The sequence below is a fragment of the Deltaproteobacteria bacterium genome (genome assembly GCA_020848905.1).
Taxonomy (GTDB): Bacteria; Myxococcota_A; Polyangia.
The window spans coordinates 281,664-512,349 of sequence record JADLHG010000031.1; the positions used below are offsets into that span (position 1 = coordinate 281,664).

General features: G+C 70.3%; 175 protein-coding genes, 2 tRNA genes, 1 other RNA gene and 1 pseudogene (2 of these 179 only partly in view). 82 read left to right on the top strand and 97 right to left on the bottom strand.

The window, feature by feature from the left end; translation table 11 throughout:
* From IT371_13450 to IT371_13460, 3 genes are all read right to left on the bottom strand, one after another.
* Nucleotides 1-236, bottom strand: the 5' portion of a protein-coding gene (locus IT371_13450) for a zinc ribbon domain-containing protein (protein MCC6748660.1). It extends 55 nt beyond the left edge of the window; 236 of the gene's 291 nt are visible here — the first part of the coding sequence; the start codon lies at nucleotides 234-236; its stop codon lies off the left edge, out of view.
* A gap of 128 nt (nucleotides 237-364) precedes the next feature.
* A complete protein-coding gene (locus tag IT371_13455) occupies nucleotides 365-1,465 on the bottom strand; it encodes a pyridoxal-phosphate dependent enzyme (protein MCC6748661.1) in 1,101 nt (366 codons plus the stop codon).
* Between the two features lie 25 nt (nucleotides 1,466-1,490).
* Nucleotides 1,491-2,246, bottom strand: a complete 756-nt coding sequence (locus IT371_13460) for a serine/threonine-protein phosphatase (protein ID MCC6748662.1) — start codon at nucleotides 2,244-2,246, stop codon at nucleotides 1,491-1,493.
* 272 nt (nucleotides 2,247-2,518) lie between these two features.
* Between IT371_13460 and IT371_13465 the strand changes: the two genes are divergently transcribed.
* From IT371_13465 to IT371_13500, 8 genes are all read left to right on the top strand, one after another.
* On the top strand, nucleotides 2,519-3,304 hold the full coding sequence (locus IT371_13465; protein ID MCC6748663.1) for a hypothetical protein: 786 nt from the start codon (nucleotides 2,519-2,521) through the stop codon (nucleotides 3,302-3,304).
* 52 nt (nucleotides 3,305-3,356) lie between these two features.
* A complete protein-coding gene (locus IT371_13470; protein ID MCC6748664.1) occupies nucleotides 3,357-3,893 on the top strand; it encodes a type II toxin-antitoxin system HicB family antitoxin in 537 nt (178 codons plus the stop codon).
* Between the two features lie 96 nt (nucleotides 3,894-3,989).
* Complete coding sequence (locus IT371_13475; GenBank protein ID MCC6748665.1) at nucleotides 3,990-6,416, top strand: serine/threonine protein kinase; 2,427 nt, start codon at nucleotides 3,990-3,992, stop codon at nucleotides 6,414-6,416.
* 98 nt (nucleotides 6,417-6,514) lie between these two features.
* On the top strand, nucleotides 6,515-7,054 hold the full coding sequence (locus IT371_13480) for a hypothetical protein (GenBank protein ID MCC6748666.1): 540 nt from the start codon (nucleotides 6,515-6,517) through the stop codon (nucleotides 7,052-7,054).
* 5 nt (nucleotides 7,055-7,059) lie between these two features.
* Nucleotides 7,060-9,282, top strand: coding sequence for a 1,4-alpha-glucan branching protein GlgB (glgB, locus tag IT371_13485; GenBank protein MCC6748667.1), 2,223 nt, complete (start codon nucleotides 7,060-7,062; stop codon nucleotides 9,280-9,282).
* A gap of 1 nt (nucleotide 9,283) precedes the next feature.
* Entirely contained in the window at nucleotides 9,284-9,988 is a 705-nt protein-coding gene (locus IT371_13490) for a hypothetical protein (GenBank protein MCC6748668.1), read from the top strand.
* A 67-nt stretch (nucleotides 9,989-10,055) separates the two neighbouring features.
* A complete protein-coding gene (locus IT371_13495; protein MCC6748669.1) occupies nucleotides 10,056-11,048 on the top strand; it encodes a hypothetical protein in 993 nt (330 codons plus the stop codon).
* 474 nt (nucleotides 11,049-11,522) lie between these two features.
* A complete protein-coding gene (locus tag IT371_13500) occupies nucleotides 11,523-12,155 on the top strand; it encodes a hypothetical protein (protein ID MCC6748670.1) in 633 nt (210 codons plus the stop codon).
* On the opposite strand, the gene IT371_13505 is transcribed toward IT371_13500, so the two are convergent.
* Complete coding sequence (locus IT371_13505; protein MCC6748671.1) at nucleotides 12,098-14,386, bottom strand: UvrD-helicase domain-containing protein; 2,289 nt, start codon at nucleotides 14,384-14,386, stop codon at nucleotides 12,098-12,100. The genes IT371_13500 and IT371_13505 overlap by 58 nt on opposite strands.
* Nucleotides 14,387-14,416: 30 nt before the next feature.
* Between IT371_13505 and IT371_13510 the strand changes: the two genes are divergently transcribed.
* Entirely contained in the window at nucleotides 14,417-14,854 is a 438-nt protein-coding gene (locus IT371_13510; GenBank protein ID MCC6748672.1) for a DUF2062 domain-containing protein, read from the top strand.
* 48 nt (nucleotides 14,855-14,902) lie between these two features.
* Here the strand turns inward: IT371_13510 and IT371_13515 are convergent, their stop codons facing one another.
* The 3 genes from IT371_13515 to IT371_13525 are packed head-to-tail and all read right to left on the bottom strand — an operon-like array spanning nucleotide 14,903 to nucleotide 16,676.
* Nucleotides 14,903-16,063: a trypsin-like peptidase domain-containing protein gene (locus IT371_13515; protein MCC6748673.1), complete on the bottom strand. Its 1,161-nt coding sequence runs from the start codon at nucleotides 16,061-16,063 to the stop codon at nucleotides 14,903-14,905.
* A gap of 25 nt (nucleotides 16,064-16,088) precedes the next feature.
* Nucleotides 16,089-16,460, bottom strand: a complete 372-nt coding sequence (locus tag IT371_13520; GenBank protein ID MCC6748674.1) for a DUF1844 domain-containing protein — start codon at nucleotides 16,458-16,460, stop codon at nucleotides 16,089-16,091.
* 51 nt (nucleotides 16,461-16,511) lie between these two features.
* A complete protein-coding gene (locus tag IT371_13525) occupies nucleotides 16,512-16,676 on the bottom strand; it encodes a hypothetical protein (protein MCC6748675.1) in 165 nt (54 codons plus the stop codon).
* A 202-nt stretch (nucleotides 16,677-16,878) separates the two neighbouring features.
* On the opposite strand from IT371_13525, the gene dnaJ reads away from it, so the two are divergent.
* From dnaJ to IT371_13550, 5 genes are all read left to right on the top strand, one after another.
* Nucleotides 16,879-17,997 carry a molecular chaperone DnaJ gene (gene dnaJ, locus IT371_13530; GenBank protein MCC6748676.1) on the top strand — a complete coding sequence of 373 codons (1,119 nt, stop codon included), beginning with the start codon at nucleotides 16,879-16,881 and terminating at the stop codon, nucleotides 17,995-17,997.
* A gap of 74 nt (nucleotides 17,998-18,071) precedes the next feature.
* Complete coding sequence (locus IT371_13535; protein ID MCC6748677.1) at nucleotides 18,072-18,431, top strand: hypothetical protein; 360 nt, start codon at nucleotides 18,072-18,074, stop codon at nucleotides 18,429-18,431.
* A 38-nt stretch (nucleotides 18,432-18,469) separates the two neighbouring features.
* Nucleotides 18,470-18,952: an acetyl-CoA carboxylase biotin carboxyl carrier protein gene (accB, locus tag IT371_13540; GenBank protein ID MCC6748678.1), complete on the top strand. Its 483-nt coding sequence runs from the start codon at nucleotides 18,470-18,472 to the stop codon at nucleotides 18,950-18,952.
* Nucleotides 18,953-18,960: 8 nt separating this feature from the next.
* Complete coding sequence (accC, locus tag IT371_13545) at nucleotides 18,961-20,304, top strand: acetyl-CoA carboxylase biotin carboxylase subunit (protein MCC6748679.1); 1,344 nt, start codon at nucleotides 18,961-18,963, stop codon at nucleotides 20,302-20,304.
* Nucleotides 20,305-20,521: 217 nt separating this feature from the next.
* Nucleotides 20,522-23,209 carry a tetratricopeptide repeat protein gene (locus IT371_13550; protein MCC6748680.1) on the top strand — a complete coding sequence of 896 codons (2,688 nt, stop codon included), beginning with the start codon at nucleotides 20,522-20,524 and terminating at the stop codon, nucleotides 23,207-23,209.
* A gap of 2 nt (nucleotides 23,210-23,211) precedes the next feature.
* Here the strand turns inward: IT371_13550 and IT371_13555 are convergent, their stop codons facing one another.
* A complete protein-coding gene (locus tag IT371_13555; protein ID MCC6748681.1) occupies nucleotides 23,212-23,952 on the bottom strand; it encodes a sugar transferase in 741 nt (246 codons plus the stop codon).
* Nucleotides 23,953-24,076: 124 nt separating this feature from the next.
* Here IT371_13555 and IT371_13560 point away from each other — a divergent pair, with 124 nt between their 5' ends.
* Genes IT371_13560 through IT371_13570 form a run of 3 tightly spaced genes read left to right on the top strand, consistent with a single transcriptional unit; the run spans nucleotide 24,077 to nucleotide 26,680 of the window.
* On the top strand, nucleotides 24,077-24,496 hold the full coding sequence (locus IT371_13560; protein MCC6748682.1) for an ATP-binding protein: 420 nt from the start codon (nucleotides 24,077-24,079) through the stop codon (nucleotides 24,494-24,496).
* An 8-nt stretch (nucleotides 24,497-24,504) separates the two neighbouring features.
* The gene (locus IT371_13565; protein MCC6748683.1) at nucleotides 24,505-24,867 is read left to right on the top strand and encodes an STAS domain-containing protein; all 363 of its coding nucleotides are present in this window, start codon (nucleotides 24,505-24,507) and stop codon (nucleotides 24,865-24,867) included.
* Nucleotides 24,868-24,880: 13 nt separating this feature from the next.
* The gene (locus IT371_13570; protein MCC6748684.1) at nucleotides 24,881-26,680 is read left to right on the top strand and encodes a SpoIIE family protein phosphatase; all 1,800 of its coding nucleotides are present in this window, start codon (nucleotides 24,881-24,883) and stop codon (nucleotides 26,678-26,680) included.
* Between the two features lie 18 nt (nucleotides 26,681-26,698).
* Here the strand turns inward: IT371_13570 and IT371_13575 are convergent, their stop codons facing one another.
* The 4 genes from IT371_13575 to IT371_13590 all read right to left on the bottom strand — a co-directional run bounded on the left by IT371_13575 (nucleotide 26,699) and on the right by IT371_13590 (nucleotide 32,742).
* Nucleotides 26,699-29,227: a hypothetical protein gene (locus IT371_13575; GenBank protein ID MCC6748685.1), complete on the bottom strand. Its 2,529-nt coding sequence runs from the start codon at nucleotides 29,225-29,227 to the stop codon at nucleotides 26,699-26,701.
* A 75-nt stretch (nucleotides 29,228-29,302) separates the two neighbouring features.
* Nucleotides 29,303-29,893 carry a polysaccharide biosynthesis/export family protein gene (locus IT371_13580; GenBank protein ID MCC6748686.1) on the bottom strand — a complete coding sequence of 197 codons (591 nt, stop codon included), beginning with the start codon at nucleotides 29,891-29,893 and terminating at the stop codon, nucleotides 29,303-29,305.
* Nucleotides 29,894-29,944: 51 nt separating this feature from the next.
* Nucleotides 29,945-31,759, bottom strand: a complete 1,815-nt coding sequence (pepF, locus tag IT371_13585; protein MCC6748687.1) for an oligoendopeptidase F — start codon at nucleotides 31,757-31,759, stop codon at nucleotides 29,945-29,947.
* Between the two features lie 89 nt (nucleotides 31,760-31,848).
* On the bottom strand, nucleotides 31,849-32,742 hold the full coding sequence (locus IT371_13590; protein MCC6748688.1) for a LysR family transcriptional regulator: 894 nt from the start codon (nucleotides 32,740-32,742) through the stop codon (nucleotides 31,849-31,851).
* Nucleotides 32,743-32,822: 80 nt separating this feature from the next.
* Here IT371_13590 and IT371_13595 point away from each other — a divergent pair, with 80 nt between their 5' ends.
* Nucleotides 32,823-33,578: a dioxygenase gene (locus tag IT371_13595; GenBank protein ID MCC6748689.1), complete on the top strand. Its 756-nt coding sequence runs from the start codon at nucleotides 32,823-32,825 to the stop codon at nucleotides 33,576-33,578.
* 84 nt (nucleotides 33,579-33,662) lie between these two features.
* Here the strand turns inward: IT371_13595 and IT371_13600 are convergent, their stop codons facing one another.
* Both IT371_13600 and IT371_13605 read right to left on the bottom strand, forming a co-directional pair.
* Nucleotides 33,663-36,326 carry a zinc-dependent metalloprotease gene (locus tag IT371_13600; GenBank protein MCC6748690.1) on the bottom strand — a complete coding sequence of 888 codons (2,664 nt, stop codon included), beginning with the start codon at nucleotides 36,324-36,326 and terminating at the stop codon, nucleotides 33,663-33,665.
* A gap of 50 nt (nucleotides 36,327-36,376) precedes the next feature.
* Nucleotides 36,377-37,885 carry a hypothetical protein gene (locus tag IT371_13605; GenBank protein MCC6748691.1) on the bottom strand — a complete coding sequence of 503 codons (1,509 nt, stop codon included), beginning with the start codon at nucleotides 37,883-37,885 and terminating at the stop codon, nucleotides 36,377-36,379.
* 463 nt (nucleotides 37,886-38,348) lie between these two features.
* On the opposite strand from IT371_13605, the gene IT371_13610 reads away from it, so the two are divergent.
* Nucleotides 38,349-39,002: a helix-turn-helix transcriptional regulator gene (locus IT371_13610; protein MCC6748692.1), complete on the top strand. Its 654-nt coding sequence runs from the start codon at nucleotides 38,349-38,351 to the stop codon at nucleotides 39,000-39,002.
* 7 nt (nucleotides 39,003-39,009) lie between these two features.
* On the opposite strand, the gene pbpC is transcribed toward IT371_13610, so the two are convergent.
* Nucleotides 39,010-41,397, bottom strand: coding sequence for a penicillin-binding protein 1C (pbpC, locus tag IT371_13615; GenBank protein ID MCC6748693.1), 2,388 nt, complete (start codon nucleotides 41,395-41,397; stop codon nucleotides 39,010-39,012).
* Nucleotides 41,394-47,093, bottom strand: a complete 5,700-nt coding sequence (locus IT371_13620; GenBank protein ID MCC6748694.1) for an Ig-like domain-containing protein — start codon at nucleotides 47,091-47,093, stop codon at nucleotides 41,394-41,396. The genes pbpC and IT371_13620 overlap by 4 nt, the downstream gene beginning before the upstream one ends.
* 422 nt (nucleotides 47,094-47,515) lie before the next feature.
* On the opposite strand from IT371_13620, the gene IT371_13625 reads away from it, so the two are divergent.
* The 3 genes from IT371_13625 to IT371_13635 all read left to right on the top strand — a co-directional run bounded on the left by IT371_13625 (nucleotide 47,516) and on the right by IT371_13635 (nucleotide 48,941).
* Nucleotides 47,516-48,160, top strand: coding sequence for a sigma-70 family RNA polymerase sigma factor (locus IT371_13625; GenBank protein ID MCC6748695.1), 645 nt, complete (start codon nucleotides 47,516-47,518; stop codon nucleotides 48,158-48,160).
* 118 nt (nucleotides 48,161-48,278) lie between these two features.
* A tRNA-Leu gene (locus IT371_13630) sits at nucleotides 48,279-48,363 on the top strand.
* Nucleotides 48,364-48,425: 62 nt separating this feature from the next.
* Nucleotides 48,426-48,941 carry a hypothetical protein gene (locus IT371_13635; protein ID MCC6748696.1) on the top strand — a complete coding sequence of 172 codons (516 nt, stop codon included), beginning with the start codon at nucleotides 48,426-48,428 and terminating at the stop codon, nucleotides 48,939-48,941.
* A gap of 187 nt (nucleotides 48,942-49,128) precedes the next feature.
* Here IT371_13635 and IT371_13640 read toward each other — a convergent pair whose 3' ends face one another.
* Both IT371_13640 and IT371_13645 read right to left on the bottom strand, forming a co-directional pair.
* Nucleotides 49,129-49,737 (bottom strand): hypothetical protein, encoded by a 609-nt coding sequence (locus IT371_13640; GenBank protein ID MCC6748697.1) that lies wholly within the window; start codon nucleotides 49,735-49,737, stop codon nucleotides 49,129-49,131.
* Between the two features lie 199 nt (nucleotides 49,738-49,936).
* Entirely contained in the window at nucleotides 49,937-51,325 is a 1,389-nt protein-coding gene (locus IT371_13645; GenBank protein ID MCC6748698.1) for a hypothetical protein, read from the bottom strand.
* 192 nt (nucleotides 51,326-51,517) lie between these two features.
* Between IT371_13645 and IT371_13650 the strand changes: the two genes are divergently transcribed.
* Nucleotides 51,518-52,564, top strand: a complete 1,047-nt coding sequence (locus IT371_13650) for a hypothetical protein (GenBank protein ID MCC6748699.1) — start codon at nucleotides 51,518-51,520, stop codon at nucleotides 52,562-52,564.
* Here the strand turns inward: IT371_13650 and IT371_13655 are convergent.
* Nucleotides 52,548-54,065 carry a hypothetical protein gene (locus IT371_13655; protein ID MCC6748700.1) on the bottom strand — a complete coding sequence of 506 codons (1,518 nt, stop codon included), beginning with the start codon at nucleotides 54,063-54,065 and terminating at the stop codon, nucleotides 52,548-52,550. The two genes, IT371_13650 and IT371_13655, sit on opposite strands and share 17 nt — an antisense overlap.
* 174 nt (nucleotides 54,066-54,239) lie before the next feature.
* Nucleotides 54,240-55,943 carry a hypothetical protein gene (locus IT371_13660; GenBank protein MCC6748701.1) on the bottom strand — a complete coding sequence of 568 codons (1,704 nt, stop codon included), beginning with the start codon at nucleotides 55,941-55,943 and terminating at the stop codon, nucleotides 54,240-54,242.
* Between the two features lie 181 nt (nucleotides 55,944-56,124).
* Between IT371_13660 and tig the strand changes: the two genes are divergently transcribed.
* The 5 genes from tig (at nucleotide 56,125) to IT371_13685 (ending at nucleotide 63,281) form a co-directional block, all read left to right on the top strand.
* A complete protein-coding gene (tig, locus tag IT371_13665; GenBank protein ID MCC6748702.1) occupies nucleotides 56,125-57,507 on the top strand; it encodes a trigger factor in 1,383 nt (460 codons plus the stop codon).
* A gap of 172 nt (nucleotides 57,508-57,679) precedes the next feature.
* On the top strand, nucleotides 57,680-58,312 hold the full coding sequence (gene clpP, locus IT371_13670) for an ATP-dependent Clp endopeptidase proteolytic subunit ClpP (GenBank protein ID MCC6748703.1): 633 nt from the start codon (nucleotides 57,680-57,682) through the stop codon (nucleotides 58,310-58,312).
* Nucleotides 58,313-58,396: 84 nt separating this feature from the next.
* On the top strand, nucleotides 58,397-59,656 hold the full coding sequence (gene clpX, locus IT371_13675; GenBank protein MCC6748704.1) for an ATP-dependent Clp protease ATP-binding subunit ClpX: 1,260 nt from the start codon (nucleotides 58,397-58,399) through the stop codon (nucleotides 59,654-59,656).
* A 171-nt stretch (nucleotides 59,657-59,827) separates the two neighbouring features.
* Nucleotides 59,828-62,233: an endopeptidase La gene (gene lon / locus IT371_13680; GenBank protein ID MCC6748705.1), complete on the top strand. Its 2,406-nt coding sequence runs from the start codon at nucleotides 59,828-59,830 to the stop codon at nucleotides 62,231-62,233.
* A 7-nt stretch (nucleotides 62,234-62,240) separates the two neighbouring features.
* Entirely contained in the window at nucleotides 62,241-63,281 is a 1,041-nt protein-coding gene (locus IT371_13685) for a hypothetical protein (protein MCC6748706.1), read from the top strand.
* A 48-nt stretch (nucleotides 63,282-63,329) separates the two neighbouring features.
* Here the strand turns inward: IT371_13685 and IT371_13690 are convergent, their stop codons facing one another.
* On the bottom strand, nucleotides 63,330-64,775 hold the full coding sequence (locus IT371_13690) for a hypothetical protein (GenBank protein ID MCC6748707.1): 1,446 nt from the start codon (nucleotides 64,773-64,775) through the stop codon (nucleotides 63,330-63,332).
* 238 nt (nucleotides 64,776-65,013) lie between these two features.
* Here IT371_13690 and IT371_13695 point away from each other — a divergent pair, with 238 nt between their 5' ends.
* Nucleotides 65,014-66,648, top strand: coding sequence for a hypothetical protein (locus IT371_13695; GenBank protein MCC6748708.1), 1,635 nt, complete (start codon nucleotides 65,014-65,016; stop codon nucleotides 66,646-66,648).
* Nucleotides 66,649-66,714: 66 nt separating this feature from the next.
* On the opposite strand, the gene IT371_13700 is transcribed toward IT371_13695, so the two are convergent.
* The 10 genes from IT371_13700 to IT371_13745 form a co-directional block, all read right to left on the bottom strand.
* Nucleotides 66,715-68,304, bottom strand: coding sequence for a polyamine aminopropyltransferase (locus IT371_13700; GenBank protein ID MCC6748709.1), 1,590 nt, complete (start codon nucleotides 68,302-68,304; stop codon nucleotides 66,715-66,717).
* A 5-nt stretch (nucleotides 68,305-68,309) separates the two neighbouring features.
* A complete protein-coding gene (locus IT371_13705) occupies nucleotides 68,310-68,534 on the bottom strand; it encodes a DUF350 domain-containing protein (GenBank protein ID MCC6748710.1) in 225 nt (74 codons plus the stop codon).
* 62 nt (nucleotides 68,535-68,596) lie between these two features.
* A complete protein-coding gene (locus IT371_13710) occupies nucleotides 68,597-68,812 on the bottom strand; it encodes a hypothetical protein (protein ID MCC6748711.1) in 216 nt (71 codons plus the stop codon).
* A 33-nt stretch (nucleotides 68,813-68,845) separates the two neighbouring features.
* Nucleotides 68,846-70,756, bottom strand: a complete 1,911-nt coding sequence (locus tag IT371_13715; GenBank protein ID MCC6748712.1) for a DUF4178 domain-containing protein — start codon at nucleotides 70,754-70,756, stop codon at nucleotides 68,846-68,848.
* 35 nt (nucleotides 70,757-70,791) lie between these two features.
* Nucleotides 70,792-73,293 carry a ferrous iron transport protein B gene (gene feoB, locus IT371_13720; protein MCC6748713.1) on the bottom strand — a complete coding sequence of 834 codons (2,502 nt, stop codon included), beginning with the start codon at nucleotides 73,291-73,293 and terminating at the stop codon, nucleotides 70,792-70,794.
* A gap of 4 nt (nucleotides 73,294-73,297) precedes the next feature.
* Entirely contained in the window at nucleotides 73,298-74,731 is a 1,434-nt protein-coding gene (locus tag IT371_13725) for an NADH-quinone oxidoreductase subunit N (protein ID MCC6748714.1), read from the bottom strand.
* Entirely contained in the window at nucleotides 74,731-76,194 is a 1,464-nt protein-coding gene (locus IT371_13730) for an NADH-quinone oxidoreductase subunit M (protein ID MCC6748715.1), read from the bottom strand. Before IT371_13730 ends, IT371_13725 begins: the two co-directional genes overlap by 1 nt.
* Nucleotides 76,195-76,200: 6 nt before the next feature.
* The gene (locus tag IT371_13735; GenBank protein ID MCC6748716.1) at nucleotides 76,201-78,093 is read right to left on the bottom strand and encodes an NADH-quinone oxidoreductase subunit L; all 1,893 of its coding nucleotides are present in this window, start codon (nucleotides 78,091-78,093) and stop codon (nucleotides 76,201-76,203) included.
* 7 nt (nucleotides 78,094-78,100) lie between these two features.
* Nucleotides 78,101-78,406: an NADH-quinone oxidoreductase subunit NuoK gene (gene nuoK, locus IT371_13740; protein MCC6748717.1), complete on the bottom strand. Its 306-nt coding sequence runs from the start codon at nucleotides 78,404-78,406 to the stop codon at nucleotides 78,101-78,103.
* Nucleotides 78,403-78,900 carry an NADH-quinone oxidoreductase subunit J gene (locus IT371_13745; protein ID MCC6748718.1) on the bottom strand — a complete coding sequence of 166 codons (498 nt, stop codon included), beginning with the start codon at nucleotides 78,898-78,900 and terminating at the stop codon, nucleotides 78,403-78,405. Before IT371_13745 ends, nuoK begins: the two co-directional genes overlap by 4 nt.
* 352 nt (nucleotides 78,901-79,252) lie before the next feature.
* Between IT371_13745 and IT371_13750 the strand changes: the two genes are divergently transcribed.
* Nucleotides 79,253-80,068, top strand: coding sequence for a hypothetical protein (locus IT371_13750; GenBank protein ID MCC6748719.1), 816 nt, complete (start codon nucleotides 79,253-79,255; stop codon nucleotides 80,066-80,068).
* Between the two features lies 1 nt (nucleotide 80,069).
* Here the strand turns inward: IT371_13750 and IT371_13755 are convergent, their stop codons facing one another.
* From IT371_13755 to IT371_13780, 6 genes are read right to left on the bottom strand one after another with little or no spacing between them, the layout of a single operon-like run.
* A complete protein-coding gene (locus IT371_13755; protein ID MCC6748720.1) occupies nucleotides 80,070-80,636 on the bottom strand; it encodes an NADH-quinone oxidoreductase subunit I in 567 nt (188 codons plus the stop codon).
* Entirely contained in the window at nucleotides 80,633-81,658 is a 1,026-nt protein-coding gene (gene nuoH / locus IT371_13760) for an NADH-quinone oxidoreductase subunit NuoH (protein ID MCC6748721.1), read from the bottom strand. Before nuoH ends, IT371_13755 begins: the two co-directional genes overlap by 4 nt.
* Nucleotides 81,658-82,791 carry an NADH-quinone oxidoreductase subunit D gene (locus IT371_13765; GenBank protein ID MCC6748722.1) on the bottom strand — a complete coding sequence of 378 codons (1,134 nt, stop codon included), beginning with the start codon at nucleotides 82,789-82,791 and terminating at the stop codon, nucleotides 81,658-81,660. Before IT371_13765 ends, nuoH begins: the two co-directional genes overlap by 1 nt.
* Complete coding sequence (locus IT371_13770) at nucleotides 82,778-83,269, bottom strand: NADH-quinone oxidoreductase subunit C (protein ID MCC6748723.1); 492 nt, start codon at nucleotides 83,267-83,269, stop codon at nucleotides 82,778-82,780. The genes IT371_13765 and IT371_13770 overlap by 14 nt, the downstream gene beginning before the upstream one ends.
* Nucleotides 83,266-83,772 carry an NADH-quinone oxidoreductase subunit NuoB gene (nuoB, locus tag IT371_13775; GenBank protein MCC6748724.1) on the bottom strand — a complete coding sequence of 169 codons (507 nt, stop codon included), beginning with the start codon at nucleotides 83,770-83,772 and terminating at the stop codon, nucleotides 83,266-83,268. The genes IT371_13770 and nuoB overlap by 4 nt, the downstream gene beginning before the upstream one ends.
* Complete coding sequence (locus IT371_13780; protein ID MCC6748725.1) at nucleotides 83,763-84,131, bottom strand: NADH-quinone oxidoreductase subunit A; 369 nt, start codon at nucleotides 84,129-84,131, stop codon at nucleotides 83,763-83,765. Before IT371_13780 ends, nuoB begins: the two co-directional genes overlap by 10 nt.
* A 258-nt stretch (nucleotides 84,132-84,389) precedes the next feature.
* Here IT371_13780 and IT371_13785 point away from each other — a divergent pair, with 258 nt between their 5' ends.
* Nucleotides 84,390-87,170, top strand: coding sequence for a 2-oxoglutarate dehydrogenase E1 component (locus IT371_13785; protein ID MCC6748726.1), 2,781 nt, complete (start codon nucleotides 84,390-84,392; stop codon nucleotides 87,168-87,170).
* Nucleotides 87,167-88,444, top strand: coding sequence for a 2-oxoglutarate dehydrogenase complex dihydrolipoyllysine-residue succinyltransferase (gene odhB, locus IT371_13790; protein ID MCC6748727.1), 1,278 nt, complete (start codon nucleotides 87,167-87,169; stop codon nucleotides 88,442-88,444). The genes IT371_13785 and odhB overlap by 4 nt, the downstream gene beginning before the upstream one ends.
* Before the next feature lie 67 nt (nucleotides 88,445-88,511).
* Here odhB and acnA read toward each other — a convergent pair whose 3' ends face one another.
* The gene (acnA, locus tag IT371_13795; GenBank protein ID MCC6748728.1) at nucleotides 88,512-91,232 is read right to left on the bottom strand and encodes an aconitate hydratase AcnA; all 2,721 of its coding nucleotides are present in this window, start codon (nucleotides 91,230-91,232) and stop codon (nucleotides 88,512-88,514) included.
* Nucleotides 91,229-91,900 (bottom strand): TIGR04282 family arsenosugar biosynthesis glycosyltransferase, encoded by a 672-nt coding sequence (locus tag IT371_13800; protein MCC6748729.1) that lies wholly within the window; start codon nucleotides 91,898-91,900, stop codon nucleotides 91,229-91,231. The genes acnA and IT371_13800 overlap by 4 nt, the downstream gene beginning before the upstream one ends.
* Nucleotides 91,901-91,952: 52 nt before the next feature.
* Here IT371_13800 and IT371_13805 point away from each other — a divergent pair, with 52 nt between their 5' ends.
* Nucleotides 91,953-92,678 (top strand): glycosyltransferase family 2 protein, encoded by a 726-nt coding sequence (locus IT371_13805; GenBank protein MCC6748730.1) that lies wholly within the window; start codon nucleotides 91,953-91,955, stop codon nucleotides 92,676-92,678.
* On the opposite strand, the gene IT371_13810 is transcribed toward IT371_13805, so the two are convergent.
* The 5 genes from IT371_13810 to IT371_13830 form a co-directional block, all read right to left on the bottom strand.
* Nucleotides 92,615-98,740 (bottom strand): tetratricopeptide repeat protein, encoded by a 6,126-nt coding sequence (locus tag IT371_13810; GenBank protein ID MCC6748731.1) that lies wholly within the window; start codon nucleotides 98,738-98,740, stop codon nucleotides 92,615-92,617. The two genes, IT371_13805 and IT371_13810, sit on opposite strands and share 64 nt — an antisense overlap.
* On the bottom strand, nucleotides 98,737-99,975 hold the full coding sequence (locus IT371_13815; protein MCC6748732.1) for a serine/threonine protein kinase: 1,239 nt from the start codon (nucleotides 99,973-99,975) through the stop codon (nucleotides 98,737-98,739). The genes IT371_13810 and IT371_13815 overlap by 4 nt, the downstream gene beginning before the upstream one ends.
* A 17-nt stretch (nucleotides 99,976-99,992) precedes the next feature.
* A complete protein-coding gene (locus IT371_13820; protein MCC6748733.1) occupies nucleotides 99,993-101,357 on the bottom strand; it encodes an FHA domain-containing protein in 1,365 nt (454 codons plus the stop codon).
* Between the two features lie 103 nt (nucleotides 101,358-101,460).
* Entirely contained in the window at nucleotides 101,461-102,375 is a 915-nt protein-coding gene (gene rsmI, locus IT371_13825; protein MCC6748734.1) for a 16S rRNA (cytidine(1402)-2'-O)-methyltransferase, read from the bottom strand.
* Complete coding sequence (locus IT371_13830; GenBank protein MCC6748735.1) at nucleotides 102,372-103,559, bottom strand: RNA polymerase factor sigma-32; 1,188 nt, start codon at nucleotides 103,557-103,559, stop codon at nucleotides 102,372-102,374. The genes rsmI and IT371_13830 overlap by 4 nt, the downstream gene beginning before the upstream one ends.
* Nucleotides 103,560-103,711: 152 nt before the next feature.
* Here IT371_13830 and IT371_13835 point away from each other — a divergent pair, with 152 nt between their 5' ends.
* The 3 genes from IT371_13835 to IT371_13845 all read left to right on the top strand — a co-directional run bounded on the left by IT371_13835 (nucleotide 103,712) and on the right by IT371_13845 (nucleotide 109,751).
* Entirely contained in the window at nucleotides 103,712-106,858 is a 3,147-nt protein-coding gene (locus IT371_13835) for a PDZ domain-containing protein (protein MCC6748736.1), read from the top strand.
* 155 nt (nucleotides 106,859-107,013) lie between these two features.
* Entirely contained in the window at nucleotides 107,014-109,149 is a 2,136-nt protein-coding gene (locus IT371_13840) for a hypothetical protein (GenBank protein ID MCC6748737.1), read from the top strand.
* A 380-nt stretch (nucleotides 109,150-109,529) separates the two neighbouring features.
* Nucleotides 109,530-109,751, top strand: a complete 222-nt coding sequence (locus tag IT371_13845; protein MCC6748738.1) for a hypothetical protein — start codon at nucleotides 109,530-109,532, stop codon at nucleotides 109,749-109,751.
* A gap of 63 nt (nucleotides 109,752-109,814) precedes the next feature.
* On the opposite strand, the gene IT371_13850 is transcribed toward IT371_13845, so the two are convergent.
* Complete coding sequence (locus tag IT371_13850) at nucleotides 109,815-110,795, bottom strand: DnaJ domain-containing protein (GenBank protein ID MCC6748739.1); 981 nt, start codon at nucleotides 110,793-110,795, stop codon at nucleotides 109,815-109,817.
* Nucleotides 110,792-112,372, bottom strand: a complete 1,581-nt coding sequence (locus IT371_13855) for an Hsp70 family protein (GenBank protein ID MCC6748740.1) — start codon at nucleotides 112,370-112,372, stop codon at nucleotides 110,792-110,794. The genes IT371_13850 and IT371_13855 overlap by 4 nt, the downstream gene beginning before the upstream one ends.
* A 200-nt stretch (nucleotides 112,373-112,572) precedes the next feature.
* On the opposite strand from IT371_13855, the gene IT371_13860 reads away from it, so the two are divergent.
* From IT371_13860 to IT371_13890, 7 genes are all read left to right on the top strand, one after another.
* A complete protein-coding gene (locus tag IT371_13860; GenBank protein ID MCC6748741.1) occupies nucleotides 112,573-113,508 on the top strand; it encodes a response regulator in 936 nt (311 codons plus the stop codon).
* A gap of 18 nt (nucleotides 113,509-113,526) precedes the next feature.
* Nucleotides 113,527-115,455: a protein kinase gene (locus IT371_13865; GenBank protein MCC6748742.1), complete on the top strand. Its 1,929-nt coding sequence runs from the start codon at nucleotides 113,527-113,529 to the stop codon at nucleotides 115,453-115,455.
* Between the two features lie 173 nt (nucleotides 115,456-115,628).
* Complete coding sequence (locus IT371_13870; GenBank protein MCC6748743.1) at nucleotides 115,629-116,768, top strand: hypothetical protein; 1,140 nt, start codon at nucleotides 115,629-115,631, stop codon at nucleotides 116,766-116,768.
* Complete coding sequence (locus IT371_13875) at nucleotides 116,765-118,531, top strand: hypothetical protein (protein ID MCC6748744.1); 1,767 nt, start codon at nucleotides 116,765-116,767, stop codon at nucleotides 118,529-118,531. Before IT371_13870 ends, IT371_13875 begins: the two co-directional genes overlap by 4 nt.
* Entirely contained in the window at nucleotides 118,528-119,295 is a 768-nt protein-coding gene (locus tag IT371_13880; GenBank protein ID MCC6748745.1) for a hypothetical protein, read from the top strand. Before IT371_13875 ends, IT371_13880 begins: the two co-directional genes overlap by 4 nt.
* A 155-nt stretch (nucleotides 119,296-119,450) precedes the next feature.
* Nucleotides 119,451-122,252: a PEGA domain-containing protein gene (locus IT371_13885; GenBank protein MCC6748746.1), complete on the top strand. Its 2,802-nt coding sequence runs from the start codon at nucleotides 119,451-119,453 to the stop codon at nucleotides 122,250-122,252.
* Nucleotides 122,253-122,646: 394 nt separating this feature from the next.
* A complete protein-coding gene (locus tag IT371_13890) occupies nucleotides 122,647-124,140 on the top strand; it encodes a hypothetical protein (GenBank protein ID MCC6748747.1) in 1,494 nt (497 codons plus the stop codon).
* A gap of 24 nt (nucleotides 124,141-124,164) precedes the next feature.
* Here the strand turns inward: IT371_13890 and IT371_13895 are convergent, their stop codons facing one another.
* Both IT371_13895 and IT371_13900 read right to left on the bottom strand, forming a co-directional pair.
* A complete protein-coding gene (locus IT371_13895; protein MCC6748748.1) occupies nucleotides 124,165-125,964 on the bottom strand; it encodes a long-chain fatty acid--CoA ligase in 1,800 nt (599 codons plus the stop codon).
* A gap of 43 nt (nucleotides 125,965-126,007) precedes the next feature.
* Nucleotides 126,008-126,397, bottom strand: coding sequence for a hypothetical protein (locus tag IT371_13900; protein MCC6748749.1), 390 nt, complete (start codon nucleotides 126,395-126,397; stop codon nucleotides 126,008-126,010).
* A gap of 258 nt (nucleotides 126,398-126,655) precedes the next feature.
* Between IT371_13900 and IT371_13905 the strand changes: the two genes are divergently transcribed.
* Nucleotides 126,656-129,622, top strand: coding sequence for a tetratricopeptide repeat protein (locus IT371_13905; GenBank protein ID MCC6748750.1), 2,967 nt, complete (start codon nucleotides 126,656-126,658; stop codon nucleotides 129,620-129,622).
* Between the two features lie 13 nt (nucleotides 129,623-129,635).
* On the opposite strand, the gene IT371_13910 is transcribed toward IT371_13905, so the two are convergent.
* Entirely contained in the window at nucleotides 129,636-131,363 is a 1,728-nt protein-coding gene (locus tag IT371_13910; protein ID MCC6748751.1) for an AarF/ABC1/UbiB kinase family protein, read from the bottom strand.
* Between the two features lie 116 nt (nucleotides 131,364-131,479).
* Here IT371_13910 and IT371_13915 point away from each other — a divergent pair, with 116 nt between their 5' ends.
* Nucleotides 131,480-131,947, top strand: a complete 468-nt coding sequence (locus IT371_13915; protein MCC6748752.1) for a hypothetical protein — start codon at nucleotides 131,480-131,482, stop codon at nucleotides 131,945-131,947.
* 57 nt (nucleotides 131,948-132,004) lie between these two features.
* On the opposite strand, the gene IT371_13920 is transcribed toward IT371_13915, so the two are convergent.
* Nucleotides 132,005-132,475, bottom strand: coding sequence for a DUF192 domain-containing protein (locus IT371_13920; protein ID MCC6748753.1), 471 nt, complete (start codon nucleotides 132,473-132,475; stop codon nucleotides 132,005-132,007).
* Between the two features lie 116 nt (nucleotides 132,476-132,591).
* Here IT371_13920 and IT371_13925 point away from each other — a divergent pair, with 116 nt between their 5' ends.
* The 3 genes and pseudogenes from IT371_13925 to IT371_13935 all read left to right on the top strand — a co-directional run bounded on the left by IT371_13925 (nucleotide 132,592) and on the right by IT371_13935 (nucleotide 134,995).
* Complete coding sequence (locus IT371_13925; GenBank protein MCC6748754.1) at nucleotides 132,592-133,749, top strand: uroporphyrinogen-III synthase; 1,158 nt, start codon at nucleotides 132,592-132,594, stop codon at nucleotides 133,747-133,749.
* Nucleotides 133,750-133,845: 96 nt separating this feature from the next.
* Nucleotides 133,846-134,820, top strand: a complete 975-nt coding sequence (hemB, locus tag IT371_13930; protein MCC6748755.1) for a porphobilinogen synthase — start codon at nucleotides 133,846-133,848, stop codon at nucleotides 134,818-134,820.
* Nucleotides 134,821-134,827: 7 nt separating this feature from the next.
* Nucleotides 134,828-134,995, top strand: a pseudogene (locus IT371_13935) (DUF4177 domain-containing protein).
* 54 nt (nucleotides 134,996-135,049) lie between these two features.
* On the opposite strand, the gene IT371_13940 reads toward IT371_13935, so the two are convergent.
* Genes IT371_13940 through IT371_13955 form a run of 4 tightly spaced genes read right to left on the bottom strand, consistent with a single transcriptional unit; the run spans nucleotide 135,050 to nucleotide 140,424 of the window.
* Nucleotides 135,050-136,999 (bottom strand): serine/threonine protein kinase, encoded by a 1,950-nt coding sequence (locus tag IT371_13940; GenBank protein MCC6748756.1) that lies wholly within the window; start codon nucleotides 136,997-136,999, stop codon nucleotides 135,050-135,052.
* The gene (locus IT371_13945; protein MCC6748757.1) at nucleotides 136,996-138,141 is read right to left on the bottom strand and encodes a hypothetical protein; all 1,146 of its coding nucleotides are present in this window, start codon (nucleotides 138,139-138,141) and stop codon (nucleotides 136,996-136,998) included. Before IT371_13945 ends, IT371_13940 begins: the two co-directional genes overlap by 4 nt.
* A gap of 7 nt (nucleotides 138,142-138,148) precedes the next feature.
* Nucleotides 138,149-139,084, bottom strand: a complete 936-nt coding sequence (locus IT371_13950; protein ID MCC6748758.1) for a LysM peptidoglycan-binding domain-containing protein — start codon at nucleotides 139,082-139,084, stop codon at nucleotides 138,149-138,151.
* Complete coding sequence (locus IT371_13955; protein MCC6748759.1) at nucleotides 139,081-140,424, bottom strand: serine/threonine protein kinase; 1,344 nt, start codon at nucleotides 140,422-140,424, stop codon at nucleotides 139,081-139,083. The genes IT371_13950 and IT371_13955 overlap by 4 nt, the downstream gene beginning before the upstream one ends.
* A 211-nt stretch (nucleotides 140,425-140,635) precedes the next feature.
* On the opposite strand from IT371_13955, the gene IT371_13960 reads away from it, so the two are divergent.
* Both IT371_13960 and IT371_13965 read left to right on the top strand, forming a co-directional pair.
* Nucleotides 140,636-142,066, top strand: a complete 1,431-nt coding sequence (locus IT371_13960; protein MCC6748760.1) for a protein kinase — start codon at nucleotides 140,636-140,638, stop codon at nucleotides 142,064-142,066.
* Between the two features lie 34 nt (nucleotides 142,067-142,100).
* The gene (locus tag IT371_13965) at nucleotides 142,101-143,429 is read left to right on the top strand and encodes a hypothetical protein (protein ID MCC6748761.1); all 1,329 of its coding nucleotides are present in this window, start codon (nucleotides 142,101-142,103) and stop codon (nucleotides 143,427-143,429) included.
* Between the two features lie 57 nt (nucleotides 143,430-143,486).
* Here IT371_13965 and IT371_13970 read toward each other — a convergent pair whose 3' ends face one another.
* The 8 genes from IT371_13970 to IT371_14005 form a co-directional block, all read right to left on the bottom strand.
* A complete protein-coding gene (locus tag IT371_13970) occupies nucleotides 143,487-143,987 on the bottom strand; it encodes a PilZ domain-containing protein (GenBank protein MCC6748762.1) in 501 nt (166 codons plus the stop codon).
* 3 nt (nucleotides 143,988-143,990) lie between these two features.
* Nucleotides 143,991-144,815, bottom strand: a complete 825-nt coding sequence (locus tag IT371_13975; GenBank protein MCC6748763.1) for a hypothetical protein — start codon at nucleotides 144,813-144,815, stop codon at nucleotides 143,991-143,993.
* A gap of 94 nt (nucleotides 144,816-144,909) precedes the next feature.
* Nucleotides 144,910-145,842, bottom strand: a complete 933-nt coding sequence (locus tag IT371_13980) for a hypothetical protein (protein MCC6748764.1) — start codon at nucleotides 145,840-145,842, stop codon at nucleotides 144,910-144,912.
* A 102-nt stretch (nucleotides 145,843-145,944) separates the two neighbouring features.
* Nucleotides 145,945-147,669 carry a hypothetical protein gene (locus tag IT371_13985; protein MCC6748765.1) on the bottom strand — a complete coding sequence of 575 codons (1,725 nt, stop codon included), beginning with the start codon at nucleotides 147,667-147,669 and terminating at the stop codon, nucleotides 145,945-145,947.
* Nucleotides 147,666-149,690 (bottom strand): hypothetical protein, encoded by a 2,025-nt coding sequence (locus IT371_13990; protein ID MCC6748766.1) that lies wholly within the window; start codon nucleotides 149,688-149,690, stop codon nucleotides 147,666-147,668. The genes IT371_13985 and IT371_13990 overlap by 4 nt, the downstream gene beginning before the upstream one ends.
* 69 nt (nucleotides 149,691-149,759) lie before the next feature.
* Nucleotides 149,760-150,689: a hypothetical protein gene (locus IT371_13995; GenBank protein MCC6748767.1), complete on the bottom strand. Its 930-nt coding sequence runs from the start codon at nucleotides 150,687-150,689 to the stop codon at nucleotides 149,760-149,762.
* Between the two features lie 5 nt (nucleotides 150,690-150,694).
* Complete coding sequence (locus IT371_14000) at nucleotides 150,695-151,198, bottom strand: hypothetical protein (GenBank protein ID MCC6748768.1); 504 nt, start codon at nucleotides 151,196-151,198, stop codon at nucleotides 150,695-150,697.
* A gap of 64 nt (nucleotides 151,199-151,262) precedes the next feature.
* Entirely contained in the window at nucleotides 151,263-152,345 is a 1,083-nt protein-coding gene (locus tag IT371_14005) for an AI-2E family transporter (protein MCC6748769.1), read from the bottom strand.
* A 265-nt stretch (nucleotides 152,346-152,610) separates the two neighbouring features.
* On the opposite strand from IT371_14005, the gene bfr reads away from it, so the two are divergent.
* A complete protein-coding gene (gene bfr, locus IT371_14010) occupies nucleotides 152,611-153,081 on the top strand; it encodes a bacterioferritin (protein ID MCC6748770.1) in 471 nt (156 codons plus the stop codon).
* An 83-nt stretch (nucleotides 153,082-153,164) separates the two neighbouring features.
* On the top strand, nucleotides 153,165-153,989 hold the full coding sequence (locus IT371_14015) for an alpha/beta hydrolase (protein ID MCC6748771.1): 825 nt from the start codon (nucleotides 153,165-153,167) through the stop codon (nucleotides 153,987-153,989).
* An 83-nt stretch (nucleotides 153,990-154,072) separates the two neighbouring features.
* Here the strand turns inward: IT371_14015 and IT371_14020 are convergent, their stop codons facing one another.
* The 5 genes from IT371_14020 to IT371_14040 all read right to left on the bottom strand — a co-directional run bounded on the left by IT371_14020 (nucleotide 154,073) and on the right by IT371_14040 (nucleotide 160,911).
* Nucleotides 154,073-154,801 carry an MBL fold metallo-hydrolase gene (locus tag IT371_14020; GenBank protein ID MCC6748772.1) on the bottom strand — a complete coding sequence of 243 codons (729 nt, stop codon included), beginning with the start codon at nucleotides 154,799-154,801 and terminating at the stop codon, nucleotides 154,073-154,075.
* Nucleotides 154,802-154,917: 116 nt separating this feature from the next.
* On the bottom strand, nucleotides 154,918-156,363 hold the full coding sequence (locus IT371_14025) for a hypothetical protein (protein ID MCC6748773.1): 1,446 nt from the start codon (nucleotides 156,361-156,363) through the stop codon (nucleotides 154,918-154,920).
* 200 nt (nucleotides 156,364-156,563) lie between these two features.
* Entirely contained in the window at nucleotides 156,564-157,763 is a 1,200-nt protein-coding gene (locus IT371_14030) for an iron-sulfur cluster-binding domain-containing protein (protein MCC6748774.1), read from the bottom strand.
* Nucleotides 157,760-159,307, bottom strand: a complete 1,548-nt coding sequence (locus IT371_14035; GenBank protein ID MCC6748775.1) for an NAD(P)/FAD-dependent oxidoreductase — start codon at nucleotides 159,305-159,307, stop codon at nucleotides 157,760-157,762. Before IT371_14035 ends, IT371_14030 begins: the two co-directional genes overlap by 4 nt.
* A 14-nt stretch (nucleotides 159,308-159,321) precedes the next feature.
* Nucleotides 159,322-160,911, bottom strand: coding sequence for an FAD-dependent oxidoreductase (locus IT371_14040; protein MCC6748776.1), 1,590 nt, complete (start codon nucleotides 160,909-160,911; stop codon nucleotides 159,322-159,324).
* A 277-nt stretch (nucleotides 160,912-161,188) separates the two neighbouring features.
* Here IT371_14040 and IT371_14045 point away from each other — a divergent pair, with 277 nt between their 5' ends.
* Nucleotides 161,189-161,374, top strand: a complete 186-nt coding sequence (locus IT371_14045) for a hypothetical protein (protein ID MCC6748777.1) — start codon at nucleotides 161,189-161,191, stop codon at nucleotides 161,372-161,374.
* A 115-nt stretch (nucleotides 161,375-161,489) separates the two neighbouring features.
* Here IT371_14045 and IT371_14050 read toward each other — a convergent pair whose 3' ends face one another.
* The 4 genes from IT371_14050 to IT371_14065 are packed head-to-tail and all read right to left on the bottom strand — an operon-like array spanning nucleotide 161,490 to nucleotide 163,469.
* The gene (locus IT371_14050) at nucleotides 161,490-161,648 is read right to left on the bottom strand and encodes a lmo0937 family membrane protein (GenBank protein MCC6748778.1); all 159 of its coding nucleotides are present in this window, start codon (nucleotides 161,646-161,648) and stop codon (nucleotides 161,490-161,492) included.
* A 31-nt stretch (nucleotides 161,649-161,679) separates the two neighbouring features.
* Nucleotides 161,680-162,168, bottom strand: a complete 489-nt coding sequence (locus tag IT371_14055) for a hypothetical protein (GenBank protein ID MCC6748779.1) — start codon at nucleotides 162,166-162,168, stop codon at nucleotides 161,680-161,682.
* 32 nt (nucleotides 162,169-162,200) lie between these two features.
* Nucleotides 162,201-163,103: a DUF4398 and OmpA-like domain-containing protein gene (locus IT371_14060; protein ID MCC6748780.1), complete on the bottom strand. Its 903-nt coding sequence runs from the start codon at nucleotides 163,101-163,103 to the stop codon at nucleotides 162,201-162,203.
* Nucleotides 163,104-163,121: 18 nt separating this feature from the next.
* Nucleotides 163,122-163,469: a DUF4398 domain-containing protein gene (locus IT371_14065; protein MCC6748781.1), complete on the bottom strand. Its 348-nt coding sequence runs from the start codon at nucleotides 163,467-163,469 to the stop codon at nucleotides 163,122-163,124.
* Nucleotides 163,470-163,791: 322 nt separating this feature from the next.
* Between IT371_14065 and IT371_14070 the strand changes: the two genes are divergently transcribed.
* Nucleotides 163,792-165,309, top strand: a complete 1,518-nt coding sequence (locus IT371_14070; protein MCC6748782.1) for a hypothetical protein — start codon at nucleotides 163,792-163,794, stop codon at nucleotides 165,307-165,309.
* Between the two features lie 30 nt (nucleotides 165,310-165,339).
* Here IT371_14070 and IT371_14075 read toward each other — a convergent pair whose 3' ends face one another.
* Nucleotides 165,340-165,606, bottom strand: a complete 267-nt coding sequence (locus IT371_14075) for a GlsB/YeaQ/YmgE family stress response membrane protein (GenBank protein ID MCC6748783.1) — start codon at nucleotides 165,604-165,606, stop codon at nucleotides 165,340-165,342.
* Nucleotides 165,607-165,725: 119 nt separating this feature from the next.
* On the opposite strand from IT371_14075, the gene IT371_14080 reads away from it, so the two are divergent.
* From IT371_14080 to IT371_14130, 11 genes are all read left to right on the top strand, one after another.
* Nucleotides 165,726-167,852, top strand: coding sequence for a histidine kinase (locus IT371_14080; protein MCC6748784.1), 2,127 nt, complete (start codon nucleotides 165,726-165,728; stop codon nucleotides 167,850-167,852).
* Nucleotides 167,842-169,260 carry a sigma-54-dependent Fis family transcriptional regulator gene (locus IT371_14085; GenBank protein ID MCC6748785.1) on the top strand — a complete coding sequence of 473 codons (1,419 nt, stop codon included), beginning with the start codon at nucleotides 167,842-167,844 and terminating at the stop codon, nucleotides 169,258-169,260. The genes IT371_14080 and IT371_14085 overlap by 11 nt, the downstream gene beginning before the upstream one ends.
* A 96-nt stretch (nucleotides 169,261-169,356) precedes the next feature.
* Nucleotides 169,357-169,698 (top strand): hypothetical protein, encoded by a 342-nt coding sequence (locus IT371_14090; GenBank protein ID MCC6748786.1) that lies wholly within the window; start codon nucleotides 169,357-169,359, stop codon nucleotides 169,696-169,698.
* 351 nt (nucleotides 169,699-170,049) lie between these two features.
* Nucleotides 170,050-171,153 (top strand): MlaE family lipid ABC transporter permease subunit, encoded by a 1,104-nt coding sequence (locus tag IT371_14095; GenBank protein MCC6748787.1) that lies wholly within the window; start codon nucleotides 170,050-170,052, stop codon nucleotides 171,151-171,153.
* Nucleotides 171,150-171,890, top strand: coding sequence for an ATP-binding cassette domain-containing protein (locus IT371_14100; protein MCC6748788.1), 741 nt, complete (start codon nucleotides 171,150-171,152; stop codon nucleotides 171,888-171,890). Before IT371_14095 ends, IT371_14100 begins: the two co-directional genes overlap by 4 nt.
* Entirely contained in the window at nucleotides 171,890-172,864 is a 975-nt protein-coding gene (locus tag IT371_14105; GenBank protein MCC6748789.1) for an MCE family protein, read from the top strand. Before IT371_14100 ends, IT371_14105 begins: the two co-directional genes overlap by 1 nt.
* On the top strand, nucleotides 172,861-173,517 hold the full coding sequence (locus tag IT371_14110; protein ID MCC6748790.1) for a membrane integrity-associated transporter subunit PqiC: 657 nt from the start codon (nucleotides 172,861-172,863) through the stop codon (nucleotides 173,515-173,517). The genes IT371_14105 and IT371_14110 overlap by 4 nt, the downstream gene beginning before the upstream one ends.
* A gap of 12 nt (nucleotides 173,518-173,529) precedes the next feature.
* Nucleotides 173,530-174,435, top strand: coding sequence for a hypothetical protein (locus IT371_14115; GenBank protein ID MCC6748791.1), 906 nt, complete (start codon nucleotides 173,530-173,532; stop codon nucleotides 174,433-174,435).
* 286 nt (nucleotides 174,436-174,721) lie between these two features.
* Nucleotides 174,722-174,874 (top strand): hypothetical protein, encoded by a 153-nt coding sequence (locus IT371_14120; protein ID MCC6748792.1) that lies wholly within the window; start codon nucleotides 174,722-174,724, stop codon nucleotides 174,872-174,874.
* A 137-nt stretch (nucleotides 174,875-175,011) separates the two neighbouring features.
* Nucleotides 175,012-175,629, top strand: a complete 618-nt coding sequence (lexA, locus tag IT371_14125) for a transcriptional repressor LexA (protein ID MCC6748793.1) — start codon at nucleotides 175,012-175,014, stop codon at nucleotides 175,627-175,629.
* A gap of 109 nt (nucleotides 175,630-175,738) precedes the next feature.
* On the top strand, nucleotides 175,739-177,250 hold the full coding sequence (locus IT371_14130) for a hypothetical protein (GenBank protein MCC6748794.1): 1,512 nt from the start codon (nucleotides 175,739-175,741) through the stop codon (nucleotides 177,248-177,250).
* Between the two features lie 49 nt (nucleotides 177,251-177,299).
* On the opposite strand, the gene IT371_14135 is transcribed toward IT371_14130, so the two are convergent.
* The 9 genes from IT371_14135 to IT371_14175 all read right to left on the bottom strand — a co-directional run bounded on the left by IT371_14135 (nucleotide 177,300) and on the right by IT371_14175 (nucleotide 188,064).
* A complete protein-coding gene (locus IT371_14135) occupies nucleotides 177,300-179,117 on the bottom strand; it encodes a hypothetical protein (GenBank protein ID MCC6748795.1) in 1,818 nt (605 codons plus the stop codon).
* A gap of 43 nt (nucleotides 179,118-179,160) precedes the next feature.
* On the bottom strand, nucleotides 179,161-179,841 hold the full coding sequence (locus tag IT371_14140; protein ID MCC6748796.1) for a tetratricopeptide repeat protein: 681 nt from the start codon (nucleotides 179,839-179,841) through the stop codon (nucleotides 179,161-179,163).
* A gap of 78 nt (nucleotides 179,842-179,919) precedes the next feature.
* On the bottom strand, nucleotides 179,920-181,830 hold the full coding sequence (locus tag IT371_14145; GenBank protein MCC6748797.1) for a serine/threonine protein kinase: 1,911 nt from the start codon (nucleotides 181,828-181,830) through the stop codon (nucleotides 179,920-179,922).
* A gap of 222 nt (nucleotides 181,831-182,052) precedes the next feature.
* On the bottom strand, nucleotides 182,053-183,666 hold the full coding sequence (locus IT371_14150; GenBank protein ID MCC6748798.1) for a SpoIID/LytB domain-containing protein: 1,614 nt from the start codon (nucleotides 183,664-183,666) through the stop codon (nucleotides 182,053-182,055).
* Nucleotides 183,593-184,261 carry a CPBP family intramembrane metalloprotease gene (locus tag IT371_14155; protein ID MCC6748799.1) on the bottom strand — a complete coding sequence of 223 codons (669 nt, stop codon included), beginning with the start codon at nucleotides 184,259-184,261 and terminating at the stop codon, nucleotides 183,593-183,595. Before IT371_14155 ends, IT371_14150 begins: the two co-directional genes overlap by 74 nt.
* Nucleotides 184,262-184,345: 84 nt before the next feature.
* Nucleotides 184,346-184,427, bottom strand: a tRNA-Leu gene (locus IT371_14160).
* Between the two features lie 76 nt (nucleotides 184,428-184,503).
* On the bottom strand, nucleotides 184,504-185,898 hold the full coding sequence (gene pyk, locus IT371_14165; GenBank protein MCC6748800.1) for a pyruvate kinase: 1,395 nt from the start codon (nucleotides 185,896-185,898) through the stop codon (nucleotides 184,504-184,506).
* A gap of 32 nt (nucleotides 185,899-185,930) precedes the next feature.
* On the bottom strand, nucleotides 185,931-187,079 hold the full coding sequence (locus IT371_14170; GenBank protein ID MCC6748801.1) for a hypothetical protein: 1,149 nt from the start codon (nucleotides 187,077-187,079) through the stop codon (nucleotides 185,931-185,933).
* Nucleotides 187,066-188,064: a hypothetical protein gene (locus IT371_14175; protein ID MCC6748802.1), complete on the bottom strand. Its 999-nt coding sequence runs from the start codon at nucleotides 188,062-188,064 to the stop codon at nucleotides 187,066-187,068. The genes IT371_14170 and IT371_14175 overlap by 14 nt, the downstream gene beginning before the upstream one ends.
* Before the next feature lie 154 nt (nucleotides 188,065-188,218).
* On the opposite strand from IT371_14175, the gene IT371_14180 reads away from it, so the two are divergent.
* The 8 genes from IT371_14180 to IT371_14215 are packed head-to-tail and all read left to right on the top strand — an operon-like array spanning nucleotide 188,219 to nucleotide 197,128.
* A complete protein-coding gene (locus tag IT371_14180) occupies nucleotides 188,219-190,738 on the top strand; it encodes a 5'-nucleotidase C-terminal domain-containing protein (protein ID MCC6748803.1) in 2,520 nt (839 codons plus the stop codon).
* Complete coding sequence (locus tag IT371_14185; GenBank protein ID MCC6748804.1) at nucleotides 190,735-192,210, top strand: hypothetical protein; 1,476 nt, start codon at nucleotides 190,735-190,737, stop codon at nucleotides 192,208-192,210. The genes IT371_14180 and IT371_14185 overlap by 4 nt, the downstream gene beginning before the upstream one ends.
* A gap of 39 nt (nucleotides 192,211-192,249) precedes the next feature.
* Entirely contained in the window at nucleotides 192,250-193,821 is a 1,572-nt protein-coding gene (locus tag IT371_14190) for a hypothetical protein (protein ID MCC6748805.1), read from the top strand.
* Nucleotides 193,822-193,851: 30 nt separating this feature from the next.
* Nucleotides 193,852-194,733: a 2-oxo acid dehydrogenase subunit E2 gene (locus IT371_14195; GenBank protein MCC6748806.1), complete on the top strand. Its 882-nt coding sequence runs from the start codon at nucleotides 193,852-193,854 to the stop codon at nucleotides 194,731-194,733.
* Nucleotides 194,734-194,780: 47 nt separating this feature from the next.
* A complete protein-coding gene (locus IT371_14200) occupies nucleotides 194,781-195,794 on the top strand; it encodes a hypothetical protein (protein MCC6748807.1) in 1,014 nt (337 codons plus the stop codon).
* 52 nt (nucleotides 195,795-195,846) lie between these two features.
* The gene (locus IT371_14205; protein MCC6748808.1) at nucleotides 195,847-196,116 is read left to right on the top strand and encodes a EutN/CcmL family microcompartment protein; all 270 of its coding nucleotides are present in this window, start codon (nucleotides 195,847-195,849) and stop codon (nucleotides 196,114-196,116) included.
* Entirely contained in the window at nucleotides 196,113-196,385 is a 273-nt protein-coding gene (locus IT371_14210) for a EutN/CcmL family microcompartment protein (protein ID MCC6748809.1), read from the top strand. The genes IT371_14205 and IT371_14210 overlap by 4 nt, the downstream gene beginning before the upstream one ends.
* Entirely contained in the window at nucleotides 196,385-197,128 is a 744-nt protein-coding gene (locus tag IT371_14215; GenBank protein ID MCC6748810.1) for a class II aldolase/adducin family protein, read from the top strand. Before IT371_14210 ends, IT371_14215 begins: the two co-directional genes overlap by 1 nt.
* Nucleotides 197,129-197,147: 19 nt before the next feature.
* On the opposite strand, the gene IT371_14220 is transcribed toward IT371_14215, so the two are convergent.
* The gene (locus IT371_14220; GenBank protein MCC6748811.1) at nucleotides 197,148-205,187 is read right to left on the bottom strand and encodes a hypothetical protein; all 8,040 of its coding nucleotides are present in this window, start codon (nucleotides 205,185-205,187) and stop codon (nucleotides 197,148-197,150) included.
* A gap of 375 nt (nucleotides 205,188-205,562) precedes the next feature.
* Here IT371_14220 and IT371_14225 point away from each other — a divergent pair, with 375 nt between their 5' ends.
* Nucleotides 205,563-208,235 carry an insulinase family protein gene (locus IT371_14225; protein MCC6748812.1) on the top strand — a complete coding sequence of 891 codons (2,673 nt, stop codon included), beginning with the start codon at nucleotides 205,563-205,565 and terminating at the stop codon, nucleotides 208,233-208,235.
* Nucleotides 208,236-208,247: 12 nt separating this feature from the next.
* On the opposite strand, the gene IT371_14230 is transcribed toward IT371_14225, so the two are convergent.
* The 3 genes from IT371_14230 to IT371_14240 are packed head-to-tail and all read right to left on the bottom strand — an operon-like array spanning nucleotide 208,248 to nucleotide 210,384.
* Complete coding sequence (locus tag IT371_14230; protein ID MCC6748813.1) at nucleotides 208,248-208,967, bottom strand: CPBP family intramembrane metalloprotease; 720 nt, start codon at nucleotides 208,965-208,967, stop codon at nucleotides 208,248-208,250.
* A 55-nt stretch (nucleotides 208,968-209,022) separates the two neighbouring features.
* Nucleotides 209,023-209,286 (bottom strand): hypothetical protein, encoded by a 264-nt coding sequence (locus IT371_14235; protein MCC6748814.1) that lies wholly within the window; start codon nucleotides 209,284-209,286, stop codon nucleotides 209,023-209,025.
* 6 nt (nucleotides 209,287-209,292) lie between these two features.
* Nucleotides 209,293-210,384 (bottom strand): hypothetical protein, encoded by a 1,092-nt coding sequence (locus IT371_14240; protein ID MCC6748815.1) that lies wholly within the window; start codon nucleotides 210,382-210,384, stop codon nucleotides 209,293-209,295.
* Nucleotides 210,385-210,669: 285 nt separating this feature from the next.
* Here IT371_14240 and IT371_14245 point away from each other — a divergent pair, with 285 nt between their 5' ends.
* Genes IT371_14245 through IT371_14255 form a run of 3 tightly spaced genes read left to right on the top strand, consistent with a single transcriptional unit; the run spans nucleotide 210,670 to nucleotide 215,793 of the window.
* Nucleotides 210,670-212,193: a HAMP domain-containing histidine kinase gene (locus tag IT371_14245; GenBank protein MCC6748816.1), complete on the top strand. Its 1,524-nt coding sequence runs from the start codon at nucleotides 210,670-210,672 to the stop codon at nucleotides 212,191-212,193.
* Nucleotides 212,190-212,885: a response regulator transcription factor gene (locus IT371_14250; protein ID MCC6748817.1), complete on the top strand. Its 696-nt coding sequence runs from the start codon at nucleotides 212,190-212,192 to the stop codon at nucleotides 212,883-212,885. Before IT371_14245 ends, IT371_14250 begins: the two co-directional genes overlap by 4 nt.
* Before the next feature lie 22 nt (nucleotides 212,886-212,907).
* A complete protein-coding gene (locus tag IT371_14255) occupies nucleotides 212,908-215,793 on the top strand; it encodes a UPF0182 family protein (protein MCC6748818.1) in 2,886 nt (961 codons plus the stop codon).
* Between the two features lie 42 nt (nucleotides 215,794-215,835).
* On the opposite strand, the gene IT371_14260 is transcribed toward IT371_14255, so the two are convergent.
* Together IT371_14260 and IT371_14265 are read right to left on the bottom strand one after the other, a co-directional pair.
* On the bottom strand, nucleotides 215,836-216,744 hold the full coding sequence (locus tag IT371_14260) for a hypothetical protein (GenBank protein ID MCC6748819.1): 909 nt from the start codon (nucleotides 216,742-216,744) through the stop codon (nucleotides 215,836-215,838).
* On the bottom strand, nucleotides 216,729-217,313 hold the full coding sequence (locus IT371_14265; protein ID MCC6748820.1) for a hypothetical protein: 585 nt from the start codon (nucleotides 217,311-217,313) through the stop codon (nucleotides 216,729-216,731). Before IT371_14265 ends, IT371_14260 begins: the two co-directional genes overlap by 16 nt.
* Before the next feature lie 122 nt (nucleotides 217,314-217,435).
* On the opposite strand from IT371_14265, the gene IT371_14270 reads away from it, so the two are divergent.
* From IT371_14270 to ssrA, 4 genes are all read left to right on the top strand, one after another.
* Nucleotides 217,436-218,896, top strand: a complete 1,461-nt coding sequence (locus IT371_14270) for a glutamate--tRNA ligase (protein MCC6748821.1) — start codon at nucleotides 217,436-217,438, stop codon at nucleotides 218,894-218,896.
* Nucleotides 218,897-219,092: 196 nt separating this feature from the next.
* Nucleotides 219,093-220,562, top strand: a complete 1,470-nt coding sequence (locus tag IT371_14275; GenBank protein ID MCC6748822.1) for a glycosyltransferase family 2 protein — start codon at nucleotides 219,093-219,095, stop codon at nucleotides 220,560-220,562.
* Nucleotides 220,563-220,633: 71 nt separating this feature from the next.
* Nucleotides 220,634-221,470: a class I SAM-dependent methyltransferase gene (locus IT371_14280; GenBank protein MCC6748823.1), complete on the top strand. Its 837-nt coding sequence runs from the start codon at nucleotides 220,634-220,636 to the stop codon at nucleotides 221,468-221,470.
* A 53-nt stretch (nucleotides 221,471-221,523) separates the two neighbouring features.
* Nucleotides 221,524-221,894, top strand: a transfer-messenger RNA (tmRNA) gene (gene ssrA, locus IT371_14285).
* An 8-nt stretch (nucleotides 221,895-221,902) separates the two neighbouring features.
* On the opposite strand, the gene IT371_14290 is transcribed toward ssrA, so the two are convergent.
* The 10 genes from IT371_14290 to IT371_14335 all read right to left on the bottom strand — a co-directional run bounded on the left by IT371_14290 (nucleotide 221,903) and on the right by IT371_14335 (nucleotide 230,175).
* The gene (locus tag IT371_14290) at nucleotides 221,903-223,012 is read right to left on the bottom strand and encodes a tyrosine-type recombinase/integrase (GenBank protein MCC6748824.1); all 1,110 of its coding nucleotides are present in this window, start codon (nucleotides 223,010-223,012) and stop codon (nucleotides 221,903-221,905) included.
* 460 nt (nucleotides 223,013-223,472) lie between these two features.
* Nucleotides 223,473-226,115, bottom strand: a complete 2,643-nt coding sequence (locus IT371_14295; GenBank protein MCC6748825.1) for a hypothetical protein — start codon at nucleotides 226,113-226,115, stop codon at nucleotides 223,473-223,475.
* Between the two features lie 15 nt (nucleotides 226,116-226,130).
* Nucleotides 226,131-226,331, bottom strand: a complete 201-nt coding sequence (locus IT371_14300; GenBank protein MCC6748826.1) for a helix-turn-helix domain-containing protein — start codon at nucleotides 226,329-226,331, stop codon at nucleotides 226,131-226,133.
* Between the two features lie 128 nt (nucleotides 226,332-226,459).
* Nucleotides 226,460-227,083, bottom strand: coding sequence for a hypothetical protein (locus IT371_14305; protein ID MCC6748827.1), 624 nt, complete (start codon nucleotides 227,081-227,083; stop codon nucleotides 226,460-226,462).
* 290 nt (nucleotides 227,084-227,373) lie between these two features.
* Entirely contained in the window at nucleotides 227,374-227,580 is a 207-nt protein-coding gene (locus IT371_14310; protein MCC6748828.1) for a hypothetical protein, read from the bottom strand.
* Nucleotides 227,581-227,684: 104 nt separating this feature from the next.
* On the bottom strand, nucleotides 227,685-228,359 hold the full coding sequence (locus IT371_14315; GenBank protein ID MCC6748829.1) for a hypothetical protein: 675 nt from the start codon (nucleotides 228,357-228,359) through the stop codon (nucleotides 227,685-227,687).
* Nucleotides 228,356-228,619 (bottom strand): hypothetical protein, encoded by a 264-nt coding sequence (locus IT371_14320; GenBank protein MCC6748830.1) that lies wholly within the window; start codon nucleotides 228,617-228,619, stop codon nucleotides 228,356-228,358. The genes IT371_14315 and IT371_14320 overlap by 4 nt, the downstream gene beginning before the upstream one ends.
* A 5-nt stretch (nucleotides 228,620-228,624) precedes the next feature.
* Nucleotides 228,625-228,834, bottom strand: coding sequence for a hypothetical protein (locus IT371_14325; protein ID MCC6748831.1), 210 nt, complete (start codon nucleotides 228,832-228,834; stop codon nucleotides 228,625-228,627).
* A gap of 55 nt (nucleotides 228,835-228,889) precedes the next feature.
* Nucleotides 228,890-229,126: a hypothetical protein gene (locus tag IT371_14330; protein MCC6748832.1), complete on the bottom strand. Its 237-nt coding sequence runs from the start codon at nucleotides 229,124-229,126 to the stop codon at nucleotides 228,890-228,892.
* Nucleotides 229,127-229,827: 701 nt separating this feature from the next.
* Complete coding sequence (locus IT371_14335) at nucleotides 229,828-230,175, bottom strand: hypothetical protein (GenBank protein ID MCC6748833.1); 348 nt, start codon at nucleotides 230,173-230,175, stop codon at nucleotides 229,828-229,830.
* A gap of 383 nt (nucleotides 230,176-230,558) precedes the next feature.
* Between IT371_14335 and IT371_14340 the strand changes: the two genes are divergently transcribed.
* Nucleotides 230,559-230,686, top strand: partial view of a hypothetical protein gene (locus IT371_14340; protein MCC6748834.1) — the 5' portion only. 76 nt of this gene lie beyond the right edge of the window; 128 of the gene's 204 nt are visible here — the first part of the coding sequence; its start codon is at nucleotides 230,559-230,561; its stop codon lies beyond the right edge, outside the window.

The following is a 230,686-nucleotide window of genomic DNA, read 5'->3' on the forward strand; positions in this document are numbered from 1 at the left end:
TTCTTCTCCGACGAGGACTCGGACTTGGACCTGGTTTCCTTGCCGCCGCCGCTCTTGCGCGCGTAATCGGTGACGTACCAGCCACCGCCCTTCAGGTGGAAGGAGCTGGCGGAGACGAGGCGCTCGACCTTGCGCTTGCCGCAGCTAGGGCACTTGCGCACGGGCTCGTCGCTCATCTTCTGCCACTCCTCGAAGTGGTGATCGCAGGCGTTGCAGCGGTACTCATAGATGGGCATGCGGGGAACCTCCACTGCTCGGAAAGGTAGGCGCTGGGCGGACTTTGTCAAGACGGACGGCGGCGGCTCCTCTCCGCCCGACCGGCGTCGTGAACCGATAGTACTTCAAGTCCTCGTAACTGGGTTGATTATTCGCGTGCCGGGCCGGCGGCGAGCCAGGCCTGGACGCGGGGTGGCAGAAGGGATCGCGCCTTCTCCTCGGGCAGGTTCGAGGGGAGGGCGGGAGTCCGTCCATCGTAGGTGTGCCAGAAGAGCACCGGCCCGTGGAGCGCTCCGCTCCGGGCGTGCCCGAGCAACGCGGCCATGGCTTTCGCCCCGTAGGTCGTATCCAGCGTCAACCCCTCCAGCTCGAGGAGCTGGCGTTGCGCGTCGAGGCCCGCGGGGGTCACGCGCCCGTAGCCCCCGCCGTAGAAGCCGTGGAGCACCGTCAGGGAAGGGAGCCGTCGCGGGACCTCTCCGCCGAGGCGGCGTGCCTCGCGGCCCAGGGCGCGGGCCAGGCGTCGCGTCCGCAGGCCGTTGGCGAGCAGCCGGTGCACCACCGCCACGGCCACGAGCTCCGGGCGGAGTCCGGCCAGGCCGAGCCCGACCAGCAAGCCCGCCGCAGTGCCCGAGCTCCCGAGGGGCAGGTAGATCCGCGAGGGGGGCGGCAGCTCGCCGCGGGCCACCTGCGCCCCGAGCTCGAGCCCCGCGGCGACGGTCCCGAGAGAGCCCCGCACCGAGGAGCCGCCGGGCCCGATGAGGAAGGGGCGTTCCGCGCCACGCCAGGCGCGAAGCAGCGTGAGCGGCAGGAGGACCGAACTAGGGCAGGGCCAGATCGTGGCCCCGAGCGCGGCCGCCCGCGAGACGTTCCGCGCCACGTTCGGCGTGACCGGCTGCGGCACGACCACCGCGTGCGCGGCGAGGCCCAGCTCGCGGGCGTAGTAGGCGGTGGCCACCACCTGGTTGGAGCCGACGCCCCCGACCACCACGACCGAACGGCAGCCGCGGCGCAGGGCCTGCGCGAGGAGCGGCTCGAGGTTACGCACCTTGTTCCCGCCGTACGCGGGTCCGCAGCGGTCCTCCCGTTTCACCCACAGCTCGAGGCCCAGCTCCGCGCCGAGGCGCAAAAGCCGCTCCACGGGGGTGGGCCAGGCGCCGAGCGGCAGCCAGGGTACCTCGTCGGCGAGACGGGGGAGGCGCTGCAGGAGCGCCTCGGGAGGCCGGGTTAGCGCGCGCGCGGCCTCGTCCACAATGCGTCCGGGTGCCTGGCGTGGATCAGCCGGCGTCGACCAGCAGCGCGGTGATGTTGTCGCGACCTCCGCGCTCGTTGGCCAGGTCCACGAGGCGCTGGGCCACCGCGTCGAGCGAGCCGCTGCCGAGCAGGGGCGCGAGCTCGCCCTCGCGGAAGTAGACGTGCAGCCCGTCCGAACAGAGCAGGAAGCGGTCCTTCGGGACCACGTCGCACTCCACGGTATCCACCTGGACGTAGTCCCGGTGGCCCACCGCCCGGGTGATGACGTTCTTGCCGGGGGCGCGCTCGGCCTCCTCCGGGGTGATCAGGCCGTGCTTGAGCTTGTAGTTGACGAGCGTGTGGTCCTCGGTGAGCTGCTGCGCCTGGCCCTGGCGGTAGCGGTAGACGCGGCTATCTCCGACCTGCGCTACCACGCCGAGCCCCTCGGCCAGCAGCAGCACCGACATGGTAGTGCTCATGCCGCGTCGGTTGGGGTCGAGCTCCGCGAGTCCGAAGACCATGTAGCACGCGGCCTGCACCGCGCTCTCGACCAGGCGGCGGACGGCAAAGAGGTGCTCCTCGGTGGGGGACCGCAAGAAGCGCTCGACCACCTTCCGGCTGCGGCTGACGAAGCCGTAGACCTCCTCCACCGCCTGGGCGCTCGCGATCTCGCCCTTGGCGTGGCCACCCACGCCGTCGGCGACGACATAGAGGCCAAGCTCGTCGTCGCTGATGAAGCTGTCTTCATTCAGCGTGCGTCGACGACCGACGTCGGAGATGCCGTGGGACCGGAGCTGCATCCAGGATCTTTCGCGCTTGCGCTCCCTGGTACGCTGCCGACAGCGGGCCGCGCGACTGCAACGTCGCGCCGAACGAGCCACCTGTCGATCGTTACGTACCGGCTTCCAGTCTAGCAGGGCTCGGGCTCGGCAATCCAGCCACGTCTCGCGCCGTCGGTCGAAGGAGGTGCGATGGCCGGCGCGTGATGCGCGGCGCGCAGCGGCGGGCGAAAGGCGTTGTGGGCGCTTCGACGCCTGCGCTATGAATGTCGCCTCGCGAGGCCGGAGGAGCGATGTCGGGCGAGGTGGAACGGCTCAGGTCGGCGCTCACCGAGAAGGGACCTGGGGTCCTCGAGGCCTGGCTGGCCTCGCTGGGGCGTCACAGCTTCGCTCTCCGCGGGCGGTCTGACCTCCTGCCGACGCTGAGGGAGCGGTGCGGGGCGATCCTGGAGGGGCTCGAGGAGGGCTTGCGCGGCGCGACCTCCCTGGCGCTCGGCGGCACGGACCTGCGAGAGATGGTCGAACGCCTCGCCTTCACCTGCGGGTGGCTCGCGGGACAGGGCGTGTCGATCGACGCCGCGCTGGCCCTGGCGTACGGCCTGGGCGATGCGCTCACCGCGGTGCCCGAGGGCTTCGCCCGCGGACTGGCTGTGGTGGCGGCGGAGTCCCACTCGAGCGGCGCCCGGCAGGCCCTCGAAGCGCGCCACCGCGCCGTGATGGAGAAGAGCCAGGTGGTCTGCCTGCTCGACGAGCGGCTTCCCTGCCTCTTTCTCGTCGGAGACCCCGACCGTCAGGCGCTCGACGAGGCCTTCGGCCGCCTGATGATGCTGGTCGTGATGCGCGATGCTTCGGTGGTGATCGTCGACCTGGCGTGCCTCTTCCTTCCCGAGGCGACGGTGCCCGAGGCGCTTGCCATCTACGGCGACTACCGCCACGAGCCGGCGCCGCGCCTCATCCTCTCCGGGGTCACGCCCCCCATCGCCGAGCAGCTCCGTCGGCTCGCGCCGCCGCCCGGGACCGCCCTCTGCGAGGAGCTCGTAGGGGCGATCGCCGCGAGTCGCGAGGCTGCCGCGCGTTGACACCCGGGGGCAGTTGCCCGAAACTCGCCCCGCTCATTCGCACAGGTGACCCATGCAGACGTATCGAATCGTGGTGGCCCATTCGTCGTCGAGCGACGCCTTCGTGGCCCGCGCTCCGGAGCTCTCCGGGTGCGAGGCGGAGGGGGCCACGCGCGGCGAGGCCGTCGCCAACCTCGAAGCGGCCATGGCCGACCAGCTCGCCAACATGAGGGAACAGGGGCTCGAGGCGCCCGTGCCGATCGACGAGGAGCCGGCCGATGGCGAGCTCAGGCTCAAGGTGTCGGCGACGCTTCACCGCGACCTGCGCTTCCTGGCCCGGGAGGAGGGAGTGGAGCTCGAGACCCTCCTCGGCGAGGTGCTGACGCGCGCGGCGGACCTGCTCCGTGGGCGCGGTGGACGGAGCGCCCGCGGCCCGGCGCCGAACCGCGAAGGGCGTCCACGCGAGATGGGCGGGCCACGCTACCACGACATCATGGAGAACCGCGCCGACTTCATCGAGTACGTGCGGAGTCTGGACCAGGGGGGCGGTGGGCGCGGTCCTCGCCCCGGCGGCGGCCGTCGCGGTCCGGGCGGTGGCGGCCGTCGGTGACGCGCCCTGCGACGCGACTTCGGGCGGTCGTTTCTCCCGCGCGGGCTCGCCGACAGAAGGACCTTCCGCAGCGCCCCCCCGTGATACAATCCGCCTGTGTCTGAAGCCGCTTTCGAGCCAGTGCGGTTCGGTCGCTACGAGCTGGAAGAGCGGCTGGCCGTCGGGGGCATGGCGGAGATCTTCCGCGCCAAGACCCGCGGCGCGCACGGGTTCGCCAAGACCCTGGTGGTGAAGCGCATCCTGCCGCACCTGGCAGCCGACAGCGAGTTCATCGACATGTTCATCGACGAGGCGAACCTCATGGTGCGCCTCGACCACCCGAAGGTCGTCCAGGTGCTCGACTTCGGCGAGGTGGACGGCCAGTACTACATCGCGATGGAGTACGTGGACGGGATGGACGGCCTGGCGCTGCTCCGCCGCTGCGCCAAGCGCCGCTGCCGCCCCACGACCGGCATCTCGGTGCACATCCTGGCCGACGTGCTCGATGCGCTCGACTACGCCCACAGCCTGGCCGACGAGCAGGGACGCAACCTCGGCGTGGTGCACCGGGACGTCTCGCCCTCGAACATCTTCATCTCGCGTCTCGGCGAGGTGAAGATCGGCGACTTCGGCATCGCGCGGGCAGCCATGCGCCGCGGACACACCGAGGCCGGCGCGCTCAAGGGGAAGTACGGGTACATGGCCCCCGAGCAGGTGGCGGGAGGCGTGGTCGATCACCGCGCGGACCTCTTCGCCGTGGGAATCGTACTGGCCGAGTTCCTGATGATCCGGCGCCTCTTCTACGCGAAGAACGACCTCGAGGTCCTGCTGCAGGTGCGGGACGCTCGTCTGGACCGCCTGCACAAGTACGGGCAGCGCATCCCCGACGAGCTGAAGCAGATCCTCGAGTCCAGCCTGGCCCGGGACCCCTCGCTCCGGTATCAGGACGCGGCGGCCTTCCGCGACGCTCTGCACCGCTACCTCTTCGACACCCGGAGGATGGTGCGCGCCACGGACGTGCGGCGCTTTCTCGAGCGGCTCATGCAGGACGAGGGGCCGATCACGAGTCAGCGGCCGGACAGTCGCGAGGTCGAGGTGGAGGCGATCCGCCACTCGGCGATGGACGCTCCGGTCTCGCTGGACGACGAGCGACCGTCGATGGTCGGTCCGCCGCCCCAGCCGGTGGCCGCTCCCCCGGCTCCTCCCCCGGAACTCGCGCGCCGCACGCCGCCGCCGCTCCCCAAGGTAGAGGCGGTGCCCCCACCGGCCGCCGGGAAGCCGAGGCCGGTCGCGAGCGACGCGTTGGCGAGCCCTGTGCTGTCCGAGGTCGCGAAGGGGCGCCCGCCCGAGCGAGAGGTCGGGACGCCCGCCGCCCGGCGGTCAGCGTCGTCGCTCGAGCAGGAGATCGAGGCGGTGCTGGCCGCTCACCCGCTCCCCGAGGGGGCTCTCGAGCTGGGTGAGCTGCCGCTCGCGCTCCACCTCGAGGAGGAGCCGACGCCCGTGCTCGCACGACCCTCCGCGGCGGCGGACGAGGGGCGTGAGGTGGTGGGTCGGCGTCGCAAGATCGTGCTCTCGCCGCCGGCGGCGCAGCCCCCTCTCCCCCCGGGAACGAATCCGACTCTCGACGAACCGCGGCTCAACACCGAGGAGGCGCTCGCGGCCGTACCGGAGCTCACCGCCAGCTCCACCTACGCCTCGGCGGATTACTGGAGCTACTCGCACCTCGACGACGATCTCGAGCTTCCGATCGTCGTGGACGAGGCGGCGGCGGCCGAAGCCGAGGCGGCGGCGGGGCAACGTCTGAGCCCCCTGTCGGCCATGGCGGCCACCGCGGAGGCCGACCTTCGCGGCGAGCTCGGGCGCACGAGCCTCTTCCGGGTGCTGTTCAAGCTCGCGGTGGACGAGGAGACGGGGCTGCTGCTCCTGCAGGAGCGGGACCGCCTCAAGGAGATCTTCCTGGTCGACGGAGATCCCCAGTACGTGACCTCGAACCGCGCGGAAGAGCTCTTCGGCCAGTACCTCCTCGGCCACGGCGTGATCTCCAAGGGCGAGCTCTCCATGGCGCTGGCCATGCTCCCGCACTTCGACGGCAAGCTCGGGGACACGCTCGTGGCGCTGAAGCTCTTGCGGCCGATGGAGGTCCTGCGGCACCTGACCCACCAGGTGCGGCACAAGCTGCTCGAGGCCTTCGCCTGGACCGAAGGCACGTACGCGTTCTTCAGGGGGCGTCACTGCGAGAGCGATTCCGCCCCGCTGGGGCTCGACGCCTTCGAGATCATGGGCTCCGCGGTGGACGCGCTCTCCCAGGACTTCCTGCGCGCCCGGCTGGAGCCCTTCCTCGACCGGAGACCGCGTGCGGCCGAGATGCCCGCCGTTCCCCCCGAGGTCTTTCGCCTGGGGCCGGCCCCGCGGCAGACCTTCGACCAGCTCGACGGCCGGGTCTCGTTGCGCGAGCTCCTGACCCGCTACGACAACCCGGAGCAGGCGCAGCGCGCAGCGCGGCTCGCGTACCTCCTCCTCGAGACGGGGCTCGCCGAGAGCTGAGCGTCCGCCGCGTTGCGAAACGCAACGCCTCCCCCGCGGCGTGCGCGAGACGGTCCGCGCATTGACTTCACCCCGGCGACGGGGGCAGCATGCCGCCCATGAGCTTCTTCGAACGATTGGCGGGACGCCCACGGCGCCTCGGTTTCCACGTCAGCGAACGGATGACCGGGACCCACCGCACGCTGCGGGAGCTCGAGCCGCTCGAGCCGGTGTCGCCATCGCTCGGGCGCCCCATCCGGGTGGGGAGCGAGCTCCCGTTTTCCTTCGAGGTGAGGTGGGGGCACCCGGATCTCGTGCACTACCTCAATCCGCTGAAAGGGGACTTCACCAAGGCGCTGCTGGAAGGGACGGTCACGGCGGGCGGCCTCTGCACCGCGGCGCCGTTGCGGGGGACGCTCGACTTCCGCTACGTGAGCGAGGCGCTGATTCGCTATGCCTTCGAGTTCGAGGCGCACGGGCGGCGCTTCCGGTACGTGGGCGAGAAGCGCGACCTCCGCCCCTGGAACCTGCATCGAACGCACACGACCTGCCACGGGACGATCGCGGACGTGGCGACGGGGCAAGTGATCAGCGATTCGGTGGTCTACTTCGACCTGAAGGAGCTCCCGTCGCTGGTGGGCTCGTTTCGCCTGGAGTAAGGCGTATGGCTGCTCTGTCGAACGTCGGTGCGGGACCCGAGCTCCTCGGGAGGTCGGAGCTCGTCGGCCCCCTGCTCGACGGAGTGTGCTCGAACCCGCACGGGATCCTGGGCGCCCACCCCGCGCAGGCCGGCGGCGTGGCGGGGATCGTGGTGCGCGCCTATCACCCCGAGGCGGTGGGGGGCCGGATCGAGCTCAACGGCGAGGTGCGTCCCCTCGGGCGCTTGCGAGAGGGGGGCCTTCTCGGCGGGTTCGTGCCGGCCGGGACCTTCCCCGTCCATCCGCGGATCGAGCTCGAGCTGCGAGACGGCGGACGCTGCGCGTACGTCGATCCGTACAGCTTCGCGCCGACGGTGGGCGAGCTCGACCTGCACCTGCACGCCGAGGGACGGCACCTCCGGCTGTACGAACGCCTCGGCGCCCACCCGCGCGTCATCGACGGGGTGGCCGGGACGGCGTTCGCGGTCTGGGCCCCGAACGCGCGGCGCGTGAGCGTCGTCGGGACCTTCAACGACTGGGACGGCCGCCGCCACCCGATGCGACAGCTCGGGAGCTCGGGGATCTGGGAGCTCTTCGTCCCGGGCATCGGCCGGGGTGAGCTCTACAAGTTCGAGCTGAAGCTCCCCGACGGCTCGCTGCGCACCAAGTCCGACCCCGTGGCCCTGCGCGCCGAGCTGCGTCCGCAGACGGCGTCGGTCGTTTGGGGCCTCGGCGACTACGCGTGGGGAGACGCGCGCTGGATGGAGCAGCGGCGGGACTTCGACCATCGCCGACGTCCGATGGCGATCTACGAGGTTCACCTCGGGTCGTGGATGCGGGCGCCCGACCGAGGGAACGCCTGGCTCAGCTATCGCGAGCTGGCGCCGCGCCTCGTGACGCACGCGGTGGAGCACGGCTTCACGCACCTCGAGCTGATGCCGGTGGCCGAGCACGCCTACGACCCCTCGTGGGGATACCAGACGACGGGCTACTTCGCTCCCACCGCGCGCTTCGGCGACCCGGACGGGCTCCGGTTCCTGGTGGACCTCTGTCACCAGCACGGCGTGGGCGTGATTCTCGACTGGGTTCCGGCCCACTTCCCGCGGGACGATCACGCCCTGCGGCGCTTCGACGGGACCGCCCTCTACGAGCACGAGGACCCGCGCCAGGGCGAACACCGCGACTGGGGCACGCTGATCTTCAACTACGGGCGCAACGAGGTGCGCGGCTTCCTCTTGGCCAACGCGGCGTACTGGTTCGATCAGTTCCACCTCGACGGGATTCGCGTCGACGCGGTGGCCTCGATGATCTACCTCGACTACAGCCGCAGCGCCGGGGACTGGCTCCCGAATCGCTACGGCGGGCGCGAGAACCTGGAGGCGATCTCGTTTCTGCAGGAGCTGAACACGATGGTCTACCGGGAGTTCCCGGGCGCCTTCACCGTCGCCGAGGAGTCCACGGCGTGGGGGGGCGTGACCCTGCCGACCTACCTCGGGGGCCTCGGCTTCGGCTTCAAGTGGAACATGGGGTGGATGCACGACACGCTGAGCTACTTCGCGAAGGAGCCGGTCCATCGCTCGTACCACCACGACGACCTCACCTTCAGCATGCTCTACGCGTACACGGAGAACTTCATCCTGCCGCTCTCGCACGACGAGGTGGTGCACCTGAAGGGCTCGCTCCTCGGGAAGATGCCCGGCGACGACTGGCAGAAGGCCGCGAACCTGCGCCTGCTCCTCGCGTACCTCTACGCGCACGTGGGCAAGAAGCTCCTCTTCATGGGGGGCGAGTTCGGGCAGTGGGCGGAGTGGACGCACGACCACAGCCTCGACTGGCACCTGGCCGAGCATCCGCTCCACGCGGGGATCCAGCAGCTAGTCAAGGACCTGGGCCGGATCTACGCCAGCCACGATGCGCTCTGGGCCTGGGACGCCGAGCCCCGCGGCTTCCGCTGGATCGACTGTCACGACCGCGCGCAGTCCGTCTTCGCCTTCATGCGGCACGGCCCGACGAGCGAGCTGGTCTGCGTGTTCAATTTCACGCCCGTGGTGCGTCACGACTATCGCGTGGGGTTGCCGCGGGCTGGGGCTTACCGCGAGCTCTTGAATACCGACGGAGAAGGGTATGGCGGCGCCAACGTGGGGAACAGTGGATGGGTACAAAGCGAGGCCGTTCCCTGGCACGGGCTCCCCTGTTCCGCGGCCTTCACCTTGCCGCCGCTCGGGGCGCTCCTGCTCGAAGCGAGCTGAGATGGAGCGGCCGGATGGGGGACGGCGGCCGGGCCGGGGGCGCGTCGGCGGGTGCCATGCCGCGCTCCTCTGCCTCGCGCTGGCTGCCGCCGCGTGCAGCACGCGCCTGCCGCTGATTCCCGACGGGAGCGGGGCTGACGCCGCGTCGCGCGACGGAACCGCCGCGGATGGCGCCGGCCTCGACGGACCGCGCCGCGACCAGCAGTTCGGCGACGGCGCTTCGACCGACGCGCACCGGCGCGACCTCGGACCGCTGCGCGACGCGCACGCGCCGGGGGATCTGCGGCCGGCTCCCGACATCGTGGCCGGGACGGACGGACCGGCGAGTCGGACCTGCACCCAGGACTCCGACTGCAAGGTCTTTCAGGACTGTTGCACCTGCCAGGGAGTGCTCCTTTGGGAGAACCCCGGGCTCTGCAAGCGCGTGTGCAAGCAGAACGCCTGCGCGGCGTGGGGGATGACCAAGCCTCAGGCCTACTGCCTCCTCGGGCGCTGCCACGTCGCGGAGGTGGGGACGCCGGCCTGCGCCGGGCCCAAGGACTGCCGCGTGATCGACGATTGCTGCCATTGCCTGGCGGCCCCGGCGCGCGTCACCCCGCCCGTCTGCCAGGCGGGGCCGTGTCTCATCAATAAGTGCGCGGGCATGGGACTGCCGCTCCCCGGCGCGGACTGCATCAAGGGGGGCTGTCGCCTCACGCATCCCTGATCGGCGGCGGGCGGCCGTGAACGCTTTTCGCCCGCGTGTCACCCTACCTGCGAGACGGAGGTGCGGCATGCGTGTGCACGCGTGGATCCTGGCCGGGTTGATCGGGGCTCCGGGGACGAGCGGGGCTGCGCCGCTCGCGGTGGAGGTGGAGGACGCCGCGGACCATCACGTGGCGGCCCAGGGGCGTTATCGCGGCGGGCTGAAGGACTCGTGGGAGTGGCAGCTCGGGACCCGTCGGTCGGCGCCGAACATCACGGGCGTCAGCGCGCACGGACTGCTGGCGGCGCACCGGATCACGCGCCTCAAGGAGCACGAGGACAGTGCGCTCAGGGCGGCCGACGCGCTCGTGGCGGCGTACGACGCGGGGTGGAAAGGGAACCGCCCCTACACGCAAGACCTCGAGTTCCTGGTGGCCGCGGGCTACGTGGTGGACGCCGCGCGCTGGTTCCGGGTGCTGAGTCAGAACTACACCCCGGCGGGCTACGTGGACCACCTGATCCGCCACCGTGGTGGGCAGGGGCTGGTCAACATGGCCGGCTGGGACGCGGCCTCGGCGATCCGGGCGGCCGTGGCGGTGGGGGACGTGGCCTACGCCCGCGGCATGCTCGAGCGGGTGGTGGAGCGGCGCGGGGCCTGGGACCTCTACGGGGCCGGGGACGCGCAACGCTTGTCCCACGCCTCCCTGCTGTGGGCCATTGCGGTCTTCAAGGGGCGCTCGCGCCTGAGTCCCGAGGTGGAGCAGTTTACGCAGGCGAGCCTGCGCGCCCTGGTCGGCAGCCAGTCGCCGGCAGGGGCCTGGGAGACGGAGCTCGGGGGGCGGCTCTGCACCCAGACGACGGCCTACGCCGTGCTCGGACTCGCGGGGCACGCGCAGGGGCGCGGGGCGGCGGCGCGCGGGCGGAGGTGGCTCCTGCACGTCGCGGAGAAGGACCAACGCTACTTCGTGGGCGGGCGCATCTGGGCCGCGACCTACCGCCGAGACGGGCGACCGATGGGGCCCTACGTCTCGGAGATCCAGTCGGAGGTGCTGCAGGCGCTCGCGTCCGGCACGCGGCGCTGAGCACGGCGCGAAGCGATGATGATCGCCGCGGCGTCGAGGTTCGGGCGCGACCTGCGGCCGCGCGAACGGCGGATTGCCGGGAGGCGTGGTAGCGCGCGGCGAGGGTGGGGGGCCGTGGGGCTCTCGCTCGTCGTGCACCTCGGCCTGGCGGGGGGACTCGCGCTCTGGGCGCCACTCCGCGCCGCGCGTACTTTGGGGAGCGATGGCCAGGACCTCGAGCTCGTTGCGGAGCGGCTGGCACCACCCGCGAGAAGAGCTGCTGACCCGCTCCTGCGCGAGCGCCGCCCCCTCGCTCAGCCGACGGGGGATGGTCGGGGGACAGCTCGTCGAGCGCTGCGCGGGGATGCCGAGGGGGCTGCTTCCAGCGGAACGGCCCGGGCTGCGCCGCGGAGGCGCCCGTCCGGCGTGCCGCCCAGCGGGAGCGCGCGGAGGGGTGCGACCCCGGGAAAGCCCCGGCCTCCGGACGCGACGCCGGTGGAGCTGCCCGAGGAGCCGAGCCCCCAGGAGCTTCTCAGGGGGGTGGAGCGGGACGTGGCCGCGCGGGACCGGCTCCGTCGCGAGGAGGCGCGCCGACGCGCCGAACGCGAGGCGGCGCTCGAGCGCGCGTGGGCGCAGAACGTGGGAGAAGCGCGCGAGGACCTGCGCGCCGTGCGCCTGGGTCTGCGCCCCCGGTTGCGGCTTCGCGGGGGAGGAGAGCCCGGCGTGGCCGTGGGCGGAGTGGGGGGGGACGCGGCAGCGGCCGAGCTCGGGCTCAGCTTCTACCTATCGGGCCGGCGCGTCCTTCGCAGTCGGGTGGTGCGCCCCCCGGAGCTGGTCGGGTTCTCGCGCGTGACCTGCGTGGCTCCGGCGGCGACGGGCGCGCGCGCCACGGTGCGCATGCTGGTGACCAAGCGCGGAGAGGCCACCCTGGCCTACCTGCGCGACGTGTCGCGGGATCGCGTCTTCGACCGCTGCGCGCTGCGGCACGCACGGGGGATGCGGTTCCTGCCCGGAGTGGACGCCTCGGGCGAGCCGCTCGACGTCTGGATCCACGTCCTCGTGAGTCCGTCTCAGGCGGGCTCGACGAACTGGCTGCGGATCGTGCGCGGGCCCGTGCCGGGGAAGTAGATCGTCAGGTTCACGTGAGGGGGAGCGCCCGTGACGAGGCGGATCTCCCCGACGCCGAAGCGCGCGTGGCGGACCTGCATCCCGACGCGAAAGCGCGGACCGGAGCCCGAGTCGTCGTCCTCGTAGCTCTGGTCGTAGCTCCGGTCGACCCAGACCTCGCTCGACGAGGGTCGGGGCCGATGATCCCCCTTCTGCGGAACGGCGGGCCGCGAGAGCGAGGCGCCCGAGAAGACCGGCCGCAGGAGCTCCTTCGGCAGGTCGTCGAGGAACTGCGACGGGCTGTTGACCTGACGCTGCCCCAGAAACCAGCGCTGGTGGGCGAAGGAGAGCGCCAGGTGCTCGCGCGCGCGCGTGATGGCCACGTAGGCCAGGCGGCGCTCCTCCTCGAGCTGGCTCGCGTCCTTGAGCGACCGCCCGTGCGGGAAGACCCCCTGCTCGAGGCCGACGAGGAACACGGCCGGGAACTCGAGCCCCTTCGCGCTGTGGACCGTCATCAGCGTGAGCCGCCCCTCGCCTTCGGTGTACCCGTCCACGTCGGAGGCCAGGGAGACGCGCTCGAGGAACTCGACGAGGGTGGGCGTCTCCGCCTCCGCCTCGTAGTCCTTCAGACTCGTGACGAGCTCCATCAGGTTCTCGGCGCGGGCGCGCGCCTCGGTGGAGCCGTCGATGGCGAGCCGCTCGGCGTAGCCGCTGCGTTCGAGCACCAGCTCCGCCAGCTGCGAGGGGCTGAGGTGCTCCGCCTGGGTCGTCAGCTCGGCGAGCAGCTCGCAAAACGAGGCCAGCTTGTGCCGCGGGCCGGCTTTGAGCTGCCCCCGGCCGTGGCCCTCGTCGGCGGCCGCTTGCTTGGCCATCTCCCAGAACGAAAGGCCGCTCGCTCGCGCCAGCTCGGCCACGCGGTGGATCGTGCTCTCGCCGATCCCGCGCGTGGGCACGTTGATGATCCGGAGCAGCGAGACCTCGTCGGCCGGGTTGGCCAGCACCTTGAGGTAGGCGAGGAGATCCTTGATCTCCGCGCGGTCGTAGAAGCGCAGGCCTCCGACGACCACGTAGGGGATCGGGGGGTGCGCGGAGCGCAGCGCCTCCTCCAGCACGCGGGACTGGGCGTGCGTCCGGTAGAAGAGCGCCACGTCGCCGAAGGTGAGCTGCTCGCGCTCCCGGAGCTCGAGGATGCGCCGCACCACGAACGACGCTTCGGCCCGCTCGTCGTCGCACTCGCAGAGGAGGATCGGAGGCCCCGCCGCGCGATCGGTCCAGAGCGTCTTGCCCTTGCGCTCGGTGTTCCGCGCGATGATCGCCGCCGCCGCGTCCAGGATGATCTGCGTCGAGCGGTAGTTCTGCTCCAGCTTGACGAGCGCGGCGTTCGGGTGGTCGCGCTCGAAATCGAGGAGGTTGCGGATCTTCGCCCCCCTCCAGCCGTAGATCGATTGGTCGTCGTCCCCCACCACGCACAGGTGATCGTGACGGCGACTGAGCCTCCGCACGAGCTCGTACTGCACGCGATTCGTGTCCTGGAACTCGTCCACCAGTAGGTGTTCGAACCGCTCGGCCAGGTGGTCCGCGAGCTCCTCGTCCGCGCGGAGGAGCTCGAGCGTCTTGAGCAGGATGTCTCCGAAGTCCACCGCGTTGGCCGCGGCGAGGCGACGCTGGTAGACCGCGTAGGCCTTCGCCACCATGTCGTCGAGGTAGTCCCGGGCCTCGAAGCGGTCGGGACCGATCCCGTCGTTCTTGGCGCGGTCGATGCGCCAGAGGATCTCCCGCGGCGCGAAGAGCCTCTCGGGGACCTTGAGCTCCTCGAAGACCTGGCGCATGAGCGCGCGCTGGTCGTCCTCGTCGTAGATCACGTAGCTCGGCGTGAGACCCACCGGCGCGCCGTGCTGTCGCAGGAGGCGCGCGCAGATGGCGTGAAAGGTGCCGATCCACATCCGTCGCGCGGGCTCGCCCACCAGGCGCTCCACCCGTTCGCGCATCTCCCCCGCCGCCTTGTTGGTGAAGGTCACCGCGAGCAGCCGGTGAGGTGACAGCCCCTCCTGGATCAGCAGCGCGATGCGGTAGGTGATGACGCGGGTCTTGCCGCTCCCCGCTCCCGCGAGGACCAGGAGCGGCGCTCCGCGATGGAGCACGGCCTCCTTCTGGGCGGGGTTCAGCTCGCGCGAGACGTCCACCGCGGCCCTATACCCGAGGTTCGCAGCGGCGGTAAAGCCCTTTGTCGCGTCGAGAGGCGGCGAGTGCACCGTCTCGAGTGTGGTGTAGATTGAATTCGCATGCCACGTCTGCGCGAGCTGGTCTCCCGGCTCTGGACCGAGCACACGACCCCGCTTCGCCTCGGCGCCGCCGTGGGCCTCGGCGTGCTCGTGGGGTGCTCGCCCTTCTTCGGCTTGCAGGCGGTCATCGCCGTGGGGTTGGCGTTCGTCCTGCGACTCAACAAGGTCGCCGCGCTCCTCGGGTCGCAGGTCTCGATCCCTCCCCTCGCGCCGTTCATCGGCTTGGCGAGCGTCGAGCTCGGCTCGTGGCTCGTCACCGGTTCCTTCGCTCCGCTGGCCGTGGCGGACTTCCGCTGGGGCGCGCTTCGCGACACGGTCTCGCGCTTCGCGCTCTTCTGGCTGGTGGGGAGCGTGCTCGTCGGAGCGGTGCTCGGGACCCTGGCCTTCGCCGCCACGGCGGCCATCGTGCGCTGGCGGCGGTCGCGGGGAGGGGAGTGACGCGCGCCTCGACCACCACAACCCGATCAGCCTATTCCGAGCCGGGCCCTACTGCGGCATGCGCTCGGTCTGCAGGGTGAAGTCGAGGGTTTTCCCCGCGCGGAGGACGCGGATCGCGACGGCGCGCCCCACGCCGGCGGTGGCGGCGAAGGCCGGCAGGTCGTTCGCCTCCCGGATCTCCTGCTGGTCGAAGGCCACGACCACGTCGCCGGGCCTGAGTCCCGCGCGCTCGCCCGGGCCCTGCGGGACGACCGAGCTCACGAACGCGCCGCGCGGTTCCTTTAGGCCGGCGCGCTCGGCGTGCGCCGTGGTGACGCGCTCGATGTAGATCCCGACCCACGCGCGCACCACGCGTCCCTCGCGACGCAGCATGGGCACGATCTTCTTCGCGACGTTGATCGGCAGAGCGAGCCCCACCCCCTCTGAGCCGGGGCGCACGGCCGAGGCCAATCCCACCACTTCGCCGACGGTGTTGAGCACGGGTCCCCCGGAGTTCCCCGGGTGGATGCGTGCGTCGAGCTGGAGGAAGCCCCAGTACCCTTGTTCGCCCGTCGGCACGTCCCTGCGCTCTCGCGCCGACAGCACGCCCGCGGTGGCGACGGGGCCGGCGCCGAACGGGTTGCCGACCGCCACCAGCCACTCTCCCACCTGGAGGTCGTCGGAGTTGCCGAGCCGCAGCGGAGCCACGCGCAAGCCCGCGGGGAGCTCGAGCTTGAGCAGCGCGAGGTCGGTCTTGGCATCGCGGCCGAGCACCTTCGCCTTGAGGACCTTGAGCTCGGGGCGATCGGGTAGCTCGGCCAAGAGCTCGGCCTGCTCCCCCACGAGGTGCGCGTTGGTGAGCGCGTGCCCCTCCGCGTCGATGAGGAAGGCGCTCCCGAGCGCGCGCTGCTGCCTCTCCGTCCATTCGCCGGCCACCGTCGCGTGGTCCGGGCTCTCCGGCGGGAACCAATCCGCCGGGCCGCTCTTCACGGGGACGGCGCTCCGAAGGTGGAGGATCGAGGCGCGCGCCTGCCCCACCAGGCGCACGAAGCTGCCCGGGGCGCCGGGGTGCAGGATCTTCACCGTGGCGGGCGGGGGGGCCGTGACCGGAGCGGGGGCCGCTTTTCGCCGGCAGCCCGGCAGCGCGATCGTCGCGAGGAGCAGCGTCGCGAGAGCGGTGCGCGCCGCGGCCTCGTCCGTGAGCCACCGTCGGGCGTCGCCTCGGCGCATCGAGCCGGTTCTCCCTTTGGCCTGGCTACGCGGACGTGGAGACGAAGCGCAGCCGCAGATCGTAGAGCACGTCGGCGAGCAGGCGCTGTTCGTCGTCGGTCAGGTTGCCGCGCGTCTTCTCCTCGAGAATGCCGAGAATGTCGATCGTCTGGCGAGCCAGCGGAAGGTCCCGCTGCCGATTCCCTTCGGGATCGGGGGCCTCCCCGAGGAGCACCAGGGCCGAGGTGCTCAGCGAGAGCACGAAGGTGGAGAAGTCGATGGCTGGCAGGGGCGAGGCGGTCGGCGTGGACGTCGGCTCGCCGCCAGACACAGCCGCCGGCTCGGCGGGGGCGTCCTCCTCCCCGCGGCGGTCGCGCACCGTGAAGCCCTTCCCCTCGTCATGTCGCTCGTCAGCCATGGTCCCCTCCCGCGCGACGGGCGCGGCGTCCCGGTGAGACGGACCGCGCGTCTACTCCTCTTCTTCGTCCCCTTCGTCCTCGACCTCGTCGTCGTCGAGCTCGTCGTCGAGGTCGTCCTCCTCGGGGGCCGCCATTTGCATGCCCTTATGCGCGACGTCGGGCAGCGTCGCGAGGAACTTCTCGTGCTCCTTCCGCGTGAGCTTGCCGCGGCGCATCTTGCGCTCGATGAGGCGTCGGTCTGGGGCGGTTTCTTTCTGCGTCGTGGGCAATGATACACCTCCGTGAGTCCCCCGTTATCGTGGCGAGGGTGGCGCGTTGTCAAGGACCAGCCGGAGTCGCGGCTGACCGCGAGGCGAGCGACAGCGTCTCCTTGACAGGGTCCCGCCGGGTGCCTACGTTGAGCCCTGGCCAGCCCCCATGCCCGCAGACTACTACGAGTTGCTCGGCGTCGCTCGTGATGCCACCGAAGCCGACGTCAAGAAGGCCTACCGTCAGCTCGCGCTGAAGTATCACCCGGACCGCAACCCGGACGACAAGGAGGCGGAGGAGCGCTTCAAGGAGATCTCCAACGCCTTCCAGGTCCTCTCGGACCCCGAGAAGCGTCGTCTCTACGACCAGTACGGCGCCGAGGGGCCAAGGGGCCAGGGCTTCGGCGGCTTCTCGAACGTGCAGGACATCTTCTCCACCTTCGGCGACCTGTTCGGCGACGTCTTCGGGTTCGGCGGCCTCGGCGGCTTCAGCCGGGGGCGTGGGCGGGCCCGCGGATCGGACATCGAGGCCGAGCTCCAGCTCACCTTCCTGGAGGCGGTGGAGGGTTGCCGCAAGGACGTGAGCGTGGACCGGCACGCCCTGTGCGACGGTTGCAACGGGACCCGCGCGGCCCCCGGCAGCCGTCCCACGACCTGCCCCACCTGTCGTGGCAAGGGGCAGGTGGTCCACAGCCAGGGCTTCTTCATGATCAGCACCGTGTGCCCCACCTGCCGTGGGGACGGGCAGCAGATCACCACGCCGTGTCCGAAGTGCAAGGGAGCAGGCCTCGTCCAGCGCACGGACAAGCTCCAGGTAAACGTCCCCGCCGGGGTGGAGGACGGCCAGACCCTCCGGCTCGGCGGCAAGGGGGAGGTGTCGCTCGAGGGTGGGAGCCCCGGAAACCTCTACGTGCACCTGCACGTCGCGGCCCACGAGCGACTCAAGCGCGAGGGGGCCGATCTGTATGTAGACCTCCCGATCAGCTTCTCGCTCGCGGCGCTCGGGGGCGCGGTGAACATCCCCGTCCTGACCGGGGAGCAGGAGATCGAGGTCAAGGCGGGGACGCAGCCCGGCGAGGTCCTCGTGCTGCGCGGCGCGGGGGTGGCGCGTCTCGATGGGCGCGGACGCGGCGACCAGGTGGTTCGCTTCGTGGTCGAGGTGCCGACCTCCGTCAGCCCGAGGGCCGAGGAGCTCCTCCGAGAGCTCGCGACGGAGCTCGGCCAACCGCAGCCCGCCAAGCGCGGCCTCTTCGAGCGCTTCCAGAAGAACCGCAGCAAGAAGAAGTAGTCGCGGTCCGGTCTCTGCCCTTCTGCCCTCGTGAATTGACTCTCCTCGCGAGCCCGTTGTAAAAGGGGCGCTGGATGAGCGACTTTCGCGCCAAGCTAGAGCGGATCGTGAGCGACACGGACGGCGCCGTCGCCGGGGTCATCATGGGGTTCGACGGCATTGCGGTGGAGACGGTTTCCCGGGAGCCCAGCCTGGACGTCCAAACCGTCGCGATGGAGTTCTCCTTCGTGCTGACCCAGGTGCGGAAGGCCGCCGAGATCCTCGAGGTAGGGGCTCTCGACGAGGTTTCCATCCGCAGCGAGAAACTGACCTTCATCGTCCGGGTGCTGAGCGAGGACTACTTCCTGGGGTTGGCCCTGCACCCCTCGGGGAACCTCGGGAAGGGGCGCTACCTGATGCGCGTCGCCTCGCCCGAGCTGCGCTCCCGCCTCTAGCGCGCATCCAGCGACGATCGACTGAGAGAGAGCGGACGATGGCAGCAAAGCGGGTGTCGCGGCCCAAGGGACCGGCGAAGACCGAGCGCCTACCCGACGTACGAGCGCTGGCGGAGATCCTTCGAGAGTACGACCTGACCGAGGTGGAGGTCGAGCGATCGGGTGAGCGCGTGCGCATCAGCCGAGGGTTCGCGCCCGGCTCGCTGCCGCCCGGGGTGTCGGGGGGGGCCGCGGCGATGGTAACGGGGGCCTCGGCCGCGGAGGAGAGCGTCGAGGAGGCGGGCGTCTCGATCACCTCGCCCTTCGTGGGGACCTTCTATCGAGCGCCGAGCCCGGGATCCCCGGCCTTCGCCGAGGTGGGCCAGGTCGTCACCAAGGGACAGGTGCTCTGCATCGTAGAGGCCATGAAGCTGATGAACGAGATCGAGGCCGAGGCGAGCTGCAAGATCCTCGCGATCCTCGTGAACAACGGCGACCCCGTCGAGTACGGGCAAGCGCTCTTTCGCGTCCAGCCGGCGTAGCTCCCGTCATGTTCGGCAAGGTACTCGTCGCTAACCGCGGAGAGATCGCGCTGCGGGTGATCCGCGCCTGCAAAGAGCTCGGCCTGAAGACCGTGGCCGTGCACTCCGTCGCCGACGCGGACGCGCTTCACGTACGGTTCGCCGACGAGACGGTCTGCATCGGCCCCGCGCCGTCACCGGCCTCGTACCTCAACATCCCGGCCATCATCAGCGCCGCCGAGATCACGGGGGCCGACGCCGTTCACCCCGGCTACGGCTTCCTCGCCGAGAACGACGAGTTCGCGGAGCTCTGCGGGCGCTGCGGCCTGCGGTTCATCGGCCCGTCCCCCGAGCTGATGCGCATCATGGGCGACAAGGTGCGGGCTCGCCGGACCATGGCCGACTCCGGCGTGCCGATGCTTCCCGGATCGGGCGTCGTGGAGAGCGAGCGCGACGCCGAGGCGGCCGCCGAGCAGGTCGGCTACCCGCTGATCGTGAAGGCCTCCGCCGGCGGCGGCGGGCGCGGGATGAAGATCGTCGAGAGCCCGGCCCAGCTTTTGGGCGCGTGGGCCATGGCGCGCGCCGAGGCGCAGGCGGGGTTCGGCAACCCGGCCGTCTACTTCGAACGGTATCTGGAACGGCCGCGCCACATCGAGATCCAGGTCATGGCCGACCGGCACGGCAACGCGGTGCACCTCGGCGAGCGAGAGTGTTCGATCCAGCGTCGCCACCAGAAGCTCGTCGAGGAGGCCCCGTCGTGCGTCTTCGACCAGGCCGCGCGAGACCGGCTCGGAGGCGTGGCGGTCAAGGCCATTCGCGCCGTGGGCTACGACAGCGTGGGCACCCTCGAGTTCCTGATGGACGCGGCGGGCCAGTGCTACTTCATGGAGATGAACACGCGCATCCAGGTCGAGCACACGGTCACCGAGGAGGTCACCGGCTTCGACCTCGTGCAGGAGCAGATCCTGTGCGCCGCGGGTGAGCGACTGTCGTTCAAGCAGGACGACGTGCAGCTCCAGGGTCACGCCATCGAGTGCCGCATCAACGCGGAGGACCCGAGGAGCTACGCGCCGTGGCCGGGTCGCATCACGGCCCTGCACCTGCCGGGGGGGTTCGGCGTGCGAGTGGACACGGCGATCTACGACGGGTACGTGGTCCCTCCGCACTACGACTCGCTCATTGCCAAGCTGGTGGTGCACGCGCCGACCCGGGACCGGGCCATCGAGCGCCTGCGGCGGGCCCTGTCGGAGCTGGTCGTGGAGGGCATCCGCACCAACGCCGAGCTCTATCAGCGCATCTTGCGCTTCGCGGACTTCCGTGCCGGCCGACTGGACACGGGCTTTCTGGCACGCCTCGAGGCGTCGGGGGCGTGACCGTGTCCGGAGAAAAGCATCAATGATCTTGACAGGATGGCATTCCCTGGCCTAGACTCTCTTTCTATTGTATTTTTGCGGTGATAGCTCCTCGGTTGGGGCGGGGACGTTGTTTACCTCGGGCGGGACGGGCGGCGTGCAAAGCGACCTGCACGCGAGGGGACAGGGCGTGGTCGGAGACACCTAACGCTGGACGTTCTTCCGGAAACGAGCTCTGGTGGCCGGCAGCATCAACAAGAACAAGATCATCGCTGCGGCCCAGAAGTTCGTCCAAAAGGGCCAGTATGATCGTGCGATTCGTGAGTACTCCAAGATCGTCGAGGAGGATCCGCGAGACGTCCGCATCTGGCTCAAGATCGGCGACCTCTACGCCAAGAAGAGCTCCAAACAGGAGGCCGTAGACACCTACATTAAGGTGGCCGAGTTCTACTCGGAGCAGGGCTTCTATCTGAAGGCCGTCGCGGTCTACAAGCAGATCCTCAAGCTGAACCCGGCGCTGGTCGACGTCAATCTGAAGCTGGCCGAGCTCTACAAGCAGCTCGGCCTGCTGAACGATGCGATGCACCAGTACGAGGTCGTCTCGAACTACTTCCATCAGACGGGGCGCACCAAGGACGCGCTCGCCGCGCTTCGCCAGATCGTGGACCTCGATCCCGAGAACGTGGCCAGTCGTATCAAGCTGGCGGAGCTCTACAGCAAGGAGCAGATGCGGCCGGAGGCGGTGGAGGAGTTCTCCAAGGCCGCCGACTACCTGCGAGCCAGCAATCGGGTGGAGGACTTCATCAAGGTCGCCGAGCGGCTGGTGTTCCACCAGCCCGACAACCTGGCGGTGACGAAGGAGCTCGCGAGCCTCTACCTGCAGCGGCAGGATCCGCGGCGGGCCTTGCAGAAGCTCCAGCTGGCCTTCAAGGCCGACCCGCGGGACGAGGATACGCTCAGCATGCTGGCCCAGGCCTTCCAGGACCTGGGGCAGGTGGCCAAGACGGTTCCCGTGCTCAAGGAGCTGGCGCAGATCCAGGCGGATGGGGGGCAGCACGAGGAGCGGCTCAAGACCCTGCGGCGCATCCTGGTCCTGGCTCCCGACGACGCGGAGGCGCTCCAGGCCCTGGGCCAGGCCTCCGCGGGGGCGCCCGCGCGTCCGGCGGCCCCCGCGCCCAAGCCGCAGAGCGAGGCCGCGGCCCCCAAGGCGGCGGCCCCCTCGCGGGCCCCGGCCTATCCGCCCGAACGGCTGGAGGCCTACGACGACGAGCCGGCGGCGGTGCCGCCCCTCGAGCTGCCGTATCCCGACGACCTCCCCGCCGAGTACCTCCCCCCGCTGGACGTGGGCGTCCCGCCCCCGCCGACCTTCAAAGGGGGGGCCGAGGACCTCGGGGAAGAGACGGCCCGGGTGCTGACGGAGGCCGAGGTCTACATCAAGTACGGCCTGCACGAGAAGGCGATCGACCACCTGCGACAGGTCTTCGGGCGCGATCCGCACAACGTGCCCGTACGGCTCAAGCTGCGGGACCTCTACTTGCAGATCGGTCGGTACGCCGACGCGTCGCGCGAGCTCTATACGCTGGCGCAGCGGATGGCCGCCTCGGAGGCCAAGGCTGCGGCGCAGTACCTGAACGAGGCCCTCGAGCTCGACCCGGGCAACCACGCCGCCCGTCAGCTGCTGAATCAGCTCGAGGCGGGGCGTGCCCGTCCGGGCGCGGGGCCTTCGGCGTCGGCCGCCTCGCAGCCCGAGTACCTCGACGAGGGTTTTGCCGAGGAATCGTTCTCCGGCTCCGGGTATCGCGAGACCGCGCCCATCGACCTCGACACGGACGACATCGTCGAGGAGATCCCGATCGAGGCGGTGGACCTCCTCGAGGTGGAGGGCTCGTCCCGCGTCACCGACTACGTGCACGACACCGCGACCATGTCACCGGCGCGGCGCCGCGGCCGCTCGTCGCGACCCGTGCGGCCGCTCGAGCCGTCGGGCTCAGGGGTCATCGAGCTCCGCGGCGAGACCACCGACACGCTCGGCGGAGGCACGCCGTCGTCCGAGGTCATCGCGCTCCCCGCCGACAGCCGGCCGAGCGACTCGCAGCTGCGCATCGGCGAGGAGGAGACCTCCGGAGAGGGTCTGGAAGACGACCTCGAGGAGGCCGACTTCTTCATCCTGCAGAACCTCTTCGGCGAGGCGCGGACGATCCTCGACGAGCTGCGGTCGCGCTACCCGCGGCACCCGCTCGTCGCGGCGAAGCTCGCGGACCTGGCGAAGCTGGAGCAGAGGGCGCTCTCCACGCCGGGTTTGCTCGAGACCGAAGACACGACCAGCGATCTCGCCGACGAGCTCGCCGCCGAGCTCGACGACGACGTCCAGCTCCCCGTCGAGCTGAGCGAGAACTACAGCGTCGAGGACGTCTTCGACGAGTTCAAGCGCGGGGGCGAGGCGCAGGTAAGCGACGAGGACTCCGACACCCACTACGACCTGGGGATCGCCTACCGCGAGATGGGGCTGCTCGACGACGCGGTCGCCGAGTTCAAGGTCGCGATGCGGTCGCGCGAGAAGGAAGTCCTCTGCCACATGATGATCGGGCTGTGCCTCGTGGAGAAGGGGATGGTCTCCGAGGCGATCAACCAGTTCAAGAGCGGTCTCTACGTCAACGGCATCACCGATCGGGAGACGATCGCGCTCTACTTCGAGCTCGGGCAGGCCTACGAGAACCTGCAGGACCTGCGCGAGGCGCTCTACTACTACGAGAAGGTGGGGAAGAAGGACCCGCGTTTTCGCGATGTGGCGGGGCGGATCCAGCGGCTTCGTCGCCTGGCCGGACGAAGCGACGACGGGAGCCCCTCGAACAGCGGAGGCGGCGGCACCAACAGCGGCGACGGCCCGACCCTCTCGGAAAACACCGACGCCCTCAAGCTCGTGTGAAACTAGCGCCCCTTGCCGAGGAACATGACCAGCGGCGTGCGCAAGATGATCTCCAGGTCCGTCAGCAGGAAGGTCGAGAACTTCTCGAGCGCGGCGGCGTAGGCGAAGTCGAAGAGGATCTTCGTCCGCATGTCGTCGGCTTCCGTCGGCTCCTGGTAGTCCAGCCCGAAGGGGTTGACGAGGCTCTGCCGGAGGTAGGCCATCTCGTGCCGGTCGTCCATGTGCCCCAGGTAGTCCAGGTTGATCTGCGCGAGGCCCGTGATGCCGGGGCGCACGTTCCGCATCCGCTCCTCGAAGAAGGGGATCGCCGCGGCTAGGTCGTGGATCGTCTCGGGGCGTTCGGGGCGCGGACCCACGATGCTCATCTCTCCCTTGAGCACGTTGATCAGGTTCGGCAGCTCGTCGAGTCGGGTCTTGCGGAGGAGGCGGCCGATGCGGGTGACGCGGGGGTCCCCCTCGGTGGCCCGGATCGGCCGCGCCGAGCCCTTTTCCGCGTCGGTCCGCATGGTGCGGAACTTGATCATCTCGTAGGTGTAGACCTCCGTCGCGACACCGTCGGCGTCCATGTGCGCACCGGCGCGCTTCTGGCGGTAGAAGATGGGGCCGCGGTCGTTGAGCTTGATGAACGCGGCTGCCACGGCGAAGAAGGGGGCCGTGACGGCGAGGCCGAGCGCGGCTCCGACGACGTCCATGGCCCTCTTGACGATCTCGACCTTCTTGTCCACGCGACTAGGGCGTCCCATCCAGGAGGTGCGGGTCAGGGTATCCGGGGCTCGCCGAATCTTCAAGGTCTGGCGGCGGGTCGTTTGACCCTGGCCGACCGGCTCGATAGAATGATGGACTCCAGTGCAAGACGGCAAAGGACGCGTGCAGGCATCACTACGGGCAGTCGTTCCCTGTCGGTTGGAGTTCCGCGACGGCGTGGGGTATCTCCTCGAATCCCTGTGCGGAGGTCTGGACCAGCAGCTCGCGTATCAGGTGGTTTCGGCCTTCAACGAGGCCTTCAACAACGTGGTGGAGCATTCCGGGCTCGGGGCGCAGGCGGACGTCGAGGTGGAGGCCTGGCGAGGCGAGCACGAGCTCAAGCTGAGGATCATCGACGGCGGTGTGGCCTACGAGGTATCGCCCGTCGCGGAGGACTTCCCCGAGCTCGCCTCGTTGCCCGAAGAGGGGATGGGGTGGGTCATCATCCGCCGCTGCATGGATGAGGTGGTCCTCGAACGGAGGGATCGAAATGTGCTATCGATGGTGCGCTACCTCAACCGTCCCGCGGGCGTGAGGATCTAGAGGATCGAATGGACCCAACACCTGACCATAAGGTGAGCTGCGAAACGACGACGCACGGCGCAGCGACCGTGGTGACTCTGAAGGGGCGGCTCGACGCGCTCCGGCTCGATGCAGTGCGGCAGATGTTCATGGACCTGCCGGAGAAGGGGTCGTCGAGGCTGGTCGTGGACCTCTCGGGGCTGGAGTGGATCGACAGCTCGGGGGTCGGCGCGCTCATCACGCTCTACAAGCGGGCGCGCACCAAAGGAGGGGACGTGAAGGTGGCGGGGCTGCAGCGTCAGCCGAAGGAGATCTTCCGGCTCCTGCGACTCGAGTCGGCCTTCGAGGTCTTCGACACCGTCGAACTGGCGTTGGCCCGGTTTGGAGCCTGAGCTCCGAGCGACCATGGCCTGCCTGGTTGCGATTCGCGGCCCCGGTACGGGGAAGCGCTACGACCTGCACGAGGAGTGCATCCTCGGGCGCTCGTTCAATAGCGACATCTACATCGGCGACCTGAACGTCTCGCGGAGGCACGCCCGCGTCTGTCGCCAGGGGGAAGAGGGGTACCTCGTCGAGGACCTGGGCAGCGGCAACGGCACGTTCGTCAACGACCGCCAGATCTCGCGGCACCCGCTCAATCCGATGGACGTGATCCGCATCGGAGGCTCCTCGTTCCGCTACGAGCCCGACGACGCGCGGTGGGCCCCCGAGGTGCTGACCATCATCGCCGACGGGGTAGTCCCCGAGGCCGGTGACCTGCGAATCAAGACCGACGTCGAGCAGCTCACCAAGGTGGGCAGCGACAGCGAGGTGCTCGTCACCCCGGGCGATGGGCGCGCGCTCAAGATGCTCGAGGCCATGTACGCGGTCGCCGACGCCATCGCCGTCGAGGTGGAGCTCGACAAGCTGCTCGACAAGGTCCTCGACCACCTCTTCGCGGTCTTCCCGCAGGCCGACCGGGGGTTCGTGCTGCTGGTCAATCCCCACACCGGGCAGCTCGTACCGGAGGCCGTGAAACAGCGCCGCGGGGAGAGCGCGGGAGGCCTGAAATTCTCGCAGACCATGGTCGACCAGCTCCTCGAGCGGGGCCAGGGGATGATCCGCGGCAACACCGTGCCGCCGGGCATCACGCGGCCGGCGAGCCCCGCCCCCCGGCCGAAGACCTCCACCGAGGATGGCTACCTGACCGACGGAGAGGACCGCTTCTCGCTCGACGAGCAGGCGCTCGCCGCCACCACGTCGAGCACGGTCCCCAAGATGGGCGCGCCGCTGACCTGCCGGGGGACCGCCCTCGGGACCCTGCACCTCGAGGCGCGGTCGACGAAGGCCTCGTTCACCGAGGACGACCTGGCCCTCCTCTCGGCCATCGCGCGGCAGGCGGCGGTGGCGATCGCGAACGCCCGCGCCAGCCAGGCCCTCTTCGGACAGCAGCGTCTCGAGGCGGACCTCAAGCTCGCGCGGAAGATCCAGGAGAGCTTCCTGCCGCAGCAGCTGCCGCAGGTGCGCGGGCTCGAGTTCCACGCGCACTACGTCCCGGCGCTCCACGTCGGGGGGGACTTCTACGACGTGATCCAGGTGGCGCCGAGCCAGATCGCGATCCTCGTGGGAGACATCTCCGGCAAGGGCGTGAGCGCGGCGCTCCTGATGGCGAAGCTGACGACGGACATCCGCGTGCTCTCTCGCTCGGGGCAGACTCCCGCGGAGGTGCTCACGCAGGCGAACCGGCTCCTCTCCGCGTCGGGTCACGACGCGATGTTCGCCACGGTGCTCTACCTGCTCCTCGACCTCGATCACCGGACCTTCACCGTGGCGAACGCGGGTCACCAGCCGCCGATGGTCTGCAGCCGGCGCTTCGCGGGGACCTCGGAGCTCGACGACGCCACGGCGGTGGCGCTCGGCGTGCTGCCGGACACCGTGTACCCGCAGGAGGTGTATCAGCTCATCCCGGGCGACGTGGTGCTGCTCTACACCGACGGGATCAACGAGGCGCAGAACCGGCACGGGCAGGAGTACGGGATGGCCCGCCTGCGCCACGCGGTGGCGAACGGACCGGCCGATCCGCGACAGGTGGTGCAGCGCCTGGTCGCGGACGTGCAGCGCTTCGTCGGCAGCACGGCCCAGAGCGACGACCAGACGCTGGTGGCCTTCGGCGTCACGGCGCGGGACCTCACCGGGCCCGTGCGACTGCCCCTGCCGCACTCCTGATCGCCGCGCGCGGAGGGGTCACCCCTCGTGCTCGTTGAACACCACGCCGAGGATGCGCTTGGGGTCGAGGCGCGTGTAGATCTCCTTCAGTCCGCGGGTGGTGGAGCGGTTCCGCGCGGCGACCATCACGTACCCGTCCACCTTCTTCTGCAGCACCACCGCGTCCGAGGCGCGCTCGAGTCCTTCGGTGTCGAGCACCAGGGCGTCGTAGAGCTGGCTCATGTCGGCGACGAGCCGCGAGAACGCTTCCGACGACAGGAGCGGCAGCGCGGGCCGTGGCACGCTCGTAGCCGGCAGGACCGTGAGCGTCTCGGCGACCTGCACCACCTCCCAGGGCTCCGAGCCACCGTCGAGCCAGCGCTGGAGCTGCTCGCAGAGGCCGGCGCCGGTGGGCTCGAGCCCGAAGGTGCGCGTCAGGGATGCGGGTCCCGGGCAGGCGTCGATGACCAGCACGCGGCGCTGCGACTCGGCGAGCACCATGGCCAGGTTCGCGGCGACGGTCGTCTTGCCCACCTGAGGCTCCCAGCTCGAGACCGCGACGACGCGGAGGGTGTCGCCGATCTGGGACTGCAGGCGCGCGGCGAGGAGGCGCATCTGGTCCGCCGCCTTGCTGTGCGGGTCGGTGGAGACGAAGAGCCCCGGACCCACGGGCGCGCGGGAGGCGATGGTGCGCACCTTGATCTCGGGGAGTCCCTGGTTCGAGGTGGAGCGGAGCACGGGGAGGAGCGGGTCGTGGAGCTGGAGCGCCCCTCCCCGCGGGGAGGAGGCCGCGCCGCGGCGCTCGCGCCCCTGGAGCTCCGTGGGCAGGTCGTCGATCCACTGCTCGCCGCTCGGGCCGGGTTCGAGACTGAAGACCTCGGGGGTCGAGGAGTCGGGTCCTTGCTCGTCCGGAGCCTTCAGGAGTCCGAGCGCCGTGTCGAGGTCGTCGGTGTCCTTGAGCCACTTGATGACGCTCTCCCCGTTCTGCTCTCCCGACGCGAGCTGGTCGTGGCCGTCGTCGCCCGAGCCGGTCGGAGGCAGGGCGGCCTGCTGCGCCTCGAGCGCCTCCTTTACGCGTCGCATCGGATGGTCCGCGAGCACGGCCAGGATCTCCACCCCGCGCGCGCTGCGCGAGAGGTCTTCGGGGCGGCGAAGGCGCGTGTCGAGGAGCCCGAGGAGCAGCGCGACGAAGATGCCGACGCCGAGGGAGGCCGCGCTCCCCGCCGCCGCGATGAGCGGCCGCGTCAAGCCGGTCGGTGCCTCCGGCACGCGGGGCTCGTCAACGACGACCGCCATCTTCTTGGCCTCGAAGAGGCGCAGGTTCTTGCGGAGGGCGGCGTTGACGGCGACCTCCTGCAGCCGCGTGTATTGCGCGCTGATCTGCTGGTGCTGACGCCGCAGCTTGGACCATTCCTCCTCGAGAGCCGGGAGGTCCTCCTTCTCCTTGGGGAGCGTGCGCCCCACGGCGCGGGACTCGGCCTTGATCTCCTTGTCCACCTCGGCCAGCTCGGCGCGGACCTTCCCCTCGTAGGCCGCGTCGGAGCCTTTGGCCGAGGGGGCCGCCTTCGCGATCCGCGTCTCGAGCTCCTTGATGCGCCGGAGGATCTGTTTCACCTCGGGATGGTCGTCCTTCATCCCCTGGGCCTTGGCCTCCGCGAGCTGGCGCTTCGCCTCGGAGAGCGCCTCGGTGAGCGCCGAGGTGGCGGTGGTCCCGGTGCGCTCGGACATCGCACGCAGCTCGAGCTGGAGCTTGTGCCGTCGGTCGAGCAGCTGCTTGAGCTTGGGGTTGCCCTCCGCGAGCTTCTCGAGGCTGCGGGTGAGCACGCCGGCGCGGGCCCGGGCCCTGAGCCGGTCCGTCCCCTCGAGGGTCAGGACCTGGTCGCTGTTGAGCCCCTTGATGGTGAGCGACGGATGCCGCTCGAGAAACGCGACCATCCGGTCCTCGAGCGCCTTGAGCTCCGCGGAGGAGCGCTTGGCCTGCTCGCGGGCGTAGCTCTCGATGGCGATGGCCCGCTGCTCGATCCCCGAGCGATGGACCTCGAGGGCCTCCTGCGCGAAGAAGGCGGTGTAGCTCCTCGCGAGCCCCGGATCGTGCGCCTTGGCGCGGACGCGGAAGTTCTTGCCGCCGCGGTGGTCCACGTCGGTGTGGTCGGCCACCCACTCGGTCAGCCGATTCCGGTCGCGGAGCTCCTCCGCCGTGAGCTTCTGCTGGTGTCGCTCGACGAGGCGCTGGAGCACGGAGCGCGAGGTCAGGGCCAGCTTCAGGCGGCGGACCGTCTGCATCGGGTCGCCGGCCTCCTCGGGGTCGTCCTGGCCCGTGGTGGCCGACGGGGTCTGGCTCGGGTCGCCGACCGCGGCCTGGCTCGGGGTCTTGAGGCGCAGGAGCGCCGCTGCCTGATAGACCGGACGAAAGAGCTGTGCGCCACCGATCGCGAGCCCGGCCCCGACGGCGGTGACGAGGAGCACCACCCACCAGCGGCTGACCACGAGCGCGACCGCCTCCGACGCGCTCGGGATGGGGGAGGGGCGCGGGATGGCCGAGTGCGTCTGGGTGGGGCTAGGCATCATGTGGTCGTTAGTATCCCAGCGCACGCGTGCGTCGCAACCGAGCGGAGCGCCGGACCTCGAGCGGCCCGCGCGCCGTCAGGGGACCACGACGATGTCGCCCGTGAGGATGTAGAAGTTCCGGTTGCCCCCTGGATCCTTGACCGTGTCGTCGTACGAGACGGGGATCTTGGTCTGCCGGCCGTCGTGCCGGCGGAGCACGTAGATCGCGGCCGGCTGCGCGTAGGCCGTCAGGCCGCCGGCGTGCGCCAGCGCCTCGAGCACGGAGAGGTGCTTGCGGCTCTCGAAGACGCCGGCGCGCTGCACCTCGCCGATCACGGAGAAGGTCACGCCGTGCACCTCCTCCAGCGAGACGGAGACCATGTCGTTCGCGTCCTGGAAGAAGCGCTTGAGGCGTTCCACGACGTGGGTGCGCGCCTCCTCGAGGGAGAGGCCCTCCACCTTGATCTCGCCGCCGAGCGGGAGGCTGATGTAGCCGTCCGGCCGCACCGTGTAGCGCCCCGTGGTGTTCTCGTTGCGTAGCACGCGCACGAGGAGCAGGTCGCCCGCCTTGACGCGGTAGACGGAGCCCGTGGGGTCCGGCAGGGTGGCGTAGTTGTAGTTGACTGCCGCCGTCGGGCAGCCTGACCCGACGAGGACAGCGCCAGAGAGGGCAAGAAGGCGAAACATCGTCCGAATCTATGTGCCTCCGGCCACTCCGTCAAGCCTCGGCGGGGCGAATCACGACAGGGCTTCTGCGCGGTCGAGCGTGCGGTTGAATACTCCTACCGCGAGGTCGTAGGGCTGCGTCGTCCTGAGGTCCACGCCGGCGCGCTTCAAGATCTCGATCGGTGCGTCGGAACCGCCGGCCTTGATCAGGTTGTCGAGGTACCGGTCGCGCGCCGTCGCACCCTGCTCGCGGATGAGCTCGGCGAGGGCGGTGGCCGCGGTGATGCCCGTGACGTACTGGAAGACGTAGAAGTTGTAGAAGAAGTGCGGGATGTAGGCCCACTCGGCGGCGTAGGCCTCGTCCACCACGACCACCTTGTCGTCGTGCCCGTAGTAGCGGCGCGCCAGCTTCAGGTAGAGCTCGCTCAGCACGTCCGCGGTGAGCGCTTCCTGGCGCTCCGCGCGACGGTAGAGCTCGAGCTCGAATTCGGCGAAGAGGCATTGCCGGAAGAGCGTCAGGCGGAAGCCCTCCATCTGCTCGCCAAGGAGAAAGAGCTGCTCGCCGGGGCGCTTCGCGGCGCGGAGCAGGTGCTCGGCGAGCAGCGCCTCGTTCAGCGTGGAGGCGACCTCGGCGGTGAAGATCGAGTAGTCCGCCTTGGGGTAGGGCTGGTGCCGGTTCGAGAAGTGCGAGTGCATGGCGTGGCCCATCTCGTGGGCCAGCATGGAGAGCGAGTTGTAGTCGTCGAGGTAGTTGCCGAGGACGAAGGGGTGCACGTCGTACGCGCTGCCGTCCATGTACGCCCCGCTGCGCTTCCCCTTGTTCGGCACGAGGTCGAGCCAGCCCGCGTCCGCGGCGAGGCCCCGCGCGAGCGCCTCGGTGTACGGCGACCCGAGCGGGGCGAGGGCCTCGACCAGCGTTTGCCGCGCCTTGGGGACGGGGTAGCGGAGCGTCACCTTCTCCACGATGGGCGCGTAGAGGTCGTAGTAGTGGAGCTGCTTGAGGCCCAGCCGCTTGCGGCGCAGCGCCAGGTAGCGGTGCAGGGTCGGCAGGTGCCGGTTCACCGCGGCGATCATGTTTTCGTAGACGCTGACCGGGATGTCGTCCGGGTAGAGCGCCGCCTCGAGGGCCGAGGAGTACTTGCGCGCCTTGACGAAGACCAGGTTGGCGTTCACCTGGGCCGAGAGCAGGGAGGCCAGCGTGTTGCGGTAGCCGTGGTAGGTGCTGAAGAGGGTGTCGAAGGCGGCCTTGCGCACCTTGCGGTCGGGCGAGGTCCGGAAGCGCGAGAAGAGCGCCTGCGTCAGCCGCACCTCCTTGCCCCGCTCGTCCTTGACGGTGGGGAAGACCAGGTCGGCGCCCGAGAAGGCCGAGTAGGCGTTGTAGCCGGCGTTCTGCATCTGGGAGGCCTGAGCCAGCAGCCCCTCCTCGGCCGGCGAGAGGATGTGCGGCTTCAGCCGGAGGACCTCTCTCAGGTAGCGGTCGTAGTCCGCAAAGTCCGGCGCGCCGGTCAGTCCCTTGAGAAAGGACGCGGGCAGGGAGAGGAGCTCGGGCTCGATGAAGGCCGTGGTGGCCCGGAAGTCGGTGCCGACCTTCTCGATCACCTCCTTCATCCCCTGGTAGCCCGGCACGCGGGTGTCCTCGTCGTGGCGGCGGCTGGCGTAGTTGGCGAGGCGGGCGTAGCGCTTCCGGGCGGCGAAGGTGCGCTCGAGGCAGGTCAGGACGAGGGCCCGGTCTCCCTTGAAGCGCCCGCGGCACTCGGCGATCCCGGCCAGAGAGGCGACCAGCGCCTGGCGGTCCTTCTCCCAGGCTGCGTCGTTCGGATAGAGATGCTCGGTCTTCCACTTGTCGGCGGCGGCGACGGTGCTGCGCTCGGGGGAGGCCTTGGGCATGGGGATCTGCTCCTCGGGATGGCTCGAAGACCGTTACGGTGCCCGAGGGGCGCGAGGAATGCAACGAGGCGGTGCGGCGGATCGCGGCGCTACTTCAGCGGCACGCCGCAGAGGGTCTTCGCCAGGCTGGCGTAGAGGCTGCGCTTGGGATCGTCTCCTCGAAAGACGAGGCGGAAATGGTCCGACAGGGGCCGCACCTTGGGCAGGATGCGGCGCACCTCTCCGGCGGCGAGAGGCTGCCGGACGAAGTAGTGGGGCAGGACCGCCACCCCCTTGCCGCGCAGCACGAGGGCGCGGATGGCGGCGATGGTGCCGAGCCGCACGATGCGCCCGAAGCGCAGGCTGTCGATGCCACCGGGGGCGTCGCGCCAGTAGCGAAAGAGGGGCAGCTCCTCGGCGGCGTCGAAGAGCGTGTGGGCCCGCGCGTCGGCCTCGTGGCGCAGCGGCTGGCGCAGGAGGAGCTCGCGCTGGCCGACGAAGACGTACTTCTCCTCGTGGAGCCGGTACGCGTCCAGCTTCGGGTCCGTCAGGCGGGACGAGGTGATGGCGCAGTCGATCGCCAGGCTGCGCACGCTGCGAACGAGGTCGGCCCCCGAGCCGAAGTACAGGTGCACGGTGAGGGCGGGGTGTGCCCGCTCGAGGCGCTCGAGCAGCGGCACGACCCACGACAACCCGAGCTCGTGGCGCGTGCCGAGGACGATCTCGAGGGGCGCCGGGCCCAGCTCGCCTCGGCCGGCGCGCCGACACTCCTCGACGGCGGCGAGCGCGCGGGTGGCCTGGGGGAGGAGGCCGAGCCCCGCCTCGGTCAGCACCACGGTCCGTGTGGTGCGCTGAAAGAGGCGCACGCCGAGCTCCTCTTCGAGCTGACGTATGCGTTGGCCCAGAGCCGCCGGGGAGAGCGCCACGGCGCGGGCCGCCGCGCGGAAGCTGAGCAGACGGGCCGCTTCGACGAAGCAGCGTAGACCTTCGAGAGCGAGGGGCATGCAGACTGTCTACGAACGCGATACAATCATGTCAATAAAATACGCATGGACGATGCTGTGGCGCTGGCTACCCTTTCCGCATGAGCCACCGACACGACGCCCGAGTTCTCGTTACGCGACGCGGTTTCCTGCGCTCGGCGGTCGCGGGGTCCGCCGCCGCGCTGGGCCTTGGGGCTTTCGGCCTCGGGTGCGCGGCCGAGCCATCGCCCACCCCGACGTTCGACGGTTCGCCGCGGCCTGCGGACGGAGGCGGCCTGCGTGCCGACCTTGTGCGCGGGAGGTCGGATGGGGCCGCCACCGGGGACGCGAAGGGGGGCGATGGCCCGCGTCGCGACCTCTCCCCCACCTGCGGCGAGCTGACGGAGCCGAATATCGAGGGCCCGTTCTTCAAGGTCGGCTCGCCCGAGCGGGGTGACCTGCGCGAGCCGGGGATGGCCGGCGTCCGGCTCGAGGTGGCGGGGCGAGTCCTCGGCCGGGACTGTCGGCCGGTCGCGGGGGCGCTCCTCGATTTCTGGCACGCGAATCAGGACGGTGCCTACGACAACGTCGGCTTCAGGCTGCGGGGCCACCAACGCACGGACGCGAGCGGCCGTTACCTGCTGCAGACCATCGTGCCAGGTCACTACCTGAACGGCGCGACCTACCGCCCGGCGCACGTCCACGTGAAGGTGGGGGGCGCGGGGTTCATGGTGCTCACCACGCAGCTCTACTTCCCGGGGGACCCGTACAACGCGGGGGACCCCTTCATCCGGCCGTCGCTCATCATGCCCGTCACCGACGTGGGGGGGATGAAGCGCGCGACCTTCGACTTTGTTCTGGCGCGAGCGAGCCGCTGACGGGTCGCCCGCCGGAGGGCGGGCGCGGGAGGAGGGAGTGTGCCCGACCGACGTCCTCGACCGCCGGTCGGGCCCCAGAGGCCCCTACATGGGCATGAGCATTCCCATCAGCTCGTCCTTCTCGAGGAACCAGCGCGCGAGGTCGGGCGGAAGCAGGTGCTGCTCGATGATCGTCTCGCCCGGGTCGATCCCTGTGACTTCGGTGATCGCCATCTGGTAGCTCATGAAGAGCTCGTTACGCTCCTTGGCGCCCCACGCCGGGCTCTCCTTCTCCACGGCCATGAAGGCCATCGCCGCGGCCTGTCGCGTGCCGTGCGGGTACTTGTAGACGGGCAGCTTGACCTTCACGGTGCGCGGCTCGCCCTCCTCGCCGGCCACCATGACCTCGCCGTTCAGGTAGACCAGCTTGCCCATCGAGTCGACCGACTGGGAGAGGAGCGTCTCCTCGACGCGCTTCTTCATGTAGGCCGCTAGCTCGAAGCTCTGCGGACCGTCGGCGAGCTTGCCCATTAGCGGGTTCATCCAACCCCACTCCATGTAGGCCAGGTCGATCCAGTTGGGCAGGTTGGAGAGAATCGTCATCTCCTCCTCGGCCGCCTGGGTCTCCATGAGGCGGAAGAACTTGCGCGCGTGCTGCTTGATCAGCTCCTTCTCCGCGCCGGAGAAGTGCACCGTCTGCCCCTCATAACCCGGGAAGGTGGTGTAGCGGTTCACGAGCGCGTCGAACTTGGCGATCGCGGTCTTGGCGTAGTCCTTGGGCAGGATGCTGAGCACCTTCTCGAAGCCGCCCGCGGCGTCATATTCCCGCCGCGCGTAGTCGAGCTCGGCGCGCTGCACCTTCGCCGCGTTGAGGGCGGAGACCGTCGGGAAGCTCCGCTGGATGCGGATGGTCTTCGAGCTCGAAAGCAGCGAGCGGTAGGCCGAGGTGACCGGGTAGGTCAGGCTGTAGAGGAACCACTTCGGGTTCGGCTGGTCCTCGGCGAGCGGGAACTCATCGCAGCCCTTGCAGGGGGCCTTGTCCCAGACGTACCACTCGAAGAGGATGTTCGGGAGGTTCTCGAGCAGCTTCTTCTTGTGCGAGGTCGCGAACTCGATCACCGAGCGGCCAGCGTCGAAGGCGTCGCAGTCGTGGTAGTAGCCGTAGTGCGAGTCGGTGCAGAAGGGCGGGATCTCACGCGGGTCGTAGGTCTCCCCATCGTAGAGGATGCTCATGGCCTTGACGTCGTAGGGCAACGCGGCTTCCTTGCGCGCGATGAGGTGCCCGATCAGCGCCGACTGCGGCGTGTCGTGGTAATCCATCACGGAGCTCGAGGGAATGACGTCGGTCGCGAGCATCTTGCCGTTCAGGTACTCCTCGAAGCGCTTCTCCGCGTCGTCGGCCGAGATGTTCGTGCCGATCGATCCGGCGAAGTTGTGCCGCAGCCCGAGGGTGTGACCCACCTCGTGCGCCACCACCTCGCGCACGAGATCCTGGGCCACGCGCAGGATCTGCGCGTCCGAGGCCGTACGCAGATTGATGCGCTTGAGGAAGGAGCGCAGGCGGCGCTTCACGTCCATCTTGCACAGGTGTTCCGTAGAGAGCTTCTTGAGCCCGAGGCGAGCGTGCTTCTTGCCTTTCTGCTTCTTTGCCAGCCGCGCCAGGCGGTCGGTCTCCTCGGTCTCGAGACGACGCAGGAGGTCCCGCGCCTGGTCCGCCGAGTAGACCGCCCAGAAGCTCGGCATGAAGATCTGCGCGTGCATCACCTGGCCCGTGCGGGGGTCCATCTGCGCGTCGGCGAAGGCGTAGCCGGCCGTCTTGTCCTCGACCCACTGGATCACGTTGTAGTCGTGGTCCGGCGCCGTGACACCCTTGGGCGCGTCGATGACCTGGATCTGCGTACCGCTGCCCCAGACCTTGTTCCAGTAGTTCACGCCGTCCCGCACCGCCTCCTTGAAGGCGGCCGGGGTGTTCGAGGACATCGCGTAGACAATCGGCTTGTTCTTGTTGAACTTGGTGTAGAAGGAATCGATCGTCGAGCGCTCGGCGTTGACCAGCGGCTGCACCTCGAAGAAGCCGAAGCGGTCGAAGTTCCACTTCGACTCCATGGGCCGGAAGGTCGGGTCGGGCCGGTAGGCCGAGAGGTAGTAAACGATCTCGTAAGAAGTGCCGCCCCAGTCGTCGCTCAGGTTGGCGATCTGATTCACCACCAGCGCTTCTCGATCGGTCAGGCGAGCCTTCTTGACGTAGGACTCACCGAGGGGGATGGGCATCTTGTCCGTCCACCAGCCGAAGTCCGAGGCCCACCACTCGTCGCCATAGAGGATGGCCTTCATCCCCTGGTTGAAGTCGAAGGTGATCGCTTCGTCCGTCTCCTTCAGGATCTTGAAGGAGGCGAGGATCAGCTCGGGCTTCCAGGCGTCGTCGGCCACGAAGTTGTAGTCCTTCGAGGATTCGAAGAGGAAGAGCTTGCCGTCGAGCTTCTTGAAGAAGACCACGCGGCTCTTGATGCCCCAGAAGTCGGGGTCCCAGAACTGCATCGTGATGTTGGCCTGGAGCAGGAGGTCCTTCTCCAACGCGGCCTTCTTGATCGCGATGAGCTTCTTGTCGGGCCCTTCGAGCGAAAAGGTATTTTCGATCTGCGGGTCGATCGTGGCCCGGCCACGCTCGAGCCCCTCGTCCTGCGCCTGCGAGCCGCAGCCCGCGAGCAGCAGCAGCGCGGCGGCAAATCCGCGCCAGCCGCTCCGCGTCATTCCGTTTCTCGTCGACATGATCACACCTCTATGCACGGGTCAGCCGCAGCTGGCCCCGAAATGGGTTGTTAGCGCGGCCCCGGGCCCGTCACGACAGTCGCGGGGATGCTGAAGACCTCGGACGACTTCCAGTACGAGAAGTCCTCCGCGTCCTCGGCAAGCCCACCGACCACGAGCAGTTTCTCCCCGTCGCCGAGCAGGGTCGCCGCAAACGCCGTGCGGCCCACGCTCATCGGGGCCCCCATCGACCAGGCGTTCTTCGCCACGTCGAAGACGTGCACGGCCTTGGCGCCGATGGAGAAGGAGGGCAAGCTCCCGAGCTCCTCGGCGGACGCCCCACCCATGGCCATCACGCGGCCGCCCTTGAGCACCGCGAGCTCGAGCGACGGATAGGTGTGGCCCTCGGGCCCGTCCACCGCGGCCCAGGAATCCGACCGCGCGTCGTAGATCTCCGCGCCCGAGGCGCCATCGCGGACGCCCTCGGTGCTGAGCGTCTCACCACCGAAGACGAACACCCGTCCATCTGGAAGGGCCACGGTCTTGTGGAAGACCCGCGGCGTCTTGAGCGAGGCGACGCTCATCCACTCGTTCGTCGTCGGATCGTAGATCTCCGCCTTTCCTGTCGGCGTGCCGGACTCCGTGATCGCGCCACCCACCACGAGCACGCGCCCGTCGGCTAGCACCGTCGCGGTGTGCCCGTAGCGCGCGGTGGCGAGGGGAGCCGCGCTCGACCAGGCGCCCACCCCGCCACGCGGGTCGTAGACCTCGGCCGAGGCGAGCGGCTTGCCGCGGCGGTAGGTGCCCATCGCGGCCCCGCCCATCACCACCACACGTCCGTCGGAGAGACGGGTCGCCGTGTGGTAAGAGCGCGCCACGCTGAGCGCCCCCGCGGCCGCCCAGCGCTGCTCGGCGGGCTGGTAGCGCTCCGCGTTCTTCACGTAGCCGGAGATGTTCTCGCCGCCCACGGCGAGCACCGAGCCGTCGGCGAGCGCGGTCAGGGTGTGATGCGCGCGAGCCGTGGCGAGGAACTGCTTCGCCGCGGTCCAGGTCTTGGCGGTGGGATCGTAGAGAGCGGCCTTCTTGCTGTAGTAGGGCCAGTCGATGGCGTTGCTGCCACCGGCGGCCAGCACGCGGCCGTCTTCGAGGCGGGCCACGGCGAGGTCGCTCACCGGCTCGACGTAGTCGCCCACGGCGTCCCAGGCGCCCGTGGTCTGCGCCGCCGGCGCCGGAGCGCAGCGGAGGAGCCACGAGTGCATCCAGCCCTCTTGCACCTGGGTCTTACCCGCTAGCGTGAAGAGCACCGGCCGCCAGACGGAGACGGCGTCCTTCTTCGGGTTGCCCTCGACGGTCACCTCACCCGTGAACTGCCGCAGCACGCTGAAGTTCGTGCTTGGCCCCTTGCGGACGTTGGCCGTCTTGATCGTCTGGTACGGTCCGGTGGGACAGGCGCTGAGGTCCTCGACGTACATCCCTCGGACCCCCGCCTCGTCCTCCGGCGAGCTCCCGCACCCCGCCGGAAAGACGGTGCACGGTGCCGCCAGCACGAGCCAGCGCAGCAACGACTTCATAGTTGACATGGCGCATCTCCTTCCATAGCCCGCTCATGCCCCGGCCCCGCCGCGGCACCAACAAGCGACCAAGCCACCCAACGGGCGCTCGCCTCACGGTTTCGACTTGGTCCCCGAGATACACGTCTCGCGTGACTCATTCGCGCGGCGTCTCGACGCGGAGCCCAAATCGACCAAATTCATGTCTCGCGACGCGCCCTGTGCATCTCACAGGCCAAACGACGTGTGGCCCGCGAGCGTTGGAGATGGCGGATCACGTGGACGAAATTGGCGTGTCCGGTCGGGTCACCCAACGACCGCTGTTCCGTGGATGCGGAAGACCATCGACAGGCACCCTCGAAATCGAGGAGCTAGGATCTCCTACCGATTGTGGAGGTCTTCGACGAACGCCTGGCCTTCCGCGCCCAGCCAGGACGTTGACAGCCGGGGCTTCCGTCCCCCATTCTTCCTCCTCCTCTGAATGGGAGTTTCCGTGGCCGGACGCAAGGACAGTGGACGCAAGGCGCCGGATTCGACCAAGAGCGCCATCCTGAGGGCCGCGCGGCAGCACTTCGCGCGGCGCGGCTATCACGCCACCTCCATCCGCGACATCGCCGGGGAGGTGGGGATCGACGTGAAGACGCTCTACTACCACTGGCAATCGAAGCAGACGCTCTTCGAGGCGGCGCTGGCCGACGTGCAGCGGTCGTTCGAGGAGTCGCTGCGGCAGTGGTTCGCGGAGACGTCGGAGCTCGGCCTGCGCGAGAGCGTCTTCGGCCTGCTCGACCGCCTGGTCCCCTTCCTCCTCGCGGAGGAGGCGGCCGTCGCGCGCATCACCCTCTTCTCGATGGTGGACTTCGGTATCGACGGCGCCGTCTGGGACGTGCACTACATGCCGACCTTCATCAACACGCTGCGCAAGTTCGTGCAGAAGCGCACGGGGATCAAGAGTCTGCCGAAGGACTTCGACCTGCTCGTGATCAACGTGATGAGCCTCATGACCACGCTCAGCTCGATGCGCGACTTCCAGGCCAAGCTGCACGTCGTGGCCCCCGATTCGCCGGCCTTCGTGGAGCTCATGCGGCAGTCGGCGCGTATGGCCGTCGAGCCCTACCTCTCTCTCCTCGAGCCGCGCACGCCGCAGTAGCGTCCGTTCAATCGACCGAGACGGTGACCGGGGCGCTCTTGCGTCCGTCGGGGAGCTGCGCCTGCACGCGGTGACGTCCGCTCTCGAGGCGCCAGCGCGCGCTGAAGGGGAAGGGGGCGCGCGCGACCGGACGGCCATCCACGAGCCAGGTGACCTCTCTCGCGGCGCCGTCGACGGTCGCCTCGAGCGGGAGGCTCTGGTAACGCCGGTCCAGGTCCGGGTCGAGGAAGTACCGGTCGCCCTCGACGGGGAACCGGATGCGCACCGTGGCGGCTCCTGCGGGAGCGGGGCAGTCGGGCGAGAAGAGCTCGGGCGGCACCGGGAGTCCTCGGGCGCTGGCCCACGCGCGGTAGGCCGGGGGGAAGACCAGCATCGGCCGCTCCTCGACCTGCGCGGGGGGGCAGGCCGGGCCGGCGCGCAGGCCGTTGCGGCGGTCGAGGCGCACGCGCTGGTGCATGGTGCAGCGGGACGTGGGCTCCGTGCCGGCGACGAAGTGCTCTTCGATGGACCCCGCGCACTCCGGGCCGGCCAGCGCGCCCGAGAGGGGACAGACCTGCGCGTGCCGCAGCCCGTCGGGGGCGGGGAAGGTCTCGGGTCGCTCGAGCTCGCGCATCGCGGCGGTCATGACCTCGGCGAAGAGCGGCCCGGCGCCGGTGATCCCCGAGACGGTCTGCATGCTCGTGCCGTCGAAGTTCCCCACCCAGACGCCGACGGTGACGCGGCCCGTGTAGCCCACGGTCCAGTTGTCGCGGAAGTCCTTCGAGGTGCCCGTCTTGACGGCCACCGCGAAGGGGAGGGCGAGCGGCGTCTCGCGGCCGAAGGCCGGCAGGCGCGCGTGGGCGTCGGCGAGGATGTGCGAGACGAGGTACGCCACGCGGCGATCGAAGAGCTGACGGCTCGGCGTGGGGCCGGAGGTGCGCCACGCCCCCCCGGGGCTGCGCGACGCCGATACGAGGCGCAGGCCGACCGTGCGACCGCCGCGGGCGAGCGCGGCGTAGGCGGCCACGAGCTCCTGCAGGGTCACCTCGCCGTTGCCGAGGGTCAGGCCCAGCCCGTAGTAGCGGGCGGGCCGGGTGAGCGAGCGAAAGCCGGCCGCGCGCAGCCGCTCGAGGAGGCGGTGGACCCCCACGCGCTCGGCCAGCCGCACGGCGGGCACGTTGTACGAGCTCGCGAGCGCCACCCGCAGGCGCACCGGGCCGTGGAAGGTGTCGTCGTAGTTCCGCGGGGCGTAGTCCCCTTCGTCGGTGGCGAAGTGGACGGGGAGGTCCTCGAGGAGCGTGGCGGGGGTGAGCCGCTGCTCGAGCGCGAGAGCGTAGGTGAAGGGCTTGAGCGCCGAGCCCGGCTGACGGAGCGCGAGCGTGCCGTCGTTCTGTCCCCCGTCCTCGACATTGTGGAAGTCCGCGGACCCCACGTGGGCCAGCACCTCGCCGTTCAGGTTGTCCACCACCAGGACCGCCGCGTTCGTGACCCCGCGCCCGCGCAGGCGGTCCACGGTGCGGGCCACGGCGACCTCGGCGAAGCGCTGGAGCTCGAGGTCCAGCGTGGTCCGGAGCGTCTGGGTCCCCTCGGCGGCGTCGGGGAGGCGGAGGACTCGCTCGACGAAGTGCGGGGCCGAGAAGGGGCGGCGCGCCCGGTCGAGCTGGAGCGGCTCGGCGAGGGCGAGGCGCTGCTGCTCGGCGGTGATGCGCCCCTGCGCCCGCATCACGCCGAGGAGGTAGCGTTGCCGTCGGACCAGCCGGGGGAGGCCCTGGCGGAAGGGGTCGTAGCCCGCGGGGCTCCGCGGGAGCGCGGCGAGGAGCGCCGCCTCGGCCAGGCTGACCTGGCTAGCGGGCTTGTCGAAGTAGCGGCGCGCGGCAGCCTCCACGCCGAAGGTGCCGTTGCCGTAGGGGGCGCGGTTCAGGTACTGCCAGAGGATCTCGGGCTTGGACAGGCTGCGCTCGAGGCGCTGGGCCAAAACCAGCTGACGCAGCTTGCGCTTGAGCGACCGACGGGGGAGCGGCTCGTCGGTGAGGCGCACGAGCTGCATGGTGAGCGTGGAGGCCCCCGACGCCAGACGCCCCGCGCGGACGTTCAGCAGGAGAGACCGACCGAGCGCCAGCCAGTCCACGCCGGCGTGGCGGTAGAAGCGCTGGTCCTCGCCCGCCAGCGTGGCCTGCACGAGGTGCGGGGAGATCTGCGCCAGGGGGACCCAGCGCGCCCGCCCGTCCTCGCGGGAGAGCACCTCGCGCAGCACGCGCCCGCGTCGGTCGAGCACCTGCAAGGAGGTCAGGGCGTACGGGTCGAGCGCCCCGGGGGGCAGGCGGAGGTGCGCGGCCCACCCGACGACGCTCGCCGCCGGCGCGCCGACGACGAGCAGCAGCGTCAGGGCCAGGCGCCGCGCGGATCCGCGCGTCACCGCGCCCCTACCGTGAAGGTCGAGGTCCCCGTGCGGCCGAAGACCTCCGGCTCGTACATCTGCTCTGCGTGCGCGGGCGGCGTGACGTACGTCCCGGCCGTGGTCGCGCGCGCGAGATAGACGTAGGTGTAGACGCCGGGCTCGATGCTGTCGGCGAAGAGCTGCACGCGGTCGTCGCGGAGCTCCTGGTGGTAGAAGGGGGTCCACCAGGCGGAGTCCGAGCGGGGCCCGCCGTAGCGGGAGGCGTAGCCGTGGCTCAGGCCGCGGGCCAGGGACTGCGTCGCGTTCATCAGGCGGAAGTTCACCGCCTCGAGGCCCGCGGGGAGCGGGTCCTCCACCGCCACGAAGTGCATCTGTTGCGGGACCACGATCTTGAGGGTCACGCGCACGAGTTCCCCGGCCTTGACCTTGGTGACGGGCTCTCCCTCGGTCTTGTTGCGCAGCCAGGTGAAGCTCGACATGTCCTCGGGGACGCGGTGGTAGGTGCGCGTGACGAAGAACCCCTCGTCCCACGGCTCCTTGGGCAGCACGCTCCGCGCGTAACGCAGGCGCGCGCTGTAATAGAGGCGCCCCTGTCCCTCCTTGACGAAGGCCAGCGTGCCGCTCGCGCCGCCGAGGCGGGCCATCGGCAGCTCGGTCTGCTTCGCGCTGAGAGAACGACCGGAGAAGCGCTGTTCGAGCAGGACCCGCTCGCCGAGCACCACCTTGGCCAGAAAGGCCGGGGCCCCCTTCTCGCGCCGCTGGTAGTAGCTGTGGAGCCCCACGAGCGCGTAGACGGTCTCCTGGGTGTTCCGCCAGCGCCCCTCCTTGCGGGTCTCGAGCAGGTACTGCACGAGCTTGTCGACGAGCGGGTGCTCGGGCTGGTTCGCGAGCAGCGCGTCCAGCACCATGGCGGTGGAGCGCGTGTCGGAGTGGAAGAAGGGGGCGTAGCCGTCGCCCAGGTTCTCCTCCACCTTGGCCACGCGCGCCGTCTGGTGCACCTGGTTCACGAGCTCCTGGGTCAGCGTGGCGATGGCCTTCTGGTCGCTGCGCGCCTTGGCCATCGCCGAGAGGAGCAGCGCCTTGCCGAAGGCGGGGAGCTTGGCGCGGCCCTCGTAGCCGGTGGTGAGGTAGGCCGAGGGCTTCTGCCCGAGCTCCACGAGCACCTGGCTGGCGAAGGCCTTGACGGTGGCGAGCTGCCCCTCGGCCCCCTCGGGGGCGTCCTTGGGGAGCTGGGTGCGGAGCTGCTGGGTGAGGTAGCGCGTCGCGTTGGTCAGGACGCGCGGACTCACCCGGTGCCCGGCGCGCTTGGCCTGCAGGAGCCCCCACGCGGCGTACGCCGAGACCCACGGGTAGCTCTGGTGCGCCGACGGCCAGAAGGAGAAGCCGCCGTCCCAGCGCTGGAGCTGCTCGACCCGGGCGATCAGCTTGCCCACCAGCGGGTCCACCTCGGCGCTCGACTTCAGCCCGTAGGCCAGCGAGAGCTCCTTGAGCAGCACGAGCGGCACCATGCGGCTCACCGTCTGCTCGAGGCACTCGAAGGGGTAGTCCATGAGGTACTCGACCCCACCGCGGAGCCCAACGAGCGCCGACGAAGAGAGCGAGACCTCGAGACCGCCGACGTCCTTGCGGATCCCTCCCGCGGGCACCACGCCCTCGGCCGCGGCGCTGTCGGTCGAGCCGAAGGTCGCGACGGCCTCCACCACCTGCGGGAGCTGCACGGGCCGCTTCAGCTCGACCGCGTCGCGATGGTCGCCGAGGGTGCTCGAGAACCGGAAGACCGCCTCGCCGGGGGAGGTGGCGGTGAAGCGGAAGCGGACCTCGCCCGCGCCCCCCTCCTCGACCGGGACCTGCTGACTCGAGCTGCCGACGAGGCGCGCCCCCCGCACCTGCGTGTCCACGCGCACGGAGCCGCTCTGCCGGGTGTGGTTGTGGACCACCACACCCGCCTCGATCGTGTCGCCCACCCGCAGCAGGCGCGGCAGCGTGGAAAGCATGAGCAGCGGTTTCGCCACCCGCACGGCTCCAGCGGCCGAGCCGAACTCGGAGGTCGCGGTCGCAGCCACGGCCATGATCCGGAAGGTGGTCAGGTTGTCGGGCAGCTTGAAGCGCACCTGCGCGCGTCCGTCGGCCCCGGTCACGACGGAGGGGTTGAAGTAGGGGGTGGAGACGAACTTGCTGCGCACGCCGCCGCGGTCGGCCTCTCCCTCGCCAGCCCCGCCGCCCCCCGCATTGCCCCCCTTCTCGCCGAAGAGGCGCCGGCTGATCAGGCGCAGCCGGCTCTCCGAGGTGCGCACCGACAGCCCGCGGTGGGCGTAGAAGACGTTCATCGGGCTCGGCGTGGCGTAGCCGACGAGGCTCAGCACGCCCTCGTCGGCGGCGATCACGGTGAGCTCGGCGCGGGCCGGCTTACCGCGGTGGTCGCGCACGTCGAGATCCACGGTGACCTCGTCTCCCGGTCGGTACTCGGGCCGTCCGGGCTTGACCGACACCTTCAGCTCCTTGCTCTCCTGGCTCACCACGAGCTTCGCGTAGCCGATGCGGAAGGCGGGCTTGCCCGGGTCGTCGTCCTCCTCAGAGCGCGTGCGTTTCCCCTTCCCCTGGTCGGGGGCGATGCGCCCCCGCACGAGCAGCAGCGAGACGAAGGCGTTCGGCACCAGCTCGGGCGTGATGGGGACCTCGATCCAGGTGGCCGTCTGCTCGATCTTGATCGGGCGGCGCAGGTGAATGCCGTTGCTCTCCACGGTGAAGAGCGCGTGCGCCCCGACGAAGGGGGCCTTGATGAGCACCCGCGCCACCTGGCCGAGCTTGTAGACCTTGCGGTCCGGCAGGAGCTCCACCTTCGACTCGTCCTCGCGCCTCCACGGGACGTAGTCCGGTCCCGTGACGTAGACGCCGAAGGAGGTCTTCAGGGGGTTGCCGCGGCCGTCCTTCCCCTCGAGGCGCAGCACGTAGTAGCCCGCCTTGGGGATGACGAAGTTGCACGGGGCGGGGCGGGCGCCGCTCGTCAGCGCGCACTCGCCGGAGGCGGTCTCCTGCGGGCGCGTGACGAAGTAGTGGGATCCCCCCATCCCCTGCTTGCGCACCGAGTGCCAGGTGCGGAGGAAGAGCGTGCCCTTGATCGCCTTGCCCGAGAGGCGCTTCCCCTGCGGGGTCACGGCCACCACGGTCGTGCGAAGCGTGTCCCCGGCCTTGAGGAAGGTCTCCTCGGGCTTCGCTCCCAGGTAGAACTCTCCCGGGTGGAGCAGGACCGCGGTGCGCGCGGCGCCGGTCTGCCGCGAAAAGTCGGTCACCGTCGTCTCGAGCTCGTAGCTCTCCGGGCCCCGCATGCGGGCGGGCTTGAGCGGGACCGTTCCGGTCAGAGCCCCTTGCTTGTCGAGCTTGCCCTGCCCCTGCGCCACGAAGCCGGCGTCACCGCGTTCTCCCTCCTCCCACCAGGGAACCTCGTCGGAGAAGACGAATCCGGGGTGTCCGGAGGGCGAGTATCCCGCCGGCTGCCGGTCGAGCGTCCACCGATAGCCGACGCCGCGCATCGCCGCGCCGAACAGGTAGCGCCCCGCCCCGTGGAAGGCGAGTGTGTCCCCGCGGGTGTACTCCTTGCGTTCGGCGCTCACCTGGACGCTGAACTCGGCGGGCTTGAACTCTTCCACCTGGAAGCGACCGTAGATCGCGCCGCCGCTCGGGAGCTTGGCCACCACGCTGTAGCTGCCGAGCGGGGCGGCCGAGGGGAGCCTGACCGGCGCGTGGAAGCTGCCGAACTCGGAGAGCTGCACCTTCCCTTCGTGGACCCGCTCGCCGCGCGCGTCGGAGACGACGAGCGTCACGAGGCCCGTGGGGAGGGTGAGGCTCTTCGGCCCCTGGTGCCGGAGGAGCCCCTTGAGCTGCACCGTCTCGCCGGGGCGATAGAGGCCCCGGTCGGAGAAGACGAGCCCGAGCACGGAGGCCTCGCCGGCGTCCCAGGTCCCCTCGTAGCCGAAGGTCCAGGGGCTGACCGTGTCGGACAGCCCCGAGACGACGAAGCTCTCGTCCCCGCCTTTCTCGACGAAGAAGAGGTACGTCAGCTCCTCGCCCTCGGCGCCGAAGGTCTCCGCACCGGGCGCCACGGCGAGACCGTGCCGGTCGGTCTTGCCGGTCCACTTCGGCTTGGCGTCGCCCGGACGCCAGATCGAGACCGCCGCTCCCTCGACGGGCTTGCCCCCCGAGAGGCTCGTGACCCACACGAGCGAGGTGTGCGGCGAGAGCTTCGCCGAGACCCCGAGGTCGGTGATGCGAATGAGCCCGCGCTGGGTGTCCTTCTCCCGGTCGAGCGTGCTGAGGAGCTCGAGCGCCAGCACGCCCCGGCCGCTGCCGCCCACGAGCTGGCCGAGGTCGAGGCGCTGCACGACGCGGGCATTCCGCCGCCCCGTCACGGCCAGGGCCTGCTGCTTCACTCCCGGAAGCTTCGGGAGGAGCGGGTCGGTGCCGTGGAGGAAATCCTCGTTCTTGAGCAGCCCCGCCAGCGCCTCGGCCGAGAGGCGCTTGCTGAGCACCGTCGCGGAGGTCGCGTTGCGGAACGCGACCGGCAGGCGCTTGGGACCGCTCGCCTCGAGGACCCCCGAGGTGACGGGGAGCCGCGCGTAGGGCGAGTAGTCGCCGGTGGTGAAGGTGAAGCGACGGGGGCCCTCGAGCTCCTGGCCGAACTTGTCCTTCACCGGTCCCGCGAGGGTCACGACGTAGCGCCGCCGCGCCGCGAGGCGCTGGTCCATGTACACCGTGCTCGTCTCGTAGTTGCCGTAGGGCTTGCGCGTCGGCTTGCCGTTGACGCGCACCGCCGCATGGAGCTCGACGTGCGGTGCCGGGTTGCTGAACGAGACGCGCAGGCCCGTGTCCGGGGAGCACTCTCCGGTGCACGAGAGGCCCGTTACGATGAACGGCCCGTAGGTGCGGTAGCTCCCGACCCAGGGCCTCTCCATCGGCTCCGGGCCCTCCTCGCCGACGAGGCCCGGCGCCAGGCGCACCTCCACCTGGCTGTCGAGCGGCAGCGCAGTGACCGGTTCGAGCTCGACCCCCTTCGGGTCGGGCGTCTTCAGGTGGTGCGCGCGGCGGGCCCGGACGGCAACGGTGAGCGGCTTCGCTCCCGCGGGGGGTTTGACCACCAGGCTCGCCAGCTGCTCGACCGCGCGCGGCTTGACGGGCTGATTGAAGAAGAGCTCCACCTTCTGATCGGGGCGGGCCCAGCGGTACCCCGCGTACGGGGTGCTGCGGCTCACGACCAGGCGCGGCGTGGTGAAGGTCCAGCGTACGTCCTTGTCGAGTACGCTGCCATCGAGGGCGCGCGCGCCGCGCTTCACGCGCACGCGATAGGTCGTGGAGCCGGCGAGCGGCTGGTCGAGCAGGAGCGTCAGCGCGCGGGAGCCGAGCCAGCGCAGCTTGCCCTCCACGGGGGGCTGGATCTCGAGCGGGTTCACGGCCGCGCGCGCCTCCACCTGGGCCAGCGCCACCATCGGTTTGTTGAAGGTCACGGTGAGCTGCAGGTGCGGGCTCGTGAGCTGCCCCTTGGGCGACGCGTAGACCACCTCGAGGGGGCGGTCCTTGGCGCCGCGGGCTCGCAGCCCTTCCCCCTGTTCGGGGACCTGTAGCGGGGGGCCCTGCACCTTCGGCAGCGGCACCGTGTCGTGACAGCTGAGGAGCGCGAGCAGCACGAACAGCGGGGACAGCCACAGATGCCGAACCATCATGGGGATCCTCCAGCCCTGTGCGGGCTCGTCAGGCGATGCCCGTGTTACGGGTGGCCGCGGAGCTTGTCTCCGCCTGGCCGGTCGGTGCGAGGGATGGTGCCATAGATCTTCGGGGGTGCGGCGGCGTGCTCGAGGGCACGGGCCCTGAGCTGGCGGGTACGGCAGCCTGGGCCGTCGATTCTCGGTGAGCCTCGTCGGGCTCCTCCGGGGCCGCTCCCGGACCCCCTTCCAGGTGACCCGGCAGGCCAATTGAAATAAGCGATTGTAAGCAGTTGGGACGAGCGATGGCCGAGCGCGTCCGCTGCGCATTGACAATTGACGCGTGATGGCATATCTGCGCGGCGGCTGGCTGGTCGGTGCAGACGCCTCGCGCTTCCGTGGCGTGGGCCTTGCACCTCAGGGGCGTCTGGAGCGAGGAACGCATGCGGTCTTTTCCGACGGTCTCCCGGGACGAGGAATTGGGGCTCCTGGCAGCCGTGATCACCGGCGATCACGCGGCCGGCACTAGCTTTTTCCAGCGCTACAACTGCCTGATCGAGATGTGCGTGCGAAAGACCTTCCGCCGGGCCGGCCTCTTCGTCACCGAGGAGGACGTGCGAGACATGGTGGGAGAGATCTGGCTCTCATTATTGGATGACGACAAACGGTGCCTGCGCCGCTTCGAGCCCGACCGGCAGATCCGCGTGGGCACCTGGATCGGCCTGCTGGCGCGCAACAAGACCATCGACCACCTGCGCACCAGCCACGAGCGGACCGTCCCGCTCGACGACGCGCTGGTCGCCGACGAGCGGCCGTTCGTCACCGCCTCTCCTACCGACGAGGTGGAGGCCCGCGAGGCGCAGGTGCTGGCCGAGCGCGCCTTGCAGCTGCTCAAGGCGGAGGAGCGGCGGTTCCTCGAGGCCTGGTACGTCCACGACCGGGACCCGAGCGACATGGCCCACGAGTTCGGCATCGCCGTGGGCACCGTGTACAGCCGCCGCTTCAAGATCCAGGAGAAGCTGGCGCGCACCATCGATCGCATCTCCCGTCCGCGCCGCATCTATCGCGCCCGCGCCCTCGCGGCGTAGCGCGGGTAGCTCGCCGCCGCGCTTCCTGCCCGCGTCCGTGGCCTCTGTTGCGCGCGTGGCCCCTTGACCGGCTCGCCCGGCGCCCACGATACTTTCGCCGCCGCTCCGGCGGTGACCGGCGAGGATGGCGGAACTGGCAGACGCACTGGATTTAGGTTCCAGCGCCGAAAGGCTTAGGGGTTCGAGTCCCCTTCCTCGCACCAGACGACGAACGAACGGAAGGGCTGCGCCGGGCAAGGGGGTGCGGCTCGGAGGAGGCGGTGCGATGCGGAGAATGCGGCTGGGGGTGGTGGTGGGCGCGGCGGCGATCGTGGGTGCGTGCTCGCCGAAGGATCTCTTCGTGGAGGGGGCGGCGGTCAAGGTGGCCGAGAAGATCGCGGCCAAGGTGGGCGGCGAGGTGAAGGCCATGCGCGTCGAGATCGAGCGCCACAAGCTCAGCATTCGCGCGCAGGACTCGGGCGACAAGACCAAGGTGAAGCACTGGGAGTACCGCGAGGGGGCGCTGGCCGAGCCGCGGCCGGTGGTGCTCCTCGGCAAGGGGAAGCTCGACGAGCACCTCTTCCCGCTCAGCAGCGTGGCCTTCGCGGCCGTGCCGGCGATGGTGCGGGAGGCCGGCGAGAAGCTCGGCAAGCCCATCACCTCCATGTTTCTCTCCATCGGCATGTTCCGACGCACGGCGAACGACCCACCGACCTGGATGCTCCTCCCCGAGGGGGGAACGAAGGATGGATGGGTGGGGGCCGACCTGTCGGGCAAGATCACCAGCGTCAACAAGAAGTAGCCCCCGCGGGCCCTGACCTACACAGAAACGCGTTGTTACGTGATCAAACATGGTCGCATGGGCCGCGAGGCGCCCGGCAGGCCAGGAGCGCCGAGCACCGGAGCGGCGCAGCCTGGTGGCGCTGTGAGCACCGGAGCGCAGGCGCGACGCCGCCTGACGGGATGGATCGCGGCCAAGGTGGCCATGTTTAGTTGCAGCCGTAGTAGAAGTCCCAGCCGTCGCGCTGCACGGCCAGGTTGCCGCGCGAGGCGAAGGCCCACTGTCCGCCGCGCGCGACGTAGATGTTGATGAGGTACGCGCCCGCCGGGAAGCGCACGCTCGGGAGCATCTTTCGCGGCGCGAGCACCACGTCCCCGCCGACGCGGCGCCCTTCGAAGAAGATCTCCAGCTTGACGCTCGTCGGGGCAGCGCAGCGGTGGGTCGTGTTCCGCAGCGAGCCGACGAAGGTGCGAACCGGGGCCGGCGTGACGGGCTCGCGCCTCGCGGGGGGGGTGTAGTCGAGCTGCAGGTCGGTCTGGTGGAAGCGGCGCACCTCGATCTTGCGACTCCACTCGGCGCCGTCCTTGGCCGTGACCTTCACCCAGAGGAAGGTGCTGGCCTGCTCGAGCTCGAAGGCGGCCGGCAGCGTCTCCTTGCGGCCGCCCACCTCGGCGGTCGCTCCCTCGGGGCGTTCGATGCGCAGGCTGGTGCCCGACGCCGGGCGGAAGGAGACGGAGTAGCGCCACTCCTGGGCGCTCGCGGAGCTCGGAGCGCAGACGAGCAGCAGCCCGAGGGGAGCCAGGGCGCACGACGTCAATCTCGAACCACGAATACTTTCCCGCATGACGTGACCTCCTGTGTTCGGCCGTAGGGGCGCGCGACCTGGCGCGCGCGAGGCCTGTACGACGGAGGGAGCGGAAGGCGAGAGGAACTAGTTCACACGGGGGAGGAGGGGCCGAGCTGCCGAGCTCCGCGCCAGGGGAGGGCCGCGCGCAGTGCGGCGACCCAGGGGTGCGTCAGGGGTTCCAGCCGGAGAGGCGCGCCATGAGCCACCAGAAGGCCTTCGCCAGCCGCGTGGCCCCTTCGTAGGCCGTACCGTTCACCGTGCAGTCGCGCGGGTGACACGCCGCGGGGTTCGAGTTCCCCGCGCAGAATTCGCCGCAGTAGGAGGGGAAGGCCGCTTCCCCCTTGGTGGTCGTCTGCAGCTGCCCCGAGGGCAGGTGCGATTCCAGGTCGGCGAGGTCGAGGAGCGGCTTGTTGTTCTGGCGCGCGTGGTCGCGAATCAGCGCGTTCAGGGCGTTGCCGCACTGCATGCCCGGGATGGTGAGCGGCACGGTGACCCAGATGAAGCGCTTGCCGGGGTTCGCGGTCTCGAGCGTGGTCATGGTCGTGCGGTAGTGATTCCACCACTGCTGCAGGGTCGTGGAGTTCGGGCACTGCGAGCCCGAGCAGCCGCAGTGGCCCGCCTCGTCGAGCGCGTCGATGTAGCAGTACTTGAAGCCGTAGACGTCGAAGCCCGGATTCTGGGGGACGCGCGTGGCGAGGTCCGTGGCCTTGGCGAACCAGCCGATGCCGCTGCCCGCGGCGGCCAGCTCCACGTAGCTCCGGAAGTCCCAGTTCGCGCGGTTGTACTTGGGGGTGCGCTGCTGCAGCCGGTCGAGCGCGTTGTCGATCGTTCCGCCGACGGAGGCGTGCCGGAAGAAGAGCCTGCGGGCCGCGGCCAGCGCGATGGCGGAGTCGGGGATCTGCGCGAACTGCGCGAGCACGCGATGGTCGGCGATGAGCGACCCCGTCGGCGGGGGCGGCGGGGGAGGAGGCGGTGGTGGCGGGGGCACCGCGGCATCGGCGCGGGGGGGCGGCGGCGGCGGCACCGCGGCGTCGGCGCGGGGGGGCGGCGGCGGCGGCGGCGGCACCGCGGCGTCGGCACGGGGGGGCGGTGGCGCGGCGCCGTCGGTCGCCGGGGGCGGAGGAGGCGGAGGAGGCGGGGGAAGCGCGCCGTCGACGACGGGACGCACGCCAGCGTCGGCGAGGGCCAGCCCGGCGTCCACGCGGCAGCGTCGGTCGTAGACGCGGCAGGCCTTCTCCCGGCACTCGGGGGTGGCGCAGCCGGGCATCCCGCCCTGGCACGCGGCCTGGAGCTTGGGGCAGGCGCGCGAGGCGTTGAAACCGAAGAGGGCGACGCCGTCCCCCCCGCAGAAGGCCCCGAGGGCGTCGCAGCCGGCGCTCCCCGAGCTGCAGCTCTGCTGGACCTCCTGACACGCCTGGTCGGGCGTGGTGGCGTGGGCGGCGTCGAGGAACCGGTCCACCTCACCGGCGGCTTGCGCTCCCGGGTTGGGCTGGACCGAGGAGCAGGCGAGGCTCCCGAGCCAGAGCGTGGCGGCGGCGGCACGTGCGAGTCGATGCATCCCTTTCCTCCTCGGCGATGGGGTGTTGGTCTGCCAAGAGGTGGCGTCAACCGCTCCCGGCGATCACCTCCGGTCGCGCTTTCCTCGCCGGATGCAGGGGCAGGCGGCCCGCCCCGAGGCCCGGATCGGGGGCAAAGTTGTGTCGGCGAGCCGAGATCGGCTACTCTGAGAAAGGGAAGACACGACACCTCGATGGCGCGTCAGCGGCTTGGCGAGATCCTCATCAAGGCCGGGTTGATCGACGAGGCGGGTCTCCAGCGGGCGTTAGCGGAGCAGCAACGCTGGGGTGGCCGTCTCGGAAAGTACCTGGTCGAACTCGGGCTCATCACCGAGGAGACCCTGGTCCGCGCGCTCTCCACGCAGTACCGCTTGCCGGCCGTGGCGCTCGACGCCCCGCGCATGAACGTGACCGTCGCGCGGCTCATCCCGAAGGAGGTCTGCGAGCGGCACCAGCTCATGTGCTTCCGGGCTGACCCGAGCAAGAAGTTCATCGACGTGGCGATGGCCGACCCCGCCGACCGCGACGTGATCGATCAGGTCCAGGCGATCACCCGCTGCACCGTGCGCCCGCACATCGCGAGCCCGAGCGCGATCGATCGCGCCATCATGTACGTCTTCTACGGGCAGGCCTCGATGGGGGCGGGTGAGGTCGACTTCTCGGACGCCATCGTGCGCAACGACTTCCACGCGCATCCGGGAACGGCGCGCTCCGGGGTCCCTCCAGGGGGCGCGGCGTCCGGCGGAAGAGTCCCCCGCGGCCTGGTGAGCGGCGCTCCGATGGCCTCGCCGATGGTAGAGGTGAGGGTCAGCGCGCAGTCCCGGCCCGAGGCCGCCCCGGGGGCCGCTCCGATCAGCTTGCCGAGGGATGTCATGCCCGCCGCGGCGCCCTCGCCACCGATGCCCCTCCCGCGCTCGGAGCCGCGCCCGCCCCCGCAGGCCCCGCTGACGCTCCCGCGGGCCTCGGCACCGCTCATCGCGGTGGATGGGACGCTCGAGTCCAAGCCCCTCTCCCTGTCCACCCCTCCGGGTGATCCGGGTTTCCACATCACGTTGGACGTCCCCCCCGTGGACAAGGCGAAGCTCGCCGGGGGTGGGGTCGCGGCGATGGAAGAGCGCGTGGCCCACCTCGAGGCGGTGGTCGCGCGCGACACCGTGATCCTCGAGGCGCTCCTCGGGGCCCTGGTCAAGAAGGGGCTCTTCACCCGCGAGGAGCTGCAGCGCCTCATCGGGGCGCTCTGAGCCGCTCGGCGGCGACCCGCCGGAGCTCCGCGAGAGGCAGAGGGCACGGAGCGCGGCCGCACGTCCGGTCGATCAGCGCGTGCGCCTCGGACGCGCGACCGAGCGCGAGCAGTCCGCGCCCGAGGAGCTCCACGTTCGCCGGCACGCCGGGCAGGAGCCGTTCGGCCACCAGCAGCTCGCGAATCGCCTGCTCCGTCCGTCCCGAGCGCAGATAGAGCTGTCCCAGGTTGAAGCGCGCGTTGAACGACTCGGGGAAGTCCTGCGTCGCGCGGGCGGTCAGGCGCTCGTCCGAGCGAAAGTGTCCGCTGCGCACGAAGGTGAGCGCGGCCAGCAGGGCGAGCGCGGGCGCCGCGAGGACGACGAGTCGCGTGGGGTGCGTCAGGCGCCGACCGAGCCGCGCCGCGAGCTCCGCCACCACGATTGCGATGCCGCAGGCCGGGAGGTAGAGAAAGCGCTCCGCGGCGCCGACGGGGAGCGGCACGAGATGCGCGAAGGGCAGCAGGCCTACGAGCCACGCGCCGAGGCCGAGGGCGACGAGCGGGCGCGACCGGTGGAGCCCCACGATCAGCGCCACCGTGCCGAGGAGGGCGGCGAACCCCGCCCAGGCCTCGCCGTCGGCGATCGAGGCCGCGGGGGGCAGGACCGTCCAGTCGTAGAAGGGGAGCAGCGGCCAGGGGACGAGCAAGAGGCGCACGTAGAGGAGGTAGATCTTCATCACGCTGAGAAAGCGCAGCCCCGGGCCGAGGTCGCCGAAGAAGGGCAGCGCCTGCGCCTGGAGCAGGTGGGCCCGCAGAGCGAGGTAGCCGGCGAGGAGCGCCGCGAGCGGCAGGTAGGTGCGGGCCAGCTCGCGCAGGTGGGCCCCTCCGCGCCCGACCCGCACGAGGTCGAAGAGAAAGAGCCAGGCGGGGAGGGTTACCGCGCTCTCCTTGGCGGCCAGGCCGCAGGCGTAGAGCAGGCAGACGAGCGCGGTGCGCGTGCCCCGCCCGAGGGAAGAGCTCGCGTGGACCAGGAGGGCCCCGAGGCACGCCGCCGTGGCGAGGAGCTCCGTGCGGTAGGTGAGGAGGTTCACCGTCTCGGAGTGGACGGGGTGCACCGCGAAGAAGAGCGCCCCGAGGAGCGCCCCTGAGGGCGATTCCACGAGCCCGAGCAGCAGGAGCGCGAGGAGCCCGACGCAGAGCGCGTGCAGGAGCGCGTTCGAGAGGTGGTAGGCCCACGGCCGGCCGCCGTGCAGCGCGTGCTCGAGCGCGAAGGTGGTCGACGAGAGGGGGCGCCAGTAGTTCTGGTTGATCTCGCGGTCGAGTTTTCCCGTGGCGTGAGAGGCCCACGGCCTGGCGAAGTGCGACGGGATGTCGGCGAGTCGCCGGATCGTCGGGTTGCGCTCGACGTTGTAGTGGTCGTCGGCCACGAACCCGTTGGGAAGCGTGTTGGCGTAGGTCAGGAGGGCCACCGCCGCCGGGAGCAGCGCGAGCGCGCGCCGCGAGCGTGGAGAGCGCGGCTCCACGGGCCGGCGGGGTTAACCCCGGAGCTTGCTTGAGTCGACCACGCCTCGCGAGTGCTTTCCGTCCCGGGCGGTGTTGCGGCTCCTTGAGATACCGAGAGTATCCCTGCGTCGCCGCGCCTTGCCCGAAACACAAAGTCCTTCGCGAACCATGATCAACCCAACCGAGCTCAGGGGTTAAAGCACGCGCTCGTCTTTGACGAGCAGGTAGTCGCCGAGGAGCAGGAAGTCCATCCCCGTGGTGAGGTAGCACTTCACCGCGTCGGCGGGCGAGTTGACGATCGGCTCGCCTCGGATGTTGAAGGAGGTGTTCAGCACGAGCGGCGTCCCGGTCTCGCGCTCGAACGCCGAGACGATGGCGTGAAAACGTGGGTTGGCCTCGCGGGTCACCGTCTGCACGCGCGCGCCGCCGTCCACGTGGGTGACCGCGCGGGCCTCGGGGAGTCGCTCCGGCCGCGTCGGAAAGACCCGCAGCATGTACGGCGAGAAGTCGGCGCCGGCGAAGTAGTCCGGGGCGCGCTCGGCGAGCACCGAGGGGGCGAAGGGCCTGAAGGCCTCGCGGAACTTCACCGTGGCGTTCAGGCGGTCCTTCATCTCGGCCGGGCGAGGGTCGGCCAGGGTGCTCCGGTGGCCGAGAGCGCGCGGTCCGAACTCCGCTCGGCCGTCGAGGACGCTGCCGATGAGGCCCCGCGCGAGCAGGCGCCCGACGACGGTCGGCGCGTCCTCGCAGTGCCGCGCCTTGAGGCCGCCGCGCTCGAGCGTCTGGCGGATCTCGTCCTCGCTGTGCGACGGGCCGAGGTCGTCGGGGAGCGCCCGGAGCGCGCCGCGGGGAACGCCCCCGAGCACGTGGGTGACGTAGAACGCGGCCCCCAGCGCCGCCCCCGCGTCACTCGCCGCGGATTCGAAGAAGTAGCGCTCGAAGATGCCCGACCGGACGAGTCGGCCGTTGGCCGAGCAGTTCAGCGTGGCCCCGCCGGACATGCAGAGCGCGTCCAGCCCCGTCGTGGTGCGGGCCAGCCGCGCGAGGTGGAGGAGCGCCTCCTCGAAGACCAGCTGCACGCTCGCCGCGAGGTCCTCGTGCCGGCGGGTGAGCTCGGACTCCGGCTCGCGGGGCTCGCCGAGGAGCGCGACGAGCTTTCCGCTGAAGCGCGTCGCCCGCTCGACGAAGAAGGAGAAGTACGACAGGTCGAGCTCGTAGCCGTCGGGCGAGAGGCGCACGAGGCGTCGTAGCTCGTCGGCGTAGCGCGGCGTGCCGTACGAGGCCAGGCCCATCAGCTTCCCCTCGCCGGAGTTGGGCTTGAACCCGAGGTACTCGGTGAAGGCGGCGTAGAAGGCGCCGAGCGAGTGCGGGAACTCCTGGCTCCAGAGCCGCTCGAAGCGGCCGTCGCCCGCGTAGCGCCAGATCACCGCCGCGTCGCGCTCGCCGTAGCCGTCCACCGTGAGGATCGCGGCCCGATCGAAGGGCGAGCTGTAGAGCGCCGCCGCGGCGTGGGCCAGATGATGGGTCACGTAGACGCAGCGCAGGCGCCGGCCGTCCCGCAGGTGGAAGATCTGCTCCGTCAGGTCTACCGGGGAGCTGATCTTAGGCAGGAGGTGGTTCGGCAGGTCGTAGAGGAACTCGAGGTGATGTCGCGGCTGCGCGGAGAGCCGGGCCACGTGGGTCTGCGCGTGGATGCCGGGGTTCCAGAAGAAGGCGACCGTGTCGACCTCCTCCAGGCGCGTGCGCGCCGCGCCGAGGGCCGCGCTCACGGCGGCCGTGGGAAACCCGGCGAAGTGCTTCACCCGGCGGTAGCGCTCCTCCTGGACGGCCAGCGCGACCTGGCCGTCCACCACCATGGCGGCTGCGGCGTCGTTGCTGAAGTTGATGCCCAGCACTCGCATCGTCGACTCCCGTTGGGCTCTGCCGCCTCCGGTGGCCGCGCAGCATAGCAGGGAAATCCTGCGCGTTGTCCTGCCCTTTACGGGGCGCTCGCGGCTCCTCGGCGCGCGTTGACATGGGGCCAGGGCGTGGTAGAAAGAGCCGCTCGACCGCCGGTCGAGCCCATCCAACAAGGAACGCGACATGACGGACATCTCGCCCGAGCTGCACACGAGAGGCGACGAGGATACTTCTACTCCGCTGGTGATGAACGCCCAGGTGGAGAAGCTGAGCGACATCGAGCGCAAGATCGACGTGGCGATCCCGTGGGACCAGGTCAAGGGGCGCCTCGACGAGGCCTACCGCGAGCTGGCCAACGGCGTGGCGATCAAGGGTTTCCGCAAGGGGAAGGTCCCCCGGAAGATGCTCGAGCGGCTCTTCGGCAAGCACGTGGATCGGGAGGTGGCGCAGCGCCTGGTGCAGGAGAGCATCAGCCGGGCCCTGCTCGACCACCAGCTCGCCCCGGTGTCCGAGCCCAAGATGGAGCTCGGCGAAATCGTCGAGGGGACCGACTTCCGCTACACGGCCACGCTGCAGGTCGTGCCGGAGATCGACCCGCGAGACTACCTCGGGGTGGAGCTCCGGCAGCGCGCGGCGCAGGTGACCGACGACGACGTCGACCGGGCGCTCCGCGCCAAGCAGCAGGAGCACACCGAGTTCAAGCCGATCGAGGGGCGCACGACGCAGCTCGGCGACGTGCTGCTGGTGGACCTGCTCGGCAAGCTCGGCACGGAGGCCTTCGCCCAGGAGAACCAGCTCGTGGAGCTCGGGGCGGCGCACCGCGAGCCGCTCCCGGGTCTGGCGGCGAAGCTGACCGGCATCGAACCCACGCCGCAGGAGCTGGACGTCGAGCTCGAGGTGCCCGTGCACGACCACTCGCACGACGAGCCCTGCCCCGGCGACGAGAAGAAGGTCAAGGCGCGCCTCCTCGTCACGGTCAAGGACGTGAAGCAGAAGGTCGTCCCCGACCTCGACGACGATTTCGCCAAGGACACGGGGGAGGCCGAGACGCTGGCCGCGCTGCGCGACGCGCTCCGCACGCGGCTCGTGGAGGCCGACGGGGCGAAGGCCCGCGAGGAGTGCAAGGAGCAGCTGATGAAGGAGCTGCTCAAGCGCAACGAGATCCCCGTGGTCCCCGCCCTCGTGGAGCGGCACCTCGACCGCATCGCGCAGCTGCGTGCGGCGCTCATGGGGATGCACTCCGACGTGGAGCCGATGGGCGACGAGGAGGTCAAGGAGCGTATGCGCGGCGACGCCGAGCAGACGGTGAAGTCGGTGCTGCTCCTCGAGGCGATCGCGAAGAAGGAGAACGTCGAGGTCCTCGAGACCGACCTGGATCGCAAGCTCTCGGAGCTCGCCACGGCGCGCGAGCAGAACGTGGCCAAGGTCCGCAGCGAGTACGAGAAGAAGGGGCGTCTCGAGGCGCTGAAGAGCAGTATTCGCGAGGAGAAAACGCTTGACCTGCTCCTGACCAAAGCTAACATTATCAAAGAGGAAACGGTTGGCGGGTCGGCGGTTTCGCCGTAACGAATCGCGAGGCCGTCGCGCCCCGGGCGATTCGGTCGGCGCAGGCGGTCGGCGGGGCAAGTAGCGGGGGCCCGCCAGCGCGCGACAGGTTGGCCCCCCCTATCCCGGGCGGAAGCCTGACATCAACCATCGAGCCCGGGGTCGGGCCCACCTGACATGGAGTGCTGGCCGCATGCGTTCCCCTGAAGTCGGATCCTTCATCATCCCCACCGTCATCGAGCAGACCCACCGCGGCGAGCGTGGGTGGGACATCTTCTCGCGCCTCCTCAAGGACCGGATCGTCTTCCTCGGGGGGCCGGTGAACGACGACATCGCCAACATCGTCATCGCGCAGATGCTCTTCCTCGAGTCCGAGGACCCCGACCGGGACATCATGCTCTACGTGAACTCGCCGGGCGGCGTGGTGACGGCGGGCCTCGCGATCTACGACACGATGCAGTACGTGAAGTGCGACGTGGCCACCATCTGCATGGGGCAGGCGGCCTCGATGGGCGCCCTGCTGCTGTCGGCGGGGGCGGCGAAGAAGCGCTACAGCCTGCCGCACTCGCGCATCCTCATCCATCAGCCCCTGGGCGGGTTCTCGGGCCAGGCCACGGACATCGACATCCAGGCCCAGGAGATCCTGCGCACGCGCGAGCGGCTGAACAAGATCCTGGCCAAGCACACGGCGCAGGACCTGGAGAAGGTTCGCCGCGACACGGATCGCGACTACTACATGACCGCGATGGAGGCGAAGGAGTACGGCCTGGTCGACGAGATCCTCGAGAGGAATCTCGCCCTGCCGCTCGAGAAGAAGGACAAGTAGCCTCTTCGGGGTTTGCGGAAGGCTGGGGTGGTTGCCCAGCCGCGAAACCCCGAGTACGCTTAAGGGTCAGCAGAGGAACCTGGCGTGGATCGACGACGAGACGACAGTCACGGCAACCTGAGCTGCTCCTTCTGTGGCAAGAGCCAGAAGGAGGTCAAGAAGCTCATCGCCGGGCCCACCGTCTACATCTGTGACGAGTGCATCGGCCTCTGCAACGACATCATCGCCGAGGAGATCGAGAAAGAGGAGCAGAGCTACGGGGTCACGAAGATCCCGAAGCCCGTGGAGGTCAAGCGGGTCCTCGACGAATACGTCGTGGGGCAGGAGCGGGCCAAGAAGATCCTCTCGGTGGCGGTCCACAACCACTACAAGCGCATCGACGCCAAGGTCTCCAACGACGACGTTGAGCTGCAGAAGTCGAACATCCTCCTGCTCGGGCCCACGGGGAGCGGCAAGACGCTGCTCGCGCAGACCCTGGCGCGCATCCTCAACGTCCCCTTCGCCATCGCGGACGCCACGAGCCTGACCGAGGCCGGCTACGTGGGCGAGGACGTCGAGAACATCATCGTGAGTCTGCTGCAGAACGCCGACCACGACATCGAGCGCGCCCAGCGGGGGATCGTCTACATCGACGAGATCGACAAGATCGCGCGCAAGGGAGACAACCCGTCGATCACGCGCGACGTCTCGGGCGAAGGGGTGCAGCAGGCGCTGCTCAAGATCATCGAGGGGACCGTGGCCTCGGTGCCTCCGAAGGGGGGGCGCAAGCACCCGCAACAGGAGTTCCTGCAGGTCGATACGACGAACATCCTCTTCATCTGCGGCGGCGCGTTCACGGGTCTCGAGGAGATCATCGAGGCGCGCATCGGGGTCCGGCAGCTGGGCTTCGGCGCGCAGGTCCAGAGCCGCAAGGAGAAGCGCATCTGGGAGTACCTGAAGGAGGTCCAGCCCGAGGACCTGCTCAAGTACGGCATGATCCCGGAGTTCGTCGGCCGCCTCCCCGTCGTCGCGCCGCTACACGAGCTGAACGAAGAGGCGCTCGTGGACATCCTGACCAAGCCGAAGAACGCCCTCGTCAAGCAGTACCAGAAGCTCTTCGAGATGGACGGCGTGAAGCTCAAGTTCACCAAGGGCGCGCTGCGGGCCGTCGCGAAGAACGCGCTCAACCTGCGTAGCGGCGCCCGCGGCCTGCGCGCCGTCCTCGAGAACTCGATGCTGGACATCATGTTCGACATCCCCTCCCAGGAGAACATCAAGGAGGTGATGATCAACGAGGACGTGGTCGACAACCGCGCGGCTCCCATCGTGGTCTACGCGAAGGAAGCGGCAGGCGCCGAGCGGTAGTTGCGAGGTCGCGGCTGCGCGGTCGCGCTCGCCGGGCCTTAGCCCCTTTTTCGCCCCCCCGAGTTGTTGCCGTGCTATGCGGGAGGCCGCTGCCTGTCCCCCTTGCCCCGTGTGCGTGGGGGGTGGGGTGCTATACTGCAGCGGGCCTTTGGCCCCTCGGAGTGGCTCACGATGGCTGATCGGGTTCCCGTGCGTAACGTACCGGTGCTGCCGCTGCGCGACATCATCGTCTTCCCCCACATGGTGGTCCCCCTCTTCGTCGGGCGCGAGCGCTCCATCCTGGCGCTCGAGGCCGCGATGGACGAGGAGAAGGAGATCCTGCTCGTCGCCCAGCGCGAGGCGCGGACCAACGACCCGGGGCCGGACGAGCTCTTCCCGATCGGTACGCTCGGCACGATCATCCAGCTCCTCCGCGTCTCCGACGGCACGGTGAAGGTGCTCGTCGAGGGGAAGCGCCGAGTGGAGATCCTGCGCTTCGCCGAGGAGGAGCGGTTCTATCGGGTGGAGGTGGGGGAGCTCAAGGGCGAGGCCGAGAGCACGGTCGAGGTCGAGGCGCTCAGTCGTTCGCTGAAGGCGACCTTCGAGAACTACGTCAAGCTCAACAAGCGGATCGCACCCGAGATGCTGGCGGCGGTCCAGTCGATGGAGGACCCGGCGCGGCTGGCGGACACCGTGGCGGCGCAGCTCGCGTTGAAGCTGGACCAGAAGCAGGCGCTCCTCGAGATGCTCTCGGTGCAGGAGCGGATGGAGAAGCTCTTCGAGGCCATGCAGGCCGAGATCGAGATCCTGCAGGTGGAGAAGCGCATCCGCTCGCGCGTGAAGCGCCAGATGGAGCGCAACCAGAAGGAGTACTACCTCAACGAGCAGATGCAGGCGATCCAGCGGGAGCTCGGCGAGCGCGACGAGTTCCGCAGCGAGATCCAGGAGCTCGAGGAGCGGATCCGCGCCCGACCGATGAGCGAGGAGGCGACGGACCGGCTGCGCAAGGAGCTGCGCAAGCTGAAGATGATGGCGCCCATGTCGGCCGAGGCCACGGTGGTGCGGAACTACGTGGACTGGGTCCTCGCGCTCCCCTGGGGGGACAGGACCGAGGACCAGATCGACGTGGAACGTGCGGCGCGCGTTCTCGACGAGGACCACTTCGGCCTGCAGAAGGTCAAGGAGCGCATCCTCGAATACCTCGCCGTGCGCGCTCTGGTCCCCAAGATGAAGGGGCCGATCCTCTGCTTCGTGGGGCCTCCCGGGGTGGGCAAGACCTCGCTCGGCCGCAGCATCTCTCGGGCCACCGGGAGGAACTTCGTGCGCATGTCTCTCGGTGGCGTGCGCGACGAGGCGGAGATCCGCGGGCATCGGCGAACGTACATCGGCGCGCTGCCGGGCAAGATCATCCAGAGCCTGCGGAAGGCGGCGAGCAGCAACCCGGTCTTTCTCCTCGACGAGGTGGACAAGATGTCCGCCGACTTCCGAGGGGACCCCGCGTCGGCGCTCCTCGAGGTGCTGGACCCCGAGCAGAACCACGCCTTCAACGACCACTACCTCGATCTGGACTACGATCTGTCGGACGTGATGTTCATCACCACGGCCAACAGCCTGCACGGCATCCCGGTGCCGCTGCAGGACCGGATGGAGATCATCTCGCTCCCCGGCTACACCGACGAGGAGAAGCTGCAGATCGCGCGCAAGTACCTCGTACCGAAACAGCGCGAGGCGAACGGGCTGAAGGAGGTGCCGGTGACCTTCACCGAGCCGGCGCTCAAGCTCGTGATCCACAGCTACACGAAGGAGGCGGGGGTCCGCGGGCTCGAGCGCGAGCTGGCCGCGATCTGCCGCAAGATCGCCCGAGAGGTGGTGCGCGAAGACGGGCACCGTCGCTTCCGCGTGGGGGAGCCGCAGGTGGGGCAGTACCTGGGCGTCGCGAAGTACTCCGACGTCCTGAAGGAGGAACGGGACGGCGTGGGCCTCGCGAACGGCCTCGCCGTGACGGCCTACGGCGGAGACCTTCTGCCCGCCGAGGTGACGGTGATGCCGGGGAAGGGCAAGCTGGTCCTGACCGGCAAGCTCGGCGACGTGATGCAGGAGTCGGCGCAGGCGGCGCTCTCCTACGTGCGCAGCCGCGCCGCGAGCCTGGGCCTCGACCCGCTCTTCCACCAGAAGGTGGACATCCACGTGCACTGCCCCGAGGGAGCGATCCCGAAGGACGGGCCGTCGGCGGGGATCACCATCGCCACGGCGCTCGTCTCCGCGCTCCTCAAGGTGCCGGTGCGTCGGGATATCGCGATGACCGGCGAGATCACGCTGCGTGGGCGCGTGCTCGCCATCGGGGGGCTCAAGGAGAAGGCGCTGGCCGCCTACCGGTCGGGGATCCCTCTCGTCGTGGCCCCCGACGAGAACGGAAAGGACGTGAAGGAGATCCCGGCCTCGGTGCAGCGCGCGGTGGAGATCGTGCTCGTCAAGCACATGGACGAGGTGCTCAAGCTCGCCTTGAGCGGTGTGGACCCGAAGACCTTCCTCGACAAGCCGTCGGAGCTGATGGACTGGCGCGTCGGTCAGGAAGGACCCTCCGCTTCGTCGCACTGAGGGCGCCATGGCACGACGGCACCTTTTCCTCGTCGGCGCGCTCGTGGCGGCGGGGTGCGCGAGCCCCTCGGGGAGCGCGAGCGATGCGGGCGGCGGACGGAGCGACGCGCGGGGCGAGGCGGGGCAGGGTCCCACGGCGAAGATCCTGCTCGAGTACGACTACCTCACGATCCGCGCCGGGCAGGGTTACCACTTCCGAGGGCAGGTGGCCTGCGCGGGGGAGTGGGCGCCCTGCAGCTACGCCTGGGACTTCGGCGATGGACAGACCTCGGACAAGCTCGACCCCGGGGTCGTGACCTTCAAGACGCCCGGATTTCGCGCGGTGACCTTTACCGCGACCTCGGCCAAGGGAGCGAAGCACACCGCCCGGGCGCACGTCGCCGTCTGGGAGGGGGAGTTCAAGGACAGCTTCAACCGAGGAGCCTTCGACTGGGACGCGACCGGCTGGCGTCGCCCGGAGCGCGAGGTGAAGTGGTCCATCGAGGGCGGGATGGCGGCCTGCCAGGGGGATCTGGCCTTGCCCGGCTCGGCCGCGATCACCCCGTGGCCGGAAGCCCGGGACGTGCACCTCGAGGTGACGGTGAAGCGGCAGAAGAACGACAAGGCCGATCACTGGTCGGACATCATCCTGCGCATGCACCCGCTCACCCGCACCAAGAGCTTCTATCGGGTGCGGATCTGGGAGGAGCCGGCGCCGGGGTCGGGCCTCGAGCTGGCGATCTTCAAGATCGAGGAGGGGACCCCCGAGCACGGCTTCCTCATCGGCGATCCGGCTCAGCCGTGGAGCGTCAAGGCTACGCAGTGCAAGCAGTGCCCGTACGCCGCGGCGTATCCGCGCACGAGCGACATCCGCGTGACGATCGACCTCAAGGGGCCCGAGTTCCAGGTGGCGCTCACGAACCCCGATCTCCCGGGGCCCCCGGTGCTGACGCAGACGGTGAAGGACGCCTCGCCGAACCCGCACCTCTACGCCGGGCACGTGGGCCTGACGCACTTCGAAGGCCTCACCTACTTCGACGACTTCGTCTTCAAGAGCCTCGACCCGTAGGTCGGGCCTTCGCCGCGGGCGTCGACGCGCGGGTGCCCCGTTGCCGCGCTACGAAGTCTTCGGGCCGCGCTTCCGTTCCAGCCGGCCTATCTCGCCCTGGCAGTAGCCGACGAAGTCCGAGGCGGGATAGGTCTTCAGGAAGTAGCGGAAGAAGCGGAGCGCCGTCTCCTCGTCGCCGCCCCGGAGCGCGGCCTCCGCCACCGAGATGATCCCCTTTTGCACCCGCACGCCATCGGCGCCGGTCACCTCTGCCGCGCGAAAACACCAGACCGCGTCGTCGTACGCGTTGCGGTTGAGCAGGATGCGCGCGAGCTGGTCGTACTCGGGGCCCTCAAGCCCCAGGTCCTTGCGGTGCGCCTCGAGCGCGCCGTAGAGCTCGGCGGCGATGGGGCCGCTTCCGCCGCGGAGGGCCTGACGGAGCGCCTCTCTGCCGGCGGCGATGGCGGCGTCGGCGCGGCCGGCGCGCAGATTGAGCTTCGCCAGCTCGCCGAGGATGACGGGGTGGTGGGGCGCCTGAGCCCGCAGCGCCTCGGCTTCGGCGATGGCCTGGTCGAGCTCCGCATCGGGGCGACCGGCCAGCGCGAGGGCCTTCTTCCGCAGGTCGAGCGGGTCGGCCACCGGGGCGCTGGCCCGGGCCATCGAGGGCGTTGCTGCGGGCTCGCCGCGCGGCAACGCCAGCGCGGGGGCGGGAGGGGGCGCGATGGTGACCCGCTCCTCCTTCGCCTCGTCGGCCAGGAGGAACGCGCCGCAGAGGCGGCCGAGCAGGACCGGGATGGATGCCACGGGCGTGACATAGGCCAGCACGAAGATGATCGCCCCTCCGCCGCGCCAGACCTTGGCCACCAGGAGGGCCACGAGCAGCATCAGCGGGATCGCCAGCAGGGAGAAGAGCACCACGCCACCCACCAGGCCCGCGAGGAGCGGGACCAGGTCCGAGCCCCGCTCGTTGAAGAGCCACCCCCAGGGTTCGCCGGTGAGCAGCTCGCGCAACGACCTAGCGCGCGCCGCCACGATCACCGAGGCGGGCACGAGCAGGAGCGCTGCCACGAGCAGCGCCAGGAGCCCGAAGAGCAGCCCGACCAGCGCCGCCGACGGAGAGGTGAGCTGCGTGAAGAGCAGGGCCGGCACGGAGGAGAGGAGGAGCCAGGCGGCCGCGGCCCAGGCGCTCTGCCAGAGGATGGTGAGGATCGCGTAGCGGCCGACGAAGGGCCAGACGGCGCCGGGGACGCCCTTCGACAGCAGCCCCGAGGCGGGGTCGCCGGCCACCACGCCGAAGAGCAGGTGCCCGATGATGGGCGAGATGGCGACGTTCAGCAGGGGCACGAAGAGGAGCGGGGGGAGCTGGGCCTGGCTGGCGAGGTACGCCACCGTCGCCGCGAGGGCCGTCATGGCTACGTAGGCCGGCAGGACGGTGAAGAGGGTCCCGGCGCGCACGAAGAGGCGGAGGACTTCGCCGAGCAGGCCGCGGAAGGTCAGGTTCTCCATGGCGTCCATTAGGCGACGGCCACCTCCCGGCCGGCAAGATTCTGGGCCGTGCCCCGGGCCGTGGGGTCGCCTGACCCTCGCCCGGGTCGGGTGTGCCGACCACATGTGGGTGGATCCCGAGGATCTCCTGACTTTGTAACATGCTGGAATAATGCGGTTGTGTCCCGAGTCGGCGAGGCCCGCAGCGCCGCCGAGCTGGCGCCGTTCTTGCTCAGTAGGCGCCCAGGACCCGGGAGGAGCTTCACAGATGACGCGCGGAACGTGGGCTTTGGTTGCGGCGCTGGCGATGGTGGGCGGGTGCATGCCCGACAAGCAGGGTGCGGACGATGCCTTCCGGCAGGCGCTCGACGAACTGGCCACAGACGAAGGCCTGCCCCGCGAGTACGGGTCGGCCAACTTCTTCGACGACCTGAAAAAGGGAGCGGGCGATCTGCTCAACGGCGCGAAGGATCTCGTGCTCTGCAAGGCGATCCAGCCGCTCCTCAAGGGCAACGGCCAGCAGCTCTTCTACATCCACGGGCAGGTGGCCGAGGCCGGCGCGCTCTACGCCCGCGGGCGCTACGGTCGGGAGTGGATCTACGACCTGAACACCTACCAGGCGGTGGCCACGCGGTACGCCGGGGTGGGCGCCACGACCAGCTTCGCGGGCTTCGGCGGCGGCATCTACACCGGCTTCGCGTCGGGGGCCCACGAGTCCGTCAGCGACATGGTGGGGCCGCGCATCCGCGGTGGGGTGGACTTCAAGATCCCGGTCATCGGGATGATCCCGGTCCTCGGCAGCCTGCTGCGCGTCAACGCCTCCGCCTTCCGCAGTCTCGGCAAGCCGGTCGGTGGTGCCTCCGTGGGCGTGAACGCCGGCCTGAACCTCGGTCCGCAGCTTCTCCTGCCCATCCCCACCGCGCAGATCGCGGCGAACTTCTGGGCCGCCGACGGTGCGGGAACCGAAGCGGTTGCGACGCGCGACGCCGACCTCGGCGCCGAGATGAAGGAAGTGCCCTGCACCGACGGGGAGGCCTTCCACTACGTCTCCTACAAGGCCGAGAACCACACCGAGGCGGCGAAGAACCTGGCCAAGGCGATGCGGCGCTCGTTCACCTCTCTCGACCCCGTGGCCTGGGGAATGGCGCAGATCGTGGTGGCCCTCGGCGTCGCGCGGGACAACGGCGGCGCGATCGAGCTCTGCGGCGGCGAGCCGGGAGCCCAGCTGGCCGACCAGCGCATCGCCGATGCGGCGCCCGGAAGCGTGACGCCGAGCTGCCCCGCGAAGCCCCCCGTGCCGATCCCCGGCACCAAGCCCCCTTCGTCCACCACGCCGAGCGCGACGGACCCGAGCGCGACGGACCCGGGCAACACCGATCCGGGCAACACGGACCCGGGCGCGACCGACCCCGGCACCACCCCGGGGCAGGGCGACACCACGGCGCCCGTGGTCACCATCGTCTCTCCGACGGACGGCAGCTCCTCGGGCCTCTCGGTCACCGTCGAGGTGGAGGCCACCGACGAGACGGGCGTCACGCGCGTCGAGCTCTTCGACAACGAGAACGTGATGGGGCTGAAGACCTCCGGGCCGTACCGCTTCACCGTGATGCTGGCCCCCGGGCAGCACACCCTGAAGGTCGTGGCCAAGGACGCGGCGAACAACCAGGGGACCGCGCAGGTCACGGTGCAGGTCGCGGCGAACAACGCCGGTGGCACGACCCCCACCTCCGGGCCGGCCGGCGACAGCATTCCGACGGCGCCGACGACGCAGAAGCAGACGCCGAAGCTCACCCGCGAGGCGGGCGGCTGTGCCGTGGGTGCTGGCTCCGACCAGGCCTCTGCCGTCTGGATGCTGCTCCTCGGCCTGGGCCTGGTGGCGCTCCGCCGCCGCGGTCGCCGCTAGTCCGGCGACGGGCCTTCTTCCTCCCTCGCGGCGCCGCCGCCTCCCCCGACGCTCCCCCTGCCGTCCCTACCGGTTGAAACGCTTGTACCCCTGGTCGTAGAGGCGCACGAGCACCTGGTTGTCGAGCCGGTTGATGGGCGTCGCACGGGGACCCATGTCCTTCGGGAAGACGAAGAGCGACGGCACGAGCTCGGGGGTAAGGAAGCGCGTCGGGACCCCGAGCCGCACCGCCGACGGGGAGAGAGCGCGCGTCGAGCCGAGCACGAACCCCCAGTCGCCGAAGGAGGGGACGTGTCCGTGGTACGGCAGCGCGTGGAGCGCGGGCCCACCCCCACCCGGGTTCGAGGCGCGGATGGTGTTCACGATGCACCAGAAGGCCTCCGCGGCGTAGAAGGGGCTCGTGGCCTGCGTGACGAACACCCCCTCCGGACGCAGGTGCTGCGCCACCAGCCGATAGAAGCTCCGGCTGTAGAGCTTGCCGAGCCCTTCGTTGTTCGGGTCGGGCAGGTCGATGACGATCGCGTCGTAGGCCTGCGCGTGCTCCTCGAGGAACTTCTGCGCGTCGGTATGGAAGATCCGCACCCGGGGGTCCGAGAGGGAGCGCTGGTTGAGCGCCGCAAGCGGAGGCAGCCGGCTGAAGAGACGCGTCATCTCCGCGTCCAGGTCGACCAGGTCCACGCGCCGCACCGACGGGTACTTCAGGATCTCGCGGATCGCCATCCCGTCCCCGCCGCCGAGCACCAGCACCTCCTTCGGTTCACGCACGAGCCCGAAGGCCGGGTGCACCAGGGCCTCGTGGTAGCGGTACTCGTCCACGGAGGAGAGCTGGATGTTGCCGTCGATGAAGAGGCGAACGTCGCCGCGCCAGCGCGTGAGCACGATGCGCTGATAGGGGGTCGAGCGGGCGAAGACGATCGGGTCGTCGTAGAGCAGATCCTCGAGCCACGAGGTCGTGCGGCCGGCCGTCGCGAGGCCCAGCGCGAGGACCGCGGCGGCGCCCCACGCGCCGAGGCGCAGGAAGAGGCCGCGCGTCTGCCGGGCGAAGAAGCGCAGGCCGAGGAGCGCGACGAGCACGTTGAGCAGCCCGAAGAGGAAGCCCGTGCGCACCAGCCCGAGGCGTGGCACGAGCACGAGCGGGAAGAGCAGCGACGCGGCGAGCGCGCCGAGGTAGTCGAGCGACAGGACGTTCCCGATGGTGGCGCGGAGGCTGCCCCGGCGGCGCAAGATGCGCACGAGGAGCGGGATCTCGAGGCCCACGAGGAAGCCGACGAGGGCGCACGCGGCGACGAGGACCGGCAGGTAGACGCCGACCGCGGCGTAGGCGAAGAAGAGCAGCAGCGCGGAGCTCCCGCCGAGGAGCCCGACGAGGAGCTCGACCAGAATGAAGGTGCGGATCAGCCGACGGCGCACGAAGCGGCTCGCGAAGCTCCCGCCGCCCATGGCGGTGAGGAAGAGCCCGATGACGAGCGAGAACTGGGTGACCGAGTTGCCGAGGAGGTATGACGACAGCGCCCCGGCCAGGAGCTCGTAGACCAGGCCGCAGGTGGCGACCACGAAGATCGAGACGAGTAAAAGGACCGTCGAGCGAGCGCGGCGCGATCGCGTGCGGCGGCGCGGAGGGACCGAGAGCCCGGGTGAGGTCGCCGCGGAATCCACTCGGACTAATGCATGGCGGACGAGATGATCAGCGCCAGCCCGATCAGGAACGATCCGATGATGATCCCGAGCGCGACGTTCTGATCCTCTTCGATCTCCTTGCGCACGCTGAAGGGCATGAGCTTCTTGAAGAGCGCGAAGCCCACGCCGAAGATCACCATGCCGATGATCGCGTAGATCAGCGTCGAGAGCATGAAGCCGGGCTTGAGGTCTGCGAGCAGCTTGTCCATCCGTTCCTCCTCTGCTTCCCGGGCGAGGGCCGTCCGGAAAGGGGCGCGTCACGCCCGGGTCGTCACTTACCGCCGAAGAATCCTCCGCCGGAGTGGCGGCGTCCGATGCCGCCGAAGTAGTAGTAGCGCGGCCCCCGACCGCCCACGCTCTCCTGGCGGATGCTGACCGGCTTGTCGAGGGTCCCCTCGAGCCCCCACCCCGCGGCCGAGGCGACGAGCGCTCCGAGGGTCCCGAACCCGAGCACCCCGAGCACGATGAAGAATCCTATCCAGCGCATGGGCCAGCCGCCTCGTCGTCGATGGTGGTCGGGTCAGTCGTCATCGTCGCTCTCGGGCATCACCGGGGCCCACCGCCGCTTCTCGAAGAGGAAGCGCCGGAGCCACTCGTAGAGCGGGAAGAGGAATGCGAACCCCGCCAGGACCAGGAAATAGCGCGACAGGACCTCTCCCTGCGTGATGGTGACGGTCAGCTTCTGCTGGTGGAGCGGGCCGGCCGCCTCGCCGGAACCTCCCTGCCCCCTGAGGAGCAAGCGGTAGGTCCCGGGGGGCGGGGCCTTGATGTAGACCGTCTCGTGCCGGCTCCCCTCGCTCCAGCTCTCCCCACCTTCGACGCCGGAGTAGTAGGAGACCTCGGCGTCAGCCTCCTCGACGACTTCGTCCTTCTCGTTCATCAGGGCCAGGTCGATGCCGAGCCACTGATTGTTGAGGAAGCTGTGGAGCTGCAGGCTCATGATCTTTTCGCCCCCCACCTGAAAGGTGCGGGAGACGGTCTCGGCCTGGAATTGCTCGGAGTCGAAATCCTCCGCCAGAAGGACGTGTCCCGCGTGCCCGAGGGACCAGACGAGCAGTCCGAGGTTGAGGAGCGCGAAGACCCCTCCGACGAGCATGAGCAACTTGGCGACGGGGCCGCGCTCAAAGGGCTGTGCCGCGTGGATCCCGCGCGGACGTGGCGGCACCTCGTCGAGGCCGAAGGCGGTCCAGACCTCGGCGACGGGCACGTACCTGCCGTGGAAGTACTCGAGCTCGGCGCCGTCCCGCTCGACCCCGAAGATGCGCGGCGGGGCGATGAGGTCCACGTAGTAGAAACGGTCGCCGCTCTTGGCGAGCCAGGGGAGGGCGCCGTCCACGTAGATCAGGGAGACGGTCCCCTCCTCGTACTTCCTGAAGGTCACCGGGCCGACGCGCACGCCGCGCTTCGCGGGGAGCCCCACGGGGTCTACCTGCGGGGCTTCCTGCGTCGGGCGCATGAGGAGGTAGTGCCCCTCCTCCTCCACGAGCCACTGGTAGCCCTGCTCGGGGTGGTGGAGCAGGTACTCGACGGTCCGGTAGTGCTCCGCATCCTCGTAGAGCATTCGGCCGCAGACCTCGTAGCGCACGCCCGAGAAGGTGGCCGCCTGCCCCACGGCGAAGGCGAAGGGCGGCTTGAGGTTCGCGGGGTTGACGCCGAGGACGTTCGCCTGCGCGGTGGTCAGGTCGAGCTGCGCGCCGCAGTACTCGCAGACCTTGGTCTGGACGGGACGGTTCTCCGGGACCTGCAGCGACGCCCGGCAGTTCGTGCAGCGGATGTCGCGCCCGGAGCGGGCGCCCTCCTTCGACGGAGGGCGCTCCTGGTCGAGCGCTAGCTGGTCGTGCTGGAGCACGTGCCCCACGAAGCAGGCGGGGCGATCGCCTTGTTCGAACTCGACCGAGGCGAAGCGCAGCCCGTCGAGGCTGGCCAGGTCGGCGTAGGCGTAGCGCGATCCGGGAAGGACCGCGAAGGGGAGCTGCCCTTCGCCACCGATGCAGGTCGCCGTGCCGAGCTCTCGGATCGTGTAGGGCCGCTGATCGAGGCCGATGGGTTGTCCCACGCGGAGCTGGCTCGGCGCCGCGATCGGCGCGTCGGCGCGGGTGGCTTGCTCGAGCGTGAGCTGCCGCTCGGACTCGCTGAGCCAGGCCACCGACCCGTCCTCGAGCTGGAGGTACCACTCGTCCCAGGTCCCGCGGCCGTGGTCGTAGCGCAGGTGCCCTTCGACGGTGAACCCGCGCCCGAGGAGGCGGCCGGTCGCGTGGAGGTAGAGTCGGGTGTCGGCCTCGGGGAGGATCGACTGCGCCCCCAGCTTGAGGGCGCTCTCCTCGTCCCAGTAGACCGTGGCGCGGCAGTACTGGCACACCACCATGCTGATCCCGGGATTGACCAGCGTGTGCTCACCGCCGCAGCTTGGACAGCGGATTTGCCGGGCCATGGGGCGGAAGGGTAGCCCAGACCGCGAGCGGGCGTCTACTCGAAGCCGAGGAGGCGACCGAGCTGATAGGTGGCGAGCGACGCGAGATAGGCCGCCACCCAGAGATAGCCCACCATGAAGGTGGTCCAGCCCCAGGAGCGGGACTCCTGGCGCACCACGGCCACCGTCGACAGACATTGCATGGCGATCATGAAGAAGACGATCAGCGACAGGCCGGTCAGCGGCGTGTAGACCGGTCGTCCGTCGGGGCGGCGCTGGTTGCGGAGCGCCTGCCGGAGGGTGGCGTCCTTTTCGGTCACCTCCTGGCCCACGCCGTAGACGAGCCCCATGGTGGCCACGAAGACCTCGCGCGCGGCGAACGCGCCGACGAGGCCGATGCCGATCTTCCAGTCGAAGCCGAGGGGTGTCAGGGCGGGCTCGATGAAATGCCCCACCCGCCCGGCGTAGCTCTGCTGGACGCGCTCTCCCTGCTGCTGGGTCCGGAGGAGCGCGGCCGCCTCGCTGTTGGGACCGGCGGCGCGGATCGCCGCCTCGTAATCCTGGGAGTAGCGGGCTTCGCGCGGGAAGGCGAGGAGGGCCCAGAGGACCACGCTGGCGACCACGATGATGGTGCCGGCGGTGCGGAGGAACATGCGCACGCGGTGCCAGAGCACGAGCGCGACGACGCGCGGCGTGGGGAGCCGGTAGGGGGGAAGCTCGATGAGCAGCGGTAGGCGTTTCCCCTTGAGGACCGTACGGCCGAGCACCGCCGCAGCGAGGAGGGTCAGCAGCGTCGAGACGAGGTAGGTGAGAATCATCAGGACCACGCCGAGCGAGAGCGGGCCGAGGACCTTCCTCTCGGCGTGGAACAGGGCGCCGATGAGGAGCGTGTAGACGGGCAGGCGCGCGGAGCAGCTCACGAGCGGGATGACGAGCATCGTGAGCAGTCGGTCGCGAGGGTTTTCGATCGTGCGGGTCGCCATCACGGCCGGGATGGCGCAGGCGTAGCCCGAGATCATGGGCACGAGGGCGCGCCCGTGCAGTCCGATCTTGCGCATCACGCGGTCCATCATGAAGGCGGCGCGGGCCATGTAGCCCGTGCCCTCGAGGAGGGTGAGCAGGAGGAACAGGATCACGATCTGCGGCAGGAAGGTGAGGACCGAACCGACCCCCTTCACCACGCCGTTTGCGAGCAGGTCGCTCCAGAGGCTGGCGGGGAGGCGCGCGCCGAGCCACTGGCTGAGCCGGCCGAAGCCCTGGTCGATGGCGTCCATGAGCGGAGCCGCCCAGTCGAAGATGGCGGTAAAGATGAGGGCCAGCACCACGAGGAAGATGAGGAGTCCGCCGACCGGGTGGGTCAGGAAGGCGTCGATGCGCTCGGTGCGCGGGGTCCGGCCCGCGGGGGCCGTGTGCCTGAGACAGGGGCGCACCTGCCGCTCGAGGTAGCGGTAGCGCCCGTGCGAGACGGTGAGGTCGAGGTCCTCGCCGCGCTTGGCCAGCTGGCGACGCGTCTCCGCCACCGCGGCGCGCACGGCGTCCCCGGCTTGCCCGTCCTGCGTGCCGTCGGCGGGGGCCATGAGCCGCGAGAGCGCGAAGGCCTGCCGGCGCGTGGGCGGTGCGTCCTTGCCGAGCGCTGCGCCAGCGGCGGCGCGCAGCCCATCGAGGACCGACGCGTGCTCGAGGTCGGTCTGCCAGGGCCAGCGTTCGGGGAGGGGTGGAGGTGGCGCGGCCAGCAGCGCATCGAGCGCGGAGAGAAGTTCGGGCACGCCGCGGCCCGTGCGGGCGACGAGGCCCACGACGGGAACCTTCAGCCGGCGCGCGAGCTGCGGGAGGTCGATCTCGAGCCCCTCGCGGGCGGCCTCGTCGAGGAGGTTCACCGCGGCGACGACGGGGAGGCCGAATTCGCGCAGCTGCAGGAGGAGGTAGAGGCTGCGCTCGAGGGCCGTGGCGCTGAGGATCACCACCACGGCGTCGGGAGCGGGCGAGCCACCGAGGCCGACGAGCTCGGCGAGGGCGAGCTCCTCGTCCTGCGAGCGCGCGTTCACGCTGTAGGTTCCGGGGATGTCCACCAGCTCGACCGTGGTTCCGGATGGAAGCTCCACGTCACCGAGCTGGCGTTCGACGGTGACCCCCGGGAAGTTCCCCACCTTGGCGCGCGCTCCCGTGAGCAGATTGAAGAGCGTGGTCTTGCCGGTGTTCGGGTTGCCAGCGAGCGCGACGCGGCAGCGCCGCGTGTTCTTCGTCGGTGCCGCTCGTTCGGCCTCGGTAGGATGCGAGGGCAGGTCGACGGGGGCCGGGGTGGGCGCGTCGAGGGCGGCCGCGTCCCCGTTGTGCGGGCCGAGGGCGATCTCGGCAGCCTCGGCGCGGCGCAGCACCAGGCGAAAGCCGCGGACCTCGATCTCGATCGGATCGCCGAGCGGGGCGGCCCGCACCACGCGAACCTTGGCTCCGGGGGCCAGGCCGAGTTCGAGGAGCCTTCGGCGGAAGTCCGCGTCGCCTCCGATGGCCGTTACCTCGGCATGCTCGCCCGCTGGAAGGACGCTCAGCGTGCGGTTCACGCGATCAGCTCCAGGCTCGCAAGGCCCCCGCTGCCAGCTCCGAGATCAGCCAGAGGGGCCCCGGAAAGATGCCGAGCCCGAGGGACAGCAAGGCGGAGCCGTAGCCCGCGAGGAGGTGCCCCGCCGGCGCGCGCAGCGGGGTTTCGTCGGCAGCCGGGGTCAAAAAGGCCGCGCGAATCACCTGCAGATAGTAGTAGAGCCCCACCGTGCTGTTCACGGCGGCGATGAGTACCAGGGCGAACTGGCCGCGCTCGAGGGCGGCGGCGAAGACGAACCACTTGCCGGCGAAACCGACGGTGGGAGGGATCCCGGCCAGGCCGAACATGGCCACGAGGAGGAGCAGCGCGAGGGCCGGCGAGCGCTTGTAGAGACCGGCCAGGCTCTCGAAGGTGGGGTTCTTGTCCCCCTCGGGGTCGAGCGCCGAGATCACGACGAAGGCGGTGATCGCCACCGGGACGTAGGTCAGGGCGTAAAAGAGCGCGGAGGCGTGCCCCGTGCTCGAGAAGGCGTAGAGGCCGACCACCATGTACCCCGCGTGCGCGATGGTGGAGTAGGCCAGCAGCCGCTTGAGGTCCTTCTGGACGAGGGCTGCGAGGTTCCCGAGGGTCATGGAGGCGACGCTGAGCACGAGGAGGAGGTCCATGAGGCGCGCGGGGGAGCTGCTCGCCAGGACTCCCGTGGCGCGGGCGAGCAGCGCCATCGCGGCGAGCTTCGAGGCGCTGGCCAGGAAGGTGGTGACCGGGTGCGGAGCGGCCTGGTAGGCGTCGGGGGTCCAGAAGTGGAAGGGGAAGAGCGACAGCTTGTAGAAAAACCCCGCCATGGTCATGACGAGCCCGACGAGGAAGAGCGGCGAGGCGGCGAGGTCGGCCCGATAGAGGTCGGCGAGGTAGGTGCTGCCGCCGACGCCGAAGAGCAGGCTGATGCCGTAGAGGGTCACGGCGGACGCGGCGGCGCCGAAGAGCACGTACTTGGCGGCCGCTTCGCTCCCCGGGCGCTGCGCGCGGTGGAGCGCTACCAGGATGTAGAGTCCGTAGGCCGAAAACTCCATGGCCACGTAGAGTGTAAGCAGCTCGGTCGCGCTCGCCAGCATCATCATGCCGAGCGTGGTCAGAAAGAGGAACATCGGGACTTCGCGGCGGATCCAGGGGCGCACGGTCGGGAGGTCCCGGCTGATGAGCAGGACCAGGAAGAGGGCCACGCCGAGTCCGGCCTTCACCACCTGCGAGAAGAGGTCCACCTGGTAGATGCGGGGGAAGAAGGGCTGTCCGCGCTGGAGGATCGTCGCGGCGGCGGCGGCGGCCGCACCCAGCGCGAAGAGGAGCGAGACGACCCACCCGATGCGTCGGGAGGCCTCGGTCACCGCGAGCAGAAAACCGATGAGCGCCCCGGCCAGCACCAGGAGCTCGGGAAGAAGCAAGAGCAGCGCACCCTCGGACACTAGAGGCTCCGTACGATGGACCGCGTGGAGGTCCCGATGAGGTTTGTGATCCACCGCGGGTAGAAACCGAAGAGCACGAGCACGGCCACGAGGATCACCCGGGGGACGCTATGCCACGGGGTGATCTCCTTCAGGTGGTCCCATTCGGGGTTTCTGGGGCCGAAGAGCGCGTGGCCGAAGACGCGCAGCATGAAGAGGGCGCCGAAGATGAGCGCCACGATCGCCAAGATGCCGAGGAGCGGGAACTTCTTCACGGCGGCCACGAAGACGAGCAGCTCGGCCCAGAAGCTGGCGAAGCCGGGGACACCCATGCCGCAGAGGCCCGCGATGATGAAGAACGCCACGGCCACCGGGAGCTGGCGCGCCAGGCCGCCGAAGCGAAAGATGTCTCGTTCGTGGGCCTGGTCGTAGATGAAGCCCACCGAGGAGAAGAAGAGCGCGGTCATGATGCCGTGCGCGAACATCTGGAAGACGGCCCCGTTGATCCCGTCGACGGAGAGGGTGTTCAGCCCGAGCAGCACGATCCCCATGTGCGAGACGCTCGAGAAGCCGATCACGAACTTGAAGTCGTTCTGGCGCAGCGCCACGAACGCCCCGTAGACGATGTTGGCGGTGGCCAGGATGGCAAAGGGCCCCGACCAGTAGCGCGCCCCCTCGGGGAGGAGCGGCAGGGCCACGCGCAGGATGCCGAAGGCGCCGAGCTTCATCAGCACGCCGGCGTGGAGCATCGACACGGCCGTCGGCGCGGCCACGTGCCCGGTCGGCGACCAGCCGTGGAAGGGGAACATGCCGGCCAGCACGCCGAAGCCGATGTAGAGGAAGGGGTAGGCGGCCTTCTGGAAGGCGGGGTCGAAGCCGTGCTTCGCCAGATTGATGAGATTGAAGGACTCGCCCCCGCCGTGCCAGTAGAGGGAGATGAGGACCGGAAAGAGGAGCGCGCTCCCCGCCATGAGGAAGAGCGTCAGCTTCATCGCCGCGTACTCTTTGCGCGTGCTCCCCCAGATGGCGATGAGCGGGTACATCGGGAGCACCGCCACCTCGTAGAAGAAGAAGAAGAAGAACACGTCGAGCGACATGAAGACGCCGAAGACGCCGAAGACGAGCAGGAGCATGAAGGCGAAGTACTCCTTCACGCGGGTCTTCAGGTTCCACATGGAGAGCACGCCGGTGAAGAAGACGATCGCGTTGAGGGCGGTCATGAGCACGCCCACGCCGTCCACCGCCACGTGGTAGGTGATGCCGAAGGTGACGACCCAGGGAAAGCGCTCGGTGAACTGGTAGCCGCCGGCGGCGGCGTCGTAGCTGGCCCACACCTTGAACGCGAGGAGCACGGTGAGCAGACCGGCGAGGGCCGAGACGGACTTGATCGCCTTCTCCGCGCGGCCGGGGAGCAGCAGCACGGCGACGAGCGCGGCGAGCGGCGTGAGGAGGATGACGCTGAGCAGGGGCATCGCGTGGGGCATGGCTTTCTACGAGGCGCCGAGGAAGTAGCAGAAGACGGCCAGGAGCAGCACCGCCGTGCCGATGTAGACCTGGAGCCAGCCGGCCTGCACCTGCGCCGTCAGGCCGCCCAGGCCCTGGGTCCCTCGGGCGAGGCGGTCCGCCGAGTCGTCGAGCCCGCGCGTCTCCGCCAGGTGACAGAGGCGAGAGACGAGGTTCACGAGCCCGCCGAAGACCTTGTCGTTGAGGTCGTCCAGGTACCACTTGCGCTCGAAGAGGCGCTCGAGCGGACGCAGGTGGGCGAGAAAGCCGGTCTGGGCGGCGCCCCTCCGGCCGAACTCGAGATACGCGAGGAGCACGCCGAAAAGGGCGATCCCGACCGCGGGTGCCAGCTCGGCGATCGACGGGTGCGCCGGCTCGGCGGCGCCTAGGATCTTCGCGATGCGCGCGCCGAAGAAGCCGGCGGCCGCGCTGGCGAGGGTGAGCAGCAGGATCGGCCCCCGCATCACCCAGGGCGCGTCTCCCTCCGCGTGCGCGCCGTGCCCGTGCGAGGCGCCGTGACCGTGGCCCCCGTGAGGGGCCTCGGGGACCTTCTCGACGGTGAGCCGGCTCGCCGGGTTCGGGAAGAGCACCAGGCAGACCATACGGAAGGAGTAGTACGCGGTGAGAAAAGCCGCCGCGTAGGCCATCACGAGGAACGGGGTGCGGTGGCTATGGTGCAGGACCCCGAGGATCGACTCCTTGCTGAAGAAGCCGGCGAGCGGCGGGATGCCGGCGAGGGCCCCGGCGCCGACGACGAGCCCGGCGGTGGTGAAGCGCAGCTTGCGACCGCCCGCGCGGCCGATCGCCACCAGGTCGTTCGTGCCGAAGTGGTGGATGTACGCCCCCGCGGCGAGGAAGAGCAGCGCCTTGAAGAAGGCGTGGGTCGTGAGGTGGAAGAGACCGGCGTAGAGCCCTCCCGCGGCGAGCCCGAGGAGCATGAAGCCGAGCTGCGAGATGGAGGAGTAGGCCAGCACCTTCTTGATGTCGCGGGCCACCATGGCCATCGTGGAGGCGAGCAGCGCCGTGAAGGCCGCCACGCCGAGGACCACGGTCTGCGTGGTGGGCGCCGCCATGAAGAGCGGATGGAAGCGGGCGAAGAGGAAGACGCCCGCGGCCACCATCGTCGCGGAGTGCAGGAGCGCGCTGACGGGGGTCGGGCCCTCCATGGCGTCGGGGAGCCAGGTGTGCAGCGGGAACTGCGCGCTCTTGCCCACGATCCCGGAGAAGATGAGCAGCGTGATCAGCGTGAGCTTGTCCGGCCCGAGCTTGGCGATGTTCGCGGGCGTGAGGAGCTCGGTGATCTCGAGCGTCCCCGAGGCCTGCAGGAGCAGGATCAGCCCCACGAAGAGCCCCACGTCCCCGATGCGGGTCATGACGAAGGCCTTCTTGGCTGCGGCGACCGCTTCGGGCTTCTCGTACCAGAAGCCGATGAGGAGGAAGGACGCGAGGCCCACGAGCTCCCAGAAGATGAAGGTCTGCAAGAGGCTCGCGGCGTAGACGAAGGAGAGCATGCTCCAGGTGAAGAGCGAGAGGAGGGCGAAGTAGCGGGCCTTGCCCGGGTCGTGCCCCATGTAGCCGAGCGAGTAGATCTGCACGAGCAGCGCGACCCCCGCCACGATCGTCCCCATGAGGAGGTTCGGCCCGTCGAGCAGGAACCCGAAGAGGACCTCGGTCTCGCCGCTGACGAACCAGCGGTAGAGGATGGGCTCGGCTACCGGGCCGGCGAGGAGCAGCCGCAGCGCGCCGAAGAGCGCGACGGTCCCGCCGAGGAGGCTCACCGCGGCGGCGGCGGCGGGGCGTCTGCGCAGCGCGACGAGCGCGATGGCGAAGGAGACGAGGGGGCTCAGCGTGCAGAGCGCGGCGGTTTGCGCGGGGTCCATGGCGGGCTCAGCCCTTGAGGTCGGCCAGATCATCCACGTTGATGGACTTCCGGCTGCGGTAGACGGTGAGGACGATGGAGAGCGCCACGGCCGCCTCGGCGGCGGCGAGCCCGATGATGAAGAGCACGGCGATTTGCCCCGTGGCGGGGTTCTTCACGGCGAAGCGGCTGTAGCCGAGGAAGCTCAGGCTGGCCGCGTTGAGCATGAGCTCGACGCCGATCAGGATGCCGATCAGGTTGCGCCGCGAGAGGACGCCGTAGAGCCCGATGCAGAAGAGCGCGAGAGCGAGCAGGGAGAAGGTCTGAAGGTTCACGCCTTGGGTTCCTTACGCGCGATGGCGATCGCCCCGACGATGGCCATGAGCAGGATGATCGAGAGGGCCTCGAAGATCAGGTTGTACTCGTTCAGGAGCGCGCGTCCGATGGCCGGCACCGACCCGTCGCCGGCCACGCCGCTCGGCAGGATGGCCACCGGGTGCCGCGCGATCGTGAGGCCCAGCGCGAGGAAGAAGCCGAGCGCGCCGATGGAGGCGAGGAAGTGGCGTAGCAGCCGCGCGGGCTTGGTCTGTGCCGAGATCGAGTAGGAGAGCATCACCGCGAAGACCATCGCGACGCTGATCCCACCGATGTAGATCAGCACCTCCATCGCGGCGAGAAAGGGGCTACCGAGGCTGAGAAAGAGCCCCGCCACGCCGAGGAGCGAGATGGCCAGGCCGAAGATGGCGTGCAGCACGTTTCTCAGGCTCGCGGCGAGAAGCCCTCCGCCGAGCACCATGCCGAAGAAGATCCAGGCGACCGAGTGCAACATCGGCGCGAACCATACGCCCAACCGATGGAGCGGAAAAGAGTGTTGAGTGGGTTCCTGCGACGGTCGCGTGGCCTCGCGGAGGCGCGCACGCTAGAGGGCGACGGAGCGCGGGCAAGCTCGGGCCGCGATGGCCGCCTCCACGGGCCGACGAGGGAGGACGCGAGCCCGGAGAGCAATAAAAACAGTCACATAACAAAGACATAGGACAGTCGAGCGAGTTTTCTCGACGGGGAATTTGCCGCCCGATCCGCAATGGCGTATTCGAGTAGTTGAAGAAACTACATGTAGGACAACTCGCTACAAGGCAAAGAAGTAGGGGATAACAGCGAGTTACAGAAGACGGAGGGACGCCATGAGGACCTGGACACGTTGGACGGCGCTGTTATGGGCCACGCTCGGAGCGGGTTGCGCGGGGAGCCTGGAGATCTGGGACCCGCCGAGCACCGAGACGGAGACGAGCTTCGCCCCGAGCGGCGTGAGCTCGGAGCGTCGGCCGGGCCTGACCTCCTCGGGAGATCGCGCGCCGGAGCCGCTCGGCCGCGTCACCTGCGCGATCCCTCCGCAGTGGAGTTATCCGCACCTCCTCGAGGAGGGGGCGACGGTGACCTCCTCGTACGACGGCCAGAGGCTCTGCCTGGGTGCGGAGGCGCAGGGGCAGCACCTCTGCCACTGGACGAAGCTCTTCGACCGGCGCACCCGCGCGGTGCAGGCCTGCTACGAGCTCGCGCTCCAGGCCGCTGAGCAGCAGGGGTTGCGAGCGGTCCGCGGCGCGGCGGATCAATGGAAGGAGCTTCGCGAGCAGATGCTGCCGCCGGACTGGCAGCCCGGCGCGAGCGAAGGGTCCCGCTCCTCCTTCTCCCACTGGGTGGCGCTGATGGCCAACGGGGGCCGACCGATGGCCGCGAGCTCCGAGCCCCTCTGCTTCCTCACGAAGGCCGAGGACGGGCCCGCGGTGCAGACGGAGTCCATCGTCTCGTCGCTGCGATGGGCCTGGCAGGCGCAGCTCGCCGAGGAGAAGCGCGTGCTCGACCTGCTGCAGCAGGGCCTGAGAGTCGAGCTCCCCGAGCAAGCCACCTCTCTGGAGGTGCGGGTGGAACTCCAGGAGGAAGAGCTCCTCGCGCCGCCGGCGACCGACAAGCGCTGCGTCTTCCTGCCTCTCGCGGACTGAGCTAGGCCTTCCCGTCGAGCGAGGCTGGCGCAGCCTCCACGGCCGCCTTGGGCTCGACGGCGGGCTTGGCCTTGGCCGCCTTCTCCGCCGCCGCCTTCTCCGCCTCCCGGCGGGCCTGCTCGAGGTAGGCCGCTTCCTGGTCGCGATACTCCGTGAGCAGATCGTAGATGAAGGCGTCGCGACGGTAGCCCGCCTCGTCGTAGCGCTTGGACCAGGTGAGCGTCGTCGTCGGACAGACGTCGATGCAGAGGCCACAGGTGCTGCAGAGCGAGTAGTCCACGGTGAACGTGGTGGCGCGCTTGCGCTTGAGCCCCTCGGGCTTCTCCCCTTCGATGTGGATGCAGAACGAGGGGCAGATCTCCACGCACTGCATGCAGGCCACGCAGTCGTGCGTCTTTGTCTCGGGGAAGCGGACCAGCGCGATCGCGCTCCGGTAGGCCGCGGAGAGCTCGGGCTTCTCGCGCGGGTACTGCAGCGTGACGGGGCGCCGGAAGAGGTGCCGGATGGTCACCCCGAGGCCCACGAGGAGCGAGATGAAGCCGCCAACGAGGCGTCGCAGGTACTTCACGGCACCACCTTCATGACCACCGCCGTGACCAGCAGGTTGGCGATGGCGAGGGGGATGAGGACGATCCAGGCGAAGTTCATGAGCTGGTCGAAGCGGAGCCGCGGGAAGGTCCAGCGGAACCACATGACCAGGAAGATCACGAAGTACGCCTTCAGGAAAAACCAGTGCGGCCCGGCGGCGAGCAGCGGGATCCCTTGGCCCCACGCGCCCAGGTACTGCCCTGGCCCGAGGTAGCCGCCGAGGAAGAGCGTGGTCGCCACCATCGCCACCACGATCAGGTTCGAGTACTCCGACAGCATGAAGAGGGCGAAGCCCATCCCCGAGTACTCGGTGTGAAAGCCGGCCACGAGCTCGCTCTCGGCCTCGGGGATGTCGAAGGGGGCCCGGTTCGTCTCGGCCACCCCGGCGATGAGATAGATGAGAAACGCTACCGGCTGGAGGACCACGAAGGGGAGCTGCCGCTGCGCCTCGGTGATGGTGACGAGGCTCATGCTGCGCGCCATCAGCACCACCGAGAGAGCCGCCAGGATGAGCGGGATCTCGTAGGCGATGGCCTGCGCCACGGCCCGCATCGCGCCGAGCAGGGCGTATTTGTTGTTCGAGGACCAGCCGGCCATGAAGATGCCGAGCAGGCCGAGTCCGCCGAAGGTGAAGACCAGGATTAGCCCCACGTTGAAGTCGTGGAGCACCCAGTTCCTCGAGATGGGGAAGAGCGAGACGCCGGCCATCACGGGCAGGAAGACCACGATGGGCGCGGCGAGGAAGAGCGGCTTGTCCACGAGGCGCGGCGTGATGATCTGCTTGCTCAGCAGCTTGATGATGTCGACCACGGACTGCAGGAGGCCGGCGAAGCCCACCTCCGTCGGGCCGAGGCGCCGCTGGAAGCGCGCGGAGACCTTCCGCTCGAGCCAGACGAGCATCATGGCGTTGACGGTCAGGTAGCCCATGATGGCCGCGACCGCGAGGCCCAGCGCGAGCCAGATATTCGGGACGAGCTCGGTGAGCGGCGTCGGTGCGGGCATCAGCGGTCGATCTCCGGCAGTACGATGTCCACGCTCCCGAGAATGGCGATCGTGTCGGCCACCATGGTCCCCGGCAGCATCTCGGGCGCCGCGGAGAGGTTCGAGAAGGAGGGGGTGCGCAGCTTGAGGCGCGAGGGGATGTCGGAGCCGTCGCTCACCAGGTACATGCCGAAGTGCCCGCGCGCGGATTCGACGGCGAAGTAGTACTCGCCCGCGTCGGGGCGGAAGCGCTTCTTCGGCTTCTCCGGCATGATCGGCCCGGCGGGGATCTGCTTCACCGCCTGCTCGATGATGCGGCAGGACTGGAGCATCTCCTCCATGCGCACCTCGAAGCGGGCGAAGTTGTCTCCGGCCTCGCGCACGGGGATCTCGAAGTCGAAGCGGTCGTAGATGCCGTATGGCTCGTCCCGGCGCACGTCGTAGCGCACCCCCGAGGCGCGCAGACAGGGGCCGGTCAGCGCGTAGCGCAGCGCGAGGTCCTTGCCGATCACTCCCACCCCTTCCGAGCGGCGGCGGAAGATCACGTTGTCTCCGACGAGCGCCCAGTACTCGGGCATGCGCTTGCGCAGCCGCTCGACGAAGGCGGTCGTCTGGTCGAGAAAGGTCTGGTCCACGTCCTGCGTCACGCCGCCGAAGCGCCCGTAGCAGTAGGTGAGGCGCGCGCCCGTCACGCGGTCGAGAATCGAGAGGATCTCCTCCCGATCGTCGAAGGTGTAGAGGAAGGGGGTGATCCCGCCCAGGTCGAGGAGAAAGGTCCCGAGCCAGAGCAGGTGGCTCGAGACGCGGTTGAGCTCGCTCGTGATGACGCGGATGTACTCGGCGCGCTCGGGGACCTGGATCTCCAGCGCCTTCTCCATCATCTGGCAGTAGGCGAAGTTGTAGATCATCCCCGAGAGGTAATCGACGCGCGAGGTGTTGGGCAGGAACATGATGTAGTTCCTGTTCTCGGCCATCTTCTCGTGCGCGCGGTGCGCGTAGCCGATCACCGCCTCGGCCTCCAGGATCTCCTCGCCGCGGAGCTTGAGCACCAGCCGGAGCACCCCGTGCATGCTCGGGTGCTGCGGGCCCATGTTCAGGTAATAGACCTCGCCGTCGGCCTCGGTCGAGGTGTCGCCGGCGCTAGGAATGTCCATGGGCCTTTTCCTTGGCCGGCGCCTCGCTCCCCTCGTCCATGCGGCCGAAGTCCTTGAGGAGCGCGTGGAAGGTCGCGTCCTCGGGCAGGAGCAGCCGTTTCAGATTCGGGTGACCCGCGAAGCGCACGCCGAACATGTCGAAGACCTCGCGCTCGTTCCAGTCCGCCGCGGAGTAGATCGACGTGATGCTGGGCGCCTCCTCTCCGGGGTCCACGTTTGCCGCCACGCGGTGTCGGTCGGCCGGTCCGAAGACGTTGAAGGTATAGATGAGGCGCAGCTTGCCGGTCTGCGCGCGCTCGTCGAGGCAGGTCAGCATCTCGAGGAAGTAGCCGTGGTCCGCGAAGAGCCGCGCCACGCGCGGGAGGGCCTCGGCGCTCACGGTGTACGTGGCGTGGAGGCCGTGCTTGGCGTAGGCGGGGGCCCCTTGCTCGAGGAGCAGGCCGCTTTCCGTCAAGGCCTGGGCGAGCGGCGCCGTCATCCCGCGAACCTCGGCCCGGCCTTGATCTTCTCCTGCAGCTTGAGAATGCCGGCGATGAGCGCCTCGGGGCGGGGCGGGCAGCCGGGGATGTAGACGTCCACCGGGATGATCTTGTCCGCGCCCTCGACGATGGCGTACTGGTTCGGGTACTTGAAGGGGCCGCCGTCGATGGTGCAGCCCCCCATGGCGATGGCCCACTTCGGGGCCGGCATCTGGTCCCAGAGGGCGCGGATCACGGGGGCCATCTTCTTCGAGATGGTCCCGGCGAAGATCATCACGTCGGCCTGGCGGGCGCTCGGCCGGAAGACGCCGCAGCCGAAGCGGTCCAGGTCGTACTTGGCGGCCCCCGCGGCCATCATCTCGATGGCGCAGCAGGCCAGGCCGAAGGTGAGCGGCCAGAGCGAATTCGCGCGCGCGGCGTTCAGGAGGTCGTCCAGCACGTGCAGGCGCACGTAGGGGGCGGCCTGCGCCAGGAGGTCGGCTTGCTGCTCTTTCAGTCCCACTTGAAGACTCCCTTCCGCCAGGCGTAGACGATGGCGAGCGAAAGAATCCCCAAGAAGATGGCCACCTCGGCGAGGTCGCGCAACCCGAACTCGGGCCGGTCGTACACGAGCGCGATGGGAAAGAGATAGAGGATGTCCACCTCGAAGGCCACGAAGATGAGCGCAAAGAGGTAGAAAGCCATGCTGAACCGCACCCAGGCGGTGCCGATGGTCTCTACGCCGCACTCGTAGGTCTCGTCGGTCTGCTTCCCGTGATAGCGCGGGCTGATGAGCCGCGGCAGGAGGAGCGGGAGCATGCCGATGGCGGCTCCGAGGACGAGGAGCCCACCCAAGAGCCGGAAGTCACCTAAGGCTTGCATCCGTGATCGTCGCTCTCACTCGGTCGTCATGTCGTGCGACCTTCCCGTCGCCACCCGACCGCCCTCGTGCGTCGGCCCCAGGAGGGCCCAACCCTTGAGGTATCCTCGTACCCTTGGCATGCTTACTCCTCGACGCTGGCGAGTGCAAGGGGCAGAGTGGCCCGTCCCGCGCGGCGAGCAAGTGGCCGCAGCTCCACAGGGGGCGCACGCTTACCGCGGTCGGGCGGCGCACCCGCCGGGCCGCGAGAGGAGAGGATCATGGCGGTCAGCGCGAGCAAGGGGGCCCGAGACGGCTCTGCGGACCTCCTCGGCCAGAGCGCGGAGTACGTCGAGGAGCTCTACGCGACCTGGCGTCAGGATCCAGGGGCCGTGCCCGAGAGCTGGCGCGCCTTCTTCGCCGGGTACGAGCTCGGTCAGGCCGGGGCCCCCGGCAGCGCGGAGGGCCACGCCCAGTCGAAGCTGGCCAGCCTGATCTACGCCTACCGCAGTCAGGGGCACTGGATGGCGCACGTGAACCCGATCGCGCCGCCCCCCGGAGACCACCCGGCGCTCGCGCTCGAGGCTTTCGGCTTCACCGAGGCGGACCTGCCGCGCGTCTTCGACACGGGTCACCTCCCGGGCCCACCCCGCGCCACGCTCGGGGAGATCCTGACGCAGCTCCGCGAGACCTACTGCCGCTCGGTGGGGGTCGAGTACGTGCACATCCAGGACCGCGAGGTGCGGCGGTGGCTACAGGCCCAGATGGAGCCGGGGCGCAACCGGCCGGCCTTCCCGCGCGCGAGGCGGCTCCAGATCCTCGAGGATCTCACCGACGCCACGGCGTTCGAGCGTTTCACGCATAGCAGGTATCCGGGTCAAAAGCGGTTTTCCGTGGAGGGGGCGGAGACGCTGATCCCCGCGCTGCGCGCGCTGATCGAGCTCGCGGCGGAGCTCGGCGTAGGCGAGGTCGTGGTGGGGATGGCCCACCGGGGACGGCTCAACGTGCTGGCGAACGTCCTCGGCATGCCGCACGAGCTCATCTTCTCCGAGTTCGAGGGGAACTTCCTGCCGGACTCGGTCCACGGCGACGGGGACGTGAAGTACCACAAGGGCTACGGCTCCGAGGTCCGCACGCAGACCGGGCGGGCGGTTCACCTGAGCCTGACCGCGAACCCGAGCCACCTCGAGGCCGTGAGTCCCGTGGTGGAGGGGCGCGTGCGGGCCAAGCAGCGCCAGAAGGGGGACACCGAGACGCGTCGGGCGGTCCTGCCGCTGCTCATCCACGGGGACGCGGCCTTCGCCGGGCAGGGGATCGTGGCCGAGACGCTGAACCTGTCGCTCCTCCCCGGCTACCGCACCGGGGGGACCGTCCACCTGGTGATCGACAACCAGATCGGCTTCACCACGCTGCCCGGGGAAGCGCGCTCCACCTGCTACGCCACCGACGTGGCGAAGATGATCGAGGCGCCGATCTTCCACGTGAACGGCGAGGATCCCGAGGCGATGGTCTTCGCCACCGAGCTGGCGCTGCGGTTCCGGCAGACCTTCGGCCGCGACGTGGTGGTGGACCTGGTCTGCTACCGGCGCCACGGGCACAACGAAGGCGACGACCCGACCTACACCCAGCCGGTCATGTACGCCCGCATCGCCGAGCGGCCGCCGGTGGCCGAGCTCTATCGGCAGCAGCTCGTCGCGGCGGGGGAGCTCGGCGCCGCCGAGGCGGAGGAGCTGGCGCTGGACTACCGCGCGCGCCTGGAGCAGGCCCACGAGCTCGTGAAGAGGACGCGCACGCAGTTCCGGCCGAGGACCTTCGAGGAGCACTGGCAGGGGCTCGACGCGCCCTTCTCGTTCGCGCCCACCGACACGGGCGTCCCACGCGAGCTGCTCGGGGAGGTGGGACGCGCCCTGACCGCGGCGCCGGCCGATTTCCACCTGAACCCGAAGATCGCGCGGCGGCTCGAGGCGCAGCGCAAGGCGCTCGAGGGGGACGGCTCGGTGGACTGGGCGTTCGCCGAGGCGCTCGCGTTCGGTACGCTGCTCGCCGAGGGGACGCCCGTGCGTCTCAGCGGGCAGGACAGCGCGCGCGGCACCTTCTCGCAGCGCCACGCGGTCTGGCAGGACGTGACGAGCCAGGCGCCCTTCGTGCCGCTCAACCACCTGCGCGAGGGTCAGGCCCGCTTCTGCGTCTACAACAGCAGCCTGTCGGAGGCCGCGGTGCTCGCTTTCGAGTACGGCTACGCGCTCAGCGAGCCGCGCATGCTCATCCTCTGGGAGGCGCAGTTCGGCGACTTCGCGAACGGCGCACAGGTGATCGTGGACCAGTTCATCACCGGGGCGGAGTCCAAGTGGGAGCGCGACAACGGCCTCGTGCTCCTGCTGCCGCACGGCTACGAGGGGCAGGGGCCCGAGCACTCGAGCGCCTACCTCGAGCGCTACCTGCAGGCCACCGCGGATCACAACATCCAGGTCTGCTACCCGACGACGCCGGCCCAGTACTTCCACCTCCTGCGGCGACAGGTGCGGCGTCCCTTTCGCCTGCCGCTCGTGGTCATGACGCCCAAGAGCATGTTGCGCCGCAAGGAGGCGGTCTCGGCGCTCGGGGAGCTCGCGGACGGGAGGTTTCAGGAGGTCCTCGACGACACGCGCGACCCGCGGAGCGTGCGCCGCATCGTGCTCTGCACGGGCAAGCTCTTCTGGGAGCTCCGCGAGGCGTGCGAGCGGCAGGGGCGAGAGGACGTGGCGCTCGTGCGGCTCGAGCAGCTCTATCCTCTGCACGAGGAACGGCTCACGGCGGCCCTCGGTCGGTACCCGGCGGCCACGGAGCTCACCTGGGCCCAGGAGGAGCCGGAGAACCGCGGCGCCTGGAGCTACATCTTTCCCATCCTGCTGCGCCTGGCGCCGGGGCTACGCCTCGCCTACGCGGGCCGGCGTCGCAGCGCGAGCTCGGCCACCGGGTCGCTGAAGGCGCACGAGCACGAGCAGCAGCAGGTGCTCGAGGCAGCGCTCGCCCGAGCCGAGGCGCGCGACCTGCGGATGGCGAACCGGAGCACAGGATCATGATGATCGAGGTGAAGGTCCCGTCGGTGGGCGAGTCGGTGAGCGAGGGCGTGCTCCTGCAGTGGTTCAAGGCGGGGGGCGAGGTCGTGCGGCAGGACGAGCCGCTCTTCGAGCTGGAGACCGACAAGATCACGATGCAGGTGCAAGCGGAGCGGGGCGGGCGGCTGAACGTCGAGGTGGCGGCGGGCGCGACCGTGACGATCGGCCAGGTGGTGGGGCGGATCGACACCTCGGTCGCGGTTCCGGAAGCGGCCGAGCCGCAGGCCGAGACGGCCGACCGACCGCCAACCGCACCCCCGGCCGTCGTCGCGCCGAGGCCGCGTGACCCCGTGACGGCGCCGGCGGTGGTGGGGACCCCCGCTGCGCCCGTACGCTTGGCTCCGTCGCTCCGGCGCCTGGTGCGGCAGCATGCGCTCGACCCGCAGACGCTGGTGGCCTCGATCCCCGGCGGCCGCGTCACCCGGACGGAGGTGGAGGCGGCGGCCTCGGGCGCGCCGAGCGGGGCGGGTGCGTCGCAGAGCGGCGGGGCGGCGGTCGGCGCACCACGGCCGCGCGAGGCGGTCGGTGCCGACGGAGAGCCCCGCGAGACGCGGCGTCCGATGACGAGCCTCCGGCGGCGACTGGCGGAGCGGTTGGTCCAGGCGCAACACGACGCGGCGATGCTCACCACCTTCAACGAGGCCGACCTGTCCGCGCTCCTCGCCCTGCGGGCGCGCTACCAGGAGGAGTTCTCGCGGCGAAACGGGATCAAGCTCGGGTTGATGTCCTTCTTCGTGAAGGCCGTGGTGGAGGCGCTGCGCAGCGTGCCGGCCTTGAACGCGCGCCTCGAGGGGGACGAGCTGGTCCAGAACCACTACTACGACCTTGGCGTGGCGGTGTCGACCGAGCGCGGGCTCGTGGTGCCGGTCGTGCGGGGGGCGGATCGGCTCACCTTCGCCGAGGTGGAGCGGACCATCGCCGAGCTGGCCGAACGCGCGCGGTCGCGGAGGCTGGAGCTCCCCGAGCTCCTCGGCGGGTGCTTCACCATCTCGAACGGCGGGGTCTACGGGTCCCTGCTCTCGACGCCGATCCTGAATCCGCCCCAGTGCGGCATCCTCGGCATGCACGCCATCAAGAAGCGTCCCGTCGTGGTGGCCGACGAGCTTGCGGTCCGGCCGATGATGTACCTCGCGCTCTCCTACGACCACCGCATCGTGGACGGGGAACAGGCGGTGACCTTCCTGCGGCGCGTGGTGGAGTGCGTGGAGGCCCCCGAGCGGCTGATGCTCGAGGTGTGAACGAGCTCGCGCCGATGACGGACCCCGGCGCGTGAAGACAGCCCGCGCGGCTCGGTTCGGGGGGGCGTCAGGCGCTCCGCAGGAGCTGCCGCAGCACGGTGTGCAGGATGCCGCCGTTCCGGTAGTAGTCCACCTCGATCAGGCTGTCGATCCGGCAGCGCGTGTCGAAGCGCAGCGTGGTTCCGTCCTCGCGTCGGGCCTCCACGGCGAGCGTGGTGCGCGGCTTGAGGTCGTCCCCGAGCTCGATCGAGAAGAGCTCTTTGCCCGTCAGGCCGAGCGTCTCGGCGTCCTGGCCGCTCGCGTACTCGAGGGGCAGGACCCCCATCCCGACCAGATTACTGCGGTGGATGCGCTCGAAGGAGCGGGCGATCACCGCCTTCACCCCGAGGAGGTAGGTCCCCTTGGCCGCCCAGTCGCGGCTCGAGCCCATGCCGTAGTCCACCCCGGCGAGGATGACCGTGGGAACTCCATCGGCCTTGTAGCGCTCGGCGGCGTCGTAGATCGACATCTCCTGGCCGTCGGGGAGATGCAGGGTCCAGTTCCCCTCCTTGCCGGGACAGAGGAGGTTCTTCAGGCGGATGTTGCCGAAGGTCCCGCGGGTCATGACCCGGTCGTTGCCCCGTCGCGCGCCGAAGGAGTTGAAGTCCTCGGGCCTGACCCCCTGCGCCACGAGGTACTGCCCCGCCGGGCTCTTCGTCGGGATGTTCCCGGCCGGGCTGATGTGGTCGGTGGTGACGCTGTCCCCGAGCTTCGCCAGCACGCGCGCGGATCGGATGGGGGCGATCGGCCGCGCCTCGCGGCTCATGTCCACGAAGAAGGGCGGCTCCTGGATGTACGTGCTCGCCGCGTCCCAGGCGTAGAGGTCCCCGCCGGTCACCGGGATCCGGTTCCACCGCTCGTTCGAGCGCTCGATGTCGGCGTACTGCCGGCGGAAGGTCTCGGGGTCGAGCGCGGCGTCGAGGAGCGCCGAGACCTCGGCTCCGGTGGGCCACACGTCGCGCAGGAAGATGGGCTTGCCGCCGGTGCCGAGGCCCAGGGGTTCCTTCTCGAGGTCGAGGTCCACGGTGCCCGCGAGCGCGTAGGCCACGACCAGCGGCGGGGAGGCGAGGTAGTTGGCCTTCACGTGCGGGTTGACGCGCCCCTCGAAGTTGCGGTTGCCCGACAGGACGCTCGCCACGACGAGGTCCCCTGCCTCGACGGCGGCCGCGACGTGGGCGGGCAGCGGGCCGCTGTTGCCGATGCAGGTGGTGCAGCCATAGCCGACGACGTGGAAGCCGAGCTGCTCGAGGTAGGGCAGGAGCCCGGTCTGCCTGAGGTACTCGGTGACCACGGTGGAGCCGGGGGCGAGGCTGGTCTTCACGTGCGGGCGCGTGCGGAGTCCGGCCTCCACGGCCTTCTTCGCCAGGAGACCGGCGCCGAGGAGCACGGAGGGGTTGCTGGTGTTCGTGCAGCTTGTGATCGCCGCGATGACGACGGCGCCCTGACCGAGCGGCCCCGGCTCGGCGCCAGGGTAGGCCACGGTGGCGGTGCGCGACGTCTCCTCTTCCTTCAGATTGAAGCCGCGCTGCGCGACCGGGGCGCGGAGGTCGCGCTGCCAGGTGGCGCGCATCTCCTTCAGCGGCACGCGGTCCTGCGGGCGCTTGGGGCCGGCGAGGCAGGGCTGGATCGTCGAGAGGTCGAGCTCCACCGTGTCCGAGAAGACGGGGTCCGGCGTGTCGTCGGTGCGGAAGAGCCCCTGCGCGCGGCAGTAGGTCTCGACCAGCTCCACGAGCGTCTCCGGGCGCCCCGTCCGGCGCAGGTAGCGCAGCGCCTCGGCGTCCACGGGGAAGAAGCCCATCGTCGCGCCGTACTCGGGGGCCATGTTCGCCACCGTGGCGCGGTCGGCGAGGGAGAGCGCCGAGAGCCCCGGCCCGTAGAACTCGACGAACTTCTCGACCACGCCCTTCTTGCGGAGGAGCTGCGTCACGGTCAGGGTCAGGTCCGTGGCGGTGGCCCCCTCGGGGAGTCGCCCGCTCAGCCGGACGCCGATGACCTGCGGCGCAAGCATGTAGAGCGGCTGGCCGAGCATCACCGCCTCGGCCTCGATCCCTCCCACCCCCCAGCCGAGCACGCCGAGGCCATTGATCATGGTGGTGTGGGAGTCGGTCCCCACGAGCGAGTCCGGGAAGACCACGGTGCGCCCGTCGTCGGTGCGCTGCTGCACCACTCCGGCGAGGTACTCGAGGTTCACCTGGTGCACGATGCCGCTCCCCGGGGGCACCACGCGGAAGTTCCGGAACGCCTGCTGTCCCCAGCGCAGGAAGACGTAGCGCTCCTCGTTGCGCGAGAACTCGAGCTCCAGGTTCTGCGCCAGCGCCGCGGGCGAGCCGAAGGCGTCCACCTGGACGCTGTGGTCGATGACCAGGTCCACGGGAATGAGCGGGTTGATGCGCTGGGCGTCGCCGCCGAGGCGGGTCATCGCGCTCCGCAGCGCGGCGAGGTCGACCACGGCCGGGACCCCGGTGAAGTCCTGCAGGATCACGCGCGCCGGCTTGAAGGGCAGCTCCTTCTCCGAGGGAGCGGCGGCCTGGTAGCCCGCGAGGGTGAGGATGTCTTCGCGGGTCACCGCGCGGCCGTCCTCGTTGCGCAGGAGCGCCTCGAGGATGACCTTGATGGAGAAGGGTAGCCGGGACACATCGGCCACTCCGCGCTCGCCGAGAGTGGCGAGGCGGTAGTAGGAGATCTTCCCCGAACGCGTGTCGAGCTCGGCGCGCGCGCCAAAGCTGTTGGTCTGCGGATTCTCGCTCATGTCAGCTCCCGTGGCGGATGTCGAAGTTCTAGGCCCTCGAGCCAAGAAGGGTCAAGGGAGTCGAGGTCCTCCGGACGGTCGACGTCGGCGAGCGGCGCCAGCAGGGCCACCGCGAGGGAGGCCGCTCGCGCGCGCTCGAGGGTCCGTTCGAGCACGGTGGGGCCCCCCCAAGGGATGTCGTGAAATAGCGTGGGCGCTCTATTTCGCAGGCCGACGAGGTAATAGCCGCCGTCGTGCGCCGGCCCGAGGACCAGGTCGTGGGACGAGAGCGCGGCGACGGCCTGGCGCAGGAGCTCGGCCGAGAGTCCGGGGAGGTCGCAGCCGACGAGGACGGCGCGTGCTCCACGTCCGAGTCGGTCGTCGAGCGCGCGCCGCAGGCGTTCGCCGAGGTCCCCCGTCCCCTGGGGCTGCCAGCAGAGGTCCTCCCCCAGCCAGGCGGTCAGGCGCTCCGGGTCGCCCCCCTCCGTGCGAACCTCCACGGCCAGGCCGGGGGTCGCGCGCTGCAGGCGGAGGGCCTCGCCAAGAGCGTGCCCGGTGAGGCGCCGCTGCAGCGCCGCGGCCCCTTCGGCCCCGAGGCGCGGGATGAGCCGGGTCTTCGCGCGACCCGCCTCCGGGTAGCGGGTGAAGAGGATCACCGTGCAGCGCGGGGGGGACAGGCTCGTCGGCATGGGCGGTCGCGATTATACTGCCCGGGTCGCCCCGCGGAGTCCCTCACGTCGCATGTACGCCGGCCGCACGGTCGCTCTCATCGTTCCCGCTCTCGACGAGGAGGAGGCGCTCGGGCCGCTCCTCGCCGCGGTGGAGCGGACCGTCGTCGACCGGCTGATCGTGGTCGACAACGGTTCGACGGATGGGACGGCGGACGTAGCTCGCCGCGCGGGCGCGCTCGTCGTCTCCGAGCCCCGGCGGGGCTACGGGCGGGCCTGTCTGGCGGGGATCGCCGCTGCCGAGGGGGCCGAGTGGCTGGCCTTCATGGACGGGGACGGCAGCGACGACCCGACCGAGCTCCCGGCGCTCCTGCGCCGCCTCGAGCGCGGAGCGGAGCTCGTGGTGGGTTCGAGGGTCCTCGGCGGGGCGGAGCGCGGCGCCCTCACCCCCTTGCAGCGCTTTGGCAACGCGCTCACCTGCACCCTCGTGCGCGCCTTCTGGGGGGTGCGCTTCACGGACCTCGGGCCCTTTCGCGCGATTTCCGCCGAGTCGCTGCGCGGACTCGAGATGCGCGACCCGGACTACGGCTGGACCATCGAGATGCAGGTCAAGGCGGCCCAGCGGGGGCTGCGCTGCGAGGAGGTCCCCGTCCGCTGCCGCGTGCGCCGGGGGGGCCGGTCCAAGGTGAGCGGGACGGTGAAGGGCTCGCTCGGCGCGGGACGCCGGATCCTGGGCTACGTCCTCTCGGCCAAGGTGGCGGAGTGGGGCTCGCTCCCGCCGAGCCGCCGCCGAAGCTGATCGTACGTTTCAGAAAGGTAGTACTGAATCAGCTCGCTCCCGTCGGGGGTGAGCGACGTGGCGAGCCCCGAGAGCGGTCCGGAGGCCAGCTCCTCGTCGGAGAGGAGGGCCATCATGCGCAGCGCGGCGGCGATGTCACCGCAGGCGACGAGCCCCGCGTGGTTGGCCGTGCGCTCGACGTGCCCGAGCCACCGGGCGGGCTGCTCGCGCGGGGACCCGCCGCGGAGGTCGCGCTGGTAGGCCGCCGCGATCTCGTCGATCTGCGCCACGGCCGTCGGCGGAAGCTGGTCCAGGAAGGGGTCCGTCTCCGCGCTCCGCTCGGCGGGCGGTCGCAGGAGCTGGGCGAGAAGCTCGGCGAGCTGGCGCCGATCCTCGGCGGCGAGCCGCGCGACCAGCGCGTGGCCCGACATGAGGAGCTGAGCGCTGCGGGCCACCACGAACGCGAGCTCGAGCGCCGCCTCGGTGAGGAACACCTGGTCGAGGACGATGCGCGGACGGCCGCGCGGGTCGGCGAGGACGCCGCCGGGGACGTCGGGCGCCACCTCGACCAGCGCGTCGAAGCCGAGGACCCAGAGCGCGCGCTGGATCGTGGCGGAGAAGGTCTCGTCCCCCACCTCGTCGGCGGCGAAGCCGTCGTCCGCGAGCTCGAGCGGGAAGAGGCGCTCGAGCGGTTCGCAGACCACCTCCCAGAGCTGTTCGACCCGGGCGTCGGGGAGCGGCGGCGCGAGGAGTCGCCAGAGCGGTGCGTCGAGGCAGCGGGTGGGCCAATGGTCCACGTCCCCCGTCGCTCCCTGCAGGGTCGGGTCGTCCTCGCGCTCGAGTCCGCCGCACGCCTGCCAGACCCGGAGCACCCGCCCCGCGCGCTCCTCGTCCCCGCGCAGGCGATACACCTCGGCCAGCGAGGGGAGGACGGCGAGCTGCACCCCGTCGTCGACCACGAGGCGATGGAGCTGCTGGATCGCGCCGCCGAGGTCGCGCTGGTCTGCGGCCTGCAGCTCCGCCAGCACGATCCGATCGGCGAGGTCGCCGTCGCTGCTGTCGACGAGCGCCGCGTATTCGGCCTGTGAGGCGCGCAGACGCCCCCGCGCGCGCTGTACGCGACCGAGTCCCCGGCGGAGCCCGACGGCGTCGGCGCGTCGCCCGGCCTCGTTGAGCTCGTGCAGGGTGTGCGACAGCAGCTCCTCGGCCCCCTGACCGTCGTTTTTCTCCACGAGCTGCGCGGCGAAGGAGAGGGCTGCCTCGACGCACAGCGGGTCCTGCTGCAAAGCGCGACGGAAGGCCACGAGAGCCTCGGAGCGCGCTCCGGTGCGGAGGAGCGTCACGCCGAGGTAGTGCTCGAGCGAAGCGCGCACGGAGGGCTTCAAGGTGTCGAGCGAGCTGGCGCGTTGCACCAGCGCCTCCATCGTCGCGCGCGCGCCGGCGAAGTCCTGCGCCACGTACGAGGCTTGTGCGAGTCCGAAGGCCGCCGGCACGTCGTCCGGGGCCAGGTCGAGGGCGCGGGAGTAGGCCTCGGCCGCCCGCTGCGCGTCGTCCAGCTGGACCGACCAGGCGTCGCCGAGGAGCGTGAGCGCGCGGACGCGGAGTTCGGTCGGCGCGTGGGTCGCGAGGTCCTCGAGCACCGCCACCGCCTCGTGGGGCTGCTGCAGCGCCAGGTGGAGCTCGGCGAGGGTCTGGGCCGGAAGGAGCTCGTCGGGGCCGGCCTGACGGGCTTGCTGGTAAAGCTCGACCGCGCGCTCGGCCTCGCCGCGCCGCTGCGCGAGCAGCCCTTCGGCGACGAGGAGGAGCGAGAGGCCACGCCGATTTCCGTCGGCCTTCAGTTGCTCGAGCAGGCGCGAGATGGCCGCGGCGAAGTCGTAGCCGTCGGGCGTAGACCGACACAGATCGACGAGCACGGCCAGCGCCTCGTTGTTCCCCGGGTTCAGCTCGAGGGCCTGGACCAGGCACTGGGCCGCCTCCGCGGGCTGGGTCCGTGCGAGCAGCTGTCCCTTGCGGGCGAAGAACTGGCTGCGTCGCGGAGCGTCCCCGTCGGCCCCCATGCGCGAGGCGAGGCGGGAGGCGAGACGGAGCGCGCGTTCGTGGTCGTCCCGCTCCACCGAGAGGTTGAAGAGCGCGAGGAGCGCCGGCTCGTAGTCGGGCTGGGCGGCGAGCGCGCGGTCGTAGAGCGCGGCCGCGCCCTCCGGGTCCCGGAGCTGCCGCAGGCGAATCTCGGCCATGCGGGTCAGCACCCCGGCCTGCTCGCGCGGGCCGTCCCAGAGCTTTCGTTCGAGCTCCAGCGTCTGGAGCACCTCTTCCCAGTCGCCGCGGCGCTGGTGGAGGTCCCGCAGCCCCTGCAGCGCCGGAATGCAGCCGGGAGATTCGTGCAGCGACGCGCGATAGAGCGTGATCGCCTCTTCCTCGTTGCCGAAGCGGGCCTCGAAGATCGAGCCACACTTGAAGTAGAGCAGCGAGCGGTCGTTTGCGCTGCGTTCGACCTGGATCAGGTCGCGCAGGACCGCGGCGCAGCTCTCCCACTGGCTCGTGGCCTCGTAGATGCGCGCCAGCGCGCGCAGCGCGGGCTCGGAGCGTGGGTCGATCTCCCGGGCGCTCTCGTAGAGCTGCGCGGCACGACCCGGGTCCTCGAGCTCGGTCTCGCAGTACGACGCCAGCTCGAGCCGTTTGGCGAGGGTCGCCGGCGTGGGCGGCGCAAGCGTCAGCCGCGTCTGGAGCAGGTCCACCAGCCGGTCCTGCTTGCCGAGGGCGCGGTAGGCTCGCTCGAGCTGTTCCTGCGCCTCGTCGTCGGTCGGTTCGCGGCGCAGCACCTCCTCCCAGAGATCGACGGTGTCGCTGTCCCGCTCCGGAAGGCGGGCGCTGGCGATGCGAGCCGCCTCGCGGTAGCACTCGAGCTGGAAGAGCTCGTTGTCGGGCATCAGCCCGGCTCGCCGCTCGTAGACCTCGATCAGTCCGCGCCAGTCCTGCTGCTGGGCATAGATGCCCTGCAGGGCCTTGAGCACCGCGGCGCTCTTCGGGTCGTGCTCGAGCGCCCTGAGGTAGCTCGACGCCGCCTCTCCCGGCTGGTTCAGGTGCGTGAGGAGCACCTGCCCGCGCCGCGTGTAGAGGTCTCCCGGGCGGTACGCGTCGCCCCCCTCCTCGACCCAGCCGATCGCCAGGTCGTAGAGCATGAGCAGCTCGGTCCACAGGTGGCGCTGCAGGCAGAACCCCTCGACGAGCGTGAAGACCTGCCGGTTCGCCGGGTCGGTGCGGAAGGCCTCGAAGTAGGCTTCCCACGCGGCGGGGAAGTCGCCCGCCTCGGCCAGCAGCTCGGCCGTGCGCAGGGCGTACGAGGCGCGCGCCGCCTCGTCGCGGGCCCCCTCGGCGCGCTGCCGCATGACCTGCGCGAGCTCTCGAGGGAAGGTGTCGCGATAGAGGCGCGAGAGCTCCTGGAGCACGATCCCGCCGTCGGGCCGGAGCGCGAGGGCCTGCTCCAGGTAGCTCATGGCGGCCTTGAGGTCCCCCTCCTCCGAGAGGCAGCGCCCGAGCAGCAGCAAGAGCTCGGCGCGGCGGTTGCGTTCGGTGACGATGCCGAGCTCCAGCTCGACCACCGTGCGCAGGCCCGGATAGTCCCCCAGTCGCTGATAGAGGCGCTGGAGGCCGTGGAGGGCGGGGAGATGCTGCGCAAACTCGGTCACAGCACGCTGGTAGTGGAGGAGCGCGTCGGGGTCCCCGAGCTGCTCGAGCACGTCGGCGAGCTCGGCGTGCCTGTCGGCCCGTTGCGGTCCGGTCTGGGCCAGCGCGAGGAGCTGCGCGCGAACCTCCGCCAGGTCGGGGAGCCGCCGGAGCTCCGCCAGCGCCTCGGCCAGGAGCTCGAGCGTGGGGACCGCGGGCGGAAGGCTCTCGAGGGCGTTCACCAGCAAGGCCCAGGCCTCGTGGCTGCGGGCCAAGCGTTCGAGGCGCGCCAGGGCGCCCGGGTGCGTCGGGTCGGAGCGGGCCGCCTGCGCGTAGGTTCGCAGGGCACGGTCGGGCTCGCGGTCGGCTCGCTCGTAGACCTCTCCGAGGGAGAGGAGGAGCCCGAGGCGGGCATCGGGGCGCTCCTCGATAACGAGCAGGCGTTCTAGAATCTCCTCCAGGTCCGCCCAGTTCTCCTGCTCGAGGTAGAGACGCTGCAGCGCCGAGAGGGCCGGCACCGACGCGGGGTCGAGCTCGGCCGCCCGGCGACAGGCCTGGACCGCGGGATAGGGCTGGCCGAGGCGCTCCTTCAGCACGCGCGCCTGCTCGAGGTAGGCTCCAGCGGCCTCCCGGGGGTCGCCGGCGGCCTCGGCGAGCCGACGCCAGACGCTGACGGCCTCGGTGAAGGCGCCCCCCGTCTCGTGGAGCTGGGCCAGCTCTCGGAGCACCGACAGGTCGGTCGGGTGGAGCTCGTAGGCCTGTTCGAGGTGATGGCGCGCCACCACGGGCTCGCTCGCCAGCGCCGCGAGAGCCCGCAGCGCTGCGGCGCGGTTGGCCGGGGCGCCGGGACCCTGGGCCTGCGCGCGCAGCACCGTTTCGAGCTCGTCACTGCGACGCTGGTCCTTGAGGAGGAGCCCGAGCAGCGGCAGGGCCAGCGGGTCGTCGGGGACGGCGGTCAGCGCCTCGCGCGTCAGGCGCTCCGTCTCCTCGAGGTCGCCGGCGGCGAAACGGAGGGCCGCCATCGCCCCACAGAGCTGCGCTACCAGCTCCGGGTCGCGGGCCGTCGCCAGCTCCTGGCGGTAGCAGTCGAAGAGGCGAGCGGGCAAGCCCTGCGCGCGGTAGTAGCGCTCGAGGTCGCCGAGGGCGTGCGGGTCCGAAAGCAGCGCCAGGCCGTCGCGCCGCAGGGCCGTGGCGGTCGAGATGTCGTGGTGGTGCGCCTCGACGAGCACCGCCGCCTGCCGCAGCAGCCGGCCGCGGTGCCGTCCGGGGAGCGGCTGCTGGCGGCTGTAGAGCGGGAGCAACTCCTCGGGCTTGATCCCCTGCAGGCGGAACCTTTCGACGAGCGCCGCCGCGTGGGGGTCGGACGACTGTTCGTGCAGGGACTGCTCGGCCAGGGCGAGCGCTCCGTGGTGATCGCCGCGGCTCGCGTCGAGCAGCAGCGCCAGGCGGAGGCGGTAGGCGCGGGCCATCGCGGGGGCGCCCGCGAGGCGGCTCAGCTCGCCGTAGATCGTGATCAGCGCGCCGAGGTCTCCCTGCTGCGCGGCGAGGTCTCGCTTGGCCCACCAGAGCAGGATGTCCGCCCAGCTCGGACCCAGCTCGACGGTCAGGTTCCCTTCCGGCTCGACGAGGGAGAGGAGCTCGGCCGCCTCCGGGAGCCGGCGGGCGGCGGTCAGCTGCCGTCCGACCTCGAAGCGGAGGGCCGCCACCTCCGGGCTCGACGAGGAATGGAGGCCCAGCAGGTCGAGCTTGCGCTTCAGCAGCGGCGCGCGATCGACCTTTTGGGGCCGCGCGCCGGCGAGCTCGAGGAGCAGCTCGATCACGAGCAGGTCGTCCGGGTCCGTCTCGAGCACCTTGCGCAGGAGATCGATGGCGACCTCGGCGCGGCCGAGTCGGTCCCAGACCCCCGTCGCGGCGGCGAGCATCGTCGATGGCGACGCGCCCTCGAGGAGCGCGCGCTCGGCGAGGGTCTCGACGTCGGCGCTCACGGCCAGCGCCAGATCGAGGAGCTCGTCGGCGCGGGCCTCGCCGCTCGCGAAGGTGCGCGCGCGCTTGGCGGCGGCGGCGGCCGGCACGGGGCGACCGAGCCAGAAGAGGTAGATGATCGCGGCCTCCTCGAGCGCTCCCTGGGCCGCCTCGGCTGGCGTTTCCGGGTGCGCGGCGAGGTCCTCGAGGAGCTGCGCCGCGGCCTCCGCCTCCCCCTGGTCGAGGAGGAGCTGTCGTCTCAGCTCGACCGCCGGTCCGCAGGTGGGTGGTGTCCGCGAGAGCAGCGCCTCCGCGGCGGTGCGGTCGTCGTAGAGGTCCCAGCGAAGGCGCGCCAGCCGGCAGCGCACGGCCGTCTCCCAGGCAGGGCTCGGTGCACCGGTGAGCTCGGCGCGAAGCGGTGCGAGGAGCGCGTCGAGGAGCTGGAGGCGATCGCTCACCACGTGCGGCTCGCCCAGTAGAGCAGGCCCGCCCCGGTGAGGAGGAGCGCGGCGGAGGTGAGCCAGATCCAGAGGCTCGGCCCCTCGTCGAGAGGGGAGGGGAGGTCCGGGTCCGCGAGCGGCGGGGCCGGCGGTTCGCGCCGCGGCTCGGGTGCGCGCTCGACGACGGCCGAGGAGGCCCGGGGGGCGGCCGGCGGCGCTCGTCTCGGGGCCTCGGGAAGCGGCGCTTCGCTCCTACGAGACGGCTCCGCGCGGTATGCCTCGGGGAAGAGTCGCTGGACCAGGGTGGCGAGCGAGGCCCGCGCCTCGTCGTCGGGCACGGTGTATGGGGCGAGGACGGCCTCGAGCGCCGCGGCGTCGGCGAAGCGCTCGGAGGGTTCGCGTTCGAGGGCCCGCATCACCGTGGCGTCGAGGGCCTGCGGGACCTCGGGGTTGAGGGTCGAGGGGGGGGCTACGTCCGACTGCCTGACCCGCTCGCGCAGCTCGAACTCGCTCTCCTCGGCGAAGAGGCGGCGCCCGGTGAGCATCTCGTGAAGCACGACGCCGGTCGAGTAGACGTCGGAGCGTCGGTCGAGAGGGAGCCCCCGGATCTGCTCGGGCGACATGTACGGCAGCTTCCCCTTGACGACGCCGATCTCGCTCGTCAGGGCCAGCGCGGCCTGCGCGATGCCGAAGTCGAGCAGCTTCACCTCGCCGTCGTACGAGACGCGCACGTTGGCCGGGCTCACGTCGCGGTTCACCACGTGCAGGGGGCGCCCCTGCGGGCCGACGAGCGAGTGCGCGTAGTGCAGCCCGCGGGAGATCATCATCGCCAGGTGGACGGCGAGCTCGATCGGGAGCGACTCCTTCTCGGCGCGGCAGCGGCGCAGCAGCGCGCTCAGGTCCTGACCGGCGACGTAGTCCATGGCGATGAACCACTGCCCGTCGACCGCACCGGCCTCGCGGCTCCGCACCACGTTCGGGTGGTCCAGCAGGAGGGCCAGCCGAGCCTCCCGGTCGAACATCTGCTGGAAGCGTTCCTGCCGGGCGAGCTTGGGTCGCAGGCACTTGATCGCTTGCCACCGGACGCCGCCGCGACGGTGGCGCGCGAGGAAGACCTCGGCCATCCCCCCCTCGGCGAGCGGGCAGACGAGCAGGTAGTCACCGAAGCGTCGAGGGAACGCGCTCTCGGAGGGGACCTCACCGGGCAATGCGAGCGAGCTCGCTGGATGGGGCGCTCCCCGCTCGGCGGGCATCTCCGTCCGTACTCTTCTTAGCTGCGTCCGGCCTCCAGCCGGGCACAGTTGACCACGGCTAGGGCCGCGATGTCGGCAAACAGCGAGAGGAAATCTGCTGCCTGGGCGGTGAAGCTGCCCGGCTTGGTCGAGATGAGGAACACGGCGCCCATCGGCGTGCCGCGCGAGCGCAGCGGCAAGAGCATGCGCTCCTCGGCCCGGTGCTCCGATCGTCCGAGCCGCGTGTCGGTGCGCGCGTCGGCCACCACGAGGGTCCCCTTGGACTTGAGGGCCGTCTGCAACAGGTCTCGCACCACGCGGCGTTCCCAGCGGTCCCCCTTCGGCGACATCACGAGCTTCCAGTCGCCGCTCGGTAGCTGGTAGGTGATGAAGCCGCGGTCGAAGGAGACCACGCGCTCGAGCACGTTGATGAGCAGCCGGTCCAGCTCGGCGAGGGACTCGGCGGTCATGCAGCGCTTGCTCACCTGGTAGAGCACCGCCAGCTGTCGCCGCTCTCGTTCCAGCACCGAGACCTCGCCCCCTTCGGCTCCACCGCCTCCCAGCCCTTGCAGCAGGTCCCCCTCGTCCGCGTCCATCGTGGGCGGGGTGGGCTCGGTCTGCGGCAGAAGGTCGAGTGGCGACGGGGCCGGCGGCGCCACGGGGCGCGGCATCGGCGCGCGGGGCGGCGGCGCGGGCGGCGGCGGCTCCGCCACGGGGAGCGCGTCGAGCTGCGAGCGCCGTTTCTCGAGCGAGGCGGGGACCGCGTCCCGGCCGAGAAGGCCGGGGGAAGCCATCGGGCGCGCCAGCGGCATCGGATCTTCGGCCGGCGCCTGCGCCGCCAGTGTGACCGAGTCGGGCTCCTCGAGGGCCATATCGATGAGCAGCCGCAGCGTGAATTGATCGGAGAACCCGATCAGATCCCCGGCGTGCACGACCTGCTCGGTGACGCGCACGCCGTTCACGAAGGTGCCGTTCGCGCTGCCCAGGTCCTTGACCAGGATGAGATCGTCGTGGACGTCGATCTCCGAGTGAAAGCGAGAGACCTGCGGGCTCACGAGGACGATGTGGTTGTCGGTGCGCTGCCGGCCGATGCGGTTCACCCCCGCCTGCAGCTCGATGCTGAGCTCGGTGCCGGGGGTGGCGGAGACGAGGCGCACGACGCGCCGACCGCGAACCCGCTCCCGCGGAAACGGGATGGTGCCCAGCTCCGGCATCGTCTGACAGAGCCCCTCGGTGCCCGCGGCAAAGGGCTGCCGCACCGGCGCGCTCCCCTCGGCCCCCGGCTTGGGAGGCCAGAGCTTCCCCGTTTCCCCCTGGGGGCGGTTCGCGCGCACGCCCGGGGCCCCCGATCCGACCGTGGGGACCTCGTGCGTTGCGTCCTTGCTCTTCGAAGGATCGCTCACGTGGACTGTCCTACCGAGCTTTCGTCCCGTCCTCGCGACGGCCGATCCGGGCGCCGACGCAGTCTTGGAATGATATCAGAGTCCAGAGGCGGCGTGACAAGAATCAACTTTCCCGAGAGGCGCTGCCGGGCGCGGGTTGGACGTCGCCGTTGTCGTCGGTCTTGGCGCCGGCCGCGGCCAGCGCCAGCTGGTAAACCCGCCGCCGCCCTTCGGACCCTCCGAGGGCCGCGGCGATGGACTTCGGACTCTCACCACGGCCGATGCGACGCGCCACCTCTTCGGCGAGGGCTTCGGCGCCGAGTCCCAGGGGGAGCTCCTCGCCCCCGCCCACGACCAGCGTGACCTCGCCGCGCGGGGCCTCCGCGGCGTAGTGCGCGGAGAGCTCGCCCAGGCGTCCGCGTCGCACCTCCTGATGCAGCTTGGTGAGCTCCCGGGCGACGGCGGCGGGGCGGTCTCCCAGCGCCTGGGCCAGGTCGGCGAGCGTGGCCGCCACGCGCCCCGGGGCCTCGAACAGGACCAGCGTCTCGGGTCGATGGCGCAGCCCGTCGAGGATCTGCCGCCGCTCGGGGCCCTTGCGCGGTAGAAAACCGAGGAAAGTGAAGCGCGCCGCAGGAAGCCCCGACAGCACGAGCGCCGCCACCACCGCGCTCGGCCCCGGCAGGAAGTCCACCGGGATCCCCTCGTCGAGGCAGCGGGCCACGAGCGCCAGGCCGGGGTCGGAGACTCCCGGGGAGCCGGCGTCCGAGATGAGCGCGATGCGCTCGCCCTGTACGAGGCGTCGCAGGAGCTCCGCGGTACGCCGGGCCTCGTTGCCCGCGAAGAGGCTGACGGTCGGGGTCCGGATGTCGTAGCGCGCGAGGAGGATGCGCGCGCGTCGCGTGTCCTCCGCGGCGATGAGCGAGACCTCGCCGAGCGTGCGCACGGCGCGGTAGGTGATGTCTTCGAGGTTGCCGATCGGCGTGGCGACCACGACCAGCTCTCCCTGCGTCGCCGTCGCGCTCTTCGGGGCGTCGGTCACTCGTCGTCCTCGCGCCCGAGCGCGACCTGCACCGCGTCGCCGAGCTCCTCTCGCAGGAACTCCCGCAGCCGGTTCATCATCCGCCGTTCGAGCTGCCGCGCGCGCTCGCGGGTGATGCCGTACTTGTCACCGATCTCCTGCAGCGTGAGCGGTTCCTCCGCCACGGTGCGGAGCTCGAAGATCTCGCGGTCGCGCCCGTCGAGGCTCTGGCCGAACTCCCGCACCTTCGCCGCGAGGCGTTGCGTGAACTCCTCCTCCTCGACGAGCTGATCCGGCCCGCTGCTCGAGGCGGCGACGAGATCCAGTCGGCTTCCTCCGGCGGGGTCGTCCGACCGCGCCGGCGCGTCGAGGGACACGTCCTGTCCCGCGAGCCGGCGCTGCATGCTCTGCACCTCGTGCTCGGGGACTGACAGGCGCTCGGCGAGAAGCCGCGGCGCGGGCTCCTCCACGCCGAGCCGCTGCAGGCGCTCCATCTCCCGGCGCAAGTTGAAGAACAGCTTTCGTTGCGACTGCGTGGTGCCGATCTTCACCAGCCGCCAGTTGTTCAGGATGAACTTGAGGATGTAGGCGCGGATCCACCAGGCCGCGTACGACGTGAGCTTGACCCCCCGATACGGGTCGAACTTCTTCACGGCGTGCATGAGCCCGATGTTCCCCTCTTGCACGAGGTCGAGCAGGCTCTGATAGGCCTTGCGGTACTCGTGCGCGATCTTCACCACCAGCCGCAGATTGGCGGTCACCATCCGTCGGGCCGCGTCGAGGTCCCCCGTCGTGTGGTAGCGCACGGCGAGCTCGTGCTCCTCCTCGGGCGTGAGGAGCGGGTAGCGTCGCGCCTCGTTCATGTAGGCCTGGAGCGGGTCGCGTCGCACCAGGCTGGGCCGGGAGAGCACGAGCGCGCGCGGGTCGCGACGTCCCCTTGCGTCCATCGGTACGAGGGCCAGCTCGTCCTGCGCCGACAGCGCCTCCACCTCGAGTTCCCCTTCTTCGGGCTCGAGCTCCTCGACCAGTTCGGTCTCCTCCGTCTCGTCTTCCGCCTCGTCCTCGGGGTCGTGCGGTGCGGCACGCTCCGCGGCCCCGCCGGCAGCGGCGGGCGCGAGCGCTGCGGACTGCGCGTCGGGGAGCGCGCTCGGCCGTCGGCCGGCACCGGGCCGCCGGGTCTTCGTATCGTCGGACTTACGGGCCATGGAGCTCACCGCGCATCCTGCGGCGAAGGGCACCAGCTGTCAACGCGCCGGGCCCACGGCGGGCAACGCTGTTCCCTCCCGGCAGGGCGCCGTGGACGTGCCTCCCCTCGCAGCCTATACTTTTCCGCGAACGTAACCGAATCGAAGGACCCATGAGTCTTCTGCTGGACGGCAGCGAACCGCCCAAGAGCTCGGAGAGCTGGATGGATCGTTATCTCAAGCCCCTCGTGGTGGCCGTCTCGCTGGTCGCCGCGCTCTTTCTCACCATCAGCCGGCGGAGCCCCGAGGGAGGGATCACGGTTTCGGCGCAGCCCCAGTCGCGCGCCGCGCCGGATCGCGTCGCGCGTCACTACGACCTCACCGCGCTGAAGGTCTTCACCGTCGTCCTCGGGCGCATCAAGGACCACTACGTCGAGCCCGAACGCGTGAAGCCGCGCGAGATGCTCCGCGAGGCGCTCGACGCGATCGAGAAGGAGGTGGCCGAGGTCCTGATCAAGGAGGCGCCGGACAAGAAGACCCTCACCATCCGGGTGCAGGACACCGAGCGGACCTTCGACGTCTCGGGAGTCGATAGCCCATGGGCCCTCTCGAGCCGCATGAAGAGCATCCTGCGCTTCATGCAGCCGCACTTGCTGCCGGCGACGGACATCCGCGACGTGGAGTACGCGGCGATCAACGGCATGCTCTCCACGCTGGACCCCCACAGCGTGCTCTTGAAGCCCGACCTCTACAACGAGATGAAGCTCTCGACGCGGGGGGAGTTCGGCGGCCTCGGTATCGTGATCGCCATGATCCAGGGCGTGCTCACCGTGATGAACCCGATGAAGGGGACGCCGGCCGAGACGGCGGGGATCAAGTCGTGCGACCAGATCCTGAAGATCAACGACGATTCGACGATGAACATGACGCTGAACCAGGCGGTCAGCAAGCTCCGCGGCGTCCCCGGCAGTCGCGTGGACGTGACGATTCAGCGGGCGGGGTGGGCCAAGCCCGTCCGCAAGACCCTCACCCGCGCGATCATCAAGGTGGACAGCGTCAACTCGCGCATCATCTCGAAGAAGATCGGCTACGTGCGTCTGGGGAGCTTCCAGGGCAACTCGTACGACGATCTGCGTGACCACGTCCGGAAGCTCAAGAAGAAGGGGATGAAGGGGCTAATCCTCGACCTGCGGGGCAACCCCGGGGGCCTCCTCGACCAGGCGATCAAGATCTCCGACATGTTCATCGAATCGGGGACGCTGCTCACGACCGTGAGCCACGCCGGCAAGCTGCGCGAGGAGAAGCGCGCCAAGCTGGACGGCACGGAGGAGCGCTACCCCATCGCGGTCCTCGTCAGCAGCGGAAGCGCCTCGGCCTCGGAGATCGTGGCCGGAGCGCTGAAACACCTCGACCGCGCGGTGATCATCGGGCGAACGACCTTCGGCAAGGGGTCGGTGCAGGTGCTCTACGACAACGACGATGGCTCGGCGCTCAAGCTGACCATCGCGCAGTACCTCACTCCCGGCGACATCTCGATCCAGTCGGTGGGGATCACCCCGGATATCGGGACCGCTCCCGCGGTGGTCAAGGACGACTTCTTGCGGCTGCGCATCAACGAGCAGTTCACGCGCGAGCAGGATCTTTCGAAGCACCTCACCCATCGCAACGTGCGCCGCAACGAGAAGCCCCTGCGCACGGTGCGGTACCTCGCGACCGACGCCCAGCCGCACAAGGACGAGGAGGAGGAGGAGGAAGACCAGGAGAAGGAGGGGGCGAATCTGTGTCTCTTCCCCGACCGTCGGTGCAAGCCCACCGACGAGGACAAGTTCGTCGAGGACTTCCAGATCCGGCTGGCGCGGGACCTCCTCGCGCAGGCGCGCGGCTGGAGACGCAGCCAGGTCCTGGCGGGCTCGACCGCCTTCTTCGCCAAGCGCGAGCAGGAAGAGGACAAGCGCGTCGCGGATGCCCTGGAGAAGCTCGGAGTGGACTGGTCCGACGGCAAGTCCGACGCAAAGGCGGGCGGTTCACCCAAGCCGGGCGACGAGCGTCCGAAACTCTCGGTGAGCGTGACCACCGAGCCGAAGGGCGGCAAGGCCAAGGCCTGCCAGGCGATGAAGCTGAAGGTGACGGTCAAGAACGAAGGGAAGGTGGCGGCGCACCGGCTCCAGGCGGTCAGCGAGTCCACGAACCGGCTCTTTGCGGGCCGGGAGCTGGCCTTCGGGCGCGTGGAGCCCGGGGCGAGCCGGACCTGGGTGCTGCCGATGAAGATCCGCGACCTGCCGACGCGCGTGGACGACGTGACCCTCAAGTTCACCGACGGCTCCGGGACCGCGTATCCGCCGAACACCTTCCACCTCTCCACGAAAGGGGTGGACCGCCCCACCTTCGCGTATGGCTACCAGATGGTCGACGACATCCAGGGCAACGAGGACGGCCGCATCCAGCGCGGCGAGCAGCTCCGGCTGCTCGTGAAGGTGCGCAACACGGGCAAGGGGCCGGCCTTCCGCACCATGACCACGCTGCGCTACCTCGGGGCCTCGGCGGCCACGGTGGGGAAGGGGCGCTTCGACCTCGGGCGTCTCGAGCCGGGCGAGTCCAAGACCGCCTCCTTCACTCTGGACGTGGACCCCGGCTATCAAGGCTCGAGCCTGGGTCTCGAGCTGAAGGTCTACGACGACGCCCTCGGGGAGACGGTCTCGGACAAGCTCTCCTTCCAGGTCGTGCAGCCTCAGGCCGGTCCCGCCAAGGCCAGCGGCGGCGTGCGCGTGAATGGCAAGCGGGTGGCGATCCACGCCTGGGCCGCGGCGGACGCTCCGGTCGTGGGCCACGCGCTTCGCGGCGGGTCGTTCAAGGTCCTCGGCCGCCACGAGGGGTGGTATCGCATCCTGGCGGCGCCCGAGCGTCCGGCCTTTGTCTCCAGCAAGGAGGTGACCCCCGGGTCCGAGGGTGGAACGGCGCGTTTCCAGGCGAGCTGGCAGGTGACGCCCCCCAAGCTGACGCTCCAGGTGCCGACCTACCTGACGAGCGCGGCCACGATTCGGGTGAGCGGCTCGGCGGTGGACGAGACCAAGGTGGCCGACCTCTTCATCTTCGTGCGGAATCCGGACGCGAAGGTGGAACGCAAGGTCTACTACCAGTCCACGCGGAACTCGAAGACGCCAAACCGTCTGGACTTCGCGACGGACCTCCCCCTCTGGCCGGGGGCCAACTACGTGAGCGTCTACACGCGCGAGAGCGCGGACGTGCAGGCCAACGAGACGGTCGTCATCTTCCGCAAGCGCGACAAGGGCGCCAAGGAGGGCGCCGCCGCCGCGCGGTAGAGCCTCCGCCCCTCGGGCGTCGAGCCGCTCCCCTTCCTCCGCCCCTGGGAGCCTCGCGCCCTGCGTCCCGTGGTGGGTATTCGTTTTCCGGCCATTGACAACGCGCGGAGCGGACGCCTAAGGTGCGCGCCGATTATCACTATGAGGAGGGAGCGGTGAATACGACTCTGCGCTTGTCGATCCTCGCTGGATTGACGGCCGCGACCCTGTGGGGCTGCGGTGGGAAGAGCACCAGTAACACGGACACGGGGAGTGGCACGGACGGCCAGGTGGTCACCGACGGCGGCGCAGGAGATGCCGCGGCGGATGACAGCGGCGGCGGGGACACCGGCGCGGGCGATAGCTCCGTCGGGGACTCCGCGGTATCGGATGCCCGCAAGAGCGACGCTCGCAAGTCCGACGGCGGGAAGGTGGATGCGCGCAGGTCCGACGGCAAGGTGTCGGACATGGGCGGCCCCGCCCCGGTGAACGCGAAGTGCACCACCCCCACGGTCGTCACGCTGGCCGCATCGGGGGCGACGACCGTGACGGGGACGAGCCAGTACGCTCCGGACGAGTTCGCCGCGATCGACTGCGGCAAGAACCCGAACGGGCCCTGGCCCGGCGCGCAGGTCTACTACAAGGTGAAGCTCGACGCGGGGAAGACCTACCGCATCGACCTGCAGGCGCAGTTCGACTCCGCGCTCTACGCCTTCCCGGCCAGCACCAAGTGCGACGAAGCCGCGATCAACCTGGCCTGCGCGAACCCCTCCCCGGCGGATCCGCTGAAGGTCTACAACGCGGACAAGTCCGGCACGGGCGAGGCCATCTTCATCACGCCGACGACCGCCGAGGACTGGATCATCGTGGTCGACTACTACAACAACAAGAAGACCGGTGGCGCCTTCACTATGACCATTACGCCGGGCTTCACGCCGGCCGCGAACGGCAAGTGCAGCGGCGCCCAGGCGGTCACGCTCACGAGCGGTAGCGCCACCATCAAGGGCGACACCGCGGGCGTGGGCAACGAGATGAAGGTCAACTGCGGTGGTACGAAGGATTTCAACCAGGGCCAGCTCTTCTACAAGCTGAGCATTCCGGCCGGTAAGAACTACCGCGTGACCGTGAACGGCGAGTTCGATACCGCGCTCTACGCCTTCCCGGCCTCCGCCAACTGCCAGGAGGCCGCGGTCAACACGGGGTGCAAGAACCCGACCCCGGCGGATGCGACCCAGGTACTGAACCAGAACGTCCCCGCCAGTCTTTTCAGCATGGGGACGGGCGAGATGCTCCGCCTGAAGAACGCGACGGGTGCGGCCGTGGACTGGATCATCGTCGTGGACTCGATGGTCGCCGGCGAGTTCGGTCCCTTCACGCTCCAGATCGACGAGTGGGCGGTGCAGACCGGGGCGAGCAAGTGCGCCACTCCGCAAACCATCACGCTCCCCGCCACGGTGAAGTCCGACACCACGGGCGTCGCCGACGAGTTCCCGGCGGTCGCCTGCGGCAACCCGAACGGCCCCTGGCCTGCGCCGCAGGTCTACTACAAGGCGGCGTTCGCGGGCGGCAAGACCTACCGAGCCAAGCTCGTGGGCATGACGGACATGTCGCTCTACGCGTTCCTCGCCACGACGACCTGCTCCGAGAGCGCGATCAACGCCGCCTGCACCAACCCGACGCCGGCGGACCCGAAGAAGCTCTACAACAGCGACCTCGAGGAGACGGGCTACGAGCGGCTGCTGTTCGCGCCGACCGCGCAGGAGAGCTGGGTCATCGCGGTGGACGCCTATGCGGCCTCCGAGGCGGGCCCGTACTCGTTGACCGTCGAGGAGTACACCACGCCGACCAACGGCGCCTGCGCGACCCCGAAGGTCGTCACGCTCGGTAGCACGAGCCCGACGACGGTCCAGGGGGACACCTCCATCCCGGGACTGAAGGACGAGTTCACGACGGGGACGGGCTCGAGCGCCAAGGGCGTCAGCTGCGGCAACGCGGACGCGGCACCGGGCTGGCGGAGCAACCAGCTTTACTACAAGGTCGCGCTCCTCGCCGGCAAGACGTACACGATCAAGGCCAAGGGGGAATGGGACCCCGGTCTCTACGCGTTCCCAGCCGGCACCGCCTGCAGCCTGACGGCGATCGACGCTGCGTGCACCAAGACGAACAGCGACGTGCTGGGTAACGGCAAGGACGAGACCATCACCATCAAGCCCGCTGCCAACGAGGAGTGGGTCGTGGTGGTGGACGGCTGGTACAGCGGCGCGCATCCCGATGGCGAAGGCCCGTTCACCCTCGAGATCGCCTGGCAGTAGGCTCGTCGCCTTCGCACTCCCCCTCCTCTCTGTCTGACGCACTCCCTTCCCGACAAGCCGTCTGACCCGCCGGGGCCCTGCCAGCGAGCAGGGGGCCGCGGCCCACGATGGCCCCCTGGCCCTCCGCAGCCGCGCACTCCGGACGTGATGTAGCATACTGTCGGATCGCGCCCCATTCGATCCCGTCGGCCCGCACACAGGCCCACGTGTCACCCTGGTATTTCGGGCGCCCGCGTAGACCATTGGAGCAGCACGGCTTTTTTGATGGTCACACAAGATGTGGTGCAAAAATTTGACAGACCCACTACATCTTGTAGGATGGTCCTTGGCGCACAGAAGACCAACACTATTAGAGCGTTGGAAAGCGAAAGGTAGCCAACATGAATCGCACGACGAGTAAAGCGGGGACCCCGGATCGCAGCGGAGCGGACCTCGAAGCCACCTGCCGCCTGTGGATGGCGGCCGCACAGGCGCGGGACGAGCGCGTGGCCGAGCTCGAGGCGGAGTGTGCCCAGCTCCGCCAGCGCGTGGCGCGGCTGAGCCGGCTCGTGAACCGCAATCAGCGGGTTCGACGTCCGGAAGCGCTGCGGAGCGCGAAGTAGCGCCAGGTCAGGGCGTGAACGCCGCGTGCGGGTGAGAGGCCTCTCCTGCCTCGCCCGGGCGGTCTAGCGGCCCAGGGCCTCGAGACGCTCTCGGAGGGCCAGGTTCTGGGGCTCGCACTGCACGGCGAGCGCCAGGTACATGCGGGCCGACTTCACGTTCCCCTCCTGTTCCGCGAGCTGCGCGAATTGGAGGTAGCGCTTCCCTTCCGAGGTGAGCGCCCCGGAGGTGGCCTCGGAGCCGGTGGGCTGTCGAGGCCGCTCCTGGTAGCGCAGGTGGCGCGCCCGATCGGGCAGCGCGAGCCCGTGGTCGTAGTCGCTGCGGGCCTCGGGCCGGATGAGCACCTTGAAACCCTCCGACACGCGCTTGTAGACCTCGTAGATCGCACTCCGCAGCTCGGCATCCTCGAGCCGCATGAAGCGATCCGGGTGGTAGGCCATGGAGCGCGCGAAGAACGCGTCCTTGATCTCCGAGAGGGTCGCCGACGGGGCGATGCCGAGGAGCTGGTAGTAGTCGAGCGCGTCCAGCTCCCCGTGGAGCTCTTCCACCCGCTCGCGAAAGGCGACCCACGCGGCCGCGCGCTCCTCGGGAGAGGGCGGCGGCGGATCGTCGGTCGACGGGGCGCTCGTCGCCTCGAGCGAGGGCTGCGACGGAAGCTTCTGGGCCGTCCGAGGATCGCGCCTGAGCTCGAGCTGCTCGTCGAGCGCGTCCAGGTCGAAGGGGAAGGGGAGCGCCAGGTCCGCGCCGACGGCCTCCGCGGCGTGGGCCGCCGCGGCCTCGTCGCGAAAGGCCTCGTCCATCAGCACGAGCAGGCACCGGCTCCCCGCGGGGGTCGACCGGATACTCTGGCACAGGTCGTCCATCGCCGGGTCGCGGCCGACCAGGACCACCTCGGGGTGCACGCGGCCGAGGAGGTCGAGCCCCTGCGCGGAGGTCTTGGCGAATTCCAGGCGGTACTGACTCGACGGGAGGCTGCAGGCCAGCAGGCCGCGCCGCACGTTGTCTCGGTCGATGATCAGGACTCGGATGGGTGTCGGAGGCGTCACGAGCGCTTCCCGCCGTCGGGCCTCAGGCTGATCTGGCCGATCGCCGTGTCCGACAGCTCGCCCGACACGGTGACGCTCTTCTTGTAGAGGCGGCCCGAATCGCGGTCGCGCGCTGTGACGTTGAGGATGCCGTTCGTGTCCACCTCGAAGGTGACGAGCACCTCCACCTCGCCGCGCGCGGCGGGCCGCAGGTCCCCCACGACGAGCTCCCCGAGGGCGGTGTTCTCGTCGGCGCGTCGGGACTCCCCCTGCACGATGCGGATCTTGAGCTCGGTCTGGTGGTCCCTCGAGGTGGAGAAGACGCGAGATTGCTCCACGGGAATGGCCATGTTGCGCTCGAGGACCTTCTCCGACAGCCCGCCCGCCGTGACGATGCCGATGGAGTGGGGGAGCACGTCCAGCAGGATGGTCTGCGTGCTCGCCGGCTCGGGGGTCGGGGCGGCCATCAGGGAGTGCGCCTGGATCGCGGCCCCTAGCGCCACCGCGGTCTCCGGGCTGACGTCGGCCCGAGGACGCTGGCCGAAGAACTGCTCCACCGACGCGCGGACGAGCGGGATGAAGGTCGTTCCGCCGACCATGATCACGTCGTTGATGTCTTCAGGCCGCACGCGCGCGTCGTGCAGGGCGCGCTCGCAGACGGCGAAGGAGCGGCGTACGAGGTCGAAGCAGAGCGAGTTGAAGAGGTCTCGCGTCAGAGTGGCCGACAGGTCGAGCACCCCCTTCGCGGTGTGCGCTACCCGCTGCACCAGGAGGTCCGCATTCGTCTTCTGGCTGAGCGTTCGCTTCGCTCCTTCGCAGGCGAGGATGAGGCGGGTCCACTCGACGACGTCTCGCCGGAGTTCGATCCCGGTCTGCTTCCAGAAGCTGTTCGCTACCGCCGTGGCGACGGCTTCGTCGAAGTCGTCGCCGCCGAGGAAGGTGTCTCCGGCGGTGGAGATCACGCGAAAGACCCGGTCTCGCAGCTCGAGCAGCGTGAAGTCGAAGGTACCGCCGCCGAAGTCGTAGACCGCGAGCAGCTTGTTCAGACCCCGGCCGTAGCCGTAGGCCAGCGAGGCGGCGGTGGGCTCATTGATGATGCGGATGACGTCCAGGCCGGCAATGCGGCCCGCGATGCGCGTGCTCTCCCGCTGTGCGTCGTTGAAGTTCGCGGGGACCGTGATGACGGCCTTGTCCACCGGGACGCCCAGGCGCGCCTCGGCGATCTTCTTCATCATGCGCAGGATGTAGGCCGAGGTCTCGGGGATGCTGAGCCGCTCGCCGCGGATCTCGATCACCGGGTGGCTGTTCGGACCCTCGACCACGCGGTACGGGAAGCTCGACACGGCGGCCCGCGTGTCCGGGTCGTCCATGCGCCGCCCGATCAGGCGCTTCGCCGAATAGACCGTGTTGTAGGGGTCCACCGCGAGCTGCGCCCGGGCCGCCTGCCCGACCAGGATCCCGCCCTCGGCGAGAAAGGCCACGACCGAGGGCTGGACGAGGTTTCCGAAGTCGTCGGCGAGGACCTCGGGTCGCCCGTCGCGCACCACGGCGACGCTCGAATACGACGTGCCGAGGTCGATGCCGATCGCGTATTCCATGGGGTGGCGTGCGCCGACGGTGGGAATGGGGCCGGGCCGATGGCGCACCTGATCATAGGAAGGCGCGCCGACGAGTGTCAATTCCTTCGCCCGTTTTCCGTCGGCGGGGGTGGTTCGGCCCCCTCGGCCCGCGGGGCCTTGCGCCCGGGGCGTGCTCCCTCGTTGACCTCGCGCGCGCGGCGTGGTATCCCTCAAGTGCTATGTTGCTGAAAAAATTGGTGATAGCCGAAGACGACGACGCGGTCGCCCATCTCGTGGCTGCCAGCCTCGGGGATGCGGGCTTTCTTTGTCTTCGGGCGAGGGACGGGGAGGAGGCGCTCAACCTCACGCGCACCGAGCTGCCGGACGCGCTCGTGCTGGACGTGATGATGCCGAAGCTCGACGGCATCGAGGTCTGCCGGCGCTTGAAGTCCGACGTGCTGGTGTCGCGGGTGCCGATTCTGATGCTCACCTCTCTGGCCGGAGTGGACGACCGCGTGGCCGGCCTCGAGGCTGGAGCGGACGATTATCTGCCGAAGCCCTTCGACCTGCGGGAGCTCGCGGCACGCGTCAAGGCCCTCATCCGTCAGAGCCGGCGCGAGCGGGACCGAAACCCCACGACGAACCTGCCGGGAGCCGAGGCGATCGAGGAGCGGGTGGCGGATCTTCTGCGACGCAAGGCGGGTTTCGGACTGCTCTACGTCGACATCGAGAACTTCCGGACGTATGCGGACGTCTACGGCTATCGCAAGGCGGACGACGTGATCGCTCAGACCGGCGCGCTCATCCTGCAGCAATCGCGCGTGACGGAGCCGCCGGCTTTCGTCGGACACGTGGGCGGCGACGATTTCTTGCTGATCTGCGAGGCGGAGGCGGCCTCGTCGCTCGCCGACGGGATCGCGGCGGCCTTCAACGCCACGGCGAGCGGCCACTACAGCGAGGAGGACCAGCAGCGCGGGTACATCACGCTCTCGGATCCCTCCGGCGAGGTGCGTCGCGCGTTGTTCATGAGCGCCTCGATCGCCGAGGTGATCGTGGGCCCCGGCCAGTACGACTCGGCGGAGAAGCTGGCCAGCGAGATCACGCGGGCCAAGGCGATGAGCCGGCGACGAACGGGAAGCGGGCTCTTCACCCTGCCGCGCGGCGACCGGTCGTAATCTCCTCGTCGCGCGCCCATGCGCGTCTCCCCGCCGCAGCTCGGATCCAGCCTCGGACGGTATCGTCTCGTCGAGGAGCTCGGTGCGGGCGGGATGGCGGTGGTGTACCGCGCCGAGGATCCGCTGCTCGGGCGCCAGGTGGCGGTGAAGGTCCTGCACCCGCATCTCTCGCGGCAGGGGGACTACGCGGCGCGGTTCGTGCGCGAGGCGAAGGCGGCGGCGGGACTCCGTCACCCGAACATCATCGAGGTCTACGACTACGGTGGGGACGAGGCGCTCGACGGGGGCGCGGTCGTGCCCGGTTTCATGGTGTGCGAGCTCGTCTCGGGCCCCTCGCTGCGCCGGATCATGGAGGACCACGGCCCGCTGCTCGCGGAGGCCGCGGCGCTCGTCGGGCTCAAGCTCTGTGACGCGCTCGGCTGCGCGCACCGCGCGGGGATCGTGCACCGTGACCTGAAGCCGGACAACGTGCTCGTGGCGGACGGGGGACGGATCGTGCTGGCCGACTTCGGCATCGCGCGCCTTCTCGACGGCGAGGCGATGACGCAGACCGGCGCGCTCGTCGGGTCGCCGGCCTACATGTCGCCCGAGCAGGCGCAGGGGCGGCACGTGGACGGGCGTTCGGACCTCTTCTCGCTCGGAACGCTCCTCTACCAGCTGTGCACGGGACACCTGCCCTTTCCCGGCAAGGACCCGATCGCCACCGCGCTGCGCATCGTGGAAGGGCGCTACCGGCCGGCGGCGAGCCTCGACGGCCGCGTCGGGCGGGGCATGGATCGGGTGATCTCGCGGCTGCTCGAGCGCGAGCCGGATCGCCGCTACGACAGCGCGGAGCAGGCGGGGCAGGCCCTGCGCGAGCTGCTCGCGGAGAGCGGCCTGACGGACCCCGACGCGGAGCTCGTGGGGCTGTTTCGCGCGCCCACGGACTATTCGCGAGACCTCGCCGCGCGCGTCGTCGCGCGAGCCGTCACGCGGGCCGAGGAGGCGCGCCAAAAGGGCGCCATTCCGCGGGCCATCGATGCGTGCGATCGCGTGCTGGCCTTCGAGCCGCAACATCCGCAGGCCCTCGCGCTCCTCGCGCAGCTCTCGCGTCGCAGGTGGCCGGGCAGGCTCTGGCTGGTGGGCGGGGGTGCGCTCCTGCTCGGCCTCGCCGGCCTGGGTGGCGTGTGGGGCCTGCGGGCGCTACGCCGCGGCGCCGAACCCCGGGTCGACGCGACCTCGTTCGGGCGGGCGGAGAGCGCGTCGCGGGCGGGGGGGACGAAGGATCTGGGCCTGGCGTCGGGTGGCGCGGCGGGGATGGCACGCCGGGATCCTCGGCCGGAGGAACGGGCGCATCCCGACGCCGGGCCGACCATCCCCCGCGCCCGGGTCGAACGTGGGTCGCCTCGCCGTCCGGCTTCCACCCCGGCGGAGCGCGCTCGCGGCGCGGACGCGGGGCCGGCGCGGCGGACGGCGCGCGAGCCCGCGGCCGAGGTCCCCGACGCACTCGACGCTCGCGTGGCCAAGGCCGCCGACGCGCGGCAGCCGGGCGGACCACGGGCCCTGCTCCACGTTCAACTCGGTCCCTGGTGCGACGTGATCCTGGACGGCCGCAGCGTGGGGCGCTCGCCCTTGCCCGGGCCGCTCGTAGTGCGGCCGGGGGCGCATCATCTGATCTGTCGCCAGGGGGAAGGCGGGCAGAAGGTGGAGCAGCGGCTCGAGCTCAAGGCCGGCGAGGTCCGCTGGCTGCGAGGACCGCTCGTGCCGCTCGTGGAGGTGGAGGTCGCCTTCGTCGAGGGGGACGCCGTGCGCATCGACGGCCGCGTGGCGAAGGGGCGGCTCTCGATCGCCCCCAAGCGCTATCGTGTGGACGTGCTGCGCAACGGGCGAGCGGTGAAAGGGGGCTGGGTGACCATCCCGCCCCGCGCCTGTCGACTCGTGGATCTGCCCGAGCTGGGCTGTCGCTAGCGCGCCAGACGGCCCGCGACCGGGCCCTGACAGGGCTGTCGCGACCCGGCGCGGACGCGGCCTCCCGGGCCGATCGCGCGACGGAGAATCACCGGCATCGTCGAGCACTTGCACACCGCCGAGACCTGGCACTCGCGTTGCTACCTCGAGCGACCGTGTGCTACGTTGACCGCATGCGCTGGTGGTTGGCTGCCTCGCCGATGCTCTGGGGCTGCCTCTACCTGGGCGGCATCAACCATGCTCCAGCCGTCGTCTTGCGCCTCGACGCGCCGTCGAGCCTCCTCTTTCTCGACGGGACGGCCGCCCTCGTGGCCGAGGCCCACGATGCCGAGGGCGACGCGCTGACCTACACCTGGAGCGTGGAGGTCCGCTCGCTGAAGGGGGAGCGGCTGCAGGTGGTGGACGCGGGCGGCCAGCTCGGCGCGGAGCGCTCGGCGCGCCCGCTACCCGGCGGGGACCGCTTCAGCTTGCCGCTGCGTACCCGCGGCACCTACCGCGTGGAGCTGCGGGTGCGGGACCCGCGCGGGGCGGAAGGGGTCGCAGTGACCGAGGTGGTGGTCGCCAGTCGTCCCCCCGAGCCCCAGCTGCAGCTCCTGCCGCAGGCGGAGGGGACCTTCCCCCTCGGCGGGCCCTATCCGGCGCACGCGACGTACCTCGTGAGCGCCGGCGCTACGACGGATCCCGATGCGGAAGATGACCTGACCTGCGGCAAGGGGGCGAGCATCGAATGGAAGCTCCTCGAACCGGACCCCTCGCGGCTGGAATTCTTCCGGACGCGCCCATGCACCGAGGAGTCCGGGCTCGAGATCCTGCAGCTCCGCGCCCGACCCGTGACCGCCGCCCTGCCCGTGCGCGTGCAGGCGACCGTCACGGATCCGACCGGAGTGCGAGGCGTCGGGTCGCTCGCCTTCGTCCTGGCCCCGAACAGGCCTCCCTGTCTGCGCGTTCCCCCGGAGGCCTCTCCCGTCGAAAAGATCCTCTTGCTCTACGACAGCGTGGGAGAGCAGGGGGAGGGGGCGGTCCAGGTCGGCGCGCAGTTTCCCGACGACGACGTGCACGAGTTTCGCTACCGCTGGCTGCGGGCGTCGCGCGCGGAAGGTCCCTACCTCGAGACGGCCAGCCAGCCGGGGCCGTTTTTCACCATGGACCGCAGCGTCGGCCTCCCAGGCGATCACGTCTTTCTGCGGCTCGTGGTCCAGGACGCGCAATCGGCCTGGCCGAGCTGCGACGCGGCGACCGCGCGCTGCGCGAGCGCCGACGGGCTGCCGCCGAGCTGCTACCAGTGGATCACCTGGCAGGTGGAGGTCCGATGATCCGCATTTTCGTCGTGCTGCTCCTCGGTGGGCTCGTGGGCTGCGGCGCCGCGAGCAAGGCCACCGAGGCCGGGCTCGAGCTCGAGCTGTCCGTGGAGGGGGACGCGAACCCGCTCGTCGGAGAGACGGTCTGGGTGCGCGCCGTCTTCTCGAAGCCCACGGCCACGGCGTCGGCCTACAAGTGGAGCGCTGTGGATCCCGACGGCCAGCCTGTGCCGGTCGACCCGTCGGGCAGCGCCAGCCCGCGCGCCAGCTTCGTGCCGGTGAGGCCCGGCAGCCACCGCGTGGTATGTCGTGCGACGCTCGCGGGGTCGGGATCCTCGTTCACCGCCACCGGCACGATCCAGGTCTCGGCCTCTGCCGAGGGACGCCGGATCTATACCGTGCGGATCCTCCCTCCGCCGCAGAGCGGTCTTCCCCCCGTAGAGCGCGAGGAGACGGTCGGCCGGTCCGGCAAGACCGGGTTGACCTGGATCGTCGGGGAGGGTGTCACGACGCGGCTCGAGGTGCGCGACGCCAGCGGCCCCGTGCCGTGTCTCGTGCGTCTCGCGCGAGGCCTTCGGGATCCCCTGCCGCGCGACCTCTACCTGCCCGAGGGTGGTGGGTCGGTGCGCCTGAGCGACTCCTTCGACGCCCTCTTCGTGCCCGACGGCGACGTGGCTCCCGTCGTCAAGGGGAACCTCTCGGCGGCGCGGCTCGCCCCGTTCTGGCGCGTGGAACTCTCGCCCGGGTATCTCGTGGAGGGATCCGTGCGGGGGCCCGACGGCGCGCTGCCGGGCGCGGCGGTGAGCCTGCATACGACCGACGAGGCGGGGCTCGAGGCTCCGTCTACCGTCGGCCGCTCGAGATCCGACGGGGCCTTCCGCCTCCGCAGTCGCGCCGGCGCCGCGCTGCTGTTCGTCGTCCCTCCCGAGGGGTCGCTGCTGCCGGTCGCCACGGTCCGCGACGCGCGCCTTCAGCTCTCGGCCTCGGCGAGCGACTGGCGCTTCACCTTCGCCGCCCATCCCGCCGCGACCGTGACGGGGCAGGTCTCGGCCTCTGACGGAGCGCGTCCCGCGCCGCGCGCCGCGGTGGTCCTCGAGCTCGAGGATCCGACCTCGGCCGGCTCGCTGCGGACCTCGCTCGGCACCTTCGAGGCCACCGCAAGCTACCGTCGGGAGCTCGTCTCGGGCGAGCTCGGTGAGCTCGTGGATCCGCTCCGCTCGGGCGACCCGGTGCGCGTGCCCTTGGGACGCTATCGGATCACCGTGCACCCCGCCGCCGGCGCGCCCGTCTCGGAGGGGCGCAGCGAGCGTCTCGTCGAGGTGCGCGGGGCGGAGGCGCTCACGCTCCGGCTGGCCGAGCGCGTGCTCGTGACCGGAGTGGTGCGAAAGAGCCATGGAGAGCCGGTGGTGGCGCACGTGCGGGCCTCCAGTGCGGGCGGCCAGTTCAGCACCCTCACCGACGAGGCGGGGCGGTTCAGCCTGCGGGTGGACGCGGGGGAGAGCTACGACCTGCTCGTGCGCCCGCTGGAACAGATCTCGGGCGTCGGTCCACTGCTCCTGCCGGCGGTGAAGGTCTCGGGGGCGACGGACCTACAGACTGTGGCTCTCCCCGCTGCGATGCGCCTGGCCGGCAAGGTGCGAACCTCCGGCAACCTGGCCCTGCCGGGGGCGCTGCTGCGGATCTGGTGCAGCGGTCAGGAATGTCCGAGCCGAGCGGTGCTCGACGAGACCCACACCGGGCCGGACGGGAGCTTCGAGCTCCGGGTGCCCGCTCCATGATCCAGCGGTGGGTCAGCGGGCTCCTCGTCCTCCTCTCTCTGGCTGGCCCGGTGCCGGCCCACGGCCGCGCGGATCCCTCCGGGGCGCCGCGAGAGCTCCTGCGCCAGGCCATCGACCTCTACGTGGCCGGCCAGTACCGGGCGGCGGCGGATCGACTCCGCCCGCTCGTGGAGGCGCGGGCGTTGCAGGATCCAGCGGACCAGCGCGAGGCGCTGCGGACCTACGGCATCACGCTCTACCTCGCCGGCGCGCCGGCGGGTGCGGAGCGGGCTTTTCGCGAGCTCCTGCGCATCGCCCCCTTCGCGGAGCTGGATCCCTCCTTCGCCCGACCCGAGGTGGTGCAGTTCTTTCATCAGGTCCGTCGGCTCTACCGGCACGAGCAGGACGAGCTCCTCCGACGGCGGGGACCCCGCGGCCCCGCGATCGTGAATCTCCTGCCGCCGTGGGGGCAGTTCCAGAACGGGCACCGCCGGAAGGCCTATCTGCTCCTCGCGGGGGAGCTCGTCTTTGCCGCCGGCAGCGTCACGACAGCCGCCCTGCTCTACGGAATGCGGGACGAGACCGGCCAGTTCGGCCGCTACGAAGGGGCCTATCGGCCGCTCCAGGCCCTGAACGTCGCCACGTTTGCGAGCTTGGCCGTGCTGCTGGTCTACGGGATCGTGGATGGGCTCTACCATTACTACCGCGGGCCCCGCGACCCCGCGGCCAGTCCCTTGGAGGCACGCCTTCCCGGCCATCCCTCCGCGGCGCTCCTCCGCTTCTGACCGCGCGGGGGATGGGGGCTGCGAGCCGTGGCTATTAGGCCCCACTCCTACAGGTGAGGGTCACGGTCCTGGGCTCTGGGGCTACAATCCCGGTTGACGCGCTGGCGCGAGGCCCGTTAGGATCCAAGTAAGTTCGCCCCATTGTGCTCAGCGGCATGAAACGGCCTGTTCTCTTCGGGAAGTACGTGCTGCTCGAACGCATCAGCGTCGGCGGCATGGCGGAGGTATTTCAGGCCAAGTCCTTCGGCGTCGAAGGCTTCGAGAAGATCCTCGCCATCAAGCGCATCCTCCCCTCGCTCGCCGAGGACGATGAGTTCATCGACATGTTCATCGATGAGGCGAAGATCGCCGGCCAGCTCTCGCACGCCAACGTGTGCCAGATCTTCGAGCTGGGCGAGATCGCCGCGTCGCACTTCATCGCGATGGAGTACGTCTGGGGCAAGGACTGCCTCCAGGTCCAGAACCGCTTTCGTCGTCTGCGCCGGCGCATGCCCCTGCCCATGGCCTGCTACATCGCCGGCAAGACCTGCGAGGGCCTGGACTATGCGCACCGCAAGAGAGACGACCAGGGCAGTCCCCTGAACATCATTCACCGGGACGTGAGCCCGCAGAACGTCCTGATCTCCTACGAAGGGGAGATCAAGATCATCGACTTCGGCATCGCCAAGGCCGTCAGCCGATCATCGAAGACGCAGGCCGGAGTGCTGAAGGGGAAGTTCGGGTACATGTCGCCCGAGCAGGTGAGGGGCCTGCCGCTCGACCAGCGCTCGGACATCTTTGCGATCGGGACGATCCTCTACGAGATGTGTACGGGGGAGCGTCTCTTCACCGGCGAGAGCGACTTCGCCACGCTCGAGAAGGTGCGGAACGCGGACGTGCTGCCGCCGAGCACCGTGAACCCGATGATCCCGGCGGAGCTCGACGCCATCGTCCTGAAGGCGCTTCAGCGCGAGCCCGAGGATCGCTACACCTGGGCCAACGACATGCAGGAGGACCTGATGGCCTTCCTCATGCACCAGGAGCCGATCTTCACGGCCAAGCATCTGTCCGCGACGCTCAAGGAGCTCTTCGAGAAGGAACGGCGGCGGGAACAGGAATCACTCGAGGCCTACAAGCGTATCCGGCGAGAGGACGTGGGGGAGCTGGCGGTGCTGGCCCCCGGAGGCGGGGCTGCGTTGCCGCTCGTGCCCACCTTGCCGCCCACGCTGCCGCCGCTGTCGGCGGATGCGGACTCGCCGCCCGCGATACTTACCGGCCGTCCCCGGGAGCCGAGTCGCCCGGGGGCTCGCGAGCCCAGCCGTCCCGGGCCCCGCGAGCCGAGTCGCCCCGGGCCCCGCGAGCCCAGTCGACCTTCCGTTCGCGACCTGGCGCGGCCGGTGCTGCCTGTCGCCGTCCAAGCCCCCGACACGGCGGAGCAGGACGACTTCGACGAAGGGGCGACGGAGGTCGGGGGGCCGGGCTTCGCGCGCGAGGTGTCCCCGTCGCTGGCCGCCGGCGCGGCGGGACTCGTCGAGGAGCCGTCCGGGGAGCTGCCGGAGGTGAAGGAGTTCGACGACGGGGCGACGCAGATCTTTGCCGACCAGGCCGCTCCCAAGCCCTTCGCCGCCGAGCCGACGTACATCTTCAATGCGGACGCAGCGCAGGCGCCGCCTCCCGGCGCTTCGGCGAAGCCGGGGAGCGGAAACGGGCGGCTGCAACCGAGCAGCACGGGCTCGGCGGCCGTGATCTTCGACGCGGTCCCGAACGCGGGGCCCGACTCGGGGATGCAGCCGATCAGTGGGACGACGCCCCTCGCGCTCGGAGGCCGGCGCGCCACGCTGGTGAAGGACGTGCTCATCGGCGTGCTCGTGGCCCTGGTGGTGATCCTGTGCCTGGTGCTCTGGCGCTTCTTCTCGGTCGGCCCGAAGGAGGCGCCCGCCACGGTGGTGATCAGCACGAGTCCCCCTCGCGCCGCGGAGATCCACCTGGACGGCCGCTCCGTCGGACGCATGTCGGTTGGGACGCCCTTCACGCTGAAGGATCTCGCGTCGGGGACGCACCAGGTCACCGTGCTGGCAGAGGGCGGAGCGCCGGTCGTGAACAGCGTGACCGTGAAGCCGGGCGACGTGCGCGTCTTGCTCGTGACCCTGCCCACGCCGAAGGCCGCGGGGTACCTGCTTCTCGAGCTGGATCCGAAGGACGCGCAGGTCTGGGTGGATGGCGCCGAGATCTCGGCCGCCGCAGTGCGATCGCCGATCCAGCTGGCGGCGGATCGGCCGCACGAGCTGAAGGTCGCCAAGACCGGCTACGAGCCGGAGGCGTTCACGGTGCAGGTGAAGGGGGCAGAGCGGCAGGAGCGCAAGGTCACGCTCCACGAGAGCGCCGTGGGGCGCGCGCTCATCCAGTCTGAACCGCCCGGGGCGCTCGTGGCGCTGGACAGCAAGGCGCGGGGGACGACGCCGCTGACGCTGAGCGAGCTCGCTCCCGGGCGCTACAAAGTGAGCTTCAGCCTGGAGGGCTACGAGGGACGTACGGCTGGCCTCACCGTGCAGGCGGGCAAGCAGGCAGAGGTGAAGGTGCAGCTCGTGGCGCGCTCGGTCGCATCGGGGGAGGACGACGGCTCCGCCGCGGTGCGACCGACCCCACCGCCCCGCAAGCCGAAGCGCTCGAAGACGCACGAACGGACGGGCGGGTCGGAGCGCGACCCAGGGACGAAGCCGGAGGGGGGGGAGACGGGCACGGCGAGCGTCGCCGGCCAGGGCTTCCTCGTGGCGAACACGACTCCGTGGGCCAAGGTCCTCATCGACGGACAGGACACGGGGCGGACCACGCCCATCGCCCCGCGGTCCAAGATCCCCCTGAAGGCGGGCAAGCACACGGTGACCTTCGTGGTGGAGGGGAAACGGTTCAGTTTTCCGCTATCGGTCAAGGCGGGAGAGACGGCCCGGCTGATCAAGCAGCTCCCGGTGGAGCCGTAGAAGGCGGATCGCGCTGGAAGAAGGCGGCTGCCGTCCGGTAGCCCGGGCGGCGCACGACGCAGGAGCCTCGGCCGGTCCGCAACCCGACGACCGCACGAGGCGAGCGTCGGAGGCGTCCGCGCTAGCTGCGTCCGAGACGGAGCGTGGCCACGAACAGACCTACGGTCACGGCGGCCATGCACAGCATTCCAATCACGTTCAACATGTCCTCTCGCTGGCGTCTTACGGCTTGGGGTCTTACACCGACCGCCAGGCTACCACAAGCCCTCTGGTGGGCCAAAGATCTGATCCCGTGAGATCCCCGGCCCGCGTGCGCGGAGAGCGCGCGACCGCGCCGTTGACCGTAGTACGCCGCGCGCTTGAGGGGGCTAGCTCGGGGGGATATGGTGGAGCGATGGCTCCTCCATCCTCTCCGATCGATATGGCGCCGCGCCGACACATCACCGAGGTCTTCTGGGGCCTGACGGAGGGCGGCGGCACGGAGACGGAGCCGAAGGCCGTCGTGCGCCAGGCGTTGCTCGCGCTGCGCGCCATCGAGGAGGGGCGGCTCCTCAACGCCAGCACGAAGCGGCCCCACACGCTCATGTCGGCGCTCGCGGAGCTGAGCGTGGGGGACATGGACTACGCCTCCCCCGAGCTGGCGCGCGGGGAGACCTTCGACGAGCGTTCCCTGGTCTTCACCATCGGCGTGCTGCTCTTCGAGCGCCTTACGGCGCGGCATCCGTTCGGCACGACCGACAACCCGGCGCGCCTCGCCCGGGTGCGGCGAGGGGAGATGGGCTCGGGCGTCAACTTCTTCCCCTCGGTGCCCAAGGACCTTCGCACGATCTTGATGCGGGCGATGGGGCCCTTTCCCGAGGAGCGCTACCGCACGCTGTTCGAGATGCGCACCGATCTGGCCCGCTTCGTCGGCGACCCGAGCGCGGCGGGCAAGGCGGCCCCGGGCGAGGTGAAGCCGGCGCCGGATGGGCCGGCGGCCACCTCCCGCGCGCCCCGCCCCCAGAGAGTGGAGTTCGAGGCCGAGGAGACGGACGCCGAGGAGAGTGCGACCGAGGCGTGGCACGCGCGACCCCAGGCCACGAGCGGGGAGGTGTCGGCGGAGGAGGCCGCGGCCGCGGTGCAGGGCTCGGGAGCTCGTCCGCGCGGCGATGCCTCGACGGCCAAGGTGCAGACCCTCGTGGGTGGGGCGCAAGGGAAGCCCTCTCGATGGAGTCGCGTGGCTCCCCTGCTCCACGGCGTGATCGGAGCGGTAGTGGCGTCGGTCATCTTCCTCCTCATCGGTCAAAGGTCCGCGCCGCCGGCCGCACCGCCGGCCGCGCCGCCGGTCGCGCCGGTCGTCGCGAAGCCCGCGGAGCCGAAGCCCGCGGAGCCGAAGCCCGCCGAAGCGCCGCCTGCGCCGCCCGCGCCTGCCGCCGCGAAGCCCGCCGAGCCGAAGCTTGCCGAGCCGAAGCCCGTCGAGCCGAAGCCCGCGGAGCCGAAGCCCGCCGAAGCGCCGCCTGCGCCCGCGGTCGCGCAGCCCGCCGTCGCGAAGCCCGCGCCGACCAAGCCCACGATCACGAAGCTGGCCATCGCTCCCGACGAGCACCCTGCCGTGGCCGCGGGCCTGCGCGCGGTCGAGGCCGCGCTCCCCTGCGGCCTGCCCTCGGGGCGCGAGGTCCTGTTCCTGGGCGTCCAGGCGCGTGCCGATGGACTGGTCCAGCGGGCGTTTCTCGCCCAGGGGGGACGGATCACTGCCGACCACGTGCGGTGCGTGCGGAAGCGGCTTCGGAGGTTGAAGCTGGGTGTGACGCTGGTGGCCGATACCTACGCCGAGTGGCGCGTGCGGATCATGGGAACGGAGGTGGAGGTGACGCTCGTCAAGCCGCGCAAGCTGGAGCTCGCGCCGTAGGCCCCGGGGCGAAGAACTCGGCCCCTAGTCGCCCTCGCCGCCGTACATGGCCTCGATCTGCTGCCCGTACTTCTCGTAGACCACCTTGCGCTTGATCTTCTGCGTTGGTGTCAGCTCGCCGGTCTCCAGGGTGAAGTCGTTCGGGAGCACGGTGAACTTCTTCACCGTCTCGTAGCGCGCGAGCTGGCTGTTCGCGGCGTCCACCCCGGACTGCACGTGGGCCAGAAACGCCGCGTGGCGCGCAAGCGCGTCGGACGCCTCCGGCCACCCCTTTGCCTTGGCCAGCGCCGGGCCGCCCACGGGATCGATGGTCACGAGAGCCACCAGATACTTGCGACGGTCGCCGATCACCACCGCTTGCCCCACGCCGGGGATGTTGCGCAGGAGCTTCTCGATGTTCTGCGGGGCCACGTTCTTGCCCCCCGCCGTGATGAGCAGGTCCTTCTTGCGATCGGTGATCCGCAGGAAGCCCTCCGCATCGAACTCGCCCACGTCGCCGGAGTGGAGCCAGCCGTCGATCAGCGTGGCCTTGGTGGCCTCCTCTTCCTTGAAGTAGCCGAGGAAGACGTTCGGTCCGCGCACGATGATCTCGCCGTCCTCGGCGATCTTCACGTCCACCCGCGGGATCGGGATCCCTACCGTACCGATCTTCGTCTTGCCGGGACGCGGCCAGTTGAAGGTGCTCGGCCCGGTCCCCTCGGACTGGCCGTAGACCTCGTGGATCGCGATCCCGCAGCTCAGGAAGAACTCCAGTGTCTCGCGCGAGATCGGGGCCGCGCCGCTCACCGCGACGCGCAGGCGGTCGAGGCCCACCTGCTTCGCCAGCTTGTCGAAGAAGAGGCGCCGCGCCACCGTCTCCTTGAAGCCCAGCATGCCGGAGGGGGCCCCGTGGCGGACGCGATACTGGCCCGCCTCCGTGCCGACCTTGCGCGACCAGCGGATGATCGTGGCCTTGAGCCCCGTCGCCTCGTTCAGCTTCTGCTCGAGGGCAGTCTGGAACTTCTCCCACACGCGGGGAACTCCGAGGAAGAGCGTGGGACGCGCCGCGATGAGCACCTCCTTCAGCTGCTCGAGCTTCGGGCAGAACCAGATCGGGTAGCCCACCGTCAGCGCCACGTGCACGGAGAACATCTGCTCCGCGATGTGCGAGAGCGGCAGGTAGGAGACGACGCAGTCCTCGGGGCGCGTGTCCCCGACCATCTCGACGGCGATGGCGGCGGTGGCGGCCAGGTTCTTGGCGCTGAGCATGACGCCCTTCGGCGGCCCCGTCGTCCCGCTGGTGTAGATGAGCGTGGACAGATCGTCGGGCTGGATCTCGTCGGAGCGCTTCTGGACCGCAGGATGCTGGTCAGCCCCCGACTTGCAGAAGTCGTCGAAGGAGACGACCAGCGGGTCGTTCACCTGCGCGGCGCTGGCCATGATCACCACCTTGCGCAGGTTGGGGAGCTGGTCGCGCACTGCCGCGATCTTCTTCCACTGCTCCTCGTCCTCGACGACCACCACCTTGGCTTCGCAGTGCGCCGCGATGTAGGCCGCCTGCTCCACCGTGCTGGTCTGGTAGATGCCCGCGGGGACGCCGCGAACCATCATCGCCCCCACGTCGGCGATGAGCCACTCCGGACGGTTGTTGCCCATGATCGCCACGGCGTCGCCGGGCTCGTACCCCATGGCCAGCAGCGCCCCGGCGAAGTCGAGACAGCGCGCGTAGTAGGTACGCCAGTCGATCGGGACCCACGCGCCCCCCTGGCGATACCACATGGCCGGGCTATGGGGCTGCGTCTCGGCGTGCCGCTTGAATCGGGAAATGATCGTGTCGATGGCCATCGTCGCCTCCAGCGCCGCCAGTCGGGAGAGCCGCCCGGGGCGGTTAATACCGATCCGCTCCGCCTTGAAGGGCTGACTCCAGCTCGTCGGCGGTGCGGGCAATGACCTGCATGCCGAGCTCGAGTTCGGGCAGGTCGAGGGTGGAGAGCAGGTAGTTCCGAGTCAACAGGTAGTAGTCCCCCTCCAGACACAGGTGTCCGATCACGAGCTCTCGATTGCGCAGGAGCGCCTCCTGGGGGGCCAGGTTGGCGAGCGCGCAGACGCGCGTGCGGACGCAGAGCCACTCGCGCTCGAGGGCATCGAAGCCTTCGATGCGGATCATCTGGGAGCGCTGATCGGGGTAGCTGAAGGTGAGCAGGAACTGCCGCGGACCCTGCAGCGTGACGGGGTAGCGCGCCTGAAGGTGATTTTGGATGTCGTGCCAGGTCAGCATGGCCGAGCTCCCTCGCCGGAGGGCGCATTATCATCGTCCGGCGGCGAGGCCACAAGGGGGGGCGGTGCTCGGCCTCGCGGGGGCGCGTCTTCGCCCGAACCGCACGTTGCCAATGCGGAATTTCCGGGGCGCACACCCCGTTGGGATCAGCGGCTGGCTTTCTCGTGGCGGGGGCCGGCAGGCGAGCCGGACGCGCAACTGCTACAATTTTGCCCCGTATGGGTCCGCGCGCCTAGCGTAGATCAGAAAGGGTGTGCGATGAAACGGACCGTTCTTCTTCTTCTCTTCGTGACGGGAGCCATCGGTGGGTCGGCCTGGGCTGACTCGGCGGCGACGCTGAAACAGCAGGGCGATGAGCAGGCGAAGAGCGGCAACTCCGCCCAGGCGATGGAGCTCTACCGTCGGGCGATCGCGGCCGATGCGGGGCACCTGCCGGCCCACGACGCCTTGACGGCGCAGCTCCTGCGGGCGGGACAGTTCGCGGAGGTGGTCCGGCTTCTCGAGGAGCTCCTGCGCAAGGCGCCGAAGCACGCCGACGCTTGGTACAGCGTGGCGTACGCGCATCGCAAGCTCGGCCGGCTCGATGCCGCCATCGCCGCCTATCGGCAGTACGCGGCGCTCCGTCCGGAGCGGGCGGACCCCCACTACGGGCTCGGGCTCGCGTTGCGGGCCAAGGGGCAGGTAGCGCTGGCTGCGGCCAGCTTCCGTCGCTACGCGGAGCTCGAGAAGGATCCGACCAAGCAGACCTGGGTCGCGAAGGCCCGGGCCTTCGCGGCGGAGGCGGAGCGCCTCGCGACGCCGGCCCCCAGGCAGCCCCCGGTGGCCAAGGCCCCGGCGAGTGCCGCGACGCCCAAGGGTGCGCCTGTCGCCAAGCCGGCTCGAGGGAGCTCGGCGGCGCACAAGAGCCGCGGGGATGCGCTCCTCAAGGCTGGCAAGCTCGCCGAGGCCGTGGCGGCGTACCGTGCGGCGGTGGCGAGCGACGCCAAGAATCTGCCGGCGGTGAACGAGCTCGGCAGCGCGCTCTTCCGGCTGGAGCGGTATCCGGAGGCGGCGGAGGCTTTTCGCGGGGCGGTGACCGCGAGCCCGTCCTTCGCGCTCGGCTGGTACAACCTCGCCTACGCGCTCCGCAAGGCGGGCAAGCTCGAGGAGGCGGTCGCGGCCTACCGCAGGTTCTCCGAGCTCAAGCCGGCGGACCCCGATCCCTACTTCGGCCTCGGGCTCACGTACCTCGGACTCGGCAAGCGTGCGGAGGCGAGGCAGGCCTTCGGCGAGTACCTGAAGCGCGAGAAACGCCCCGGCCAGGAGAAGTGGCTGGCCGAGGCGAAGAAGCACCTCGCCGCGCTGGAGGCCGGGCCCGCGGCTCCGAAGCCGAGCGCGGCGGCGGCGCCGTCCGCGGAGGGCGCGAAGGCCGCGGCGACCGACACGCCCGTCGGGATCCCGATGCCCACCATGGCGGAGAGCCCGCCGCACACCGACAGCGGGCGACGGCGCGAGCAGGCCGTGGTCTTCGCGCGGACGGGGCGCTGCACGGCTGCCATTCCGATCTATCGCCAGACAGTGGCGGAGGACCCGTTCGACACCCGCGCCTACGACGGGCTGGCCTTCTGCGCGCATCGCCTGGGCCAGCACCACCAGGGGATCCTCGACCTGCGGACGGCCCTGCGGGACAACCCCGAATACGAAACGGCGTGGCACCACCTCGGACGGCTCTACCGGCTCTCGGGGCAACCCCAGGCGGCCGTCGGGGCCTATCGGCGTTACCTGTCGAAGCAGCCGCGACACGCCGAGGCGCAGCTCGAGCTGGCCCGCGCGCTTCGGGCGAGCGGTCTCGCCGCCGAGGCGATCGAGGCCTACCGGGCGTTTCTCGCGCTGGACGATCATGCCGAGCTACAGCCCCAGCGGGCGTCGGCCCGGGCCGAGCTGCAGGCGCTCGGTGGCACTCCCCCGGCGGCGCCCTCGGCGAAGCAGGAGGGCAAGGAGGCGGGCTCTGGGCGAGCGTCCGGCCCGAAGGGTCCCGCGTCGGAGACGGGCGGAAAGGCTCCGACGCCCGTGGCGAGCAAGCTGCCCGCGGACGTGATGGCCAAGGCGATGAAGGAGGCCGGTATCGGCAAGCGAGGAGGCACCAGTCCGGGCGAAGGCGAGGGCGCGACGGAGCATACGGCGGTGCCCGTGCTGTCCCCGGCGGAGAAGCGCGCGGCGGCCAAGGAGGCCCGGCGCAAGGCGGCGGAGGAGAAGCGCGCCGCGCTCGAGGCGAAGCGCACCGAGGAGAAGCGCAAGCGCGAGGAGGCCCGGGCGGCCCGGGCGGCGGCCGCGGCGGCGAAGAAGGCGGAGGCCGAGCGGAAGCGTGAGGAGGCGAAGCAGCAGCGAGAGGCCGAGACCCAGCGCAAGGCGGAGGAGAAGCAGCGCCGCACCGACACGCAGCGCATGGCCCAGGGTGCGGCGGAGACGGCCGTGCCGGCGGCGGCGGGCGGGGCGGCGAAGGGGTCGGGCAGCGGAGAGAAGGGCCAGGGCGGCTTCAGCGCGGCGCTCGCCGAGGACCTGCGGCGGGTCCCGGGCGGCGCGAAACCCGAGGAGGGGAGCGCGGAGAGTCCTGCGGCGGCGACGGCGCTCGTGGCTCTCGGAGACAAGCAGTTCGCCTCGAAGCGCTTCCTCGTCGCGCTAGGGCTCTATCGGCACGCGGCCCAGTTGGACGCGAAGAACGTGGAGGCCCTCGAACGTGCCGCTCTCGCGGCGGTGGCGCTGCAGCGGCTCGAGCTGGCGGCCGAGCTCTACGGCAAGCTCCTCAAGCTGGAGCCCAAGCACCGGAGCGCCGCCCTCGGGCTGCGACTGACGCGCGCGGGGGGGCGTCCGATCCGGGGGGTGGGCCGGGCGTCGCTGGACAATGCGCGGCGCGAGCTGCAGGCGCGGCGCTTTGCCGAGGCGGACAAGGCGCTCGCGCAGCTTCCTGCGGCGGCGCTCGGCAGCGAGGGGTACCGCCTCAAAGCGGAGGCGCAGCTCGGGCTCGGGCGGGGCGAGGGGGCGTTGCACGAGGCCGGCCGCGCCCTGGCCCTGGATCCGTCCGACGTGGAGGCGCTTCGGCTCATGGGCGAGGCGCATCGCCTGCTGGGCAATCGCTCACGCGCGCTGACCTACTTCAGACAGTACCTCGCGAAGCCCGCGGGGCAGCGCTCATCCGCGCGCCGGGCCGCCGTGAGCCGGGCCGTCGCAGAGCTCGCCGGGCGGTAGGGGCCCGCGGCTCCTACCGGCGCCGGGTCTGGCGTCGGATCCAGCGCCGCGCCTTGAGCATCGAACGCAAGAGCATCACGCCGAAGAAGCTGCCGGCCCAGATGGTGCTGTCCAGAGCCCGATCCATCCCGCGCTCGTCGAAGCGCAGGGCGGCCACGGCGGCCGTGATGGTCAGCGCGGTGAACACCACCTGCTGAACGAGGAGGTAGTAGAGCTGCGCGTACTCCGACTGCCCCGCGAGCTTGATCTCGATCTCGCCCTGCATCGCGCGGCTCGTGAACTTCTTGATCTCGGCCGGCAGGGCGAGCGCCGCGAGGATGATGTCGCGGCTGGTGTCGAGCATGAACCGCGACCAGTCCCCGTCCTTGCCGAGGACGAACTCCTCGACGTGGGGGCGAATGACGGCCATCGGGTTCAGCTCCGGGTCGAGCTCGGTGCAGAGGCCCATAAGGAGCAGGATCGTGCGTTCCAGCATGATCCATTCCTTGGGCACTCGAAACGTGTCGGTGATGTCCGCCAGGGAGATGTTCATCTGGCGTAGGTCCGCCAGGTTCTCGAGCCCTTGTTGCGGGTCGAACTTGATGTCCTTGAGGTTGAAGCTCTCGAGCTTGATCTCGCGCTGGAAGCGATCGTGAAAGTACTCCACCACGCGGTCGTAGACCTTCGGGTCGGCCTGGTGGGCGAGAAACCCCATCTGGCGCAGCGAGGTCACGATCTTCTGCGTGTCGCGGTTGATCGCGCCCTGCAGCAACGTGACGAGGCCGCCGCGCATCTGCTCCGAGAGCACCGCCACCGCGCCGAAGTCGAGGAAGTGGATCGTGGGTCCCGCGCTGACCAGGATGTTCCCCGGGTGCGGATCGGCGTGATACAGGCCGTGGTGGAAGATCTGCTGGCAGTAGCTCTCGATGACGAGTCGCGCCAGCGCCTTGCGGTCGACCTGCAGCCGCTCGAGGCCCTTGAGGTCGTTGATCTTGACGGCGTCGACGAACTCGGTGGTCAGCACGCGCGGGGTCGTGAGGTCGCGCACCACCTGCGGGAAGCGCACGTCCTCGCGGCCCGCGAAGTTCTTGGCGATGAGCTCCGCGTTGCGCGCCTCCGAGGTGAAGTCGAGCTCCTGCAGCACCATGGCGCGGATCTCGTGATAGATCGCGTCCAGGCCGTGGTAGGGGACGAAGCGGTTGATCAGCGAGAAGATCCGTCGCAGCGCCGCCAGGTCGCTCCGCACGATCTCGTCGATATCGGGGTACTGCACCTTCACCGCCACGCGGCGCCCGCCCGGCAAGCGGGCTACGTGCACCTGTCCGATGCTGGCGCTGGCCACCGGGGTCTCCTCGAAGGACTCGAAGAGCTCCTTCGGCCCGCGGCCGCCGAACTCCTCGCGCAGGCGCTTCTCGATCGCGCGGAAGGGGCGCGGCGGCACCTGGTCCTGCAGCCCCGCCAGCTCGGTCCGGAAGGCGTCGGGCAGGAAGTTGGTCATGATCGAGAAGAGCTGACCCACCTTGATGTAGAGGCCCTGCAGCTCCACGATGGCGCGGTAGATGCGCCGCGCGTTGCGGAGGTTGGCCTTCTGCAGCACGAGGTCGATCGCCACCTTGGAGCGATAGCGCGCGAGCAGGCGGATCCAGAGGTACGAGCTCAGGATCCGGAGCGTCACCACGTAGGCCTTCAGGAAGCGCCAGGGGGGCCGGATAGGGCTGCCGTGGGGCTTCGTCGGGCTCGGAGTCGGTGCGTGGCCCTCCATCGGGGCGGCATCATAGCCGCAACGGCCGCGCGACACCAACGGCGCGCTGCGGCGAACCTTCTTGACAGGGCAGGGGGCGGCCGGGGAGAACTTCGGTTCGAACTCGAGGAGCCGCCATGAAGGAACGCGGGGCTAGGGAGCGCGGGACCGAAGAGGCCAAGGAGGCCAAGGAGCCGGCGCCCGACGAGGGCCTGCGGCAGAAACTCGAGGGGCTGGTGCCCGACCTCCTCCGGCGCACGTTCTACGCGGGGCTCGGCGCGCTCTTCACCTCCGAGGAGGGGCTGAAGAAGATCGCGCAGGACTTCTCGCTGCCGAAGGACGTGGCGAACTACCTCATCAATCAGGCCCAGGGGACCAAGGAAGAGCTGTTCCGCATCATCGGCTCCGAGTTCCGGGGGTTCCTGCAGACTCTGAACCTGAGCGACGAGCTCCAGCGCCTCCTGACCAGCCTCTCGTTCGAGATCAAGACGGAGGTGCGCTTCATCCCGAACGACGCACGCCCGCGGGTGAGCAGCAAGATGGCGGTCCGGCGTCGCGGCGGGAAGGAACCCGAGGCGACCGACGACGAGCCGCCCGTGACCTGACGCCGGGGCCTGACGTAGATCGGCCCGGCTCGAGGCAGGAGGCGCCCCGCTTCGGCCTCAAGGCACGGTCACGCCTTCGAATCGTACCTTCGTCCCGACGCCGATGTGGTGGGCCGCGGCGAAGCCGGCGTTCACCTCCAGTACGTAACGGGCGGGGGCATCCACCTTGCGCGAGGCGGTGCTGCGCGGCTCTGCCGACTCGATGAGGCCTACCACCTTGAGCTGCTGGTCGATGAAGAGCATGTCCAGAGGGATGTGGGTGTTCTTCATCCAGAAGGCTTGCGGCTCTTCCTTGTCGAAGAGGAAGAGCATGCCGGCGTCGGCCGGGAGGCTCTGGCGGTGCATCAAGCCGATGGCGCGCTCCTCGGGAGTGCGCGCCAGCTCGACCCGGACCTTCACGGGCTGCGCGCCGCCGAGCAGGTAGACGGCGGGGCTGCCTGCGGAGGCCGCGTCGCCTCGGCTCTGATGGGAGCAGGCGGCTGCCGCGAGGGCGACGAGGATCGGCAAGAAGGTCTTGAGCGCGCGCACGGGCCGACTATACGCGAAGCGCGCCCCGGGGGAAGCGCCCCGGCGCGATCGGCGGCCACCTCTGGCGACGCGAATTGACTTTCTGCGGGCTCGCGGGCCAGCATGCGCGGGCGCCCATGAAACGCGTCGAAACGGTGGTGGTGCTCGTCGGAGGCGGTCCGGGTCCTGCGGACCTCGTGACCGTGCGCGGTCGCGCGCAGCTCCTGCGGGCGCAGCACCTCGTCGTCACGCCTCCTGCGGTCGCGGGCCTCGTGCAGCTCTGTCCGCAGGCCGCCCCGAGGGAGAGCGTCGGCGGCTCGGCCGAGGGGGCTTTCCCGGAGGCCGTCGTCGCGCGCGTGGCCGACGCGGCGCGAGCGGGAGCGCGCGTGGTTTGGCTGGTGCCGGGAGACGCGGCCGGACCCCGTTACGCGTCGCTGCGGGAGGCGCTGCGGAGCGCAGGGGTGGCTCTCGAGGTGGTCCCCGGACCGACGAGCGCGGGGGAGGGGCGGGTGAGCCCGCTCGCCGGCCGGCGGGTGCTCGTGACGCGCGCGCGCCAGCAGGCGGGGCCCACCTGCGAGGCGCTCGAGGCGCTCGGAGCCGAAGTAGTCTGCCTGCCGACCATCCAGTTCGCGGCGCCCGTCGACGACGAGCCGTTGCGGCGCGCCGCGGGACGACTCGAGGAGTACGACTGGCTCATCGTTACGAGCGCGAACGCGGTCGAGCCTCTCTGGACGGCGGTGCGCGCGGCCGGGCGGGACGCGCGAGCCTTCGCGAACCTCCGGATCTGCGCCATCGGTCCCGGTACGGCGCAGGCCCTCTCGGGGATGGGGCTCTGTGCCGACCTGATCCCCGAGGACCACCGCGCGGAGGGGGTCCTGGCGGCGCTGGCCGAGGAGCCGCTCGCGGCGAAGCGCGTGCTGATCCCCCGCGCGGCGGTCGCGCGCGAGGTGCTCCCCGAGACGCTGCGCGCGCGCGGTGCGGAGGTGGACGTGGTGCCGGCCTACCGCACGGTTCTTCCGGAGCCGGAGCAGACGGCCGAAGGGCTCGACGCCGTTCGCCGCGGCGAGGTGGACGTGCTCACCTTCACGAGCGCCTCGACGGTGGATCACTTCGCCGAGCTCGTCGGCGCGGACCTCGCGGCGAGCGTCGCGGGGCGGACCATCGTGGCCATCGGACCGGTCACGGCGGCGGCCTGCGCGCGCCACGGGCTGCCCGTCCACGTGGTTCCAGAAACCTTCACCCTGAGCACGATGATCGATGCGCTCGTGCGCCACGTCGCGGAGAAAGGCCGGTAGCTCGCACGAGCGAGCCGGACCTCACCACAGAAACCTGTTGTTACGTGATCGAACATGGATCGCGGCCAAGGTGACCAGGTTCAGAAGGAGGACGAGATGCAATTCCCGGAATATCGAGCCCGTCGTACGCGCCGCACCGCCACGCTTCGTCGACTCGTCAGGGAGACGGTCGTGACGGTGGACGACCTGATCTACCCGCTCTTCGTGCAGGAGGGCGGGTCAGGCAAGGAGGAGATCCCGGGGATGCCCGGCCAGTACCGCTGGTCGGTCGATCGGCTGAAGGAGCCGGTCAAAGAGCTCACCGCGGCGGGCATCTCGGGGGTGCTCCTCTTCGGCATCCCGAAGCACAAGGACGAGCTGGCCAGGGGCGCGGTGAACGCCGACGGGATCGTGCCGCGCGCCGTCCGGGCGATCAAGGAGCTGAGCCCCGAGACGATCGTCACCACCGACGTTTGCGTCTGCGCCTACACCTCGCACGGTCATTGCGGCGTGCTGAAGGGCAAGGAGGTGGACAACGACGCCTCGCTCGAGCTGCTCGCGGAGATGGCGCTGGCGCACGCGCGGGCCGGAGCCGACATCGTCGCCCCGTCGGACATGATGGACGGGCGGGTAGGGTTCATCCGCGAGACGCTCGACGAGGAGGAGCTCGACCAGGTCGGGATCATGGCCTACTCGGCCAAGTACGCCTCGGCCTACTACGGCCCCTTCCGGGAGGCCGCGCACAGCTCACCGCAGTTCGGCGACCGTCGCAGCTACCAGATGGACCCGGCGAACGTGCGTGAGGCGCTGCGCGAGGTGACCCTGGACGTCTCCGAGGGGGCGGACATGGTGATGGTGAAGCCGGCGCTGGCCTATCTGGACGTCATCCGCGCGGTGCGCGAGGAGTTCGACCTGCCGGTGGTGGCGTACAACGTCTCGGGCGAGTACGCGATGATCAAGGCGGCCGCCGAGAAGGGCTGGGTCGACGGAGATCAGGTCATGCTCGAGACGCTCACTGCCATCAAGCGAGCGGGTGCGGACATCATCCTCACCTACCACGCGCTCGAGGCGGCCCGACTGCTCGGACGGTGACCGTGCGATGCGGCAGACGCTCTACAAGGTGGTCGAGACGCAGACGGTGACCGACGAGGAGCTCGAGCGCATCCTGAACCGGTGGGTCGCGGAGGGGTGGCTCTTCGACGGGATGCAGTTCGCGATGCGCGACGCGTCCAAGCGGCCGGCGATGGCCTTTCTCGTTTTCACGCGGGCGGTCGATGGCCCTGCGGACGACGCCTCCGAGGGGGAGGGGCACGACGAGGAGTCAGGGAGCGGGGGGGCGCTGCACTAGTCGGAGGCTATACGGGGTCTCGAGCGCCGGGAGCTCCGTGCCAGCCGGGGGCTTGGCCGAGGAGGCGCGGCGCACGGTGAGTACCGCGCTCGATCCCTTCGGGACCTTCAGCCCGCGCAGGCGCTCGCCTTCCCCCGCGCCCGCCTGGTCGATGACGCGCGGCTCGGCCCCCGCGGGGACGCGCAGCTCCAGCACGAGATCGACGCCCGGAAGGGCCGAGACCTCTCCGTCGAGCGCGCCGCCGTTCCCTTCGAGGCGATAGCTGTCCCGGTCCTCGCGGCCCCCGAGCGTTCCGCGAGCGAGGCCTCCGGGCGGGAAGGAGGTCGCCTGGGCCTCGTCGTCGTTGGGCTCGAGCTCCCACTCCGGGGGGCGATCCGCGAGGTCGAGCTCGAGGCGGTAACGGTCCGTGACGTTCTCCGTGGCGCGAGCCCCGGGGCGAGGTGTTTCGCGCACGAGCACGAAGTAGCTTCCCGGGCCGAGCGGCCAGCTCGGCAGAACCTCGCCCGCGCCGACCCCCGTGGAGTCCGCCGTGGCGAGGCGGCTGCCCGCGTGGTCGTAGAGCTCGAGGCGCACGTCCAGGTTCGGCAGCGAGGAGAGGCGCGCCGTGAGGAAGCGCCGCTTCACGCCGTCGACGGAGAAGCGGTACCAGTCGCGGTCGGACTCGGTGTCGCTCTGGCGCTTGCCGAGCTGTCCGAGGATCGGCCGGCGGGGGAGGACGAGCGTGGCCGCTGCCGAGCGGTCGTTCGGTTCGCGCTCCTCGGGGGAGACGACCTCTCCGGGGGTGCGAAAGGCGAACAGGTAGGTGCCGACGGCGACGGCGCCGAGGAGCGGGAAGAGCGCAAGGAGCTTGACCCAGCGGGCGCGCCGGAGTCGCCGCTCGAAGGCGAGGTCCTCGCGGCTGAGAGGCGCGACGCTGTCGACGAGCGCCGCGGCGACGAAGGGCGGCACACCAGGGCCTGTCGGCTGCCGGTCCGAGGCGCGACGGCGGGGCGCGTCGCCGGACGGGGCGGCCTCCTCGAGCTCGCCGCTCTCGGCCCGCTCGGCCAGTTCCAGGAGCGCCTCTTTCAACGCCTCCGCGCTCGGGAAGCGGTCTTCCGGCCGCTTGGCGAGGGCGCGACCGAGGACGGGGTCGAGGGCCTGGGGGAGCCGTCGTTCGGGGGCCGCTCGACTCGGTGCGACCAGCTCCTCGGTGATGTGCTTGGTGAGGACGGCCACCGCGGTACGTCCTTCGAAGGGAGGGCGACCGGTGAGCAGGCGGTATGCCACGGCGCCGAGGCTGTAGAGGTCGCTGCGGTGGTCGACCACGCCTCCGCGGATCTGTTCCGGCGCCATGTAGTGCGGGGTGCCCACGAGCGCTCCCTGACCGGTGGAGTCCGGGGGGGCCTGCGGGGCGACCGTCTTGGCGAGGCCGAAGTCCAGCACCTTCACGAAGTCGTCGCCGCCGCGCGTGCGCGTGACGCGGATGTTCTCGGGCTTCAGGTCGCGGTGCACGATGCGGTGGTGGTGCGCCTCGGAGAGCGCGTCGCACACCTGCGCGAGGATGCGCGCCGTACGCTGAAGCGAGAGGGGACCGTCCCGCTTGACGACGGCCGACAGGTCCTCTCCTCGCAGGTACTCCATCACCAGGTAGAAGGTGTCGTCGAGGGGGCCGAAGTCGAAGACCTGGACGATGTGCGGGTGATCCAGGCGACTCACCGCCTCGGCCTCGTGCTGGAAACGCCGGAGCTGCGTGGGGTCGGCGACGAGATCGCGGTGCAGGAGCTTCAGCGCGGCGATCTTGCCCATGCGGACGTGTTCCACGCGGTAGACCAAGCCCATCGCGCCGCGTCCGATGCGCTCGAGCACGCGGTAGCGGCCCTCCACCAGTCGACCGACCCACCGGTCGGCATCGTCCGGTGCGGTGAGCTCGTGGCTCGCGGTCACGGGGGGCTCTCCTCCGACCGGGGGTGAGCCGGGGGCGCGGGGGGCGCGGGGGGCGCGGGGGGCGCGGGGGGCGCGAATTCGACCAGGCGATAGCGCGCGCGGTCGCCCGCGAGCTCGAAGATCGCGGCCGTGCCGTGGCTGAACCGCCCCGCGAGCTCCTCGTGCGGGACGGCGTCGAGAGAGCCGACGTTGAGCAGGAGCGAATCGCTCCACTCGTCGGGCTTGACGGGGCGACCGTCGAGCGTGGTGGCGTGCCCGGCGGCCTCGTGGACGTGTCCGAAGAGGCCGAAGCGAATGCGCGCCCGGGAGAGGAGGCGCGTGAGGCCCGGGTCGCCGATGTTCACCCCGCCGAAGGCGCGGTCGACGGCCAGGGGCCCCTTGCCGAGGGGAGGGCCGTACGAGAGGAGCACCTTGGGGCCCGGCTCGCGCTCGAGGAGCGCCGCGATGGACCGCAGGTCCGCCTCGGTGTAGCTGCAGCCCTGTTCGCGGGCCGTGAGGTGGTGCGGCAGGAAGTAGCCCGGCACCCCGACGAAGGTCGCGGTCGGGTGGCGGAGGACGCGGGCCACGCTCAGGTCCACCGCCCCAGGCCCCAGCGAGGCGACGGCCGCCTGGAATCCCGACCGGGACTCGCGATCGCCCGGCTGAGCCAAGAGCGGGACGCGCCCGTGCAGGCGCCTCAGGACCTGCAGCGTCCCCTCGTACGAGGCGTCGAGGCCGCCGAGCACGACCACGGCGTGCACCTGTGCGCGCTGAAACGAGCGCAGGGCCTGGTCCACGAGCGCGAGCGTAGCAGGGTGCGCTTCTCGGGTGTCCGCCAGCACGCCCAGCACGAGCCGACCGCGTCGCGGCCCGTTCGCGCCGTGCGCCTCCTCCGGCCGGAGCTCTCCGCCGCGCAGGACGAGCGGCACCCCGGCCAGGGTCACGGGGCCCACCTGCGCGTCCGAGCGCGCTGCGAGCCGCGCGCATGGTTCGAAACGCGGAGGGGCGGCGTCGGGTGCGGTCCGTGCGGTGTCGCGGGCGGGCGAGGTGCCAGCCGGGTCGGCCTTCCGGCCGGGGCAGCCCGTCTGGCACGCCAGGGCGACGAGCGCGAGCACGTACGCGAGCACGGAGGGAAGGGGTCGTCCTGAGGACCGGCGGTGCATGCGGGGCTCAGGGGGTGTTGCCGCGGCGCTTGCTCCGCGCGTCCATGTAGGCGCGGATCACCTTGGGGGAGACGATCACGGCGTCCAGCGTGAGCGTGGGTTGGCGCAGCAGCGCCTCCTCGAAGCAGCTGACGGCCAGAGCGTGCTGGTCGAGCGCGACGTAGGCGATGGCGAGGAGCTTGTAGATCTCGGCTACGTGCGCGTCGGAGGACTGCTCCCTCGCGAGCAGCCGCACGAGGCGCATCGGGACCTCCCAGTAGCGGCCGCGGCGGAGCAGGGCATTCGCTTCCTGGAGCGCTTCGCGGTCCTCCGACGGGCCGTCGAGCTGCACCCCGAGCAGCTGGCTGCTCACGAGCTCCTGCAGCCGCACCGGGAGGATGCGCACGTGTCCGATCGGGACCTCGAGCTGCGCCCCCGAGGCGGGTTGTGTGGCCTCGATGAAGTTCCACGCGGCGATGAGCCGGGCGTGGGTCGCCTTCCCGTGGTAGCGCTGCGCGATGGCGGCGAACGTTTCGTCCGCGGCGACCACGTGGGTCACTGTGAAGGGCACCCAGAGCGTCTGCCCCGCCTTGAGCTTCTTGCGTTTGCCGAGGTTGTTGAAGGCCGACAGCGCCGGGGCGCGACGGCGGTCGCCGACGAGCCGTTTCGCGAGGGCCACCACGGTCGAGGGCTTGGAGACGGTGTAGCTCCACGCCGTGGGGACCCGGATGCGCTCCCCCGCCGAGAGCGAGCTCCCCGGGTCGCCGCCGTTGATGAGGGCGAGGAGCGACGCGTACGAGGGGTCCCCGTAGTAGGTCTTGGCGATGCTGGCCAGGTTCTCGCCGAAGCGCACCCTGTGCACTACCCGCTGTGCCGCGGAAGGCCGCGTGTCGAGCAGCACGGCCAGGAGCAGGCCGCACGCGACGAGGAGCGAGCGGGCGGGCGGTCGTCGGCGCTGCGTCACGGTGCGCCTCCGTCGGCGACGCCCTTGGCGCGCGTCAGCGCCTCGGTCAAGGTCGTGATGCGGCCGGCGGCGATCGCCACGTCACGCTCGACCGGCTCGAAGTAGGGATTGGTCAGTCGCACCTTGTGGCGCCCGGCCTTGAGCGTGAGCGGCGTCTGAAAGGGGGTCGTGGCGAGCAGCTTGCCATCCACCTCGACCCGCGCCCAGGGATAGGCGAGCACGTGGAGTTGCCCCTCGCTCGCCGGCGCCGCAACCGCGTTGGCGCAGGGGGTCGCGGCCGCCTGCTTCGCGGTCGTGCCGGAGCGTCCGCTGATCCCCGCGTAGCCGAGGGCGCCCACGGCCACGCCGCCGAGGAGCAGCGCCCCCGCGATGGCCGACGTGCGAAGGGGCCACTTGGCCCGGGCCCGGTTCCGGCGCGTCAGGTACTCGCCGATCAGCGCCGGGTGGAGCGTGGCGGAGGTGAGGTCGGCGGAGATGACCTCCTGCTCGCGCAGAAACCGCACGAGCCGCGCGCGGTAGTTCTGCGCCACGTGCGTGGCCAGAAACTGCTCGAGGCCGACGATCAGCTCCTGGCTCGAGGCGTAGCGCTCCTCGGGCTTCTTCTGCATGCAGCGCGTGATGATGCGCTCGAGCTCCTTCGGGATGCCGGGGTTCAGCTTGCGCGGCCACTCCGGGTCCTCGAGGCGGATGCGCTGCATCACCGTCCGCTCGTCGTCCTCGACGAAGGGCTTGCGCCCCGTGACCATCTGGTAGAGCACGACGCCGAGGGACCAGAGGTCGCTGCGATGGTCGAGTCGGTCCCCGATGACCTGCTCCGGAGACATGTAGGCGGGGGTGCCGAGGCCGACGCCCATCTCGGTGAGATCGGACTGCTCCGTACGGGCGATGCCGAAGTCCGTCAGCTTCACCTCGCCGGAGTTGGAGATCATCACGTTGGCGGGCTTGACGTCGCGGTGGATCACGCCGCGGAAGTGCGCGTAGTCGAGTGCGCGCGCGACCTGCAAGGCCATGATCACGGCCACGTCCACGGGGAGGGGTCTGCAGCGTTCGAGGAGGTCGTAGAGGTCGATCCCCTCGACGTACTCCATGACCATGAAGAGGGCGCCGCGCTCCTTGAAGAAGTCGTAGAGCGTGATGATGTTCTCGTGCTGAAACGACGCGACGGAGAGCGCCTCGCGCTCGAAGCGGGCCACCGCGCTCGGATCCTCGGAGACGGAGGTCTTGAGGGCCTTGATGGCCACCGTGCGACCCAGGGACTCCTGGATCCCCTTGTACACGACGGCCATCCCCCCGCTGCCGATCTCGTCCGTGATGCGATAGTTGCCGACGCGATCGATCACGTATGCGCTTCCGTCGAGGGGCAGTCGCTGCCCGGAGTTCGGTCGAGTTGTCCCGCCCGGGTCGTGCGCCGCCGCTGGCTACCCCGGACGCACCCCAGGGGCATACTACACGAGGTCCGGGCGAGTATAGCGCCCGCCGGGTAGCCGTGCTCGACAAATGCCCCGAAGGGACGATAGCTTGGAGGGAGTGAAGCGAGCAGAGGAGCAGGGTATGACCACCCCGGCGGCGGCGCTGCCGGCGGGGACGATCCTCGGTGAGCGATACGAGCTCCTGCGGGTCATCGGCCGCGGGGCCATGGGGACCGTCTACGAGGCCCGGCACCTCGTCCTGGGGCGCCGCCTCGCGGTGAAGGTCCTGAATCCCGACGCCGGGACCGCGACGCTCCGCGAACGCTTCTTCCACGAGGCCCGCGCGGCGGGCGCCATCACGCACGAGCACATCGTCCAGGTACACGACTTCGGGCTAGTGGAGGGGAGCGACCAGCCTTACCTGGTGATGGAGTACGTGGACGGGGAGACCCTCGACGCGTACCTCCAGCGGGAGGCGCCGGTGCCGCCGGAGGACGCGGTCGAGCTCGGGGCCCAGGTCCTCTCGGCGCTGGCGCTGGTCCACGGCGCGGGGCTCATGCACCGTGACATCAAGCCCGCGAACATCATGCTCGCGCGCGGAAGGCGTCCCCGACTCTTCGCCAAGCTCCTCGACTTCGGCATCGCGCGGGCGCTGCACGGGGACTGGCATCGGCCGGACCTCACGCGCGTAGATCAGGTGCTCGGCACGCCGGCCTATCTGTCACCCGAGCAGGCCGCGGGGGGCCCGGTGGATGCGCGCTGGGACCTCTGGGCCGTGGCGACGATCATGTACGAGCTCCTCTCGGGGGAGCTCCCGTTTCGGCTCGAGAGCATGCAGCAGGTCGCCGAGGACATCGCGAACTGCCGGCTCATCCCGCTGCGGCAGCGGCGGCCGGAGCTGCCCGCGTGGCTCCTCGAGGTGCTCGAGCGTGCGCATCACCCGGCGATGGGAATGCGCTATCCGAACGCGACCTCGTTCCTCCAGGCGCTCGAGCTCAAGCGCGCGGGGGGACCGGGCGAGGCGGACTGGGGCACGCTCACCACGCCCTTCATGCGGGTCACGTCGCTTCCGCCGCCCGCGGAGCTCATGAGCCGCCTGTCTGCCACCTCGCCCCGACGTGCCCCGGAGTCGCCGAAACCGGCCAGCGCGGGTCCGTCGGCGGTGGAGCTCCGGCCGGCGAACGAGACGCGCGGGCGCCAGGCGTCCTCGGCAGGGACCTGGGAGGATCTGAATACCTCACCGGAGGGGCTCTACCCGGCGACGCGGGAGGCGAGCGGCTCGCTCGACGACCTCCAGGATGCGGACGAGCGGACGCGCGCCGTGCCGCGGCTGGCCGGTCCCGCGGCGAGCAGCCCCCCGAAGGCGCGTCGCGGGCCCCCCGTGCCCGAGGAGCTGCGCCTAGAACCCGAGACCAGCTCCGAGGACGTGCCCCTTCCGTCCATGAGCGTGACGCGCAACCCGCGCGGGCTCGCGACGGCCGCGGGCCAGCAGCGGACCTGGCTCGTCGTCGGTTTGGCCGCGCTGCTCCTCGTCGCCGCGACGACGATCCTCGTGCTGGTCCTCGTGGAGTAGGGTTGGTACGCTCGTTCATCGACGGAGGAAACGAATGACTCGACGGGAAACCGGCGTGGGGCTGGCGTTGGCCCTGGCCCTCGCGTGCGGCTGCAAGGGGAGCTCGGGGACGCCGGATGCGGCTCCGAGTCCGACGCGAGACGCAGCGGCTGTCGACGCGGCCGGGGACGCGGGACGAGACGCGGCGCCCGATGCGGCGGTGGCGCCGGACCTCGGGCTGGAGAGCAACCTGGGACAGGGGTGCTCGGGAAACGCCACCTGCAAGAAGGGCTCGCCCCTGTGCATCATGATGGACTTCGATCGCGGGCTCGGCATCTGCAGTCGCGCCTGCAAGCCCGATAGCCCCGCGACGCCCCTCGCCAACGAGGACGACTGTCCCGAAGGCTACGTCTGCGGCGCCTTCCGCTTCACGAGCGGGACCTCGAACTACTGCCTCAAGAAGTGCACTCCCAGCCTGACGCAGAACCCGTGTCCGTCGTCGAGCGGGCAGACCTGCCACCCCCTCTCCACGCGCTACGCCAGCCTGAAGCAGGCCGTCTGCTGGTATCTGGCCTGCAAGGACGGCAAGGACTGCCCCGTCTACGCGAACAAGACCTGCGCGGGCGATCCCGACTGCGCCGCCGTGGCGAGCGATGCGTTCTGCGACCTCGACCAGAAGCGCTGCGCGCGGCCCGGCAACTGCACGAAGGGCGGTCTGTGCGGGCCGCACGCGTTCGGGTCGGCCAAGGCCAAGGTGGGAGATCCCTGCGCGAGCGACCTCGATTGCCCGAACAGCGGAGCGTGCCTCGAGGAGGCGGCGGACAAGACGGCCATCGGACCGAGCTACCACAACGGCTACTGCACGGTGCGCAATTGCGCCTTCGGCAAGGCGGTGCCCGAGTTCGCCTGTCCGACGGGGAGCACCTGCGCCCAGATGTACTACGGGGGGCTGTGCATGAAGAGCTGCACGCTCGCGAGCGCGAACGATTGCCGCGGTCACGGGGCGGACAAGGGGGGCGACTACGAATGCTACGCCTACGACGCGATCTCCGTGGGGGGGGTGCCGGCGGCCGAGACGCCGATCTGCATGAACGCCGCGCGGCAGATCTGCTCGGACCTCGGCGGAACGCTCACCTGCGAGAGCTTTGCCGCGAAGGGGAACCCGACGAACATGAGCTGCCGGGACCGCTTCACGGGGCAGGCGAAGAGCAATCCGAAGGATCCGAAGGGGGTCTGCCTCGACGATACGGCGAGCGGTCCCTTCCAGCCGGCGCCCGACGGGGGGACGGCCGACGCGGCGGTGAAGCGGGATGCCGGGAGTGCCGGGGACGCGGCAGTGAAGCGGGATGGCGGGAGCGCCGGGGACGCGCGGGCCGCGCAGTAGCTACGTCAGACAGAACGCCGTTGGCGCGTGCCTGGACCGCGTTCGGTAGGTCCAGCGCTACGGGCCGTCCTGCGCGAGCGTAGCGAGATACTGGAGGAAGAGCTCCTCGAAGATCGCGCGGAGCTGCTTTCGAGCGTCGCTCGACGGCTCGACGAACTGAAGCCCGGCCTTGGGCTGGCCATCCTCGTCGTCGATCTTCCACGCCACGCGGCACGTGCACTCCAGCGGGAACCGCTTCCCCCCGAGAGAGAGCTCCTCGAGGACGATCGGTTGATCGATGACCCAGAGGTGGCCTGCGAGGGCCAGGCCGCCGAGGCCCATCTCCGTCGCGGCGCAGGTGATGCTCGCCCCACCGACGCGGAAGCGCACCTCGATCTGCGCCGGGATGCGCAGGAAGCGCCGCCGCTCGTCCCCCGGGTGCTGGTTCAGACGATCCATGAGCGCCGAGATCAGCGCCTGCCGGCGCGCGGACCCCGACTCGGGCAGAGGAGCTCCGTGTCGCTGGCGTTCGAGGTCGAGGAGCTCGGCGGCTAACCGGTTCAGCTCGGGGTCGTCCATGGCCTATTTCTCTCCCCGCCGGAGGGATCCCGTCAACCCGCGTCTCCGCCCGAGCCCGTGGAGGAGCTCGACCAGTCCCAGGTAGAGGAGCTGGAAGAGCGCGACCAGGAGCCAGAGGGCGGCGACGGCCGGCAGCAGCGCGAGCGAGGCGCGGGTCGAATGGCCCGCCAGGCCGGCGAGGGCGCAGGCGAGGGCCCCACCGAAGAGCACGAGCAGCAGCCCTGGCAGACCGTTCCGGCAGTCCGCGGCGCTCGGGGCCAGGTGGCTCGCCACGCAGACGCCGAGGTAGAGCTGCAGCGGCAGCAGCGCCGTGCGGTCGACCCATACGGCCTGGCCGAGCGCGGCGAGCAGCTGGTGCAACGCGCCGGGCAGCGCGTCGAGGCGGTCGAGCGCCCCGAGCCGACACGCGCGAAGGTAGAGGTCCGCGAGCGCGGGACCGGGGAGCATCCACACGAGGAGCGCGACGAGCGCTGCGCCGCCCGAGAGGAGCGGGGCGATGGCGATGAAGAAGCTGCCGAGGCGCTGGTAGAGACTGCGGCGCGAGTAGGCGTGGCGCACGTAACCGAGAGTCCCCGACTCGGGGTCGGGCTCGAAGAGCGCCCAGGCGAGGATGCGATGGCCGAAGAGGCGCGCGAGCGCGAGGTGGCCCAGTTCGTGGACCGGAACCCCCAGCCACCCGGTGAGCAGCACGGCGCGCCAGCCCAGGCGGCGGGCGAGCTGGCGGCCTACGGCGCGTTCGCCGAGGTGCAGGACCAGCAGCAGCGCGGCCAGCCCGCAGAGCGTGAGCGCGGCCGCGAGGAGGTTGTCGAGGATGAGCGGCCAAGGCACCCGTCGACGATGGGATGCGCCGGCGGGCGGGGCAAGAATTCGGGAGCGGACGGGGAGGTGGCGGGCCCGGAGGCTCCCGCCGGAGGAAACGCGGCTAGAGCGTCGCGCTCAGGTTGGCGGTAGCGCCGTCCAGCGCGCGATCGTTCGGCGAGCGCAGCCCGTAGGTGGCGAGCGCCATGGTCTCGCCCGCGTACTCGAAGGTGCGGCCGGCGATGACGCCGTGCCCATCCTGCAGCCGGAAGGCCTTGACCTGGCCGAAAGGCACCATGCCGCGGAGCTGCCCGCCCAGCACCGAGAAGAGCTGGGCCGCTGCCGCGACCCCTTCCTTGAGGTTCGGCTCGCCGGCCGCGGCGACGACCATGCCGTTCGTATCCGCCACCACCGCGGTCTTCTGCCCTTCGCCCTCGAGCAGGAGGCGCAGGATGCCGTCCGGCGTGCCGTCGGACTGCGAGAAGAGCTCCACCGCCTCCTCGAGGCTGCTGCCACCGGCGGGGCGCTGGCTCGACAGCTCCGCGCGCAGGCGCTGCAGCTCCTCGCCGCGGCCGGTGAGCTGCTGCCGGAGCGACGCCTGCTCCTGCTGCACGGTCGCGAGCTCGTGCTCGAGCTGAGCCGCGCGCTGCTGCGCTTCGTCGGCGGCGCCCTGCGCCTGCTGCGCCCGTCCCTCGGCCTGCTGCTTGGCCGCCAGGTAGCCGCTCGCTTGCTCGGCGGCCTTTGCCGCGGCCGACTCGCTCTCCTTGAGCTGCTCCTCGGCCTTCTTGGCCTCGGCGCGGAGCTTCTCGAGCTCCTTCTCGAGGCCCTTCGCCTTCTCTCCGGCGGACTTCTGGCCTTCCTCCGCCTTGGCGCGTGCCTCCTTCAAGGAGGCGGCCTCCGCGGCCTCCTTCTGCACTTTCTCCAGCGTCTTCTCGAGCTCTTCGGCCCTGGCCTCCGCCGTGGCGGCAGCCTTTTTCGAGCTGGACAACGCGATTACGTAGCCCAGGATTCCGCCCGCGAGGGCCGCTCCCCCGATGAAGATGGGCGCGTTCTGCATGCACCGCCTCCGATGTTCTTGCTGAGATTGGCCCTGAGACTACGCGGCTCGTCCGAGGACGTCAAATGCGGTGCGAGCGCCGGGCGTGCGGATGGCCTCGTTTCAGCGACTGAGACTCGGGGCGTGGCGGGTGTCTCCCGGGGTGGCGGCGAAGACGCGGTAGGCGCCCGCCGGGACGCTGAGCGGGACGGGCGCCTCGAGAAGGTAGCTGCCGTCGGGGCCCGTCACGGTGGCCCCGAGCTGCGCCTCGGCGCTCTGGCCGTCGCGGCTCAGGTAGATCTCCACGCGCAGGCCGGCAGCTCCGCGGCCGCCGGCGAGCACCCGGCCCGAGACGCGCACCCGCTCGCCGCGCTGGGCGCGGTCTAGATTGCAGTGCGCGGTGATCTGCGTGGCCACGCGCCCGGGCGGGGCTCCGGGCGCTCCCGGCTCCGCCGCACCCGAGGCGCCGGGAAAGGCCCCCACGGCTTCGGGGTCCGCGCCTCCCGCCGAAGGCTTCCGCTCGCGTTCCGACCCCGCGGCCTCCGAACCCTCGGCGCCGGGTGCCGACCCCGCCGCTCCGCCCGCCGCGCCGGCTCCGTTCGACGGAGCGCCGTTCGGCCGCGAGAACGACCGCAGCGAGGTGCGTCGGGGGCCCGCGGCGGCCGCGGCGCGCTGGCTCGGGCTCAGACCCGTGACGCGGCCGAGGAGCTGGCTGTAGCCCCCCTGGTAGCTCGAGGGGCGCGGGAAGGGGTCGGGGCCGGGCCGGTGCATCACCTTGCCGTCGGCGCCCGAGATCTCGAGCGCGCTCGACGCGCCGCCGAGGTCGATGCGGATCCATCCGAGACGAGGCACGAAGACCTCGGTGAAGACGTGCGCCTCGTTCTGCACGTAGCGCGCGGGGATCCCGAGCGCCTGCGTGGTGACCACGAAGGCGAAGCTGCGGTGGCGGCAGACCCCTTTCTGACTGAGCGCCAGGTCGAGGTAGGTGTCCCCCGTGAGGCGCGGAAGCGGTCCGGGCGTGAAGTTCCGGAAGTAGGCCACCAGCCGGTCGAGTTGCTCGGCGAGCGGCGCGCTCGCGGACACGCCGAGGTGTTTCAGGACGCGCGCGGCGCGCTTCGCGACCTGGGCGGGGAGGCTCGGACGGAGGGTGGATGGGACCTGCGCGGCGGTGACCCCCAGCGGGAGCTCGGGGGCGAAGTAGTGCCGCGGGGCGTCGGTCACGAAGACCAGCTTGAGGAGGCCGTCGTGGTCGGCGCGCGCCCAGAGGTTGTCCGCTCCGTCGCGGAAGAACTGCACCACCGACGGGGGCGAGGCCTGGTAGCTCACGATCTGGGCCTCCGCCGAGACCGACGGAAGGGGGACCGCCTCGCCGCGCCGAGCCCGGAGCAGGACGTGTCCCCAGAAGGCCTCGCGGTCGGGTGGGGTGGGGCGTCGCGCGAGCGGGAGCGGATGGAGGCGCGGGTCGGCCACGCGCAGGCGGTCGTCGGCCTCCACGCGGTCGAAGGCCGCCACGCGCTTGAAGGGGACCACGCTCGGGTTGAACTCCTCCGGGTAGCGGAGGGTCCCGTCGTGCGTGGTGGTGCGGTCGGGGCGCGCCTGCGTGGAGCGGTCGCCCGCGCCGTGGATGGGTTGCCCTGGTGACGAGGGAGCGCTCGCCTCGGGCCGCGGCAGCCGCGTGTCTTCGAGCTGGAGATACTCGGGGAGCTTGCCCTCCCGGGGCCAGCTCGGTGGGCCGGCTTGCCCCGGCGGGGCCACGTACTCGTGCGCGATGGGCTCCGCAGAGGCGCGCCCCGCGAGCAGGCTCGCGACGAGGGCGCCGGCGAGCAGCGAGCGGCGCTTGCGCGTCATCGGTTGATCCCCACCACGAGCCATCGCCCCTTGCGCTGCTCGAGGAGCAGCACGAGTCGCGTCCGGCCCAACGTGGCGTGCGAGGCCAGCATCGGCGTCCCGTAGCTCATTCCGGGCGGGAGCTCTCCGAGCTGCTGGCGCGCTTCCATGGCCGTGAGCAGCCGCATCCCCACGAGCCGGCGGTCGGGCAGCTCCGTCACGAGGTCCTTCAGCATCCGCTCGAGCTCGGCCCGCGAGCGCGTGACCGCCCGGCCCTGCGCCAGAAAGGGGCCTCCCGCCTGCTCGGCCATCCGCTTCGCGTCGCCCGCTCCGAGGGCCGCCAAGAAGGCGCGCGCCACCCGTTCGGCAGCCGGGTCGCGGCTGCTCACCACGGGGCCGCCTCCGCCCGTCGGAGCCTGGCTCTTGGGCGCAGCCGGGCGTTTCGGTGCGGCTGGCGCGTCGCCGCCTGCGCCACCGCTGCCGAGCGGTCCCATCGGGACCTGGACCGGGCCGCGGGGCGGGGGCCGGTTGAGCCGGCGCAGCACGCGCGGGGAGGTCTCCTGCTTCACCTCGGCGGGGTTGGTGTCGATGGGGCCCTTCGGCGGCGTGGTCAGGATGTACGGGTCCACGCCGAAGGTTCCGCACTGGCGATGGTCCCGATGAAAGCGCCAGTGCAGGTACACCTTGCCGTCGGCGGAGCGAATCGCGCGCGGGGTCTCGCCGTAGGGCCCGCCGCTGAACACCGTGTCGAGCGCCGCCACGTCGTAGGTCAGTACGCCGCTCGGACGCACGATGGTGGCCTTCGCGACCTGACCGTCCGGGTTCACGACCACCTCCACCGTGGTCCAGAGGCTCATGTCGTTCATCGCGTTGCCGTCGGGCTTGCCGTCGAGGTCCACGAGGAAGCCGAAGCCCCACAGCTTGTGGATCTTGCGGTGCATGCGCGCGATGAAAAGCGCGAACGGGTGAGCGCGCGTACCGAGGGCCGTCTGATTGCCCGGCTGCACCTCCGGCACGAAGTTCTCGAGCGCCGAGCGGATGCGCTGCCACTTCTTCTGGAAGCCGCCCGCGCCGGCGGAGGTCTCTCGCTTCGACAGGCGCGCGATCTCGCGTTCCTTCGCCCCTTGCTGGCCGAAGATGCGGTCGAAGGCGCGGTAGTCGGGCCTCAGCTCGAGGCGGCCGGTGGCCGAGGTCTGCTGCGGCGGCCTGGGCGCCGCAGAGCTCGGGAGGGCCGGGCGCAGCCCGTTCGGCGCGGGGCGAGCGCTCGCCGGCGACGGTTCGCGCGGTGACGGGCTCGCGGGGCGCGGTGGCCCACGCATGGTGAGGAGCGGCGGTCGCGAGGCCTGCTCGGGGCGGGACTTTTCGGCCCCGGGACGCGCCTTCTGCGGCCGATCCTCGGCGATCCGCTCCTTCTTGGCGCCCGGCTGGGCGGCCTTGGAGGGATTCGGCTCGGAGAAGGGCTCGGGCTTCGGGTGGTCCTTCACCAGATTCGTGTGCTGTGCCCGCGTCTCGCGCTCGACGCGACGGTCCTTGTCCGAGAGGAAGCGCGCGTGGTCGGGCGGTCGGTCGCTCGCGGGCGTGTTGACCTCGACCATCTTCAGACGCGGGATCGGCTGGGGTGGGATGGGCTTCGCGGGCTCGGGCTTGTCGGGCTCGGGGGGCTTGGGCTTGGGCTTGGGCGGTTCCAGCTTGGCGAGGGCCTCGGGCTTTTCGGGCTCCGCCGGCTTCGGCGCGGCCTTGCGCTCCTCGGGGGGCTTCGCCCGTGCCGGCTGCGAGGGAGCTGCGGGGTCGGGCGCGACGGGCGAGGGCAGGGCGAGCGCCCGGGCCTCCTTCGGGGTCTTGTCGGGGGCGAAGAGCTCCACCTCCATCGGAGGCGGCCGCTCGGGCGGGGGGGCCGGGTGCCGTGCCGCCAGGTAGAGCAAGAGCAGATGCAGCAGCGCGGAGCCGGACATGGCCCAGCGGGCGAGGGCACGCCTTCGGCTGCTTCGCGCGAGCGGCGCGAGCGGCGTGGGCCCAAGGCGGCTCTGGGGCGGTGCCGACATCGCATACATCGTAGCAGAGGGACCCGGCCGGAGGCTCGGCCTCGGAAGGACCGAGGCCCCGGCTATCGGTCAGCGCGAGGGCGGAGGCAGCGCCTGCTGGAGGTGAGGGGACCGCGCTCGCAGGCGCGCGTAGGCCTGCCGGTCGGCGGGGGTCGCGAGTCGGCGCAAACACTGCCCCAGGTCGAGGAGCTCGTCGTCGGTGGCCGCGGCATCCTCGGCCGCGCGACGGAGGCGCACCTGCGCACGGGCGTGCTGAAGCGCCTCGAGCGCCGGCTCCTTCGCCACGCCGCCCTCCTCGGGGAGCTGCCCGCAGAGGGTGACCAGCGCCGCGCGGGCCACTGCCGGCGAGGGATCGAGGGCGGCGAGCCGTGCCAGTCGCCCGAGAGCGCTCTTCGTGCGCCGCGTGGCGAGGAGCTCGACCGCCACCGTGCGGACCCGCGGGTCGGGGTCGGCGAGCAGCCGGAAGCGAGCGGCCTCCTCGAGGTCGAGGAGCTCCGCGGTCTGCGCGAGGGCGAGGATCGCCTCGGTGCGCACGTCCAGGGCGTGCGCCCGATCGACCGCCACGGCGAGGACGCGGGCGAAGAGCGGTCGCAGCGTGGAGGGCATCTCGTCGTAGCGCTCGAGCTCGCTCACGCGGAGGTCCTCGGTGATGCGCCGCACCGCGCGTGCGGCCGCGGCGGCCAGCGGGCGGTCTTGCCCCTGCATCAGCTCGACGAGGGGCGCGAGCAGCAGAAAGCTCGTGCGGAGGTGGGGCGCCGCCGAAAGCGCGGCGGTGCGCAGCGCCCGGTTTCGATCCGCGAGGAGCGCGGCGATTCGGGCCGGCCCGAGGTGTCGCGCCACGCGGGTGAGCTCCTCGGAGTCCTCGTCGGCGTGGGCCCGCAGAAGACGCGTCTCGAGGATTCGCGCGCGCCCGGGGTCCGCCGGCAACGGTCGTTCAGCGGCTGCGACGAGGAGCCAGGCGGCCGCGACGCGCGCGGCGAGCGGAAAGGGATGGTGCAACGCGCCTACTGCAGCGAGAGGCGGCAGCGGGCGTAGACCTTCTCCTTGCCGCCGATGACGCGGGTGATCCGCGCCTCGTATTTCCCGCCCGAGGCGAACCCCTGCGCGCCGATGAGCACCGACTTGGCGCGCAGGATCACCTCGCTCGGGGGGACGCTGAACTCCGTGTAGTCGATCTGCTCGGTCTTCTTCCCGAGGGAGAACCAGACCAGATTGACCTTGTTGGCGCCGGGCGCGCTGCTCAGGAAGGCGATGAAGTTGAAGCGCCAGTTGCCGTCCTTGTCCTTCTCGAGGGCCTTGTTGCGCTTCGCCTTCTTCACCAGCTCCGCGAGGGACTTCTCGTCGTCCACGGCGGGAAATTCCTCGCCCTGGAAGACGATCTGTCCGCGGTGGCGTCTGTACGTCGGCCCGGTCTCGTCTCCGGCGTGCGCGACCGCTCCGGGCGAGGAGTGGAAGGCCAGGGCGACCGTCACGGCGATCCACCGAGAGCAGGGCGGTTGAGCTCGCATGGCTTCCTCCGTCTCTCCGCATGATGACTGGCTCGCGGCGACGCAGCAAGAAATCGCGGAACCCCTAACGCGTCAGACGCTGGTCGCGCTCGATGGAGACCGCTTCGACGGCCAGCCGCACGAGCAGGGGACCCAGCAGCAGGCCCCACCCGCCGAGGGTTGCGAGGCCCCCGAACATGGCCACGAGCAAGACGAAGGTCGGCAGGCGCAGGCTCCCGTGGCGAGACAGCAGAGGGCGGAGCACGTTGTCCGCGAGACCGATCACGAAGAGCCCGATGGACGCCATGACGATGGCCCGACCCCACCGGCCCGTGAGCGCCAGTCCCACGGCGACCGGCCCCCAAACGAGCGCCGTGCCCACCGCCGGGATCAGCGACGAGACCGCGGTCAGCACGCCGAGCACGAAGGCGCGTGGAATGCCGAGTGCCAGGTAGGCGACGGTCGCCGCGACGCCCTGGATGATGCTGGTCAGCCCGACGCCTACCACGAGGCCGCGCCCGGTCTCGTTGAAGGCGGCCGCGAAGCGGCGGAAGTTCGCCGGGGCGAGGGGCAGGTGGGCCTCGAGCCAGGTGGTGACCTTCTCTCCCCGGGCGAGAAAGGTGTAGGCCGCGAGCACGAACACGACCGTCCCGAGGATGCCGGTTGCGGTGGCCCAGGCGATGCTGGTCACCAGGACGAAGGCGCGCTCGCCGTACTGCTTCGCGAGGCTGAACAGGTCGGACAGCGCCAGCCGGTGGCCCGCGTCACCCCCGCCCGAGACGATCGCCTCGAGCGCGTTCTTGCCGCCCTGCGACCGGAGCAGGGTCTGGAGGAGCTCCGCGCCGGCCGAGACCAGCAGCGCGATGAAAAGCCCGATGGGCACGAGGACGAGCAGCAAGAGCGCCACGGTGACCACGGCAGCCACGCGCTGCCGGCCCCGCGTGAGGCGGCTGAGCGCCATCATGAGCGGACGCGCGAGGCCGGCAAACCAGGCGGCCAGGACCAGCGGCGGCCACAGCGGCCAGACCATGAGCGCGGCGCCGAGAGAGAGGAGAATCGCGGCCCAGCGGAGGGCCCCGGGTTGCGCCTTCGACCCACCGGCCGGGCCGGAGGTATCGGGGGCCGCGGAGGGCGGTGAGGCCGCGCTGTCGTCCTGGGGGTCCCGCATCGTCGCTCTGCCCCTCCCGTGCGGTGGGTGGTCGCGTCCCTGGCCGTCGCTCGAGGACGTGCCCGTCCGGAACGTGCTTGGGGGATGCACTCACCGTGCCGGCCGAACATCTTCGAGCTGCAGCCGCCGCGGCTCCGGGTCGCCACGCTTCGCGGCTTGCAGATCGCCAGCCCGGTCTTGCGGATCGCCACGGATCGCGCCTCAAACCGCCGCGCGGCCTGGCTCGGTGGTTGCATCTCGCGAGCGCACACCGGAAGGAGATCACATGCACGGCCACGAGCAGATGATCACGACCTTGAACAAGCTCCTCCGCGAGGAGCTCACCGCCATCAACCAGTACATGGTTCACTCGGAGATGTGTGAAAACTGGGGCTACAAGAGGCTCCACCAGGACATCCACAAGCGCGCGATCGACGAGATGAAGCACGCGCACAAGCTGATCGGCCGCATCCTGTTCCTCGAGGGCACGCCCACGGTCAGCAAGCTGGACGCGGTGAATATCGGGAAGGACGTGAAGGCCATCCTCGAGTCCGACCTGAGCTCCGAGAACGCCTCCGTGCCGAGCTACAACGCGGCCGTGGTCCAGGCCCAGGAGGTCCGGGACAGCGGCACGCGCGAGCTTCTCGAGGACATCCTGAAGGATGAAGAGCGTCACCTGGACTGGCTGGAGGCCCAGCGCGATCAGGTGGCGCAGATGGGGATCCAGAACTACCTGGCCAGGCAGTGCGGCAAGTAGGGGGGGAGGGCGGCGGCGCGCGAGAGCGTGATGGCCCTCGAGGCGAGGATCATCCTCTGGTTCAGGATGTGAAGGAGACACCGATGAGCACGATGACGACCAAGGACGGAACGCAGCTCTATTACAAGGACTGGGGCAGTGGGCAGCCCGTCGTGTTCAGTCACGGCTGGCCGCTCAATGCCGATAGCTGGGAGGCGCAGATGGTCTTCCTGGCGGCCCACGGCTATCGCTGCATCGCCCATGACCGCCGGGGACATGGGCGCTCGAGCCAGCCTGGGGAGGGGAACGACATGAATACCTACGCCAACGATCTCGCGGCGCTCGTCGAAGCGCTCGACCTGAGCCGCGTGTTCCTCGTCGGATTTTCCGCCGGTGGGGGTGAGGTGGCCCGGTACCTTGGCCTCCACGGGTCGAAGCGCGTGGCCAAAGCGGCCCTCATCGCGGCCGTCCCGCCGCTCATGTTGAGGACGGCGGAGAATCCCGACGGGGTGCCCATGGAGGTCTTCGACGGGATTCGACGCGGCGCGATCGCCGACCGCTCGCAGCTCTACAAGGACCTCGCCAGCGGCCCGTTCTTCGGCGCCAACCGGCCCGGTGCCAAGGTCTCGCCGGGCGTGATCGACGCGTTCTGGCTCCGAGGGATGCAGGCCGGTCACAAGAACGCCTTCGACTGCATCAAGGCCTTCTCCGAGACGGATTTCACTGAGGACCTCAAGAAATTCGACGTGCCGACGCTCATCGTGCACGGGGACGACGACCAGATCGTGCCCATCGGGGCTGCGGCCCTCCGCTCATCGAAGCTGGTGAGGAACTCGACCCTGAAGATCTACGCCGGGGCGCCCCACGGGCTCACGGACACGCACAAGGACCGACTCAACGCCGACTTGCTCGGCTTCCTCGAGGCCTGACGGCCGAGAGAGGCAGGCAGCGCGACGAGGAGCTGGAGGCGGAGGGCGGCGGCGTCGTCGCCCTCCGCCACCGACCCGCGCGTCTACCTTGGAGCTCCGGCGTCCCGAAGCTGGCGGTCGTAGTACTGGGCGAGCGCCTCCAGGGCGCCGGTCACGTCCCCGTTGAAGGAGGAGCCGTGCATCACGGCCAGCGTGAGCGGCTCGAGCGCGGCGAGGGTTCTGATCGTGGCGCCGGTCGTCGGAGTTAGACAGGTCGCGTGGAACAGCTCCTCCGTCTTCTGCGCGGGGCCCACGATGTCGCCCGCGGTCACGGCGGGCCCGTCTCCGGTGTGCGTGAACAGGTCGCCGCAGAGGAGCGTGCGGGTCGTCTCCTCGAACAAGAGTCGCGCCTCCCAGCCGTGCGGCACGTGCGGCGTATCCAGGTGGCGCACCCGCTTGCCGCCCAGGTCGAGGACCTCGCCGTCGGTGAGCGCGCGCGGCGGGCGGTCAGCCAGGTCGTTGAGGGACACCATCACGCCCACCCCGCCGTGTGCCACGACGGACCGAGGAGCGGCGGCGAGCCACTGGTTCATCGAGCCGCACTCGTCCGCCTCCACGTGGCCGAAGGTGATCCAGCGGAGCGTATCGAGGGGCACGACCTTCGCCACGGCCGCCGACACCAGAGAAAACATGCCGCGTGGGCCGGTGTGAAAGAGCAGGGGTTCCCGGGCCCGGATCAGAAACTGGTTGAACGTGAATCCGCCCGCGATATCGGGCACCAGTGTGGAAAAGCGGAAGATACCGTCGGCGATTTCGTGCGTTCTCGTTTCCATGGCAGGTCCTCCTGAGCAGTGTGGCCGGATCGAAGATGCCGAAGCCCGATGCAAGCGGCGCACCTGCGAGCGTCGTCCCCTGTTGCAGGCCGGGCCGGGGGAGGCAGTGAGTCCCGCTAGAAGATCGTCTGCAGACTCAGGGAGAGGGTGTGGTCGAAGCCCACCGGCGCGAAACCGAAGCCCGCGAAGAGATCCAGGGCGAACAGGTCGAACAGGAGGAAGTGGATGCTCGGGCCGAAGGCATTGGCGACGGCGACCGGTCGCTCGGGCCGCGTCCGGTCCGCGAACACCGAGAGGTCGTGGAAGACCCCGAGGTCGAACCAATACCACCAGAGGTTGATGCGATACGCGGTCTCCAGCTGCCCGGCTCCGCGGACCCAGTAGCGATTGCCGAAGAAGACGCGCTGGAAGTCGCTCGCCAGCGCCACGTCGTCCCAGAAGCGCACGTCGCCGGCGAGGAGCAGGCCCCGGCCGGACACGAAGAAGCGATGGCGGCCGAAGCCGCGGAAGAGCTGTCCCACGAGCTCGCTCTGGAACATCCAGCGCTGCGCCCCCGAGGCGATGAGGTCGCAGCGGAGGGCGAGAAAGGTGCGCCAGTCGCGACGCAGCACCTCGGAGCGCGCCTCGAGCTTCGCCCCGAGCCGTGCCAGGCCGCGCACCGAGGTGGCAGGGCCGGGGACGGGCTCGAGGGGCGGCGGCCCGGGGGCCGGGTCGAGGAGAAACGCGCGGAGCACCTCGACGCCCCCTCCGAGACTGAGCTCCAGTCCGGGGAGGAAGAGCACCAGGCTGGCCAGCGTCGGGGTGCGCAGCAGGTGGTAGCTGGCCAGGCCGAGCGACAGGCGTTCCGGGCGCGAGACGTAGATGGACGAGTCGAGACGTGGCGCGAGGCGACGGCCCACCATGCGCGGCAGCGTGTATTCGAACTCCAGCCCGCCGTGCACCCACTGGAACTTGGGGTCGATGTCCAGGAGGTAGCGTCGGTACGGAAAGCCCACCTCGGCCTTGGCGCGCAGGCGATCTCCCGCCCAGAGCAGGCTGCGTCGAGTGTACGAGACGCCGGGGAGCAGCCCCCAGGTGGGGCTCGAGCGCATGTCGAAGCCCCAGCCCACGGCGTCGGGGGTCACGACGTAGATCTGGAGCACGCGCTGGGGCTCGTTCTTGCCCAGCACGTTCGTGTTGTATTCCCCGGGCTCCTTCACGCGGTAGTAGATGTTCAGGAGGTCGTGTTTCCGCTTGAGGCGCTCGAGCCCTCGGCGCAGGGACGGCTCGTGAAAGACGCCGCGGGGCAGGTAGAAGTCGAGACTGAAGAGAAACGCCACCACGCTGCTGACGCCGGTGTAGATCACCCGCATGCGTCCCTCGTCGAGGTGCAGATGGATCCTTCCGCTGGGCTCGACGAGATACCAGGCGCGGGCGTAGGCGTAGGATCTGGCCTGATAGGCGGCCACGACCCGGCGCGTGGCCTCCTTGGCCCAGGCGTCGCGTTCGGCCAGCCCCTGGGGCGGCACCCCGGCGGTAGCCCGCACGTCGCTTTCGGGCAGCACGCCGATTCCGGTGATCACGAGCTGCGCCGACGGGCTCGCGTCTCGCGGAACCGACGCATCGGGTCCTTCGGCCCGCGCGCTCCGCGGACGAAGACCCAGGCTCAGGCCCGCGATCAGGACGAGCGCCGCGGCGCTTTGCCGGGGCGAGCCGCCACGCCCTCGCGGCGGGCGCCGAGGCTCCCCGGTCCCAGGATGGCGCGACGCGGGCGGCACGGCACTCAGGGGACCCGCGGAGAGGCGGGCAGCAGCGCGACGCGAAGGTCGCTCACCGGGTGTGAAACGCACGCGTGAATGTACCCGGCCGCGCTCTCGGACGCGCGCTGTCCCGCGCGAACCGATCGCACGACCGCTCCCTCCGTCAGGCGGGTGCGGCACGAGCCGCAAACACCGGAGCGGCAGAGGACCGGGACCGAGAGGCCGGCGCGCTCGAGCGAGCTGAGCAGGGGTTCCCCGGCCCGAGCGGCGATGGGCGCCGCGTGTCCCTCGATCCGGACCATGAAGACCTGGTTGGCCCGGAGTCCGACCGGCCAGTCGGAGCGGCCCGTGATCGCCTCGGGGGAGCCCGACGACTCCGCGCGGATCCGACCGCCGGGGACGCCGGCCGCTTCGAGCGCCCGCGTGACGGTCCGATCGAGCTCCGGCGGACCGCAGACGAAGAAGGTCTTTCCGTCGAGCGATTCCCCGTGAAGAAAGCGTCGGAGCATGGGCGGATCGATGCGGCCACGCTCGCCGGCCCAGCCGAGGCTGGGTCTCGAGACGGCGTGCCGCAGCCGCAGCCTCCCCCGGCGGGCGAGCGCCTCCAGACGATCGCGGAAGATGATGGCCTCCGCCGTGCGGCTGCCGTAGAGCAGGGCCAGGCGCACCTCGGGCCAGCGCCGGGCGAGGTCTTCGAGCATGCCCATGAACGGCGTGACGCCGCTGCCCGCCGCGATGAAGACCAGGTCCTTGCCGTCCCGGGCGGGCTGAAAAGGAAGGTCTCCTTCGGGGCCCGAGACGGCGAGCGCGTCCCCCACCTTCAGGTGGTCCACGAGGTGCTCGGAGACGAAGCCGCCTGGCTTGCGCTTGATGGTCAGCTCCATCGTACCGTCGGCCCGCGGCGGGGCGGAGATGCTCATCGGCCGGCTGGTCCGGACCCCGCGCACCTCCACGAAGACGTTCACGTACTGACCGGGAGCAAAGGCCGGCAGCGCGCCGCGACGGGCCTTCAGCACCAGCGTTCGCGTGCAGAGCGTCTCGACGCGGATCCGGACCACGCGAACCACGATCCACCCCGGGTGCAGCCGGTCGGTCACCTGCCGGGCCTGCTCTCGTTCGTAGGGCGGCGTCTCGGACGGCTGCGGCGTCCCGTAGGCCTGCCGCAGCGTGCGGACGACGGGTCGCGCGTCCTCGAGCAGGCGGAGATAGCTGCGGAGCCTCATCGCGCACCCTGGCTCGCGGCCACGGGAAGTGCGGCCCCTCGTTCGGCCAGAATCGCCTCGGCGGCGGCGCAGCCCGAGGCCACGCACGGCGCGTAGCCACCGCCCGGTCGCGTCCAGGCGCCCGCAAACCATAGACCCCCGAGTGGGCCGCGTTGGTCGAGCCGGAACGCGGGATTCTCGGCGGGCGTGTTGGCGAAGCCGTAGATGGCTCCCCCGACGTTGCCGGTGTAGCGCATGTTCGTGACGGGGGTCGAGGCGACGCAGACCTGGATGCTGTCCCGAAGCCCGGGGTAGAGCTCGGTGGCGCGAGAGACCATGCGCTCCGCGAGCGTGCGCTTGAGCTCGGGGTACTCGCTGGCGGGCACGGCGGCCCACCGTTCGCCGTCGGCCAGCACCGTCAAGGCCACGACGGAGGTCCCGGGGGGGGAGAACGCAGGGTCGGTCGCGTTGTACGCGGTGATCAGCAACGGATCGGGCAACGCCGCCTCGAACGCGCTCGCGTACTGCTTCTCGACGTCGACGTGGTGGTTCAAGAAGACCTCGTGGTCCACCAGGCCGAGCTCCTCCGAGCTCTTCGAGAGGCCGAGGTAGACGCAGACCGTGGAGAGACTCGGGCGCGCCGCGGCGAGTCGATGGAGAAACGCCTCGGGCACCAGATCGCGACCGATCAGGTCGAAGGCGGTGGTGATCGGATTGGCGTTGGCCACCACCGCGTCAGTGGCCAGCTCTTCGCCGTGGTCGGTCACCACGCCGATGACGCGTCCCGCCCGGCAGAGGATCTGCTTCGCGCCGCAGCCCAGGCTCACCTCGCCGCCGGCCTCCTCGATGACCTCGACGAAGGCGTTCGAGAGGCGCTGCGACTTGCCGACCGGGTAGGAGGCGCCCGTCTCGAGATAGCAGGCCAGACCCCCGGCGAAGAGCAAGAGCGAGAGCTGCGAGGGGGGCAACCCGAAGTAGGTCCAGAGCTGCGTGACGGCCAGCCGGGCCCACGGGTCCTCGAGCGCGCGATCCAGGATCGCGGCCAGCGGCACGGTCGCCGCGTGCGCGAGACGCGGGTAGCGGAGCAGGGTGGAGAGGACGCGATGCGGGGCGCTCGCCGCGCCCTGGCGCGCGTTGAGCTGCCGGAGCTCGTCCACGATGCCGAAGAGCTGGTCCCAGAGGCGCCGGAGCCCGCGGCGCTCGCCAGGAAACGCGGAGATCAGAGCCTGCAGGGCCGGCTCGCGGCCCACGGGCACCCGGAGGTCGAGCCCGGGGGCGACGGTCCGGTAGAGAATGGGGAGCTGCAGGAATTCCACCCGCTCGGCCACCCCGAGCTCCTCCAGACTGCGGTAGAGGGACCCGCGGCGTTCGGGGGGGCCGATGTCGCAGAGCTCGTGGAGCGAAACCTCGAACTCGAAGGGGTCGCGGAAGAAGGTGGTGGCATAGCCCCCGGGCTGGACGTGACGCTCGAGCAGCCGCACCGAGAATCCGGCGCGCGCGAGCCGCGCGGCGGCCGAGAGCCCACCGAGTCCTGCCCCGATCACCACCGCATCGTAGGTCTTCATCGTCTCCTCGCAGCTCACGGTCTCGTCGCGGAGCTCCGTGCGCCGCCGGCTGGCGCCCGTTGCTCCCTCAGCAAGTCCTCCAGGGCCCGATGGTCGCCCCGCTCGAGCGCCTCCTCCGCTCTCAAGCTGGCCCGATTGCGCCCCACAGTGGCCACGGCGCAGATCACCCCTGCCGCGCGGTACGCGACCATCGCGTCGCGGCGCTCCAGGCTGCCCGCGAGCTCCACCGAGTCCCACCTCTCGGCGTGGCCGACGTACGAGATCGTCACGTCGTAGTGCGCGCTCCAGAAGAAGGGGACCTGCGTGAAGGGGCGTCTTCGCCCGAGGATGTTCTCGGCCGCGACCTGCCCCTGCCTCTGCGCGTGGACCCAATGCTCCACGCGTTGCCGCGTGCCGTGGGCCGTGGCGTAGCGCGCCACGTCGCCCGCCGCGAAGATGCCCGGAACGCTCGTTTCCAGGTACGCGTCCGTGAGGATGCCGCCATCCACGGCGAGGCCTGCGGCTTGCGCGAGCTCGCTCGTCGGTCGGACCCCGACCCCCATCACCACCAGCTCAGCGGCGAGCCGGCTGCCGTCGTCCAGCGTCACCTCGTGGGCGGTGATGGCGACCGGCTTCCGCTCCAGGTGGAAGCGCACCCCGTGGTCTTCGTGCAGCGAGCGCACGAAGCCCCCCACGGCGCCCAGCGTCTTCTCGAGGGGCTGCTTCTCCGGCGCGACGACGTCCACCTCGAGGCCGCGAGCGCGCAGCGACGCGGCGACCTCGAGCCCGATGAAGCTGGCGCCGAGGACCACGGCCCGTCTCGCGTGCGACAGGCGCGCGATGATCGCCCGGCTGTCGGCGAGGGAGCGCAGCGTGTGCACGTGGGGGAGGTCGTGGCCGGGGATCGGCAGCCGGATCGGGTCGGCGCCGGTGGCGAGCAGGAGCGCGTCGTAGGTGATCGACGTGCCGTTCGAGAGCCGGACGGTCCGGACCTTCGTGTCCAGAGCCTCGGCGGCGACTCCGAGGCAGAGATCGATGCCACGATCGGCGTAGAAGCCGCGCGAGCGGAGCGAAATCCATTCCTCGGGGGCGGTGCCGGCCAGGTAGTCCTTGGAGAGGTTCGGCCGGTCGACGGGTACGAACTCGTCGCGTCCGACGAGCAGCAGGTCACCTTCGTAGCCCTCGCGCCGCAGCGTCTCCACGGCGCAGGCGCCCGCGGCACCGGCGCCGAGGACTACGATGCGCCGAGGTGCATCGCCCGTCAGGCGCTGAGCCGTCTGCGGGTGCTGTTTGCCGGCCACGAAGATGCGCCCGCCGCGCTGGTCCACGTTCCAGCACGTCACGGGGTCGAGCGCCGGCGGCGCGACGGCCGCGCCGGTGCGCAGGTCGAAGGCCGCGTGGTGCCACGGGCACCGTACGAGCTCGCCGCTCATGGCTCCGTCGGCGAGCGGCGCCCCGTAGTGCGTGCACCGGGCGCCGATGGCGAAGACCTTGGCACCGCGCCGAGCGAGAAGCACCGCCACGCCGTCCACGTGTCCCTCCAGCATCGCACCGTCGGCGAGAGCCGTGGCCGCGATCCCGTCGTGGCCGAGATCCGGGCCCTTCAGTTCCTCCTGTCCACCCATGACGCCTCCGTTGCAATGGGCCGATGGCCGCGATGCAGGAGTGCAGGAGCCGTGCCTGCGACGGGCGAGGCGTGGGACGTTGCGAAGCTGCGGCTTGCGTCCCCCGGCGCCGGCCCTTCGGCGCCCCGACTCTTGCAGGACGCCAGAGCAGCCTCGCAAATCACCAGAGCCCAGGGTGGCCCGTGGCGCCCGAGTTCTGCGGATATCGCGGGAGGGACGCCGGCACGGCTGATGCACTGCGTGATAGACGATCACTCGTGATCACGGAGGAGCAGCCATGAACATCGAAAAGAAGATCGAAAAAGGTATCGACAGCGCCGTGACGAAGGCCAAGAAGGTCGGCGAGGAGGCGAAGGAGCTGGCACAACGCGCCACCGACAAGGTCAAAGAGACCGCCAAGAAGGTCGGAGAGAAGGTCGAAGAGGCGGGTCAGAAACTGAAGGACGGGGCCAACAAAGCGTAGCTCGCCCGAGAGTGGTTCGCCGCACAGCCCTGCAGATTACCCCCATCAATCCTGGTTGGACTGGCCGCGAGACTCCCGCAGGGGACGTCTCGCGGCCAGCGCGGCCCTTCGTTAGCTAGCTGGCGGTGCTGTGCCGGTGTCCTTGCACCAGCCGCACGACGAGCAGCACGACCGCCGCGAGGATCAGGATGTGGATGAAGCCTCCGAGCGTGTAGGAACTCACCAGGCCGACCGCCCACAACACGGCCAACGCAATCATGATGGCCCACAACATGGTGCACCTTTCCTTTCTGCGCCCTGTCGGTCTACGGCGCGATCTTCTCGCTCAGCCACGTGCGCGCCTGAGCCACTGACGCCTTCAGCTCCTCATGCGACTTCTTGAAGCCTGCCTTCGCCTGCTCCCAGGCCACCTCCTGCGCGTTCTTGAGCTTGTCGAGCTCGCCCGTTAGCCGGGACGCGTTACCGCGCAGCGCTTCCACCTTGGCCTTCGCGTCGGCCTTGGCCGCGGCGTTCGAGGCCTCGACCTTGGCCGAGAGCTGCTCGAGCGCCTTGTTGACCGCCGCCAGCTCCTCTTGCATGTCCTTGACGAACTGGGCCCGCACCGCGTAGCCGTAGTCCTTCGTGGCCTGCGCGGCCTCCTTCGTCTCCTTGCGGACCTTCTCCAGCTCCGGCTTGGTGGCCTCGACCGCTCCGACCCCGGCCGATGGCTTGGCCGTGGTCGTATCGCAGCCGGCCCCGAAGGCTGCAGCGCTCAGCAGCACAACTCCTGCGGTGTATCGATATCTCGGTCTCATGGCCGCTCCTTTCGTGAATGACCGGCTCATGGCTACAGCGACGCCTTGAGCTTGGGCTCGACGACGATCTCCACGCGCCGGTTATTGGCGCGCCCCTCGACGCTGCTGTTCTCCGTCACCGGACGCTCCTTGCCGAAGCCGCGCGCCCGGATCAGATCGGCCGCGTACCCGCGCGAGATGAGGTACGTCCGGACGGCGTCGGCTCGGCGCTGCGAGAGGCCGAGGTTGTACCCGGAGGTCCCCTGCGAGTCCGTGTGGCCCTCGACGACCAGCGTGCGCTCCTTGGTCGTCAGGAGCACGTCCGCGACCTGGTTCAGTCGCGTCTGCGCCGACGGCAGGAGGGTGGCCTGGTTGCTGGCGAAGAGGACGCTCCCCGAGAGCGTGATCACCAGGCCGCGCTCCTCCTCCTTGACAGCGGCCAGCTTGGCGAGGGCCTCCGCCGCCTCCTTCGCCTTCGCCTCTGCGCCAAGGCGCGCAGCGCGCTCGGCGCCGAGCGCCCTGGACCCGGCCTGCCGCGAGCGCTCGGTGTCCGCGAGCTCCCCACGGGTATCGGCCAGCGCCTTGCTGGTCTGCTGGGCCCGCTGCTGCTGCCTCGTCAGGTACTCCTGCTCCGCCTCCAGGCGCGACTTGTCGGCCCGCCGGGCCTCGGCGATCGCGTCTGCGAGCTGCGCCTTGCGTTCGGCGACGTACGAGAGGTCGCGCGTCCGGCGTGACGTCGGCTCCTCGGCGAAGGACTCCTCGGCCTTGTCGAGCGACGCCTTGGCCTTGTGCAGCTCGGCTGGGGCCCTCGCGGCGGCGAGCCCGAGGGTCGAGCGCTGGTAGGCCTCTCTCGCGCGCACCAGCTCCGTGGGAGCCACCGTGGCGCAACCCACTCCGAGGGTTGCGAAGGCAGCGATCGAAACGACTCGCGTCACATAGCTTCCATAGACGTGCATGGGTCTCGTCCTTTCTCCTTACGGAGCACTGGTTTGTACGGTTCGGACCTTCTCGATCGCCTTGCGGGCCTTGGCCGTCTCGACCGAGCTGCGGGCGAGCGCCACCGCCAGCTCCGCATCGGCATCGGCGCGCATCATCAGGAGCGCACCTTCCTCGCCGTCACCCGCTGCGATGAGCTGCTTGGCGTGCTGCGACTGCTCCTTGGCGAGCTGCAGGTGCAGCGCCGCCTGCGGGACCTTGGGCGCTCCGAGCTCGTCCGCCGCCCGGATCGAGGACGCCGTCGCCTCCATGGTTTCGCCCGACGGTCCGGCCGTGGCGCAGCCAGCGAGCCAGAGCACCGCCACCAACGCGTTTCTCGTTCTCATGTTCGTCTTCCTCTCTGCGTAAAGAGATGGTTTCGTGCAGTGACCGGGTCGCCTATCTCACGCACGGATGGGCGCGGCCCAGCTCGCGAGCACTGCATCGATCGAGCCAGTCGCACCCGTCGTGGAACTTCGCTACTCCCCGACGGCGATCGTGGCGATCTGCGAGCCACCGCTTGCGTCTTCCAACGGAGTGATCCCACCGCCAGGCGAGCCGTGAGCGGGCACGGCCGACCCTTTCCGGTCTCGCTGTCGGCTCCGTCGCGCCCTGGGTGGGACGCTGGCGCTCGTCTTGCACACCCCACGTCAGGAGCCCATCGGTGACATGACGCGAGCGATTACTTCGACGGACAGCCTGACGGGCTCCTTGTTGGAGCAAACGACGAGCCGTCGCCCGGCCCGGTGGCGCGGCGCTCTGCGCGCGGGTGCGGGTGCCGCGCTGGCGGGCTTGCTGGTCCTTGCCGCGCGTGCCGAACGCTTCGACGCGGCGAGCTTCGACCTCGGGGCGGCGCGCAACGCCGGCGACCTGGCCGCGGTGGTCCTGCCTCGCGAACGGGTGGCCCACGGCATCACCGTCCGCGAGGTGCAGTTCACGTCTCGGGTCTGGGACAGGTGGGGGCGCTGGCGGCCGATGCGGATCCAGGCCTTCCTTGCCGTCCCGCCCGGGAGCTACCCGCGGCGGAGCAAGCCGATCGTGATCACGGCCCACGGGCTGGGCGCGCGCGGTACCCCCGAGGCCGCGGCCGAGCTCTGCCGGAACCTGGACGTGGTGGCCCTGGCCCTCTCCGCCCCGGGCGTCGGAGCCTCGGAAGGCGACGGCGTCACCGCCGACGACGCGAGGCCCCTCTTCGCCACCGTTCCCGACGTGCGCGGAAGCTGGCTCTACGCGTACACCTACGCGCTGCTGCGGGCGATCACCTTCGCGCAGCAACAGCCAGAGGCCGACCCGCGGGCCGTGGTGCTGACGGGCAACAGCATCGGCGGCATTGCTACCCTCGTGGCCAACGGCGTGGACGATCGGATCCGTGGCGTGCTCGCGGTGAGCACGAGCGGCGCCCTCGGCGAGGCCACCGCGCAGGGCTCCTGGCTGCGGCGGCTCGTGCTCTCCACGGGGGGGCTCGAGGCGGAGGGCCCCGAGGCGCGGGCTCTCTTCCGAGGCCTCGACCCGCTGGCTTTTGCAGGCCGCCAGCGCGGCGTCGTCTTCCTTCTGATCGGGGCGCAGGACGAGTTCTTTCCCCTCGGCCAGGCACTCGCCACGTACCGCGCGCTCCGAGCTCCCGCGAAGAGCCTGACGCTGGTCGCGGACTACGACCATGGCTGGTATTTCGGGCAGGGCTGTCCCGCGGCCTGCATGCCGGGCGGCGCGCGGAGGCCCGCGGAGTGCCCCGGTGCGACGGTATGCCCGAGGCGCTGCCCCGCCGGCGCGCAGACTCCGTACTGCGGACCCGAGGGCAGCTACAACCACCACGACGCCTTCATCGGCCGGTGGTCGGTGCTCCTGCGCGCGCTCGTGGCACAGCACGCCGCGCATCCCCGCCGCCCGTTCGCGGCGCCGCCGCCCGCGCCGGTCGTGGAGCGTCGCGACGACGAGGTGGTCGTGCGGGTGATGGGTCCGATGCCCCTGGCCGTGCGCCTCGCGGTGAGCGAGGACGGCGGCTTCACCTATCGGCAGCGCGTCTTGGCGCGCGAGGCCGACGGGAGCTACCGGCTGCGACGCCGCGTGTCCGGCTCGGCCATCCTCTTCGCCGAGGTGGAGCTCCCAGATGGCGTGGTGGCGAGCTCGTCGCCGTCACTGCCCTGGGGCTTCCGTCCACGGGTGCGGCCCTTCCGCCCGCTGCCCTGAGCGACTCTGCGACGAGTTCGGCCGAGCGGATCACCTCGCCGGGGTCTGAGTGCGTCGGCCCACGATGAGCCGGAAGATAAAGAGCAGCAGCAGCGCTCCGAAGGCGGAGGCGACGACTCCCGGTGCATCGAAGGCGCCCTGATAGAAGCCGAGCGCGCGCACGAAGAAGCCCGCCAGCAGGGAACCGGTGAGCCCCAGCGTGATGGTCATGACCACGCCTCCCACGCGTCCAGGCATCGCTAGGTGGGCGGCCGTACCCACCAGAAGTCCGATCAACACCATCCACGCAATGTGCATGCGCACCTCCTTCCATGTCGATGACGATGGACTGCAAGAGCCGGACCGCCACCGGGGCTCGCTGCGGACCCCGTGGCTATTTTTCGCGGCGGTCTCATACTGGGGCCGGAGGTGGTGGCGTGGCGCGGTGGGTGATCTTGTCGATCGCGGTGATCCTCGTGGCCCTCACGCTGGTGGGGGGCACGATGATCTCCCTGGCGCGCCGGGAGCAGGCCGCGCTGCTCGCGCGCTTCACCGAGGCCCGGCAACAACGCGTCGAGCGGGTCGCGGCCAGCGTCGCGCACGGGCTGGCGACGGCCGCCGAGAATCTGCGGGCTGTGGCGCGCCTGCTGCCCCACGCCACCGGCGAGGAGCGCCAGCACGCGCTCACCGCGGCCCTCGCGCTGATCAAGCCCTTTCATCTGATCGAGGTCTTCGACGCTGCCGGGCGGCGACGGCTCTCGGTGGCCGGACCCTCGCTGCGGCCCCGCCTGGATGCGGCGTCGCTGCAGGCCGTGATGGCCCAGTCGGCCACGCGGGTCGGGTCACTTCGTCCGGGCGCGCTGTTCGTCTCGCCGCGACTCTCCGGCGGCCCACCGGACGGGTACTACGTCTTTGCGATCGGTCTGCCCGGCGCGCCGGGAGGCCTCTCGGGGGGCGTGATCGCCGTCCTGGTCGACACCCGGCCGTTCTTCGAGGCGCTCGGACCGCTCTCCGCGGAGCACGGGTCGCGCCTCCTCGTGCTGGACCCGGCCGGTCGTCCAGGGCACGCCACGAGCGAGCGGCTGCTTCCCCTTCTGGACCAGGGCGACGCCCAGGGGACGGCGCCGGGGTGGAGCTCCGTCCTGCGCGAGCTGCGCGCAGGTGGGCGCGGAGCTCGCGTGCTCGACGAGGAGGAGGTCCGCCGCGCGGGACTCGGCCTCGAGCCTCTCGTCGCCGCGTACGCGCCGGTGCGCGTGGACCGCGGGACCCATTGGTCGCTCGCCACCTTCAGCTCCACGGCGGTGCTCCAGGCGGAGCGCCGAGCTGCCCTGGTGCGACGCGGGCTCATCTCCGGGGCGCTCGTGGTCTGCTTCATCGGGCTCGCGGCGTTCATCTTCTACGCCGCCCGCCGCACGGCGGTGCTGCGCGATCGGCTGCGCTACGCCGCCGAGATCGAGTACCTGCACGAGAAGACCGAGAAGATCCTGGACAACATCCCGACGGGCATCCTGGCGCTCTCGGATGACGGGGTTACTGTGGCCGTCAACCGCGTGCTCCGGGAGCGCATGCCGCCGACCGCGCTCGGCGCGCCGCTGCCCGAGGCCTTCCCGGAGGCCGCCTCGGGCACGATTCTTCGGCTGCGCGGGCTCATCGAGCAGACCCGGCTGTCGAACCAGGTCCAGAGCTTGTTCGGCGAGTTTCTCGCCCTCTTCGGGGACGAGGAGCGCTACAACGTGCACGTGGTGCCCCTCGAGCCGCGGTTTCCGGACACCCGGTTTCTGGTCGTCATCGAGGATCTGAGCGAGGTGCGCGCGCTCGAGGATCAGCTCCTGCGGGCCGAGAAGCTGGCCACCGTGGGAGTGCTGGCGGCCGGGATCGCCCATGAGATCGGCACGCCGCTCGGGGTGGTCCGCGGGCGGGCGGAGTACGTCCTGGGCAAGCTGGGGCCGGATCACTCGCAGGCACGGGGCGTGCAGGTGATCATCGAACAGATCGATCACGTGACCAGCACGCTGCGACAGCTTCTCGACTTCTCCCGCGTCAAGTCGGCGGTGGTGCGGCCGGTGGCGGTGCAAGCGGTCGTCCGCACGGTGCTCGAGTTCCTGCGGCTCGAGACCCAGCAGCGTCGCATCTCCACCTTCAACGAGGTGTCGGAGACGCTGCCGGACGTGGCGGCGGATCCCGACCAGCTCCAGCAGGTGTTCGTGAACTTGATCATGAACGCCTGCGACGCGTGTGCCCCTGGCGGCCGGGTGACGATCCGCGGCCGCCTCGACGCCACGCCGAGCGCGGTGGCCTGTCCGTGCGTCCGGATCGAGGTGGTGGACGATGGCCACGGGATCCCGGCGGAGAACCGCAATCAGGTCTTCGACCCCTTCTTCAGCACCAAGAAGAAGGGCGTGGGAAGCGGCCTGGGCCTGGCCATCGTGGCCCAGATCGTCCGCAATCACCGCGGAGCGATCGAGCTCGAGAGCGAACCTGGGCGCGGGACCTGCGTGACGCTGCTCTGGCCCACCGTAGCGTCCGTCGCACCCCGCGAGGAGGAGCCGCGCGATGTCGCGTAAGCCAAAAGGACGGGTCCTGGTCGTGGACGACCATCTGGAGATGGTGCGGCTCCTGGCCGACCAGCTCACCGACGAAGGCTACGAGGTGGAGCTGGCGGAGGGGGGACGCGCCGGGCTTCTGGCCCTCGAGAAGTTCTTCCCGGAGGTCGTCCTGACCGATCTCCGCATGGACGCGGTAGACGGGTTCGATGTGCTCGAAGGGGTGCGGGCAGTCGATCCCACGCTGCCGGTGATCATCATGACCGCCTTCGGCGCGATCGACAGCGCGATCGACGCCATCAAGCGGGGCGCCTACCACTACCTCACCAAGCCCTTCCGCCTCGAGGAGGTGCTCTTGTACGTGGCCCGCGCCCTGGCCGACCGGCGGCTGCGAGACCAGCACCGCACTCTCAGCCGCCTGGCCGCCGAGCGGGCTGGCTTTGCGGCCATGATCGGGCGCAGCGAGCCGATGCGTGCCCTCTATGACCTCATCGAGCGGGTGGCGCAGTCCTCGGACCCCGTGCTGATCCACGGGGAGAGCGGTACGGGGAAGGAGCTGGTCGCGCGCGCCCTGCACTTCGAGGGACCTCGGCGGGATCGCGCCTTCGTGGTGCTCAACTGCACGGCCCTGCCCGAGACGCTGCTCGAGAGCGAGCTCTTCGGTCACGCGCGCGGCGCCTTCACGGGGGCCACCACGGCTCGCCGCGGGCTGCTCGTCGAGGCCGACGGAGGAACGCTCTTTCTGGACGAGATCGGGGACATGCCCTCCGGGCTCCAGGCCAAGCTCCTCCGGGTCCTCGAGGACTGGGAGGTTCGCCCGGTCGGTGCCGACACCTCGCGCAAGGTGGACGTGCGCATCATCGCGGCGACGCACCAGCCGCTCGAGGGCCCGGAGAGCACCTTTCGAAGGGACCTCTTCTACCGGCTGAACGTCGTGCCGCTCACCGTCCCCTCGCTGCGGGAGCGCCCCGAGGACATCCCGCTCCTCGTCGAGCACTTCTGGAAGAAGGCGCGCGAGCGGAATCCCGGGGCGATGGCGATCCGCGTGGCCCCTCAGGCGGTAGCGGCGCTCGGGCGCTACTCCTGGCCCGGCAACGTGCGCGAGCTCGAGAACGTGGTGACTCGGCTGGTGGTCCTCTCGGCCAAGGAGGTAATCGAGGAAGGCGACCTGCCCTCACAGCTCACGCGGCTCCACGGCGCCCCCTTTCCGATCGAGCACGCCAGCCAGCGGCTGGTGACGCTGCGCGAGCTGGAGAGCCAGTACATCGCCTCGGTGATCGAGCAGTGCGCCGGGAACAAGACGCGGGCCGCGGAGATCCTGGGCATCGATCCGTCCACCATCCACCGGCGAGGCAAGTCGCCCTCGACGGAGACCCCCTCGCCGGAGCCCCCGGGGCAGCCGGGCGCTCGGTCTCCCACCTCTCGATGAGAAACCTCCCGGATGGCGTGTGGCTTGCACGCTTGCTGGCCTGAAGTGGCCACATCTCTCACAGCTCGCGTCCTTCGCCTCGCCCTCGTGGGGGAGATGATCGAACCCCTGAGGCTCCTCCTCCAGGACGTGCTGACGGACAGCGGGCTTCGGTACGAGCTGACCTCGCGACCCGACGCGTGCGACGTGGTGATCGTGCTCGTGAACTGGGGGGAAGAGGTCCGCGTGCTCGTGGACGCGCGCGCCCGGGCCGGCGACGTGCCCTTGCTGGCCATCTTGCCCTTCGGCGACGACGGACTGGTCGAGCGCGTGCTCCTCGGGGGGGCGAAGGGCTGGTTCGCGCTCGACACCCCTCTGGTGCTGCTGTGGGAGTCCCTGGTCAAGCTGGCCGGCCCTGGCGCTTCGCCCGAAGCCGAGCCCGCCCTCAAACCCGAGTAGCGCCAGCCTTCGAAGGCGCAGATCGCCAGACCCCCATTGCAATTCGCCAGGGCGCCTCGATTCCGGGGCCCGCTGACCCACGCGGACTCACGGGAGGGGCCGGTGGATCCGGCGAAGGGCCGGCTTCCTCTGCTGGCGGCTCGCGGCTTGCATCGTCCCCGGCAGGGATAGACCCAGGAGACAGGTGCCGGCGTGGGGCTCTTGACGACAGAGGCAGAACGCACCCCTCGCGCGGCCCCTCGGTCGCGACCGCAGGCGGCGCCGCCGCGGACGGCGCACAGGCCGGCTGCTCCGGGTAGCGAGCTCGCCCCACCGGACGGGGCACCGCCAGAGCTCCCCTTTCGCGTGGAGGTGGGCGAGCCGGTCGACGGGCTCGTCGAGGTGCGCCTCCACGGCGCGCTCGCCTTCGCCGAAGCCTCCGCCCTCTGGTCCGAGCTCCGCGCGCGTCTCTCGCCCCCCATGCGCGAGGCCGTGCGTTTCGACCTCTCACAGATCGCCTCGATCGACGGCGGGGCGATGGCACTCTTGGTTCAGGCCAAGTGGGACCTCCAGACAGCCGGAGTGCGCTGCGAGTTTGTCGGTGGAGCCGGCACCGTGCAGGCGATCCTCGCCCTCTATGAGGGGGACGCGGCGCCCACCCCGCGGCCCGCGCGCGTGCGCCCCGGGTTTCTCGGGCAGCTCGGTAACGCCACGGTCGCGGCGCTGCGCGAGCTGCAGCTCGGCCTCGCCTTTCTCGGAAGCCTGGTGCTCTCGGTGGCTGGGGTGGTGCGCAGGCCGCGGACGGGGAACTGGCGCGAGGTGGCGCCGATCATGAACCGCACCGGCACCGACGCGGTCCCCATCGTGGTGCTGATCAACTTCCTCGTCGGCTTCGCGATGGCCTTCCAGTCTGCGGTCCAGCTCAAGCAGTTCGGGGCGAACATCTACGTGGCGAACCTGGTAGGTCTCTCGATGACCCGCGAGCTCGGCCCGCTCATGACGGCGATCATCGTCTGCGGTCGTTCGGGTGCGGCGTTCGCCGCCGAGCTCGGGACGATGAAGGTCTCCGAGGAGATCGACGCGCTGCGCACCATGGGCTTCGGCCCCCTGCGCTTCCTGGTGCTCCCGAGGATGCTGGCCCTCTTCCTCGTGATTCCGGTGCTGACCCTCTTCGCGGACCTGGTGGGCATGATCGGTGGCCTGGTAGTGGGGGTGGTCAACCTGGACCTCACCGTCACCGGCTACCTCAACCAGACCGGGGGCGCCCTCCGGGTCTGGGACGTCTTCCAGGGCGTGATCAAGAGCGGCGTCTTCGGCCTCGCCATCGGCCTCATCTCTTGCCACCAGGGGCTCGCCACCTCGGGGGGCGCCGAGGGAGTGGGCCGCCGCACCACGGCCGCCGTGGTGACCTCGCTCCTGGCGATCATCGTGATCGACGCGGGCTTCACCCTCATCTTCTACGTGCTCGACCTATGACCACACCGCTCATCACGGTCACGGATCTGACGATGGGCTGGGGGGACGACAACCTCCTCGAGCACCAGTCGTTCGAGGTCCTGCAGGGCGAGGTCTTCGCGATCCTCGGCAGGAGCGGCTGCGGCAAGTCCACCCTGCTCCGGTACATGATCGGCCTCGAGGAGCCGAAGGGCGGAACTCTCGCCATCGAGGGCCTCGGGGCGCCCACCCTGGGGGTCGGACGGCCACCCTATGGCGTGATGTTCCAGTCGGGCGCCCTCTTCGGCTCCATGACCGTGGGCGAGAACCTGGCGCTGGCGCTCACCGAGTGGACCGACCTGCCGTCGGACGCGGTGAGCGCGATCGTGCGCGCGAAGCTCCGGCTGGTGGGGTTGCAGGGGAGCGAGCACAAACGTCCGTCCGAGCTCTCGGGAGGCATGAAGAAGCGCGCCGCCATCGCGCGGGCCATGGCGCTCGAGCCGAGCCTGATCTTCCTCGACGAGCCCTCCGCCGGCCTGGACCCGGTCAGCGCCGTGGAGCTGGACGAGCTCATCCTGGCCTTGAGCACGGGCCTTGGGCTGACGGTGGTGCTCGTGACCCACGAGCTGGAGAGCATCTTCAAGGTCGCGGCCCGGTGCATTCTCCTCGACCGCGAGAGCAAGAGCATCATCGCGCGCGGAGACCCGCGGGACCTGCGCGAGAGCAGCGGCCGGCCCGAGGTGCACCAGTTCTTCAACCGAACCACGAAGGACGCGTGATGGCCACCCCCACCAACCACTGGAAGCTCGGGCTCTTCGTGCTCCTCGGAGCGGTGATGATCCTGTCCACCGTGGGGGTGCTCGGGGCGCGTAGCATGCGCAAGGCGACCGGGAGCTACGTCTCGTACCTCGACGAGTCCGTGCAGGGGCTCGAGGTGGGCTCGCCGGTCAAGTTCCGCGGCGTCACCATCGGCACGGTGGGAAAGATCGACGTGGCGCCGGACCATCGCCACGTCGAGCTGACCAGCGAGCTCGGCAAGGCCGAGCTGAGTCGCCTCGGCCTGGACGTGAGGGCCGGGCTGGTCGAAAGCGGCGCGCCGAAGAAGCTCGAGCAGGCCATCGACCTCCGGGTGCAGCTCGCCTCGTCGGGGCTGACGGGGGTGAAGTTCCTGCAGCTCGACTTCTTTCCCGTCGCGCGCCACCCGCGGCCGGTGCTGCCGTTCCCGGTGCCGAAGAACTACATCCCCGCCACCTCCTCGATGATGAAGGACCTCGAGATCTCGCTCGCGCGCACGATGAACAGCCTGCCCAAGATCACCGAGCAAGTGACGCGGATCCTCGGCCGCATCGACGGGCTCGTGCGCGAAGTCGGAGAACGCAAGCTGGTCGAGCGGGCCGTCTCCACCATCGTCGCGGTGCGTCGCCTCGTCGGCGAGGCGCAGCGCAAGGTCGCGCAGCTCGAGCCCGCCCGCCTCTCGGGCCAGGTCGAGAAGACCCTCGCCAGCTTCGCCGCGACCGCGACGCGCCTGGACGGGATCCTGGCGCGCATGGATGGGGAAAGAGGCCTGCTGAAGAGCGTTCTCCGCGCATCGAACGCCTTTGGAGATACGGCGCGGAACGCCGAAGGGCTCGGCGCCCAGCTCGAGGAGGCCTTGCGTGCGGTCGGGGAGGCGGCGAAGTCCATCCACAAGCTGGCCGGCGCGCTCGAGCAGGAACCCGACATGCTGGTGAAGGGACGGGTGAAGCAGCGATGAACCCACGATCGCCACGAGTGTTCCTCGTCGCCGTCGCCGCCTGCGCGGGCCTGTGTGCCGCGGGCTGCGCTCTGCTCTCGAAGAGCGCGCCGATCGAACCGCGCTACTACAGCCCCGAGCGGCCGAGCGACCTCCCGAAGGCGGCTCCGCAACCTCCGGGGACCCCACCGCCAGAGCTGCGCCTCGGTCGCGTGCACGGGGTCTCGCATCTGGACGAGCTGCTGGTCTTCCGGCAGACGGCCAGCGAGCTCGGCTACTACCGGCTGCGGCGCTGGACCGAGGTGCCCGCGGAGTACCTCAAGCGGCGGCTTTCACGGGTGCTCTTCGAGGAGCGCGGTCTCCGGCAGACCATGGGTGGCGGCGGGCCGACCCTCGAGGTGCAGCTCACGGCCTTCGAGGAGCTGCGCACCCCGCGGCACCTGGCACGGGTGCAGACGATCGTACGGCTGCACGACGAGCGTGCGGTCCGCTGGCAGGAGACGGTTACCGTGGACCTGCCGGTGGTCGCGGCGCGGAGCGGCGACACCTCCGATGCGGTGGTCGAGGCCCTCGGTCGGGCGATGCGGGCGACGGTGGACCGGATCGCCGACCGCGTGGTTCGCGAGCTCGAGGTGGCGCCCACGCCCGCGTCCGCGGCGCGTGGGGACAGGTAGGGGAGGCGCGTGATGACGCCCCGGGCGGTGCGCTCTCTCGCGGTGGTGGTGCTCGCGGCCCTGCACCTCGGGTGCGGTCCCATGTTCGGGAAGATGGCTCGGGAGGCGACGCCTGGGGTGGTAGCCGGCGCGGTCAAGGGACTCGCGGATCCCAAGCTCCAGCGCGAGATGCTGGCCGGTATCGACGAGGAGCGGGTGAAGACGCTCACCGCGCGGGTCAGCGCGGGCATCGTGGATGGGCTGCTCGACACGCTGGAGGACCCATCCCGGCGGGCGCGGCTCGAGGCGATCGTGGCCGGGCTCACCGAGAAGGCCGCTGGCACGGCGGTGGAGGCCATGCTCGCGCGGGCGCTGGATGAGAGGCTCCAGGGGCGCCTGCGGCTGGCCATGCGAGCGACGGTGACCGAGCTCGTCACGGCGGTCTTCGACACCGTGGGGGCCCGGGCGGGCAGCGCCGAGGCGCGGTCGAAGGCCTTCGGCGCCGCCGCGCACGAGATCGCCAAGCAAGCCACTCTCGGCTTTCAGGAGGCGCTGGATGACACCCGACGCGACCGTGAGAGCGGGAAGATGCGAAAAGGGGAGGGGGCGCTCCTGATCGCGGCGGGCAACGCGTCGCAGACCGGTCACCGGATCTTGTGGACCCTGGGCCTCGGGCTCGGCGCGCTGGCCTTCGGCCTCGGCCTCACGCTCACCTGGGCGATTCGCAAGAACCGCCTGCGTCGCTCAGAGCTGGCGCAGCGCGATGGCGCGCTCCGCTTGCTCACGGAGGCGATTACCTCCGCGGCGAAGCTGCCCGGAGCCGATGGACTCCAAGCGGTGCTGAAGACCTCGGTGCGCGATCGCGCGGGGGGAGAGCACCTCCGCAAGCTTCTCGGCGAGGAGGGCAGGCAGCTCCTCGGAATGGACCACCCGGCCTGATGGAGGTGCAATGAGGATCGACCACCCGCCTGCTTCCACGCGAACGATCGAGATCGCCGGAGCGGAGCCCCTGCCGCCCTTCGTTCGACGCAGCGTCTCTCCAAAGCCCGGGCGGCGAGCGTGGCGATACGCCACTCGAGCCGGGGCCTTGGCGGCGGGCGTGCCGCTTCGAACCGTTCGACGGGTGGCTCCTTCCGCGAAGTCTCGCTGGGTTCGCCTGGGCGCGCAGCTGGCGTCCTGTCGGTACGCCGGATGCATGAGAGCTCTCCTACGGAAGGAGGGCAAGATGCTACTCGTGACCCTGCTGGTGTTGCTCGCGCTGGCCATCGGAGGCGCAGGATGGGCTCACTCCCGCTGGGGCGTCGCGGGGTGGTCGCCCGCCGGATTGCTCGTAGCCGTGCTGCTCGTCTTGTGGTTCAGCGGCTCGGTGCGCTGGTGACGGGGAGCGAGGTGCTGCTGCGTGCTTCGCTCTATGAGAGCCCTTGACCTGGAACATCCGTTCAGGGTACTAGAATAATGTTCAGGTGTGGCCAAGCTAAGGCCTGGCGGGCGGCGAACACGCGGTTGAGGGATGCGATGCAAGAACCTCTGACCTCGCGACAGCAAGAGGTATTGGACTTCATCACCCGGTGGATCGAGGACCAGGGCTACCCTCCGACGCTGCGGGAGATCGGGGAGGAGCTGGACATTCGCAGCACCAACGGGGTGAACGATCACCTGAAGGCCCTCGAGCGGAAGGGGTACCTCCGGCGAGACGACCTGAAGTCGCGCGCCCTGCGACCGGTGACGATGCCTTCGGCCGCGGTGGCGCACGTCCCCGTCGTGGGCCGGGTGGCGGCGGGCCAGCCGCTCCTTGCCGAGGAAAATATCTCGGACACTCTACGTCTCGACCGCTCTCTCGTCGGCGCGGGGGACGATATCTTCTCGCTGCGCGTCACAGGCGAGTCGATGATCGAGGACGGGATCTTCGACGGAGACTATGTCTTCGTGCGCCCCGACAGGTCCCCGCGGGCCGGCGAGATCGTGGTGGCCCTGATCGACGGAGAAGCCACCGTGAAGCGCTTCTTTCCCGACGGGGACGTCATCCGCCTGCAGCCCGCCAACGCGGCCATGGAGCCGATCGTGCTCCGGCGCAGCGACGAGCGCGACCTTCAGCTTGTGGGGGTCGTGATCGGGGTCTATCGTCGCCTCTAGACGTGGGCGCCCTGGCCGCGATCCATCCCGTCAGGCTGCGTCGCACCTGCGCTCCGTGATCGCGTTCCATCCCGCGGGTCGCGTCACCGTCGGCCCTGATGAGGTGCTCATGCGACGTGCTCTGAACGTGCTGGTCTGCCTGCTCCCGTGCGCTTGCGCGAGCTCTCAGCGTCCCGAGGTCGTGGACGTCCGCCAGGTCTCGGCCGCTCGCGGGGCCCCTCGCCTCGCGCGGGTCGTGGACCTCGGTACCGGGGGCGTGCAGAGCTCCGGGGCCCTCGCGCTCCCCGCGGGCGAAGGTCGCGCCGTGATCGGCGAGCTCCTGGCGCTCCTCGGGTCGAGCTTCGGCAAACAGCCGACCGTCACGATCGCCGGGCTGCCCGCCGAGGTCCTCGCGCATCTCGACGGGGGAGGGGTGGTGGTGCGCGTCCCCCGTGGAGTGGACCCGGGGCCGGCGGCCCTGCGCGTGACGAACGAGTACGGCTCCTCGGAGCGTGCCTATCCGGTGCGGCGTCTCGCGCTGGTCGTGGCACGCGGGGCGGTGCGGACGGTGGCCCTCTCCTCGGGCGGGGCGCTCGAGCGAGCGGGGGACCTGCCTCTCCCGGGTGGCCGGCTCGTGGCGCTGAGCTCCGAGGGCTCTCTGGCCTACGTGGCCGGCGAGACCGACGCCGCGCGGTTGTGGGTGCTCGACCTGACGGGGAGTGCGCCCCGGCTGGTGAAGGAGCATCGGCTGCCGGGTCGGCGGGTGCAGGCCCTCGCGGCGGCGACGCGGGCCCCTCTCGGCGTCGTGGTCACGGACAGCCATCTGGTCGTCGTCGACGGGAGGCAGGTTCTGCCGGTCGCGCTCTACGCCCCGCGTGAACTGCCGCGCGCCCTGCTCGACCGGCCGGTGGTTGCGGCCTCGGTGGCGGACGGCGGTGAGCGCCTGGCGCTCCTGCTCGCCGACAAGAACGAAGTGGCACTCTTCGACGCGCGCGACCCCGCGCGGCTCGGGGAGCCGACGCTCCTCACGCCGATGGCCGAGGCTCGGCTGCCGCTCGCCCTCCAGCTCACGTTCACGCCCGACGGCAAGCTGCTCTGGCTCCTCGCCGGCGACAACCCGCGATCGATCGAAGGCGGCTTTCTTCCCGCGCAGCTCGCCCCCATTCCGACCTCGGTAGGTCCGGACGGCCAGCTCGCGTCACCGTCCCCGGCCACTATCGCGCTGCCGCACGCGGTCGCGCCGCTCAGCCTGGCGCTCGGGCCTCGCGAGCCCACGCCCCCGGGCACCGCCATTCGCACCGAGAGCGGGAGCAGCGCCCTCTACGCCGGGGTCGCGGCGAGCGCGGCGCTCAAGGAGGCGGGGGCGTCCGAGGCTCGCGGCCAGCTGCTGCGCGTCGGGCGAGGGGATCGCCCGGAGGTCGTGCACGAGGGAACGTACTACCCGGCGGGACTCGCCGTGACGGGACTGAGCCAGCGGCTGCTCGTGCTTGCCTGCCGCGGTCGCGCCGGCAGCGCACGGGCCACGCTCCTCTCCCTGTCGGCGTGGGAGCGCTCGCCGTCCGTGACGGAGCAGCTCCTCGGGCCCGCCCCCGCTCCGAGCGCCACGCCGCTCTCCTGCGGGGCGCTGGCCGCGCAGCCCTGAGTGACCGCGGACCTCGCCGCGGGATCGCCCTCCGGTTCCTCGAGAGCGCCTACTGATAGAGACAGAGGGTGGTTTGCTCGCCGCTCAGGCGCAGGCAACGGCCACCGTGCGGGCAGGTCGATCCGGGGGTCCCGCAGGTGGCCACGCAGCGAGGTCCCACCTGCGTCGAGGCGCACTGCAGGCCGGCGCTGCACGGCGTCTCCGGGGCGCAGAGCGCGCCCACCTGCCCGTCGCTCGGGCCGTAGTCCGGATAGATCAGTCGACCGCGGATCCCCCCTTCGAAGGTGTCGGGGCCCGCGCCGCTCTTGTCCTCGAAGACCACGGCAAAGGACTCCTTGCCCACCGGGGCCACCGACGGAAGCCGCTGCTCGCCGTGCGTGGTGGCGTTGATGGGGAAGTCCCCGCCGACGGGCAGACCGTTGCTGAGCAGGCGCCGGCCCCGGATTCCGCCCTGCGGATCCTCGGGCAAGTTCCCCGACGAGGCGAAGACCACCAGCACCGATCCATCCGGTCGCGCGGCGAGCGCCGGAGCGTCCTGATTCCCCGCGGTGGTCGTGTTGAAGACCCACTCGTCCTCGAGCGGCGCGCCGTCCTGGGCGAAGCGGCGCAGCTTGACGCACGTGCCGTCCTTGTCGGCGCCGCACGAGCCGCGATCGCTCCACGCCACCGCGTAGCCGTACTGCAGCCCCGTCAGGTTGAAGGAGCGCACGAGCCCCGTGGGGGCCTTCGCGATCTGGATGCTCTGGCCGACCGGCGTCCCCTTGGGTCTGAAGGCCCGTCCGTAGAGGTTCCCTTGCTGCCTCCAGACGGCGAAGAAGCTGCCCGGGGTGGGGCCCGCCGCCACGGCCACGTTCGGGCAGCGCGCGTCGGTGTCGCACTTGGAGAGGTCGCTGGTCTCGGAGGGGAAGGTGGCCATCTGCAGTGGCAGCGTCTTGCCCGCGCTGTTCTCCGCCGGTCGTCCCTGCGCGTCGAGGAGGCGCACGTCCACCACCCAGGTGGTCGTCGCGGCCTCCTTCTTCTCCTGAGCCCAGACCACGGCGTAGCTCTGGTCGCCCAGCGCCGCGATGTCGGGCGTGGCGGCCTCGCCGAGGAAGGTCTCGCTCAGCTGTAGCTCGTTGCCCGTCGCGGCGGTCGGACGGCCGTCGGCGGTGAAGGCACGGCTGTAGACCTTGCCCGGACTGCCCGCCGGTCCGCGACGCCAGACGAAGACGAAGCTGCCGTCGCCCTGCATCCCCACGGCCGGCTGGTCGTAGACCTCCTGCCCCTCCTGGTTCACCACGAAGTCGTCGGTCTTGCTCGTGGTGGCCGAGGTGCGCGGCGCGGCCTGCGGGTCGAAGAGCCGTGCGTACACGTCGAAGCGTCCCGCGACGCCTCCCGAGTCCTCCCAGACCACGAGGAAGTTCCCGGCGCTGTCGGAGGCGAGCTGTCGCCCCGCCGCGGTGGTGGTGAAGAACTGGTTCGTCGGGTAGGTGGTGTTGACCTGAAAGTCCCACGGAAAGAGCACGAGAGGCACGTCCACCTTGTGGTCGGCCTCGACGAACGCGGTGGAGGTGCCGGCGCCGAGCGGTCGCCCCTGTGCATCGCGCGCGGTGACCGACAGCTCCGCGGGGCCTTCTCGCCCGTCGGCGCGGATCAGGAACTGGGTGGAGCGCACGCTGGGGCCGAAGACCGGGGCGCCGTCGTTGCGTACGAAGGTCGCCTGAAAGGTCTCCTCGGCTACCTTCAGTTTGGCCACGAGGTCGGTGGCGGCGCCGACGCCGTCCCGCGCCGTGACGTCCACGTAGAGTAGCGTCCCCCCGGGTCCGCAGCCGCAGAGCAGGGCGAGGAGCGCCGCGCAGCCCGCGCGCTGGCCGAGACGGTCTGACACGACGGAGCGGTGGGAGGGACGGTGGTCCATCATCGGTTGCGCGCTAGGGCGCGTTGAGATCCCAGATGGGGAAGGGCGTCTCCGGCAGAGCCCGGCTCGCCCGTACGCCGAGGTAGATGCCCACCGCGCCGCCGGCAGCGACTGCCGCCACGCTGGTCCAGAACCACCAGCGTTTGTAGACCGGACGCGATCGTTCCACGGGCGGCGGTGGCAGCGGGGGCGGCGTGACGAGTTCCCTTCGAATCGCCGTCCCCCGGTCGCGGTCGTCCTCCTCGTCGGGGTCCTTCTTGGGTGGCGGGGGGGGCTTCTGGGCCTCGAGCTTCCGTTCGAGCTCCGCCGCGAGCTGCTCCACGGCGTCGCGGTTGGCGGCCTCCGGGTTCTTCTTCAAGTAGAGCCGGAAGGAGAAGATCGCCTGCTTGAGCTCGCCCAGGTTGCGATAGCACTGCGCGATGTTGAACAGGAGCCCCGAGGCTGGCACCAGCTTGTACGCGGCCTCGTACTCCTTCAGCGCGTCCCGGAACTTGCCGAGTTCGAAGGCCTCCTTGCCGCGTCGGAAGTGCGTCTTGGCTTCCGTCTTGCGGTCGGCCTCGCTCTCCGGCTGGGCGGTGGCGCGTGGTGCGGCGGCCAAGACGGCCAGCGCGAGCAAGGCCGCCACCACGGCACGCCGGCGACCCGCGATCTGACGGTGCCCCTCGGGTTCCTCGCGGTCGGAGCCAACGTGCATGACGGCCCGATCTTACTCGCTTCGCCGGCCGTGTCCATCCGGCGCGTGCCTTCCGCCCCACGGCCGCCGCGTCGGGGATCAGTCGAACGGGTCGACCACGTCCTCGGGGGTGATCGGGCCGCGGGGCCCGGTCCCCTTGGTCGGCGCCGCACCACGAGGCTCCTTGACCTTGCCCCGACCTCGGCCGCGCGCGCTGCCCTTCGCGCGTCGCTCCGCGCTTCCTTTGGGCCGGGCCTTGAGCGCGACCGACACCACCATGTTGTCCGCGACCTGCACCGTCTCGACCGTCTCGAGGTAGCCGTCGCGTCGCAGCACGAGCGAGATCCGTTCCCCCGGATTCGGGAGCTGCAAGACCACGGGCGTTCGCCCGAGGCTCTTGTGCTCGCCCACGCGGAAGACGTCCGCCCCGGACGGCTCGCTGTGCACGGTGATGCGGGCTGCGAGCTGCGTGGCCGTCGGCTCTACCTTGGGCTTCGTCGACGCCTCGGTGCTCTCGGCGACCGGGGTGCGAGGAGGCACGACGCTGGTACGCGGCGTGGGGGCGGGTTCCGGCCCAGAGGCGGCTCCGGAGCCACGCTGCGGGAGCACCTCGTCGAGCGGGATCCCCGAGGTGACCCAGAACGCCAGGAGCGCGAGCCCCAGCACCACCGTGCCGGCCAGCGCGAGCATCAGGCCTCGGCGTCCGCGCCGCACCTCGCCGACCGGCGCGGGCGCCGACTCTGCCGGGGTGTCCGCGCGCGTCACCGCCTCCTCGAGGCTGGCCCGGAGCTCGACCACCGACTGGAACCGCTTGTCGGGGTGTTTCTCGAGGCAGCGCAAGATCACGCGCTCGAGGGCCACGGGGAGGCGGGGAGCCCCCTCCAGCTCCCGCGGCGGCACGGGCAGGTCGTTCATGTGCTTGACGACGTACTCGCCGAACGAGCGCGCGCGAAAGACCGGGTGCCCCGTGAAGAGCTCGTAGAGGATGGCGCCGAGCGAGTAGATGTCCGAGCGCGCGTCCACGGGGATCCCCGTGGCCTGCTCCGGCGACATGTACGCCGGCGTGCCGATCACCGACCCCGCCGCCGTCTGCCAGCTGTTGAAGACCTCGGCCTGCCCCTGCAGCTTGGCCACCCCGAAGTCCAGCAGCTTCACGAAGCAGGCGCGCGTCCTGTCCTTCAGCACGTAGACGTTGTCGGGCTTCATGTCGCGGTGGATGATCCCCGCGCGGTGGGCGGCCTGCAGCCCGTCGCAGACCTGCAGCGCGATCTGCAGGGCGAAGGGGATCGCCAGCGGGCCGTCGCCGGACTTCATCACGTCCGACAGGTCCTGCCCCTCGAGCAGCTCCATGATGATGAAGGTCTCGCCGCTCTCCAGCTCGACGAGGTCGGTCACGTCCACGATGTTCTCGTGGCGGATGTTGTTGACCGCGCGCGCCTCCTGGAAGAAGCGGTTCACGGCGTCCCGCTTCACCGCGTACTCGGGGCGCAGGAGCTTGAGCGCGACCTTTCGACCGAGGACCACGTGCTCGGCCAGAAAGACGCGTCCCATGCCGCCGGATCCGAGGAGCGAGATGATCCGATAGGAGCCGAGGATGTTGCCCAGGTACTCCTCGACCGAGTCGTCCAGCTTGCGGGATCGGCGCTTCCGCTCGGGAGCCGGGGATCCGGCCGAGGGCTCGGCGCCCCCCCGGCTGCGATTTCCCGTCACGCGCGCCTGACGGCCGGGACCGGTGCGCTGCAGGACGGGATCGGAGGCCGGTACGGCCTGACCCTGAGCCGCGGTCGGTTCGTCTTCTGCGGCCACGGGACCGGAGGCGGCCGCCTGGGCGGCGGCGGGGAGGCGACGCTGGCTGGTCTCGAGGTCCACCTCGACCTCGACCTGCTCCTCGAGCACCGCGTCCACGGACTGCGTCTGGGCGTAGGGCAAAGGAGCGTCCCCTTCGATGAGCTCCTCGAGCTCCTCTCCCTCCAACCGCTCCAACTTGCTCGAGGTCTCCTCTGGACGCATGACCTGCTGGCTGGTCCTCCCCGACGGAGGCCCCTCAGATTGACTCTGCCACACCCCGCCTCACGCCGCACCTCGCGAGCCAGAGACGACCGGGCCTGGAGTCCGTTCCCGATCCTCTAATACGCCTGATTTCCAATAGTCTATCCCACAAGCGGGGTGAGGAGCCAGCTTTTGCGCCGGCCCCCGTGGGCCCGGTCCGTGCGAGGCCCTCCGGCGCCCTTCTCAATAGAGGCGAACCAGCTCGCTGCCGGGGTAGTAGTGGCGCAGGATTTCCGCGAAGGGGCGCCCCGAGCGGGCCATGCCGGTGGCCCCCGTCTGGCACATACCGACGCCGTGGCCCCAGCCACCCCCTTTGAAGACGAAGGCGAGCACGCGCCCGCCGGCGTCCCGCTCCGGCGTCACGACGAACATCGAGCTGCGTAGCCCGCCGAAGAGCTGGCGGATGGTCAGCTCGCCGCGCACCTCCTTGCGCCCGAGCGCCCCTTCCACGCGCACCCGTCGCGCCCGCCCCGAGCGCCCGCGCTCGAGCACCTGGATCGCGCGCACGGGCCCGACCCCGAGCGCCTGCACGAGGCGGGTCAGCTCCTCGAGCGGGAGGCGCACGGTCCAGCGGTATTTCTCCTGGTTGTAGGTGCTCCCGCCGCAGTGCGTGCGCGGGCGCGTGGCGAGCCAGGCGGAGAGGTTCTCCTCGGTAATCCCGCCGCCGAAGGGGCTGCCCTTCGCGTCTCCGTCGAGGTGTCCCCTGAGGTGCGCGTCCGCACGCACGGGCCAGACGCGATCGTTGTCCTCGGTGTGGCCCCCGCATGCCGCGTGATAGACGGTGTTCACGAGGCTCGCGTCGGGGCGCACAAGCACCTGGCCCTCGGTCTTCTGCACGGCGTCGGTCGTGTGGGGGTGCTCGTGGCCGGCGCCGCGATAGACCTGGCAGTGCTGCCGCGCGCAGATGCGAAACGGGTCCACGAGGTGCCGCGTCCCGAGCTTGGCCATCAGGTCTCCGCGGGCTGCCACCGCCTGCGCCATGAGCGCCGCTTTCGGGGCCGTCGGGAAAATCTCCGCCGGGACCAGACCCGCGAGGAGCTTGTCGGCCGGCACGGCGTTGACCACCGCGAGGCGTCCGTTGCGATCCACGGTCACATAGATCTGGCCCCAGTAGGCCGCGGCCGGGGCGCGGCCGAGACGCAGGCCGAGCAGCCCCTTCCCCGTCGGTGCGAGCCAGAGCGCGTCCCGCACCCGCACGCGCGTCGTCCCCTGCTCGTCGGCGGCCTCGAGCCTCCCCGAGGGACGGGTCTTGAGCTGCGCGAGGACGTCGATCGGGGTCACTCCATAGCGCGTCGCGTGGCGCTCCGCCGTGGCGGTGGCCTCGGCCTCGGTGCGATACGGTCCGTCGGCCAGGATGTAGGCGCGGTTGTCGTAGACCTTGCCGCGCACGCCGAAGATCGTGCCCACCTCGAGGATGCGGCAGCGCACGCCGCGGCCCTGCCAGGTCTTGAGCTGGGCGGTCAGCCGTTCGAGGCCCGAGGGACCTTCGCGCGCCAGCACCGCGTAGTGCTCGATCTCGGCCGCCTTGGCCTCGGAGAGGGTCACGCGCCACCGCTTCCCCACCTGGACCTCCGAGCCGTCCTCGCCGTCGGGGAGCAGGCGGATGGGGGTCGTGCTCTCGATGACGGCCTCGCGCTGGCCGTCGGCTATGCCGATGGTGATGAGGGGGACGCCGCGCCGGTCGAAGGAGAGCTGGTTGCTGTAGAGCAGCCGCAGCTTGTCGCTACGGCTCAGCTCGTCCGCCCGGCTCGTCGTCGACATCGCGAGCAGGAGCCCCACGATCCATGGATGGCGCATCGGGGTCGATGCTAGGAGCCGCGTCCGGGGCGGGCAAATTTTGCGCTTCTCGCGCGAGACGCCCCACGTGGCTGAGATTCAGCCAGTTGATGAGGAAGTGCGCCGCGACGGGGCCGACGAGGCTCGCGGTGCGCTCGGCGAGGAGCCCCATCGCGAGGCCGAGAAGCGCCGCCGAGGCGGTCCAGGGCCAGAGCGCGAGCCGCGGGGGCAGGTGGAGCCCGGCGAAGACGAGGCTCGTGGGCACGAGTCCGAGAGCGGGCTGCATCGCGCCGCGAAAGAGGAGCTCCTCTCCGACGGAGGAGAGCGCGGCGAGGAGCGCGGCCTCTCCCGAGCCGAGAGGACCGAGGACGTTGCCGAACCAGACGTAGAGCTCTCTGCCCCACGCGGTGCGCGCTACCGAGACGCGGCTCATCGCTACCGTGAGGAGCCCGAGGGCCACCCCGCCGGCCAGGCCCGCGAGCAGCAGCGCCGGCCGACCGCCTCGGGGTTCGAGGAGCCAGAGCGGGCGAGAGGCGAGCGTCGCCCAGAGGAGGGCCGCCGCGGCCAGGCCGAGATAGAAGAGGACACTGAGGACGAGGATGCGCCGGTTCGGCATGGGGCTCATCTCCTCGACCCGGGCCGACCGCCGGGCGGTGCGCCGTGAGATGAGTTCGAAAAGAACACCCCGCCAACGGAGGGGTGCGAGGAGGGGGATTCGAACCCCCACAGGTCGCCCCGCTAGCACCTCAAGCTAGTGCGTCTACCAGTTCCGCCATCCTCGCAACGGGCACCTTGCGGCGCCCACCTCTTAGTAGCGCCGGCGAGATGACCTGTCAATTGCGATCGTCGGTGGCGCCACTACACGTAGTGCGCCTTGATGAGGTCGCTCGCTCCTCCGGGGTGCGAGCCCATGACCAGCACCACCGGGTCGCCCGGGCTTGCGAGTCCGGCGGAGCGAGCGGCATCGCTCATGGCGGCCACGGCCTCCTCGACGCTGGTCGGCGGCGTCGCCAGCCGGCGGGGGAGGACGCCCCACTCGAAGGCCAGGCGCCGGCAGAGGCCCTCGTCCGCGGTCAGCGCCAGGATCGGGACCTTCGGCCGGTACTCCGACAGGAGCTCGACCGTCGCCCCGCCGCTCGTGAGGACCACGATACAGCGCGCCGAGAGCTCCTCCGCCGCGCTCACGGCCGCGCGCGCGATGGCCGAGGTAGCCTCGCGGTAGCCGAGCGAGCTGGGGCTGGGCCGACCGCGAAAGCGCGCCGAGCCTTCCGTCTCGCGGATCACGCGGTCCATCGTGCGCACCGCCTCCACCGGGTAGCGCCCGCGGGCCGTTTCGCCCGAGAGCATCACGGCGTCCGAGCCGTCGAGGACGGCGTTCGCCACGTCCGAGACTTCCGCGCGGGTGGGGCGCGAGCGCTCCTGCATGCTGTCCAGCATCTCGGTGGCGGTGACCACCAGCTTGCCGCAGGCGTTGGCCTCCTCGATGAGTCGCTTCTGCAGAAGCGGCACCTGCTCCGGCCCCATCTCGACGCCGAGGTCGCCGCGCGCCACGAGCACCCCGTGCACGAGCGGCAAGATCTCGCCGAAGCGCGCCACACCTTCGGGCTTCTCGATCTTGGCCAGCAGGGGAAGCTCCGGCGCGGCTTCCTGCGCGGCGCGGACGTCCTCGGGTCCTCGCACGAAGGAGAGGGCCACGAAGTCCACGCCGAGAGCGCGCCCGAAGGCCAGGTCCCGCCGGTCCTTCTCCGTCACCGCCGGGATCGAGAGCCGCGCCCCCGGCAGGTTGACCCCCTTGCGGTCCGACACCTCGCCCCCGACGCGGACGCGGCAGAGGAGGCGACCCGCTTCCTTGCTCTCGAGCACGAGCTCGAGGCGTCCGTCGTCGAGCAGCACGCGGCACCCGAGTGACAGGTCCTCTGCGAGGTGCGGGTGGGGGCAGGGCAGGCTCCTCGGCTCGTCGGTCTGTTCGGCGAGCACGAGGGGGACGAGCTCCCCCACCTCCAGCGTGATCGGGCCCCCCGGCAGGCGACCGAGGCGGAGCTTCGGGCCCTGCAGGTCCTGCATCACCGCCACGGCGGCGCCGAGCTCGGCGGCCACGCGCCGCACGGTCTCGTAGACCCGGCGGTGGTCGTCGTGGCTGCCGTGGGAGAAGTTGAGCCGCGCGACGTTCATCCCGGCGCGGATGAGAGCCGCGACGATCGCCTCGTCGTGCGAGGCGGGCCCCAGAGTGCAGACGATCTTCGTGCGACGCATGAGGGAGACTCTACTCTCGCGCCCCGTAGAGATCACGCGTTCGACGGCCCGCTCAGGCAACTCACGAGGAGGGCCAGCTCGTGCGGGGCGTGGACGTCTCGGTCGAGCTCGGGGACCACGATCCGCGCCAGGCCCGGCGGGAGCGCCTCGCTCGCCTCCTGCCAGCTCCTGGCCTCGGCCTTCGCGCGCTGCCAGGCGTCCTCGTAGGTGGAGCGGAGCCAGGTGAGGCCGTCGGGTGCGTCGCAGCTTGCCGCGAGGGAGCCGAGGAGGTCCTCGACCCGGGCTCGCGCCTCCGGCGTCGGGCCGGCGTGAGGGAGCGGGTGGGCGCGGTTGACGATGAGGGCCTGTAGCCTTCCGCCGGCCTGCTCGAGCGCCGCCACGAGCTGCCCACGCTCCTCGGGTTGCGCCTCCACGGCCGAGGTCACGAGGAGGAAGGCGGTCCGGGGGTGGCCGAAGAGCGCCTCGAGCTCCGCGCTGCGTCTCCGAACCGCGCCGACCAGCGGCTCGAGGGACTCGAAGAAGTGCGCCACGTCGGCCAGCGCCCGCGCCCCCGTGGCTTCCCGGAGGCGCTGGGCCAACCGAGGCCCGCGTCGTCGTGGATCGGCCTCGCCCGACGCCGGTCCGAGGAGGCGCCGGGCCCACCGGGCGATCGGCTGCGCGAAGAGCGCGTCGATGCGTCGCGGGGCCTGCAGGAAGGCCACCGCGTGGCTCGACGGGGGGGTGTCCACGACGATCAGCTCATCGGGCGGGGCGGAGGCGCACAGGCTGACGAGCGCGTCCATCGTGGCGTACTCGAGGGCTCCGGCGAAGGAGCGGGTCAGCCGCCGGTAGAAGGGGTTCGCGAGGAGCGTCTCGGCGGCCTCGGGATAAGGCGCGTGGCGCCGCACGAACGCGTCCCAGGCGGGCTCCGCCGCCAGCATCGCCGCGTGAAGGGGCGCCTTCAGGGCGAGGCCCGCCGGGGTGAAGTGCCCGGCCGGCACGAGCGTGGGCGTGGGTGGCAGATGCGAGAGGCCGAGAGCTCGCGCGAGCTGGCGGGCCGGATCGATGGTCAGCACCGTGGCCGGGCGGCCGTGAAGCGCGGCGGACAGGCCCAGCGCGGCCGCCAGGGTGGTCTTTCCCACGCCTCCCGTTCCGAGGCAGATCGCCACCCGTTCGGCGGCGAGGAGCTCAGTTGCCGACACCGGCCGACCTTCGAGCGCGTTCGCAGTCCTCGGCGGCGATGGCCTCCGCGAGGCCGTACACCACCGCGCGCGGGCTCCCCTCGGGTGGCAGACGCGGCAGACGCACGGCGCGCACGCCGCTCTCGCGCTCGAGCCGGGCGATCCCCTCCTCCTGCAGGCGGGTCCAGCCGAGGGCGCGCAGGGCGGCCAGTCGCAGGTCCTCGCCCGCCGCGCTGTCAGGCCCGCCGAGACCTGCCGCGGTCCGCGACAGAGCGTCGAGAAGGCGAGGGACCGAGGCGGGTACGGGAGGCCGGCACTGGTTCACGTAGAGCTGACCGAGGGGCAGCCCGAGCTCGTCGCGCAGGCTCGAGACGAGGCTCCGAGCCTCGGCCAGGGGGAGCTCCTCGGGGAGGGCGAGGACGTGCACGGCGGTCTGCTCGGGATCGCGCAGGAAAGCGAGTAGCCGCTCGCTTTCGCGCTCCACCAGCCCGCGTCCGCCGCCGAAGCCTTCGAGCGCAGCGAGCGGCATGCGGAGCGCCGCGACCCCCTGACCCGTAGCGCCGAGGTCCACGACCAGGGCGTCCCAGGGCTGCGCCTCGCCGGACGGGCGATGCACGAGCGCGTCGCGGAGCTTCCCCACGAGCATGAGCTCCTTCAGGCCGGGCGCGGCGGCCACGAAGGCGCGATAGAGGCGGTGCCGAAAGATGCGCGCGAGCAGGCGCGGCAGATGCAAACGCCGCTCGAGGTACTCCCCGAGCGCGGCCTCGCCGTCGAAGGAGGCCAAGAAGAGCGCTCCAGCTCCTCCGTCGACGAGCGCGGTGAGCGGCACGAGCTCTCCCGCCGCGCTCGGTGAGGCGCCGAGCGCGCGCGCCAGCCCCTTCGACGGAAAGACCTCCACGGCGAGCACGCGTCGTCCGCCGCGGGCCAGCACCAGCGCCAGCGCCGCCGTCACGGAGGATTTCCCGACGCCGCCCTTGCCGGTCACGAGGTGCAGTCGCGCCGTCATCCGTTCTCTCCGCACGAACGCCGCGCAGAATGTCATTTTTTGCTTGCGCCGTCGACGCCACCCGGTGGTAAGAATCGGCACCCTCACCGCGCGGACTCGGTAGATGCGCTGCACCCCCGCTTGTCGGCCAGATCTCGTTCTTCCCCTCTGCGCGATGGCGACGGTTCTCGCGGCGGCCGCCGGGTGCACCGTGCGCCCCGAGGGCTACGACCTCGAAGGCCAGGACGTCGAGCTCGTCTTCGTGCACAGCGGCGACATCCACTCGCGGCTGATCCCCTACGACATGGACGTGGGGGAGACGGACAAGCAGCTCGGGATGGACCAGCGCAACGCCCCCTTCGGCGGGATCGCGCGTCTCAGCGCCATCGTGCGGCAGGAGCGCCAGAACAACCTGCGCTTCGCCTACGTCGACACCGGCGACGTCTTCCAGGGCGCGCCGATCTTCAACGCCTTCGGCGGCGAGCCCGAGTTCAAGGCGCTCACCAACATGGGCGTCGACGTGATGGCCATCGGCAACCACGAGTTCGACAACGGCGCCACGCCGCTCGTCGAGAAGGCCACCACCTTCGCCAACTTCCCGCTCGTCGCCGCCAACTATCTTCTCGAGGATTCGAAGCTCCTCGGCCAGGCCGCGACGGCCCAGATCGCCCAGCCCTACACGATCCTGAATCTGCGCGGCCTGCGCGTCGGGGTGATCGGCCTCGGCAACACGAGCGCCATGCGCGGCGTCTTCAAGGGCAAGAACACCCTCGGCATCACGCCCCTCTCGACGCGCGAGGTGCTCCAGTCCTACGTGGACTTCCTGCGCCCGCAGGTGGACCTCGTCGTCGTGGTGGGGCACATCGGCTACCACGAGGACATCGACTACATCCCGCGCACCGAGGGGGTGGACATCGTCTTCGGCGGCCACCTCCACATCGCGCTGAACCCCCCGAACGTGATCCAGGACTGCGACATCGCCAAGCTCCGGCGCGAGAAGGACCGCTACAGCTGCAACACCCCCGAGAAGCTGCAGGAGGCCGAGCGCGGCTGCCAGTCGAAGAACACGTGCGATGCGAAGGCCACGCCGAAAGAAGTGGCCGACTGCCAGGCCGCCTGTCGCAAGGAGGCCGAGGAGAGCTGCAAGCAGCTCGAGGAGAGCGCCCAGTTCGCCAAGCGACGAGCCGAGCTCGACGGGGACATCGCGATCCTCGAGAAGCGCGGGTGTCATCCGCGCAACGTGCTGCTGGTCCACTCGGGCGCCTTCCTGAAGTACGTCGGTCGTCTGCAGGTCACCGTGCGGCAGTGCACGCGGCTGGAGCAGCGCGAGGTCTGTGCCGAGACGGACGCCAACGGCCGGTGCCTCAAGAAGCGGCCGCGCCGCTGCGCCGGCGCCGACGACGGCCGCAACGACTGGGAGGTCATCGCGCACAGCTTCCGCCTGATCCCGGTCGACGCGACGCTGAAGGACGACCCGAAGATGTTGCGGCTGATGGAGCCGTACCTCCTCGAGCTGAATCGCCAGCAGCGCATGACGGAGGTGCTCGGCTACTCGGCCAATCGCATCCGCCGCTTCGGCGCCGGGTCGGGCGATAGCCAGCTCGGAAACCTCGTGGCCGACGCGATGCAGACCCGCAACCAGGTCTGGGCCGACTTCTCGGTGACCAACTCGCTCGGCATTCGCTCCGACGTGGTGATGGGGCCGGTCGATCGCGAACAGCTCACGAACGTCTTCCCGTTCGAGAACACGATCACCGTGATGTACCTCTCGGGGGCCGAGGTTCAGGAGTTGATGGACTTCATCACCCAGCGCTCGACGAATCGAGGCTGCCAGTCGCAGGCCCAGGTGGCGGGCGTCACGGCCGTGCTGAACTGCGGCGGGTGTCCGGGCAAGGGGGGCAACGAATGCGTCCGCGTGCCGTACAACGGCGAGGCGTGCGCGCAGCGGGTCACCGTCGGCGGCACCGGGCGCCCGTGCCTCGAAGACAAGGACTGCCAGCCCGAGAAGACCGGCGAGATCTGCACCGGGCAGCGGCACCCCGACCCCGCGCACGCCGGGAAGCGTCGCTGCTGGATGCCGATCAGCTGCAGCCGGTCGTATCGTATGGCGACCAACGACTACATCGCGAAGGGGGGGAGCGGCTTCCAGGTCCTCGAGCGGAACACGACGCAGAAGAACCTCGGCATCTCGCTGCGGCAGGCGGCGGCCGACTACATCCTCACCATGTCGAGCTGCGCGGAGAAGCCGAAGTTCAACGCCGCGGCGGGAGGAAAGCGCGAGTTCGTCCTCAAGCCGGAAGAGGAGGGAGAGCTCTACGCGCTGGAGGATCGGGCGCAGGCGGGCGACTGGAAGGGGGTCAACGCAGCCTACGCGGCGTTGCGCAAGCGCCTCGCGGATCGCTCGGCGGCGACGAAGGACGCGCTCGAGAAGGCGGGCCTCGCGAACTACCTGAGCTGCACCGACGACTGCTCGCAGGCCAAGGGGAGCTGTAACGGCCTGGCCTATCGCCAGGTGAAGGAGTGCTCGCAGTTCAAAGCCAAGAACGTGCCGCAGTGCGAGGCGCTCGGCCGGGTTCGGGCGGCGCTCCGCTGCGTGACGCTCCCCTGCATCAACGCGCAGGAGGATGCGCGACAGCAACGAGTCTTCAAAGAGGGGAGCGGTTCCCCCGACCCCTACGAGCCGTGGCCGGAATGACGCGACGCCAGTCTCTGCTGCTCGGACTCCTCGCCCTGCAGGCCGCCGGCTGCGAGGTCCCGGACCAGCCCCGGGTGGGGGCCTTCAAGGTCACCCTCGTGGGAAGCCCCGAGAAGGGGACTCCCGAGCGCCCGATTCCTTTCTCGCTCGAGGCCAAGGAGTTCACCGTGCGGGTCGAGGCGCTGAGGCCCGACGGCTCCGGCGCCCCGGACCCGAACTTCAACGGCTGGGTGGTGATCGCGGCTCGCCCCTCGGGCAGTCTCGATCCCTCTCCCGCCGCGGTCAGGCTCGCGGGGGGCAAGGCCGACAACGTCAAGCTGGCGCTCAAGCTGGCCTACGGCCCGGTGCGGCTCGTTGCCACCGAGCAGGGCTACGATCCGCGGCTCACCGACGCGGCGAAGGCCCAGTGCAACAACGGGCGGGACGACGACGGCGACGGCTACATCGACGCCGCGGATGATCGGGGGTGCTTCTATCCCAACGATCAGAGCGAAGCCGGCGGGGCGGGGGCCACGGGCGCGAGCGAGGAGATCTTCTTCGCCAATCCGCGCCTGGCCGACGTGCAGAAGCCCGCCGGACTGGGTCGCGGCGGCGACTCGTCACCGTTGTGGCGCCAGCGGGTGACCGTGGACGCCGGCTTCCTGCTCGTGACCCGTCTCTCGGTAGACGGCCTTTACCTGAGCGACTTCGACGGGGTGACCTGGGACGGTGCCAAGTGGGTTGCCGACGCGGCCAGCCTCTCCTATCGGCACGTCTTCGCCTTCAACTTCAGCACGCCGATGAACATCCAGGAGGGGGACTGCCTGGTGCAGATCGACGGCACGATCGACGAGTTCTTCAACTACACCGAGCTCGGGAAGCCCACCTGGAAGAAGGGGGACTATGCCTTCTGCGCCGCCAAGGCGCGCGCGGCCGGCCTCACGAGCTGCCCGGCCACGGTCACGGCGCAGAACGGCGCGGCGGCCGACGCGTGCCGGCGCTCGGTCGGCACGCTGGCGAACACTCCCGTGGAGCTGACCAAGCTCATGGTGGAGGAGGGGGGCAAGCCGATCTCGGTCTGGGACGCCCGGACGATGCAGACCGAGCGCTTCGAATCGGCGCTGGTGCAGCTCTCGGACGTCACGATCATGAGCGAGGTCAGGGCGTGCGACCAGAACGGCAACGCCAACATCGACTTCTCGGACCCTGCCGAGGAGCAGTGCTCGAACGCGTGCGGGGACGACCCCGGCTGCCAGGTCAAGGAATCCTTCGTGCGTTACAACCAGTGGACGGTGAGCTTCGAGGATGGCGAGGGGACCCGGCGCGAGCTGGCCATCGTCTCGAAGGGCGCGCTGCCCAACTTCGATCCGAGCAAGGCGCTGGGCAAGAAGATCGGTCGGCTGGTGGGCACCATCCGGCACCTGGGCTTTGGCCGCCCGGCCTGGGTCCTGGAGCCCCGTCGTCAGACCGACTGCCCTGACTGCAAGAACTGACCCGGCGATCCGACGAGGCGACGGATGTTGAGGCTCTCCATGTATATGCGAATATCTGTTCTAGTAGCTGCCGTCCTTTTCGTTGCGGGGCCCGCCTGGGGCGGAGACTTCATCGACTCCCGCATCACCTTCACCATCGGTGACGACAACTTTCTCAAGCGAGCGGGGCAGCAGGTGCCGGACAGCCCCAAGCTCGGGATCGGCGACCGCGAGGGGTACGAGCTCTCCTTCGACAACCTGGACCTCGCCACCTCCGGTCGCGAGAACCAGCTGCGCCTCGTGCTCTACAAGAAGGTGGAAGGGATCCTCCCCGGGCTCTTCACCGAGGCCGCCGGCGCGCTGCGCATCGACTTCGCGGAGCTCCAGCAGCAGGACCCGCGGGTGAACAAGGTCTTTCAGGACGACAGCTCGTACATCCGCCTGATGTACGCGCTCGACCCGGGCAAGCTGGGGACGCGCTTCGTGGACCTGGTCCTCTTCCCCCTCTCCGGCGACCGCTTCCGCGTGGGCTACCTCTACGACCTGACGTGGGGGGGCACGGACATGTTCCCGAGGCGCAAGGGGCGGCTGAGCCCCGGCTTCAAGCTCGGCGGCAATCACGGCCGGTTCTACTGGTGGGGCGGGATGAAGTTCGTCCCCGCGTCGACGGCGCCGCGCGAGTCCAAGGACGAGCAGGGCCTGACGATTACCACCGAGGAGCTGGAGACCTTCTATAGCGCCCTGGCCGGGGTCGGAGTCCAGCCGATCGACGGGCTGAGCATCGACCTCTCCGGCGCCCACATTCAGATGGCCGAGAATCCGATCAAGGACGTGGCGGGAGAGCTGGTGACCGCCACGGGCTTCTCGGCGCGTGTGGCCTACGGGCGCGGCTTGAAGGTCGGGCTCTCCTCGGACCTGAGGCTGCTGCGCAACGACCCGGAGTTCATCGAGCAGCTGGGCACGCGCCCGACCTACAACCCGGCGGGCGGAGTCAGCTGGCGCGTGGCGTTCGAGGCCAACGCGATCGCGCAGACCCTGGCCGACCCCGACCGCTACGGCGCCACGACGGTGCAGTGGGCCACCGCGGGCGCGCTCGACGCGCGCCTGCAGTGGAAGTACCTGCGGGTGAACCTGACGGGCGTCTATCGCAGCCTGCAGTTCATTCTGCTGGAGACGCCGAGCTTCGTCCCCTTCCAGTCCTTCCCGAAGGACGCGGAGGTCTCGCCGCAGATCTTCGGGGCGCTCTCGGTGGACTATCACTTTGCGCGCCTCGGGCTCACCCCGGGGGTGCAGTTCGGGGTAGAGCTCCCCGCGGCAGTGAAGACGCAGCTGACGGCTCAGGCCGTGGGCTCGAACGCTCCGCGGACCGTGATCGGCGAGAACACGATCGTGATCCGCGCGAACGGGCGGCCGGACATCCTGCCGGAGGGGGAGTCCCGGGTTCCGCTCGTGCAGAGCCGCGTGTCGCTCCGCTGGCACGCCTCGTCGATCCTGACGCTGGTGGGCTTCGCCTTCATCACCCTGGACAACAACGCGAGCGTCCTGCGCATCAATCCGGACCTGTCCAAGACGCGTATCTTCGACGACGCGCTGCGCTTCGGCGCGGGAATCACGGCGCAGGCTCGCTTCTAGCGGGGGCGCCGGCGGGAGGGAGGTCGGGGCATGCCGAACCTGGAGCTCGAGCCGAAACGTCACGTCTCGATCTTCAGGCGCATGGCCATCGGCACCTGGCGGACCGCCTACGACCCCTCCGTCTACGGAACCATCGAAGTGACGATGGATCGCGCGGTGGCCTACATCGAGGCCTTTCGCGAGGCCACCGGCCGTCGGCTCACCGTCACGCACCTGCTGGCGCGCGCGGTCGCGGAGACGCTCCGGCGCATGCCCGACGCCAACGCCATCCTGCGGTTCAACAAGATCTACCTGCGCAAGCGCATCGGCATCTTCATGCAGGTGGCGATGACCGACGAGGGAGAGGACAAGATCGACCTCTCCGGGGTGACGATCCAGGACGCGGCGGACAAGAACCTGCTCGAGATCGTGGATGAGACCGAGCGCAAGGTGGCGGCGGTGCGACAGCGCACCGACCCCGAGCTCGAGCGCGGTCGCGGGCTCGTGCGCTTCATCCCCAGCCTGCTGCTGAACTTCTTCCTCCGCTCGGTGAGCTTTCTGGCCTACGCGCTCAACCTCGACCTGCGGTGGGCGGGCATTCCGAAGGACCCGTTCGGTTCGGTGATGATCACCAACATCGGCAGCCTCGGGCTGGACATGGCCTACGCGCCGCTCGTGCCCTACTCGCGGGTGCCGATCCTGCTCGCCACCGGGGCGGTGCGCGAGCACCCCGTCGTCGAGGACGGGGCGGTCGTGATTCGCAAGGTCATGAAGGTGAACGCGACCTTCGACCACCGCTTCATCGACGGCTATCACGCCGCCGTGATGGCGCGGACGCTCCGGCAGTGGCTCGAGCACCCTGAGGAGATGTACGGGGCGATCCCGACCGAGGTCCCGTTGCCGGCGGCGGGGACGGAGGGCTCGCGCGGATGATGGTGCGCGGGCTCGGGGGGCGGGTGTCTTGGTGTGTCGGGGCGGCGATGATCGTTCTCGCCTGCGCCCGGCTCGCCGGAGCGGAGAAGGGATCGCCACGCGGCGAGGTGGACCTGCTGCGGAGCGAGAAGGGCGTGGTGATCGCCGTCTCATCGGCGGTGAGCAACCCTCGGATCCACCCGCGGCAGCTCGTGGACGGGGCGCTCGACACGGCCTGGAACGGACGGAGCGGCGACCTCGCAGGGGCGTGGGTCGCCGTGCGGCTCCCTGGGCCGAGGCGTGTGAGCGCGGTCGAGCTCACTGCCGGCTTCGCGTCGAATAAGGGGAAGCGAGACCTCTTCCTCGGCAACTACCGCATCAAGCGACTGCGCGTGGTGGCCGATGGCCGGCCCGTCGGGGAGCTCACCCTCGACATCGAGCAGCGTGGGCTGCAGCGCCTGCCCGTCAAGGGGACCGCACGCGAGTGGCGCTTCGAGATCGTCGAGGTCGTCGCGGGGACGGAGCGCCGGTGGCGGGAGATCTGCGTTTCGGAGCTCCGGCTGCTCGGGGCACTCGCCGCGGGAGCGCTCGACAGGGCGGTTCCGGAGTTTCGGGTGGGCAGCCTGGATGGGCGGCCGCCGTGTCCGATGGGCACGCGCTTCAAGCGGCAGAAAGAAGATAGCGGCGAGCGCGAGGAGTGGTGCGAGCGGCCCAGCGGCGAGAAGCACGGCTACTACGGGCGCTATCGGGCGGACGGCAGGCCGGAGGAGCTCGGCGGCTACGAGAAGGACCAGAAGGCGGGCACCTGGACGACCTACGACAAGGACACCGGGGAGGAGTCGGAGGTCTGCGACTACGACGCGGACGAGAAGCACGGCTGGTGCACGACCCACGGTGTGCACGGGGAGGAGACGCAGCGCGGCCGGTACGTACGGGGGGACAAGGATGGATGGTGGCGGGAGGGTTGCACGCACCACGCCGATCCAGAGAACAAGTGCACCGACGTCCTCTATCGGAGGGGAGCCAAGCGCAAGACGGTGCGCTGCACGCCGGGCTCCTGCCCGTCGGAGGCGAGCAATTGACGCGAGGGGCGGGGGCGCCGTATACCTGGATCGTTTCGTCGAGGAGCCAAGCGTGTATCTCGGACGGGTGATCGGCACGGTGGTCGCCGAGCAGAAGTACCAGGGCCTCGAGGGGCAGAAGCTCCTCGTGGTGCAGCCCCTGAACCACCGGCAAGAGCCGACGGGCGAGCCGCTCGTGGCCGTGGACACCGTGCGGGCGGGACCGGGCGAGCTCGTCTACCTGACCCAGTCGCGGGAGGCGGCCCAGGCGCTGGAGAACACCTTCGTGCCGGTAGACGCGGCGATCATCGGCATCGTGGATCAGCTGGCGGTGAAGCGGTGAAGATCTGTCGGGTCGCCGGCACGGTGGTCGCCACCGCGAAGCACCCGGCCTACGCCGGGCAGAAGCTCCTCGTGGTGCAGCCGGTGGACGAGCGCGGCGTCGAGCAGGGGCAGAGCTTTCTGGCCGTGGACCGGGTCCAGGCGGGTGAGGGGGACACCGTCCTCGTCCTCTCGGAAGGGAACGGGGCCCGGCAGCTCTTCCAGGCCAAGGTCCTGCCGGTCCGGTCGGTGATCGTGGGGATCGTGGACCGGGTGGACGCGAGCGTCTGATGCAGAGCGAACTTCAGCTCCGGCAACAGCTCGCCGCCTTCTCGCACCGGGTCTGGGAGCGAGGGTGGGTGGCCAACCACGACGGGAACCTCTCGCTCCGCCTGCCGCGAGAGCGCCTGCTCTGCACCCCTACGGGGGTCTCGAAGGGGGGGCTCTCCGCCGAGGCGATGCTGGTCGTGGATGCGTCGGGCAAGGTGCTCTCGGGAAAGGGGCGACCCTTCTCGGAGCTCGGGCTGCACCTGGCCTACTACCACGGGAGGCCGGACGTGCAGGCCGTGCTCCACGCGCATCCGCCCACGGCCACGGGATTCGGCGTGGCGGGGGTGGGGCTCGATCGGCCGTTTCTCCCCGAAGCGGTGGTCAGCCTGGGCCCCGAGGTTCCGACGGTGCCCCTCACGGCGCCGGGGAGCGAGGCCGCGCAGGTGCTCTCGGGCTACGTCACGGAATACGACGCGCTGCTTTTGGCCGGCAACGGGGCCCTCTGCTGCGGCGTCGACCTGGAGCAGGCCTATCTCCGGATGGAGCTCGTGGAACACCTGGCGAAGGTGGCGCTCGTGGCGCATCAGCTCGGCGGGATCCAGGCGCTCCCTGCGCAGCTCCTCGAGCCGCTCCTGGCGGCCCGGACGCGGGCGGGGCTCGGGCCGGCGGCGCGTGCCGCGGGGAGTTCGACGGCGGCGCAGACGGCAGACCCCGCGGCGCTCAAGCGGCGCGTCGACGACGAGATTCGGCGCGTCCTGAAATAGCGCGAGCCTTCTAGAACGCTCAGTCCGCCAGACCCAGCTTGGCCCGGCAGAGGTAGTACTCCTCGCTCGCGGCGAAGGTCAGCAGGTCCCGCACGGCGAAAGAGGCCCGGAGCTGATCCGGGTAGACCGGGCGCCCCGCGAGCGCGGGCTCCTCCTGCGCGAGCTGCCTCAGGGCGAGCGACAGGTCCCCCGAGAGCACGAGTCCCACGCGGTTGGCCGTCAGGCCGAGGGCCGTGCGGTAGGCCCCGGTGTCGAAGGCGAGGTCGGGGCGCTCGCGGAAGAGGTCGCCGAGCTTGCGCGCCACCTTGTAGGGCAAGGCTCGCTTCAGCTCCTCGGCCTGCACGCGGGCCTCCAGCGTGGGCGCCTTGTGCTTCACGTGCCGCGGATGGAAGGCGCGCAGCACCGAGGCGAGGAGCTGGGCCAGCTCGGCGCGGGGAAGCGCGGCGGCGAGCACGCAGGCGGACTGGCTCAGCTCGAGCGCACGTCCGAGGACGAAGCGCAGCTCGCCGACGGAGAAGGCTTGCGCGACCTGGGGCGTCACCACGAGCACCGGCGGTGCGACGGCAAGGACGCGGGTGGACTTCTCGTCGTCCGGACCGATGTGCAGCGCGGTCTGCCTGATGCCGAGCGCTCGCGCCGCAGCGGAGAAGACCTTCGCTAGGTCGTGGTCGGCGACGGGAGAGACGCGGCTCGCGGGGTCGAGACCGAAGTCTGCGAGCTGCCGCGCGAGGAGCGCCGGCCCAGCCTCCCAGAGCGTGACGAAGACCTCGCGCATGTCCGCGAGCCCGGGGAGCGCGACGAGGGCCCGCCGCTCGGCCTCGGGGAGCTCTCCCGGGTACGGCACGTTCACGTCGAGGTCCTTGGGCACGAACCCGGTGAGGAAGCGCTCGCCCGCCTCGTCGAGCTGGTCCATCGCGCGCAGCACCTGGTAGATGCAGTACGCGCGGTAGGGAGCCGAGTCCTCCGAGGCGCGGGCCACCGCCCGCAAGGACTCGATGCGCTCCACGTCGCGGGCGAGGGCGCGGTGGTTGGCCAGGGCCTCGGCCGCCCGCTCGGGGTGGAGCTCGTAGAGCACGAGGAGCTCCTGCCGCAGCCCCGCGTCCTCCTCGAGCTGCACGGCCTTCTCGAGGGCCCAGATGGCGTGCGCCGTCTGGCCCTGCGCGCGGTGCGCCCGCCCGAGGGCCTCGTAGAGCTGGGCGCGGAGTCGCCGTTGCTCGGGGGTTCGCACCGGGGGAAGCGCTGCGAGGTGCGAGGTGAGGAGCTCGACCACCGCCGCGTGCCGCCCCTGCGCCTGCAGCCCCCGGCAGAGGCCCTCGGCCGCCTCGGTACAGGTGGGGTCGAGCTCGAGCGCGGCCCGGCGTCGCGCGTCGGCCTCCGCGAACTCTCCTCCGGCGTCGTGCTCGCTCGCGGCCACGAGGAGCAGGGCCACGCGCCGCGCGATCTCCTCCAGCGCCGCAGCGAGGGCGGCCGCCACGCGGGCCGCGGCGGAGTGCTCGCCCGCGTCGCGGAGCGTGGGGAGCATCTCCTCCAGACACTCGGTGCGGCCCGGGTCGTCGGGGTGCAGCTCGGCGAGCACTCTCACGTAGCACTCGGCGGCCTGCCGCCGGTCCTCTAGCCGCGCGAGGTAGAGCGTGGCGAGTGAGCGGAGGAGTCGCTGCCGTTCGGCGCGTTCCGTGGTCGCCAGCGCGACGCGGCGCATGAGGGCTGCCGCCTTCGCGACCTGCCCCGCCTCGAGCGCGGCGTTGGCCAGCTCCTTGAGCGACGGAACGTGGTCTTCGAAGAGAGCCACCGCCGCCTCGAAGTAGGGGAGGGCGCGCTCCGGCCGACGCAGCCGCCGCTCGCACTGCCCCGCGCAGTAGAGCGCCTCCGCGGCGACGGGGCCGTGGACCGCGGCCTCCGGGTGCTCGAGCGCCTCCCGCAGGTGGCGGAGGGCTTCCCGCCAGCGATGCGCGCGAAAGCGATTCTGGCCCACGGCGAGGCGCAGCAGCAGGTTTCGCGGCTGGAGCCGCAGCGCCTCCATGAGGTGGGTGTAGCCCTCCTCCGCCCGACCCATGCGCTCGAACAGGTCCCCGAGGCGATAGTAGAGGGGACCCGCCGTGCGACCGGTGGCGGTTCCCTCGAGCCGTCGGATCGCGCCCTCGAGGACGCCGCGCGCGGCCTCGACGCGGCCGAGGGAGAGGTAGAGGTCCGAGAGCGCGTCGAGGGCCGGGACGCAGTCGGGCGAATGTTCGAGAGCCTGCTGCAGGAGTCCCGCGACCTCGGCGGGCTCCGCCCCCCGCGCACGAACGAGCGCCGCGAGCTCGGTCGTCAGGCGCGCGCGCTCGGAAGCGTCGTGCGAGAGGTCGCGACGCAGGAGCAAGAGCTGCTCGCGCCGGTCCGATAGCTCTCCGCAGAGGGCGAGGAGCGCGTCGACGGCGGTCGCGTTTCGCCCGTCGAGCACGAGGACGCGCTCGAAGAGCCGCACGGCGCCGCTCGAGTCCCCGGCGGCCTGCAGGACGGCGGCGGCACGGAGGAGCCGATCGACCGCAAGGGAGAGGTCGCTCGTGCGCTCGGCCAGCTCGAGCTCGAGCTCCACGTAGTCCGGCCAGCGCTCTTCCCGCTGGGCCAGCTTGCTGAGCTCGAGGAGCGCCTCCTCGTGGCCCGGAGATGCGGCGAGCGCCTCCTCGAGGGTCACACGCGCCGCGGCGGGCTCTCTGAGCTGCGCCGCCTGCAGGCGAGCCAGCCGTACGAGGAGCGCGGCGACGTCGGTAGAGGGCCGACCTTCGAGGCGCGCTCGCTCGACCTGGTCTCGAAGCAAGCGGATCGCGCCGTCGGCCTGCCCCGCGCGGACGAGCACCCGAGCCAGCCCTTCCTCGACGTCGGCATCGAGAGGGCCCATCTCGCGCGCGCGCTGGAGGAGCGTCGCGGCCTCCGCCGCCTGGCCGCTCTCCTCGAGCGCGCGGGCCAGCTGCACCAGCAGCGGGCGGAGCTGCGCCTCGTCGTGCTCGACGATCACCGTTCGTTTGCGCAGGATGGCGAGCAGCTCCTGGGGGTGGTCGTGCTTGGCGAAGAGCCGCGTCAACGCCTCGAGCGCTTCGGGCTCGGCGGGGTCGAGCTCGAGGACCCGTTCGTAGGCCGAGATGGCTCGGTCCGGCAGCTCCAGCTCCACCTCGAAGGTGCGGGCCAGCCTCAGACCCGTGTGCACCTGGGTCTCGCGGTCGCCGGGACGAGCCAGGAGCGTCTCGAGGACCTCGATGAGGCGGGGCCAGAGCCCGAGCTTCTCGTAGAGGTTCGCGAGACGCGTGCGACTGCGATGGTCCTGCGGATCCTCGATGGTGAGACGGGAAAGCGCTTCGGCCGCCTCGAAGGAGAGGTCGAGTTCGTACTCGTAGAGGTCCGCGAGCTCCCGTAGCCGGGCCGCCCGTTCTCCCGCGGTGAGCTGCGGTCGGAGCGCTTCGAGCTGCCGCTCGTTGTGCGCGGCGAGCTTGGCCCATTGCCCCTGCTGTTGCAGGAGCTGGCGCAGCCGCTGCGCGGCCTCCCGGTTCGTCACGTCGAGCGCCAGGGCGGCGGCGAAGTGCGTCTCGGCGGCGGGGTTGCCGTGCTCGGCGAGGAGCGTTCCCAGATGCAGGTGCAGGCGCAGCAGGACGGGGGCCTCGGCCGCGTGGTCGAGCAGCCGGTGGTAGGCCTCGACCAGGCGATCCGGTCGGTCGGCGCGCTGGGCGAGCGCGACGAGGCGCTCCTCCGCCTCGGGGTGCTCCACCTCGAGGAGGGCCGCCTCGGTGAGCGCCGAGAAGGCCCGGTCTGCGTTATTCGGGCCCTCCTCCCAGAGCGCGGCTTCGGCCCAGAGGTGCCTGCGTCGAGCCGCGCGGTCGGGCGCCGGCAGCTGGCGGTAGGCCTGGGCCCAGCGGAGCCATGGATCGAAGGGGGCCACCTCGCGGGACGCGGCCGCCTCGGTCTTGGGGGCAGGGCTCGTGGGCGCGCGACCGTCGGCGCCGCGCAAACGCGCCATGACACGTCCGACCTCGACGACCTCCGAGCCCGAGAGCTCCACGGTGCTGTCCTCCCGCCGGGGGCGCGACGTGGCGATGACGAACGATCCCTCGCTTTCCGGAGGGAGGGGCGGGGGCGCCGGCATGGGGGGCGGCGAGGTGCGAAGCACCGGAATCTCGGGCTGTGATTCCGCGAGGGAGGGGTCGAGTTCGAGGATCTCCTCGTCCTCCACCTCGAGCGTGTTCTCCGGGCGCTCGGGCCGGGAGGGTGCGATGACCAGCGGGCCCGGCGGGGCGAAGGGCGCCGCCGGGGCGGGAGCGGTGGCGAGCAAGCGCGCGAGGCGAAAGAGCTCGGGTCGCAGCTCCGGGTCGTCCAGATCGAGCGCCAGCCCCTCGAGGAGGGTCAGGAAGGCGTGGTGCGGGTCCTTGAGCCGACCCTCGTGGAGCCAGGCCAGATGCTTGAGGATCTCGAGGCGGCTCCCGGCAGCTGCGGTGTGTTCGAGGCGTTGCCGGTGCAGGGCCAGGACCGGTTCGAAGTGGTGGGTCTGCGCGGCGAGGCGCTCGATGTCGAAGAGAATCTCCGGCTCCGGGTCGAGTGCGTAGAGCTGGACGAGGGCTTCCTGCGCCTTGTGCGGGTCGCCGAGCGCCGTCTCCGCCAGCTCCGCGAGCCGGTGGAGGGAGGCGATGCGCTGATCCCGCGACCGCCCGGTCCCCTGGATGCGTTCGTAGACGGCGGCGAGCTCGCTCTGCTGGCCGGCGGGTTCGGCGAGGCGCTCGAGCTCCGGCAGGAGAACCTCCACGTCGGGGTCGGAGGCGAGGGCCTGCAGGTAGGCCTGGAAGGCGAGGGCCGGGTCCCCCAGCCGCTCCTCGGCGACCTTGGCCATGCGCTGCGAGAGCGAGAGCACGAGCTCGGGCTCTGCGGCGCGTCGCCGCCCCTCCGTGTAGACGGCGTAGAGTTCCTCCCAGAGCTCGTGCGCCTGCGCGAGGCGCTCGAGCTGCGGGAGCGTCGACTGGTCCTCGGGGAAGAGGTCGAAGGCCCGCCGATACCACTCGAAGGCGCGGTCGGGGTCGGAGAGTTGCTGCTCGCAGAGCTGCGCCAGTTCGATGAGCAGGACGAGTCGCTCGCGCCCCTCCGGCAGCGCCGCGTAGATCGCGGTGGCGAGCTCGAGGAGCTTCGTCGGCGCCCCGACGCGGTGATACAGGCGCCTCAGGGCCAGGAGCGCCTGGGGGTGGTCCGCGCTGACGAGCAGGACGCGCTCGTAGGCGAGCGTGGCGGCTTGCTCGTCGGCCAGCTTGTCCTGCCAGAGGGCCGCGATCTCGAGGGCCAGGCGAAGCCGGTCGCCGGCGTTCTCGGCGGTGACCGGGGTGAGGAAGAGCTCGCGCTCGGCGATCTCGACCGCCTTGTGCCAGTCGCCGCGGCGCAGATAGAGCTGCTTCAACCGGCGGTGGGCCTCCTCGTCGCCGGGAGCGATGGTGTCGAGGATGCGCAGGTAGACGTGCTCCGCGGCCTCGGGCTCGCCGAGCTTCTCCTCGAGGAGGTCCACTTGGCGAAAGGCGAGGGCGAGCTTCTCCTCCTCGTCATCGGCCAGGTCGAGCTGCCGACCGACGATCTCGGCGAGCTGCGGCAGGCGTCCCTGCTGTCCGTAAAGGCGCGCCAGAGCGTCGAGGGCGCCCCGATCGGCGGGGAGGAGCCGCGAGAGCTGTTCGTAGGCGTCTATCGCGACGTCGCGTGCGTCGAGCTGGTTCTCGGCGACGGTGGCGAGCTGCTTGAGGAGCGCTGCTCGCTCGGCGGTGCCGAGCTCGGGACAGAGCGCAAGTCGGCTCCGGAGGGAGCGGATGAGAGCTTCGGGTTCCCCGGTCGCCGCGTAGAGTCGGCAGAGCGCGGCGAGCGCCTCCGCGTCGCCCGGGGCGAGCGTGACCACGTCCTCCCAGTAGGCCGTGGCGCGTCGGAGATCCTCGAGCCGGGTGTCGGTGAGCCGGGCCAGGGCGCGGATGGACTCGACCCTCTCGAGCTCCGTCCGGGCCATTTGGAGCCTATATTCTAGAACGCGAACGAGCTGCGGCCAGTCGTCCGAGCGTTCGAGCAAGCCCTGCAGGCGGTCGAGAGCCTGCTGGTCGTGCGGGGCCAGCTCGAGGAGGTGCCCGTAGGCCCAGATGGCGTCCTTCGGACGGTCGAGGGGGCCCGTGGAGAGCTCTGCGAGCCGGCGGAGCGCGGCGATGCGGTCGGGCCTCGGCAAGAGACCCTCGAGCTGCTGCTTCAGCGTCGCCGCCAGCGCGGGGAGGTCGCCCTCGCGCTCGTAGAGCGCGGCGAGGAGGGCGAGCGCCTGCTCGTCGTCGGGTGCGAGCTGCAGGATTTCGCGCAGCACGGCGATCGCTCCGAGCGGGTCGACCTGCCGTTCCCAGTGGGCCTGTGCCAGACGCCGGAGCGCCTGCAGGCGGTGAGCCGGGGAGACGGCGCCGGCCGCCTCGCGCTGCAGAGCCACGGCTTGCGCGTGCCAGGCTTGGAGCCTGGCCGCCAGCCGGTGCACTGCGCCCGCCGAGCGCTGCTGATCCGGGTGAAGGTGAGCGAGCTGCTGCCAGGCCTCGAGGGCTCCGGGGAGGTCCCCGAGGTCGCGCTCGCAGACCTCCGCGAGCTCCTCCAGGCGGGCGCAGACCTCGACGGCCGGGGCCTTGTGCTCGGCGGCCCACTGCGCGGCGAACCGGAGCAGCTCGGCGAGATTGCGGTGGTCGCCCTTCTCCCGGAAGTAGCTCTGATAGGCGTCGTGGGCCTTGCGGTTGCCGGGCTCGAGCTGGAGCACCTCGTGCAGGAGCTCCGCCGCTCGGTCGGGTTCGTCGAGCGCGTCGCGGTGGAGCTGCGCCATCTCGAGCATCACGCGCGCCTTCTGAGCGCGATCCTGGAGAGCGTCGAGCGAACCACGGAGAAGCCCGAGGAGCTTGGCGTGGTCGCCGTCGGCTCGGTAGAGCTCCTTGAGGCGCGAGGAGGCCGGGCCTCCGAGGGGCTCGTGCGCGAGGATCGCCTCGTAGCAGGCCTTCGCCCCCTGGCGGTCGCCGAGCTTCCTCTCGAGGAGCTCGGCGCGACGCATCTGCAGCTCCGCCGCCTCGACCGTGGTGGCGGTGGCCAGCCGTTGCCGGTAGAGCCGGTCCAGCTCCTCCCACCGATTCGACTCCTCGTAGGCGCGCTCCAGGCGGGAGGCGGCCGCGGGATTGTCGGGGTCGGCCCCGAGCGCCCGGCGCAGGTAGCCGATAGCCCCGTCGCGGTCGCCGCGGGCGTAGCGCCGCTGAGCTACCTGGAGCAGGAGGTTCGCCGCCTGGTCCAGCCCGCCGGGCAGCGGCCACTCCGGCGAGGCGTAGATCTCCGCCAGGTCCTCCATCAGGGGTTCGTCTCCGGGGCGGAGCTGCACCGCCTCGGCGTAGCTTTTCGCGGCGCCCTCGAGGTCGCCCAGCTTGTGGCGGTGGATCGTCGCGATCTCCGTGAGCAGCTCCACGCGGCGTCGGGCGTCGGTCGTCGTGGCCAGCTCCACCTGGTAGAGCTGAGCCACGATCTTCCACTGCCCCGTGGCGGCGTAGATGCGGCGACCGGCCTCGACGGCTGCGACCTGCTGCGGGTCGGCCTTGAACGCCCGCTGATAGTGCACGATCGCCCGGTCGAGGCGCCCGTAGCGGTGCTCCCAGATCTCGGCGAGCTGGTGTTCGAGCCGCGCCTGGCGCTTCACCTCCAGGCCAGCCTCCATCAGCGCCTCGATCTCGAGCTGGAGGATCCACACCAGCTCGGCCCACCGCTCGCGTTGCTCGGCGAGCTGGCGCAGGCGCTCGAGCGCCCGTCGGTGACCCCGGTCGAAGAGCGTGGCCTTCCGGAGAGCGCGCAGCTCGGCCTCGAGATCCTCGCCGCGCTGGTAGACCTCGGCCGCACGCCACAGGAGGTCCGCCGCCGCCGTGCCTTCGCGCAGGTGGGCCGCGTGGCGTTCGTAGAGCGCGCCGAGCTCGGAGAGGAGGTTCTGCGCCTGGTAGTAGCGGCGGAGCGCCCCGAAGGCATCGGCGTCGCTCGGGTCGCGACGAAACACGGCGAGGTGCTGTTCGATGCTGGGATTCACGAGACCTGCTCCGCCCGCTGCCGGCCGCGTCCACCTCGAGGACGCCCCACGCCTGGCGAGCGACCAGCGAAGGGGGACCGCGTCGACGACGGAGAAGGACAACTTTATCACGCGATTTTCTCGTGGCGCAACGAACGGTGCCCCGCGCGGTGGATTGACGGGCGTCAGAGCCCTGTGGCACTCATGAGCGCGGTGAGGGTGAGAGCGTCGTCAGAACGGTCGCCCGAGGAGGGAGCGCGCGAGGCAGCGCGCGGCCTCCGGGGAGGCCGATGTCGCAGAGTCGGTTTCGTCGCCGGGGTGCTGCTCGTCGGACAGAGCGGCTGCTTCCTCGGACGCGCGACGCCGACAGACGCGCCGAACAGGAGGTCCGCGCCCGTGCTCCGAACCCTGGACAACGGCTTGCGCGTGGTCCTGCTCGAGAGTCGGGGGGCTCCCGTTGTCGCGGCGCAGGTCTGGGTCAACGTGGGGAGCGCCGACGCGGGCGACGGGCCCTCGGGCCTGGCTCACGTGCTCGAGCACATGGTCTTCAAGGGCACGAAACGGCGCGCGGCCGGAGACGCGGCCCGCGAGATCGAAGCCGCGGGGGGCGATTTCAACGCCTGGACCTCCTTCGACCAGACCGTCTTTCACGTGGTGATGGCGAGCCGCTTCTTCGGCAAGGGGCTCGAGGTGCTGGCCGACGCGGTTCTCGACGCGCGGATCGATGCCGAGGCGCTGGACAAGGAGCTGAAGGTCATTCTCGAGGAGATCAAGGAGGGAGAGGACGCCCCGGGGCGGGTCCTTTCCCAGGAGCTCTTCGCGACGGCCTTTCGACGCCACCCCTACCGTCTCCCGGTGATCGGCCGGGCCGAGCAGCTTCGCAAGCTGACCGCGAGGGAGGTGGCGGCGTTTCATCGCCGGCACTACACCCCGGCCAACATGACCCTCGTGCTGGTGGGCGACTTCGAGGCCAAGAGCGCACTGGCGCGCGTGCGCAGGCTCTTCGGGCGTCCAGGCGGCGCGGCTCCCGAGCGGGTCGTACGGGCCGAGGAGCCGGAGCAGCGGCGACTCCGGGTGGCGGTGCGCGCGAGAGCGCAGCGCGAGGTGCACTTCTCGCTCGCGTTCCACGTTCCGCCCTTGAAGGATCCGGACACGCCCGCGCTGGACCTCGCGGCCATCCTCCTCGGTCAGGGGGAGCGCTCGCGGCTCGTCCGCAAGGTGCAGCGCGAGCAGCAGCTCGTTTCGAGCGTCTACGCGTATGCCTTCACGCCGCGGAACCCGGGGCTGCTCGTCATCGGCGCCACCGCCGAGGCGGATCGAGTCGTGGACGCCGTGCGGGCCATCTGCTCCGAGGTGTTCGCCCTGGCGCGGGAGGAAGTGCCGACCGCCGAGCTGGAGCGAGCGCAGACCGTCGTGGAGAGCGACGCGGTCTACCAGCGTGAGACCGCGGAGGGACTGGCCCGTCGCCTGGGCACCTTCCAGGTCGTGGTCGGGGACCTGACTTTCGACGAGGAGTATCAGCGGCGAGTGGCCCACGTCACGCCAGCTGGACTTCGCGCGGTGGCGTCGCGCTACCTGCGTCCCGAGCGACTGACCGTGGCCGTCCTCGGTCCGAAGAGCACGCCCCGGCTCGTGTCGGAGCTCGAGGCCGCCGCAACGCACGCCGGGGGCGCGGCGGCACGGGCCGCAGCCAAGGACGTGCGTTCCGCCGATCCCGTCGCGCGGGTGACGCTGGCGAACGGGGCGCGTCTGGTCGTGCTCCGCGACAGCACCGCGCCTCTCGTGGCCTTTCGCGCGGCCTGGGCGGGCGGGATGCGCTACGAGAGCGAGGCGACGGCCGGGATCACGACGCTGCTCGGAGAGCTCCTCGGTCGCGGTACGGCGACGCGTTCGGCGAGCCAGCTCCGCGAGGCCTTCGACGCGATGGCGGGGGACCTCGGCGGCTACGCGGGGAGGAACAGCTTCGGTCTGCGCGCGGAGGTCCTCTCGCGGCACTGGGAGCGGGCGCTCGAGCTCCTCTCCGACTGCCTCCTCGCGCCGGCGTTTCCCGAGGCGGAGCTGGAGCGCGAGAGGCGTGAGCTGCTGGCCGAGGTTCGCGCTCGCGAGGAGAACCTCGGCGCGCTCACCGTCGAGCTGCTCCTGCGAAAGATGTTTCGGCGGCACCCCTTGCGCTTGCCCGCCCTCGGCACGGTGCGGTCGATCTCGCGCCTCGGGCGTGACCAGCTCGCGCGACACTATCGCCGCCACTACCACCCGAGCCAGCTCGTCCTGGCCGTGGTGGGAGACGTCGATCCCGCCGAGGTGGCTCGCAAGTTCGAGACGCTCTTCGGCGCGGTGGCGCGCCGAGCGGCGCCGGAGGTGGCCGTGCCGAAGGAGAGCGGTCGACACGCTCCCGAGACGGCGGTCAGCTATCTGCGCCGCGAGCAGGCGCACCTGGCGGTCGGCTATCCGGGCACCACGCTCGACCATCGGGATCGCTTCACGCTCGAGGTGCTCACCCAGATCCTCGGGGGAAGCGGCGGTCGGCTCTACGCCGAGCTTCGGGACCGGAAGGGGATCGCCTACCGGGTGAACGCCTTTTCCGAGGAGGGGATCGACCCCGGCTACGTCGCCGTGTATGCGGCGATGAGCCCCGAGAACCTGGCCGACGCCCTGCGCGCGGTCGAGCGCGAGGTCGCGCGCCTGCGCGAGGAACTCGTGCCCGCCGCCGAGCTGAAGCGCGCCCAGCGCTACCTCGTGGGAGTGCACGAGATCTCGCTCCAGCGGAAGGCGAACCTCGCCACGCACCTGGCGCTGCACGAGGCGCACGGTCTGGGGTATCGGGCTTACCGCGACTACCCGGCCGGGATCCAAGCCGTGACCGCCGAAGAGCTGCGGCGCGCCGCCCGCCGCTACCTCGACGAGCGGGGGCGCGTGGTGGCCCTCATCAAGCCGGAGGAGATGTCTCCTGCGGCGGAGAAGCGCTTGGGCCCCGTGCGGCAGGCCGGCGTGGTGACCGGGCCGAGCAAGAGCGCGGTCGTTCCGGCGCGTGCCGCGAAACGGGTCCGGAAGGGGGGCCGCCGCCGGTGACGGGCGTCGCCGTCAGCTCCAGATCAACACGTAGATGTCGTAGAGGGCGTGGGTGTAGACCGCGATCGCGAAGCTGCGAAACTGGAACAGCGCCGCGAAGAAGAGCCCGGCGATGGTGCGGTAGGTGAAGACTCCGAGGCGAAGCGGCTCTCCCAGCGAGCCCACGTGGTGCGCCGCCGAGAAGAGGAGCGAGCTCACGACGAACGCGACGAGGATGGCGAGCCACCGCTTGAGGCCGAGCCCCCGTTCTCCGATCCAGGCCAGCCCTCCGAGGAGGACGAGGCGGAAGACGAGCTCTTCGTGGACCCCTGCGCCGACGGACATGACGAGTCGGTCGAAGACGCCGGCATTTCGCAGCGGACCTCCCGCCGCGAGGCGCGGGTCGATATGCAGAAGATCCACCATGAGGAAGATGATCAACGTGCCCATGGTCAGGGCGTAGATGCCGCTCTCGAGCAGCACCGGGATGAACTGACGCAGCTCGAACTGCTGCGTGCGTCGGAGGTAGAGGACGAGCGCCACGAGCGTCGCCCCGAGGCCGAGCTGAAACCAGATATAGCCCCGGGAGCCGAGCAGGCGGAGGACCTGCTGCGTGATCAGGTCTGCCCCGTTCATGGTGTCGGAGAAGATCACGCCGACCTGATAGAAGAGGAGCAGGGGCATGACGAGCACGACGCTCGTCAGGAGATTCGTGGGCTCGCGGCGCGAACGGGACTTGCCCTTGCTAGCCATGGCCCTGTTCCTCGCGCTTCGCCGGTCGGTCGGCGTCCTGCGGCCGGCGGGACGATCAGACCTTGAGCAGCAGCTCGGCGGCGTGTTCGTCCAGGATCTTCACGAGCGCGTCGTTGACGGTGTCGCCCTGTGCCAGGATGCGGTCGTAGGTCTTCCGCACCTGATGGTACGTTTCCCAGCGCTTGCAGAATTCCTCGAAGGAGAGTTTCTTGATGAGGCGGCCGCGGCACTTCACGTACCCGCCGACCTGCGCGTCCCCCGCTTCCCGCTGGAAACGCTCGAGGTATCCGTCGTACGCGGCCTCGAGGGGGCCTGACATCGTCGGCTAGCGGCCGGCGCCCTTGCGCCGCCCGGAGACCGGTTTGGCCTTCGCACCGGGCTTGACCTTGCCGGTGGGCTTCCCGGTCTTCGGGGCCTGGGCCTTGCCGGCGGGTTTGGTGGTCTTCGCGGCGGGCTTGGCCTTTGCCACGGGCTTGGCCGCCTTCGTCACGGGCTTGGCCTTCGCGACGGGCTTGGCCGTCTTGGCCACGGGCTTGGCCTTCGCGACGGGCTTGGCCTTCGCGACGGGCTTGGCCTTCGCGACGGGCTTGGCCTTCGCGACGGGCTTGGCCTTCGCGGCGGGCTTGGCACCCGTCGCGGTGGGCTTGGCACCCGTCGCGGTGGGCTTGGCACCCGTCGCGGTGGGCTTGGCACCCGTCGCGGCGGGCTTGGTCTTCGCGGCGGGCGCCGGCTTGGCCCTGGGTCCCGACGCGGCTACCGGGCCGACTGCCTTGGCGGCGGGCTTGTCCAGGGCCACGACAACTGGGGCCTCGGATGCCCGAGCCGGCTTGCCGCGAGCTCCAGCCGGTCCCGTGGGCGCGCCCTTCTTTCCTTTTCCCGCGGCCTTGCGGTCGGCCGGCGGGGCCGGCGGGGTCACCCCGGCCTCTTCCTGGAGTCGGCGGATGGCAGCCTTGGCGCGGGCCAGGGCCTTGGCGGTCTTGGCCGTATGCCGCGGCGCAGCGCCTCCCAGGTCGGGTCGGTTGTAGACGAGGATCCTCGGCCCGTCACGAAACACGGCCTCGAGCTTCGTGTCGCTGACCAGCTCGCTCACGTAGCCCAACCCGAAGACGGGGTGGTCGATCACCTCGCCCTCGGTATAGCCTTCTCGCAGCGAGTACTCACGGGCCGCATCGGCATTCGCGTGCCGCATGGCCTCCGCCCAGTTCGGCTTCTGGCGCGTCTGGCGTCGCTTGACCGCCATCGGCTCGGGCACGTCGTCGTCCACCTCCCCCCGCGGCGGGCGGAACGAATGGGTGGTGTGACAGATCGTGCACTGCACGCTTCGGATTTCCCCCTCGAAGCGCGTGATGACGGTGTGCGTCGTGTCGGTCTTGCAGTTCGTGCAATAGGCGTCCGCCTCGCCTCCTGCCTCGAACATTTCGTCCTCAAAGATGTATTCCATATCTTCGGGCACGCTCTCCACGAATCCCCAGCCTTCTTCGGTCCGTAACACACCTTGGCACAGGTGGCAAGTAACTCGCGCCGCTCGGGGCCGCTTGGGCGAGGCTGGAGCGGCCGCTTCGGGCCCGCGGCCGAGGCCCCCGCGGCCTTGCTGGCGTGGGCGCCTCGTGCTAACAGGCTGCCCCGTGGCCGCCTTCCGCGCGGCGCCCCCATGGCCGACCGCCCCAGATTCTCAGCGTTCTTTTTCATTATTTCCGCAGTCTTGGCGGCCGCGCTGGGCCTCGGTTACTACAGCTACCGGTCCGCCAACCGCCTGGCCGAGCGCAGCGCCGAGTCGGTGCAGAGCTCGAATCGGGTCCTCGGGCTCAAGCTCGTGGACCGCATCGAGAAGGTGATCCTGGACACGGACCGGACGTTCTTCAAGCTCGTGAGTCTAGACGATCCACGTGAATTCATGGAGTTATGGCGCAGAATCGTGCGCATCTCGCCCGCAGTGCAGAGCGTCATCGTGCTCGACGACCAGCGGGAGGTGGTGCACTTCGTGGCCAAGCTGGCTCCGGCCGAGCGGCGCGGTTTCCACGAGCTCTTCGCCCGACGGATCGTCCCCGACCTGGAGCTCGGCAAGCTCGCCCCCGACGAGCACAAGCATCTGCACACGAGCTATGGTGCGAAGAGCTACCTGCTCTCGTACATCCGCCGGCGCAGCGCCGGGCGCGACTACTACATCGCGCTCAACTATCACATCCCTTACATCATCCACGAGATCTTCCGGGAGGAGTTCAAGGAGCTGGAGGAGACGCGGGCCATCGCCGTGATGGACGAAGGAGGGGGCGTGCTCTACGGCTGGCCCGTCTTTTCGGACAGCAAGCTGGTCTTCGAAGCCCAGTTCCCGACGACCCTGTATCGCTGGCGACTGCAGATTTCTCCGAGGGATATAGCCTCCTTCCGTCGGCAGGCCCGCGCCCGGAAGCTCTCTGATCTGGTGCTCGTGGCGACCTCGCTCAGCGTCATTCTGGTGGGCATGGCGGTGCTCATCGTGGCGGCCCGCAAGGAGCGCCGCGCGAATCAACTCAAGAGCGAGTTCATCTCGAACGTGAGCCACGAGCTGAAGACACCGCTCTCGCTCATCCGGATGTTCGGCGAGCTCCTCTCCCTTCGCGGCGCCTCGGACCCCAAGGCCAGTAAGGAGTACGCCGAGATCATCACCCGCGAGAGCGACCGCCTGACCGCCCTCATCGACAACGTGCTCGACTTCGCACGTATCGAGCGGGGTAAGGCTGCGTACCAGTTCAGCCACGGCCGCCTCGAGCCCGTGGTGGAGCAGGTGGTCGAGCTCTGCCGGTACCGCGCCGAGCAGGGGGGCGTGCGGATTGCCACCCGCGTCGCGCCCGACCTGCCGGAGCTCCTCTTCGACGCGAGCGCGCTGACGCTGCTGCTCCTGAACCTCCTCGAGAACGCCCTCAAGTACGGTGCGGTCCGGGGAGGGGAGATCCTCGTGTCGGTCGAGCGGCAAGAGCGTCGCGTGCTCCTTCGGGTCGCCGACCAGGGGCCGGGGATCGCGAAGGAGGAGCAACGCAGGATCTTCGAACGCTTCTATCGTGGGCAGGATGCCCGCGGCAGCTCGGCCCGTGGATCGGGAATCGGCCTCAGCCTGGTGAAGCACATCGTGGAGGCGCACCATGGGCGCGTGCGGGTGGAGAGCGAGCTAGGCAAGGGAGCCAGTTTCGAGGTAAGCCTCCCCATCGCCGAGCCCGAGCCGATCCCCAAGCGGGGGGGAGCGCGATGAGCGGAGCCAAGTCGAAAAAGGTCCTCGTGATCGAGGACGAGCCGGACATGGTGCGCGGCCTGCGGGACGCGATGCAGTTCGAGGGGTTCGTCGTGTTGTCGGCCTGCACGGGCATAGAGGGGATCGCGCTCGCCAAGCAGGAGCGGCCCGATCTCGTGATCCTGGACCTCATGCTCCCCGACCTCAACGGCTACCGGGCCTGCGAGGAGATTCGCCGCGGCAACCAGCAGGTGCCCATCATCATCCTGTCTGCGCGCGGGCAGGAGGCGGACAAGATCCGAGGGCTCGAGGCCGGGGCCGACGACTACGTCACGAAGCCCTTCAGCGTCGGCGAGCTGCTGGCACGCATCAGCGCCATCTATCGGCGGCTCGAGCGGCGATCGGGGGGCGAGGACGCGATCCAGATCGGGGCGGCCCAAGTGGACCTGAAGAAGCACGCCCTGTCCTGCAACCGAAAGACCCACGCGCTCTCGTTCTATGAGGTGGAGCTGCTGAAGCTGCTCTACGAGCGGGCCAACGAGCCGGTCTCGCGCGACGAGATCCTGGAGAAGATCTGGGGGAGCCAGGCCGCGCCGACCAATCGCACGGTGGACAACTTCATCGTGAAACTACGCCGCAAGATCGAGGACGACAGCAAAAACCCTCGACACATTCTCACGGTCTACGGGTACGGCTACAAGCTCGTCCCCTAGGCCACTAGGCACAGGTCACGGCATGAAAAAGAAGCTCATCACCCTGGCCATCGCCCTGCTGGCGGTCGCCATCGTCCTGGCCGGACTCGCAACCTTCTGGACCGAGTACGAATGGTTCGTGCAGCTCGGCTTCGGCACGGTCTTCTCCACCACGCTCATGGCGAAGCTGGGTTCGGCGATCGGGTTCGGCCTGCTGGCGCTTGCTGTGCTGGGCGTGCACGTGCACTTCATTCGGCGCCTCAGCAAGCCACGCAAGAGCTGGACCATTCCGACCGCCGAAGGCGGCGAGGTGGATATCAAGGACGTGGTGAAGAAGGTCACCACCCCCCTCGTCGTGGCAGCGGCGCTGGTGGTCGCCGTGATCATGGGCTACTGGGCGGCGCGGCACTGGGAGGACCTGCTCAAGCTCCTGCACCAGACGCCGTTCGGCAAGACCGAGCCGATCCTGGGGCGGGACATCGGGTTCTACCTGTTCGTGCTGCCGTCCCTCGAGTTCACCCAGGAGTGGCTGGTTTACCTCATGGGGATCAGCACCATCTTCTGCGCTGCGGTCTACGTCAGTCGGGGCGCCATCACCGTGGAAGGGCGCGTGCCCCTCATGTCGCGCGGCGTGCGCGGGCACCTGCTCGCCTCCCTCGCCGTGGTGGTGCTCGTCATCGCCTGGGGCTTCCGCGTCGAGATGTACGAGATCCTCTTCTCCAAGCGTGGCGTGGCCTACGGCGCGACGTACACCGACGTCAACGCTAACCTGATCTCCTATCGGGTGCTCATCGCCGGCTGCGTCGCGGTGGCCCTCTACCTGCTGGCGCGAATCGGCTCCAAGAAGGAGGGCAAGGCGGCCATCAAGGGTCCGGCGATCGCGCTCGGGGTCGTGGCCGGTCTCTACGTCCTGGGCGTCTTCGTGTGGCCTACGGTGGTGCAGCAGCTCGTGGTCAACCCGAACGAGCTCGACAAGGAACGCCCCTACCTCGTGCACGCGATCGCCGGGACTCGCGACGCCTACGACCTGAACCGCATCGCCGTGCAGGAATATCCGGCCAACGAGAACCTCACCGTAGCCGACCTGAAGAAGAACCAGCTCACGATGGACAACGTGAAGATCTGGGACCATCGGCCGCTCAAGGCCACCTACCGGCAGCTTCAGGTCATTCGTCTCTACTACGACTTCCCGAACATCAGCGTCGACCGGTACAGCATCGGAGACCGCGTCTGGCAGGTCATGCTCTCCGCGAGGGAACTGGTCTACGAGCAGCTCCCCGTCTCGTCGCAGACCTGGGTCAACCGCCACCTCCAGTACACCCACGGCTACGGCGTCTGTCTGAGTCCGGTGACCCAGGCGGTGGGCGAAGGCCTCCCGGACCTCTGGATCAAGGACATCCCCCCCGAGACGCGCTTTCCGGAGCTGAAGATCGCGCGCCCCGAGATCTACTACGGCCTGAAGACCGAGGACTACTCGCTGGTCAAGACGACCACGCAGGAGTTCGACTACCCCTCGGGGGCCGACAACCGCTACACGACCTACCAGGGGAGCGGTGGCGTGGGGATCGGGAGCTTCTTTCGCCGGCTGCTCTTCGCCATTCGCTTCATGGATCCGAACCTGGTCTTCACCTCGCACCTCACCCCGGAGAGCCGCATCCTGTTCAACCGCCAGATCCAGGAGCGCATCAACACCGTCGCGCCCTTCCTGATGCTGGACCAGGAGCCGTACATGGTGGTCGCCGAGGGGCGCCTGTTCTGGATTCAGGACGCGTACACCATCAGCTACCGCTACCCCTACTCGCAGCCCACCTCCCTCGGCAAGCGCGCGCGCATCAACTACATCCGGAACGCGGTGAAGGTCGTGGTGGACGCGTACAACGGCTCGCTCGCCTTCTACCTGTGGGACGACAAGGATCCGATGATTCAAACCTATCGGAAGATCTTCCCCTCGATGTTCAAGTCGTCGGCCGAGATGCCGAAGGCGATCCGCGCCCACGTGCGATACCCGCAGGACCTCTTTGCTGTGCAGGCCACGATGTACGAGTCGTTCCACATGACCGACCCGCGGGTCTTCTACAACCAGGAAGACAAGTGGGCCATCTCGCGGGAGCTCACCGAGAAGACCGCGGGGCGCAGGGAAGCGTCGAAGATGGACGTGGGGGGCACGGCGCGCCACGTGACGGACACGAACCGCATGGCTCCCTACTACATGATCATGCGACTCCCCGAGGAGAAGCGGGAGGAGTTCCTCCTCATGGTGCCTTTCACGCCCACGAACAAGGACAACATGGTGGCGTGGATGTCTGCGAGCTGTGATGGGGACCAGTACGGCAAGCTCCGGGTCTACACCTTCCCCAAGAAGAAGATGATCTTCGGCCCGATGCAGGTGGAGGCCCGCATCGACCAGGACGACTTCATCTCGCAGTGGATCACCCTGCGCAACCAGCAGGGCTCCACCGTGCTGCGCGGGGACCTGCTCGTCATTCCGATCGAGGACTCCATCTTGTACGTGGAACCCGTCTACCTGCAGGCCACGCAGACCCAGCTCCCCGAGCTGAAGCAGGTCATCGTGTCCTTCGGGAAGCACCTTTCCATGAAGGGAAGCCTCGACGCCGCGCTGAAGGACGTCTTCGGCCTCAAGCAAGGCGGCGCGGCGATCACCACCGGGGCCCCCGGAAGCGCGACCCCTGTCGCTCCGGTCGCGACCTCCACCACGCAGCCGGCCTCCGGCGCACCCGAGGGGGTGAGCGAGCTGGCGCGCCGCGCGCTCCTGCACTACCGGGCCGGGCAGAAGAAGCTGGCGCAGGAGGACTGGGCCGGCTACGGCGCCGAGCAGAAGCAGCTCAAGGAGGCCCTCGAAGCGCTGGCCAGAGGACTCGAGGGGAAGCTCAAGCCCGGGACTCCGTCCGAGGCCGCGCCGAAGAAGTAGCGACCCCCTTTCAGGGGGCGAGGGTGTGGGGGGCGCGAGGGTTCAGGCGTGGCGGCGGCGGGTCCGTCGCGCCCCGAGCCAGAGCGCGACGAGCGCGAGGCCGGCAGCGGGTACGTCCTTCGGCGAGGCGTGTCCCGCGACGCTGCAGCCCCCCTCGTCGAGCACCACCGGCGCGCAGACCTTCGGGTCGGCCGACTTCGGGTAGGTGGCGCAGATCCCGAGCACGTCGTCCCCCTCGGGGCTGCGCTTCTTCGTCTCGCCGCGGTCGGCGAAGTTGAACATCGTCGTCTCTTTCATCGCCGCGGGGAGGTTGCCCAGCGGGTCGCACTTCGGCAGCGTCTTGCCCTGGTTGTCCTTCGGGACGGGCTTTCGCGTGCCGTCGTCGCAGGGGTGGTCGAGTCCCATCAGGTGACCGAGCTCGTGGGTGACCGTGTTCTCGACGTCGTGACGCGTCCGCTCGGCCTGGGTCCCGAAGAGGAATCCCTCGCCGTTCAGCTCGATGTCTCCGTCCAGGATCCGCCCGTCTTGGTCGCTGCCCGGGTGGTCCACGAAGAACACCGTGGTGATCCCCGTGGCCTCCTTGTCGTGCTTCCAGTCCTTCTCGACCCAGACCACCACGTTCTCGTTCGTCCCCTTGCGGTTCAGGCCCACCTGCGCGTCAGGGCTGGGAGGCTGGACGCTGAAGGTCAGGTAGCCGCACCCCGAGGTGACGCGTTGCCAGTTCTCGGTCGCGCGCTTCACGGCATCCAGCTCGGTCGCGTCCGCGACGTTGTCGCTGCCGGCGGAGTTGGCGCGCAGGACGACGCAGTTCGTGAACATCCAGCGCAGCGGCTTCTGACTCTCGTCGGTGGTGCCAGGGACATAGGCGCGGCCCGCGCCGCCGAGCACGGCGAGCGCGAGTCCCGCGCCGACGAGGAGGACGCCTCCCCAGCGAACTAGCGGCTGCGGCACAAACGGGCGTCGGTGGCGCAATCAGCGAGGGCGCGCCGGATGTGCTGCACGAAGAGGTCGAGAGGCTGGCGCGCGGCGAGGTCTTTGGGTTGCTCCGCCGCGCGAAGCCCGTCGTCGGTGCGCTTCACCAGCGACAGACCGCCGAGGGTGCGCGCCACGGTGATGCGTCCGTCCTCCGTGCGCTGGACCGGGAAGACGCCCTGCATCATGCCTACGACGTAGCGATGGCCGGCGCGCACCTCGGTGAAGAGCAACGTTGTCTCGCCAGGGCGGAAGGTGGGGCTCCCGGCCACGCGCATGCCGATGCCGTTCACGCTCCCCCCGAGGCGCCGGACCACGACGCGTTCCCCGTCTTTGGCCCCGTGCACCCCTTGCTGCACCTCGAAGGTGGTGTCCGTCACGATGTGGCGGCCGTCCTCGCTCCAGTGACTCTCCGCCTTCAGCACGCGACCCACGAAGATGCGGTCGGCACGGCCGGCGAGCTGGTGGAGGCTCATGGCCACCATCATGGTGGCCGACACGGGCAAGGGGAGGAAAAGGGCCAGCGGAACGATAGCGCGTCGAAGCATGCGATCCAGAGGATAGCGGCCGGGGGTGATGCGGTCAACGCGAGCTCTCTCCGAGCTCTCCCCGAGCTCTCCCCGAGCTCTCCCCGTTGACCCCCTCGGGCGCCTCTGATAAGGGCATGCGCATGTCCAGCACACCGGTTCGTGTTCGCATCGCTCCGAGTCCCACGGGCGATCCCCACGTGGGGACCGCCTACGTGGCGCTCTTCAACTACGCCTTCGCCCGTCGGCACGGCGGACAGTTCATCCTGCGCATCGAGGACACCGACCGGGCGCGTTCGACCCGCGAGTCCGAGGAGGCGATCCTTCGCAGCCTGGCGTGGCTCGGCCTCGCCTGGGACGAAGGCCCCGACGTCGGGGGGCCTTGCGGACCCTACCGGCAGTCGGAGCGCGCGGCCATCTACCAGGAGCACGCGGCACGCTTGGTGGAGCGAGAGGCGGCCTATCGGTGCTTTTGCACCGAGGCGCGGCTTGAGCAGATGCGCGCCGAGCAGCGGGCTGCGAAGCTGGCCTCCGCCGGTTACGACGGCGCGTGCCGGGCGATCTCTCGGGAGGAATCGGACCGGCGGGCCCGGGCCGGTGAGGCCCACGTCGTCCGGCTGCGGATGCCCAAGGAGGGCGAGACGGTGGTGCCCGACCGCCTGCGCGGGGAGGTGCGGATCCCGAACGAGCGCAGCGACGATCAGGTCCTGTTGAAGAGCGACGGCCTGCCCACCTATCACCTGGCGAACGTGGTGGACGATCACCTGATGGGGATCACGCACGTCATCCGCGCCGAGGAGTGGATCCCGTCCACGCCGAAGCACCTGCGGCTCTACGAGGCCTTCGGCTGGGAGCCGCCCGTCTTCTGCCACCTGCCGCTCTTGCGCAACAACGACAAGAACAAGAGCAAGATCTCGAAGCGCAAGAACCCGGTCAGCCTCGACTACTACCGGGACTCCGGCATTCTGCCGAAGGCCATGCTCAACTTCCTCGCGCTGATGGGCTGGTCCTTCGGGGAGGACCGCGAGAAGTTCAGTCTGGGCGAGATGATCGAGCGCTTCGACATCGCGCCGGGGAGCATCAGCCTCTCCGGTCCGGTCTTCGACCTCGAAAAACTCTCCTGGCTCAACAGCCTCTATCTGCACGAGCTCACCGACGAGCAGCTTGTGGACGAGCTCGTGGCGTGGCGGCTCAATCGGGAGTTCCTCGTCAAGCTGGCGCGGCTGGCCCGGGAACGGGTGAGACGCCTGGACGAGTTCGTGCCCCTCACCGAGTTCTTCTTCAGCGGGGACCTGGACTACGCCCCGGTGGCCGACCTCTGTCCGAAGAATCGGACTCCCGCGGAGACGGCCAAGCTCCTCGATCAGCTGGCGGAGGAGCTGGACGCGTTTCGCGTCTGGGCGCCGGAGCCGCTCGAGCCCTTCTTTCGGGCCTTCTGTGAGAAGACCGGCTGGAGCACGAAGGAGCTCTTCATGGTCGTGCGCCTGGTCGTGACGGGGCGCAAGGCCTCGCCACCCCTCTTCGACACCCTCTGCCTGGTGGGGCGCGAGCGCTGCCGCCGGCGCATCCGCCAGGCGGCCGAGTTCCTGCGCCACACGTCGTGATCCCCACCCTCGGCTGCGGGAACGGCCGCTCGCGGACTCCGAAAACGCATGTCATTAAAATACCTTATGCCGCTAAGGCTCCTGACACGGGCGGACGAGGAATTACGACAAATTACATTTGGGTGACAATTCCCTACCCCCCGGTCCGCTATACCTACCCCCGAGCCCTGCGGCTCACCACACTGGAGCCTCATCCATGCCCTGGTATCAGATAACGCTGATTTCCCTCTATCTCTTCGTGCTGCTGGTGCTGGCCTTCTTTGGCTTCCACCGCACGCTCCTGGTCTGGCTCTTCTACCGGCACAAGGGCGACAAGCCCGAGCCTGAGCGCCTGTACGCCGACGCCGAGCTGCCGCGCGTGACGGTGCAGCTGCCGCTGTTCAACGAGATGTACGTGGTCGAGCGGCTCATCGACGCGGTGGCGCAGATGGACTACCCGCGCGACAAGTTCGAGGTGCAGGTCCTGGACGATTCTACCGACGAGACGCAGGGCATCTGCCGCGCCAAGGTGGACCAGGTGCGCGCGATGGGGATCAACATCCAGTACATCCATCGCGACGACCGGACCGGGTACAAGGCGGGAGCGCTCGAGAACGGCCTCAAGTACGCCACGGGCGAGCTGGCCATGGTCTTCGACGCCGACTTCGTGCCCAAGCCGGACATGCTGCACAAGATGGTGCACTACTTCACCAACCAGAAGGTCGGCATGGTGCAGGCGCGCTGGGACCACCTGAACCGTGGCTACTCCACGCTCACCGAGGTGGAGTCCCTGATGCTCGACGGGCACTTCATCATCGAGCATACCGCGCGACACCGCTCCGGGCGCTTCTTCAACTTCAACGGCACCGCGGGCATGTGGCGCGTCTCGGCGATCCACGACGCCGGCGGCTGGCAGCACGACACGCTTACTGAGGACATGGACCTCTCGTACCGCGCGCAGCTAAAGGGCTGGTCCTTCGTCTATCTGCCCGACATCGCGTCGCCGGCCGAGCTGCCCGTCGAGATGAACTCCTTCAAGTCGCAGCAGTTCCGCTGGGCCAAGGGTTCGATCCAGGTGGCCAAGAAGCTTCTGCCCACGATCATGAAGGCCGACGTGCCGCGCGCGGTGAAGTGGGAGGCCTTCTTTCACCTCACGAACAACTTCGCGTACCCGCTCCTGCTCCTCCTGTCGCTCCTGCTCGTGCCGAACATCGCGCTGCGCACGGCCCACGGCTGGCGCGAGGTGCTGCTGATCGACGTGCCGCTCTTCTTCGGCACGACCCTGAGCGTGGTGACCTTCTACGTCGTCTCCCAGCGGGAGGTCGGCGTACCGCTCGGCTGGGGACAGATGATCCTGCGGCTTCCGCTCATGCTGGCCGTCGGGATCGGGCTCTGCATCAACCAGACGCGTGCCGTCTTCGAGGCGCTGATGGGCAAGGAGACCGAGTTCGTGCGCACGCCCAAGCACGGCGTGGTGGCCGGCGGCGGCTGGCAGAACTGGAAGTCCAAGCGCTACCGGGCGGCCAAGAACCTGATCCCGTACTTCGAGCTCTTCATGGCGGGCTACTTCGCCGTGGCCATGCTGCTCGCGGTGCTCGGGAAGCACTGGGTCTCGCTGCCGTTCCTCATGCTCTTCCTCGTCGGCTACCTCTATGTCGGCGCGCTCTCCGTCCATCAGCGGCGGTAGCGAGCGGCGGCGCCCAGCTTGCGCGCCCCGCAGGTCTGCATCATATCCCCTGCGATCTTCCTGGAGGCCCCATGGACGCGACGGCGCTGAAGGCGCAGCAGCACGCGACCTGGACGGGAGCCGCGCCCGGCTGGAGGCGGCACGACGCCCGGCTGGCGGGCATCACCCGCTCGGTGTCGGAACGACTCATCGCCGAGCTTCGCCCAGGGCAGCGGGTGCTGGACATCGCCTGCGGCACCGGGGAGCCGGCCCTGCCGGCGGCCGAGCGCGTGGGACCGACCGGGTACGTGCTGGCCACGGACTTCGTGGCCGAGATGGTGGCTTTCGCCCGCGAGAAGGCCGTCGCCCGCGGCCTGGCGAACATCGAGTTCCGGCACGTCGACGGGGAGTGCCTTGAGGTGCCGGAGGCGAGCTTCGACGCCGTCACGATGCGCTGGGGGCTCATGTTCATGCCCGACCCGGTCGCGTGTCTCGTCCGTGCTCGCGCGGCCCTCAAGCCCGGCGGGGCTGTGTCCCTGGCCTGCTGGTGCGGTCCGGAGAGGAACCCGTGGGCGTCCATTCCGCTCGCCGTGATGCGGCGGCACGTGGAGCTGCCGGCGGTGGCTCCGGGGGCCCCCGGCATCTTCGCCTTCGCCGACCGGGCGCGGCTCGAGCAGACCCTGGTCGCGGCCGGCTTTTCGGACGTGAGGCTCGACGAACACGCGCTCGTTATGAGCGAGTTCGCCTCGGGTGCGGACTATGTTGATTTCACGCTCGAGGTTGCTGGCCCCGTCGCCCAGCTCGTCGCGCAGCTGCCCGCCGAGACGTGGGCCGTGGTGCGGCGAGAGATCGAGCAGGCGGCCGAGGAGCCGACCGGCGGGGGCGTCCGCCTCACGGGAGTGACGTGGATCGCCAGGGCCCGCGTCTGATGCCTTGACTCCGACGGGAACGAGGCTACCTTAGGGAGGCCTAGGCCCCATAGGGGGGCGAAATGGCTTCGACGGGGGTGAGGTTAGAGTAGGCTGCAAGCGGAGGGTCTCTGCCACCTCCATAATCCGGTGGGGAAAACACAACTGCGAACGATAACGCCCGCGAGGGTCTCGTCGCTCAAGCCGCCTAACTAGTGGCTTGACGCTGTTCATCTCCTCCCGCCTGTGACGGGGTGAGCGGCGCAAACGAACAGGCTGGCCCTCTGCCATTCCGGCCGGGTGGGGGGCGAGAACAAAGGTTGGATAGCGACAAAGGGAGCCTGCCGATGGGCGCCCCGCGTCGCGAAATAAACCATCGGCTAAGCTTGTAGATGCCTGCCTGACACGCTTTCGGACCCGGGTTCGACTCCCGGCGCCTCCACCTATTCCCCCTTAAGGTTCTGAGCCCTTAGCGGATCGCGGTTCTTCTCGTGCTGCATATGTGCTGTTCGGGGCCTCGGGTTCCTCGAGTAGCTCGATCGCCTGGTGCAGGGCCGCCGGCGCAAGGTGCGTGTACCGCTGGGTGGTCTTAAGATCTGTGTGACCGGCCAGCTCCTGGATCGACTTGGCAACGGCGCCCCGCATGGCCAGGTGAGAGCAGAACGTGTGCCGGAGGACATGCCAGCCGATCGGCCGGAGTCCCGCCCGCCGGCACGCTCTCTCAAGCGCCCGCTGCGCCATCTTCCGCGTGAGGTATCCGCCGTCGGCCTCGCACCACACGAACGGCCCCTTCAGGTGCCTGGCCGCCTTCAGAGCCCGGGCGAGCCGCTTCGTCATGGGCACCTTCCGCTCCCGCCCGCCCTTCGGGGAATCTAGGTGGCCGCGCCACATGGCCCGGCGCACGGTGATCACCCCAGCATCGTGGTCCACGTCCTCCCGGTGCATCCCGAGAATCTCACCCACCCGATACCCGCCGTCGCCGCTGGCCAGGATTGCGGACCCCCACAGCGGTTCGGTGTGCAGCACCGCGACCAGCCGATCCAACTCCCCGAAGGTCAGGAAGTCGAACCGCTGGGGCGGGACCTTCAGCAACCGCAGCTTGGGCTTGCTCTCCAGAACCCCCACCTCTACCGCGTACCCAAGAACCCGACTCAGGGCCGCGACCACGTTGTTCGCCGTCTTGGGCGCCCGGTCCTTCGCGACTACGGCAGCCTTCAGCTTCTCAAACTCCCGGGTCCCGATCGCGTCCAGGCGGTACGTTCCAAACGCTGGCAGTATCCAGACCCTCAGGAGCGACTCCCGATCTTCCTGCACCGACTTCTTGCAGTTGGTCTTGACGTAGGTTCCCAGGAACTCCCGGGAGAACTCCGCCAGCGTCGGACACTCCTTCGCCACGGGCTTCGGGTTCAGCATCGACGCCCGCAACTGCCGTTCGTATTCCTCTGCGCCCACCCGAGTCTGTACCGGGCTCGTCTTTCGAATTTCCTCCTTCCTGCCGTCGGCGGCATGTGTGAACACGAAGTGCACAACCCACCCTCGTTTCGGGTCCTTCCGCACGCTCATAGGGACACCTTCCCCTTCTGAGCCGTGCGCGCGCTTCCGCCCACGTTAGCATGGGTCCGGTAGCGTGCGGCAAGGTCTGACCAGGCTCGGCACCATGCCCCGAGGGCGCGGCGGAATACCTCTCCGTCAATCTCTCCCCGTAGTAGTTGCTGCGCCCGCCATTCGATCAGCCGGTCCGCCCGTTGGATGCGGCGCCACTGCCCGGGCCAGCCTTCGCGGAACACGTCGAAGTCCGGCCAGGTCCCCCGGGGGAGTCGCCGGTCAACCCATGCGCGCGCCCGGGCTAGGTCGCGCTGCAATTCTCCTAGGGCTCTCCTATGTTGGGCAACCGCGTGACGCGCGTGACGGACATCCGAAGTCTCTGGAATCGCGTCAGTTTGGTGCTTGATTCTGTCACCAGCATTTGGTGACAGCGCGTGACAGAAGTGGTGACGGCCGGGCAAGCGCAGGGGGCGGGGGCTCATGCGGCCTCCCCTTCCCCGGCGCCCGTCGCACCCGTCAGGGCAGCATGCTTCAGCTTCCAGACCCAGTGTCGGCTCGCCGTCACACCATCCAGCCCCCGGCATTGGGTGGCGATCCTGCTCGGCCCCCGATCGACGTAGCCGCCTTCGACGAGCTTGTCGGCCAGCGCGTCCCTACTCAGAGGAAAGTGCTCGTCGCTCTCCCGCAGGAACATCACCACGGCCCGCCGCGCCTCGCCCGGCAGGAGATAGACGTAGCTTCCATCCTCCCAGCCCAGCGCCACCTTGCCCGGCCCGGCCTCCAAGCTCTTGCCCACCTCGGCCAGGTGCGCCCGCCCGGTCGCGCGCAGGGTGGCCAGCGCGTCGAGGAAGCGCACCACGGGATCGGCGGCCCGGAGCCCCTTCGCGTTGTCGCTGGCGAGCCTGCGGAGGACTGCATCGGCCGTCGAACTCCACCTCTCACTGTCCGCAGTCGAGAGCGCGCCCACGTCCTCCGCGTAGGCGAGGAACTTGTCGAAGCCCCAGAAGATCAGCGCGAGCTGTGTTGGCAGCCTCAGGTGCGCCGCAGCCGCATCCGCGAAACTCGCGCGCAAGGTCGCCAGCTCTGCCGGGGCGGCCCGGGCGATCTCGTCGAGCTGCGGGGCGAGCCATTGGACGTAGCCGGCCATCGCGTGGGAGAGGCGCGCCGCGTTCGCCTGGACGTGGGAGAGCCGTTCGCCGGTCACTCCCTCCACCTGAACCACGAAGCATCTGGCCCGCGCCGAGTGTCCTTCGGGTAGCAGCTCGCCGCTCGTCACGACGAGCCCCCGCGGAGGGCGCACGGGACGGTTGCTAAGGTCCGCGCGCAGCCGACCGCGCCCCGCGCCATTCCCCACGCTACGGATCACCGTCGCCAGCGCCTTTGCCATGCGTTCCTGATCGGCCCGCGACCCAGCCGGGCAGTAGTCGTCGATCACCGTCATGGCGTCCTTCATGGCGAATAAGCGCGCCTCGATCGAATTGGAGGTATCGCCCCACGTCGCCGGGAAGTGCAGCCGATCGAATCCTGCGCCGTAGTGCCGTTGCGCCTGCGCCGTGATCTCCGACTTGAGCTTCCCCGTCGTGCCGGCGAAGTAGAGCACCAGATCGGGCTGGACGATCGACGCGAGCGGCCCGAGGTAGGTCGCCGCGAGCAAGGGAACCATCACATCCGGCGGTCCCGCGCCGAGGAGCGCAAGGGATACCCCGACGGCCCCGCGCACGTCATCGGGATCGGCGGGCAGCACGAAACGATCGAGCGGCGCCTCCAGCTCGACATGCACATCAGGTACGGCCCCGCGCCCGCCGAGAGCTCCGGACCCGTGGATATAGATCCACTCGCCGGCGACCTTGCGCCAGCCCGTGTGGGCGTAGACGGTACGCTCGACGGCCGAGGAGAGAGCTTGCACGGCGCATCGCAGGTGATCTCGCGTGCCGAGTCCGGCGAAGACCACGACGCGCGAGCCCCAGCGCTTCACGGCCCATGACATCACATCAAACTCCGACGCAGCCACAGTGACCCCCGGCAGCACGGCGCCGGTCGCGAGCGAGCCATTGATCGTGAAGCGCCGCGACTGCTCTATGCCGTCGTCGAGCAAGACGTCTTCGACGATCTGCGCCGAGAAGTTGCACAGCGGCTCCGCCTCCACAGTCTCCTCGGTTGTCCCAGACTCTTTGTTCTTCTTCGTGGTGACATGTAGACGGCACATGCACCCTCGGTCCACGCGGTAGGGAACCTCCGGCGCCTTGCCTTCCGGCGACGCCTTCCACTCGGGGGCCGCTTCGACCAGCACGCGCAGCTCCTCGACCGTGTGCCCCTGCTCTAACCAGTCCACGACGTCGCCTTTGTCCGGCAACCCGGGCAGCTCGACAACCTTGACGCTCGCAGCGAAGCCGTAGAGCCCCTTGGAGACCTTCGCGCCGTGTTCCTTGCCGGGGCCGTCGTTGTCGGGCAGCACGACCACCTGGCGCCCCGTGAGCGGCTCGCTGTGCTGCTCCTTCGTCCACGCCTGGCCGGCGCCCCCGCAAGCCGTGGTGGCGACGCAGCCATGACCTCGAAGCGCGTCGCAGCACGACTCGCCCTCGACCACGAACACCGTCGCCGAGGGGTCGGCCGCGAGAAGTTCGGGCAGCCGGTAGAGCACGCGGGGCGCAAGTCGCTTCTTCTTGCCGGGCCTTTCGGGGTCGGGGCCCGTGACAGTCGCGAGCCAGCCGCCCTTGCCGTCGGCTGCGTGTTGCGTGATCTTCTTGCTGCCGTCGGCGTAGCGCCACTTGCGCACCTGATAGAGCGGCTTGCCGTCGGCGTCCACGTAGTCGTAAGCGCCCTCGAGCCGGCCCCTGTCACGCGCAGTCGTAGACGTCGCCCGCCCCCCCGCACCGTTGCCCTTCGGGTTGCGGGCGGTCGTGAACAGGTCACCCATCGTGAGCCCCACGGCGCGCACGATCTCCGTCGTCGCACAGCCGGCCTTGCAGTGAAGTAGCGTGCGCCCGTCGTCGCCCGTGCTCACCGTCAGGGACGGCTTGTTCTTCTTCTCGCCGTCATCATGAACGGGGCAGATCACAGCCCACTGGTCGCCGGAACGTTTCGCTCCCTGGAAGCGGGACAGGATTTCGTCGGTGTTCATCGCGGCACGTCACGCTCACCGAACCGCGGGTTGCATGACGGCGTTGAGCTCGTCGAGCCGGAAGCGGAGGCTCTTGCCGAAACGGTGCACGGGAAGGCACCCGCGCGCCGCGCGGTCATAGAGCGCCCGCTTCGTGATTCGCAAGTATCGGGCCGCTTCGTCGGCGTCGAGCCAGCGGTGCTCCGTCTCAACTTGGATGCTCGTCTTCTTGACCATGGGTCCCTCTCGGTGGCGGGACCGGCCAGTGCAGACTGAGCGGCCCCTATTTCTCTGGATGCGCGCTACGCGGCGCACGTCCAGATATGGCCACTCGCGAGGGCTTCCGCGAGACGGACACTTCGGATTTAAATGTCCCGCTTTTTCCCGAGCCGCGCCCCACGCTTGCGGATGCCCTCCTTCGTGAAGCGCATGGGTTCAGGCACGGGCCATCCGCATCCCGCGCAATGGCGCGCGTGGTCGTCCGCCAACGCGGTCAGTAACCTCTCCTTTCTGCGGGGTCCGTACCCATGCTTCCCGAGGAAGGAGAGCACGTCATCCAAAAATGGATCGTGGCCCCCCTCCCACGCCGCGGGATCTGCGTAGATGCTCACCGAGGCTCTCCCCAGGAATTCTGTGAGTGCGCCGCGCGCCTCCCCTGCGGCGATGAAGGCCGCGTCGAACAACTCCATCGTGGAGAACATCTCACGCGGCAGGGGTGCGTCCGGCTCCCCGGTTATCGCTGCGAGCGTCTCGTCAGCCTTGCGCGCCGTCATGATGATGTCGCGCACCCTGCGGCGAGCCGCGAAGTCGAAGAACTGAAGATTGTCGGCCAGGAGAACGCGCCTCAGCACTCCCTCGGGGGTCGGCGCAAGACCTGGAGTCCCGTAGACGGACCACTCGGCAAGCGTCGCGTCGAGAGCCGGCCCGAGCGGCGTGCGATACGCTGGAGGGGGCTTGCGCTGCTTGGGGGCTTTGGTAGGCTGGCTCATGCTCCTCGGCGCTTGCTCGCTGAAGGGGCCACGGGGTCGGGACGTTCCAGCGTCGCCGGCCCCACTTTCTTGGACCCTACCGCATCATCGCTCGCCTGTCACGCCGCGCTCGAACCCCTGGCGCCGCGCCGGAACCTAGCTTCCCGCGTCGTAAAACGACATCCGCGCCGGTCGCAAAACGACCGCGGCATGCTCGCCGCCCGTGCAGCCTCGGGAATTCCCCTACGTTGGGAGAGAAGAGACTCCCCGCCGGCCACGGCACGGCAATGCGCGACCGACGGGGAGCGAGCCTACTGCCTCTTCGTGACGCTCACGAGCGAGACTCCCGTCACGGCCAGCGCGGCAACGACGCCCCCGCTATTCGGCCCCACGGAGAACTGCATCGGCCACGTGCTCCCGAGGCAAAAGCCGTTGGCCGCCGTCGGTGCGTGACCGAGGCTGCCCAGCGAAACGAAGGTCGCCGCGTTCGCGCTCATGAGGTAGTGGCCTTCGGACAAGATCGTCGTGCCTTGCGCAATACTCGCGTTCGCAATCACGCTCTGCGAGGGACCGAACTCCCCAGCGAAGAAACTGTGTTTTCCGTCCACAACATCAGCGGCCATTAGGCACCCCTCTTTCGCTTCGGCTCGCTCGCGTTGCTCTGCTCCGCGCGCCACGCGCGCACCTCGGTCGGGTCGAGCTCGCGCAGCTTGTGTACACGCGCCGCCTGACCATGCGTCCTCGCCGTGCGGACTCCCCGGCCGCAAAGGCGCAGCACGCGCGAGGCGAGCTCCAACGGCACCTCCGCCGTGTCGCTCAGCTTGAAGGTCCGGTGTCCGCAGCGCGCCACGTCCGCGCCCGCATTCTCCTTCCCGAGCATCGGCGCGTCTACGTCAGGTTCGCTCATGCACAAGTCGAGCACCACGGGTTCAGCGATAGGCGTGAGCACCGCGCGTTGCCGCTGGATCAGCCTGTGCCTCGGCGCCTCGCGAGTCTGGCCCGAGTGCGTGAGCACTTCGCCGAACAGCACCGAGCGGAGCACGAACCCGCCGTTCTCATCGCTGACCACGAGATACCGGCTCAACATGAAGTCGCCGCGTTCGATGTCCTCCACGATGCGGCGTTCAGCGATGCGGAACTTTTCCGCGAGTACCAGCCGCGCGTTGCGGCCGGTGGCGTCGCGTACCTCGGTCCACCATGGCGGCGGCAGGATGTACGGCGTGATGGGCTCAGGGCGCGCGAGAAATTGCTGTTCGTCCTCGGTGTCCCTCGTGTCGTAAAGCTCGAAGTCGCTCATTTCGTCTGACCTCCGTAGATGCCTTTCAAGAACTCGAGCCGCGCCGTCCTCGGGTCCATGGCCGCCTGCACCTTCGCCTCGCGTGCCGCTTCCTGCCGTCGGCGGTCAACCTCAGCGGCGATAACCTGCTCCTCGGAGAGCGGTTCCGTCGGTGCGGCGCCCTCTGCCTTCAGCCGCGCTACCTCCTTCTTGAGCGCGCCTAACTCGCGCGTCAGCTCCACGATGATGTTCTCGCGGGGGTCCTCTTGTTCGTCAGCCATGTCCGTCACGCTCCTCTCACGCGGGCGGCCAGCGCCCACAGCTCGATGGCATCCGCCGGGATGTCGCAGCCCACAGCCCGCAGGACCGCGCGGTCGGCCTCTCGTCGGCGCTCCTCCACCGCGAGCGGATCGAGCGCGGCAAGCGCATCCGCCGAGGCGCCCACAGCCCGCAGCGCGGCAACTTCAGCGTCCCAAGCGGCCCGCGAGGCGAGCATGAATTCCTTTGTCTCGTGCCAGCTCCCATCATCCATTCCGTCGCCTCCTATGTGTTCAGCCTCGAAACTCGAGCCCCTCGCGCACCACCGCCACGCGCTCCCGTCGGCGCTCCTCGAGGCCCTCGCATGCGCTCTGAATCGTCTCCGCCATCCGGTGAGCAGCCTCACTCGCTGACCCGCGCAGCAAGCTCACCAGCTCCTCGAGCTGGCGCGGTGACTCGCTCACGTGAAGGCTGAATTCGTAGCGTCGGGGCTTGCGCGTGAGGTCCTCGAAAACTACTACGCTGCGCATGTTTGAAAGCTATCACAGCTTGCATTTAGCGTACAAGCCGCGATATCGTCTAAACGTGCAAATCGTGCAATCCAGCTTGGAGCACACTCGGGCCCGCCGAGGGTCCGTCACCGACGGTGGGGGACGACCGGGTGTGCTCCAGCTTTCTGCCCGGCCCGCCCCCGTCTGTGGACCCACCGCGCCGCCGATGTTGCCGGAGGCGCGGGGGTCGGTCGGGCGCTTTCTCGAGGTGACCCGTGGCTGACGACGGCATGATGTTCTTCTTCCCCTCCGAGCGCGAATACGTGCTCAGGGCGCTACGCGACCACTCACCAGCGATGGGAATCGACCTAGTCCGTAGGCTCTCAATGCACACGCGCAGGGGCGCCATCGCGGACATGCAGTTCGAGTTGATGGAGATGACCCGCCGAGGTTGGGTCCGCCAGATCACCTCCGGCGGCACCGATGCGGCGTTCGCCACCTGGGAGCTCACCGAGGCCGGCCACGGCGAGCTCGACCGCTTGCGAGCCATCCGCAGGGGTCGAAACTTCCCGCGCCTCGAGCTCGTGAGGCCAGAACCAGCGCCCCGCACCAGCCGGCCCCGCGTCACGCATGACGTTGACCCTGCGCTACCCTCGCGCTTCCTGACGCTCGCCGCGGGCGCCGAGCTCGCCGGAATGGGCGCGCGTGCCTTCACCGCCGTAGCGCGCCGGGAGGGGCTCCTACGCGCTCACGAGGGGCAAGATGTCGTGGACCGGGGCACGTTCTTCTCCTGGTGGGAGACGCGCACCGAGCACGTCCAGCCGGCCACCGAGGAGCAGCGCGGGAAGGACCAGCCGATTCAGCGCAAGCGCCGAGCGGCCCGGACGAAGCGCGTCGAGCTCGCGCCGGCGGTCGAGCAGACCACCCCGGAGGCCGTCGAGCTCCATCCGCTGGTCGCGGAGGCGGTACGCCGGGGCGTCGAGCTCGTGAAGGTGCCGGTTGCCGAGGAGCCGCAGGTCGCCCGGGTGGACGCGCAGCACGTCGAGCTCCAGCAGCGCGTTGACCAGCTCGCGGCGAAGCTGGCGCATCTACGCCGGAAGGAGCACCAATGCCGAAACCCATCCGAGGAGCGCGCGGACCATACCCACCAGGAGCCAGCAGCGGCAGCGCGTCCAAGTGGAGAGTCATCGTCGAGCGCGCCGAGGGCGGCGCCTCCACGCGAGGGTTCAGCTCCTACGCTCTCGCCGCTGGCTTCATGACAAGGCACGGCTTCAGCCCGAGGCCCGAGAACGGTGCTACGGCTGCACCAGCGCCCCGTAAGCGCGGCGGCCGCAGCAAGGCACCCGAAGCCCCTGCCGTAGTAGATGACGGCTCCATTCGGCCACCGGACACCGAGGGGATAGGCTTCTGGCCGGAGCTCCTCCATCGTATCGTGGTGGCGGCATGTGCAGACCCCTCGAACGCGGACCTCTTGAAGCTCCTGCGCGCCTCGAGTGCGGCAGCGGCAGCGGCGGCACGGTGCGAGGACCAGAAGGAGCTTGCGGCGCGGATAGGCGCGATCGAGGAGCAGTTCGAGAACATGATCTCGGCCGACCACGA

What these genes read in the sequence shown, in the direction of transcription:
- IT371_13460 (MCC6748662.1), bottom strand. Translation starts at nt 2,246, where the DNA reads ATGCAGCTCCGGTCCCACGGCATCTCCGACGTCGGTCGTCGACGCACG.
- IT371_13465 (MCC6748663.1), top strand. Translation starts at nt 2,519, where the DNA reads ATGTCGGGCGAGGTGGAACGGCTCAGGTCGGCGCTCACCGAGAAGGGA.
- IT371_13470 (MCC6748664.1), top strand. Translation starts at nt 3,357, where the DNA reads ATGCAGACGTATCGAATCGTGGTGGCCCATTCGTCGTCGAGCGACGCC.
- IT371_13480 (MCC6748666.1), top strand. Translation starts at nt 6,515, where the DNA reads ATGAGCTTCTTCGAACGATTGGCGGGACGCCCACGGCGCCTCGGTTTC.
- glgB (MCC6748667.1), top strand. Translation starts at nt 7,060, where the DNA reads ATGGCTGCTCTGTCGAACGTCGGTGCGGGACCCGAGCTCCTCGGGAGG.
- IT371_13490 (MCC6748668.1), top strand. Translation starts at nt 9,284, where the DNA reads ATGGAGCGGCCGGATGGGGGACGGCGGCCGGGCCGGGGGCGCGTCGGC.
- IT371_13495 (MCC6748669.1), top strand. Translation starts at nt 10,056, where the DNA reads ATGCGTGTGCACGCGTGGATCCTGGCCGGGTTGATCGGGGCTCCGGGG.
- IT371_13510 (MCC6748672.1), top strand. Translation starts at nt 14,417, where the DNA reads ATGCCACGTCTGCGCGAGCTGGTCTCCCGGCTCTGGACCGAGCACACG.
- IT371_13515 (MCC6748673.1), bottom strand. Translation starts at nt 16,063, where the DNA reads ATGCGCCGAGGCGACGCCCGACGGTGGCTCACGGACGAGGCCGCGGCG.
- IT371_13520 (MCC6748674.1), bottom strand. Translation starts at nt 16,460, where the DNA reads ATGGCTGACGAGCGACATGACGAGGGGAAGGGCTTCACGGTGCGCGAC.
- IT371_13525 (MCC6748675.1), bottom strand. Translation starts at nt 16,676, where the DNA reads ATGCGCCGCGGCAAGCTCACGCGGAAGGAGCACGAGAAGTTCCTCGCG.
- dnaJ (MCC6748676.1), top strand. Translation starts at nt 16,879, where the DNA reads ATGCCCGCAGACTACTACGAGTTGCTCGGCGTCGCTCGTGATGCCACC.
- IT371_13535 (MCC6748677.1), top strand. Translation starts at nt 18,072, where the DNA reads ATGAGCGACTTTCGCGCCAAGCTAGAGCGGATCGTGAGCGACACGGAC.
- accB (MCC6748678.1), top strand. Translation starts at nt 18,470, where the DNA reads ATGGCAGCAAAGCGGGTGTCGCGGCCCAAGGGACCGGCGAAGACCGAG.
- accC (MCC6748679.1), top strand. Translation starts at nt 18,961, where the DNA reads ATGTTCGGCAAGGTACTCGTCGCTAACCGCGGAGAGATCGCGCTGCGG.
- IT371_13555 (MCC6748681.1), bottom strand. Translation starts at nt 23,952, where the DNA reads ATGGGACGCCCTAGTCGCGTGGACAAGAAGGTCGAGATCGTCAAGAGG.
- IT371_13565 (MCC6748683.1), top strand. Translation starts at nt 24,505, where the DNA reads ATGGACCCAACACCTGACCATAAGGTGAGCTGCGAAACGACGACGCAC.
- IT371_13570 (MCC6748684.1), top strand. Translation starts at nt 24,881, where the DNA reads ATGGCCTGCCTGGTTGCGATTCGCGGCCCCGGTACGGGGAAGCGCTAC.
- IT371_13575 (MCC6748685.1), bottom strand. Translation starts at nt 29,227, where the DNA reads ATGATGCCTAGCCCCACCCAGACGCACTCGGCCATCCCGCGCCCCTCC.
- IT371_13580 (MCC6748686.1), bottom strand. Translation starts at nt 29,893, where the DNA reads ATGTTTCGCCTTCTTGCCCTCTCTGGCGCTGTCCTCGTCGGGTCAGGC.
- pepF (MCC6748687.1), bottom strand. Translation starts at nt 31,759, where the DNA reads ATGCCCAAGGCCTCCCCCGAGCGCAGCACCGTCGCCGCCGCCGACAAG.
- IT371_13590 (MCC6748688.1), bottom strand. Translation starts at nt 32,742, where the DNA reads ATGCCCCTCGCTCTCGAAGGTCTACGCTGCTTCGTCGAAGCGGCCCGT.
- IT371_13595 (MCC6748689.1), top strand. Translation starts at nt 32,823, where the DNA reads ATGAGCCACCGACACGACGCCCGAGTTCTCGTTACGCGACGCGGTTTC.
- IT371_13600 (MCC6748690.1), bottom strand. Translation starts at nt 36,326, where the DNA reads ATGTCGACGAGAAACGGAATGACGCGGAGCGGCTGGCGCGGATTTGCC.
- IT371_13605 (MCC6748691.1), bottom strand. Translation starts at nt 37,885, where the DNA reads ATGTCAACTATGAAGTCGTTGCTGCGCTGGCTCGTGCTGGCGGCACCG.
- IT371_13620 (MCC6748694.1), bottom strand. Translation starts at nt 47,093, where the DNA reads ATGATGGTTCGGCATCTGTGGCTGTCCCCGCTGTTCGTGCTGCTCGCG.
- IT371_13625 (MCC6748695.1), top strand. Translation starts at nt 47,516, where the DNA reads ATGCGGTCTTTTCCGACGGTCTCCCGGGACGAGGAATTGGGGCTCCTG.
- IT371_13635 (MCC6748696.1), top strand. Translation starts at nt 48,426, where the DNA reads ATGCGGAGAATGCGGCTGGGGGTGGTGGTGGGCGCGGCGGCGATCGTG.
- IT371_13645 (MCC6748698.1), bottom strand. Translation starts at nt 51,325, where the DNA reads ATGCATCGACTCGCACGTGCCGCCGCCGCCACGCTCTGGCTCGGGAGC.
- IT371_13650 (MCC6748699.1), top strand. Translation starts at nt 51,518, where the DNA reads ATGGCGCGTCAGCGGCTTGGCGAGATCCTCATCAAGGCCGGGTTGATC.
- IT371_13660 (MCC6748701.1), bottom strand. Translation starts at nt 55,943, where the DNA reads ATGCGAGTGCTGGGCATCAACTTCAGCAACGACGCCGCAGCCGCCATG.
- tig (MCC6748702.1), top strand. Translation starts at nt 56,125, where the DNA reads ATGACGGACATCTCGCCCGAGCTGCACACGAGAGGCGACGAGGATACT.
- clpP (MCC6748703.1), top strand. Translation starts at nt 57,680, where the DNA reads ATGCGTTCCCCTGAAGTCGGATCCTTCATCATCCCCACCGTCATCGAG.
- lon (MCC6748705.1), top strand. Translation starts at nt 59,828, where the DNA reads ATGGCTGATCGGGTTCCCGTGCGTAACGTACCGGTGCTGCCGCTGCGC.
- IT371_13685 (MCC6748706.1), top strand. Translation starts at nt 62,241, where the DNA reads ATGGCACGACGGCACCTTTTCCTCGTCGGCGCGCTCGTGGCGGCGGGG.
- IT371_13690 (MCC6748707.1), bottom strand. Translation starts at nt 64,775, where the DNA reads ATGGACGCCATGGAGAACCTGACCTTCCGCGGCCTGCTCGGCGAAGTC.
- IT371_13695 (MCC6748708.1), top strand. Translation starts at nt 65,014, where the DNA reads ATGACGCGCGGAACGTGGGCTTTGGTTGCGGCGCTGGCGATGGTGGGC.
- IT371_13705 (MCC6748710.1), bottom strand. Translation starts at nt 68,534, where the DNA reads ATGGACAAGCTGCTCGCAGACCTCAAGCCCGGCTTCATGCTCTCGACG.
- IT371_13710 (MCC6748711.1), bottom strand. Translation starts at nt 68,812, where the DNA reads ATGCGCTGGATAGGATTCTTCATCGTGCTCGGGGTGCTCGGGTTCGGG.
- IT371_13715 (MCC6748712.1), bottom strand. Translation starts at nt 70,756, where the DNA reads ATGGCCCGGCAAATCCGCTGTCCAAGCTGCGGCGGTGAGCACACGCTG.
- IT371_13730 (MCC6748715.1), bottom strand. Translation starts at nt 76,194, where the DNA reads ATGCCCCACGCGATGCCCCTGCTCAGCGTCATCCTCCTCACGCCGCTC.
- IT371_13735 (MCC6748716.1), bottom strand. Translation starts at nt 78,093, where the DNA reads ATGGACCCCGCGCAAACCGCCGCGCTCTGCACGCTGAGCCCCCTCGTC.
- IT371_13745 (MCC6748718.1), bottom strand. Translation starts at nt 78,900, where the DNA reads ATGTTGCACTCGGTCGCCTGGATCTTCTTCGGCATGGTGCTCGGCGGA.
- IT371_13750 (MCC6748719.1), top strand. Translation starts at nt 79,253, where the DNA reads ATGAGGACCTGGACACGTTGGACGGCGCTGTTATGGGCCACGCTCGGA.
- nuoH (MCC6748721.1), bottom strand. Translation starts at nt 81,658, where the DNA reads ATGCCCGCACCGACGCCGCTCACCGAGCTCGTCCCGAATATCTGGCTC.
- IT371_13765 (MCC6748722.1), bottom strand. Translation starts at nt 82,791, where the DNA reads ATGGACATTCCTAGCGCCGGCGACACCTCGACCGAGGCCGACGGCGAG.
- IT371_13770 (MCC6748723.1), bottom strand. Translation starts at nt 83,269, where the DNA reads ATGACGGCGCCGCTCGCCCAGGCCTTGACGGAAAGCGGCCTGCTCCTC.
- IT371_13780 (MCC6748725.1), bottom strand. Translation starts at nt 84,131, where the DNA reads ATGCAAGCCTTAGGTGACTTCCGGCTCTTGGGTGGGCTCCTCGTCCTC.
- IT371_13785 (MCC6748726.1), top strand. Translation starts at nt 84,390, where the DNA reads ATGGCGGTCAGCGCGAGCAAGGGGGCCCGAGACGGCTCTGCGGACCTC.
- odhB (MCC6748727.1), top strand. Translation starts at nt 87,167, where the DNA reads ATGATGATCGAGGTGAAGGTCCCGTCGGTGGGCGAGTCGGTGAGCGAG.
- acnA (MCC6748728.1), bottom strand. Translation starts at nt 91,232, where the DNA reads ATGAGCGAGAATCCGCAGACCAACAGCTTTGGCGCGCGCGCCGAGCTC.
- IT371_13800 (MCC6748729.1), bottom strand. Translation starts at nt 91,900, where the DNA reads ATGCCGACGAGCCTGTCCCCCCCGCGCTGCACGGTGATCCTCTTCACC.
- IT371_13805 (MCC6748730.1), top strand. Translation starts at nt 91,953, where the DNA reads ATGTACGCCGGCCGCACGGTCGCTCTCATCGTTCCCGCTCTCGACGAG.
- IT371_13815 (MCC6748732.1), bottom strand. Translation starts at nt 99,975, where the DNA reads ATGCCCGCCGAGCGGGGAGCGCCCCATCCAGCGAGCTCGCTCGCATTG.
- IT371_13830 (MCC6748735.1), bottom strand. Translation starts at nt 103,559, where the DNA reads ATGGCCCGTAAGTCCGACGATACGAAGACCCGGCGGCCCGGTGCCGGC.
- IT371_13835 (MCC6748736.1), top strand. Translation starts at nt 103,712, where the DNA reads ATGAGTCTTCTGCTGGACGGCAGCGAACCGCCCAAGAGCTCGGAGAGC.
- IT371_13845 (MCC6748738.1), top strand. Translation starts at nt 109,530, where the DNA reads ATGAATCGCACGACGAGTAAAGCGGGGACCCCGGATCGCAGCGGAGCG.
- IT371_13855 (MCC6748740.1), bottom strand. Translation starts at nt 112,372, where the DNA reads ATGGAATACGCGATCGGCATCGACCTCGGCACGTCGTATTCGAGCGTC.
- IT371_13860 (MCC6748741.1), top strand. Translation starts at nt 112,573, where the DNA reads ATGTTGCTGAAAAAATTGGTGATAGCCGAAGACGACGACGCGGTCGCC.
- IT371_13865 (MCC6748742.1), top strand. Translation starts at nt 113,527, where the DNA reads ATGCGCGTCTCCCCGCCGCAGCTCGGATCCAGCCTCGGACGGTATCGT.
- IT371_13870 (MCC6748743.1), top strand. Translation starts at nt 115,629, where the DNA reads ATGCGCTGGTGGTTGGCTGCCTCGCCGATGCTCTGGGGCTGCCTCTAC.
- IT371_13875 (MCC6748744.1), top strand. Translation starts at nt 116,765, where the DNA reads ATGATCCGCATTTTCGTCGTGCTGCTCCTCGGTGGGCTCGTGGGCTGC.
- IT371_13880 (MCC6748745.1), top strand. Translation starts at nt 118,528, where the DNA reads ATGATCCAGCGGTGGGTCAGCGGGCTCCTCGTCCTCCTCTCTCTGGCT.
- IT371_13885 (MCC6748746.1), top strand. Translation starts at nt 119,451, where the DNA reads ATGAAACGGCCTGTTCTCTTCGGGAAGTACGTGCTGCTCGAACGCATC.
- IT371_13890 (MCC6748747.1), top strand. Translation starts at nt 122,647, where the DNA reads ATGGCTCCTCCATCCTCTCCGATCGATATGGCGCCGCGCCGACACATC.
- IT371_13895 (MCC6748748.1), bottom strand. Translation starts at nt 125,964, where the DNA reads ATGGCCATCGACACGATCATTTCCCGATTCAAGCGGCACGCCGAGACG.
- IT371_13900 (MCC6748749.1), bottom strand. Translation starts at nt 126,397, where the DNA reads ATGCTGACCTGGCACGACATCCAAAATCACCTTCAGGCGCGCTACCCC.
- IT371_13905 (MCC6748750.1), top strand. Translation starts at nt 126,656, where the DNA reads ATGAAACGGACCGTTCTTCTTCTTCTCTTCGTGACGGGAGCCATCGGT.
- IT371_13910 (MCC6748751.1), bottom strand. Translation starts at nt 131,363, where the DNA reads ATGGAGGGCCACGCACCGACTCCGAGCCCGACGAAGCCCCACGGCAGC.
- IT371_13915 (MCC6748752.1), top strand. Translation starts at nt 131,480, where the DNA reads ATGAAGGAACGCGGGGCTAGGGAGCGCGGGACCGAAGAGGCCAAGGAG.
- IT371_13925 (MCC6748754.1), top strand. Translation starts at nt 132,592, where the DNA reads ATGAAACGCGTCGAAACGGTGGTGGTGCTCGTCGGAGGCGGTCCGGGT.
- hemB (MCC6748755.1), top strand. Translation starts at nt 133,846, where the DNA reads ATGCAATTCCCGGAATATCGAGCCCGTCGTACGCGCCGCACCGCCACG.
- IT371_13945 (MCC6748757.1), bottom strand. Translation starts at nt 138,141, where the DNA reads ATGCACCGCCGGTCCTCAGGACGACCCCTTCCCTCCGTGCTCGCGTAC.
- IT371_13960 (MCC6748760.1), top strand. Translation starts at nt 140,636, where the DNA reads ATGACCACCCCGGCGGCGGCGCTGCCGGCGGGGACGATCCTCGGTGAG.
- IT371_13965 (MCC6748761.1), top strand. Translation starts at nt 142,101, where the DNA reads ATGACTCGACGGGAAACCGGCGTGGGGCTGGCGTTGGCCCTGGCCCTC.
- IT371_13970 (MCC6748762.1), bottom strand. Translation starts at nt 143,987, where the DNA reads ATGGACGACCCCGAGCTGAACCGGTTAGCCGCCGAGCTCCTCGACCTC.
- IT371_13980 (MCC6748764.1), bottom strand. Translation starts at nt 145,842, where the DNA reads ATGCAGAACGCGCCCATCTTCATCGGGGGAGCGGCCCTCGCGGGCGGA.
- IT371_13985 (MCC6748765.1), bottom strand. Translation starts at nt 147,669, where the DNA reads ATGACGCGCAAGCGCCGCTCGCTGCTCGCCGGCGCCCTCGTCGCGAGC.
- IT371_13990 (MCC6748766.1), bottom strand. Translation starts at nt 149,690, where the DNA reads ATGTCGGCACCGCCCCAGAGCCGCCTTGGGCCCACGCCGCTCGCGCCG.
- IT371_14000 (MCC6748768.1), bottom strand. Translation starts at nt 151,198, where the DNA reads ATGCGAGCTCAACCGCCCTGCTCTCGGTGGATCGCCGTGACGGTCGCC.
- IT371_14005 (MCC6748769.1), bottom strand. Translation starts at nt 152,345, where the DNA reads ATGCGGGACCCCCAGGACGACAGCGCGGCCTCACCGCCCTCCGCGGCC.
- bfr (MCC6748770.1), top strand. Translation starts at nt 152,611, where the DNA reads ATGCACGGCCACGAGCAGATGATCACGACCTTGAACAAGCTCCTCCGC.
- IT371_14015 (MCC6748771.1), top strand. Translation starts at nt 153,165, where the DNA reads ATGAGCACGATGACGACCAAGGACGGAACGCAGCTCTATTACAAGGAC.
- IT371_14020 (MCC6748772.1), bottom strand. Translation starts at nt 154,801, where the DNA reads ATGGAAACGAGAACGCACGAAATCGCCGACGGTATCTTCCGCTTTTCC.
- IT371_14030 (MCC6748774.1), bottom strand. Translation starts at nt 157,763, where the DNA reads ATGAGGCTCCGCAGCTATCTCCGCCTGCTCGAGGACGCGCGACCCGTC.
- IT371_14035 (MCC6748775.1), bottom strand. Translation starts at nt 159,307, where the DNA reads ATGAAGACCTACGATGCGGTGGTGATCGGGGCAGGACTCGGTGGGCTC.
- IT371_14040 (MCC6748776.1), bottom strand. Translation starts at nt 160,911, where the DNA reads ATGGGTGGACAGGAGGAACTGAAGGGCCCGGATCTCGGCCACGACGGG.
- IT371_14045 (MCC6748777.1), top strand. Translation starts at nt 161,189, where the DNA reads ATGAACATCGAAAAGAAGATCGAAAAAGGTATCGACAGCGCCGTGACG.
- IT371_14050 (MCC6748778.1), bottom strand. Translation starts at nt 161,648, where the DNA reads ATGTTGTGGGCCATCATGATTGCGTTGGCCGTGTTGTGGGCGGTCGGC.
- IT371_14055 (MCC6748779.1), bottom strand. Translation starts at nt 162,168, where the DNA reads ATGAGACCGAGATATCGATACACCGCAGGAGTTGTGCTGCTGAGCGCT.
- IT371_14060 (MCC6748780.1), bottom strand. Translation starts at nt 163,103, where the DNA reads ATGCACGTCTATGGAAGCTATGTGACGCGAGTCGTTTCGATCGCTGCC.
- IT371_14065 (MCC6748781.1), bottom strand. Translation starts at nt 163,469, where the DNA reads ATGAGAACGAGAAACGCGTTGGTGGCGGTGCTCTGGCTCGCTGGCTGC.
- IT371_14070 (MCC6748782.1), top strand. Translation starts at nt 163,792, where the DNA reads ATGACGCGAGCGATTACTTCGACGGACAGCCTGACGGGCTCCTTGTTG.
- IT371_14075 (MCC6748783.1), bottom strand. Translation starts at nt 165,606, where the DNA reads ATGCACATTGCGTGGATGGTGTTGATCGGACTTCTGGTGGGTACGGCC.
- IT371_14085 (MCC6748785.1), top strand. Translation starts at nt 167,842, where the DNA reads ATGTCGCGTAAGCCAAAAGGACGGGTCCTGGTCGTGGACGACCATCTG.
- IT371_14090 (MCC6748786.1), top strand. Translation starts at nt 169,357, where the DNA reads ATGATCGAACCCCTGAGGCTCCTCCTCCAGGACGTGCTGACGGACAGC.
- IT371_14100 (MCC6748788.1), top strand. Translation starts at nt 171,150, where the DNA reads ATGACCACACCGCTCATCACGGTCACGGATCTGACGATGGGCTGGGGG.
- IT371_14105 (MCC6748789.1), top strand. Translation starts at nt 171,890, where the DNA reads ATGGCCACCCCCACCAACCACTGGAAGCTCGGGCTCTTCGTGCTCCTC.
- IT371_14110 (MCC6748790.1), top strand. Translation starts at nt 172,861, where the DNA reads ATGAACCCACGATCGCCACGAGTGTTCCTCGTCGCCGTCGCCGCCTGC.
- IT371_14115 (MCC6748791.1), top strand. Translation starts at nt 173,530, where the DNA reads ATGACGCCCCGGGCGGTGCGCTCTCTCGCGGTGGTGGTGCTCGCGGCC.
- IT371_14120 (MCC6748792.1), top strand. Translation starts at nt 174,722, where the DNA reads ATGCTACTCGTGACCCTGCTGGTGTTGCTCGCGCTGGCCATCGGAGGC.
- lexA (MCC6748793.1), top strand. Translation starts at nt 175,012, where the DNA reads ATGCAAGAACCTCTGACCTCGCGACAGCAAGAGGTATTGGACTTCATC.
- IT371_14130 (MCC6748794.1), top strand. Translation starts at nt 175,739, where the DNA reads ATGCGACGTGCTCTGAACGTGCTGGTCTGCCTGCTCCCGTGCGCTTGC.
- IT371_14140 (MCC6748796.1), bottom strand. Translation starts at nt 179,841, where the DNA reads ATGCACGTTGGCTCCGACCGCGAGGAACCCGAGGGGCACCGTCAGATC.
- IT371_14145 (MCC6748797.1), bottom strand. Translation starts at nt 181,830, where the DNA reads ATGCGTCCAGAGGAGACCTCGAGCAAGTTGGAGCGGTTGGAGGGAGAG.
- IT371_14150 (MCC6748798.1), bottom strand. Translation starts at nt 183,666, where the DNA reads ATGCGCCATCCATGGATCGTGGGGCTCCTGCTCGCGATGTCGACGACG.
- IT371_14155 (MCC6748799.1), bottom strand. Translation starts at nt 184,261, where the DNA reads ATGCCGAACCGGCGCATCCTCGTCCTCAGTGTCCTCTTCTATCTCGGC.
- pyk (MCC6748800.1), bottom strand. Translation starts at nt 185,898, where the DNA reads ATGCGTCGCACGAAGATCGTCTGCACTCTGGGGCCCGCCTCGCACGAC.
- IT371_14175 (MCC6748802.1), bottom strand. Translation starts at nt 188,064, where the DNA reads ATGACGGCGCGACTGCACCTCGTGACCGGCAAGGGCGGCGTCGGGAAA.
- IT371_14180 (MCC6748803.1), top strand. Translation starts at nt 188,219, where the DNA reads ATGGCGACGGTTCTCGCGGCGGCCGCCGGGTGCACCGTGCGCCCCGAG.
- IT371_14185 (MCC6748804.1), top strand. Translation starts at nt 190,735, where the DNA reads ATGACGCGACGCCAGTCTCTGCTGCTCGGACTCCTCGCCCTGCAGGCC.
- IT371_14190 (MCC6748805.1), top strand. Translation starts at nt 192,250, where the DNA reads ATGTATATGCGAATATCTGTTCTAGTAGCTGCCGTCCTTTTCGTTGCG.
- IT371_14195 (MCC6748806.1), top strand. Translation starts at nt 193,852, where the DNA reads ATGCCGAACCTGGAGCTCGAGCCGAAACGTCACGTCTCGATCTTCAGG.
- IT371_14200 (MCC6748807.1), top strand. Translation starts at nt 194,781, where the DNA reads ATGATCGTTCTCGCCTGCGCCCGGCTCGCCGGAGCGGAGAAGGGATCG.
- IT371_14215 (MCC6748810.1), top strand. Translation starts at nt 196,385, where the DNA reads ATGCAGAGCGAACTTCAGCTCCGGCAACAGCTCGCCGCCTTCTCGCAC.
- IT371_14230 (MCC6748813.1), bottom strand. Translation starts at nt 208,967, where the DNA reads ATGGCTAGCAAGGGCAAGTCCCGTTCGCGCCGCGAGCCCACGAATCTC.
- IT371_14235 (MCC6748814.1), bottom strand. Translation starts at nt 209,286, where the DNA reads ATGTCAGGCCCCCTCGAGGCCGCGTACGACGGATACCTCGAGCGTTTC.
- IT371_14240 (MCC6748815.1), bottom strand. Translation starts at nt 210,384, where the DNA reads ATGTTCGAGGCAGGAGGCGAGGCGGACGCCTATTGCACGAACTGCAAG.
- IT371_14250 (MCC6748817.1), top strand. Translation starts at nt 212,190, where the DNA reads ATGAGCGGAGCCAAGTCGAAAAAGGTCCTCGTGATCGAGGACGAGCCG.
- IT371_14255 (MCC6748818.1), top strand. Translation starts at nt 212,908, where the DNA reads ATGAAAAAGAAGCTCATCACCCTGGCCATCGCCCTGCTGGCGGTCGCC.
- IT371_14265 (MCC6748820.1), bottom strand. Translation starts at nt 217,313, where the DNA reads ATGCTTCGACGCGCTATCGTTCCGCTGGCCCTTTTCCTCCCCTTGCCC.
- IT371_14270 (MCC6748821.1), top strand. Translation starts at nt 217,436, where the DNA reads ATGTCCAGCACACCGGTTCGTGTTCGCATCGCTCCGAGTCCCACGGGC.
- IT371_14275 (MCC6748822.1), top strand. Translation starts at nt 219,093, where the DNA reads ATGCCCTGGTATCAGATAACGCTGATTTCCCTCTATCTCTTCGTGCTG.
- IT371_14280 (MCC6748823.1), top strand. Translation starts at nt 220,634, where the DNA reads ATGGACGCGACGGCGCTGAAGGCGCAGCAGCACGCGACCTGGACGGGA.
- IT371_14290 (MCC6748824.1), bottom strand. Translation starts at nt 223,012, where the DNA reads ATGAGCGTGCGGAAGGACCCGAAACGAGGGTGGGTTGTGCACTTCGTG.
- IT371_14295 (MCC6748825.1), bottom strand. Translation starts at nt 226,115, where the DNA reads ATGAACACCGACGAAATCCTGTCCCGCTTCCAGGGAGCGAAACGTTCC.
- IT371_14300 (MCC6748826.1), bottom strand. Translation starts at nt 226,331, where the DNA reads ATGGTCAAGAAGACGAGCATCCAAGTTGAGACGGAGCACCGCTGGCTC.
- IT371_14305 (MCC6748827.1), bottom strand. Translation starts at nt 227,083, where the DNA reads ATGAGCCAGCCTACCAAAGCCCCCAAGCAGCGCAAGCCCCCTCCAGCG.
- IT371_14315 (MCC6748829.1), bottom strand. Translation starts at nt 228,359, where the DNA reads ATGAGCGACTTCGAGCTTTACGACACGAGGGACACCGAGGACGAACAG.
- IT371_14320 (MCC6748830.1), bottom strand. Translation starts at nt 228,619, where the DNA reads ATGGCTGACGAACAAGAGGACCCCCGCGAGAACATCATCGTGGAGCTG.
- IT371_14325 (MCC6748831.1), bottom strand. Translation starts at nt 228,834, where the DNA reads ATGCTCGCCTCGCGGGCCGCTTGGGACGCTGAAGTTGCCGCGCTGCGG.
- IT371_14330 (MCC6748832.1), bottom strand. Translation starts at nt 229,126, where the DNA reads ATGCGCAGCGTAGTAGTTTTCGAGGACCTCACGCGCAAGCCCCGACGC.
- IT371_14335 (MCC6748833.1), bottom strand. Translation starts at nt 230,175, where the DNA reads ATGCGCCAGCTTCGCCGCGAGCTGGTCAACGCGCTGCTGGAGCTCGAC.